Here is a 227,174-nt window from a genome sequence, read left to right as displayed (position 1 = left end):
TACGCGGAAATGAAATGCCTGAACCTTGCGACTCTCTTCGAGGAGGCCCTGTCCAGGAAGCTCATAAGCTTAGAAGAGTTCTCCGGGCTAGTCTACAACCTGATGAACGCCCGCAAGAACCTCAGGGCAGGTGGCAGGGTACGTCTTGTAGACGGCAGTTACATCACACTCAGGGGAACAGAACCCTTCTTCCACTGGGCCGAAACCTCTATCAGCGGGGTGAAGGAGGCAGCACTCTGACACCTCTTTGGCCCTTCTGTTTTTTATTTCTTAAGAAGCCAGACCGCGAAAAAAAGCTTCTCTGCCTGCCCGGGACAGCCGGTGAGTCCTCTCATGCAGAATTCAAACTCTGACTTCCTCCCCAAACTGCGAGGCTTTCGGAAGAAAAAGATAAAAATCAGAACACAAGATCCACGAAGGCCCCAAGCTCTTCCTGCTCCAAAGGTATTTCTTCACCCTCGCTGTCAATAGCAATGTACTTGCTGCTCTTCGTGAAGACTGCATAAACTGGAACCCCGAGCTTTTCCTCAAGCCCGGCCATGAACTTCCTGTCCTCCTTCGGTGGCTTTTTTGACAGGAATATTATGACACCCGCGATCTTGCCGTTTTTGAGTACAAAGAACGCTTTTCTGGTCTCTACTGCCAATTCGAGGTCGAGTGCGAACCTTGCAAGGCTCAGAACCTCAACCACAACGTCCTCCGGAAAGTACTTCAGAACGAGCCACCCGGTTGGGCCTCTCTGCACATGAGTTAAATCTTTCGCCGATGCTCTTTTAGAGACAATTTTTTGTTTATATTGCATCTAATTGTAGGTTTTTCTTAATTTTGATGATTTTAGGAGTTATATTTAATTGCCCCCGCTTAACTTTCTATTTTGCCAAAACTTAATGGAGGTGCAAGCGTCAACCCAAGGGCGAGGCTCAAGAAAGACTCGCAGGGCAGCGGAGAAGAGGACGTCAAGTACGCCCCAACGCTCTTCGTCGCCATTACTAGGGCTAAGGAAAGCCTCATCCTAGTCCAGACTCGGTATTCGATACTCCCCCACGTCACTAACTCCTCCAGGCCACCCCTATCTGGAGGTGCATTGGTATTGTGAGCTGGCAGTCTTCACATTTTTTTCCTTTTTTATATAAAGAAACCTCAAAAAGGAGCACTAAAAAAAGAAAAGGGATCAGGCGATGCTGAGGGTGTAGACCCTTCTAGATCCATCGTCCGCTGAAAGCTCGAATCTGATGTACTTCCGCCGCTTTTCAAGGATGCCCGGCAGATAGTCGTATATGTCCCCAGTTCCTACCACGAGCACGGCCAGGAATTTCCGCGGATACCTGCCGTTCTGGAGCTTTAGCCGGAAGGCCCTTTTAGGACTCACCTCGACCTTCAGCCGGTTCAGGTCCATCCGTAGAGTGTTCTTTGCCCGGGTGTACCTGAAGACTGCTTCCCCGCGCTTGAGGCCTGTGCCGAGCGTTTCCGCTACCAGCGCCACGAATGGGCCAAGGGGCAGCTCCAGCTCGGTGACTCCCTGCCATGCTTTCCCCGGGCTGAGCACTTCAATGGATGCCTGGCCTTCCCGGATGTATAGTATTATTTGTTCCGCTTTCATGACACCACCTCATTTGGCACGTTGAGAAAGGGCAATTAAAACTAACGGTATTTTAAACAGCAAAAATTTGCATTTGATATTCAATACGATGGATGATATTATGCAAAAAGAACAGTCCTTGGTAAGGTAAGTCCCATCAACCCCTGCAGGTACACTCCCAGAGTACATCTAGGCAGCTAAATCTATCGCTCACTACTATTGCCTGGAGCAACACCTGAAGACGGCAAGAGAAATGAGGAGCAAATAATCCTCAACTCAGACAGTGTCAAACATTTATTTGACACTGACTTCTGAAATTTTTGGCTCATTTGAGTTATCTCTTTCTCTTGAAAGCTTCGCTCTTTAGGGCAGGGAGAAGGTCAGAATGGAAAATATAATCCGTCGAACAATAAAAAGGGTTGTGGACTCAGGGTTTAACCTCCACGTTCAGCTTCAGGCTCTGTATCGTCCCGTTTACCGCCTCGAGGATCAGGTTCTTGGCTTCCGTTTCGGCGTAGTTCCCGTCCGGCGGCGCGGGTGGGAGTTCCGGCTGCCCGTCCTTAAAGAGGAGGAACCAGACCTGCCACCTACCGGGTTTGTTAATGCTGAAGGTGTAGTTCTCCTCGAACTGCGGCGTCCAGTTGCCCTCAATGTCCACCGGAACGTGGGGCAGTGTTACGTTGAACCAGCCTGGAATCGGGTACATCTCGTGGATTATTGTGGTGTTCGTGCTGTTGTCCCACGTCAGGTTTACAAGCCATATCTGAACGTAATAGGTGACGTTCCGCCCCTCGTGGTTCACTATGCCTATGATAAGGGTCCCGTTCTGGCTGACCTTGAGCTCGGTCGGGTAGTTGTCGGCCTTCCCATCGGGCCCGAGGATGTAGAACTCCGTGAACTTCTCCCCGGGCTTCGGGTGGGTTATCACGTAGCCCAAAGTCCCGATAGAGGTCAGGATGGCAATTATCAGGATGACGGTGAGGGCCTTGTCAAGTTTGCTCGATTCCTCCCATTCGAGCTCTTTCTTTATCCTCTCAATGGTTATCCACGGTATCCAGGGCTCGAAGGCCCTCGCCCTGCGGTAGATTGCGACGACCGCGAGGGCGATGTTGAATACGGTTAGACTGATGAGTATGGGAATCAGCCTTATGCCCCATGGAGTGTAGTTCAGGGCGAGGCCTATGAGTGGGACTATCGCAATGCTCAGGCCGAAGCTCAAGGCCAGCCTTTCGAGGTTGTCGAGCTCCTTCCTGTTGGGGAAGAGGGCGGTTATGAAGACGTAGCCCGGGAAGAAGAGGACGAAGGCCAGGCCGAGGGCCTTCCGGGCGAGGCTGTCGGGAAAGAACGCTATGAGAAGATCGAGGACTACAGAAAGTGCGATGACCGTGAGCAGGTCCCAGTACTTTTTAAAACCTTGGGGGTTACCCATTCCACCACCTTAAACAGAAAAAGGAGGAGGGTTTAAAACGGTTTCCCGTTTGTTTGAATGTCTTTGCGATGTTCTTTTCTTTTGGTAGCATGACTGTCACACATTAAAGCTTGGAATTTCTTTAAGTGCCCAAAATGTTTTATACCTGCAATTAACAATAGTACATAGCCAACACTCATAAAGGGGGGAGGCTCCATGAAGAGGATGTTTGCATTGCTGATGGGATTGCTTGTGCTAGGCGGAATGATGGGAATGGTGAGTGCATTTACCCCCACAATAGATGGGAACGATAGCGACTGGGGATCCTTAGATCTTTTACTCCTAGATCCCAACTCATGGAACACACCATCTTCCCTACAGGAGAAAGGACTAGATTCTCAACATCTACAATATATATGGATGGATACATCCGGAGATGCTATAGACTCTGTAGATGCTGCAGATGTTAAGTATATTAGGGTAACAGCCAACTCAAGTTATGTGTATTTTTACATAAAATTCACCGGTCAGCTAACTCTCGGAGGAAAAAACCCGAACGCGCAGAATATTCCGGCGGTTGCAATTATTATCGATTCTACGGATGGTGGAAATAAGACCTTCGGCGGCCAGGTGTTATGGGGCGCCGATGTAAAAGTGAGTGATAGTGATCCCTACGCCTGGGATTATCTCATCAGAGTTGACCTTAACCAGTTCAGTACGGGGGGGACATATGATAATCCGGCTGGCGTTGATGTTCTAGATATCTATGGCGATAATGTGTTGTATGACGACAGCAATAATTTGGTGTATGGCGACTATTCAATCGGCATTTATACTGGAGATACTACTACCGGCGGTGGCATCGAGCTGAAAATACCAAAGGGGGCTTTAGGCTTAAGTGATCAGCAGTTTGGATTTTATATGGATTTTCTGACAGTGCTCCAAACCGCCAACAGTGGCTCAGTCCAAGTAGAGGATGCTATGGATCCTCTCTCTAGTGGTTCGAACACATTGAGCAATTTCCAGTATGCTGACATTACCCAGGTTCCCTTCTTCAGCGACAGCATCGCAATGGGCGCGGTAGCGATCCTGCTTGCCCTCGGTGCCTTCTGGTTCTTCAGGAGGCAGTGAGCTTTTCTTCCCCTTTTACCTGTTTCTTCCACCTGAGCACGGCCCACCAGTATAGGAAAACGTAGGCAACGAACATCAGGTCTCCAAGGTGGGAGTGGAACAGTTCTAGGAAGGATATGCCGCTGTGGTATCCAATAACCAGAAGGGTGAATATCCTCACCGCGTTCAGGGGGATTATCCCGAGGGCGCCGACGAGCAGCAGGGCGGCCTCCCTTCTGCTGGATTTCCTCAGGTATATGAGCAGCAGAGCCGCGAGAATGTAGAGGATAAAAGCGTCCAGCCCGGAGCAGCCGGAACCGATGATCACCATACTGTTCCTTACGACGGCGACGTTCCCCTTCATCGCAATGGGAAGGTTGAAGATGTCTATCAATCCGCGGACGAGGTAGGAAGTGATGTCCATGAAGAGATGGGTGAGCCAGTTAACCGCTACTTCAAAGGTGTCTGTCTTCGCTATTAGTGCAATCATAGCCTCAGCAAGGGGGATGAGTGGAAGAAAACCATCCCTGACCTCAAAGAACACGGAGAACAACCCCAGCAGGAAGAGGGCATGGAATGTGGAAGGACTGGTGTATTCTCCGAAACGAACCACCAAAAAAACGGGAGATATTGCCATCAAAGCAATCCCCAAAATGACACCGACATCGAACTTAAAGGCCCTGGGAACGAGCGCGAAGCGCCTCAAGTAAAGGACGAGAGAGTAGACCAGCCCGAAGTAGAGAAGGAAGGGGGTTCTAAAGAGGGCGAAGAGTAGCACCGTGAAGAGGAACGAAAAAGCGATGTAAAGTTCACTCCTCCTCAAAGAGACCCACCTCCAGGAACTCAACGTCCCTCCTCTCGGCGAAGAGGAGGAATATCAGGCCGAGGCCGATCATCACGAAGGACTGGGCCACGCGGTCGGGAAGGCTGTTCTTCAGAAGGTACAGAACGACCGCGGACGTTACCAGCCAGCCGAGGATGTAGTAAACGACCCGGCCGAAGCGGAGGTAGACAGCGTAGATTGTGACCGCGATGAGGGCCGCCACGAAGGCGTAGTCATAGACCGCCGAAGCCAGAAGGAGAGCGGAGAGAGCCAGCTCTGTCCTGCTGATTTTAACCCCCCTAAGGACTTCGTCCAAGAGGAGGAAGGTTGAGGTAAAAGCCCCAACAGCCTGAACAAGCCCCTCGTGAGTATATATCGAAACGCCGGGAACCATTAAGACAACGGTAAGAACGTAGGCGTAGAACGCTATGAGCGATAGATTCCTGCTCCTGAGCCTAAGGAGATAAGGAACCACCGCCAGTCCAAAGGCCCACTGCTTGAGCACCACACCCGCAAGGAGCGCCGCCATCAGTCCTATCATAGCCTGCTCACCACCACCGGAAGCAGATCCTTTGGGCCGACCTCTATGACCTTGACCCAGCCCATGACCTTCTTCATCAGCTCCTTCCTCTCGCGGTAGGCGTTGTAGAGGACCTCTACCTCATCCTCACTGAGAGTGCTCTTGTCGACAAAGAACACGGGGTTGGGGTACAGCAGGACGACTTTAGAGCCCCTCCTTTCCAAGAGCCGGGATGCCTTCATTATCTCGCCAGGATGGAGACCCAGATCATCCACCACGATAACGTAGGATCCTGCGGGGACTTTCAAAGCCGCCTTCAGCACACCGTGGGCCTCGGAGCCGCTTTTGAGCCTCGCCACGAGCGTCCCAAGTGAAGAGCCCCTGGAAACCTTTGCGGGCCTGAGCGCAGGAAGACCCCTCTCCGCCCTGAGCCCAAGCTCATGGACTACGGACAGGGGATCCAAGGGGTTCTCGATGGCCCTCACAATCCCATGCTCATCGTAGGCCAGAACTTTGATGCCGTGGCCGAAGCGCCTGAAGTATGCCGTTAGCTGCGCTATTATCAGGACGAGGTAGTCCGTCTTTCCAGCCTTAAGCTCACGGCGGAATCTAGGGTCTACGTTTATGAGAAGGTAGATATCCGCCATGGTCTCCCTCTTGAAGACCCTGATGATGAGCTTCTGGAGCCTCGAGGTGGCCTTCCAGTCTATCTTCGTTATGTCGTCTCCAGGGAGGAACTCCCTCAGCTCCTGGAACTCCAGGGTCTCGGCGCCGATTCCAAGGGCCCTCTCGGCCTCGGCGAGGGCCTCAACCTGGCGCTTCTCCCTCATGGCCTCGCGTATGCTCCTCTGGGAAGGAAAGACAGCCATTTCGCCCCTCCCGATCACCGGAAAGCTCGCCCTGAAGAGGCCGAGCTCGTCCTCAAATACGGCCTCAGCCTTCAGGTTTATCCTGCCCTTGGCCTGGGGAACCACGGTCTGCTCGAGGTACTTCCTCTCCCCCGGCCTGACGAACGCCTTCAGTCCTCTCGCGAAGGCCTTTTCGGAGGTCTCCCTGACCCTTACCAGGCCGGCTACATCGGAGAGGTTCTCAATCCTGACACGGGCCTTTACCGGCTCCCTTTCGGTGCCCCTCTCAGGGAGGCTTCTCTCGACCCTGACCTTCGGTTTGAAGGCCATCCTGGCGAGGGAGTAGTGGGCCATCAGGGCCACGCCAATGAGGGCCGCCGCCGGGCTTCCCAGGAGGTAAGCCGTGCCGGCAACAACGGCAGCGAGGGAGAGGACGACCTCGGCGCGCTTCATTCCACCGGCACCTCTATACGCTCAAGGACATCCCTGACGATGGTCTTGCCGTCTATCCCCTCCACCTCGTACTCGGGCTTCACGACTATCCTGTGGGCCATAACAGGAACTGCAAGCCACTTAACGTCGTCGGGTATAACATAGCCCCTGTTTTCGAGGTAGGCCCTGACCTTCGCCGCGTAGAGGAGGTGCTCGCCCGCCCTCGGAGAGGCGCCGAGGATGACCCTCTCGTCCAGCCTCGTTTCTTTGACGACTTCGTAAATGTAGTCTATTATCGCATCACTCACGTGAACCTTCATCGCGTCCCTCCGGGCCTGCGCCAGCTCGCTCTGGAGGACAACCTGCTTTGCCTCGGAGAACTGGCCAAGATTCTTCCTCCTCAGCATCTCCTTCTCGGTGTCCTCCGGGAGATATGACATGTCTATCCGCATCATGAAACGATCCACCTGCGCCGTCGGCAACTCGTAGACGCCCTCCATTTCTACCGGGTTCATCGTGGCGAGGACGACGAAGGGCTCCGGGAGCTTGAGGGGGAGGCCCTCTATGGTGACCTGCCTCTCCTCCATTGCCTCAAGCAGGGCCGACTGAGTCTTCGGTGAGGCGCGGTTGATCTCATCGACGAGGACGACGTTGGCGAAGATGGGGCCCTTCCTTATCTTGAACTCCCCGGTGCGCATGTCGTAGAAGGTGTGACCAATGAGATCCGCGGGTAGTAGATCTGGGGTCATCTGAACCCTGGAGAACTTCAAACCGAGCGTGTTCGCGAAGTTCTTGCTGAGGGTAGTCTTCGCTATTCCCGGGACTCCCTCGAGGAGCACGTGTCCGTTTGCTATCAAGGCTATAGTCATGAGCTCAACTATGTCCTCCATTCCCACGAGGGCCTTTCTAATCTCCGCCTGTATCTTTTCGAGTATCATCTCAATCACCCATCCTCATCAGCATTTCCCTAACTTCGTTCTCATCCCAGCCCTTCTCCCTCGCTAGGGAGAGGGCAACCTCATCAACGTTGATCTCCTTCCGGAAGAAGCGTGATGCGAACCTCCGGATAAACCTTCCCAGCAACCCAAAGACTCCCAGCTCCTTGAGCAGTATGAGGGCCGCTACCGCCAGTATGAGCTTCACAGCCCTGTCCTTCGGGAGGACACGGGTTATCGTGACAGTTCCTACTGTGTAGAGGTTGAAGTCTGGATGGTGGGCCTCGTCGAAGTAGAAGACGTCGCCGCCCAAGTAGTCGATGAGGTTGCTCAGGAACTGCTTATTCTCCTCGAACTGCATGTTGGCGAGCACGTCAGGGTCGGAGAGAACCACTATCCTGCCGTTCCCGTACCTGAGCTCGGTCATTATCGGGTACATCCTCCTGTGGAGATTTATCATCGCCACTTTGCTGACGTAGGCCTCGCCCTTCCTTGTCACTATGATTCCCGAAGGCTCGTTGGTAACGACCTTGGTCACGTTTCTGGCCAAGAGCGGGTCCTCTATCCTGACCGACACCACCAGCCTGTCGTCCCCCTCGTAGAAGAAGTCCCAGAGGGGGTAGTCGGATATGCCCACAGGGACGTTGAGGGCGCGCAGTATCTCGTTCCCGGTTCCGAAATCATCGGCTATGAAGAGAGTGTTGCCCCTCTCGAGGAAGAGCTTTATCTGCTCCACCTCTGCCCCGGTGAAGGTCATGTTCGGGCCGATTATGATGAGGACGCCGTTCAGCTCGCTGATGTTCGCTATGTCAAAGGACTCGAAGATTGGAACAACGTTTTTGCCCTTTAGATAGGCCAACTTAACAAATCTCGAGGTGCCGTCCCATCCGCTGTTGAAGATGCTGTATTGAGTGGAGCTCTTAAAGACGGGAATCGTCAGAGGCATCGTGATGAGCGTGAAGAGCATGAGGAGCAGTATGAGGTACTTGACGGTCTTGTTCATCCCGACACACCCCGCAGGAGGTTCTCCATGGCATTCACGAACTCGGCAGTCTCGCCCTCACTCAGGGGCATCTCACCGTAAACGGCCTTCTCGTGGAGCTTGGTCACGGTCTCAAGGTAGGGGTAAAGCTCCCAGTCCCTTAGAGCCCTCAGGACTTCCCTCGGGGTCATGCTCTCGCTTACCCCGAGGGCCTCCCTAAGCCTCTCCCTGAGAAGGGTGTAAGCCTCACCAACATCTTCGGGTATCTTGAACTCCGTCTCGGCCTTGATGGGGACTTTTTCTTCCCCTGGGACTACATCAGGCTCGGGCTTCTTCCTGGCAGGAGCCTTGTCTCCTTCCTTCCTCCTCTCCAGCAGGATGAGGGCAACCATCAGGAGGGCAAGCAGGGCTATCGCGATGTACCTCAACATCATGTTCTCCGGCGGAACGACCTTCAGGACTACCACGTTGGACTTGGCCTTCTCATACCTCTCGTTTCCCGAGAAGGAGGCGTAGACCTCGAACTCCCCTGTTTCATTGGGCTTCAGCTCGAAGGAAAACGTCCCGTTATCTGGAGTGAGCCTGAGGTACTCCTTCCCGGCCACGTAGACGGTAATCGGGAAAGGAAGGGCCGGGTCAACGGTTCCGGTGAAGACCGCGGTCTTTCCGAGAACCACCTCGGACGGGCCATCGAGGGTTATGGAGACGGGGTACCTTGTGAACCTTACGATCACTTCCTTCATAGTTGCAGCGTGTGTTGCATCACCCCCGAACCTGAGGGTCACCTTGAAGCTCGTCGCAACGGGGGAGAAGTAGCCCTTCGAAAAGCCGCCATCGCTCCCGGTGGTCAGGGTGGAGTTACCGACGGTTATTTTTCTACCTCCAAGCGGGTTGCCGTAATAGTCGACGAGCCTGCCCGAGAGGTGAACTGTGCTGTTGAGAAAGGCGCTGTATGAGTCATCGACTATGAAGGAAGTGGGTATCCTCCTCACCGTCACAGTGACGTTGTTCGACCTCTCGCCCCCCTGAACCGCGTAGATTCTGTACGTCCCAAGCTCATCAAACCTGTAATTCGTGGAGAAGAGGCCGTTTCTGGAGTTAACTAGAAGGAGGGAAGTGGAGTTCCCCCCCTCGATGACCACCGTCACCGAGGAGTTGCCGGGGCACGAACCGAATATGGTAATAGTCTGGTGGAGGATTGGGCTATCATCGGAGACACCTATGACGAAGTCCCCCTGCCCGGGAGGGAGGTTCGAGACGAGCTTCCTTATCGCCGCCAGGTGGGTTCGGACCTTGGCGGTGTTGAAGGTGAGAACCTCCGTCCCGTTCATCAGCCTTATTCCCTCTATAACATCAAGCGTTCTCTCCATATCATCGACAGTGCTGAGTATCCCCGAGGCAAGGGCGGGAGTGGGGTTCTCATGGAACTCGAGGACGAGCTGAACGAGTACAACCATCTCGCTGGCGAAGTCGTAGAAGGGAGGGATCACCCTCATGACCGTCGAGTTTACCCCTTTCTCTTGATAGTAGAGGCTCTCATCCTTTATCAGCTCGAGCTCGCTGAGGGTGAGGTTCGCCAGCTTGAGGGAGTAGTTCTCGTTCACGAGGGCGTAGCGGAGGGAGTAATCAAACCTAACCAAAACCTGGGAGAAGTACTGGTACAGGAAAACATCCCTCTGGGTCGGCTCCTGAACGGCCTTCCCCGAGGCCAGGGGGACGGAACCTATGATTAGAATGAGGATGATTAAAATCGAAACCTTCCTCATGGCTATCATACCCACAAGGCATAAAAACCTTTTAAGTTTATTCGTTGGAGGTGTTAAAATGGGGCGCCTTTGGGGAAGTCTGTTAGCCATAGCTGGAATAGCGCTCTGGTACTACGGGGGTACCCAGGGAAACGTGGCCCTGGTCAACCTGGGAATAGGGACTATAATACTGGGTATCGTACTCGCAGCCTTCCCTTCCAGGGGATACGTGGACAGGGATGCGCTGCGCCTTAGCTGTCGTGACTTCTGCGGCTTCGTCGAGAACATGAGGGAGGGGCTGGAGCTCAGGGGTTCCCCCGTTGTAATACCCCCCTACGAGAACCTCCCCAGGGGCGGCCTCTTCCTGCCCAAGAACGAAAACTTTTCCCTCCACCTCGGAAAGTTTGCCGATGGGGCGGTCTTCATAACCGGAACCGAGGAGGAGAGCGGCGTCTTGATGAGTCCCCCTCCAGGATGGGGGATCCTAGAGTACACACTAGAAAACGTGGGGGAGCTCTCCGGAACTGGAGTTGGCTATGCATCATCAGCCGTCTCGTCGGTTCTCAGCGCCCTCGGAATTGGCTCAGCCGAGGCCTTTGAGAGGGAGGACGGGAAAATCGAGTTGTTCGCCAAACCTATGTGTGGGGACCCGTTCTATGCTGACCCGGTACTCTCGGCGATGCTCCTTGGAATAGCGATGGGGAAGGGTGAGGTTTTGAGGGTCGAGTCCTCTGAGAGGGCCAACGACCACGTGAAGCTAATCCTAGAGCCGCTCGGTGGGATAGAGAGATGGCTATGAGGGAGAACGTGATCCTGTTTCTGGCGGTTTGGATTGTGGTTTCCGCCATATTGAGCCCATCAACGGGCATATTCCTCACGATAGCGCTCATCGGTATACTTATAGCGTTAGAGGTCGGTGAGTTCTACCTCACCAAGGACGTTAAGGACTCGCTGAAGTTCTCGGCCTACCTGCTCCTCCTGGCCTTCGCGTTCATAGTGGCGAGAAAGGTGTACGAAGTGATAAAATAGCTGAAAAGGAAGGAAGACTCAAGCCGTCCCGAGGAGCTCCCTAACGGTTCTCCTGACGGCCTCGTAGCTGTTCATCTTTGGCCTCCAGCCGGTCTTCTTGGCCTTCTCTATGCTCAGGCGCATGAACTTGACATCCCCCTTCCAGCCGCGACCGCCATCGACACCGCCAGTGAAGCGGAACCTTGGATTCAAGCCCATCTCCTCACTCACTATCTCCGCTATCTCCTTCACCGTTATCCAGTCGTCGTTGCCCATGTTGTAGAAGTCGACGGTTTTGCTTTCCTTCCTGAAGTGCTCGAAGATGTGAAGCATGCCCTCAACCGTGTCGCTCACGTGGAGATAGCTCTTCCTCTGGGTTCCATCACCGAGTATCTCCAGCTCGTCCGGGTTCTTTTTCAGCTTGTTGATGAAGTCGTAGATGACGCCGTGGTTGGAGCGCTCGCCTATGATATTGGCCAGACGGAAGATTAAAGCCCTGAAGCCGAAGGTGTGGGCGTAGCCGCTTATCAGGGCCTCAGCCGCGAGCTTCGCTCCGCCGTAGACGCTTATCGGCTCTAGCGGGGCGTAGTCTTCAAGGGTGGGGATTACTTCGGCATCACCGTAGACGGTTGAAGAGCTCGTGAAGACGAGGTACTCAACGTCTGAATCCCTCATCGCGTTGAGCAGGTTGTAGGTTATGAGGACGTTGGTCTCGTAGAGCAGTTCGGGGCTCTGGGCGCCGATTCTAACTTCCGGGTTTGCCGCGAGGTGGAAGACGACGTCAACGCCCTCAACGGCCCTTTCAACGATCTCAGGGTTTCTCATGTCGCCCTTTATGAACTCGAAGCGCTCGTTGTCGAGCCAGCGCTTGATGTTGTCGAGGCTTCCGGCGCTCAGGTCGTCGAGAACCCTGACTTCGTTTCTGGATTCCATCAGCGCGTCAACAAGGTGTGAACCTATGAAGCCGGCACCGCCCGTAACGAGAACTCTCATCTATACCACCCATTTTGATAATGCAAAATAATTTAAATACGTTTGCTTCAAAAATTCTCGGTACCAAAAGAGACCATGGTGATACTGATGAAAGTTCTCATAATGGCCGGCGGCTACGCGACGAGGCTCTGGCCCATAACGAAGGACAATCCCAAGGCCCTGCTTCCCCTCGGCGAGAAGACGATACTCGATTACATCATGGAGAAGGTAAACGAACTGGGCTTGGATGCTTACATCTCGACCAACAGGTTCTTCGAGGCCCACTTCAAACCCTACGCGGAGAAGTACGGGGTTGGGCTGATAGTCGAGGACACCCTCCACGAGGAGGAGAAGCTCGGCACTATCGGGGCGATGAAGAGGGCCGTTGAGGAGCTCGGCCTCGACGACTACCTCATCATAGCGGGCGACAATCTCTTCTCCTTCTCGCTCTCGGACTTCCTGCGCGCCTATGACGGGAGGACCCTCATAGCGGTTTACGACGTCGGCGACCCGGAACTTGCCAAACGCTACGGTGTGGTCGTCCTTGAGGGTGACAAAGTTATCTCCTTCCAGGAGAAGCCTGTTCAGCCCCAGTCAACGCTCATAAGTACCGGCGTTTACGTGTTCCCAAAGGCCGTGATGGAACGCGTAGACGAGTATCTCTCCAATGGCAACAGGGATTCGCCGGGCTACTTCCTCCAGTGGCTTTTGGAGAAGGGGGAGCCGATAAAGGCCTACCGCTTCTCCGATTACTGGTACGACATAGGGAGCGCTGACAGCTACCTCGAGGCCCTGAAGACCCTCCTTAAGGAGAGTCACATCGAGGAGATTCAAATAAGTCCCTACTCCAAGATAATCCCACCGGTGGTCATCAGGAGGGGCGCCAAGATCCTCGGCCGCTCGATAATCGGGCCATACGCCTACATAGGCGAGGACTGCGTGATAGAGAACTCCGACGTCAGCGACTCGATAATCTTCAGGAGAACCATCATCAGAAACTCGACTATATGGCGCTCCATCATAGATGAGAAGTGCGAGATACGGAACCTGGAGCTGAGGAAGAGCCTCGTCGGCGGGCACGCGAAGATACAGAGAGGAGAATGAGTGGAAACAGAGAATAGTGAGGGGCACCGCGTTGGGAAGGCGGGAGTGAAGTTCCATTCGCCATGAACCTTCGCCATTAATTCAACCCACAGTCTTCACAAACCATGGATCATGCTTCAGTTCCAGTCCGGGCTGTGAAGCTTTTGCTTCAATCTCCATTCACGGCACTCCACACGACAAGAGCGCCAAAGACCGACACGTTTGTGAGATACTTGGCATGAAATTAACAGGAACCTCTCTGAGCCAGTGAACTTTTAAACCCATGGCCGTTTCTTTCTTCATGAGTGGAGGGATCGGTCTCATTTTCGACATGGACGGTGTGCTCTACCGAGGGAACAAACCGGTGGAAGGAGCGGGGGAGCTGATAAACTTCCTGAAGGAGTGGGGGATTCCATTCATATTTCTCACCAACAACTCCACCAGAGACCCCTCAATGTACCGCGAGAAGCTTCTCTCGATGGGCATAGACGTTTCTGAAGAGAGAATCGTCACGTCGGGCCTTGCGACGAGGCTCTACATGGAGAAGCACTTCGAACCCGGAAGGATCTTCGTCATCGGCGGCGATGGCCTGCTGAAGGAGATGGAACGCCTCGGCTGGGGCGTTGTAGGCGTTGAAGAGGCCGGAAACGGCGGGTGGAAGGAGGTCAAATACGTCGTCGTCGGCCTCGACCCCTATTTAACCTACGAGAAGCTCAAGTACGCCACACTGGCGATAAGGAACGGGGCGCGCTTTATAGGCACGAACCCGGACACGACGTATCCAGCTGAGGAAGGCCTCTACCCCGGCGCAGGTGCAATAATAGCCGCGCTGAAGGCATCAACGGACGTCGAGCCCCTTATAATAGGCAAGCCCAATGAACCAGCTTACGAGGTCGCTAGGGAGAAGCTCGATGGGGTTGAAGAGATCTGGATGGTTGGAGACAGGCTTGACACCGACATAGCCTTCGCGAAGCGCTTTGGGATGAAGGCGATAATGGTCCTGACGGGCGTAAGCGGCCTCGAAGACATTGAGAAGAGTGGAATAAGGCCGGACATAGTCCTGCCGAGCGTTAAGGAACTCATTGAGTACCTCAAAGTCAAGCTGGAGGAGGAAGGATGAACCTCAATGAACTGCTTGAGAGACTCGTTCACCAGGAGAACGAGCTCTACAACCTCCACAAGCTTGGAGAGACCTTCGCAACCTTCGAGAGACCGGAGCTGGCCGAGGTCTTCCAGCTGATAGCCGAGGAAGAGCTCAGGCACAGGAAGACTCTAGAGGACATGCTCTCGGGCAAAACCCTCGAGGGGACGGCGGTTATAGACTACCTCGACTCCCTGTCCCTTGAGCCGATGCTGGACGACGCCAGGGCCGAGCCGGAGAGCCTGGAGGAGCTGGTCATAGAGGCTTTGATACGGGAGAAGCACGCTTACGAGCTGTATATGAAGCTTGCCACGATCCTGGACGGATCTTTGGCTCAGATATTCAAAATGATGGGTGGAGAAGAGCTCAAGCACGCATACAGACTCAAGCTGGTCTACGAGGGCCTCTGACATTTGGATAAATTATCCGACATCTCTCTTTTTTACCCCTTCACGCAGGGGGCAAATTCCGGAGCATAAATTCGTCACCCCGGCAACTTTCTAGGGGGCAAGGTATATTTAGGAGTGCCCGCTTACCAGTTAGCTGATGCTTTTACTATAAGGGGCAGCGATAAACAACTGTAAGTCAGGGGTGTTTATATGCCTGTTGAAAAAGTGATGAAAAGAGACGGTAGAATCGTGCCATTCGATAAAGAGCGTATAAGGTGGGCTATCCAAAGGGCAATGCTTGAAGTTGGAGTCCACGATGACAAGCTTCTCAACAAGGTCGTCAGGCGCGTCGTCAGAAGGGTAAACGAACTCTACGACGGCCAGGTGCCAAACATTGAGAACATCCAGGACATAGTTGAGCTCGAACTCATGAGGGCGGGCCTTTTCGATGTGGCAAAAGCCTACATCCTCTACCGTAAGAGGAAGGCAGAGATAAGGGAGGAAAAGAAGAAGATCCTCAACAAGGACAAGCTCGACGAGATAGACAAGCGCTTCTCAATCAACGCCCTCCGCGTCCTCGCTTCCCGCTACCTGATAAAGAACGAGAAGGGAGAGATCATCGAGAGCCCCAGGGAGCTTTTTGAGAGGGTTGCAGTTCTGGCGGTCATCCCAGATCTACTCTACGACGAGAGGGTCTTCGACAAAAACGGCGGGCATGCTGCCAATCCAAAGGGCATCGAGAAGTACCTCTCAAAGCTCGACGAGTACGACGGAAAGCTCTCTATTGGGCGCTTCAAGCTCAACAAGTGGCATTTCGAGAGGCTCCTGAACCTCTACCGCGAGCTGGCAGAGAAGGGCCAGATGAAGGTTTCAATCGATGAAATCGTCGAGATGCTGGAAAACGGGGCCTTTGACAAATATGAGGACGAGATAGAGGAGTACTTCAGGCTCATGACCGGCCAGATCTTCATGCCCAACACGCCGGCACTCATAAACTCCGGAAGGCCCCTTGGAATGCTCTCAGCCTGCTTCGTCGTGCCAATAGAGGACGACATGGAGAGCATCATGAAGGCGGCCCATGATGTCGCCATGATACAGAAAATGGGTGGCGGAACTGGTTTGAACTTCTCAAAGCTCCGCCCAGAGGGTGACCTCGTCGGGACCACAACGGGAGCGGCGAGCGGGCCCGTCTCGTTCATGCACCTTATTGATGCCGTCAGTGACGTCATAAAGCAGGGCGGCGTGAGGCGTGGAGCCAACATGGGAATCTTGGAGGTCTGGCACCCCGACATAGAGAAGTTCGTTCACGCCAAGGAGCGGAACACCGGAACGAACGTGCTCAGCAACTTCAACATAAGCGTCGGCCTCTGGGAGGACTTCTGGGAGGCCCTGAAGGAGGGCAAGCGCTACCCCCTCGTGAACCCGCGCACGGGCGAGAAGGTCAAGGAGATAGACCCCAAGAGCCTCTTTGAGGAACTTGCCTACATGGCCTGGGCCAAGGCTGACCCCGGTGTTGTGTTCTTCGATGTTATCAACAGAAGGAACGTGTTACAAAGTGCTAAGAATGAGCCAATTCGTGCTACTAATCCATGCGGGGAGGAGCCTCTTTACGACTACGAATCCTGTAACCTCGCCTCGATAAACCTAGCTAAGTTCGTGAAGTATGACGACGAAGGAAAGCCATACTTTGACTGGGACGAGTACGCCTACGTGATACAGAAGGTGGCCAAGTACCTCGACAACGCCATCGATGTAAACAAGTTCCCGCTGCCGGAGATAGACCGCAACACGAAACTCACCAGGAGGATAGGCGTCGGGATGATGGGTTTGGCGGATGCCCTCTTCAAGCTCGGAATCCCCTACAACAGCAAGGAAGGCTTTGAGTTCATGCGCAAGGCCACCGAGTACCTCACGTTCTACGCCTACAGGCAGAGTGTTGAAACCGCCAAAAAACGCGGCCCGTTCCCGCTCTACGAGAAGACCAAATACAAGGACGGCGAACTGCCCGTCGAGGGCTTCTACCACCGCGAAATATGGAACCTGCCGTGGGACGAACTTGCAGAGGACATCAAGCGCTATGGCGTCAGAAATGGAATGGTCACGACCTGCCCGCCGACCGGAAGCGTTTCAATGATAGCAGACACCTCAAGCGGAATAGAGCCGATATTCGCGCTCGTCTACAAGAAGAGCGTAACGGTTGGTGAGTTCTACTACGTTGACCCCGTCTTCGAGGCCGAACTGAAGAGGCGCGGTCTCTACAACGATGAGATACTGAAGAAGATAAGCGACAACTACGGCTCAGTCCAGGGACTTGAGGAGATCCCCGAGGAGCTGCAGCGCGTTTTCGTAACCTCGATGGACATCCACTGGCTTGACCACCTCCTGGCACAGGCCAACATCCAGCTCTGGCTCACTGACAGCGCGAGCAAGACCATAAACATGCCTAACGACGCCACTGTCGAGGACGTTAAGGCCGCTTACCTCCTCGCCTACAAGCTCGGTTGCAAGGGTGTAACGGTTTACCGCGACGGCTCGCTTTCGGTCCAGGTATACAGCGTCGAGGGCGAGAAGAGGAAGCGCGTTCCGGCGAAGCCGAGCAAATACGCGATTGAGAAGCTCAAGGCGGTTGTCGAAGCCGAGCCGTGGCTGGCGCGCTTCATCAACGTCGAGGCCATACTCAACGGTACCAACGGGAAGAAGGAGTCCCAGCCGCGAGGTCTAACCTTTCCCGTCTCCCATATCTCGGCTCCAAAACCGGCCCACGAGCACCCGCACCATGCTGAAAAGCCAGAGATACCTGAGGAGAAGATACGGGAACTCTTAGGCGTTGCATACTGCCCCGTCTGCTACGAGAAGGACGGCGAGCTTGTGGAGCTCAGGATGGAGAGCGGCTGTGCAACCTGTCCGAGGTGTGGATGGAGCAAGTGCGTCATAAGCTAATCTCTTTTCTTCCATTTCTATGCTCTCCCAGAAATTGACACTTTCCTGTCAAAGCATCCTTTTTAAGGACCACGTTTTAACTTTTGCCACTCAGAGGAAAGCCTTAAGTGAACCGGCCCTAACTTTGGGTATTCGGGGGTGTTGACATGGACAAGGTCTATCTCACCTGGTGGCAGGTTGACAGGGCGATATTTGCATTGGCTGATGAACTGAGGAAAAATTTCATGCCGGATGTGATAGTCGGAGTTGCGAGGGGCGGACTCATTCCAGCCGTGAGGCTCAGCCACATCCTCGGCGACGTTGAGGTCAAGGTCATCGATGTCAAGTTCTACAAGGGGATTGACGAGAGAATGGAGAAGCCCGTGATAACCATACCCCTCCACGGCGAGTTCAAGGGCAAGAAGGTGGTAATCGTCGACGACGTCAGCGACACGGGGAAGACGCTTGAGGTCGTCATCGACGAGGTTAAAAAAGCTGGAGCGAGCGAGGTTAAGGTCGTCTGCCTCAGCATGAAGCCCTGGACGAAGGTCGTGCCGGACTTCTACGTCTTCAGAACCGACAAGTGGGTCGTCTTCCCCTGGGAGGAGTTCCCGGTCGTCGTGAGGGAGTGAGGTTTTAACTTTTTGATTCTTCCACTTGCACCCACTTGCATCTTCATGCAACTCCTTTACTCGGCCTTCTTTTGAATCATCCTAACTGAAAAACGCAACTCCAAACGAATTTATACTCGAAAAAAACAAGTAAGAATTTTTACTTTAAGTAAAAGGAAAGACTTATAAGGAAAAGTTGCATAATCAGTATTGCACAACCATTGCAGAGGTGAACCCCTTGAAGTGGAAGCCTTTGTTCGCAGTCCTGCTGGGACTGCTGATGATCGGAATGGCAGCGGGAAGCGCAGCAGCGATGCCGAGTCCCTCCCAAAATTCCCACACAAAAGCAGTGGTTATGAAGGAGTTCCCAACTAAACTCTTGGTGGATACCCCCACGAGACAGACCTTTGTTTTTGGAGACCTTTTAGTAGACTATAGGACCAATGGCATAGAAGCAAAAATAATTATCACAAACACAACTACAGGTGAGATAATTGACGTTGTCCACCTAACGTCCACCAAGATAAATGATTCATACATACTGACCATGGAAGATACTTCCGGGACCACATACTCTATAAGAACCCCAATAAACATGATAGATCCAGGCTTGAAAACAAAGCAGTTAATATCAAAGCCAGGGATTAACAAGGAGTCAAGTAACATTATGACCTTAACCACACAGCAACATTACTGGTGGGACGGAGTGTACTTTGTCAAAGGCTACATGATACGGTACCCGCATCCAGATTATGAGTACTATGGAATAGAACCATGGGATACTGCTTCAATAAAAGGCAATAAGCTCACGCACTTACACTTCTCCTGGGCGAAATCAAAGTTTCTCCTAGACGCTGGACCAACTGCACTAGGTGCTGCTATAGGTGCTTACTTCGCCAACGTGCCAGGCGCTGTTATTGGAGCCATAACTGGCCTGGCAGCAGGGATAACATTTGGAAACTACCTTTTGGATGAGCATGGCTGCTTATGGGTATGGTTCGCTTGGAAATGGGAATATCACTGGCGCTGGATACCTCCGGGGTATGAATACGGACCTGTTTTAAAATATCTAAGGATAGCCAGCTACACACTTAAAAATGACTACCACCTATCAAATCCCTGAGGTGAAAAACCATGAGACGCTGGACTTTCGTTCTTCCATTCATTTATTTCCTCTTCCTTTTTGCACTAACATTCATGGATTTCCCACGACAAGTAAATCGCCCATGGATGTGGATCCAAATTGGAGGGTTAGTATTCATGATAGTGCTCGGGAGCTACCTCGACAGAAACATTCCAACAGCAGAATTAACAGTGATAGGCGCCTTCACTCTCCTTTGGCTTGCTTTGGCATTCCTCATTCCACTCAAAGAAGAGTACTTTGCACTCTTGGGCCTAATCATCGAGCTGGGAATAGTGATCATCGTCGAATGGTTCTTCAGAGGAGGCTAATAAGGAACTCCCCGAAAACCCCTTTAACCCCTTTCTCCAACTTTTCTAGGTGGTGTTATGAGGGCGTTCATAGCGGTAGAGGTCAGCGACGAAGTTAGGGACAATCTCTTGAAGGCCCAGGAGAGGATAGGGAGCAAAGCGGCAAAGATAAAGTTCGTCGAGCGCGAAAACTTTCACGTAACGCTGAAGTTCCTCGGCGAGATTGACGAAGCAACAGCTGAGGAAGTCAAGAAGTCCCTGGAGGAGATAGCCAAGAAGCACAAAAAGCACCGCGTTAGAGTTAGGGGCATCGGCGTCTTCCCGAATCCCAACTACGTGAGGGTAATCTGGGCCGGCATAGAGAACGACGAGGGCATAAAGGCGATAGCGGCCGATGTGGAGAGGGAGATGCGTCGCTTGGGCTTCAAGAAGGAAAAAGACTTCGTTGCCCACATAACCATTGGCCGCGTCAAGTTCGTGAAGGATAAGCTTGAGCTGGCGATGGCGCTGAAAGACCTTGCCAACGAGGAATTTGGGGAGTTCGAGGTCAACGCGATAGAGCTCAAGAAGAGCACGCTGACTCCGAAGGGACCGATCTACGAGACGGTGGCGAGGTTCGAGCTGGCGGAATGAGGTGTGAGCATGGACGCCGAGTCCGTCATCAAGGAAGTCCTACAGCAAATCAGGCCAACAGAAGAAGAGAGAGCCTTCATCGAGAACCTGATGAGGGAACTTGAGGAGCTCGCCGTGGAGACCATTGAGGAGCTCGGCCTCGACGTTAAGCCCTACTTCGTCGGCTCCCTCGCGAAGGACACTTATCTCGCTGGAGACCACGACGTTGACCTTTTCTTGGCTTTTCCGCTCGAAACTCCCCTTGAAGAGCTCCGGGAGAAAGGCCTGGAGCTCGGAAAGGCCATGGCCGAGAGGCTCGACTCCTATGAGATTGCCTACGCGGAGCATCCGTACGTGAGGGCGCGATATAGAGGGGTGAGCGTTGATCTGGTGCCCTGCTACGACGTTAAGAGCTGGAAGGACGTCAGGACGGCCGTCGACCGCTCGATACTCCACACGGAGTGGGTGAACGAGAACATCAGGGGAAAAAACGATGAAGTCCGCCTCCTCAAGCGCTTTTTGAAGGGTATTAACGCCTACGGTAGTGAAATTTACGTGCGCGGTTTCTCGGGCTACCTTGCCGAGATTCTGGTTATAAAATACGGCTCATTCCTGGAGGTCCTTGAAAAGGCCGACTTCATACTGAGGCAGAAGATAATCGACCCCGGAAACTGGCTCAAGCGCGAGTACGAAACCGCAATGAACACCGTCAAGAGGGAAGCCGATGAGGACAGGCCGCTTATAGTCATAGACCCCGTCGATCCGAGGAGGAACGTCGCGGCAAACCTGGGCTGGGAGCGATATGGGATTTTTTATTTCAAAGCAATGAAATTCCTTGAGGAGCCCTCGACGAAGTTTTTCTTCCCCGAGAAACCTAGGGCAGGGAACTACCTGGATGAGCTCAGGAGGAAGGGAACCCACCTTGTGGTGCTGGCCTTCGAGAAGCCGGACTTAGTAGACGACCTCCTCCTGCCTCAGCTCGAAAGGAGCGCGCGGGGTTTTGAGAAGGCCCTGGAACGGGAAGGCTTCAGAGTCTTTGGTTGGGATTACGGGTACTCAGGCGATAAAGCATTCATAATGCTCGAACTCGATAGGGTTGAACGTGAGAGGGTAACGATAAAGCCCGGCCCGGAGTTCTTCACCGAGAGGGGGCTGGACTTCTACAGGAAAAACGAAAGGGTCTGGGTGAGGGGGAAGCGGCTCTACGCGGAGAAGAGGGTGAAAGAGAACATCGTCGACGTTATCTCAGAGCTCCTCGAAAAGAACCAAGTGGCCCTGGGCAAGGGGATTCGAGAAATGATAAAACTGGCGGATGTCTTAGCAGACTACGCTCCCAAGGAGCTGGAGCAGAGCGCGTATCTCTTCCTGAGCAGAGAGAAGTGGAACCTGAAGTAGCAGCAGGGACTTCCTATGCCGTTCAAGGCTCTCACTCACTTTCTGTACGATACGCTTCAGCTCCAGGTATCCCTTTCCGCCCAGTTTCGTCAGCAGGGGCTCGTCCACTATTTTACCTTTCTCTGGTTTTGAGTCCTGCATTTCCATCCCCCATCGATGGACTTATGTGATTATTCCTCGCGGAGGTTTTAAATGTTAGGCTTCCCAAAAAGGGAACGAAAGGTCAGGGAAAACTGCGGGCATCAGTTTCTGTGTTCACACCACTCCGAATTTTCCCAGTGGCCGTGAACCTCACCTGGTATGTGGCCGGTGTCGGCGACGGCCCACTCGAGGTTGTAGGGCTCGATAAGAGAACGAAGCTCGCCCCGCAGATCGCGCTTCCCGACGTAGAGGGCCGCCCTCGTGACGACGTTATAGCCGCTGTTGGGAACCTCCGGTTTAAGCGCCTCGCTCCAGGCATTCTCAGTTGTTTCCCATCCCTCAAGGCCCTCCATCGAGCCGAGGTCCCAGAGGTGGTGAAGGCCTTCGAAGTTGAGGAGCCTCAGGTAGGCCTCTATGAAGATGCTCTTGGTTTCGCTGCCGTCAAAATATCTCATAAGCTCGATAATGGCCTTGGCTATTGCTGAGACATTGCCAAAGGAAACGCGCGTGTCGAGGTTCTCCCAGAAGCGCGGGCAGGAGTGGTTGGCGAGGAGCATCAGGTAGTAGGCCCTTCCAAGTTTGAGGGCCTCTCTATCGCCGTTCACGGGTTCGAGGACGTAGCCGAGCGAGGTCTCCACCCCAAAGTAATCGTAGTAGTCCCTGAAGAAGACCCTCGCGTAGCGGACGAGGAACTCCTCGGCGTTTTGAGAACCAACACCGAGATCTTCAAGGCCCTTCAGCACGCCGAGTCTCACAAACCGGTTTAGTTCCTCGAAGAGCCTCGTGAAGGCTACCTTCCAGACCTGGCTCACCTTTCTTCCCTTCACTTCCCTCGCGAAGACCTTTCCATCGGCCCTGCGATAGCCGAGCCACCTCGAATCGCTCGTCTTGCCGTCGAGGCTTAAATCAAAGTAGTCGCTCCATGCGGAGTAGTCTTTAACTCCCATCTCGAATGAGCATTCGCCGTCGAGGCGCCTGAACTCCCCGGAGAGCTTTTTCCTGACAAACTCCATCGCCGAGACGCGCTCGACGCCGTTCTCTTCAAGGCCCCCCATCCATGCGGTGAAGCGGTCAAGTTGAGCAGGGTTTCCGAGGAGACTCTCGAGGTCGCTGGCTGTGAAGAGAAGATAGGGAACGCCGAGGTTCTCCTTGTAGTCGTCGCGGTAGGCGAGGGTAGCTGAAACTAACCCAGGAACGTCGAGGGTGTTGAAGGCGAAAGCATCGCTTATGCGCCACTCCCTCCCAAAGACGAAGGAATTTCCATAGCGGTTGCAGGAGTGCTTGGCCTGCGGAAAGTCATAGAGGAGCTGTCTCTCGTCTAAGAGGAAGACGAGCCTTTTGTCCGTCGAGGACTCAACTATGGAAGCGCTTTTCCGGGTTATCACCGCCTCAGGAAGCCAGTAGCCGATGACGTCCTTCTCACCGGTGAAAGGGGTGTAGAAGTCGAAGGAAACCTTTGCAAGGATTCTCTGTTCAAACTCGTCGAGGTGGGGAACTATCGGGTGGAAGGGCGTTGTCGGAACGGCATCAAACCCCTGGAGAAGGCCAACGGTTTCCTCGAAGGCTTTTCTGTGGTACCGCAGGAGCATGAGAAATGTGAAGGGCTCTATGTCCACGCTTATCCCCTTCATCCTGGAAAGTGTGTCCGAGATGTGCTCGTAGGAGTAGAGCATTGCCCGCGTCCAGTTCTCGCCTCTGACCTCTTCACCGCGGATTTTAACCGCGACAGGGCTCTTTCTTTCCTCGTACTCTATCGGCTTTGAACCGTCGCCGTCATGAACGTAGACTATATCGCCGGGCTGGTATGCGTGGAAGTGGTGGGCGTACTTCATGAACATAAGTCTCACCGTGAGTGATACATCTTCGTCCCTTATTTCCCTTTCGGCCCGGAAAAGACGGACATTTTTACCCATAACTGCCCGATAGGTTAATAAGGGTGTGCATCGAGTTTCTGGCGGTGGGAGAATGGAGAGGGAACTCAGGCGGATTCTCGGGGAAGACCTGGCCAACTATCTCGAACTTATGAGGGCGAAGCTCGCCTTCGCTGAAGAGCTCTACGGGATAAAGATGAACTACGTCCCGCTTATTACTGAGGGAGAAATAGTCGTCCTTGATAAGAACGACGGAAAGATTAAATGGCTCAGAACAAAGAGCCCGCTCACGGTTGACGAGCTAAAATCCCTCGCGGAAAAAATAAAGAAGAACCTCGAGAGCGGCTACGTCGAGATGCTCTTAGCCATGAACATGTCCTGCGTGAACGGGCCAGGGGAGTGATCAGCCCCCGTAAACAACGGGGAGCACCTTAACGACGTCCCCGTCTTTGAGCCTGCAGTCAGTGACCTTCCTCTCGTTCACCAGGATGTGGTGCTCGGCCGGGCTTATCCCGAGCTCCCGCAGTAGCTCTCTGACGCTCTTCCCCTCTTCCACCTCAAGCTCCCTTCGCGGCCCGTGTTTTAGGGCATGCTCGCCGTAGAGGACGAGGGTCACTCTCATGAGAACCACCAAAAGGAAAATCAGAGGCCGAGGCGCTTTCTTATACGCTTCACCTCGCGCTTCGCCTCGCCGAGGCCGAGTTCCTCCAGGACGTCCTCCCTTGGGATCCCGTGCTCGTCGTAGCCAATCTCTTCGTAGTACTGGCGAGCCTTCTCCTGTATCTCCTCCTTGGTAGGAGCACTCCCCTTAACTGGGCCGCTTGGCAGTGGTTCGTAGAACCTGGGCGGGTTGTCATCATCCCTTCTTGGGTCCCAGTAAACGTCGGGCCCTCCGAGGAGGAGAAGGATCCTCTGCAGGTGGATTATTCTCAAACCCATCTCGTTGAACCACTTCTCCGGTGTCAGCTCAAAGCCCGTAATTGCGTTTCCGAACTCTATGATACGCTCGAAGCCCGGTCTCGTCGTGAACATGCATATAACGGCGGAGTCGTAGAAGGCGTTCACCATCTCGCCCTCGTAGCTCCTCGCGGGCAGACCGGCGGTTGCAGTGTGGTCGCCTCCCTGGACCGAGACGGCGTAGCTTATGTCCCTCGTGTAGTCAAGGCCGCTCCTGACACCGTGGGCACCCACTCCAATCCCCTTGACGTGGACAGCGTAGCGCATAGCATCCACGCCCTTCATCTCCGAGATGCGCTTCGCCGCACGGTAGGTCCCCTCGGCGAGGACTTTTCCGATGCCCTCTCCCCTGACTATCAGCTCAAGGAGCCTCGCGAAGGCCTTCTCGTCGCCCCATTCGAGCTTGAAGCCGAGGTCTTCCTCCGTGAGGATTCCCCTCTGGTAGAGCTCCGCGGCGAAGCCGAGGACGTTGCCCGCGTTTATCCCGTCGAGGCCGAGCTCATCAACTAGGTAGGATAGGTAGACAATCTTTTCGGGCTCGAATATTCCGAGGTTCGTGCCCATGTATGCCATGAGCTCGTAGTCGGGCGCGTCTGTTATTGCGCCTTTATACGGCCCGTAGCGGAGGTAGGATATCTTCATGCAGTTGACGGGACAGCCGTAGTCGGCCCAGTACTTCTTCACCCAGGCCTTGAGCTCAAAGTTCACCACGCTTATCCTCTCGTCGTCGTGGTACTCCTCCTGCCAGTTTCTGATCGGCTGGCTTGAGCGGTCTTTACCGACGCTATAGCCGCCTGCCCCTGTCCCCCACTGGCGGAAGGTGGTGAGGGTCAAAAGTTCCCGCTGGAACTCCCTGAGAAGGGACTTGAACCTCTCCGGGTCGTGGACCTCCGGCAACGGCCCATTGCCTTTAACCAGAACTGCCTTGAGGTTCTTGCTACCCATGACAGCCCCAAAGCCGCCGTAACCAGCGGCATGCATCAGCTTGCTCATTATCGCCGCGAACCTCACCTTCTCCTCTCCGCCCCTGCCGATGTACATCATCGCCGGCTCCTTCGGGACTCCCTTCAGTTTGCCCTTTTTCCTTAGCTCCTCGTGGACTTCCTTCAGCAGGGTTTTGTGGAGCTCAAGGCCTCCCATGCCCCAGTACTTTGAGGCGTCCCTGATTTCCACCTCGTCGTCGTTGATGAAAAGGTAAACCGGCTCACTGGCCTTTCCGCGGATTATTATCCCGTCGTAGCCCGCGCTCTTGAGCTCTATCCCCACCTCGCTGCTCAGGACGCTTCCCACCACACCGTTGCTCTCCGGGGACTTTGAAACCACTGCGGTTTTTATTCCGGGGTAGTAGCCGGTCAGCGGGCCGGTGAGGATCAGGAGGAGGTTCTCCTCGCCGAGCGGGTCAATACTCTCCCACCGCTCGCCGAGCTCCCTCCAGAGGATGTAAGTGCCGAGCCCCCTGCCGCCGTAGAAGCGGAGCATGTCCTCGTCGAGCTCGACGGTTTTCACGTCCCCCGTGCTCAGATTAACGTCAAGGAGCTTTCCAGCGTAGCCCTTCATTCCCATCACCCCATAAGCTCTTCCCCGTACATTTTTCTCGCCAGCTCGGCGCTCTTCTCGATCGGGTCCTTCGCGAATGTCCTGTAGATCGAGCGGTAGTTGCCCTTAACGAGCGTTAAAGCGTCGTGGCCCGCCTCGTGGCAGACCTCCACGCACTTCGGCTCCCCACCGCAGAGGTCGCATATCACGACGCTCCCCTTTCCTGCTGGAATCCTCGGGACGTTGCCCGGACATGCCAGAACGCAGGCGCCGCACTCGATGCACTTCTCTTCGTTCACCAGCACGGCACCGGTCACTTCGTCAACACTCAGCGCATCGAAGTTGCACGCGTTCACGCACGGATAATCCGGGCACTGGACGCAGGTGTGGGGGACGTTGACGCCGGGGAGGAGCTCGTATACCCTGATGCGGGAAGCCTCTGGCCATATTATTCCCTCGTGCTCCAGGGAACAGGCTATCTCGCAGAGTCTGCAGCCGCTGCACTTATCGGGGGTTACCAGAATCCACAATCTTTCCTCATCGCCCATAGGGAACACCCAATTTCATGATTGGGACTTCAACTATATAACCCTTCTGAGAACCATATGAAAACGCAAAGACCTGAATTTGTACGGGGGAAAGAGCTTATAAACGGGGACACGGTAAAGAATACGATGAACCGCTCAGAGGCAGTTCTACTTGGGATCACTGCGATATGGGGCTTTACCTTCCCGGCGATGAAGGTTAGTCTCGACTACCTCCCGCCGATGCTCTTCCTGGCCTACCGCTTTGGGATAGCCTCCTTCCTCATGCTAATTCTCTTCAGGTCAAAGGTTTTGAGGAAAGAGACCTTCAGGGAGGGCTTCCTTCTCGGGTTGACTCTCTTCTTTGGCCACGGCTTCCAGATAGTTGGTCTAAAATACACGACTGCCTCAAACTCGGCATTTATAACCTCGCTTTACGTCGTCTTCACGCCCTTCATAGCTTACTTTCTCCTCGGGGACAGACTCAGGCCCAGGGACGCCGTTTCGCTGGTGGTTGCGCTCACCGGTCTCTACCTAATCTCGGGGGCCAGTCTGAGCCTCAACCACGGCGACCTGCTCACAGTACTCTGTGCCCTCAGCTTCGCCTTCCAGATAGTCCTCGTGCAGAGGTTTGGAGAGAAGGACTACCTCAGCCTGGCCTTCTGGCAGATAACGTGGAACTTCGTCTTTTCCCTTGCCTTCGCTCTCCTCTTCGAGCCCCTGGTCATTCCAACGGACCCGCTGCCGTGGGCAGGGATCCTGTACACGTCGATATTCGCCACGGTCATTGCGTTCACGCTCCAGGTGAAGCACCAGAGGAACACGAGCGCCCACAAAGCGGCCCTGATATACTCCTCTGAGCCAATATTCGGCCACGTTGCGGCGTTTCTAACCATAGGGGAGGTTCTCAGTGTAGAGGGCTACATCGGGGCGCTCCTCATAATGGCGGCCATATGGAACGAGGTGCGGCATGATCATTTTTCCTAACGAAAAGTTAATAAATATTCCCCCCGGAGGATTCTATGGGTGGTGGCCATGGTGCAGGCGTATATACAGGAGAAGACCAAGGAGTTCTCAAAGGAGGAGAAGGAGAAGCGCTACAAGTACCTCGGAAAGGAGGTCATAGACGTCGGCGACCCGGGACTGGATAGCATACCCGAGTTCTACGGCATAGCGAACGCCATCTGGCGGGACTGGAAGGAAGGGGAGATAAGCACAAAGACGGCCCTCGGAAGGCTCGCACTCCTCAAGCTACTCACCTACAAGACCAAGAACAAGAAGATTGCAGACATCCCAGAGGAGGACCTAGAGGAGGTCAGGAAGTTTATCGACTACGTTATTCAGGTCATCAAGAACGAGAGCAGGAGGAAAGGTGAGCCCGAGGAAGAGAGGCAGGTGGAAAACGCTTAAAATTCTCGGACATAACTTTCTCCGCCCTCCCCCTCTCACACCCCCGTGAGCGGTGAGCGGGGGGCGGTCGGGGAGGGCACATCTTTCAAACCGAAGAGTTCTGGATTCATCCGCGGAACCATAGCCATGAGCACGGCAAGCTTGTTCAGCTCCTTTCTCGGCAAGATTCCGTGCGTGAGGTAACCTATGGCACCGGTTTTCCTCTTCAGGTCCTTCTCCCCGACGAGCTCGTCCATGGCCTTTCCCGCCTCAACTCCCTCTTTTATCCTCTTGATCACGTACGGCGGATACTCAAAGCCCGGGCCGTGGCCTATGGTGAGCCATCCCTCTCTATCGAGGATGGCGCAGAACTGGATGTCAAAATAGCCCGTGAGCGAGTTTGGAACTGGGTAAATGCCTGCCTCTATTCCAACTCCCATGTCTGCGTTTCCCTTTTCCAGGGCTTGCCTGGCGCGGTTTATTGCCCCTCTGATGGTCTCCTCAATTCCAACGGGCTGGTCCGGCACTCCACTCTCGACTTCAACGCCAAAGACTTCGACGTCCCCGTAAATCATCTCCATGACCTCTTTAACGGCCAGAACCTTCGTCGGGTTGGTTGAGCCAACTGCAATCCTCACGATAATCCCCCTTAGAGAGATTCCAAAAACCTTATAAATAAAATCCCCAACTTTGGCCCGATACCCATGAGGGGGGAGTGTTTTATCCTTCGCTTCGCCCGTTTCGTGGCTTAGCCTCCCCTGTTCTGGGTTAGTCTTTACTATCACTTCTGGAGGGGTTCTCTATGATTAAAGAGCCGGAGTTTAGGGAGTACAGCCCAGGGAAGCTTGAGGAGAAGATAGAGCGCTTTTGGGAGGAGAACAACACCTACGAGAAGGTCAAGGCCAGCAGGGCCAACGGCCCGAAGTACTACTTCCTCGACGGGCCGCCCTACGTCAGCGGTGCCATACACCTCGGAACTGCCTGGAACAAGATCATCAAGGACATGGTGATACGCTTTAGGAGCATGCAGGGCTACAACGTCCGCAGACAGCCGGGCTTTGACATGCACGGCCTTCCAATAGAGGTCAAGGTCGAGCAGGCCCTCGGGCTCAAGGTCAAGAAGGACATAGAGACCGAGATAGGCGTTGACAACTTCATAAAGAAGTGTAAGGAGTTCGCCCTCAACAACCTCAAAATCATGACCGAGCAGTTCAAGCAGCTCGGAATATGGATGGACTGGGACGACCCCTACATGACCATAAAGAACGAGTACATCGAATCGGGCTGGTTCACGCTCAAGAGGGCCTGGGAGAAGGGGCTTTTGGAGAAGGACAAGCGCGTTCTTCACTGGTGCCCACGCTGTGAGACTGCTCTCGCTGAACACGAGGTCCGCGGCGAGTACAAAATAAGGAAGGACCCGAGCATCTACGTAAAGTTCCCGATTGAGGGCAAAGAAAACGAATACCTCCTCATCTGGACTACTACGCCCTGGACGCTCCCGGCCAACTTGGCTGTAACCGTTCATCCAGAATATGAGTACGCCAGGGTTAGGGTCGAGACCGAGAAGGGCGAGGAATACTGGATAATAGCAAAGGCCCTCGTCGAGCGCGTTCTTTCCGAGGTCGGCGTTAAGGGTGAAATCGTTGAGGAGTTCAAGGGAGAAGAGCTCGAGGGAATCCGCTACGTCCACGTCCTCATGGATGAGTATCCAGCTCAAAAGGAGTTCCGCGAGAAGTACGAGTGGGCCCACAGGGTTATCCTCGGCGAGCACGTAACGCTGGAGGACGGTACCGGTTTAGTCCACACCGCCCCCGGCCACGGTGAGGAGGACTTCGAGGTCGGCCAGAAATACGGCCTGCCGGTTTACAGCCCCGTTGACGACGAGGGACGCTACACCGAGGGCTTCTGGAAGGGAACCTACGTCAAGGACGCTGACAGAGAGATAATTGAGCACCTCACAGAGAAGGGCTACCTCGTTAAAGCTGGAGAGATAGAGCACAAGTACCCGCACTGCTGGCGCTGTAAGACGCCGCTCATATTCCGCGCCACGGACCAGTGGTTCCTCAAGGTCAGCAGGGTCAAGGACAAAATAATCAAAGAGAACGACGAGAAGGTCACCTGGTACCCCGACTGGGTGAAGGTTCGCTACGACAACGGCGTCATGAACAGCGGCGACTGGGTTATAAGCAGGCAGCGCTACTGGGGAATTCCGCTCCCAATATGGCAGAGTGAAGACGGCGAGATATACGTCGTTGGAAGCTTTAAGGAGCTGGTCGAGAAGAGCGTGGCGATAGAAGTTAACGGCGAGAGGATAGAGCTCCCTGAGGACTACAACGAGAAGCTCAAAATCATAGAGGAGAAGCTCGGGCCGGAAGACCTGCACAGGCCCTACGTTGATGCCTTCATCATAAAGGTGAACGGTAAGGAAATGCGCCGCGTCAAGGACGTCGTGGATGTATGGTTCGACAGTGGAATAGCAAGCTGGGCCTCCCTTGGCTACCCGAGGAACAAGGAGCTCTTCGAGAAGCTCTGGCCGGCTGACTTCATTGTTGAAGGCGAGGACCAGGTCACCAAGTGGTTCTACTCCCAGCAGGCCGCGAGCGTTATAGCCTTCGACACCGTCCCCTACAGGAAGGTCGCCATGCACGGCTACGTCCTCGACGAGAAGGGCGACAAGATGAGCAAGAGCCTCGGCAACATCATAAGGCCTGAGGAGGTCGTCCAGAAAGAAGGGCGCGACCCCTTCAGGTTCTACATGCTCTGGGCCACCAACCCGTGGGAGAACCTCCGCTTCAGCTGGAAGGGCCTTGAGCAGGTCAAGAGGATGCTCAACATACTGTGGAACGTCTACGTGCTCAGCGCAACCTACATGAGCCTCGACAACTTCGACCCGACCAAGCTCAAGCCTGAGGAGCTTCCCTTCAGGGAGGAGGACAAATGGATACTCAGCAGGGTCAACAGCCTCATAGGTGAGGTTACCGAGGGTATAGAGACCTTCAGGCTGACGAGGGCGACGAGGGCCATCTACAACTTCGTCGTCGAGGATTTAAGCAGGTGGTATGTCAGGCTCATCAGGAAGCGCATGTGGGTTGAGGGCGACGACCCCGATAAGCTTACCGCTTACTACACCGTCTGGAAGGTCTTCGACGTTCTGCTCAGGCTCATGGCGCCGTTCACGCCCTACATAGCCGAGGAAATCTACCAGAACCTCATGAGGCCGTTCCTCGGCGTCGAGAGCGTTCACATGCTTGACTGGCCAAAAGCCGATGAGAAGGCCGTAGACGAAGAGCTCGAGCGCGAGATGGACGTTGTAAGAAAAATCGTTGAGGCAGGCTCTTCAGCGAGGCAGAGGGCGAAGATAAAGCTCCGCTACCCGGTGAGGAGGATAATCATCGAGACCGAGGACGAGACCGTTAAGAAGGCAGTAGAGAGGCTTAACCGCCTGCTGAAGGACCAGCTCAACGCCAAGGAAGTTGCCGTTGGAAAAGTCGAGCGCGAGCTCATCATAAAGCCGAACTTCGCGAAAGTTGGCCCGGAGTTCAAGGGCGACGCCAGGCTCGTAACCAAGTGGATAAGCGAGCACGGCAGGGAGCTCTACGAGAAGGGCGAGATGGACGTTGAAATCGAGGGCAAGACCTTCCACCTCACGAGGGAGCACCTCACTGTTGAGGAGAAGCTGCCGGACTTCCTCGTTGCTGAGGAGTTCGAGGGTGGAAAGGTGTTCATCGACAAGACCCTCACGAGGGAGCTTTTAGCGGAAGGCCTTGCCAGGGAGTTCGTGAGGAGGATACAGGAGATGCGCAAGCGCCTAGATTTGGACGTCAACGACCGCATTAAGGTCACGATAGAGACCACCGACGAGAACCGTGAGCTTCTCAGCGAGAACCTCGACTACATAACGGGCGAAACGAGAGCCGTTGAGGTAATCTTTGGTGAAGCAAAGGGCTACGTTGTCGAGTGGCCCGAGGTTGAGGCAAAGATAGGGATTGAGAAGGTCGAAGGCTAATTTTGGCTTCTTATCTCCTTTTTTCTACCTCGCTAACATTAGGGTGATAGCCGCAGAGATAGCTAGAAGAACACTTCCCACCAGTAGCTCAGTAATAGCGGTTTTTCTTGTCCTTTCAAGTAGCGCTACGAAGAAAGAGCTACTGTAATCAGCAACCAAGAGGCGTTGAAATCCTTCCGAATCTACATAAAGACGCACAGCATCAGAGGAACCGAGACGGCTTTCGCCAACAAACGTTTCCCATGCTTCATTTAAACACCTCCTGCAGAATTTAAATTTTAACAATGCTCCAGACGATGAAGAGCATAGCCGTTGCAAGTGAGAGCAGAACAATCGCGAAAACTCTCCTCCCAACCCTGCGCGAGAGATAACCCCCTAAAAAGCCAAAGAGGGTGTTCAGGATTGAGAGGAGCAAAAACCCCTCGGCGTTTCTAACCACGGCGCTGAACATCTTAAGAACGTCTTCCGGGTAGTTTTTGGTTGAGACGTAAGAGGAAACGGCCCAGATAACGGGAATCGCGAGGGTTGAGACAAGGGATGTTTCAGCGATGAATTCAAAGGCATCCTCTGCCCTTCTACTCTTGAGATAGTACAACGGTAGAGCCAGAATCCAAACTACCATGGTGACAAAGACGGGATACATTATCACCATGAGAAAAACCAAACCAACTAAAGCCATGATGGCGAAGAAAACATCGTGAAACGCCAGAAGAGACGTGCTGAGAAGTCCCCAGATAATGAGGTGATGGGCTATGCATTCCTGTACGTCGTGCTTTAGGTATCCTGAATACCACGGTTCATCCCAGTGCTCCTCAAGAATCTCGTCAATTCGCTTGATGTCGCTTTTCCTGTATCCGTGCTTCTCCAGAATGCGGGCGAGGAAGAAGACCATTGAACCCACTACGAGAACAAAAAGAAGGGCCGTGATGAGAGCCCATTCACGGGTCATGACGCCGAGTTTCGCCCAGGTGAAGCCAAACAGCGCCGTGAAGAGCACCGCAGGGAAAATGAAAATCTCAAAGATAATTTTTCCCTTCACGGAGACCACCTGGATTTTTGATAAATCCAAACTACAATGAGTGCAGTTGGATAAAAACCTTTATCACGAGGGGAATAAGAGCCAGGGCAATCATTAGAAGGGTTAAGAGGCCAAACCTTCTCCTTCGAGGCAGAATTAGAATTCCGACAAGGCCGTAAAGAGCGTTCAGGGCAGAAAGCAACAGAAGGTTCTTATGTAGGTCCCCGTTTACGTAGAATTTTAAGAGAGAGTGGAATGCCCCAATTTCTGAGGCTCCAGGATGTGAGAACACAAACCTTAAAAGGATCAGAAAGCCCCCAGAAGCCAGTGAAACCAGCAAAACTTCCTTGAAAGTCCATTTTCCACTTCATTCACCGTGAACCTTCAGCCTCGCCCACCCGAGGAACGTCCCGAAGGGGAGGAAAATCACCGTAAACAGGTACAACAGTCTGAACATCGTTAGCAGGAAATCCCTGATGAAAGATGCGTTACAATTTCCGGTGACCACAATCAAAGCCACCATAGCCCCAAATCCATAAGAAACTGCATAAAACAGACCTCCAACCCCGCTTTCGGCGTACCTCCTCTCCAACAGTCCGGTTTCTATAAGCTTCCTGGTTATCCCGTAGTCTTTTTCTTCGGCAACGGCAAAAAGTGCCCCCACTAATCCACTTACGAGCGCGTTGTCAATTACGAAGAGGTATAGGCCGGAGGCAATTGCCGCGAAGTTGATGACTGCCCTGAGTTTAAGCATCTGCTCGGGTATCACGTACCTGTGGGCCATCGTGGAGTAGTACCAGTTGGTAGCAACAAAAACATAAAGGGCCATTGAAGCACTCTTTTCTAGGCTAACACCGGAGAAGTAGGCAATCGTGAATAGGAGGATTGACGCCGAAAGCTCCCTTAGAAAGTTCCTCCAGGAGTATGTGATTTTTTCAGGTGTTCTGTCCCTGTTATAAAACATTGAGGCAAGGAGCATCAGGGAGGAGCCTATTGCAAAGAGAACACCAAGAACTTTGACGAGGGAAACGAACGAAGTGCCCGGTTTTGCAAGGACCAGGTACGTAAGCCCAAATAGGAGCACGGCGAACCCAAACGAGCTCAAGAAGAAGATGAGATATCTCGCGCCCTTAGATTTTAAAAGTCCAGATTTCCCTCTCCATTTATCCGATTTCTCCCAGAAAACGCGGGTCGAGGTGTAGAGAAGCGCTAAAATAACCGCAAAGGAGAGGCTTTCTACCGGCGAAAGTGAGAGTGAATAGCTGAATAGCATCGCCAGAAAGACGACTCCCATAAGGAAGACCAGAAAAAGTTCATTTCTTCCCATCCAAACTTCCCTCCGGCCAATACGATGAGTTCATCCAATCTTCAACTTCTTTGAGCTCTTTCTCAAGCTTCGCAACCTCTTCTTTACTCCTCGTCCCAAAGGCCATCATAAGCACGTGGAGATTGCAGGGTCCATTTGGGGTCATGTTTTATTCCCCACGCCAGTGAATGGTGCTTAGCTCAATTAATTTTTCTTAACCGAACAGCAACTTCCATGTAACCCACAGCTGGCCAAAGACTATGAGGGTTAAGAGTAAAGCGGCTGCTTTTCCTATTCTCTTTGGCCCGTAAAGGCCGACCAGCCCGAAGAGGAAGTTTAGGGCCGAAAGCTCAAGGAGAGAGTTCACAATGCGGTCGTTTCTGCCGAAGGCTATTAGCTTCATGACGTAGTGGGGAGCGGAGACGTCGCCAACGTGGAGAGCAATGAGCCTGACCACAATGAGGATTGCCGTGGAAACTAAATTGAACTTCATCATCTCAACAAGAAAATCTCTGTTGAGCTTCCTTCCGGTGAGGAGCCTGTAGAGAGCAGGAAGAAATCCCAACACCCAGATTACCATAGAGACGAGCAGGACAAAGAACGCAAATATCCACGCAAACATCGCAACGGCGTTGGCCACTCCCCACAGGGGGTCCTCTGTCATGAAAATGACGGTTGAAAACAGTGCCCAGAAAATTAGCGCCTGTCCAATGGTATCAAAGATTTCCCTAGATAGGTAGAGCCTTCCGTGGGTTTTCTCGATTATCTCTGGAAGCCTCCTAACGTCCTTTCGCGAGTAGCCGTAGCGTTCGAGGGTCTTTCCAACGAAGTACAGGACCACGAGGAGGAATAAGGGAAGGAGGATGAGAACCGAGAGGACGTTCGGTAGCGAGAGGTTTTTCTCCTCCCCGGGAACGAAAATCCAGATTGCAACCCACACCAGAATCAGCAACAGCCACGGGATTAAGTAGTCCCTGATGAAGACTCGCATGGCCGTTAATATTCTGGGGGGTAAATAAACTTTTTGATTGTAGAATGCGGTTTTTGAATCTATAAAAATGGAATTCTGGGAAATCCAATACCACTTTCTGTTATGATTGATTAATTGCACCAGTCCGGTACAGAAGTGTGCCTAAGTGACGTCGAAAAGTTTTTTAAGATATGCACAGTATCGCGAGTTGTGAGAATATGATGGAACTGACCCTTAAATTGGGCCTCGAAATAGTAAAGCTCGGTATAATAACGTTAGCCCTGTTTGTATTCTATAGGAATCGGGCCCTGTTTGAGGTTTCCCTTCCTCAAAGCTTGCTCAGGAAGTTCACCTACGTAACAACAATCTTCTGGCTGGGTTTTCTGGTGGATGTCATAAACGACGTTTATCCCACATCCTTCACCAAACTCCTTGACGATATCATAATTTGCCTTGCCCTTCTACTGGGCACCTACTACCTCATAGACCACATGAGAAGGGCTCGAGTTGCTGTAGAACCGTCCAAGGTACTCAAAGGGACACCATCCCTTGAGAAGGGGGCTTATCTGGCTGATACCACAGATATAGACTCCATCCTTAAGCTGCTGGCAGGCAAAAGAGTAATAGCCCTGACGAGAACGCCGGGGATATTCAAGGAGAGGGGCATCCCTTACCTGTGGCTCAGCAAGGTTGAGGGTGAGAACTCCATAGACCCACGCCGCCTCCCCGCGATACTCCATCACCTCATATCCACCGCAGACGAAAACACCGCCGTGATAATTGACGGGGTTGAGTACCTTATACTTGAAAATGGGTTTGAGAATGTTCTTAAGTTCCTCACTGCTTTAAAAGATCATCTCCTCCTAAAGGGTGCACTGCTGATAGTGGTTGTAAGCCCTGAGGCATTGGATAGTCGTCAGTTTTCCCATCTGAGAAGGGAATTCGAAGAGCTTGATGTTAAAAGGCTCAAAAAGGAAAGTAAATAACTACAACGGGGTTCTTTCCACTTCCAGCCTGTCCCACGTCGGGTACTCTTCCACGATGAAGAACTTAACATCGCCTTCAATCGCCTCTGCCAGCTCAACCGCAACTTCCTCAGGCATTTCTATCCTGCCCTTCTCGCGGTTGATGTGGAGCCACTCGGGCGGAACCTCTGCCTCCTTCACGAGGAAGCTGTAAAGCTCGTCGAGGTCATCGTATTCAGCGATGCCAAAGCGGAGCGTCCCCTCCTCGGTTATCTCCATGTAAGGTTTAGCAACCTTCCTCGCCATCCTTTTCAGCCTGTTCCTGAGCTGGACGGCATCTTTCAGCCTTGCCGTGCAGAGGTGGTAGCTCAGAGAGGTGTTTTCCTCGCCCCACTCGAGGAGCTTTAGGCCGGTCTCAAGGGAACCTTTTATCGAGGCGCTCTCATCGCTTACCGGCTGATAACCCAGGTCCAGAAGCGTCTTGAGAGTCATCTCGCTGTACTCCAGCTCGTTCACGTTGAGGAACTTCGCGCCGAGCTTATCGAGGAACTCGGCGTACCACTTCATCCTTTCGAACTGGCCCGGAATTGATGGTATCTCTCCCCCAACGTCCCAGTCGAAGTCGAAGGCGTTCTTTATGTTCTCTATCTCAACCTTGAAGAGCTTTGAGTTGGGGTTGAACAGGTCAGGGTGGAAGCGTATCTCGTCCAAGCCGGCATCGTAGAGCTTTTCAAGGTTCCTCTTGGTCGCCAGTGCGCCAGTAGTATAGAGGTGGATGTGAAATTCCTCACCAAAGTTCTCCTTGAGGAGTTTTATGTATTCCACAGTTCTGTCGAGCCTCGCGAACGGGTCTCCGCCTGTAACTCCCGCCCCCTTCGCCTCCTGCAGAAGGGCTTCCTCGATAACGTCATCAACCCGCTTACCCGGCCTCTCGTTGGCGTAGACAACATCCTCCCTCCTCCAGGGGCTAAGCGGGCAGTAGAAGCAGTCCCTCGGACAGACCCCCGTGGTGAAGAGGACGAGCTTCTCGCCCCTAACGCAGAGCTGACAGCCCTTTGGAAGCTCTCTCACGGCGTATGAAAAGTAAGGCGTTTCCCGGACCAAAGTCCTCACCTCGCTAACCCAGCCTCGGGGCATGGCTTAAAAAGGTTGGTGGCCAAATTCGAGAAGGTGTAAAGATGAGGGAGAAGCCTAAGTACCTGCCGCCGACTTTGAGGGACAAGCACCGCTACATAGCCTTCCAGGTTATCGGCGAGAGAGCATTCACGAAGGATGAGATAAAGAGGGCAATATGGGACGCAAGCCTCTCAACGCTTGGAGTGCTTGGCTCTGCTAAAGCTAAGCCTTGGTTCATAAAGTTCGATGAGAAAAGTCAGACCGGAATAGTCAGGGTCGACAGAAAACATGTGGAAGAGCTCCGCCTCGCTCTGACGCTGGTTACCCATGTGAACGGTTCGCGGGCAATCTTCAGAACGCTCGGCGTTTCGGGAACTATAAAAAGGTTAAAGAGGAAGTTTTTGGCTGAGTACGGCTGGCGTTAGCGCAGGAATGACATGGCCCTGTCGACCTCGTTGAGGTAAGCCTTAACGTACCTCTCGCAGGCCTTCTTCCAGGTGAAGTCCTCCCTGCCCCTCCGCCTGCCGTTTTCTCTAAGCCTATTGAGCGTCTCTTCATCGAGGTTCTTTGCTATTATCATAGCCTTCGCCAGTGCGAATGCATCCCTCGGTGGCACGAGTATTCCGGTGGCATTTTCGGGATCCTCGTCGAGGTCTATGATGGTGTCCTTTATCCCCCCGACGGCGCTTCCTATGGGAACCGCGCCGAGGCACATGGCCTCTAGCTGGACCAATCCAAAGGGCTCAAAATACGAGGGAATCAGTACAAAATCAACCGAGCCGTAGAGTTCCCTGACGGTCTCTCTGGAGAGGAGTTCCGTTATCACGCGGACGTTGCCCGGGAAGCGGTTTTCCACAGCCTTTGCCCACCTCTCCAGCTCAGGATCCCCCTTCCCGATTATGATGAAGCGCATGTCATTGAAGGCAGGATCCGTTGAGAGTATCTCGATAGCCTTGAGTAGCGTGTCGACCCCCTTCTGGGCCCTGTCAAATCGGCCTATGAACATGAAGGCCTTGCCATCGGAGAGTCCGAAGCGCTCCAGGATGAGCTTTCTGCGCTCTTCTCTTGGCAGATCCGCGTTTTTAAGGAGTCCTTCGTTCCAGAATGTGCAGTCTATGCCGTTGAAGACGTGCGTAACTTTGCCCTCGAAGTGCCTGAAGAAGTCCCACTCCTCCCAGAGGTAGCTCCTGCTGACGGTAGTTACCACGTCCGCTATGTAAGCGGCGGTGTGCTCCGGATCGATGTCAGGGTAGGGGGCAAGCTCGCTAAGGTTGGCCTCGTGGAAGTATCCCGCTGGAACCTTTGCCTTGTTGAGCCTGTGGATCGTGAAGACGCTCCTTATCCCGAAGTACTTCTTCAGAAGGCCGAGCGCAAAGACGGTGTGCCAGTCGTGGGCATGGACTACATCGGGCTTGAACTCCCCAATAAGGCTGTTCATCAGCCCAGCGCTGGCCTTCCCAAAGAGAACGGTTTTTTTCAGTAGTCCATCCCAGCCCGGGCCGTAGACGTCAGGCTCGCTCAAGAGACCGCCGGCGAGGGAGTAAACGGTCACGCCGTTCTGCACGCGCTTTCTTACCTCGATATCGACCTCTTCCCCGAAGGAGATAACTTTGAACCTCTTCACGGGCTCTCCGAGGCCCTTCCCGTGGTCTGGCGTGAAGACGACGACTTCATGGCCTAAACCGGCAAGGCCCTCCGCTATGCTCGTGATAGCTTCAGCCAGTCCACCGACCTTCACGGGAAGGTATTCAAACCCCAGTATCAGAATCCTCATGCGGTTCACCTCTAGCTGTGGATGAAGTGGGGTAAATTAAAAAAGGACATCACTCGAGGAGGATGAACTTTTCTCCCTCAACGTCCTCGAAGTAGCTGCCTATGCCGCCAACCTTGAGCTCGTTGCCGTTGTACTTGAAAGTTATGTTTGCCGTGAGGGGCGTGTACTCGTAGTCAATTATCTCCCCGTCTAGGGTTACGGGCTCCTTGGTGTCGACAATCCTTCCGACTATCTCGGCTCTCTTGGGCAGGTTTGCCATTCTGAGGACCGTGATGAGAGTTCTTATGTTGACGAGGGCGAGGGGCTTGGGGAGCTTCCCGTAGTCAAGCGGCTTTATGATCTCGCTGTTGTCGAAGTAGATGGTGTAGAACCAGTGCATATAGTTCTGGATTATCTTGGGACTCTTGGCCCAGAAGGAGTAGAACTTTTCCCTCCTCTTGTCCTTCGGCAGGGCACCAAAGAAGAGCGCATAGTCGATGTCGCCGATTATCCAGCTGGCCATGAGCCAAGGTGCTCCTCCCGTCTTGGCGAGGATTATGTTGCTCCTCTTGAGCCAGTCGGGAACCTCATCGAAGTTGCTAATTATAACGAAGAGGACATCCTTCCTCGCGCGGATTTCGCTCTTCAGGAGCTTAAGGAATTCGAAGGGCGTGTTTATTAGAACCTCGTGCTTTGCAGTTCTTATGACGTACTCGGCCCTCTCGACGGTGTTGTCGAAGCCCTGTATCGTCCATATCTCAGGTAAATCCTCGCCGTGGACTTCGCGGTAGAGGTCGAGAAAAGCAGCTTTAAGTTTCTCTATGTCCTCTATGAAGTCCTCCTTTATCCTCTCGAGAACGACCTCGGGGTTGACTGGCTTGTAGAGCCTTGGGGATCCCTGCATGACGTCCACGAAGCCCTTCCTGTGGAGAGAACTCAGGACGTCGTAAACGCGCGTGTGGGGGATACCACTCTCCTTCGTTATATCGGTCGCCTTGCTCGGACCCAGCTTGAGAAGGGTTATGTAGGCTAAACTCTCGTACTTCGTGAGGCCGAGCTTCTGAAGCTTCTCAACGATCTCTTCCTCGTGCATATCGGAACCTCCAACTTTTTAACCTTCACTTGCCAGGGTTTACTCATTAGTAGTGATACCTGGGTGATGAAAGTGTATAAAACTTTCGGGTTTGAATACGACTGGCGCTTCGGAAGGGTGGCTCTCGTCGAGTTCTCGACGCCTCTCAGGGGGAAGTGGGCCTACCTTGTGGGAAGCTTCAACGCCTTCAATGAGGGCTCTTTCAGGATGGAGCCGAGGGGAGGTCGGTGGACGATAAAGGTTCGGCTCCCAGAGGGAGTCTGGCACTATGGGTTCTCGATTGGTGGAGAGTTCGAGAGGGACGGTGAGAACCCACGGGAGGAGACCTACAGGAGATTATCATACAAGTTCAAGAGAGATGTCAGCGTCGCGGTCATCGACGCCGGAGACTGGATCTTCCACGCCCCGAGCACCACATACGTTTACACTATCGCTGGGAGGACGCACGTCCTGCTCAGGGGAAAACACGGAGTCATCAAATGGGCGGAGTTGAAAACAGGAGGGGAAACCTTCCGGATGAGAAAAAAAGCTGAAAGTGAGCTCTTTGAGTACTTTGAGGTAGTTCTGCCCAGGGAAGGGGAGATCGAGTACTCCTTTGAAATTCTGACCCTCAGGGGGAAGACAGTGGAGCTCGGCCCCTTCAGAACTGCTCCATACAAACCCGACGCCCCAGACTGGGTGTTTGACCGCGTCTTCTACCAGATAATGCCCGACAGGTTCGCGGTTGGAATTCGGGGGAAGACGCTGCCGCTGGAAGGTGAGTTCTTCCACGGAGGGGACTTGAAGGGGATTGTTGAGCACATAGACCACCTGGAGAGCCTGGGCGTTAATGCCCTCTACCTGACGCCCATATTCGAGTCCATGACCTACCACGGCTACGACATCGTTGACTACTACCACGTGGCCAGTAGGATGGGGGGAGACGAGGCCTTCGAGGAGCTCGTGAACGCTCTCAAGGAGAGGGGGATGAAGCTCGTCCTCGACGGGGTCTTCCACCACACGAGCTTCTTCCACCCGTGGTTCCAGGACGTCATCAGAAAAGGTGAGGAGAGTGAGTACAGGGATTTCTACAGAATAACCGGTTTCCCTGTGGTTTCGAATGAGTTCGTGGAGGCCCTCAAATCAGACGAGCCTTGGGTGGAGAAGTATACGAAGCTGAAAGGGATGGACTGGAACTACGAGGGGTTCTTCTCGGTCTGGCTGATGCCGCGTCTCAACCACGATAACCCGGCGGTGAGGGAGTTTGTTGTGGAGGTCATGGAGCACTGGCTCCGGGAGGGGGCTGACGGCTGGCGCTTGGATGTTGCCCACGGCGTTCCGCCGGATTTCTGGCGCAGGGTTAGGAGGGGGATGCCAGCGACGGCCTATCTCTTCGGGGAGGTCATGGACGACGCTCGCTTGTGGATCCTCGACGTCTTCCACGGGACGATGAACTATCCCCTCTATGAGCTGCTTCTGAGGTTTTTCGTGGAAAGGGAAATCGACGCGGAGGAGTTCCTCAACGGGCTGGAACTCCTGAGCGCCCGGCTCGGACCGGCTGAATACTTGATGTACAACTTCCTCGACAACCACGACACGGAGCGCTTTATAGACCTCGTGGGTGATGAGAGAAGGTATCTCTGCGCGCTGACCTTCCTGATGACCTACAAGGGAATTCCTTCCATATTCTACGGCGACGAGATAGGGCTGAGGGGACAGAGGGGACCGGGGCTCAGCGTTGGAAGGACTCCGATGATATGGGATTCGAGAAAATGGAACGGTGACCTCCTGGAGGCTACCAAGCGGCTCATCGCCCTGAGGAAGAAGAGCAGGGCCATTCAGCTCGGTGCCTTCGTGCCCGTAAAGTTCGAGGGGGACGAGATAGTCTACGACAGGGTTCTTGGGGATGAGGGGGTGAGAGTTGTCATAACCTACCCCAAATCCGGTGAGTGCAGTTTCGAGGTTCGGTTCTTTTAAACAGACCCCTTCCCCTGCACTATTTTATCCATTTTTAGTCATTGTAGAATAACTGTGTCCAGAGCATGTCTTATGAGCAGGGAAGCGCAAGATATATATATCACCGACGATGATACTATACCACCCAAATCAAGGCAGGTGATAAAGGTATGAAGAAAGGGTTGTTTGCCCTGCTTCTGGTTGGAGTTTTGGTTCTTAGCGTCGTGGCTAGCGGCTGTATAGGCGGCGGGGAAACCACCAGCTCCCCGAGCTCGACGAGCGAAAGCACCACAAGCACAACCACCAGTTCCAGCGCGACTGAGACGACCGCACCGGAGACCGACTGCGGCAGTGGAGACATAGTCATCTGGCACGCCATGCAGCCGAACGAGCTCGAGGTCTTCCAGAGCCTCGCCGAGGAGTACATGGCAATGTGCCCGGGCGTCACCATAACCTTTGAGCAGAAGCCCGACCTTGAGAGCGCCCTCAAGGCTGCCATCCCGACTGGCCAGGGTCCGGACCTGTTCATATGGGCCCACGACTGGATTGGAAAGTTCGCCGACGCTGGAATGCTTGAGCCGATTGACGATTACGTCACCGACGACATCCTCAAGGACTTCGCTCCAATGGCAGTCGATGCCATCCAGTACAAGGAGCACTACTACGCCATGCCCTTCGCGGCTGAAACCGTTGCTGTCATTTACAACAAGAACATGGTCAGCGAGCCGCCCAGGACCTTCGACGAGATGAAGGCCATCATGGAGAAGTACTACGACCCCGATAACGAGAAGTACGGAATCGCCTGGCCGATAAACGCTTACTTCATCTCGGGCATAGCCCAGGCCTTTGGAGGCTACTACTTCGATGACAAGACCGAGCAGCCGGGCCTCGACAAGCCGGAGACCATTGAAGGCTTCCAGTTCTTCTTCCAGAACATCTGGCCGTACATGGCTCCAACTGGGGACTACAACACCCAGCAGAGCATCTTCCTCGAGGGCCGTGCTCCAATGATGGTAAACGGCCCGTGGAGCATAAACGACGTTAAGAAGGCCGGCATTGACTTCGACGTCGTTCCGCTCCCGCCGATCACCAAGGACGGCAAGGAGTACTGGCCGAGGCCTTACGGCGGTGTTAAGAACATCTACTTCGCCGCGGGCATAAAGAACAAGGAGGCCGCCTGGAAGTTCGTCAAGTGGTTCACCACCAGCCCCGACGTCATCAAGGAGCTCTCACTCCAGCTTGGATACATCCCGGTTCTCAAGCCGGTTCTCGACGACCCGGAGATCCAGGCTGACCCGGTCATCTACGGCTTTGGACAGGCCGTCCAGCACGCCTACCTCATGCCGAAGAGCCCGAAGATGAGCGCCGTCTGGGGCGGTGTTGACGGTGCAATCAACGAAATACTCCAGGACCCGGCCAACGCCGACATACCGGCCATACTCCAGAACTACCAGCAACAAATACTTGACAACATGAACGGCGGTTGAAGCGGTTCTCTTTCCTATATCTTTTTGGGGGGATACGGCATGAGAAAGACAACAACTATCGCCCTTTTTCTAATACTGCCAGGGATAGCCGCGTTCCTGTTCTTCAACCTGTGGCCGATAATCTACTCAGTTTATCTGGCCTTCACCAACGCCCAGCTCGGCAACTTCCCGATATACAACCCGGAGAGTGCGGCCGGACCGCTAAGGTTTGTCGGTCTCGAGAACTTCCGGTGGATACTCAGCAACGATGGCTTCAGGGAGGCGTTTAAGTGGACGTGGATATTCGTCGCCACGAGCGTTACCCTGAAGGTGCTCGCTGGAATCTTCTTGGGCCTGCTCTACAACAGCAAGTACGTCAAGGGAAAGGCGGTCTACCGTTCGCTCCTGATAATACCCTGGGCGTTGCCGCTCCTCTTCTCAGTCACCGTTTGGAAGTTCATGTTCGACCCGATTTTTGGACCCATAAACCAGATTCTAAAATCACTGGGTGTTTCGACACTGCCCAACTGGATTAACGACCCCACCTGGGCGTTTCTGGCGCTCAACATAATTGAGGTCTGGCTGGCATATCCGTTCATGATGACCGTCATAACGGCGGCGCTCCAGTCCGTTCCGGACACACTCGTCGAGGCGGCCATCATAGACGGTGCAAACTACTGGCAGAGGGTGAGGCACGTCGTGCTTCCTATAGTCGGGAAGCCGGTAGCCTTCGCAACGATACTCACCAGCGCCGCGAGCTTCCAGTACTTCATGGTGCCCTACATCTACAACGCCGGCCTCTTCGAGAACAAGTTCCTGTTGCTCTACGGATTCAGAAAAGCCTTTGGCGCCAGCCCGCACTACGGAAGGGCCTCGGCGGTTATGATAATCGCCACGCTGATACTGGCCGTTTACATGTACGTCAACGTTAGGATAACCAAGCTGCAGGAGGGTGCTAAGGGATGATGGGGCGCCGGAAGAGTGAGATTCTCAAGAGCTTCACGCTGACCCTCGTGGCAATACTGGTGATGTTCATCATCCTCTTCCCCGTTTACTACATCTTCACGGTCTCGATAAGCCCTGGTTCAACCCTCGCGACGACGGAGTTCCACCTAATACCGAGAAACGTCAGCTTAGACTCATACAGGGAGGTGCTCTTCGGCTTCTCCGGCAATAAGCTCAGCGAGGACTTCACTGGGACGATAGAGGGAAGTGCCAGCATCCAGGACGGCAAGCTCTACCTGACGGAGGGAACCATCAGAGGAAAGGTCAAATACGGGCCTTTCACGGGAATGACGTTTGAGATCCCGGTAAAGAACCTGGTGTTCGACGTCTCCGGGAACTCTAACGCTCAAGGGGGGCTGAAGGGGGAAGTTAGGGGACTCTTCGTCCTGACGCGGATGAACCCCGATGGAACAATAGGATTCGGCCTGCTAAGGAACGTCATCCTCACCGAGGGAAGTCTTGACGGAACGGCCGTCTCCGGCCCCATGGAAAAGTACGTCGTTGCCAGGAACAGCGGCACCGTGCACTTCACGTACCTCGGCAAGTTCGTGAACTCGAAGTTCTTCGGCTACCTCAAGAACAGCCTGATACTAGCGACCCTGACGGTGATACTGACGCTGATCTTCGTCGTCCCAGCGGCCTACGCTTTCTCGCGCATGAAGTTCTTCGGAAGGGAGCACGTGCTGTACTTCTACCTCATGTTCACCCAGGTATCTGGAGGTCTTGGAATAGCAGGCCTTATAGCCCTCTACGGTATGGTCGTCAAGCTCGGCCTCTACGACAAGCTGCCGGTGCTTTCCTTCATATACGCGGCCGGAAGCGTTCCCTTCAACACGTGGCTACTCAAGGGTTACATCGACTCAATCAGCCCCGATTTCGACGAGGCGGCTTTAGTGGACGGCGCGGGCTACCTCCAGATAATCAGGCACGTGCTACTGCCGATGGCGCTACCGGGAATAGCGACGGTTGCAATATTCGCCTTCATAGGAGGATGGACGGAGTTCATCCTGGCAAGTCTGCTCTTAACTCAGGATAACCAGCCGCTTTCGGTCTGGATATACCTGCTCATGGGCGGCATAGGCAGGGGAATCGACTGGAGCTACTTCGCGGCGGCTGCTCTGCTCTTCGCCCTGCCGGTCTTCGTGATGTTCATGCTCGCCCAGAACTACATTAAGAGCGGCCTCACCGTTGGAGGCCTTAAGGAATGAGGTGATAACATGAAGAGGCAGGTTGTTGCCCTTTTCCTTGCCTTTTTGATGGTTGGAAGCATAGTCGGAGTTAACCTAAAGACCGTTGGCGCGGCAGAGCCGAAGCCGCTCAACGTTATAATAGTGTGGCACCAGCACCAGCCCTACTACTACGACCCGGTTCAGGACATCTACACGAGGCCGTGGGTCAGGCTCCACGCGGCAAACAACTACTGGAAGATGGCCCACTACCTGAGCGAATATCCGGACGTCCATGTTGCCATAGACCTCTCCGGTTCACTCATAGCCCAGCTGGTTGACTACATGGATGGAAAGAGGGACAACTACCAGATAATAACTGAGAAGATAGCGAACGGTGAGCCCTTAACCGTTGACGAGAAGTGGTTCATGCTCCAGGCCCCTGGAGGGTTCTTCGACCACACGATACCCTGGAACGGGGAACCGATAACCGACCCGAACGGCAATCCAACAAGGGACTTCTGGGACAGGTACACCGAGCTTAAAGACAAGATGCTCCAGGCCAAGGCCAAGTACGCCAACCTGCCGCTCGAGGAGCAGAAGGCCGCGGTTACCGGAGAGTTCACCGAGCAGGACTACATCGATTTGGCGGTTCTCTTCAACCTCGCCTGGACGGATTACGGCTACATAATGGATAACCCGGAGCTCAAGGCCATCTATGAGAAGGTCGACGAGGGCGGCTACACCAGGGACGACGTCAAGACAGTCCTCGACGCCCAGATGTGGCTCCTAAACCACACCTTCGAGGGGCACGAGAAGATAAACTACCTCCTCGGCAACGGCAACGTCGAGGTTACCGTCGTCCCCTACGCCCATCCGATTGGTCCGATACTCAACGACTTCGGCTGGGAGAACGACTTCGACGAGCACGTGAAGGTCTCCCACGAGCTTTACAAGGAATACCTCGGCGGTGGCAGCGTTACCCCTGTTGGTGGATGGGCTGCCGAGTCAGCTCTCAATGACAAGACCCTCGAGATACTGGCTGAAAACGGCTGGACATGGGTCATGACCGACCAGCTCGTCCTCGACAGGCTCGGCGTTGAGAAGACCACCGAGAACTACTACAAGCCCTGGGTGGCCGAGTTCAACGGAAAGAAGATATACCTCTTCCCGCGCGATCACGCGCTCAGCGACCGCGTTGGCTTCACCTACGGCGGCATGAACCAGTACCAGGCCGTTGAGGACTTCGTCAACGAACTCCTCAAGGTCCAGAAGGAGAACTACGACGGTTCCCTCGTCTACGTCGTGACCCTCGACGGCGAGAATGCCTGGGAGAACTATCCCTACGACGGCAAGCTCTTCCTCAACGAACTCTACAAGAAGCTTGAGGAGCTCCAGGAGCAGGGCCTCATAAGGACGGTCACCCCGAGCGAGTACATAAAGCTCTACGGCGAGGAAGCCAACGTTCTCACCCCGAAGATGATGGAACGCCTCGACCTCACCGGAGACAAGGTAGAGGCGCTCCTCAAGGCCCAGAGCCTCGGCGACCTCTACGACATGGTCGGGGTTAAGGAGGAGATGCAGTGGCCCGAGAGTAGCTGGATAGACGGAACCCTCTCCACCTGGATAGGCGAGCCCCAGGAGAACTACGGTTGGTACTGGCTCTACCAGGCGAGGAAGGCCCTGATGGAGCACAAGGGTGAGATGAGCCAGGCTGACTGGGAGAAGGCTTATGAATACCTGCTCCGCGCAGAGGCAAGTGACTGGTTCTGGTGGTACGGGAGCGATCAGGACAGTGGGCAGGACTACAGCTTCGACCGCTACCTGAAGGCCTACCTCTACGAGATGTACAGGCTGGCGGGCCTCGAGCCTCCGAGCTACCTCCACGGCAACTACTTCCCTGACGGCGAGCCCTATCAGAAGCTCGGTCCGATCGGCCTCAAGAAGGGAGAAGTCCAGAGCTACTCCAGCCTCTCGCCGAAGGCCAGTAGCGTGAGCGTTTACTTCGATGATAGGGGAGTGCACTTCGTTCTGAATGGCGACGTGGATGAGTTCGAGGTGAGCCTGTACGAGGCCAGGAAGCGCGTCGGCAACACCTTCACCCTCCTCCAGAAGAAGCCGGACCAGCTCAGGTACTCCCTCTGGCCGTTCTCAGCGGACAGCGTCGGCCTCATGATAACCAAGCACGTCGTTTACAGGGATGGCAAAGCGGAAATCTACAACGCCACCGGCTATGAGGAAAGTGAAAAGCTCGGAGACCTTACCGTTGAGAAGAGCGGGAACACCGTTGACGTAACGGTTCCATTCGAGTACATCGAGACCCCCAACGACTTCTACTTTGCGGCATCCACGGTCGACGGTAACGGTAACCTGGATATCATAAGCACGCCGGTCGAGCTCAAGCTCCCGACCGAGGTCAAGGGGGTCGTCATAGCAGATGTAAAGGACCCGGAGGGAGACGACCACGGGCCGGGAACCTACACCTACCCGACAGATGGTGTATTCAAGCCGGGAGTCTTTGACCTCCTCGAGTTCAAGCTCCTCGAGCAGACCGATGCCTACGTCATGCAGTTCAAGTTCAAGGATCTTGGGGGCAACCCGTGGAACGGGCCGAACGGCTTCAGTCTGCAGATAATCGAGGTGTACTTCGACTACAAGGACGGTGGCAACAGCTCGGCCATAAAGATGTTCCAGGATGGGCCGGGTTCAAACGTCAACCTCGACCCAGACCACCCGTGGGACGTCGCGTTTAGGATCGCTGGATGGGACTACGGCAACCTCATCGTCCTTCCGGACGGCACCGCGATACAGGGAGAGATGCAGATTTCAGCAGATCCCGCGAGCAACACCATAACCGTGAAGGTGCCCAAGAAGTACATCCAGATAAACGAGGACTACGGTCTCTGGGGAGACGTTCTTATTGGCTCACAGGACGGCTATGGTCCGGACAAGTGGAGGGTGGTTGCAGTTGATGCTGAACAGTGGAAGCTCGGTGGAGCCGACCCACAGGCCGTCATAAACGGCGTCGCCCCGAGGGTTGTGGACGAGCTCGTTCCAGAAGGCTTCAAGCCGACCCAGGAGGAGCAGCTCAGCTCCTACGACGCCAACGGCGGAAAGCTGGCAACGGTTAGGGCCATTCCACTGCTCAAGCAGGGAATAGTGGTTAACGACCCCGAGGGAGACGACCACGGGCCGGGAACCTACACCTACCCGACAGATGGCGTCTTCAAGCCTGGCGTCTTCGACCTCCTTAGGTTCAAGATGACCGAGGGCGACGATGCCTGGACGCTGGAGTTCTACTTCAAGGATCTCGGAGGTAACCCATGGAACGGGCCGAACGGCTTCAGCCTCCAGATAATCGAGGCTTACTTTGACTACACCGAGGGCGGAAACGTCACCGCGATAAAGATGTTCCCCGACGGGCCGGGAAGCAATGTCCAACTCGATCCGAGGCATCCGTGGGATGTAGCCCTGAGGATAGCCGGCTGGGACTATGGAAACCTCATAATCATGCCCGACGGAACGGTCTACCAGGGGGAGATGCAGATTTCGGCAGACCCGACGAAGAACGCGATAATCGTCAAGCTCCCGAAGAAGTACCTGCCCGGAGTGGGTGACTATGGACTCTACGCGTCGGTGCTCGTTGGCTCACAGGACGGCTATGGTCCGGACAAGTGGAGGGTGGTTGCAGTCGAGGCAGAGCAGTGGAAGCTCGGCGGGGCAGAGCCGGACGCGGTTATCAACGGTGTCGCACCGAGAGTCGTTGATGAGCTCGTTCCAGAAGGCTTCAAGCCAACCCAGGAGGAACAGCTGAGTAGCTACGATGCCGAGAACATGAAGCTCGCCACAGTAGTCATGATACCGCTCGTCGAGGGAAGCGGAGGCGAGGTAACGCCCACCCCAACAGAGACGACCTCAAGCACGAGCTCCACCAGCTCCACCACCAGCGAGACCACGACCTCACCGAGCTCAACGACTCAGCCGACAACCAACAGTCCGACCACCACTACCACCGGCGGAGGCGGAGGAATCTGCGGCCCGGCGGCTCTGATAGGGCTGGCAATAATACCGCTCCTCCTCAGGAGGAGGCGCTGACCTCTTTCAAATTTTATGGGGTGATAGAATGGCTGGAGTGAAGCTCATCAACGTCTGGAAGCAGTTTGGGGACTTCACGGCAGTGAGGGAGATGAACCTTGACATTAAGGATGGGGAATTCATGATCCTCCTCGGCCCAAGCGGATGCGGGAAAACGACAACCCTCAGGATGATAGCCGGCCTAGAAGAACCCACCAGGGGCCAGATCTACATCGGAGATAACCTTGTAGCAGACCCGGAGAAGGGGGTATTCGTACCGCCCAAGGACAGGGACATTGCGATGGTCTTCCAGAGCTACGCCCTCTACCCGCACATGACGGTCTACGACAACATAGCCTTCCCCCTCAAACTCAGGAAAGTTCCAAAACAGGAAATCGACCAGCGCGTTAGGGAAGTCGCCGAGATGCTCGGTCTGACCGAGTTCCTCAAGAGGAAGCCTAGGGAATTAAGCGGCGGCCAGAGGCAGCGTGTCGCCCTTGGCAGGGCCATCGTCAGGAAACCCCAAGTGTTCCTCATGGACGAGCCCCTGAGCAACCTGGACGCGAAGCTCAGGGTGAAGATGCGTGCCGAGCTCAAGAAACTCCAGAGACAGCTTGGGGTCACGACGATATACGTCACTCACGACCAGGTCGAGGCAATGACCATGGGCGACAGGATTGCGGTGATAAACAGGGGTGAGCTCCAGCAGGTCGGAACGCCGGAGGAAGTCTATGACAAACCTGCAAACACGTTCGTGGCAGGGTTCATAGGTTCGCCGCCGATGAACTTCATGGACGCGACTATAACCGAGGACGGCTTCGTGGACTTCGGCCCCTTCAGGCTCAAGCTCCTGCCCGACCAGGTTGAGGTGCTGGAAGAGAAGGGCTACCTCGGAAAGGACGTCATCTTCGGAATAAGGCCTGAAGACTTGTACGACGCAATGTTCGCGCAAGTGAAGGTCCCCGGGGAGAACATGGTCAGGGCCATGGTGGACATCATTGAGAACCTCGGAAGCGAGAAGATAGTCCACCTCCGCGTTGGTAATGTGACCTTCCTCGGCTCCTTCAGGTCGGAGTCGAAAGTCGTGGAGGGGCAGGAGGTAGACGTCGTCTTCGACATGAGGAAGGTCCACATCTTCGAGAAGGGGAGCGGAAAGGCCGTATTCTGAAGCTTTTTAAACCCCCTCTCCCATTTTCTTCCATGCCTGTCGAGGACTTTGCGGAGTTTCTGGCCAAAGAGGTTCCAGTTGGCAGGGTGGCGGAGCTCGGGATAGGCTTTCAGTTCAAGGTGGCTTTGAAACTGAAGGAGTTCGGCTACGATGTTCTTGCCGTTGACTGGAACCCTGTATCGGTCGAGAAAGCCAGGGAGCTGGGCCTTAACGCAGTTAGGGATGACCTCTTCAGCCCGAGCCTCGACCTCTACCTCGGGGTCAAAGCGCTCTACTCGGTTAGACCCACTCCTGAGATAGTAAAGCCCATCCTCGAACTCGGGGAGAAGCTCGGGGTCCCGGTTTACATCCTTCCCCTCACGGGCGATACAATGCCGAAAGCCCTGAGGCTCGTGAACTTTAGAGGGCTGGCGATATACACGGCCAAACCTATTTAAGCGGCCGCCGAAGTAGTATCGGTGGTGTGAATGAAGCTCTTTGGCACGGCAGGAATACGTGGAACGCTGTGGGAGAAGGTCACGCCGGAGCTCGCAATGAGGATGGGAATGGCAATCGGAACCTACGTTGACGGTGAGAGCGTTGCCGTCGCGAGGGACGGGAGAACTTCGAGCGTCATGCTCCAGAGCGCAATGATAAGCGGCCTTCTCAGCACGGGAAAGGAGGTTCTCGACCTCGGACTCATCCCAACGCCCGCTTTGGCGTGGGCGACGAGGGAGCACGCCGACGGCGGGGTGATGATAACCGCCTCTCACAATCCCCCGACCGACAACGGCATAAAGGTCTTCAACGGCGACGGAACCGAGTTCTACGTTGAACAGGAAAGAGAGCTTGAAGAACTCTACTTCTCAGGGAGCTTCAGAAAAGCGAACTGGGACGAGATAAAATCGGTTAAGCCCATCGAGGTCATTGACGACTACATCAAAGCGGTTCTCGACTTCGTGAACCACGAGACGAGTCTAAAGGTCCTCTATGACGGCGCCAACGGCGCTGGCAGTGTCTTGGCCCCGTATCTTCTCCGTGAGATGGGGGCGAAGGTGATAAGCGTCAACGCCCACGTTGACGGCCACTTCCCTGGGAGAAAGCCCGAGCCAAGGTACGAGAACATAGCCTACCTTGGAGAACTCGCGAGGGAGCTGGGCGTTGACCTCGTCATAGCCCAGGACGGAGACGCGGACAGGATAGCTGTCTTCGACGAGAAGGGGAACTACTTAACGGAGGACACTGTAATAGCGCTCTTCGCGAAGCGCTACGTCGAAGAGCATGGCGGCGGGACGGTGGTGGTTTCAATCGACACAGGCTCGAGGATAGACCACGTCGTTGAGGAAGCCGGCGGCAGGGTTGTAAGAATACCGCTCGGCCAGCCCCACGACGGGATAAAGAAATACGGGGCTATCTTCGCTGCCGAACCATGGAAGCTCGTCCACCCGAAGTTCGGCCCCTGGATAGACAGCTTCGTGACGATGGGGCTGCTCATCAAGATGATAGACGAGGAAGGCAAGCCCCTCTCGGAGATAGCCAGGGAAAACGTCCCCGAGTTCTACCTCACGAAGAAGAACGTCCCCTGCCCAGATGAGCTAAAGAAGCGGGTCGTTGAGAGTTCGGCAAAAGTCGTGGAAGAAAAACTCGGGGACGAGATAAAGGAGATTCTGACGATCTCTGGCTACCGCTTCAACCTGAAGGACCGCTCCTGGGTTCTCGTGAGGCCCAGCGGAACCGAGCCGAAGATAAGGGTCGTCGTCGAGGCGCCGAGCGAAAAGAGGCGTGACGAGCTTTTTGAGTTCGCCTACAGAACGGTCAGAGAAGCCGTGGAAAAAGCGAAGAAAAATAAGGGGGATTAAACGAACCTCGCCGGTCTTAGAGTTCTGACGGATATCTCGTTCTTTTCTACCATTACTCTGAAGCCCTCCTTGGCGACGTAAGTCTTGACGCCGGTGACGTTCTCGATGTACTTGGCCTCCTTGTAGGGGTTGGCAAAGTGCATCTTCATGCCGATGTGGCTTATGACGAGTGCCTCGGGCTTTTTTTCCATGCTCTTCAGCATCTCAACTGCATCGTCCGTGCTTAGGTGGTAGGGAATGCCCATGTCCCGGGGCCTTGTTACCGCCGCTATGAGCAGCCTTGCGCCATCATGCCACTCGATGAGGCCATCGAAGTATGCCGTGTCGGGTATGTACGAGATGTCACCGAACCGGGTCTTCATGCGGAAGCCGATGGTCGTTGGATCTGAGTGCTGGCTGGGTGTTATTATGAACTCATCCTCACCAATGGGTATCCTGCTCCCCGGCTCGGGTATGTGAACGCTTTCCAGCACGTCAAGGTGGTACTTGCTTATGGCGGGTGTGTGGGTCTCATCGCCGTAGACGACGCTTTTTGAGGCTATCAGCGTTCCCCTCTTCTTGAGTGCTCCCCCGGTCATAGCCTCAACCATGACCTCGAGGTCGTTGCAGTGGTCGACGTGCCTGTGGGAGACGAATATGGCGTCGAGCTTCCTTGGATCGAGCTTGTAGCGCCAGCTCCTAACGAGGGCACCCGGTCCCGGATCAACGTATATGTTCCTGCTCGCGCGTATGTGGAATCCCCCCGTGGAGCGGAACTGGGTTATGGTTATGAACCGCCCACCGCCGCTCCCGAGGAACGTTAGCTCTATCAACTCTCCACCCCCGTTTCTTTTGCAGACGTAGGAGTATCACTTTTTTCCGTATATAAGGGCATTGGCCGAGGAGTACCGCTGGAAAAAACGTGCACATCCATGTATGAAAATGCTGATTTATGAACCGTTGAGCTAACATGCAGTTATACTTATCTGAGCATTAGGCAAAGTATGATGTGTTATTGTAGTATATTGTTACAAAAAAGAGTAACGCAAGCATTATGGGGGTTCAGTTTACGAAACGTTTTTCAACACAGAGCGCGAAGATGTTTGCGCCTCTCAAATCTCGGAGGTGAACGGAAGTGGAGTTCAAACCTTACATACCCCCCGAAAAATCCCTGCCCGAATACACCGTTAAGGCGTTTGTCCTCGGTGTTTTGCTCTCGATTGTAATGGGTGCGGCAAACGCCTACCTCGGAATGTACGCGGGTATGACAGTCAGCGCCAGCATCCCTGCAGCTGTTATATCGATGGCACTACTCTTTGCCTTCAAAGACAGGAACATCCTTGAGAACAACATGGTGCAGACAGCGGCTTCCGCCGGTGAGTCCCTCGCGGCTGGAGTCATCTTCACGTTCCCGGCCCTCATAGTGCTCGAATACTACACCACGTTCCCCTACTACATCGTGACCATAATAGCGGCCCTCGGAGGTGCCCTCGGTGCCCTCTTCACCATAGTGCTCAGGAGGGCATTCATAGCCGAGGAGAAGCTCCCCTATCCCGAGGGTACTGCATGTGCCGAGGTCCTCATCGCGGGAGACAAAGGCGGAAGCCACGCCAAGCCGATACTCTGGGGCGGAATCTTTGGAGGTGTCTTCAAGCTCTTTGGCAGCTCCGGTCTCTGGGCAGGGACCGTTGAGGCCGCCAAGGCAGTCGGCTCGCGCGTTTACTACATTGGAAGCGACCTCTCCGCTGCACTCGTGGCTGTCGGCTACATCGTCGGTCTCAACATAGCCTTTCTCGTGTTCCTCGGCGGCGCCATTGCTTGGTTCATAGCCATTCCTATCTACGCAGGCCAGATGGGCCACACTGACCTCAGCCCGCTCGACCTCGCCTGGACCATCTGGAGTACCAAGATCAGGTACATGGGTGTCGGCGCAATGGTCGTTGGCGGCCTCTGGAGCCTTATCAAGCTCAGGGGGCCAATATCGAGAGGCATCAGGGCTGGACTTGAGGCGGCCAAGCACAGACAGGCCGGAGGAACCCTTCCCAGAACCGAGGAGGACTTGCCGCTTAACTACGTCCTGATGCTCATAGCAGCCTTCGTGATTCCACTGTTCCTCCTCTACGCCCACATCCTTGACTCAATAGGGATTGCGGCAATAATGGCAGTCATAATGCTCATCCTCGGCTTCTTCGGAAGCGCGATAGCCGGCTACCTCGCGGGTGTCGTTGGTTCGTCGAACAACCCCGTCTCGGGAATCACCATCATGAGCCTCCTCTTCACGGCCCTCATCCTCAAGGCCCTTGGCCTCTCCGGCACCGAGGGTATGGTGGCCACCATTCTCGTGGCAGCGGTCGTGTGTACAGCAGCCGCTATAGCGGGAGACACCATGCAGGATCTCGCCACAGGTTACCTCGTCGGTGCGACCCCCAAGAGGCAGCAGGTCTTTGAGGTCATTGGTGTCTTCGCGGCGGCCTTTGTTATGGCCCCTGTGCTCAACCTCCTAATCCAGGCCTACGGTATAGCCGGAACCCCAACGGCCAAAGAGAACGCCCTCGCGGCCCCTCAGGCCTTCCTCATGGCCAAGGTCACTGAGGGTGTCTTCACCGGCAACCTCGAGTGGAACATGATATACATCGGAGCAGGCATAGCCATAGTCCTCATAATCCTCGACGAGATACTCGCCATGAAGGGCTCCAAGTTCAGGACGCCGGTCATGCCGGTCGCGGTTGGAATCTACCTGCCGCTCAGCCTCGGCGTGCCGATATTCCTCGGCGGCCTCATCAGGCACTTCGTCACCAAGGCCAGGGGAGACAGCGCAGAGAACCCGACTGACCCGGGTGTCCTTGGTGCGGCGGGGCTCATAGCAGGTGAGGCCCTCATGGGAATCACCTTCGCTGCTCTTATCGTTGCAGGAGTTGCACCTAGCATCGGCTTCAGCAGCAACCTCCTGGGAGTCATCCTCCTGGCTGGAATAGCAACCTGGCTCTACATTACCGGCAGGAAGAAGTGAGTCCTTTTTCCCTTTTCTTCCCAACCTTTAAATTTCAGGTGCCGGAGGAAAGACCATGGAAGAGTACCTGAACCTTATCCCGGTGTGCAACGAGAAAGTCCAGCTCAGGAAGATCGAGGGAAAGTACTACCTTCTCGTCCCCATGGAGTCAAAGCTCGACTTCTTGGCCAGAAAACTCCACGGGGACTACAGGAGGATAGAACTCGACGAAGTGGGGGCATACATCTGGGAGCTCTGCGATGGCAGAAGAACCATCGGAGAGATAGGAAAGGCCCTGAAGGCGCGCTTCGGGGAGGAAGTTGAGCCCCTCTACGAGCGCCTGGTGACGTTTCTTTTAGAACTGAGGAAAAGGTATCTGGTTGAGTTTAAAAGGGCTGACGATATAGTCTGAGGTGGTGATTGAAATGAGCGAAACCCTTGATAAGGTCTCCCAGGAGATCGAAAACCTCCGGGACGAGATGGTGGAAACCCTCGTTGAACTCATAAAAATCCCGGCGATAAGCCCAGACTATGGCTACGAGGGCGAATACGACAAGGCCCAGAAGCTGCTCGAGATGATAAAGGACTGGCCCTTCGACAAGGTGGAGGTCTACAACGCGCCCGACGAGAGGGCCAAGAACGGCGCCAGGCCCAACATTCTGGCTTACTACTACGGTGAAAAGGGCGAGGAAAGCGAGAGGCTCTGGATACTCACCCACATCGACGTCGTCCCGCCCGGCGACCTGAGCAAGTGGACGGTAACCGAGCCGTTCAAGCCCCTCGTAAAGGACGGAAAGGTCTATGGTAGAGGAAGCGAGGACAACGGCCAGAGCCTCGTTGCGAGCCTCTACGCCGTTAAAGCCATGATGCACCTCGGGATAAGGCCGAAGAGAACAATAATCCTTGCCTTCGTCAGCGACGAGGAAACTGGAAGCAAGTATGGAATCGGGTGGCTCATGAAGGAGCACCCTGAGCTCTTCAGGGAGAACGACCTCGTTCTGGTTCCAGACGGCGGAAACGAGGATGGAACATTCATTGAGGTCGCTGAGAAGAGCATCCTCTGGTTCAGGGTCAAGGTCAGGGGTAAGCAGGTTCACGCCAGCATGCCGGACAAGGGCCTCAACGCCCACCGCGTGGCGCTCGACTACGCCTACCACCTTGATAAACTCCTCCACGAGAAGTACTCAGAGGAGGACGAGCTCTTTGACCCGCCGAAGAGCACCTTCGAGCCGACGATGGTTCGCGGCCCGGCTGACAGCCCCAACATAGCCCCGGGCGAGCACGAAGTGGTCTTCGACTGCAGGGTTCTGCCGAGATACAGCCTCGATGATATACTGAACGACGCGAAGGTCCTTGCCGAGGAGGTCAAGGAGAGGTATAGGAAGGAGATCGAGGGCAAAACCCTTCCGGAGATAGAGATCGAGGTTCTCCAGCGCCTCGACGCCCCCGCCCCGACCGACCCGAACAGCGAGATAGTTGTTCTCCTGAAGGATGCACTCAGGAAGCTCCGCGGCAAGGAGGCCACTGTGGGAGGAATCGGCGGAGGGACCTTCGCGGCCTTCTTCAGGAAACTCAGAATCCCGGCCGTTGTGTGGGCGACCCTCGATGAGATGGCCCACCAGCCCAACGAGTATGCCAAGATAGAGAACATGGTCGAGGATGCCAAGGTCATGGCTGCTTTGGCACTTCTCTGATCCTTTCCTTTTTGTTTCAAACGGTTTTGAAGCCGTCGAGGGGTATTTATACTTCCCTGGCGTACTATCCCCAGGTGATTCGATGCGGCGACTGGTTCTACTGGCCATACTCCTCACCGTCATCGTTGGGGGCTGTCTCGGGCAGGCGGAGAACGGCAAACCGTCCCCGACCTCAAGCAGCTCAACCTTCACGCCGCCAGGAACGAAATACGATGTGCTGAAAGAGGGGCAGGAAGCCCCTATAGTTCGGGGAATCAACGCCTTTGCCGTCGACCTCTACCGGGAGCTGGCAGGAGGGGAGGACAACCTGTTCTTCTCGCCCTACAGCGTTGAGACCGCCCTCGCGATGGCATACGATGGGGCAAGCGGGGCTACGCGGGAGGAAATGGGAAAGGTTCTCCACCTGCCATCTGAGAATGACACGAGGTGGGTGGGCTTCAGGTACCTGTTGCTCTCCCTGAAAACCTCGAATGGTTCTCCGTACGTCCTCAGAAGCGCGAATGCGCTCTGGATCCAGAGGGACTACCCGATCGATGAGAAGTACCTCTGGGTCATAAGGACGTTCTACCTGGGAAGAGTGGATAAGGTAGACTTCGTGAACGACCCCGAAGGATCCGCGAGGGAGATAAACGACTGGGTTGAGGAGCAGACGAACGGAAGGATCAAGGACATCCTATCGAAGCTCAGCCCCGACACGAGGCTGATAATAACGAACGCGATCTACTTCAAGGGCAACTGGTCGAGCAGGTTCGAGGCGAGCGAGACGAGGAACGGGACTTTCCACTCGCCCTCGGGCCCGGTTACGGTTCCGATGATGCACCAGAGGGGGAAGTTCCCATACTTTGAAAACAATGAGCTCCAGGCCCTCGAGCTGCCCTACGAGGGTGGAAGACTGAGTATGCTAATAATCCTTCCCAGAGAGGGGAAGTTTGAGAAAGTCGAGAACGAACTGAGCACCGAGTTTATAGAGGATATTATGAACGGTACGACTGAGGAGAGCGTGAAGGTGACCCTCCCGAAGTTCAGGGTCGCGCAGGAGTACCACCTGAGGGACATCCTCGCGGATATGGGAATGGGGAGCGCCTTTAAGGTGCCGGGCTTTTCGGGGATATCGCCGGGAGGCAATCTTGTGATAAGCGACGTCCTCCATAAGACCCTCATAAGCGTCGCCGAGAATGGAACCGAGGCGGCAGCGGTAACGGCCGTCACGATGACTCTGGCCGCCGTGCCGGGGCAGGAAAACTTCAAGGTATTCAATGCAGATCGCCCCTTCATATTCCTCATCTACGACAGGGAAACTGGCGCGATACTCTTCATGGGCAGGCTGGTGAACCCGAAGGAGTGAGCTTTTAAATTCTCCCCCCAACTTTTTTCATGCCCCTCTGGAAGGACGGAAAGCTCGGACTGCCAGTTAAGGAAGCGGTGAAGCTCTTCCCCGAGCTTGAAAAATACCTCGACGAACGCGGAAGGCTCGACTTCTCGAACAGAAAAGCCCGGATACTCTACAACAGGGCGATTGCCAAAGCCCTCTTTGGGTTAGACGTTGAATACCACCCAAAGGGCCTAGTCACCACCCCTGTCTCGCGCTACCTTTTCATGAAGACGTTTTTGAGGGGTGGTGAAAGGGTTCTGGAGATAGGAGCCGGGCACACGGCTTTGATGACCCTCCTGGCGGCGAAAATATTCAACTGCGACGTTACCGCGACAGAGCTTGACGACGAGTTCTTTGAATATGCCCGGAGAAACATCGAAAAAAACCGCGCGAATGTGAGGCTGATAAAGAGTGACGGCGGAATAATCCGCGGAGTTATCCCAGAAGGCAAGACCTTTGATGTCATCTTCTCCGCCCCGCCCTACTACGAGGCCCCTACCAAAGGTGTTCTGACGGAAAGGGAAGGCGTTGGGGGAGGAAGATACGGTGAGGAGTTCTCGGTGAGGCTGATAGAGGAGGCACTTGACTATTTGAGGCCTGGTGGAAAAGTGGCGCTCTTTCTTCCGGACAAGAAACCTCTGATAAACGCAATAACGAAAAGGGGAGAGGAACTGGGCTATTCAGTTAGAGACGTCCGCTTCAAGGCCGGAACCCGGTGGAGGCACAGTTTGATTTTAGCACTTTAGGGACTCAGACCGTGGGCGTCTCAGCACTCACGCCGGTCTCAGAGGAGGTGCTTTCTCCTCATCGTCCCTCCTGTGGGGGAAGTCTTCATTTCGTATCCTCAACATAGAGGAAGAGTGCCTTGAGATACTCCGTGTCCTTTGAGGCCATTAATATCGGGTGGTCTGGGGCCTGTGTCCTGTATGGTTCGAGCATCTTGAGGAACTTTCCAGCTTTTGCGGCCGCGGCAATAACCATGTCCTTGAATGCCTGCATGTCGACGTGCTGGGAGCAGGAGGCGGTAACGAGTATTCCACCCTCCTTGACGAGCTGAAGGCCGGCGTAGTTCACGTTGAAGTAGGCCCTTAATCCGCGCTTGAGATCCTTCTCGTGCTGGACAAATGCCGGGGGATCGAGTATCACTATGTCAAACTTCTCGCCCTTCTTTATCATCTCTTCCATGACCGGGAAGGCTGAACCAACTATATACTTCATCTTATCCTCGACGCCGTTGAGCTTGGCGTTCTCCTTCACCATGTTGATGGCCCAGGGAGACTTATCGACTGCAACGACTTCGTCGGCACCTGCCACAGCGGCATGTATTGCGAAGCCGCCAGTGTATGTGAAAACGTCCAGAACGCGCATTCCAGGCTTGACGTACTTCTCCAGGGCGATTCTGTTCTCCCTCTGGTCGAGGAAGAAGCCGGTCTTTTGTCCCCTCATATCGACGATGAACTTGGCCTTGCCCTCCTCTATTATGGTGCGATACTTCTCCTTCCCAAGGAGAACGCGCTCAATCTCCGGTAAGCCCTCCCGTCTCCTTGACCTCCCGGTGTTCTTTTCGAAGACGGTCTCTACCTCCGGCTCGGCCTCCATTATGGCCTCGGCGACCTCCATCTTGAAGCGTTCCATACCGACGCTCGATATCTGAACGGAGGCTATCTCGTTGAAGCGGTCGACTATGAGACCGGGCAGGTAGTCAGCCTCGCCGTAAACCATGCGGTAGGCCTTGTCGTAGCCGAGCACCTTTTTCCTGTACTCGTTGGCCTTCTTAATTCTCTCGCGGAAAAGCTCCTTGTTGACCTCCGTCTCGCGGTCCTTCGTTATGAGCCTGACCATTATGTTGGAGTGGGGGTTCACGAAGCCCTTGCCGAGGAACTTGCCCCCGCGAGTGTAGACCTCCACAATATCACCGGGGGAGAACTCGCCCTCGGTTCTCACCACTCCCTTCTTGAAGACTATCATCGCGCCCTTTCCTATTGCTCTCGCTGCTTGAGCGTCAACGATTACCCTCGCCATTCTCTCACCACCGGTTGAAGTTCGGCGATAGGTATATAACCCTTAGCGTCCTATATTATACTGGTGGTTCTATGCACTTTGAGGTAGTGAAGGAGTTTCTCGAGGAGATTGGGGAGGATTGGGTAGAGGTCGACGGCGAAATCCACCTCGAGCCAGAGGTGTTCTATGAGGTCTGGAAATACGTCGGCCAGCCCGACCTCGAGACGTACACCGTGGAGGACGAGGTCGTTGAACCGGGTTCTTACGATCCGCCCGAGATGAAGTACACGGAAATGAAGAAGGTGAAGGTCAAGAAAGCGTACTTCACCACACTGGACGGCAAGAGAATAGTAACGGACTACGCTGAACTCCAGAGGATCATGAAGGAGAAATCCGCCTGATTCTTCTTCCCTTCTTACCCAATCATTATCGGAAGCATCAGAACCCCCATACAGCATGTTCTCTTAACACCCATCGTAGCGGCCAGCAAGCCTGTTATCGTCGCCCCAGCAAGCACCAGAATGCCGAGTAACCCATCAAAAACGTACGAGAGAAAGACGAGGAAGAGGAGAACCCCCGCGTTCATGGAGCGGTATGGAACTCTTTTCAGGAGGTTGAGTATGAGGGCCGCTAAAGGTTCCCCGTAGAGGAGAACCGCCATTGAAACGAAGAGTGCCGCGAGGAGATAGGTAGTGAGCGCCCTCTCAGGGATCTGGTTCATCAGGGCCACGATGCCGTTCCTCTGCCTCCCCGTTGCGACGAAGTTAGCGAAGGAGAAGAGGAAATTTGCAGTGTTAACCGAGAAGACCACGGTAAGGAAGGAGCGCTCGTCCCTCGAGAGGAAGGAGCCTATCAGAGCGGCCTGGGAGGCCGTGAAGGCGGGAACCAGGGAGGCCACCATCCCGAGAACGGTTCCTAGGAAGGAGAACCTGAGGAACCTGCCACGCTCCATTAGTACGTCTCCATCATCCGTGGCTGCGGGAAGTGAACCCCTTCCTCTCAGGGCCAGCAGGATAACTGAGATCCCAAAAAGGCCGGTAAAGAGGTGGTAAAAGGGCTGGTTGAGGTCGAGGCGAAAAGTCAGGGCTCCTAAGATGCCGGAGAGAATGAAAATGGCGAGGGCGTGAAGTCTCTTTGTTCCCCTCTCGGTGAGGATCAGAAAAGCCGCGAGAAGGAAGATGAGGAGGCGCCCAATCCGAGGACTGTATATAGGGGCCAGTTTCATGTATATCGGAATGAATGGAATGGTCAGAACGACCGCCAAGAAGCTTGCCCACAGCGCTATCATCACGACCTCCATGGCCCTGCCCCTCAGTACGAGCCTGTGGGCAGGCAGTATTCCAAGGGCCGTGCCCTCATCGGGAACGCCCAAAAACGCCGAGGGAATAACGTCCAAGAACGTATGGGTCAGCCCCATCGAGAAGAGGACGAGGTTGTCCCCAACACCGAGCCCCGAGAGAAAAGCCGCGAGCGTGTTGACGTGTATCCCAGGGGAGATGCCGCTGAAAGTACCACCCGCGATTCCAATCAGCAGCTCCCTGAACACAGGTCATCACCGGATTTAACCTCAAAGGCGGGCATGTCCCGGTAGGTCGTGAAGAAGCCGTATGCGGTAACGGTCTGGTTGGCTCTAACTGAAACTCCGAGGGACTTCCTGAGCTTGAGGAGGACCCAGCATCGGCCGCTGGTAACGTTGGCTATCCCGAAGCCATTCTTGTAAACCCTCACCCAGGAGACGTTTCCGGATATCCTCGCGAATTCCCCGGGAGAGAAGGAACAGATGTCGTTCGGAAGCTCCTCGCGCGGAACGGTTACAGTGCAATTGAGGCAGATTAGGGAGGATCTCCTCCAGAGGGCCTCAAAGTGAATACTATCCCCTACCCTCGCGGAGAAGCCGTAGAGCCTGAGTTCCGTGCAGTCCAACCCCAGGGAGCGGCCGGCGCTGACCGCGGTGCAGTTTCCCACGGCGACGTCTCCAACACGCGCCTTTCGAAGAGGTTTCTTCTCGGCGGTTCCAGTGACAACTACGTCAGCGGGGGAATCGACAAAAAGCGAGAGCTTAGAGTAGAACCGGACTATCCCAACGACCCTCACCCTCTGCCCGAGTTTGAGTTCAGCCCCATAGGGTAGGTAGAGGACCACCTCTTCGCTCCCGTTCCAGAGAATTGTTTTCCCGCCCGAGTAGAGTACCACGCCCTCAACGGCCCAGGGCATGTCATCAGAGGGCTTCTTCGGGAAGCCCAGACGGGTGTGGTTTACAGGATAAAACTTTTCGCCGTACCAGAGACCGCTCACCCTCACGAGTTCACCCTTGTCAGCCGGCAGGGGTAAGGCCAGCCTCACCTTAGCGGGGGTGAGCAGGTAGGAGACCCCGGACAGCCAGTAGGCACCGGTGATAGAATCGAGGGGAAACGTCGGAGTGGAGGGGTATACCCTCTCAGGCCGTATCTTAAGGCCGGACGTTGAGTTGAAGGGAATCCCCTCAACCCTGTAAACCTTGCCCAGCTCTAAGGAGGCATACACACCGACGGTTCTCTCTCCGTCAGTCAGGACTGAGAACCCCTCACCGGAGTAGACGCAGAGTCCCACAAAGGATTTGGACTCGACCCGTTCGTTTCCGGTCACTAAGAGGAGGCCGAGAACCGTGAGCAGGGCCGCAATGAGTACGATGGATAATTTTTCTCTCGTAACCATGATTGAAAGTAATCAATGAAACCTTAAAAAGTTTACTCTATTAGAGAGGAATCGACAAGGGAAGGAGAGTTAGTATAGCTCGCCGCTCGGGTAGACGACGATGCCATTCTCGTTAATCTCGAAGGGATACTTCTTCATGGAGTGCTTGGTCTCGCGCATCTTCCTTATGAGGAGGTAGCGCTTGAGCTCGACCTCCTTCTCAACGAAGTCGAGGAGGATGACCCCCCTTGCTATATACTCCTCTATGCCATAGCGGCTTATCTTGCCCCGGGAGGGGTCAGGAGCTTCGGTGGTTAGTATCGAGGTAACCCCCATCTCGAGGAGTATGGTGTTGAACTGGAGCAGGACCGACCTTATTTCCTCCTCCTTCTTAAGCCTGAAGGCTATCGAGGGTATGGAGTCTATTACGAGCCTCTTGGCATTGATGGCCTTGACCACGCGGTAGACGTAGCGAAGGAAGTCCTCTGCGTTAAGGTTGCCCTCGAGGACGTACTGCTCCTCGGAGGGAAGACCGACAACGGCGCTAACACCGTCGATTATGGCTATCTTCCCTTCCCTCTCATACTTCCCGATGTCCCAGCCAAAAGCGAGCATCTCCCGTCTGAGGTCGCGGGACCTCTCCTCAAGGGTGACAATGACTCCTGGTTCATCGTAAAGCTCGGCACCCTTGTAAACGAACTGAACGCCAAAAGTGGTCTTGCCGCTCCCAGTCGGACCGGTAACGAGAACCGTGGTACCCTTCGGGAATCCACCTTCGATTAGATCATCAAACCCCTGGATTCCGCTCTTTACCCTCTCAACAGTGTATTCTGTGACCATACAAACCACCTTCTGGAGTTCGTTGCGAACTCACACTCTTCTCTAGTATAAAATGCAGCACCAAGGAGATATAAAACTTTTGGAAAAATTCCGCCTTTTCACAACGAATTTGAAAAGTATCCAAACGTTCAGAGGCTTGAACCCAGAGAATTGAGTCAATCTTTCGGATACCATCAAAGGTAAAAGGAAAACTGTTTTATTCCATAGGCATACCTATTCATGAGAGGTGAAGCCATGCTGGATCCATTCGGGGCGGAGGCCCGGAGGTTAGTTAAAGAGGAGTTCGGTGGAATAACCGAGCTGCTCATGGTAATCCCCTCGTACGTCGGACTCGAGACGGCCCTCGAGAGGGTCAGATGGGTTGACTCCGGGAAGATACCCGAGGAAGTTCTTGAGCTCGATGGTATAAGGGACCTGCTCACCTTCTACGCCCTCTTGGGAGCACTCGCGTTTTCACCCTACGGGCTGGAGATGGAGCTCGTCAGGGAGGCAAACCTGAGGATATACTCGGCGAGGATAGAACGGGCGAGAACCCTCGAGGGGACGTCCCTGCCGCTCGAAACCGTCAGGGGAGACGAGATTCCGGAGAGAGACAGGATCATACTGGAGAGAACCCACCACACCGAGCTCTCCCAAGAGGAGAGGAGGAAGCTGAGGCTCGAGTACAGGTTAAGCCTCTCAAAGTTCCTGGAACTGTGGGACGGCTCGCTTAAGGAGGTCTACGTGAGGAACGGCTACGCCTACCTGACCTGGAACCAGTCCGTGGAGCTGTGGAGGCGCTCCTTCGAGAGGAGCTTTGAGAGAGCCGTGAACCTGCTCTACGAGGTGAGGGACGAACTTCCAGCGTACTACCTCCAGCTCTACGAGAGACTTGGTGAGATAGCGAGGGAGCACTTCAAGGAGAGGCTCGAGAAGCTCGGGAGAGCGGAAGCCCAGCCGCTTCGCTTCGACCTCTTCCCACCGTGTGTCAAGATCGCCCTCGGCGGAGTCCCATCGGGCCTGAGGAACTACGCCATAACCGTCCTCCTAACTAGCTTCCTGAGCTATGCGAGGCTCTGTCCCAACCCGCCGAGGAGAGACGTCAGGGTAAGGGACTGCGTCCAGAGCCTCGATGTCATTGAGAAGGAGATACTCCCAGTCATCATTGAGGCAGGAAACCGCTGCAGTCCGCCTCTCTTCGAGGATCAGCCCCACGAGATAAAGAACATCTGGTACCACCTCGGCTTTGGCCTGACCGACAAGCCAACCCTCGAGGACAGCGGAAACTCGCCCTGGTACTTCCCACCCAACTGCTCGAAGATAAGGGCAAACGCGCCCGAGCTGTGCAAGCCAGATAGAGACTGTAGGAACATCAAGAATCCGCTGACGTACTACCTCAGGAAGCTCTACTTCGAGAACAAAAAGAGCAAACCTCAGGAAACCTCTAAAGAGAACACAGGCGAAGCCGCCGGGGCAGGGGTGAGAGATAATGAGTGAGCTGTTCAGGGAAGCAACGAAGGAGGAGAGGGTGCGGTACTACAGGAGGGAATGGAGCGCAAAGAGGCTGCCGGAGTTCATAGTAGAGACCCTTGAGAACAGGGAGTTTGGCTTTGACCACACGGGGGAGGGCCCGAGCGATAGGAAGAACGTTTTCCTCGACGTCCGCGACCTTGAGGACTACATGAAGGCCACCGCCCCCTACGCTGTCTACTCCTCGGTTGCCCTCTATGAGGAGCCCAGGGAGATGGAGGGCTGGCTGGGAGCGGAGCTCGTCTTCGACATCGACGCCAAGGATCTGCCCCTGCGGAGGTGCCAGCACATCCACGAACACGGCAGGGTCTGTCCAATCTGCCTTGAGGATGCAAAGGAACTCGCAAGGGATACGCTGATAGTGCTGAAGGAGGACTTTGGCTTCGAAAGCGTTCACGTGATCTACTCCGGCAGGGGATACCACATCAGGGTTCTCGACGACTGGGCGATGACCCTCGATGGGAAGGCGAGGGAGAAGGTACTCTCCTACATAAGCGCGGCCGAGGAGATAACCTTCGACGACATCCGGAGCAGGCGGATAATGCTCTCTTCGGGCTACTACCGGGTCTTCCGCCTGCGCTTTGGGTACTTCCTGAGGAGGATGAACGAGAACCACCTCGTCAACATAAACCTCAGGAGGGGGCAGGTGGAAAAACTCCTGGGGAACCGGGAGGAGGTATACGAGAACTTCGTGAGGAAGGGCCTGCTGACGGCGTTCCCGCAGGGCATCGGCTACAAAACACTCACAAAGCTCTTCGCACTGTCTAGTACCTTTTCAAAGGCCTACTTCGACGGTCGCGTCACCGTCGACGTAAAGAGAATCCTTCGCCTGCCGTCTAGCCTGCACTCCAAGGTGGGCTTTATAACCACGTACATCGGCCCCGACGAGGGAAAGCTGGAACGCTTCAATCCCTTTGAGGACGCGGTTCCGAGGTTCAGGCGCGAGGAGGTCAGGGAGGCCTACAGGCTGTGGCTCGAGGAACACGGTGATGATCTATGAACGGAAGGGTTAAGATAGCCACTGCCATGCTCATCTGGGGAAGTGTAGGGATTTTCGCGCGATTTTCTGGCCTCTCCGGGCTGGGGGTAGCCTTCGCCAGGGTCTCGCTGGGGTCAATCCTGCTCCTGACCATAATGGGCCTGCTTGAAAAAGAGAAGCTCGCGGAGCTTCCCGGCCTGCTCAGGCAGCAGTGGAAGCCGTTCATCGGCCTTGGTATTGCCCTGGCTCTCAACTGGGCGTTCCTATTCACCGCCTTCAACTACACGACCATAGCCAACGCGGTCCTCGTTTATTATACCTCCCCGATACTGGCAATGCTGATCTCATGGCGCTTCCTTAACGAGAGGATCGCGGGGAAAAGGTGGGCACTTATAGGAATGGCCTTTCTGGGGCTGGCGCTGATAATAAGTGGTCAGAGGTTGAGCCTCAACGACAGGGACTTCGTTGGGATACTCCTGGCGTTCGTCGCGGCGTTCTTCTACGCGCTCATTCCAAACTTCGGCCGCTTCCTTCGGGACGTTGATGGGAAAGTTCTGACATTCCTTCAGCTGGCTATAGCCTCGTTCGTTCTGGCCCCCTTCGTGGCAGTCCAGGATACGGGGACGCCGGTCTGGTGGGCGGTTCTGGTTCTCGTGGTCGTCCACACCGTCTTGGCACTCTTCCTATACATGGACGGCCTCAAAACAGTGGAGGTAAACGAGGCCGCTCTGCTCAGCTACCTCGACCCTATGAGCGCAGTGGTCTACGCTTTTCTCGTCTTCGGTGAAGTGCCAGGTTTTACAACGGCTATGGGAGGTGCGCTGATACTCCTCGCATCGGCTTTGGACATTTTGAGTAGAAGGTGAGGCGAGGGGGCCGTAGCCCGCCTTCTGTATCAAGGGGGCATTCGACTGAGCGGCCTACCACGGGGCTCGCACCGGGAACTCATCGCCCCTCCCTCGGCCTTGCACCCCGCGGGACGGCCGTTTCACCGCATCCTCCGGGATAGTCTGCGGGTTAGCTCGGGCACCGTCACCGGGCCCTTCGCGCGCGTCATCCACATCCCCCGGAGGCCGTGTCGTTTCTGCGCCGTTGCCCGGCCTCTCGGCCGGTGCCTTGCGGCACCGCGGCCCCGGTGAGGTGGGCGGAACTTCCTCGGGAGTGCCCCGAGAGCCCCCGACCCCCTCGCCTGTAGGAACTATCGAACGGGGGGATAAAAAGGTTTGGAATGTAGCGGAAATGAATAGATGGTAGAACGGGGTGTGCACTACTTTCTCTTCGGGAGCTCCTTGTTCTCCTTGAACTCCGGCTTTTTGGGCCTCTTGAACCTGCCGAGAGGTGAGCGTCTCTTTGGTTTAGGGCGGACGCGCTTCTTAGTGCTTCCCTGCTCCCTGAGGTAGTACCACGTCCCCACCGCCAGCAGGATGAAGGCCACCAGGACGAGGGCTATCCAGGTTTCCCTCGAACCGCCACCGCCCGCGGCCGTGGTTGTGTTTGAGGAGGTCGTCGTGGACGGGGTGGTTGTCGTTGGGGGCCGGGTTGTAGTAGTCGGCGGTGCCGGGGGCTCGAGGTAGAACTGTCCCTTTATCGAACTGCTCTCCCCGGCGGAAACAAGCGCGAACTCGTAATAGACCGTCTTCCCGACTGGAATCTCGAACTTCACTGTGACCTCGCTGCTTCCAGAGGGTATCGACTGCTTTATCGAGTCCTTGTAGAGGACGCCGTCGTCCGTTGATATGCGGTAGGTGAGAATCCCGTCTACTTCGCTCTCCGAGGGGTTCCAGAGGGTCAGCCTGAAAGTAACCTCGTTCTCAGAGGTCCTCTCGTACGATACGTTCTTCAGAACGAGAGGTGCCGAAACCGTGTACGTCACGTTGTCCTCCCCAATCAGCCTCTCCCCGTAGGTCAGCTTCAGGAGGGCGGTGATGTTTCCCGAGACGTTGGTGGGAAGAGAGGCCTCGAGGACGGTCGTCCCCCTGACGACTCTCACCGGCTTCGTGGCCTTCGAAACGAGCTCTCCGCCCCTGTAGGCCTCAACGGTCAGGTTCAGGTCAATGACCCTCTCCGAAAGGAGGGTCAAGTAGGCGGTGTTCTCCTCGTTTACGCTGACCTCTCCGGACTTGAGGGAGACGCCGACGAGCGTTACCCCAAACTTGACCTGGAAGTCCTTGGAGTATGTGTACTCACCGCCGGAATATCTGATCCGATAGTTCACCCTGTAGGAACCCTCAGGGAGGTCGTATCCCACAGGTATCTCGAACTTCACGAGGTTATCGCCGGGAACAAGGGTTAGGTTCCGGGAATCAGAAAAGTAGGTCTTCCCATTCATTACGAAGGAGACGCTTCCAACCGCAGGGACGTCCCTATGGCCTATGTTGGCAACATGGGAGAAGACAACTATCTTTTCCCCGTTGAGGACGTATGACGAGCTGGGCCGGCTCTGGACATAGGCAGTGGCAACTCCAAAGTTCAGGGGCTCGGCTATGACGTGGAGGGGAATCCTCGCGAAGAGGATGTACATCAAGCCATCAGGCGTGAAGGCCAGAAACCTCATGTAAAGGGTGTAGGTTCCACCAGAAACGTTCGATGGACAGGAGATGTTGTATGAGAATGAGTACCTACCCTTTGGGCTCCAATCAGTGAAGACACTGGGGGAGATGTTGAACTCGAAGCCGGGAATTTTGTTCCCCTCAGAATCCTCCACCCAGAAGCGCTGGTAGCTCACGACCTTGTAAGTGAGGCCGCCCGCGTTCGTCAGCCATATCATACCCGAGCTGTAGTCATCCCGCAGGATGGTTATCTCATCGCTCGTTTCGAGCTGGTCGAACTGGCCTGAAACCCGCGGCAGCATCGAGATGACGAGCAACAGCAGGATAAAGACGGGTACCACTTTTCGCATCCTTCCCACCACTGCTAATTGTACTTTTACCAATATAAACCCTACCCTCCATAGAACAGTATTATGACCCCGACGATCATTAAACTCACAAAGAATGCCATGGAAAGCCGGTAGACAGTGTTACCTGAAACATGGGGTCGAATTATCAGCCCGAGGATCGTGAGCATGAGCCCATATAGGATTGCAAAGATTCCTAAAGCTACGTTCACGGGTATTCCCACTATCATGAGAACCCCCAGAACGGCTCCGGCCAGAACCGTGACGTGGGGGACGGTGAAGATCAGGTAATCCCTGAGCACTTTGGTTTCCTCGTCCATACTTCATCACTCCGCTATGAAGGCGTAGGTAGTGGTCGTGGGGAGGGCCCGCCTTATCTTCGGGAGGAGGTACCTCGGATACAGCTCCTCACTCTTCTCCTCAAGGATGTCGTAGGTTCCGAGGATTTTGTCGATGACCTTGACCTCAACTGCTCCCCTGACCCTGAAATAGCCCCTGTAAACCGTGCTTATCTCCAGGACTATCGGGACCTTCAGGCGTTCGGTTTCCTCCTCTTCAAGGAGGCTCGCCAGATACTCCAGCTCGGAGCGTTTGAAGTAGTGGTAGCTCCCGTCGCGGAGCTTAACCCTTGGCTCTTCCTCCGCCAGAAGCCGGGAGAGGGTTGGCCTGAATGCCGGGAGGTGGAGGTTGACCCTTGCCACTTCCCTGTTCAGAATGTCCTCTGCTGTCGGCATGTTCATGCCTACGGCTGAGGCACAAAAAGCTTTGTTTGACATTAAATTGTTAAACAAGTAGGTCTTTGACGGATATTTAAACATTCTATCGTCAAAGGCGTGGATCCCTCATCTTCTCCCTGTCATAACGACAAAAATTCATTAAAAAGGCTTTTATTGAAGTAATCGTCCATTAAGTGGACACAAAAAATGAACATCAAAACAATGAATGGTGATAAAAATGAACGATATTTCCACCGTGCTGGCGGGCGGAGAAATAAAAAAACCCGGTTTTGTTCAGCTCGTCTTCGTCGACATCAACGGCGTCCCAAAGGGAATGGAGATACCCATCGAGAGGTACGACGAGGCAGTTGAGGATGGGATATCCTTCGATGGCTCCTCAATACCAGGCTTCCAGGGGATAGAGGACAGCGACCTGATGTTCAAGGTGGACCCCGAAACCTACACTGAAGTTCCCTGGGAGGGGATAGCCAGGGTGTACGGGCACGTATACCAGAACGGAAAGCCCTACAGGGCAGACCCCAGAGGGGTTCTCAGGGATGCCCTGGAGGAGCTTGAGAAGGAGGGCTTTAAGGCTTACATCGGGCCCGAGCCGGAGTTCTACCTTTTCAAAAAGAACGGAACCTGGGAGCTTCAGCTGCCTGACGGAGGCGGCTACTTCGACCTGATCACACTTGACAGAGCTAGGGAAGTGAGGAGAGAAATAGCACTCTACATGCAGTACTTAGGACTGAAACCGGAAGTCCTCCACCACGAAGTCGGAAACGCACAGCACGAGATAAACTTCCGCTACGACGAGGCCCTCAGAACCGCCGACAACATAGTGAGCTTCAAGTACACAGTTAAAGCCGTTGCAGAGATGAGGGGCCTGTACGCGACCTTTATGCCCAAGCCCCTCTACGGCTTTCCGGGCAACGGGATGCACCTCCACATAAGCCTCTGGAAGGACGGGAAGAACGCGTTCATTGGGGAAGACGGACTCAGCGAGACGGCGCTCCACTTCATGGCTGGAATCTTGAAACATGCGAAGGCTTTAACTGCACTTACAAACCCGACTGTGAACAGCTACAAGCGCCTCGTTCCAGGTTACGAGGCACCCGTTTACATCAGCTGGGGATACCGCAACAGGAGCTCTCTGATACGCGTTCCTGCGTTCAGGGGCAACGGAGCGAGAATAGAGTACCGCTGTCCGGACCCTGGTGCCAACCCATACCTCGCCTTTGCAGCGGTTCTGCTGGCGGGACTCGACGGCATAAAACGCAGACTCGAACCCGGGGACTACGTTGAGACCAACGTGTACGAGATGAAGGAGGAAGAACGCGAAAGACTTGGTATAGACACCCTTCCGGGAAGCCTGTCGGAGGCCCTCGATGCCCTGCGGAAAGATAAGGTCGTCAGGAAATCCCTCGGAGGTGCCTACGGGAACTTCATGAAGTACAAGGAAGCCGAGTGGGATGCCTACACAGAGTACCTTGAATCCAAGGGTCTGCCGGAAGATACGAAAAAGGTGACCGAGTGGGAGCTCGAGAGGTATTTCCACCTCTAATGGCCCTCTTCAAGGGCCGCTTCTTCCAGCCTCTCTTTCTCCCTGGCATGGACTATTATGGAACCGCCGATTATGAGGGCTGCACCTATTATCTGCCTGGGACTCAGCGTCTCCCCAAAGAGGAGGAACGCGAGTGTTATCGCCACGACAGGCTCAACGGTTGCTATTATGCTCGCTCTGCTGACCTCGACCTCTTTCAGGGCATGGTTGTAGAGGATGTAGCCGAGGAACGTCGGAAAGAAGGCCAGCGCGAAGAGGTAGGGAACCGCTCCAGCAGGAACGTTGAAGTCCGTGAAGGGGAGCAGGAAAAAGAGGCCGAAGAGAAGTGTGTAGAAGAGGGCCTTCTCAGGCTCCTCGTTCCTCACCGCAAACTTGGCGAGGACGCCGTAAAGGGCGTAGGTAAATCCGGTCAGGAGGCCGAAGAGGAGGGCCTTAGTCGAGAAGCCACTGTTCACCCCATTGACGAGAACGACACCCGCCATCACGAGGAACAGCGCGAGAACCTTTTCTCCAGTCAGCTTTTCTCCGAAGATCAACTTCCCAAGGACTATCGAGTAGACTGGCGCCGTGTAGAGCAAGAGGACGGCAAACGAGACGGAAGATATTGTCACCGTGTAAAAGTAGAGGGTGTAGAATAAGAATATGCTGAAGAAGCCGTAGAGAGCATAGAACTTCAATCTGGAACGCTCGATGGAGAAACCGATGCCCCTAATCCTGAGGTACACCGCCAGAAGGGCGACCGCAAAGAGAACCCTGTAGAAGACCATAGTGAAGGTGCTCAGGCCAAAGCCGTCGAGGTACTTGGCGAATATACCCAGGGTCCCCCACATGCTTGCGGCCAGAAAAACAAAAAGGTAACCGCGCCTCATGGACTCCACCTCAGAAGGTCGGCCCGAGGGGGAGGCGCCTCTTGTGCTCGCTCGATTTAACGAGCCGCTCAACGTATTCAACTCTCTCGATGTCTGTCCCAAGTTCTTCCGCGATTTTATCCTTCGGCATCTTGAGGTCAACGAGTCTCCACAGTATCTCGTCCAGCAGGCGGTAGCTTATCCCCAGCTCGTCCTCGTCGGTCTGGCCCTCCCAGAGACCGGCAGTTGGCTTCTTCTCGATTATCCTCTGGGGGACGCCGAGGAGCTTCGCAACCTCCCACACCTCTGTCTTGTAGAGGTTTATAAGGGGCGCGTAGTCGCTGGCACCATCGCCCCATTTGGTGAAATATCCCACAAGAAACTCGCTCCTGTTGCTCGTGCCCAGCACGAGGCGGTTGAGCTGGTTGGCGTGGGCATACAGCAGAACCATCCTCGTTCTTGACATTATGTTGCCGAGGGAGCGCTTGTCGGGCTGAAAGCCAAGCTGAGCGACGAGAGAATCCACAATGGGTCTTATACTGATTTCCCTGCACTCTATTCCAAGGTTCTCGCAGACGAGCTTGGCGTCTTCAACGTCGCGGTTCTCGTAGTATGGCATTATCAGGCCCAAAACCCGCTCCTTCCCGAGTGCTCTAGCTGCAAGGTAGGCGACGGTGGCGCTGTCGATTCCACCGCTTATTCCGATGACTACACCCTCCACACCTGCTTTTTCAACATTCTCGCGGATGAAGGAGATTATCTCCTCAACGACTTTCGGGTACTCAAGTTCCCTCATTTCTTACCCCCCTTAACGTCCTTGAGGAACTGAGTGTAGCCAATGAAGGACAGCGCAATGCCTGCCAGCATTATAACGAAAGCCCCGATGGAGTAGACTGCGTACGGGTAATCTATTGCCCTAGCATCGTAGGTGTAGTTTACCTCACCATTAAAGACGTATATTGCCGGGCGCATCTCGGGATGGAGTGTCACGGAATCGTTGACGAGAGTGTAGTTGTACATCTCACTCCCCTGGAGGAGGGATATGGTTGCGTTGGTGGATGAGAGGGTAAGCGTCCTGTTGTGATACAGGTACTCGTTTTCGAACTTATCGTCACCGAGGTAGTGCATCCCCTCTCCAAGTGTTCCAGAGGAGGAATATGACTTATCAACGCGGTAGAGGCCGGCTATGGATATCAACAGGGCAAGAACAAGCAGTATTATACCGGCCCTCAGAACCGGATAGCCCATAGCGTCCCGCAGCGTTCCCATTGGCATCACCCAAACGGAGAAAGAAAAGAGAAATCAGTACTTGCCGACAAGGTGGCACTCGGCCCAGTGGTTGTGCTCGTACTCGACGAGCTGTGGGTGCTTGGTGTCACAGAGTCCCTTCTGGGCGTAGATGCACCTCGGGTGGAAGCGGCATCCAGGCGGTATGTCGACGGCGTTCGGAACCTCACCCTTGATTGGTAGCTCCTTGATGACGTTCCTGCGTTCCGGCTTGGGCTCGGGGACTGCAGTGAGCAGGGCCCTGGTGTACGGGTGGAGCGGGTTGTCGATAACGCGCTTCGCTGGACCCATCTCGACTATCCTTCCAAGGTACATGACCGCCATCCAGTCCGCGAAGTATCTGGCAGTGGACATGTCGTGGGTGATGTAGAGGTACGTAACACCCATCTTCTCCTTCAGCTCTTTCATGAGCTCGAGGATCTCCGCACGGATTGACACATCGAGCATCGAAACCGGCTCGTCTGCGACGATGAAGGTTGGGTTCAGGATGAGAGCTCTTGCAATAGCCACACGCTGCCTCTGACCGCCGGAGAGCATGTGGGGGAACCTGCCGACGTAGTCCTCAGGAGGGGTTATCTTGACCATCTCAAGGGCCTTGTAGATGAGCTCCTCACGCTCGGCCTTGGTCTCGCCTATGCCGTGTATGAGGAGCGGCTCCTCGAGGATATCGAATATCCTGAACCTCGGGTTCATCGAGCTGAACGGGTCCTGGAATATCATCTGGACGTGCCTGCGGTAGTTGAGTATCTCCTCCCTTGTCTTGATGTGGGTGACGTCGTTGCCCTCAAGATATATCTTACCGTCAGTGGGCTCGAGGAGCTTGACTATGAGCTTTCCTGTGGTGGACTTACCACAGCCGCTCTCACCGACGAGGGCGAAGACCTGCTGCTTGAATATCTCGAAGCTGATGCCATCAACCGCGTGGACCTTCCTCTGGGGGGCACCCTTGATGGTGTCGACGAAGCCCCTCTTGATCGGGAAGTACTTCTTAAGGTTCTCAACTTTGAGTACCGGCTCGGCCATTTCTCACACCTCACAGCAACCAGCATGCGGCGTAGTGGTCCTTATCAACTTCCTTCAGCTCGGGTTCCTGCTCCGTACAGACGTTCATAACATAGGGGCACCTTGGGCTGAAGCGGCATCCCTTCGGCGGGTTGATGAGGTTGGGCGGCTGTCCGGGGATGAACTCCAGTTTCTCAACGTCCTCGTGAAGCCTTGGTATGGCCGCTAGGAGCTTCTGAGTGTAGGGATGGGCCGGCTCGTAGTAGATCTTCTCGCTGTCGCCGATCTCAACTATCTTTCCGGCGTACATGATGGCAACGCGGTCGCTGATCTCTGCGAGGATGCTGAGGTCGTGGGTGATGAATATCATCGACAGGCCGAGCTCCTTCTTGAGCTTCTTGAGTAGGTTTATGATCTGGGCCTGGACGACAACGTCCAGAGCAGTGGTGGGCTCATCGGCTATGACGACATCGGGCTCGAGGAGGAGGGCTGTGGCTATGATAACACGCTGCTTCATACCACCCGAAAGTTCATGAGGATAGCGATAGACTATCTCCGGGTCGAGACCGACGAGCTCGAGGTACTTTTGAGCCCTGTCAAGGGCTTCCTCCTTGTTCATTCCCTTATGGAGTAGGAGCGGTTCGGTCATCTGGTAGCCGACAGTGTAGACCGGGTTGAGGGCGTTCATTGCACCCTGGAAGATCATCGATATCTTCTGCCAGCGGATCTCCTTCCTAAGGACGTCCTCTGGAAGTCCAACTATCTCCCTGCCATCGATCTTAATGCTACCACTGACTATCTTGCCGGGCGGGGTCGGCATGCCCAAAAGGGTAAAGCCAAGGGAGGACTTGCCACAACCGCTCTCACCGGCAAGCCCCAGCACCTCACCCTTCCTGAGGTTGAAGCTGATGTTGTCGACGGCCTTGACGACACCCTTGTTGGTGAAGTAATACATCTTGAGGTCTTTAACTTCGAGTACGTTCTTGACCATTGATACCACCTCACAGCCTCCTGAGCCTCGGGTTGAGTATCCTATCAAGGGCCGTACCTATAAGCACGAAGGTAAGGCCGACGACTGCAATTCCAAGCCCGGGCGGGAGGACCCACCACCAGTAGCCCTTGGTCGTCGCTGACTGTGTCTGGGCGGCGTTAAGGATCTGGCCCCAGGTAACGGCCGTCGGGTCGCCGATACCGAGGAAGCTCAGGGAAGCCTCGGAGATAACCGCTCCCGGAACGCTGAGAGCAATGGTCGCGAAGGCATACGGGAGCAGCTGCGGAAGGATGTGCTTAAAGATTATCCTTCCGTTGCCGGCACCGAGGGCTCTGGCGGCCTCGATGTAGGTCTGCTCCTTGATCTGGAGTGCCATGCTCCTCGCTATCCTCGCTATTCCCATCCATCCGAAGATGACCAACAGGAACACTATGAACATTAAGGTCACGTGTCCGACGGTGGCGCCTATGAGGATGAGTATCGGAAGGCTTGGTATTGAGGCAAATATCTCGTTGATACGCATCATGAGCTCATCCATGTTTCCACCGAGGTAGGCACTGGTGACTCCGTAGGTGAGGCCGATTATAGTGCTGAGGACGGAGACGAGTATACCGATTGTAAGGGAGACCCTGCTACCCCAGATGATTCCGGCCCAGAGATCTCTTCCAAGGTAGTCGGTGCCCATCATCCCGTAGCTCCTTCCAAGGAATGTGACCTTCATTTCGTCGAGGATGACCTTATTCTGGTCTGGGGCAGGGTTCTTGATATCCAGGACAAGCTTGTAGTTGCCCGGAAGGGGCTCCGGATTGTTTATGACATCCTCGGCCTTCATTCCGGGCTCGACCTTGGCGAAGGCGGTTGAGACGAGGGTGTTAATGTTCATGATGACTATCGGATCCATCTGGGCTTGGATCGGGTCAAGCTCCTTTCCTTCGGTCACGTTCACAAGCCAGACGTAGATGTTGGCGGAGATAGTGGCATCCCTACCAACGGCTATCGTGGTGGAGCTTGTGAGCGGCTTGTTCTTAACGAGGACGACAGTCTTGCCATCAGGCCTCTTGAGGTAAATGCTGTAGGTCGGGGCCTGTGACGCCTGGTTTAACGTCACGTTGATGTTTTTAATTATGATGCCCTGGGGTCCGAAGTAGTATCCTTCTGGGAACGTGTAGTCCGCCTCGATGACGGTTTCAGTGTCAGAGGGGTGACCTATCTTGAGGTCGTCCACGTAGTAGACCTGCTGGGGAACAAGCTTCTGGGAGGTGAACATGTTATACCAGGTCGGTGGGACGTTCTTGGGGTTGTCTTCCCAGTAAGCGGAGCTCCTCCACTTCTCTGGGAGATCCGGCATCGTGGTGTACGGGGCGGTGAGTGCAACTATGACGAGGAGGACGAGGAGAATGACGCCGGCTATACCGGTCTTCTCCCTCTTAAACTCTTCAAGGAACTCCTTAATTCCTTCTTTGACATCGACCCATCTCATCGTGAATCACCTCACATATTGGCGGAAGCACCGACCTTGACACGCGGGTCGAGGAATCCATAGACCATGTCCGCGAGCACGACTCCTGCCAGGTAGAGCATGGTGAAGAAGTACGTGAGCCCTATGAGGAGGTTGGTCTCGTTCTGCTGGAGGGCGACCCAGTAGAGCCTTCCCATTCCAGGGTAGTTAAAGACGAGCTCGCTGATGATTGCACCACCGAGTGAACCCAGGAGGGCGAAGATGACCATGGTGACTATCGGCGGGGCAGCGGCACGGAGGGCGTGGCCGTAGATTACCTTGCGCTCGGGGACACCTTTGGCCCTCGCCGCCATGATGAAGTCCTCCTGAAGGGTGCCGATCATGATGTTCCTGGTCGTCCAGGCCCAGCCACCGAAGGCAACGAAGACGTATGTGAGGACCGGGAGGGTGAGCTTCCATAGGACGTCTTTAACGTGAGCCCAACCGGTGAGGTTCGGGTCGAACATTGAGCTCAGCGGGAACCAGCCGAGCTTGTAGGCAAATAGGAGCAGGAACATCATTCCGGTCCACCACATCGGCAGGCTGTATGTGAGGAGGGCGAATATTGACAATCCCCTGTCAAAGACACTCCCTGGGTTGTTGGCAGCCCGGACTCCAAGGAAGATACCGAGTATAATAACGATTATCGTGGCAGTGGTGAAGAGCAGAATACTCCTTGGAACGGCGACCTTGATGATCTCGGCGACGTTGTTGGTTCCAAAGATTGGAGTCGTGGTCGTTCCAAAGTTCAGCCTAAGCGTGCGTAAAGCCTTCTTGTACACCTTCTGCCAGTAGGGCAGGTCGAGCTCGTACTTCTCCCTCAGTAATTTTTCCTGCTCCGCCTTGGCTTTTTCATAGGCATCCTGACCCCCGGTTTTCAAAATTTTCTGCCCGGTGGTTCTGTCCCATTGCATCATTTCGTCGTTCATTCTTGCCCGATTGCTCTCCTCTGCGACCTTCACGAAGAGGGCCGCGATAATGAACGTCACTATCAACAGAACTAGGATTGCGTTTGCAATTCTAAACAGCAAGTACCTGAGATATCCCATTCTTTCACCCCCAAGTAGGTTGCTCGTGTTTAATGTATCTTTTTCAGCATTGTAAAACTGACTTTATATATCTTACTGCATCAATGTACACATTTTCATAGGGTGCATAGAAATGAGCAATACACCCACAGAAGGGGACCTCACGAATTCCAAGAGAACAGAAACCAACAAAGGAAAACAGGAAAAAGGAAGAACGAAATCACTTCTTCTTGGCAAAGTACCAGGTGGCCGCGGCGATGATGATTATCACCAGGCCGACCACAACGTAGGTGGTGGTGTTGCTGCCTTCACCGCCGCCGGTCGTGGTGGTCGGGCTCTCGGTCTGGCCCTGTGAGCTTGTGGTGGTCGTCGTCTTGGTGAGATCATCGAGGTTTATGCCGGAGATCTTCTGTATAACGGCGGCGAGGTCGTTAACGTGCTGCTTGGTGAGGAGGTCAAGCTGGAGGAGTCCCTCACCGCTGCTGCTGAAGGAGTACTTGCTGCTGGCGCCGTAGGCGTCGCCGTTGGCGACGAGCTCACCCATGGTCCAGTAGAGCTCCCACGGAAGGCTCGGGTACATAATGTAGTTGCCCGCGGTCAGGTCGTCGGCGAACGGGTGGACGTAGTTACCGTAGACGACGTAGCCGTCGTCAGTGAACTGGAAGCCGAGGTAGGTCTGGAGGGTGGCGGCGGCGTCACTCAGGGAACTGTCGTAGTACGGGTCGTCCGGGGTGTCCTGGAAGGCCCAGGCGTAGTAGAATGCTATGTAGTACTTGATGTCGTCGATGGTCATCTTCACGCCGTTGTGCCACTCACCCAGGTCACAGGTGACGGTGACCTTGGCGTTGGCCGTCTCGCCCTTGTGAGCGGCTATCCAGCCCTGGGTCTGGTTATAGATGACGGCATCGTCAGGGACGGTGAACTCGCCCTTCTCGAGGGTCCACTTGCACCTGTACGGGACGTAGATACCGTCGAAATTGATGGTTCCACCGGTGTCGTGGATGAGGTTCCAGAGCCTGGTGCTGTAAACGTCGCTTATACCTCCAATCGGGTTGAAAGCGCTCATGAAGAGTGCACCGGTTGAGGCGAACTGGGCGACCTTGAGGTGCTTGTCCGGGGTCTTGGCACTCATTATGCTCCACCTGCTGGCGATACCAATGCTGTCGTCACTGATGATGTCTGTGACCCTCTCCTTGTTGACCGGGTAGAACTCCCACTGCTCAACGAGGAAGATTCTGATGCTTTCCATAAGACCTGCGGTCATACCGATCTTCTGGAAGTCCCAGTACTGGTCGGGGTTGTTGAGGACTATAGTGGTGTTGGTGGCCGGGTCGGTGTACTGGGTCATGAGGAGGATGTAACCGATCTCCCTGGTGGTCCAATTGAGTATCGGGCCGAGGCTCTCCTCACTGGTGTAGTACTTGGTCTGGAGCTTCTGCAGGCCAGCGGCAACGCTGCCGTCGCCTATGTACTTGAGGGCGTCCTCGACGGTAACTTCAGGCTCGTGCCTCGGGTCTATGTAGTTCGGGTAGTAGCCGAGCGGGGAGTACCAGTAGTAAATCTGCCAGTCAGGGTACATGCTTCCAAGACCACCGGCACCCCAACCGCCGGTGTAGAGGTTCCACTCGTAGGTGGTGATCGGCTTGTCGAGGACTATCTCACTGGCCTTCTGCCTGTCAAGGAGCATCCTGTCGACCTTGAATCCGACCTTCTTCTCGAGGAGGTCTGCGATGTACAGACCAACGTCCTTCCTCTCGTCCTCGGTACGGATGACGAACTTGACTGTAACCGGCTGGTCATCGAAGTACCAGAGGCCGTCGTCCTTCTTCTCAAGCTTGTGGTTGTACTTGGCGACCTGCTCCTTGGCCTTCTGCATGGCCTCGTCAATCATCTGAAGGGCAAGGGCTTCGTTTCCATCGGCGGTGAACTTGAGGGCCTGGTAAACCGGCTCGAAATACTTTGCGGCCGGGTCGCTCGGGGTGATGCCGCTGAGCGCCGGGGCACCGCTACCCTGGTATATGTTCTGGATGAGGTAGTTCCTGCTGATGAGCCAGTTCATGGCGAACCTGACTTCCCTGATGGCGAACGGGTTGAAGTAAACGTTGTCGCCGACGGTAACTATTGGAGCGTCCTTGTCCGGGTCCTTGTACGGGTTGATGGTCAGCTCGACGGAGGAGCTAGCGCTCTTGTAGAGGTTGAGTTTCGAGAGGACGTCGCTTCCCAGACCCTGGTATTTGTTGGCACCGAAGGCGAAGAGACCAAGGTCGTACTCACCCTTAGCGATCTGGAGAATAACGTTTTCAGGGTTCTGAACACCCTGGTACTCAACAACATCGGCATAACCGTCCTTCGGGAGCTTGGGGTCATCGTTGAAGGTGTTCCTCTGACCGTTGAACTTAACAAGCTTGAGGTAAAGGTTCTCAGGAGAGTACATCTCAAGGATGTACGGACCGTTGCTGATGACGAAGTGGCCGTAGTTGAGGTACCACTCGAGGTCGGCCTTAAAGCGGGCCTTGGCCTCGTCGCTGTTCAGGGGTATGTCCTTCGGCGTGTAGTCCGCCGCGCTAACTGGGTGGATGGCAAACAAACTAAACAACATCAAACCCATAATAAACAAACCAAAGGCCTTCCGATTCATACTCCACTGCCTCCTTCCAATTTTTAGCAATGCCGCCATATGTGGTGTATAATGGCATGGGAGTATACATTAAAAGCCTATTTAAGGGTTACGTTCCTGTAAAAGTAACTTCAATGAAAAAGAGGATACATAGTGTCAATACGCAAACGGTTTTAGATGTGTCCTTAAAACAGGGATTGCGTCTTAAAATACAGTTTTCAAGTTATTAACACACATATGATTCGTGAAAGGCCACAAAAAGCTGTCAATAAAAATGCAGAAAGCCCGAAAAATCGTTAGAGGGCGTTTTTCATCTATCGTGCCTCTTGGAGGATGCAAAAAACTTAAAATATCAAGCGGTTCATCTCCGGGCGGGCACTATGTATGACCTGGTTCTAAAAGGGAAGTTCCTGATGGGCAAGAAACTGATGGAGGGAAGCATAGGGGTTTCTGAGGGGAAAATCTCCCGCATCTCCATCGGGGAGTTGGAGGGAGAAGAAGTCATTCAAATTGGTCGCGGTAAGGTTATACTCCCAGGGCTAATAGACACCCATGTTCACCTAAGGGATTTCGACCAGCGGGATAAAGAAACCGTAGAAAGCGGAACGAAGGCGGCCCTTCACGGCGGCATAACCACCGTCTTCGACATGCCCAACACAAAGCCGCCCGTAATGGATGCCACGACGTTCAAGAGGAGAAAGGGGCTATTTGAGAGGAAAGCTTATTCGGACTATGCCCTTGGGTTCCTCTTGAAAGGAAACTGCGGAGAGGCTCAGAAAGTCCGGGCAGATTTCTACAAAGTGTTCATGGGCGCCTCAACGGGGAGCATCTTTTCGGAGAACTTTGAAAGCGACTATTCCTGTTCACCGGGAATAGTGAGCGTCCATGCGGAAGACCCTGAGACAATCCGGAAGAGCCCCGAGAGGCCGCCGGAGGCCGAGGTTCGGGCCATCGAGCGGGCCATCCACGCTGCAGGGGAATTGCAGAAACAGTTGAATATCTGCCACGTTTCGACTGGCGACGGGCTGAGGGCCATCTTGGAAGCAGGACTGCCGTGGGTGAGCTTCGAAGTTACCCCCCACCACCTGTTTCTAACAAAAAGGGACTACGAGAGGAACCCGCTCCTCAAAGTTTACCCGCCGCTGAGAGGCGAAAGCGATAGAAAGGCTCTCTGGGAGAATTTTTCAAGAATCCCCATCATAGCGAGCGACCACGCACCCCACACACTTCAGGATAAAGAGAACGGGGCAGCCGGGATCCCTGGATTGGAGACGGAAGTGGCACTCCTCCTGGATGCCGTGAACAGGGGGCTCATAGAGCTACAGGACATAGTAGAGAAGATGCACTTGAACCCAATTAGAATATTTGGAATAAGGGACAAGGGGTTAGAGGTCGGAAAGGACGCGGACTTCACCGTTATCGACCTCAAGAAGGAATGGGTCGTCAGGCCCGAGGATTTCTACACGAAGGCAGGATGGAGCCCGTGGGAGGGTAAAAGGCTCCGCGGAAAGGTGGTCAAAACCTTCCTCCGCGGGGAACTCGTTATGGAGGATGACGAAGTCATTGGAAAACCCAGTGGAAGGAGGGTGGAAATTGCTGAAGCGCGTTGAACTCGTTGAGACATGGGAGGTCGCGAAGGACGTTAGGGCCTTCCGCTTCGACGAGAGGCTCAAGTTCAGGCCCGGCCAGTTCCTGATGGTGTGGCTCCCAGGTGCGGGGGAGAAGCCATTCAGTCTCGCCGGCGAAGACATCATAGTGGTGAAACGCGTCGGGCCCTTCACCTCACGGCTGTTCGAGCTCGGAGAAGGCGATTACGTCTGGATCAGGGGGCCCTATGGAAACGGCTTTGAGGCCAGGGGTAAGAGGGTTGCGCTGGTGGCCGGGGGCATCGGGATTCCACCCCTCTATGCCCTGGCCCGAAAGGGCGGGGGTGCCTTCGAGCACGTGACCCTCATCTACGGCGCCCGCTCAAAGGACGAGCTCGCCCTTATGGACGTTGAGGACTACGTTGATGAGCTGATAATCACCACGGACGACGGCTCCGCGGGCAGGAAGGGCTTCCCAACCGATGTCCTAGCCGAGAGGAAGGGCGAGTTTGACCAGGTCTACGCCTGTGGTCCGGAGCCGATGCTAAGGGCAGTCCTTCGTGTGATGGACTACGAAAAGGTCCAGATTTCGGCCGAGCGCTACATGAAGTGCGGCATAGGCGTCTGCGGTTCCTGCAACCTTGGAAAGTACCTCGTGTGCAGGGACGGGCCAGTGTTCGAGGGCCCCCAGCTGAGGGGACTGCTCTGATCAATCACCTTTTTAAACCCATTTTCTCCGCCCCCGTCGGTGAGAGAATGAAGAGGATGAGCTGGGAAGAGTTTGCTAGGAGCATGGGAGTTGAGCCTCAAATCTTAGAAAACAAAGAAGCGAGACTGCTAAAACAGTTTGTGATGGATCTGAAGTTCCCCACTCACTGTCAGGGCTGCCAGGGGCTTGATTTAAACAACCCCAACCCCGTCCACCACCCGAGCTATGAGCTCACCCCCGCGTGCAACCACGACTGCATATTCTGCTACTCAAACGTTGCCGTGAAGCTCGGAAAGGCACCGAAGCCCGGCTACTACGGCTGGGAGGACCCGTACGCGATAACCGTCTCCCAGTACGGCGAGCCTTTGCTAAGCCCCCGCATCGTCGAGGTAAACAAGATGCTCCGCGAGCGCTTTCCAAACGCGAGGCTCGATTTACAGACCAACGGCTCCCTATTAACAGAAGAGCTGTGGAAGAAGCTCGATTTTGATCTGGTGATGATAAGCCTCGACGCGGCAAGCAGGGAGAAGCACCTCAAGATAACAAACGCCGACACCTTTGATGCCGTCGTAAACGCCCTGAAAATAGTGGGAAACGACAAAAGCGTCCGCTCGGTGGTTAGAACCATCTTCATGCCCGGCATAAACGACGAGGACATACCGAAGATAGCCGAGCTTGCCGCTTCCCTCGGAATAGACGAGATGATGCTCCAGCCTTTAACGATCCACGAGCTCAACGTTGAAAGGCTTAAAAAAGCCGGTCTCGACTTCGATAGGGCCGAGAGCGTGAGAGAGTTCCTGAAGGCGGCTATGGAGGCCAAAAAGCACATCGATGTGAGGATAAGTGGCTGTCAGCTGGCAATCTACAGGACCATGGATCCGCTGACGCTCTTCAGTGCAAGAAGGATTGCCAGAGACGTCGTCCCCATCGTGAAGAGGGAGAGAAAAGAGCGATAAAGTCCTTCTCCCTATTATTGAACGGTGAGGCCCTTGCTCTGGGAGTTGCTTTCTCTAGTTCTCCTCTTAATATTCCTCGGAATCAACGTTATGAGCTGGTTCATTAGGATCGGCGGAAAGCTCGCTGGGGTAACGCTAAGGAAAGCCCTGAGGGTAGACGTCCCCAGAAACGAGAAAAAGGGCCTTGAAAGGCTTTTCACATTAATCTGGGTAGCCATCGGGCTCTGGGCAAGCTTCAAGGTTCGCTGGAACTATCTAGCAATGCTCTTTGCGTTCCTAGCCTTCAGGAGCGGTGCTAACATCACAAGAACCCTTGTTTACAGTATCCACGACGGTAAAGTCCTTGAGAAGTACGCCGGTGACAGCAGGGCCCTCTCGCTCCTGAGCAGGGCCGTTAGGGCAAGCCTACTCCTTGAGGGTCTTTTCGTCTTCGCCTTCGGACTGGCCTACAAAGCCATATCGATGACGGCCAGGCCGGGTGAGTTTTCCCGCGGACTGTTTATACTCGAACTTTGGCTGGCCGGTCTCGTCTTTGGGGCCCTCTTCGGGTGGCTCATAGCGAGGAACAACAGGGGAATCCTCCTAGAAAACCAAATAGTGGTAGTCTATTTCTTCGCAGGGAAAAAGGGCAGAGAGAAAGTCAACGAGTTCGGGAGAAAAGTTAAGCTCAGGGGGTAACGTTTTAAAGGCGTCTCCCCTTCCCCCAACATGCTCAAGTGCTCACTCTGCATACACGACGAGAGGACGGCGAAGATAGACATAATTGACGGAAAGCCCCTTTGCAGGGAGTGTCAGGTCTACTTGAAGCACCCTCTGAACAGAGAGGCAATCAGGCGGGAGCTCGAAGAACTGATGGAGAAGGTCGACAGGGCCGTCATTGCATACTCTGGAGGAAAGGACAGCACCGTAGCACTCTACCTAGCCAAGGAAGTTTACAGGGTTCCAGAGCTTGAGGCTGTTATGGTAGACCATGGCCTCATGGCTAGGGAAGCAATAGAGAACGCCCGCAGGGTTGCTGAGGTCCTTGAAGTCCCCTTTACGCTCCTCCGCTATGACTACTCTGACATCTTCAGAGAAGCACTCCTCAAAGCCCAAAGTCCATGCCGGGCCTGCTCCAAGAGGACGATGGAGAAGCTCAGGAAATACGCGTTGAGAAACGGCTACCACTACATAATCACCGGCCACGAGCTCCCCTTTGGCCACCACCCATACAGGGTCATGAAGGATGGAATAATCCAAGTCAGACTTCTCTCCCTGATGCCTGAGCGCGAGAGGCTGGAGATACTCAAGGAACTCCCCTTCGAGCTTCCAGAGCTACCAGGTTACACGACCAACTGCCTCGTCCTTGGCCCGGCCCTGGAGCGCTACTGGGAGGTTCACGGCCACAGCTTTGAGCACAGGAGAATAGCGGCCCTCGTCCGCTACGGCCTCATGGACAGGGAAAAGGCCGAGAGTGAGGTGGCTAAACCAGTGGTTCCCGAGGGGCAGAAAAAGTTCGTATACCAGAAATTGGGGCTTGATACGCTCTTCCTGGAGTGAGGATTTAATTTCCTGGGAACTGTTGATTCATATTCCCTTCTTCTACCAGACGAAAATTACTTAAGCCCATAAATGTTTTAAAGAGTACACCAATGTAACTTTTGGGTGAGAACATGGCTAAAGCCGGAGCCGTTGCTAAGATAATCACGAGGAATCTTTTAATCCTGTTCCTTGCCCTTCTCGTGGTAGGAATCGTTATAGGGGGTGGAGAACTGCGGATTGAAAGGAACGACCTCGGAAAGGTCTACAAGTTCTACCCAAAAAACGACAGTAGTCTGCTGGACATCGTAGGCGGCTACTTCTCCGCCACGTGGAAGTTCCTAACAGACCCGCCGGAGGTGTGGGAGGAAGGTCTGGAGACCTTCGTCGTCAAGAGCTTCGCCCTCCTCGTGCTGACCGAGGTCTTTCTCCTTGTGATAGGACTCTTCTTAGGGCTGAGGGCAGGCTACTACCGGGGGTTGGCGGATAAGGTGGTCTCCGCCTTGGCCCCAACCTTCTCGGCCATGCCCTCCTGGTTCATAGGCGTGGTGTTCCTGTTCCTCTTCTACTGGAAGCTCTCCCTGTTCCCCGTCAACTTCGAGGACACCATCAACTGGGCAGAGGTGCACGGAACCCTATCCACGAGCACCTACCTCAGGGCCCTGGTCCTTCCGGTGCTCACGCTGGTGTTCTCGGGCCTGTGGGAGTACGCGTTCAACGTAAGGAATATGATAGTGAACGAACGCAATGGCGACCACGTGCTCTACGACGTCGCGAGGGGACTGCCGGAGGGGAGGATAATGCGCAAACTCCTCAGGACGGCGCTTCCGGCGTTCTTAACCTTCACAACGTACAACTTCCTGGAGATACTGACGGGAATGATGCTCATCGAGGTCATGTTCAACATACACGGCCTCGGTTATCTGATGGCGGTTTCATTCTGGCTGACCCGCATTGGGGACGGGTTTGGTTTTGCCTACGCACCTGAGATACTGTTCTTCACGACGGCAGTGATGATGCTGTTCTACTTCATCAACGCAGTAGTCATGGAGGGCCTGTACCTCTACCTTGACCCGCGTTCGGGAGGGGAGAGGCAATGAGAACCAACAAGCTCAGACTGGGAGTGGCCATCATCGTGATATACACCATCGCAGCGTTCATCGCCCCCTATTTCGTGAACGAGGAGAAGATAGAGAACTGGTACAACGGCCTCTACTGGAAGGAGAACCCCAAGCTCGCCCCGCCATCCTGGGTGAACCTCTTCGGAAAGAGCCTGCCTCCAACGGAGGAACTGGCCCCTGTAAAGAGTCAATCCGGCCTCCAGGCCTTCGAGTACGACTTCAGATACTCAAAGCCACCTCAAGACATAATAGTGAAGTCCAACAAAACCGAGGGGAGCCCCATGACGGTAACGGTAACGACGCCCTCAGGGGAGAGCTACCAGTTCTACAGGGGAATCTCCGATGAAGTCTCCCTCGCCTACCAGTGGCAGGTACTGATGGAGATAGCTGAGGACAGGGGAGTTGAGTTCAGAATGGAGGACACGGCCTTTAGAATGGGCTTGAAGCCGCTGTTCTTCGTGAACCAGAGCGGTGAGGTGGTTCCAGAGCACGGGGTTTATACGATAACCGTCGAGGGGGCACTGAACTCAACGGTCAAAATAGTAGGCGCCACCTACGGTATCCTGGGAACCGACACCTACGGCAGGGACGTCGGTGCGGCATTCCTGTGGGGGGCGAGGCAGACGGTGGTGCTGGTATACCTCACGGCCGTCGTGGCGGTTGTCCTAGGAACGCTCGCCGGCCTTGCCGCCTCACTGAGGGGAAAAACCGGAACTGTCGTGGATTCTATATCAAAGCTCTCCACAATAGTCCCCGTCATACCCTTCATGATAGCCCTCACACCCTTGACCGGGAGCGTGTCCTACAACGCCAGGATAACGGTACCCATGTGGGCCTTCGTGCTGGCGCTGGCGGTTCTGCTCTTCGGGAAGATAGCCAGGAACGTGGGGGCGATAGTCAGGACCGAACTCAACAAGGAGTACGTGGCCGCGGCTGAGAGCCTGGGCGCCGACAGGAAGTGGATACTCCGGAGGCACATACTGAAGATAGTCGGGCCGTACTCAATCTACCAGCTGTCGCTCTTCACACCCAAGGCCATCGCGCTGATATCGATACTGGGCTTCTTCAGGGTCGCGCCTGGCTTCAATTGGGGAACGATGCTGGGAATGGTGCTCAGCCAGAACGCGATATACAGCATGGCTTGGTGGATGATAGTGCCCATCGGCCTTGCCCTTGTGGTCTTTGCACTTGCCTTCGTCCTGATAAACCGCGAGCTGGAGGAGAGGTTCCTGTCAAGGGGGTAGCGTTCAGGGGGAAAGCTCCCCCCTCAATTTTTCAAAGGCCAGCTCAAGGACCTCCTCCGGCCTGACCTTGAAGCCCCCGCCCCTCGCAAGAACTTCGCTGCCCCCTCCACCGCCGCCGGTCTTCGAGAGAACCTCCTTCAGGAGATCGTTCATGGAGATACCCTCGATCTCTTTGTTCTTGGCGAAAATGACGTAGTTCTCGCCGGCGATTAAGGCTATAGTATTCGGGTTTTTGTCCACCAGATGAACCACGAAGGCCTGGGCATCCTTCAGCGGTGCCTTTTCTAGGTGTGAGATCACCCCGATTCCGCCGATTTCCTGGGCTTCGTTGAGAAGGGCCCTCGCCTTCCACTCCCAGAGCTCCTTTCTAAGGGAGTCCTTTTCTTCCTCAAGCCCCTCCACCTCAGCTTTGAGTTCCTTCACCCTCTCGGCCAGTGGCGGGTTCTTGTTGGGCATGCGGTCGAGGGCGCTCCAGTAGTCATCGAGGATTTCGTTGAGCTTCTTCAGCGCCCGATTGCCGCAGACGAACTCTACCCGCCAGAGCTTCCGGCTCTTCCTGTAGAAGTTAAGGATTTTTATGAAGCCCACCTCTCCGGTGCTCTTCACGTGGGTTCCGCCGCAGGGTATAACGTCAACGCCCGGAATCGATACTATCCTTATGGGCGGTTTCACCTTCTCGGAGAGCTCCTTCCTTAGGTTCTCCTTCAGCTCCTTCGGGAGTTCATCGTAGACCTCCACCTGAACTGGGAGGTTCCTCCAGACAACCTCGTTCGCCTTCCTCTCGACCTCCAGAATCATGTCCCAGTCCAGCTCGCCTGGGTAGTCGATCTCTATCTTGTTGTAGCCCTCGAATATCTGGAAGCCGGTCGTGTTGGCATCGTACAGCTCCTTGAAGACCGCGGAAAGGATGTGCTGGCCGGTGTGCTGGCGCATGTTCTCATAGCGCCACTCCGCGTCGACGACCATCCTGACGGGCTCCCCGGGCTCGGGGAGGCGACCCTCGAGCTTTCCCTCGTGCCACACCTCGTCCTTGCCGTGAACCTTCTCCACGAGGATTCTGAAGTCCTCGCCAGCTATAACCCCCCTGTCGGAGGGCTGACCGCCACCCTCCGGATAGAATATTGTCCTGTCGAGGAGGATTCTAACGCCTTTGCCACCCTTCTCAACGGCCAGAAGCGTGCCCTCGGCTTCCCAAAGGTAGGGGTTCCTGTAGAACAGCTTCTCCGTCATGCCACCACCAGGGAGAAAAGGGGAACCGAGAATAAAAGGGTTGCCGTCAGGAGCCCTCTGCCTGGGACCTGGCTTCAATGAGGGCCTTGACCCTCTTCAGCCTGAAGAAGTTCTCGCGCTCCATCTCATCTAAGCGCCCCTTGATGAACTTGACGGTAGCTTCCATCCTCGGTATGATGATGTACTCGAGCGCGTTAACGCGCCTCTTGGTGACTTCTATCTCCTTTGCGAGCCTCTTGAGGGTCTCCTCCACCTCGGCGAGGCGAACGGCGAGGTCGAGGACTTCCTCGAACTTCTCGGCGGCGAGGTCTACCTTAGCGGAGCTTGAGACGAAGGCGTAGCCGCGCTCCTCGGCACTTCTCCTGAATGACTCGGCCTCTATGAGTGGAACGGGAACGCCCATAACGTTCCTTTTCTTGACCTCAACTTCCCTGTTGGGCTTGACTGAGAGGCTTATCTCCCTGAGGCGGAGCGTCCCCACGTCTATCTCCGCAGCTTGGAGTGCATTGAACGCCTCTTCCATCTTCATTCCAAGCTCCCTGCGCAGGCTCAGGGCTTCGTCGTAGATGGTGAAGAACTCCATTACTAAGGCGTCCTGCTTGTCCTTGAGGAGCTTGTGCCCTTTCTTCGCTAATGTAATGCGCCTCTTGAGGTTGAGGAGCTCCATTCGCGTTGGCTTCACGTTGAGCAGCTCTGCCATCTCGACCACCTAAAATTTTGAAGGGGCTAAGCCCCCTTCCTGTACTTGGGGTGGTACTTGAGGATGTACTCCTTCCTGACACGCTTCAGCTCGCTCTCAGGAAGCTCCGCTAAGAGTTCCCAGCCGAGGTCGAGGGTCTCGAAGATACTCCTGTCCTCGTCGTAGCGCTGGGCAACGAATTCGCGCTCAAACCTGTCGGCGAACTTGAGGTACTTCCTGTCGGTCTCGCTCAAAGCCTCCTCACCGACGACAGCCACGAGGTCCCTAAGCGACCTTCCTTCCGCATAGGCCGCGTAGAGCTGCTGGCTGAGCTGCGGGTGGTCTTCTCTCGTCATTCCCTTACCGATACCGTCCTTCATCAGACGGCTGAGCGAAGGCAGAACGTCGATGGGCGGATAGATACCCTTCCTGTGGAGTTCCCTGCTGAGGACTATCTGGCCCTCGGTGATGTAGCCGGTAAGGTCTGGAATCGGGTGGGTGATGTCGTCGTCGGGCATCGTCAGAATGGGAACTTGAGTGATAGAACCCTTCCTGCCCCTGACCCTTCCTGCACGCTCGTAGATGGTAGCCAAGTCGGTGTACATGTAACCCGGATAACCGCGCCTTCCGGGGACCTCTTCCCTTGCCGCGGAAATCTCACGCAGAGCTTCTGCGTAGTTGGTCATGTCCGTGAGGATAACCAAGACCTGCATGTCGTAGTCGAAGGCGAGGTATTCTGCGACTGTAAGGGCCATACGCGGGGTGATGATTCTCTCAATGGCTGGGTCGTCCGCCAGGTTGAGGAACAGGACGGCCCTCTCCATGGCCCCGGTCTCCTCGAAGCTCTTCTTGAAGAAGTTGGCCTCTTCGTAGGTGATACCCATCGCCGCGAAGACGACGGCGAAGCTCTCCTCCTCGCCGAGGACCTTTGCCTGCCTCGCTATCTGGGCCGCGAGCATGTTGTGCGGAAGACCGGAACCGCTGAAGATGGGCAGCTTCTGGCCGCGAATGAGGGTGTTCATCCCATCTATGGCCGAGACACCGGTCTGGATGAAGTCCCTTGGATAAGCACGGGCCACCGGGTTGAGCGGCGCACCGTGGACGTCGCGCCTGTCCTCGGGGATTATTTCCGGTCCACCGTCGATGGGCTTACCGATACCGTTGAATATCCTTCCGAGCATGTCCATTGAAACGGGGACCTTGAGGGTCTCGCCGGTGAAGCGGACGCGCGTGCTCTTGACGTCGAGGTCGCGGGTGCCCTCGAAGACCTGGACGATGGCCATGTCCTCCCTAGCCTCGAGGACCTGTCCCTTTCTCTTCTCCCCGCTCTCGGTCTCTATCTCGACGACCTCACCGTAGGCGACGCCCTTAACGCCCTGGACGATCATGAGCGGCCCGTAAATCTTGCTAACGGTTGAGTACTCCATTCCCGGCATCAGCATCACGCCCCGTACTTCTTAAACAGCTCTTCGAACTGAGCGTTAGTCTCATCGATGAGAGCCTTGACGTTCTCAAGCTCCGGCTCGTACTTCATACGGCCTATCTTCTCCCTGACCGGGAGCTTGGCTATCTCGTCAACCGGAACACCTCTATCGACTGCTTCCATGGTTTTCTCGTAGAAGTTGAGAATGACGCGCATCATGGTGACCTGCTTCTTCGGCGGGCAGTAGGTGTCAACCTCGTCGAAAGCATCCTGCTGGAGGTAGTCCTCACGGAGCATCCTGGTGACGATGAGTATTGCCTTCTCCCTGTCCGGCAGGGCGTCGGGACCGACGATTCTAACAATCTCCTGGAGTTCAGCCTCCTTCTGGAGGAGGGCCATCGCTTGATCGCGCATCTTCCTCCACTCTGGGTCAACGTTCTGCTCCCACCAGCCCTGGATGGCGTCGACGTAGAGCGAGTAGCTCCTCAGCCAGTTGATGGCCGGGAAGTGCCTCCTACGAGCGAGGTCAGCATCGAGTGCCCAGAAGACCTTGACGACACGCAGGGTGTTCTGAACGACAGGCTCGCTGAAGTCACCGCCGGGCGGTGAAACGGCACCGATGACGGAAACACTGCCTATCCTCTCGTCGCTTCCGAGGGTGATAACCCTACCTGCCCTCTCGTAGAACTCGGCGATCTTTGAGGCGAGGTAAGCCGGATAACCTTCCTCACCGGGCATCTCCTCGAGACGGCCCGAAATCTCACGGAGCGCTTCCGCCCATCTGCTCGTCGAGTCGGCCATCAGAGCTACGTCGTAGCCCTGGTCGCGGAAGTACTCTGCTATGGTGATTCCAGTGTAGATCGAAGCCTCACGCGCAGCGACCGGCATGTTCGAGGTGTTGGCTATCAAAACGGTTCTCTCCATGAGCGGCTTCCCGGTCTTCGGGTCCTTCAGTTTGGGGAACTCCTCAAGAACGTCAGTCATCTCGTTACCGCGCTCACCGCAACCGATGTAGACGACGACCTGAGCGTCACTCCACTTGGCGAGCTGGTGCTGGGTGACGGTCTTTCCTGAACCGAACGGGCCAGGGATAGCGGCCGTTCCACCCTTGGCCTGGCTGAAGAATGTATCGATGGTTCTCTGTCCGGTGATAAGCGGAACCTCCGGCGGGAGCTTGTTCTTGTAGGGCCTCTTCACACGGACGGGCCAGCGGTGGTACATCTTGAGCTCCTCTATGCTCCCGTCTGGCTTCTTGACCTTGGCTATAACCTCCTCGATGGTGTAGTCGCCCTCCTCGGCTATCTCGACTATCTCACCTTCCACCCACGGGGGAACGAGGATTCTGTGCTCGATGATGCTGGTCTCAGGGACGACACCGAGGATGTCTCCACCGACAACCTTGTCGCCGACCTTGACCTTTGGAGTGAAGTGCCACTTCTTGTCCCTCGGAAGGGCCGGCGCTGTGAGACCCCTCGCGATGAAGTCCCCGCTCAGGTCTCTGAGAACGTTGAGCGGCCTCTGGATACCGTCGTACATAGCGGTGAGAAGGCCCGGACCAAGCTCGACGCTAAGCGAGGCACCGGTTCCCTCAACGGGTTCGCCGGGCTTTATACCTGCCGTTTCCTCGTAGACCTGGATGACTGCCCTGTCGCCTTCAAGACGGATGATTTCTCCTATGAGACCCATCTCTCCAACGCGAACGACCTCGTACATCTTCGAGCCTTTCATGCCGTCGGCAACGACGAGCGGACCCGTAACGCGAATTATCCTCCCCATTTCCTTCACCTCTTCAGCTCAACACCAATAGCCCTTCTAACGATCTCCTTAATAGTCTCCTCTCCAAGCTTTGAACCGGACTTATCCGGCACCTGAAGGATGATTGGAAGCGTAACGTCGGGGAGTTCAACCCTCCGGGCGAACCCCTCGGTTATCAGTATGATACCCATGTCGTCCCTCTCCACAAGCTCCTTGAGCTTGTTTTTGAGCCTCTCTATTTCAAGGGGGGTGTCGTCAAATGCGTAAACCTCGTGGGCGCCAGCCAGCTTAAAGCCAAGGGCAGTGTCCCTGTCTCCGAGCACGACTATCTTCATGCTACATCACCTGCAAGCTCTTTTATCCTCTCCGGTGGAATGCCGTCGCTGATCAGCTTGGCTATTGCCCTGAGCTTCCTCACTTCCCTCTCCTTCTGGAGGATGTATCCGAGCGGAACGGCGACGCTCAGCGGGTAGAACCTGTTAAGCTCGTTCATTCTCTCGAGTATGTAGCCGTCGAGGGCCTTCTCAAGAACCCCGAGGTCCCTCTCGACTTCCTCTCTAACGCCCCTGATTACCTGCCCGTACTTGGTGGAATCAAGCTCTGCTAGGGCCATGCTCAGATCGTCGATGTGAAGGAGCGGATCGAGCCTAACGCTTCCCCCAGGGATGAGCATTGGTTCTATTTCCTCGGCGGACATTCCAGCGGCCTTCGCCCTGAGGACGGTTAGTATGTTCAGCTTGTCTATCCTGAGCCTGACGAACTCCTCTAGGATAACCCTCTCGTCCTCTTTCCTGGAGAGGGCGTACTCGAGCAGCTTGCCGTAGTGCATCCTGTAGAGTTCGGTCTCGAAGGCGCTGACGTCTATCTCATTGAGGTACAACCTCTGGTAAGGCTCCTCGTATGGTGTCCCCTCGAGTATGACGAGCATCTCCTCCATCGTCTTGGTCTCTGCCATGGCCTTGACCTTTGGGAGCATGGTTCCGATTTCAACCACGTAGTCCGTCGCCGGCTCTCCTGCAAGCTTGGCCTTGACGACGCTTGTTATGTTTCTGACGTCCCACTCTTCCAATAGAAGCCTGAAGAACGGGCTGACCCTCTTCGGGAGGATCTTGGCCATCAGCTCGTAGGTCCCCGCGAGTGCTTTCTCAAGGGCCCGCTCTATGGACTCAACGTCGTAGCTTGAGAGGTTGGCGAAGTAGCTCCTGTAGTCAGTGTCCTCTAAGCTTACCACGAAGTTCTGCAGCGTTTTGCTCTCCGCGAGCTCGTTGAACCTCTGCTCCGTGAGGAGCTTTGCCTCCATCGCCTTTATCCTGGCGTTGGGGTACGAATAGGGGGTGTACTTCCAAATCATCTTGGCCGTCTTGTATCCCACCCACGTGAACACCACTGCAAGGGTAGTGTTGAGGATTCCGCTCACCGCTTCTGGTTCCATTGCCCTCACCCGAAGAGAGCCTTGGCTATCTCGGCCCTGAGCTCGCCCTCAAACCTCTCTATCCTCGCCTCGAAGGTGTTGTCCACCCTGACGCTCCCATCCAGGGTCTCGACGACGAGTCCGCCAATGGTGTTTATCGGCTCGCCGAGGCTTATCTCAACTTCCCCATCGAGCTTCTCTGCCAGCTCCTTTCTGAACTCATCGAGCCTCTCGGAGAGCAACTTGAGGGTTCTCTCGTTGGAGCGGACGACGACGCTCTCGGCGCCGAGCTCCTTGACGGCACTGGCGGCGAGGTCAACGAGCATCGGGAAATATTCCTCCTCCGGAAGTTCAGAAAGCCTCTCGCGGAGGGCCTTTATGACCTCCCTAATGAGTTCTTCCTGGATCTGAAGGCGCTTCTTTCTGACCTCGAGACGGGCGTTGGCGATTATCCTCTGTTTCTCTATCTCCGCCTGCGTTCTGGCCTTCCTGAGTATCCACTCCGCCTTTGCCTCGGCCCTCTTTCTGGCCTCGGCCTTAATCTTCTCGGCCTCCTCCCTGGCCTCGCTGAGTATGTACTGTATCTTCCGCTCGGCTTCCCTGTTTATTTCCTGAATGATAAGCTCTGCCCCTTCCATCTTCAATCCTCCTCAGGCTGTAAAAAGGAGAGAGCTCAGAAGCCAACGCCGGTGGCTATCATGATAAGGGCACCGACGAGACCGAAGATGGCCATGGTCTCGGCCATAGCGGCGAATATGATTCCCTGGGTGAAGGTCTTCGGGTTCTTGGCGACGGCACCGATGCTGGCTCCGGCTATGATACCCTGCGGTATGGCCGAGAGGCTGGTGAGGCCGACTACGAGGCCGGCACTGAAGAGTATGACGCTTTTAACGATGTTGTCCATGTTGTTCGGGTCGGCGAACTTAAAGCCACCGCCAATGATCCCAGCGCTCATGAGTATCAGGAACAGGGTGATGAGTCCGTAGATGCTCTGGGTCATGGGCAGGCCCTCAAGAATGAGGGCGTTCCTGAAGTTCTTCTCGTCCTCAGCCACAGCTCCTGCCGCTGCTGCACCTGCTGCACTTACACCAAACGCCGAAGCTATACCTGCTATTCCCGCCGCGAGGGCGGCTCCAAGGGATACGTAAACTATCGGGTCCATCTTCCAGACACCTCCATCTTTTCATGCGTTTTCAACCTTAAGCGTTACCTCCGACACCTCCCTCCGGGACTTGAAGGGCTCGAAGGGCTTCCCCTCCCCGGAGTAGAAGGTGCCAAAGAACTCCACGTAGTGAAGGCGGAGAGAGTGAACGAAGGCACCAAGGGCGTTGATGGCTGTGGAGAACAGGTGCCCTCCAAAGAACAAAATCACGCCAATTATTGGGCCTATGTAAAGGAACTTGATTCCCCAGACCATCTGAACCAGGACGTTGATGACAATCGCTATTCCGCTGGTCGCCAGTGCAAGGGCCATTAAACGGGCGTAGCTGAGCCAGTTCCCCACGAAACCGAAGAAGTCCGAGATTATCATCAGGGCCGCTAGTCCGCCGTTGTTCAATATCTCACCGATGGCGAAGATCACGAGGCCGATTCCGAAGAGTGCCTTGGCGGAGTTAACGAAGGCCGGGACGTCCTTTCCTGTTGCAAACAGGGCTATTGCAAGTATTACGAGCATCCATGGAAGCTGATCGAAGAGAGCTCCCTTCTTGTCGCCGTTCTTCCACTTGACAACGAAGCCGATGGTATACCCCAGGAACAGGTGGGCGAGACCAACGGCCAGGGCAAGCATGAGGACGAACATCGGGTCTCTGAGTGGGTCAGCTATGCGCCACATCTGGAAGTCTGGATTCCCTGTCAGGGCCGCGCCCGCTATGTCCAGCGCGTTCCCGAAGAAGCTGCCGAAGAGGGCACCCATGGCCATGGTGAAGAACGAGCTCCAGAGGAGCGTGTAGGAAAACTTGTAGGTTCCATCGTTGAACTTCTTGTGTCCTTTGACCAGTAGTGCGGCAACTATTCCAACGATGAGACCGTAGAGGAAGTCAGTGAGCATGAAGCCGAAGAAGAACGAATAGGTGAACGCTATTATCGGCGTCGGGTCAATCTCGTTGTACTTCGGAACGCCGTACATCTGGGTGAGCATCTCGAAGGGCCTGGCCCAGCCAGGGTTCTTGAGCTTTATCGGGACGTCGTCGAGTTCATCCTCACTCGGCTCGCGGATGTTGATGTAGGCTTTGCCCTCTGTAATCTTTTTGATGCCCTCGAGAACCTTTGGAACCTCGCTCCTCGGGAGCCAGCCGGTCATGGCAAAGGTCATATTGGTCCTCGCGAGCATCGGAAGGGCGGTTGACTTATCGCGCTCGTTCTCCATAAGCTCCTGGTAGAAGACGACGTCATCGTAGTATTTCTCTGCCAGCATCTCGGCGTCCTTCTTGGCGCTCTCGAGCTCTTCCTCCTTTGCCCTGAGCTTCTCCTCGTACTCGCGGATGAGTTCCTTCGGGGTTCCCTTCCCCTCTGGAATCTCAATCCTCTCGAGGGAGTACTTAGCGAGTATTGGGTTGGCCTTCTCGTAGTCGGACTTGAGGAAGACGAAGACTGCCAGAATTTTATCCTTGAAGTCCTTGGAGACGACTACAGCCCTTCTCCCTGTGGCCTTCAGGATTTCCTCCATTAGAGGCCTGAACCTGTCTCTGTCAACGGTCCCAACGACTATCTCGAGCATGTCGGTGGATCTGAGGTAAGAAACATCGATGTTGAGTGATGTCAGGAGTTCGAGGACGGCTATCTCGCCTTTTATCCTCTCTATTTCAGTCTGGGTGGAGGTTATCTTGCCTTCAACTGCCTTTATCTCTGGCTCGACTTGAGCCAGAAAGCTCTCGACGTCCTTTATGAGCTTCTCGATGCCCTCGTAGAGGTACTTCTTCTTGACTCTCTCCTGGGGGAAGATGAACTCCTTTATGCCTCCTCCGGTGCTCCTCCTGTAGGCCTTGAGAAAGTCGACCAGCCTCGAAATGGTTATGCTGTACGATGCCGCTTTCCTGTGGTACTCGTTGGGGGAGTCCTTCTGAGCTGTCTTGACGTCCAGCTCCCTTATCTCCACCGCTCCGTTCTCGTGGAGATACGTGAGGAGGCTGTCCTTGTAGCGGTTGAGCGTGATGACCTCAATCTTTACCATCTCTTCGGGCCTGAACATAGTCAGCTCCCTCTCACGAGTGCTATGCCTGCAGAAATGGCTCTCTCAAGGTTGTTGGTGGCCTTCACCTTGAGCTCATCTATTTCTCTCTCACCCTCTTCGAGAATCTTCTTCGCCTCGTCCTCACCCTCAAGGCGGGCCTTCTCAATGAGGATCCGGGCCTGCTTCTCAGCGTCCTCGATGACTTCTTTCTCGATGAGCTTGGCCTCCTCGCGGGCCTTGAGAACTATCTCTTTGGCTTCCTCTTTGGCCTTCTCGATGCGTTCTTCGGCCTCTTTTTCAGCGTCAACAATCTGTTTGATGACGTCCTCCATGATTAGCCCCCCAATGACCCTAAAACAGGTTACCTCTGCACGTCGATTTTGGCTTTCCTAATCACTTTAAATAGTTTTTGGCCCCGGATTCAAAATATTGTGGAGAAAGAACAGAAATGGGCATAAAATTTGAAGAAAACCTTATGTTAACTTTCATTGTCGTGTTTTTTCCTCTCGAGAAGACCCTTCACGCCCTCCAGAGCGTTGTTCTTGGCGAAGACGATAACCTGGCCCTTCTCGGGGAGCTTCGTATCCCCAGACGGAATTATCAGGTTGCCCTTCTCGTCGTAAATGGCTATAATGAGGGCGTCCTTGGGCAGCTTCAAATCCTTCACGAGCTTTCCGGCCACATCACTGTTATCGTCGATGTTGAAGCGGACTATCTCTGCCCCTTCCTTCGGGAAGAGCACCCTGTCGAAGCCAGGTGTTACGATGTTTCTGCTTATGTACTCTGCGGCTATCTCCTCGGGGGAGATGACGAAGTCGAAGTACCTCTTGAGGTCGGTTACCTCCTCGAATATCTTCCGGTTCTTGGGATTGCCTATCCTGAGGGAGGTTCTTATCTTCGGGTTCAGGTGCTTCGCCAGTATGCAGGCGAGCAGGTTGGCATCGTCCTTACCAGTTAAAGCGGCGAAGGCGTCAGCCTGCTTGATGTTGGCCTCCTCAAGGGTTTTTGGGTCTGTGGCATCGCCCTCTATTACAAGGCCGTTTATGAGGAGGGAGAGCTCCTTCGCTCTTTCTTTGTTCATCTCGATTATGGTGACGTCGTGGCCGTCCTCCTCGAGCATTTTGGCAACGAGGAAGCCGACCCTCCCGGCACCCATTATCACGACGAACATCAGTCCTCACCGAGTAGGTATTTGGCTATCTCGGCGTAGGCCGGCCTGGTGATGAGTATTCCAATGAGGACGCCCAGTATTGTCGTGAATGCAAAGCCCTTGAGCGTTCCGACGAAGTACACCAGCAGGAAGCTCATGGCCGCGATTGTGGTCGCTGCAGAGGCGAATATTACGAAGAACGCCCTCCCCATCCTCTTCAGCACGCTGGCGCGCCTGGTTATTCTTTCGCTCCTCTCACCGCTGAGGAGCTCGTCGGTTATGACGACCTGCTGGTCAACGCCCGTACCTATAGCCGCTATGATACCCGCGATGCTCGGGAGGTCGAGGTTCCAGTTGATCAGTGCCGCAAAGCCGAGGATTATGATAACCTCAAAGAGGCTGGTGCTCGCCACCGGGATAGCTATCTTCCAGTTCCGGTAGTGGTAGTAGATTATGATGAGCACCGTCATGAGCGCCGCAAGTCCAGCGTAGAGGGCCTGGGTTTTGAAGTTCTCCCCGAGACGCGGGGAGATGAACTCCATTCCAACGACGTTGAGCTTGACCGGGAGCGAACCGCTCTTGAGGACGGTGTATATCGTGCTGGCCTCCCGCTCGGCGGTCAGCCTGTCGGGGGCACTTCCTGTGATCTGGACGTCTTGCTGGGGCTGGCCGGAGGCGAGACCCTCGCCGAGCGAGTAGGGACCGTAGAGGCCGAGGGCCTTAATGATAATCTGGCGGTCGCTCACGCCAGGTTCACCGGGGATGTAGCGGACGGTGAGGTTCATGTTCTCAAGCTCGGTCTGGAGCTCCTGTGGAACGTTGATGAGAACTATCTTGTCCTTACCCTGAGCGAGCTTAGCTATCTCCTCCGCGCTCTGGTTGGCGTAGGTGACGACCGTTATGTTGAACGCTTTGGTAATCCTCTCCAGCAGGGTCGGGGCGTTGGGGGCTTGGGCATTGAACTCGGTGCTGTTCATGAGTCTGTAGATGTTGTCCGGAACCACCATGAGGGAGTTGACGGGGGGATCAAGGAACATGTCAACCGGCCAGCCGGGCTTCCCCTCGGCAAGCTTCGCGAACTTCTCGGCGGCGGCCTTAGAAATCCTGAACGGGACGGCCCAGCTGTTGTCGGACTTTATCTGGTAGATCCCAACGTACTCGACGTCTTTACCGGTGCCGAATATCTCGCCGTTGAACTCCATGTAGAAAACGCCCTGGTTCTCTATCACGGCCTTTATCTGGTTGGCCTGTTCTTCGGTACTGACGTTAGCGACCTTCACAAGGACTATCTGGTTCCCCTGAGCCTCGATGGTTATGTCCCTCACTCCGAGGGTGTTCAGCCTCTTCTGAAGCGAATCAACGACGAGCTGCATCGTGTCGCTGTCGACGGGGTGCTCGGTCTGCGCAACGAGGGCGACACCGCCGGAGATGTCTATTCCAAAGGTCAGCGGTTTGAGCGCGAGGGTGGCTATTGAGCCGACGAGGAACAGGATGAGCAGTATGATCCTCCAGTTGAAAAGGAGCTTTTTGGTTCTCTTTTTCATGCGCTACCACCCCTTGGGTTCTTTGAGATGTACCACTTGAGCACGCCTGCGTTGAGCACCCACGTATTCATGAAATCAGCCAGCAGACCGAAGATGAGGACTATGGCTATGTTGTCGATGGTCTGACTGGTGGAGATGATCCACAGGACGAGGAGCGCACCGAGGGTGGTCGTGCTCATTGTGAATCCCGTCGAGACCGCGGATAGGTAGGCTTTGTCGACGGTGTCTTCCTTTCTCTTGAGGAGCTTTGTGGTGAGGAGTATGTTGCTGTCAACGGTGTAACCTATGAGCATCAGCAGCGCAGCTATCGTCGCGGTGGTCAGCTCGATCCCGAAGAGCCCCATGAGTGCCAGGGCGATTGTCATGTCCGAGAGGGCGGAGAATATTATCGTCATTGACGGAACCGGGTCCCTGAAGAACAGGAAGACCACCACCGCCATTGCCACGAAAGCCAGTGCTACGGCCCTGAGGCCCTGCTTCTGGGATATCTCTCCAAAGGTGGGCTGGACCTCACTGTGGGTGTATTCAGCATCAGGGTACATCTCCTTCATGATCCTGATTATCCCAGTTGGATCGGTGCCGACGGGTGCGTAGATCCTGACGCCCTTGTTGTCAACTCCTGTAAAGCTCTCCACTCTGACCTCGACCCCAAGCTTTCCGCTGAGATCCTTGGCCAGCTGGTCGGGATTGGCGCTGACGCCGTAGGCTGTAACGACCACACCGCCGCGCAGGTCTATCCCCAGCCTGGGGAAGTGAACCGCGAGAATGATAAGAGCCACCAGAAATACCACCAGTGGGTACAAAATCATCTTCCTGTATTCCATCTGAGCCAGAAAGCTCAAGCTCTTCCGTTTTCTTGCCCTGACGGCATCACTGGCCGTGGGCTTCTCCTTGATCTTGGGCTTCGACATAGCTTCACCCCGTCGTTAGTTTTCGCAAGACTTGTCGTTAGTTAGAAGTGCGGGTTTTAAAATTAGTGGTTCACGTCCAAAAATAGCCACCGGTGAGCGCGATTAACGGGGGTTCGGCAGGCATTTTTTCGATGAAAAAAGGCTCACACTTGGATTGAGAGGAATTGGTTAGGAACTCTCGGAAAATTTCAATAACGGCCAGTAAATCTATGCTCAATCCATTTCAGGCCCAGCCGAAACAGTTCAACAGAAAAACGGCCCGTTCACAGCTCTCCGCTTCGGGGCTTAACTTTAAAAAGGGTTGGTTATAGCTGGGATAGAGGTGAGAGCCATGAGCGAGATAGAGACGATCGGGTTTCACTACGTTGTTGAGGCGGCCGGTTGCGATCCCGAGGTTCTCAGTAACGCTGACAAGATAAGACAGATATTCCTCGAGGCAGCGAAGGTAAGCAACATGGAGGTCAAATCGAGCTATTTCTTCAGGTTCTCGCCGACCGGAGTGAGCGGCGTCGTAATCGTCGCGGAGAGCCACATCTCGGTTCACACCTGGCCGGAGAAGGGCTATGCCGCTCTGGACGTTTACACCTGCGGCACCAAGGCAGACCCGGAAAAGGCCGTCGATTACATACTCGAGAAGTTCAGGGCCAAGTACGCCCACGTCAGCGAGATAAAGCGCGGAATCGAGGAAGACGACGAGACCTACACCCACATGATAATGACGTGGGAAGAGGCCCTGAGAAAGAACGGAAACGGGCAGTGAATTCAAAGCAGCTTTTCTATCTCCTTCACCCTTTCGAGCGTGTCGCTGAGGATTTTCCTGACGTTCTCGACCTTGGCCTTCAGCTCGCGGTTCTCTTCCTCAAGCTCTCTGACTCTCTCCTCGAGCTTCCTGCACTCCTCCTCCGGAACGAGTTTTCCGCCGCCGGCCAATATCTCGATGTTCCTGACGAGCTCGTCAAGCTTGCCCTGCTTTATAAGCTCGTAGGTCTCCCTGACGAGCTGGCCCGCTTTCGTCTCGCCCTTGAGGTGCTTCCTGATCGTCTGCTCGGTCCTGCCGAGCTCTTCTGCTATTTCACCGGTGGTCATGCCAGCCTTCTCCCTGGCTATCGCTCCAGCGGCAACCGCTAAGCTGTCAACCCAGGTGAGCCTCTCGGCCGGATCCTTTATCAGCTCTATGACCTCCGGCCTGAAGAGCGTCGCGAAGAGGAGTATGCTCTCCAGCCTGTGTATCTCCTCCCTTCCGATCGGGTTCAGCGGAATCTCCATCTCCATCACCTCCTTTCAGCTTTTCACTCGGTTTCGACAATTCCCCCTCTCTTCAGGACCTTGTCGTGGTGGACGATTATCCCCCTGTCAGTTATCTCAAAGGGGTGCCTCCTCATGCTGTGGCTCGTCCCGCGCATCTTCCAGACTATGAGCGAGCGCTTGAGTTCGCCGTCTATCTCGTCGAGGTCGAGGCGGATTATGCCGTCGACGCCGTGCTCAACTCCGGGCCCGCCGAAACCACGCTCGCCAACGCTTATCTGACTGACGAAGATGCTCGTGACGCCAAGTCCAGCGAGAACCCTCTTTAACTGCATGACTATGCTCCTCGCCATGGCGGGCTTGTTTATGTAGAGGGTCGTTACAGAGTCAACGACGAGCCTTTTAGCTCCAATGTCCTTCACGGCCGTCCTTAGAACGTCTATGAACTCCCTAATGTCAGTGAGGTCGTGGACTATGTACTTCTCGTACTCCTTGCTCTTGCCGATTCCCGCTGTGAATGCATCAACCATAGCGAAGAGTCCCTCTTCCTCGTACTTCCTGACGTCCCAGCCGAACTGGGCCATGTTCTGTCTGACCTGAACTGGGTGCTCTTCAAGGGCCACGTATATTCCGGGCTCACCCATCTGGAGGCCGTTCCACAGGAACTGCTGTGAGAATATGCTCTTTCCCGTTCCGGGACCGCCGCTGAGCAGGACAACGTTTCGCTCCGGGATTCCTCCGTGGAGTATCTCGTCCATCCCTGGAATTCCCGTCTTCACTCTCTTGATCATGAGCGTCACCCCCTTTAGTTACCTTTCGTTACCATTGTACTCTAACGCCGAGGTTCTTAAAAAGGTTACGTCTGGTGAGAAAAGTCAGCGGTTCCTCCGGATGAACTCTCCGATGTCGGTGACGTTCAGAATGAACTTTTTCCTGCTCTCGGGGTTTATTCTACCTATGCCGAGGATTATACCGTTCTCGTCGTAGATTACGAGCTTCTTGGTGCCCTGCCAGTTGTAAGAGCGCACGCCGCTTCTCGGGACGTCCTTTCCGGTTGTGAAAAGAAAGCCCGCCTTGGGAGTTAGGACTGCGTAGTTCTTCTGAACATCAACAAAGTAGAAGAACTCAACGTTGGGGTAGAACTTCTCCACCAGATTCTTATCCACCTTTATCGTGCCGACGAAGGTGCCGTAGGCGTAGGGCTTCATTTTGAGGCCCTCTATCTCCCGCCAGACCCTCTCGTTCACCGCGTAGACGTCCCTAAAGCGGCCCTCAACCACCGCGAAGGTGTGGTGTCTAAGCTCGCCGTACTTCTCAGCCTCACGGAGGATTAGGTCGTACTCCCAGGCAGAGGCGCGGCGGTATTTAAGTTCTCGCTCCATAGTATCCACTTCATCAGGCGATACTTAAAAAGAAAACGAAAACGTTTTAACACTCTTACTTACTCAACCTTTCGTAGGACTATAACCGTGAATCTCTCTATTGGCAACGGCATATCCAGCCTAACTTGTCGATGTTCAGTTCTGTTAAGTGAAACAACAAGGTTCCTATCGTCATCGACCCACAAGGTCAATGGTCCAGCCTCCACAGATTTTATTCCACCCCATGCAATGCCAGTATTTCCAGATTTTCCCAAGTAAGTGAGTTCCAAGGGGCTAAATCCATAAACCGGACATTCTTCGTCACAGGTGTCGTCTCTAAAAATGGGTTTCTTGCTAATTTCGCCATCAATACGGACGACCTTATAGCACCAAGAAAATTCACTCGACATTTGTTGATCTAAAGCGGAAATAATGTCCATGTCAGCTGAGTCCCATAAGGTTATGATCAGTTTTCCGTCTCGGATCTCGAATGAGACCATAGTACCCCACCAATGGGTAAATCAATAGGTGGGGATTTAAACTTTTTGAAGTCCCCTTAACACGAGAGTGCTTGGGACAAGACACTGCTTCTATGGGTCACTTAGTTTCCGTTATCTCAAGCCGCTCTATCAGCTCCACAAAACCCTCCATGTCCGTCCTCTCGAACTCTCTCTCAAATTCAAGGCCCAGCTCTGCTATCTCCTCCGGGTCTATCGCCGTTTCCGGCTCTTCGGCGTTTATTCCGGGACAGCTCTCGTCGTAGTAGAGCCACAGTGTTTGGCCTTTGTACTCGAAGGGCTTCTCGCCCTCGACGCCGAGCGGCTTACGTGAGACCATGAACGGGTAGATCCTGCAGATTATCGGGTTGGCGTCGTGTATCTTGCACTTCCCTGTCTCCGGGTCGTGGAAGACGCAGCCGAGGTCCCACTCCCTCACCGCAAGGACGAAGCGTATCTGGTTGCCCTCGACCGAGAAGGTTACGAAGTCCTGGGGGTCGTGACCCTTCCGGGCGATTCTCTCTATATCCTTTAATGTTAGATAGACGTGTCTTCCGCGACAGCAGTCTAGGCAGTAGAGGCATTTGAACGGCACGGGCTCGGTAAAGGGTTTGGGTTTGAAGCGCATGGAAACCATTCCACGCCGGGGTTAAAAAGCCATCGAACCGTCATTGTACAGATTTGTGCAATGAATCCTTTTCATGTTCCTGCTCATCGACGCCGTGATGCCCACCAACTGACCTGAGTGGGGTGTGGTTATCTGAATCTTCGTCGTGGGGGCGAGCTTCGTAACCTCCTGGAGAGCCATGTCTATGAAGAAGAACCGGAGCTCTAGGTTTGGAGCTCAGCTTCTAAGGCACTCTTTTTTTATTATTTCTTTGGATAGGTGGCCTTGAAGGCGCCCCAGTCAGATTTCGGCCCGTAGGTCACTGTGAAGTTCACCAGCTCGTAGTTTTCGGGAGTTCCCTCTGGCTTGTAGAGTATCAGGTGGTAGGAGCCATCGAGGTACCAGTAGGAACCGGGAGGTATGCGGAAGGTGTATCTCGATATCGTGACCTCACGGACGCAGCTTGCCCTTTTAGTGTACTTCGTCCCGTCCCAGACCACCGCATCCATGCACCACCCCGGCGTGGTGAGTCTAACGACCACGTAATCGCTGTAGTCCTCGTCCCCCTTAAGGACAAGGTTGTTGTAAAGGTCCACGGCGTTATTCCAGCTGAAATCGCCTAGGGTTATGTTCTGCATGAGCAGTATCTGGCCCCTTGGAGACGCTACCCCGTAGGGCACGGGATTGTGGGAGATTATGGGGTAGTAGACCAAGTAAAAGATGATCAGCCCGAAGAGAACTGCTATGGCGAGCACCTTGAGCCTGAATGATGTCTCGTAGGAAATCTTCATCTCACAGCACCTCAGGAACTTTTAACTGCAACCTTGAAGGCGCCCCAGTCGGTTCTTTCTCCGTAGGTCACTGTAAAGTTCACCAGCTCGTAGTTCTGAACCGGGCTGTTCTTGTGGAAGACTATTATGTATCCCTTCTCAAGGTTCCAGCTGACTATCTCCTTGGCCTCGCGGGTTGGGACCCTGTTGAACGCGTACTTGCTCAGGGGAAATTCCCTCAAACACTCGTACTTTCTTGTCCAACCGCTGGAGGAGCCTCCCCAGATCCAAAGGTCAGCGCACCATCCCGGCGTGGAAATCTTGATGGTGAGGGTATCCTCCATCTCGTCCTTTCCTCCGAGGACGAGGGCGTTGTTCTCGGCCGTGAAAGGAACGACGTTGGTGTAATTTACTCCCATCATGGAAAAGTTCTTGGCGAGGAGTATCTGCCCCTTTGGGGAGGACACACGAAAAGGATCCACCTCATGCGAGATCAGGGGATAGTAAACTGTCATGAATATGGCGATCCCAAAGATAACCGCGAGGAGACCGACCTTGATCCTAAAGCTCGTTTCGTATGAGAGACGGGGTTTACCATTCTTCCCCATTAAGACCCCCTGGCTTGAAGTTGTCCGTTCCTGTTTAAAAGTTTTACGAGGATGAAAAAGTTGGAGTTTTATAAAAGCAAGTTAAGGGATCCGCAGGACTATGTGTTGAGGTCTCTGGCTATCCTCTCAATGTCCTTCAGCGTTAGATAGACGTGTCTTCCGCGACAGCAGTCTAGGCAGTAGAGGCATTTGAACGGCACGGGCTCGATAAAGGGTTTAGGTTTGAAACGCATGGTCTTAGGTCAGACGAAGCGCTTATAAGTTTGCCGAAATTTTAGTTACTCAACCACAGAAAAATTTTTAAGCCAATAAAGAAACTTTTTGTGAAAAAATTTGGGGGTGGGATAATGGAGTATGGAGAGGTAAAGAAGAACTGGATATGGATGCTGGGTCTGGGGATAATCTTCACGACCCTGGGCTTTGCGGGATTAATGATACTGCCTCTGCTGACAATAACGAGCGTGGCAATCTTCGGTGCCTTCATGGTCGTTGGCGGAGCACTGCAGGTTATCCAGGGAATCACGAAGACCAAGGACTGGAAGAGCAGAACTCTCCACATCATTATGGGTGCGATATACGTAATAGGCGGTATAGCGACACTTGAAAACCCGGTACTGGCAACGACGATTTTGACGCTGGTTCTTGGCTTCTCGCTGATAACCATCGGAGCGATAAGGATTGGAGTGGCCCTTCAGAACAAAGACATCAGCCAGTGGGCCCTTATGACGCTTTCAGGTTTCCTTACAATCCTCCTGGGATTCATGATAGTTATTCAGTGGCCCTGGTCAGGCCTCTGGGCAGTTGGACTCTTCGTGTCGGTTGACCTGATAATGAGCGGGCTCAACTTCATTGCGATAGCTTTAAGTGCAAAAATGGAGCACACCCAAGGACAGAAAAACCCATCCACGGGGTGAGGCCCACTGCTGGCACTCGTTTCCCTTATTTTAGTTATAACCCTCTCAATGATCATAGTCAGAATAGGCGCGATAGCCCTCGAAATGACAGGCCTATCAAGGGACATTGCCGCCTTCCAAGCCCAGTCGGCTTTCTCTGGTACAGGTTTCACGACAAGCGAGAGTGAATACGTTGTTTCCCACCCCGTCAGGAGGAAGATAATCAGGGTTCTAATATTCCTTGGGAGCGCGGGGATTACATCTGCCATAGCAACCCTCGTCATGGCCTTTGCCGGCAAGAGCAGGAACGAGACTATAACCTCCATCTCAATTCTCGGCCTGAGCTTGATCCTCCTTTACCTCATCTTCACGTCCAAGAGGATTGAACGCTGGATGAGGCGCTGGATAAAGCGCTTTTTGGCAAGGGCTTTCCCCGAGCTGAGGGTTTACGACTACAGCCAGCTACTCGGCATAACGAAGGGCTATTCCATATCCCAGATAAGGGTCAAGAGAAACAGCTGGCTCGCAAACAAGACTCTAAGGGAGCTTGAACTTGACAAAGAAGGAATCCTTGTGCTAGGAATATATAGAAAGACCGAGAAGGGCGAGGTCTACCTTGGTGCCCCAAAGGGGGACACAGTCATACTCCCTGGAGACTTGCTCATCTGCTACGGCCCTGAGGAAGCCCTGATAAATCTCTCCGAGAGACTGAAGGGAAGCAAGGGCGAGAGGGAGCATGAGGAAGCCATCAAGAAGGCAGAGCTAAGGAGAACAGAGGAAGAGATAATGGCAAACACTTAAGTGTTCAAGTGTGCGTCAAAATCTTTGCTCTTTTTGTAGTCAGCGTAGCCTTTATCGAGCTTCTTAGCAACGTATGGGCCGTTCTTCCTGTAACCGAACTTCCTGTAATATTCCCTCACGCCAACGCCGCTTATGACGAGCATCTTCTTCACGTCGAACTCCTCTTTGGCTATCCTCTCCGCCTCGCTTAAAAGCTCCCTGCCGTAGCCTCTGTGTTGCCACTCATAGCGGGGCTTTCCGCCTATCGGAACGAGCGGGCCGTAGACGTGGAGCTCCCTGACTATAGCTGAGGGACAACAGTTTATCTCCTTCCTGGGGGCTTTTTCGCTTGGAATCCTTAGGCGGATGAAGCCGATGAGGATGTCGTTTTTGATGTCTTCGAAGCTGAGGAAGATTTCCCTTCCGCCAGCGGCGTCATAGTCCTCGCGGAGGAGCTTTATGTGCTCGACCTCAGGCTCAACTCCAAACTTCTCCATCTGGTGGCCCACTTCCCTGAAGCGAATCTCCCTCGGCCTTATGCCGCGCTTAATCAGCTCGTTGAAGACGAGCTGGCCGAGGTTCGAGTGCTTAACCCCATCAACGATTAATTGGACCGGTATGTCGCGCTGGATTCTCATTACCCTAACCCACTTGGGGAAGTACTTGTAAGCCTCGACGAGAAGCTCAACTGCCTCCTCGGTAGTGTAAGGCCTGTATTTGCCTTCCTTCCACCAGCGGTAGAGCGGCGCATCTGCGGTGACCAGCGTCGGGTATATCTTGAGCATGTCGGGCCTGAAGCGCGGGTCCTCGAAGATGGCCCTGAAGGTGTGCAGATCCCTCTCGAAGTTGCTTCCAGGCAAACCGGGCATTATGTGGTAGTTGATTTTCAAACCAGCATCGCGGAGGAGCTGGGTGGCTTTGATTATTTCCTCAACGCCGTGGCCCCTCTTGGTCCTCTCGTGGATGAAGTTGAAGACCGTCTGGACGCCCAATTCAACCCTGGTAGTCCCAAAGCGGAGCATCCTGTCTATCTGCCTCTCGAAGGCCCAGTCCGGGCGCGTTTCTATGGTTAAACCAACCATCCTGACCCTAGCCTTTTCATTCTTCCTCTGCTCCTCCTCGAGGTAGTAGTAGGGCCTCCTGTGCGTTTTAAGCCAGGCCTCTTTGAATTTCGGATCCTCCTCAAAAACCGACTCGTCTCTCTTAACAATCAGCCGTACGAGCTTCTCCTCAAGGTTCTCGATGTCCCTGAAGTGCGGAAAGTCGTTCATTGCCTTGAAGGCACACTTGACGAACCATTCCTGGTAATCAAGGTCGACCGCCGGGAAGGTTCCTCCCTGGATTATCACCTCAACCTTATCGACGTCATGGCCGATGTCAGTGAGCTGTTTGAGGCGGCGCATCATAATGATGTAAGGATGATAAGCGCTCTGGACTGCCCTCAAAGCCGAAGGCTCCTTTCCCGTGTAGCTCTGCGGAGAACCAATTGCCGGTCCGCCGGGGCAGTAGATGCAACGCCCATGAGGACAGGGGAAGGGCTTGGTCATCATAGCCACAACGGCGACACCGCTTATCGTCCTCGTCGGCTTCCTCTTGAGGAGCTCCCTAAAGCGCTCGCGCTCCTCCTCTGGAATAGCCTTGAGTACCTCCGAGTTACCGGGAATCTTTGAGAGGTGATACTTCCGGGATACAATAATCTTGTAGCGGTTGAGCTCTTCTCTGCTCTTTATCTCGCCAGACAGGACAGCCCTCGCTATCTCCTCAACTGCCTTTTTGAAGTCCTCACCGTTCATATTCTTCACTCCCGACCCAGCTTAGGGGGCGGTTTTAAAAGGGTTTGCCGGGCATATCCAGTTAGTGAATAATTCACCAGATGAATAGGGGTGAGAAGATGAACCGCGATGAACTCGTTGCCTTTCTTGATGAGTACCTTCAGATTTCTGCCTATCCGGACAAGTCGAGCAACGGACTCCAGGTGGAGGGGAAGGAGGACGTTGAGAGGGTCGCTTTTGCCGTTGACACAACGCTGAAAACCATCGAGAGGGCCACAAAAGCAAAAGCGGACATGCTAATCGTCCACCATGGAATGATATGGGGCGGACTGAACTACATCACTGGGGTGCACTACAAACGTTTAAAGGCCCTCTTTGAAAGCGGCCTGAACCTATACGTCGCTCATCTCCCGCTGGACGCCCACCCTGAGGTTGGAAACAACGTTGAACTGCTGAAACTGCTCGGTTTGGAGCCAAAGGGTTCGTTCGGAGAATACAGAGGACTGTCGATAGGCTACTGGGGCGAGTTCGATGAACCGCAGCCTATTGAGAAGGTCGCGCAGGTAATAGCGGAGAAGCTCGACACGACTGTTAAGACGTATGAATTCGGGGAGAGGGAGATTAAAGCCGTCGGTGCGGTCAGCGGAGCTGGAGCATTCGCCCTTGAGGAGGCTTGGAGGAAGAGAATTGACCTCCTCATAACCGGTGAGTTCGGGCACGCCGATTACTTAACGGCTATTGATCTTCCACAGAGTGTCCTCGTGGCGGGGCACTACAAGACGGAGACGCTTGGAGTAAAGGCCCTCATGGGGCTTTTAAAGGGGCGCTTTGGGCTTGACGCCTTCTTCATAGACGAGCCAACAGGACTCTGAATTCCTCTATGACTTCTTTTTCCTTTAGAATCCGCAACCCGATTCCAATCTCCCTGGCGTAGTTCAAAACCCAACCCGGTTTGGTGTTTCGGAAGGGAGTTATGACCCACAGCTCGGGAAAGCCAGCCCTGTGGGCCTTAACCACGTCGTAGAGCAGCCTCTGCGGAAACCACTTGAAGGACGCCTCAAGCTCTATCGCGAGGAGCTTTTTCTCTCCGTTGAGAACGGCTATGTCTATCCGCGTGCCGTCGGGCGTTCTGTACTCGGGAACGGCCTTCAGGCCTAGTCCTTCCGCCAGGGAGACGATTTCACGCGTTAGGGTTTTGACCTTGATTTTGGACACCTCAGAAAAGAAAGGAGTGGAAGTTAAAAAAACCTACTCGACAAGTTTTAGGAATATTTCCTCGAGGCTTGGCTCTTTCACCTGCATTGTTAGAACCTTCGCGCCTTGGGAGGCAACGTAGTCGTGAATCTCCTCCCTAACGTCCCTCGAAGCAACAACGCGGTACTTGTTCTCGCCGAGTGAAGTCACGCTTAATTCCGCTGAACGCCAATCCACAGGCTTGTTCGTCTCAATGAGTATTGTGTAGCCAGCCTTCTTCAGGAACTCTTTCTTGATGTTCTCAATGCTGTCCTCCAAGCGGAGCTTGCCCTTGACTATTACTCCGACGGTGTCGCAGACTTCTTCGACGTGGGCTAAGATGTGGCTGGAGAAGAAGACGGTCTTTCCGGCCTTCTTCTGCTCCCTGATGATGTCCTTGAACTCCGCAATGCCCTTGGGGTCAAGACCGCTCATCGGTTCGTCGAGGATTAAAAGCTCGGGGTCGTTGATCAAAGCCTGAGCTAAGAGAAGCCTCTGGCGCATGCCCTTCGAGAACTTGCCCACCTTCTTGTTCCTTGCATCCTTGAGACCGACAAGGTCGAGAAGCTCGTTAATCCGCTTCTCCTTCTCAGCCTTTGGGATTTTAAACGCGTCGGCAATGGTGTCCAGCGTCTGAACCGGGGTCAAAAAGTCCCACAGTGTGGCGTGCTCTGGCATGTACCCAATTCTGGCTTTGACCTTAACGAGCCTACCCTCGTCAAACTTCCCATCCCTGAAGACTTCCTCTCCGAAAAGTTCTATGCGCCCTTCCTGGGGGAAGATCAGGCCGAGGGTGCTTAGGATCGTGGTGCTTTTTCCAGCACCGTTTGGGCCGAGGAAACCGTAAACCTGGCCGGGCTTGACCTCAAGGCTAAGGCCGTCCAAGGCCCTAACGTCCTTGTAAACCTTAACGAGTTTCTCAATCCTCAGCATCACCATCACCTCAAATCCATCCTCTTGAACCTGATGAGGGCCAGCGCGAGGTAAACGGGGATAAGTGCCGCTATCACCCCCGTTTGAGCTGGGTTCTCCGATATCGCATGCCTGAGTCCAAGGTACTCGATGGTATACGTGCCGTCTTCGTTGAACTTACTCGTCTCAACGCCGCTGATGATATCAAGCATGAGAACCTGCGGGACGTAGAAGAGGTACTTCAGGTGATACTCCCTGTAAAGCTCGCCAAGGCGTTCCCGGTAGGCCGTTCTCTGCTCAGGCGAAAGCTTCGTGAAGTCTCCCCTCTCATGAAGTCCAAACTCCTTGTCAGCCCTGTCCTCTGCCCACCCATCAACGATCTGAGGGGCCACAAGACCCGTGACGAAGAACAACACGAGGGCCAGTCCTAAGGCGGTGTTCGGGGAGCGGACGAAGGTTGAAATTAGCAGGCCGAGGGCTAAAAGCTGGAGCATGGCCAAGAGAACCAGACCGTTGGCCAGGGCGAGGTCAAGGGCAAGCTTCCCGCTGAGGGAGAGGCCGTAGTGCTTTGTTACGACAAAGGACAGGAGGGTGGCGAAGACCATTGCAACCACTATGCTGACGCTTTGACCAAGGAACTTGCCGATTAGGTAGGAGCCCCTGCCAAGAGGCTTGCTCAGGGCCACCCTGAGGGTTCCGTTTTCAAGGTCTGAGTTAATCCCCGTTGCTCCCGCCATGAGGGCGTAGACACCGATGAAGAGGAACGCGCTTACCGCTATGTAGCCGACCAGGCTCGTCAGGAGGACTCCCTGGGGGTCAGAGGCCCCCTCAAGGTTGTCTTTTACCTCCCTGAAGGCCATTACGTAGATCAGCAAAATCAAAACTAATATCAGCCAGAACTTCTTCGTTCTAATGCTTTTCTTCAACTCCAGCTCGAATCCCCACATGCTATCACCTCAGGTCCGTTTTCCTAAACTTGAGCCATGAGATTGCGAGGTATGCAACAGTAGGTACGACCAGCACCGCCAGGTTGCCGGGATAGTTGAGAACCTCGGCGGGGGACTTTGGAAGAAGGCTCCTCTTCGGGGAAACGGCCATTGTAAGTACAGTGTAGTGCAGGTTGGGGCTCGGCACCGGAAGGGAGTTCTGGGTCAATACGTCGATGAAGGAATTCCCTGCCGAAGCCGATGCCGCGATGACCGAGAGGGGTACGGCAAAGGCCAGCAGAAAGGCCAGAACCAGCGAGAGGAGAAGTGCCTTCCTTCCCCTCATGAAAGCTGACAGAAGGTAGCCGAGGGCCAGGTACTGGAGGAGCGAGAGGAAAAGGAGGGAGCCAAAGGTAAGGCCGAGTTCGAGGGTTCTGCTTAAGGGAGCACTCAAGTGCAGGGCGTAGGCAACGATAAGGGTCACGTAGAAAGCCGTTCCAATGAAGACAGCGAATATATCACTGAGGAGCATCCCGAGGAAAAAGTTTTTCCTCTTCATCGGCTTGCTCAGGAGAACCCTGACGGTGCCGTTCTCAATTGCGGAGCCAATCGAGAGCGCCCCGAGGGGCAGAACCACGAAGGGCAGGAAGGGGCTGTTGAAGGCCTGGATCACGGCATTGAGGAGGCCTGGGATGCCGTGGCTGGTGTAATACTGGTCGAGGGTGCCTTTGTTCAGAAAAGCCATCAGGCCCGTAAAAGCGACGAAGGCGATAAATCGCCTGCTCTGAAGGCTCAGCCCAAGGAAAACGCCGTAAAGCCCGCAGGGGGAGATGGAAACGCCTGGTGCAGAGAGCAACTCGGGATTCCTCAGCTCCCTCCTCCTGAAAAGCTCCATTCCTGCGAGCGAGAGCGCAACGCACAGGGCCAACAGCTCACCAACGGCGCGATAAAAGATTGAGACGGAGTCCCCTATTGACAGAACCTTTTCAAGGTAAACCGTAGGGATGAACGGGTAATCAGATTTTCCGAGGAGAAGGAGAGCAACGAACGCCCCAAGCCCAAGGAAGACCCCGGAGTCGCGGGAGGTCGCGAGGGGAAGGAGGAGCAGGGCGATTCCGATTACACCGACCAGCGAGAGCGAGAGTGTGAGCGAGCCTATGAGGTAGTCCCTAACTTCGAAGCCGTGAGCAAACATCGCGAGCGCTCCCGAGAGTACAATTCCCAGGGCGGATGTTAGGGCGAGCTTTAGCCCCTCAAGGCTCCGGCCCAGGAAATAGCGCCTCCTCGTGATGGGTTTTGAGAGCATCAGGACGACGTTCCCCCGCTCGAAGTCCGAGCCGAAGCGCGAGAGGAGGATTATCAGCAGGACTAGTATGAGGAGGAACCTGATGAAATTCGGAAGCCACTTGGTGAGCAGGTCCGCCGTTATCAGGTGGCCGAGCTCTTCAGGAGGTATGTTGGGATAATGGATGGTGAACCTGTGAACGTCTATCTCGACCCCTATAGCCGGGAAGAGGGAAATCAGGACAAGCGCTATCCACTGACCGTTTAGCCGGCTCATTACCCCCGGTTTCTTCATTTAACCCCCCCATCTACCCAGTTCCATTCTAATCGCGCGCAGGTAAGCCAGGGCAATGAACGGAAGGGTGAGGGTCATGAACAGAAGGGCCACTAATTGGGATCCTTCCTGAAGGGCGGGGCTGATGATGAGGGCGAAGAACGGCAAGAGAGCGAGTGCCAGCTTCCTGCTGAAGAGGCCCGTCAAAAAGATAACCGTTGCTGTAAAGGACACCACTGCAAGGGAAAAACCCAGGACGGGCGTGAAAAGGGCGAATAGCCCTAAAACCACGAGGAAACGCCTTATCAGATATGCTCTCCTCACCGGTTTGCTGAGGATCAAAATGGGGTTTTCGGATAGCACCTCGATTACCAACAGGGGAAGCAGAAATAGGGCGAAGAAAGCCTTCGTTATTCTGTCAACCGGCAGGAGGAGAACTATTAAGAACACAAAGAAAGCCCGCGAGGCCCACAGACCCGCGATTTCCTTTCTGATCCACCAGGGCAGGGGCCTTAGATACAAGGCCGGAATTGAAGGCCTGATGAACTCCCCCGGCTCGAAGCGGAGGAATGGAATGATGGACAGCGCAAGTAGGATGACGGTGAAACCGAGGGCGATTCCGGCCCTGAGCAGGGCGTCTTCTTTATCCCCAACATCCAGATCCCTGGCAAAGAGTTCGAGCTGAACTCCAGGAGAGAAAAAGGCGTAGTTGCCGTACTTCCGCTCAAGGGTATAAACGAGGGAGGAATACTCGGCCTTCTTGGCCTCATAATCTGCCAGGGTCTCGATTCCGAGGGCTTTCTGGGCATCGTTTTGAACCTTCATATCTACGTAACCCGTGGGCAAGAACGTGAGAATCAGAAAAACCAAAGTGCCGACGAGGAAGGTTTTCCTTGGGTTCTTCAGGAGGAGGCCTGTTAGATAGTCCAATGGAAGAAACGGGAGAGCAAAAATTGCGTAGAGGAACGCTGTGGGCTTCACGAGTGCCGGAAGGGCCACGATAAGAGCTAAGAGCAGGTGCGAGAGCAGAAAGCCCGCGAACAGCTCAATCCTTTTCAGAGGTTTCGAAAGGATTAACTCGAGACCGTAGGACAGGCCGGCAGGAAAAACCGAGGAGAGGAGAAAACCGAGAACGATGTACGGAACTATCGGGGAAATTTCCACGTCGGCGAGCAGGGTGATGGACGTGAGGACTAAGGCGATTAGAACGGAGAGGGAAAGACGACGTGATTCTATCTTCAGCAGGGCTCTCATTTTATCTCACCTTCTTATGCTCCGGAAAATCTCCGCTGACTAAGGAAGGCTCTCCCCCTACTGTTGAAGAACTCGCAGACTATTCTAACACCGTCCTTCATTTCCATCGGACAAAGTTAGAAGGGAGGTTTAAAAGAATATCGTATATCTACCCTCGCCCATCAATAGGGCGGGGTTTTCAAAAAATGTAAATTCACAAGCAATCAGCCGAGCCTCTTCTTCACCTCTTCAATGGCCTCCTCGGCCTTGAGCGGATTCTTGATTCTTCCCTGGGCAAGCTCTTTCCTTCCGCCACCGCCGCCACCTGCGACGCTCGTTATTACCTTCGCCAGCTCGCCGGCCTTGAGATCGAGGCCGTCTCCGACCGCAACGACGAAGTGCCCCTCTCTGGTGATGAGGACGATAACGCGCTTATCCTTCCTGAGCTTGTTGGCGGCTTCGCGGAGGTCGTCTATCGTCCCTTCGACCACTTTGCCGATGAACTCGATTTCTCCAACCCTCTCGACCTCGTTCTCCAGCTCGTAGACGAGGAGCTTCGCCAGCTCTTTCCTCAGCTTCTCGACTTCTTTCCTCGCTTCCTTCCACTCGTTGAAGAACCTCTCGGCCGTCTCAGGCACCTTCTCAGGCGGCACGCGGAATATCTCTGCGGTCTTCTTGAGTATCCTCTCGGTCTCCTGCATCCAGTTTATGGCAGCCTCTCCGGCGGCGAAGATTATGCGCTCAACACCGTCCTGTATCCTCTCGGTCCTTAGAATCTTTATCGGGCCTATCAGGCCGGTGTTGGGCAAATGCGTTCCACCGCACGCTTGCACATCCCAGTCCTCTATCTTAAGAACCCTGATAACCCTTCCCGGAACGACTCCACCCTGATATAAGCGGAAGCCGTACTTTTGCTCTGCCTCCGTCCTCGGAAGCCACTCCCAGGTGACCTTCCTGTTCTCCATCACAACCCTGTTGGCGAGGCGCTCTATTTCTCTCAGCTCCTCCTCGGTTATGCGCTTGTAGTGGGATATATCCAGGCGGGCCCAGTCGGTGTGGAGCTGTGAACCGGCCTGCCAGACGTGCTTTCCTAAAACGCGGACGAGTGCGCCCATGAGGACGTGCGTTCCGGTGTGGTGGCGCATGTGCTGGATTCTCCTGTCCCAGTCGAGCCTTCCGTGAACCTTGGCCCCTTCCTTGAAGAGCTCCGGCCTCTCGACCTTGTGCAGGATGACCTTTCCAACCTTCTGGACGTTTGTAACCTTGACTTCCTCGCCATCAACCACCAGAACGCCCGTGTCGTAGGGCTGGCCTCCGCCTTCCGGATAGAAGGCCGTCTGGTTGAGAACTACCCAGCCGTCTATGACCTTGAGAACCTCGGCGTCGAACTCTTTCATAAACGGGTCCTCATAGTAGAGCGTTCTCGTGTCGGGGAGGTCTTTCACCAGCTCGAAGTCAACGACGTATTCTCCAGCCGTCTTTTTCTCGGTTTTCTCGGTCTTCTCGGCCTGCTTGGCGACGAGGGTGTAGAAGTTGTCCGGTATCTCGACTTTGACACCTTCCTTCTGCGCCACTTCAGCCACTATCTCGGGCGTGAGTCCATGGCTCTCGTAGAAGAGGATGAGCTTGTCCAGCGGTATCTCGTTGATGCCCTTCTTCTTGAGCTTCGCTATTTCGCGCTTCACGAGGTCGCTTCCCCTCTTCAGCGTCTCCTGGTAGCGCTTCTCCTCGACGTTGATTATGTCGAGGATAACCTCTTCCATCTCCTTGAACTCCGGGAACGTCGGGGAAAGCTCCTTTATGTGCATAGCCACGATTTCAGCGAGCGGTATCTCAAGGCCGAGCTCGCGGAGGTGCCTTATGCTCTTCCTGATGAGCAGGCGCGCGAGGTAGCCGGCCTTGACGTTAGACGGAATCACTCCATCGGCGAGCATGAATGTTAAGGCCTTGGTGTGGTCAGCTACGGCATAGATGAGCTCGTAGGGCCTTACCGCTTTCTCAAGTTCTTCGACACTTATGCCGACGCGCTTTGCCACCTGCTCCCTCAGATAGCGAAGGTCGCCCATGTCTTCTATGTCGAACATTCCAGCTAATCTGGAGTTCTCCATCAGAATCCTTTCGTCTATCTTCTCAACACCTGCCATCTTCTTAAGCGGTTCGATAACGTAGCCAAGGACCGCGTCGTAGGCCGTTGGAGTGCCGTGGCTCATCCACACGAGCCTCTCAAGGCCGTAGCCTGTGTCAACGACGCGCGTCTCCATCGGGACGTAGTAGTCGCCCTTTATTTCAACTACCTGGCTCGGGTCGGCGTTTTCAGGGGCCTTCTTGTACTGCATGAAAACGAGCGTAGCCACTTCCAGACCGCGATAAAGCACCTCAAATGCCGGGCCAGCGTTTCCTCCGCCAGCCCACGGGTTCTCCTTGAAGGTTATGTCCTCGGGCTTCATTCCGAGTTCCTTGGTGAAGAACTCGAAGGCAAGCTCAACGGTCTCGTCCATCCAGTAAATCGGCTTGCCCGGGTAGTTGAAGGCGTGGTGGGCCATCATCTCGAATATCGTGAAGTGCCTGCCTGTTATTCCGACGTTGTCTATGTCGGTGAACCTTATTGAGGGCTGGCTTATCGTGAGCGGGTTCGCTGGGGGGTCTGCCTCGCCGCTTATGACCCACGGCTGGAAGTCCATTATGCTGGCCCCAACGAGGAGAACGTCGTCACGCCATCTCGGAAGAACTGGGTAGCGCTTAACGCGACCGTGGCCCTTCCTCTCGAAGAAGCTCAGGAACTTCTCGCGCATCTCGTCGAGCGTGTACTTCTTTGGAATTCCGGGCTTTCCAATGAATGAGTACTCGTCACACGGGGGGTCGCCGCAGGTCTCTCTATCGGGGTCGAGCGTCCAGAAGAATTTCCCGCACTTGGGACACTGCTTTCTTATCCATCCCTCTTCCTTAAACATCCTGGTTGTCATGTCCATGCTCATAATCCTCACCTCTTAAGTTGAAGTAGAAAACGGGGTAGGTCTATTAAGGTTTTCTCATTCCTTCGAGTCCGGGCCGAGGTCGACCTCAACGTCCTCAAAGCGCTCCTCATCGATGAGAACGAGGGGAACCTTGAGGGACCGGAGGAGATTGATGAGCGCCCTCTCGCGCTTCTCCATCAGCTCGAGCTTGTGCCTTAAGCTGGCGTTCTCGACGGCGAGACTGTTGGCCTCGTCCACCTTGAGCCGGAGCTGCATTTTCAGCTCGTTTATCTGTTCCTCGAGCTCCACTACTGAGCGTTCGAGCCTTTCAATCTCCTCAAGGTATTCCCGACAGATGCGATCCTTTATCATCTCGGTCAGCCCCGCGAAACCTCCTCACCGCTCAGGGGGCTCCAGACTCATCATCCCTCAGGGTTTTGTGGTCAAAGCCTCATAAGCCTTTGCATCTGTGAAACTTTTCTAAACATGAAAGAATTCTCTTTTGTTAATAGCAAACTAAACTTTAAAAGGATAAAAGGACATAGATGTACCGTTAACGTGTCTAATAGACAGTGTACGTGGTAGAAGAACATTAACGTCTATCAACGTCCTCTGTTAAACTGAGGGGTGTTGAGAATGAGCGCCATTGTGGACTTCATAAACTGGCTCGATGGGGAAGTTTGGGGCATCCCCATGATAGTGCTGCTGCTGGGCACCGGCCTGCTCCTAACGGCGATTCTAAAGGCAATACAGTTCAGGCGCCTAGGCTGGGCTATCCGCTTTACCCTCTTCGAGGGCAGGAAGAAGACCGGAGAGGGAGACATCACTCCGTTTCAGGCATTGATGGCAACTATCTCAGGAACGGTAGGTATTGGAAACATCGCCGGTGTCGCGACGGCTATCCACTTCGGTGGCCCCGGTGCGCTGTTCTGGATGTGGATAACCGCGCTGGTCGGTATGGCCACGAGGTACTCCGAGGGACTGCTAGGTGTCGCCTTCAGGGACAAGCTCCCAGACGGAACCCAGATCGGCGGAACCTTCAACTTCCTTGAGAAGGGCTTTGCGATGGAGAACATCCCCAAGACGGGAAAGTACCTCGCGGCCATCTTCACCCTGCTCTTCGCGGTGTTCATTGGCTATGATGCAACCCAAATTAGCGGTGCAACCCAGATAGGGGCGATAATAGTCGCGATACTCTTCGCCATCCTGGGACTGTTCCTCCTGAAGGACGACGCCTACCCGACGCTCGGAAAGGTTCTAGCAATACTCTTCGCCCTCTTCGCCTCGATAGCGGCCTTTGGAATAGGAAACATGACCCAGTCCAACTCCGTCGCGGATGCAATAAGGACAGCCTTCAACGTTCCGATGTGGGTCACCGGTCTGGTACTGGCGGTGCTGACATTCATAGTCGTAATCGGCGGTATCAAGAGGATCGGCGAGGTTGCGGAGATGCTCGTGCCCTTTATGGCAATAGTCTACTTCCTCTTCGCCATTGGGGTCTGGATAAAGTTCGCGGGGAAGTTGCCTTCGGCCTTCGCCCTCATTGTCAAGGACGCATTCACGGGGCAGGCAGTCGCAGGGGGAGCCATCGGCCAGGTCGTCCTCTGGGGTGTCAAGAGGGGTCTGTTCTCCAACGAGGCCGGTCTCGGTACTGCTACAATAGCCCACGCGTCCGCTAAGACAGACCACCCATCAAGGCAGGCTCACGTCGCGATGCTCGGTCCGTTCATCGATACCCTGATAATCTGTACCCTCACAGGAGTCTCGATAGTTGTTACCGGAGTATACACGAACCCTGATCTCAACGGAGCTCCGCTGACCCAGGCTGCTTTTGCAGCGGCCTTCGGCCACGCCGGAGAGATAATGGTCGCAATAGGTATAATTCTCTTCGCATACTCGACGATACTGGCCTGGTCGTTCTACGGCAGGCAGAACGTCATGTACCTCGCCAAGTGGCTTGAGCAGGACCCCGAGAAGTTCGCCAGGCTCTACCCGAAGCTTCACATGATCTACAACCTGCTCTTCGTCGTCTTCATCTACATAGGTGCTGTGACGAAGCTCGAAACGGTCTGGAACTTCTCGGACATGATGAACGGATTGATGGCAATACCGAACCTCATAGGCCTGCTCGTCCTCTCGTGGTACGTCAAGAAGAAGACAGACGAGTTCGTAGCGGCGAACCCGTGAGCTTTCTTTTCTCTTTTACTCACTTGCCAATTTGAGGTGATGAAAATGACTTCTGAGTACCCAAAAATCGTTGTAAAACCTCCCGGACCAAAGGCGCGGAAGATGATAGAAAGAGAAAAGCGCGTCGTTTCTTCGGGCCTTGGAGTCAAGCTCTTTCCGGTCGTCCCCGAGAGGGGCTACGGGGCCCTCATAGAGGACGTCGATGGGAACGTCTTCATAGACTTCCTGGCCGGGGCCGCGGCGGCATCGACTGGCTACGCCCACCCAAGGCTCGTGAAAGAAGTCCAGGAGCAGGTTGCCAAAATCCAGCACTCAATGATAGGCTACACCTACAGCAAGAGAGCCATAGAGGTGGCGGAGATACTGGCCGAAAGGGCCCCTGTAGATAGCCCAAAAATCCTCTTCGGCCTCAGCGGGAGCGACGCGCTGGATTTGACTATGAAGGTAGCGCGCTTCGCCACGAGAAAGCCCTGGATAGTGGCGTTCATAGGGGCCTACCACGGTCAGACCTATGGGGCGACCTCGATAGCTGCCTTTCAGAGCTCCCAGAAGAGGGGCTTCTCTCCGCTCGTTCCCAACGTCGTCTGGGTACCCTATCCAAACCCCTACAGGAACGTCTGGGGAATAGACGGGTATGAAGAGCCCGACGAGCTGATAAACCACTTCCTCGACTACATGGAGAGCTACATCTTCGCTCATGTGGTGCCTCCTGACGAAACTGCCGTTTTAATAGCCGAGCCGATACAGGGCGATGCCGGAATAGTTGTGCCACCGGAGAACTTCTTCGTCGAGCTAAAGAAGCTCCTCGACGAGCACGGGATTCTGCTCGCCATGGACGAGGTCCAGACCGGAATCGGGAGAACTGGCAGGTGGTTTGCGAGTGAGTGGTTCGGGGTTAGGCCTGATTTGGTAGCCTTCGGAAAAGGCGTCGCCAGCGGCATGGGGATGAGTGGCGTCATCGGAAGGGGCGAACTTATGGAGATGACTAGCGGTTCGGCGCTGCTTACTCCAGCGGCGAACCCAGTGATCTCGGCGGCGGCCTACGCTACGCTGAGGATAATCGAGGAGGAAGACCTCCTCGGCAACGCCCTTCGCGTCGGAGAGTTCATCCAGAAGCGCCTGCGGGAGATGCAAGAAGAGTATGAGGTCATAGGCGACGTCCGCGGGAAGGGACTGATGATAGGGGCGGAGATAGTGAAGCCCGACGGAAAGCCGGACCCGGAGCTGACAGGAAAGATATGCTGGCGCGCCTTCGAGCTCGGCCTAATCCTCCCGAGCTACGGCATGTTTGGGAACGTTATCAGGATAACGCCACCGCTCGTGATAACTGAGGAGCTTGCCGAGAAGGGCGTTGAGATAATGGAGACTGCCCTGAAAGACGCACTGGCGGGTAGAGTCACCCACAGGACTGTGACGTGGCACTGATTTTTATTTACGGAGAGAGCCACTGGGCCAGCTAAAGCAACCCACTGCCTTCTTTTTCTTACCGTCCCTCCACCGTCGGTGTCCAACAACCCATCGGTTATTCCACTCCAGCACTGGTGAGAACCCAGAACCTTTATTAACAGTCCCCCAAAGCTTACATGGCGGTCATTATGAAGATACTAAGAAATGCTTATCTGCGATGGCGCTCCAAGTGTCCCTTCGTCAGGAAGTTCGAGGAGTGGAGGATGAAGAGAAAAGCGAGAGAGTTCAAGCTTGAAAAGAGGGGCTGAGTTAAAACCCCAGCAGCCCCAGGATTTCCTCTACAACCTTCTCCCTCTCAACCGCCTTCTGCTCGCCGCTGTCCATGTCCCTTACGGTTACCTTGCCCTCCGAGAGGTCCCTCTTTCCGATGAGGACGACGTAAGGCACGCCGAGCCTCCCGGCGTAGTCAAGGGCCTTGCCGAGCTTTCTACCGGTGAGCTCGTAGTCCGCTTTCACGCCGGCCTCCCTGAGGGCCGTAACTACCTCAACCGCGGCCCTCTTGACTTCGGCGTCCTTCCCGATGGGGACAACGTAGACGTCCGGCCTGAGCTTTGGCTCAGGGATAAGACCCTTCCACTCGAGGATGGGGATGAGACGCTCTATTCCTATGGCGAAGCCAGTGGCTGGCGTCGGCTTCCCACCGAAGACCTCTATGAGGTTGTCGTACCTCCCTCCACCGCCGATAGAGCCGATTCCAAGGTCGTTCGGTGCTATGGCCTCAAAGACTATGCTCGTGTAGTAGTCAAAACCACGCGCAATTCCAAGGTCTATCCTTATCCACTTGGAGACGCCGTATGCTTCGAGAAGGTCAACGAGTTCGTAGAGTCTGGCTACCTCCGCTTTTGCTTCATCGCTCGTGAACAGCTCCTCAGCCTTGGGGAGAACCTCATCTGGAAGGCCCTTTATCTCCACCAGCGCGAGGACCTTCTCAACTCCCTCCTCGCTCAAACCGAACTCCTTAAGCGCTCCAACAAAATCCTCCCTGCTCATCTTGTCCTTCTTGTCTATGAGCCTCATCAGGCCTATGTCGTCCTCAATCCCGAGCATCTTGGCGAACTCGTCGAGGAGAACGCGGTCGCCAATGTTGACAGTGAAGTCCTCTAAACCTGTCGCGAGGTAGCTCTCAACGAAGAGCGCTATGACCTCCGCATCGGCCTCGACCTTATCGCTCCCGATGAGCTCAACCCCTGCCTGCCAGAATTCCCGGTACCTGCCGCTCTGGGGTTCCTCGTAGCGGAACATGTTGGCCATGTAGTACCACTTTATCGGCTTCGGGGCGTTCTGGAAGGAGTTTACAAAGAGCCTTGCCACGCTTGAGGTCATGTCCGGTCTCAGAGAGAGGTTTCTGCCGCCCTTGTCGTCGAAGGCGTAGAGCTGCTCGACGACCTCTTCACCGCTCCTCAGCTTGAAGAGCTCGGTGTACTCAAAGGTCGGCGTGAGAACCTCGTGAAAGTTATACCGCTCGAAAACCTCGCGGATTCTCTCGAAGACCCATCTCCTCTTCGCCATCTCTTCAGGCAAAAGGTCTCGCGTTCCCTTAACCTTCTCGAGCCTCTTCATTCTCAACCCTCCTCTCGGGAAAAAGCGGAAGGGGTTAAAAGGTTAGCCCAGCTGGAGTTGTCAATCTGGGAAGTCAGGTGGCGGCGGTCATGAGAAGGTATATGCCTATGACCCCCTGCACCATCATTTGGGCTCCTATGGCCATCGTGAACATACCGATTATTCTGATGAAGACGCCGAGCGTGGTTTTGCTGACGTTCTTGATGAGGTAGAGGGTTATGAACATCGTGAGGGCAGTGAATATTATGGCCAGCAATATTGCCGCTGTGGCGTGGTAGAGGCCCTTCTCCGCGGTGAGGGTTATCGCGGTTGTTATCGCCGCCGGACCGGCGATTAGGGGCGTCGCCACCGGAACTGCCGCCAGGGCAAGAATGTTCTTCTCCTTCTTGAGGGTCATCATGCCGCCGCTCTCAAGGGCTTCAAGGCCTATCTTGAACAGGACGAAGCCTCCCGCAACGCGGAGGGCGTTTATGTCGATGTGAAATATCTCCTGGAGGATTATCTGGCCGGAGATCGCGAACAGGAAGAGCAGAAGGAAGCCTATGAGGTTTGCCCTCACTATGAGAGTCCTTATGTCCTCTATGTGGAAGTCCTCCCTGAGCAAACTCACCAGGAGTATCTTATCGCTCGGGTCTATCATTATGAGCATGAAGAGTGCGGAACTCAGTATCGAGAGAACCTCGCTCATGCTCGACACTGCGGTGAGGGTTTTATAAAGCTATGCCAACTTTCGAAGGCGATGACGAGACCGGCACTGGCTGATGTGTGATGAGCACTCGGTTGGCGGAGCTATTTGGAGTACATCCACTTCAAAAGCGGCGGCGTTATTATAGTCGTCGTGAAGACCACGAGTATTGCCACCGTGAGTGCGTCGCCGCCAACGACGCCGCTCGCCATTGCAACCGAGAGCATTGCGAGCTCTACACCCATCCTCGGTATCATGCCCACCCCAATTCTCAGGGAGGGGAACCAGTCAAAGCCCGCTATCTTTGCACCCATTCCACAGCCTATTACCTTGCTCGCAACAGCCATCAGGGTGTAGACCACCGCAAAGAAACCGGCGTGGAGAATGTAGCCGAGCTCAACCCTCATGCCGACCTCGACGAAGAACAGGGGAATGAACAGGGAGTAGCCGAGAGTGCTTACGTGCTCGACTATCTCCCTCTTCCGGGAGCTCTGACCGAGGGCGAGGCCCGTTAAGTAAGCGCCGAGGATCGAGGCGAGGTTGAGGTGTTCGGCCAGGACGGCAAAGACTATCATGAAGATTATCGCGAAGGATGTGCTGGTCTCTGGAAGGTCTATTCTGGAGATTATCCTGAACGCCCTGTCTGCGAATTTGGGGCCGAAATAGAGGAAGACAAAGAGAAAGGCCGAGACTTCCGCCACTATTTCGGCTAGAACGGAGTAGTGGACGCTTCCCTCGCTTAACAGGGATATAGCCACCGTGAGTATCAGTATGCCGAGCACGTCATCCACCACTGCCGCGGCCAGGATCGTCGTCCCCTCGCGCGTGTTGAGCTTCCTGAGCTCCATGAGCACTTTTACGGTTATGCTGACGCTTGTGGGCGTCATAATGGCCCCGTAGAGGACTGCTTCGTGGGGCTCTACAAAAGGATACGCCGCCAGAAAGCCAAAGGCAAAAGCCACCAGCACACCTACCCCTGCCACCATAACGCTCGGCTTTCCGACGCGCTTGAACTCCTCCAGCTCGCTCTCAAGGCCGGCTAAAAAGAGGAGCATTAGAACTCCCAGGTTCGAGAACTCCTGGATCACGGGCTCCGTATTAAAGAATATCCCCATTATGAAACCGCCGATGAGCTGTCCAAGGACAACCGGCTGGCCGAGGCGTTCGAAGACGTAGCCCATTATTTTGGCCATCGCCAGCATCAGGGCAATGAGCAGGATTATCTCCATCCTATCGCCCCTAATCCTTTGAAAACGCCCACTTCAGCAGGAAGGGCGTTACTATTGTCGTTATCACCACCATGGTCACGGGTATGGCGAAAGTACCCCTGTCAAATGCGCCCTCTCTCAGGGCGACGTTGGCCATTATCAAAGCCACCTCCATGCGGGGTATCATGCCGACACCGACCTGGAGGGCCTCTCTTGGTTTGAAGCGGGAGACGAATGCTCCCAGGCCACAGCCGAATATCTTCCCAAGGATTCCCAGGAGCGAGTAGACGAGCGCAAAGACTCCGGCGTGGGCCAGGACGCGGACGTCACTCTCTATTCCGATGCTGACGAGGAATATCGGGATGAAAAGGGAGTAGCCTATTGTCATTGTCTTGTTGTTTATCTCCCTCGCTTCCTCCGTACTGGCAACCAGGATTCCGGCAAGGTATGCACCGGTTATGCCCGCTATCTGGAACTGCTCCGCGAGATAGGCGAATATGAGCATTATCGCTATTGCCACGGCCGTTAGAGTTTCGGGAAGGGTTATTTTTTCCGAGGCTTTGAGGGCCTCTTTAACGGCTGGATGTCCAACCAGAAGGCCCAGGGCAAAGTAGACCGCGACCTCACCGAATATGATCATCAGGTCCTTCGCATAGACGCTCCCGCGGGTGTTTATACCTACCAGTATCGTGAGCACTATTATACCGAGGACGTCGTCGACGACCGCTGCCGCCAAAATCGTCGTCCCCACCCTCGTGCGGAGCTTCTTCATCTCCATGAGTATGCTGGTGGTAAGACCGACGCTGGTAGCTGTGAGAATGCCGCCAAGGAACATGGCCTGGACGTTTGAGTAGCCCCATGCCATGGCACCGAGGTAACCAAAGATAAAGGGCACGAAGACGCCGAGAGCGGCTATTATAAACGCGGGAACGCCGACGTGCTTGAACTCCTCGACGTCGGTTTCAAGGCCCGCCAAGAACAGGAGCATGACGACTCCCAGCTCCGCCAGGAGCTTTACTCCCTCGTCGTAGCCCACCAGCCCGAGGACTGACGGTCCTATGAGGATTCCACCGATGAGCTGGCCGAGGGCCGCTGGAAAGCCGAGGCGAACGGTCAGGTACCCAAACAGCTTTGCCACTATCAGTATCAGCGCGAGCTCTAGGAACACGTCCATGATTATCATCCCTGTGCACTTATTCTGACCCCACTAAGGTTGCCTAAAGGATTACATTGAGACTATGCGTATGAGACGAATTATGTCTTTAACCTCCAAGAGGCCGTGGACCTTTCTTTCTTTGTCTATCACGGGGAGATGATGCTTTCCGGTCTCCAGCATGACCTGTATGGCCCTTCCGAGGTCATCATCAACCCCTATCGTCACCGGAGTTCTGACCATGAGATCCTCAACTCTAGATGTCCTGTTTAGGGAGTACTTCTTCAGAAGGTTGAGGCCAACGACCGAGTACCTCCTAGGGGGCTCGAAGTAGTGGAGGAGATCCTTCATCGTTATAAAGCCGAGAAGTCTTCCCTCCTCATCAACGACAACGGCTGAGCTCTCTTCCCCCCGAAGGTGTTGTATGAGCTTTGAAAGCGAGTCGTTGGGGTGGAGGGTCAAAAATTCCGTGTCCATCACCAGCTTCACGGGCACCTTGGATATGTAGCGGATGTTGTGGCTGAGCTCTTCCTTTCTCTTCATCTGAATGAGCCGTCTCTTGCTGTGGATTATGTGTATCTTTTTGGCCTTCGAGTTCTTGGCTTTGTCTGAACTTTTGTCCTCCATAACGCTCCACTGGAAGACATTAATGCGCGGAAGTGTTTAAAGCTTTCGGGAATTTTTTAACATTTAATCCTCAAAAATACTGGAATTTACCCACTACTTTAACCACAAAATTGCCAAAAGATTTTTAAAGGGCCTTCCACAAAATTCGGCAAGGGAAATATGGTTTCTGATAACGGAAGCGGAAAGGTCTACGACGTTGTGATTATTGGAGCCGGCCCGGCAGGGCTTTTCGCGGCCTACGAACTCGCGGAAAGGAGCGATTTTAAGATTTTAGTTATCGACGAGGGCGGGGACGTTGACCAGAGAAAGTGCCCGATGTACGAGCTTGGCCACTGCATAGGCTGTCAGCCCTGCCACATAATGAGCGGTGTCGGCGGTGCCGGCGGGCTGAGCGACGGAACGATAAACCTCAGACCTGACATCGGCGGCGACCTGAGAGAACTCACTAACGACGAGAACTACGCCTGGCAACTCGTCTGGGAAGTTGACCAGATTTTTCTGAGGCACAAGGCACCAAGGAATCTTTTCAAGGGAGACTCTGAGCAGGTTCGCTACTGGGAGCAGAAGGCGGCACAGGCAGGGGTAAAGTTCATCCCGATAATTCAGAGGCACATCGGCTCGGACAGGACGCCCGAAGTCATAGGCAACATCAAGAGGCACCTCGAAAGCAAGGGAGTGAAGTTCCTTCTCTGGACTAAAGCCTTGGAGTTCGGTCGGGGATGGGTTAAAGTTAAGCGCGGAAAGGACGTCTTCGAGATCAAAGCGAAATACATAATCGTCGCGCCCGGAAGGGGTGGAGCGGAGTGGTTCCACGACGTTGCCCAAAAGATCGGCCTGAAGGCGAGGCACGGGCCTATTGACGTCGGCGTCCGCGTCGAGGTTCCGGCCATAGTGATGGAGCCGATAACAAGCATAAACCACGATCCCAAGTTCCACATCTACACCGACACCTACGACGATTTTGTCAGGACCTTCTGCACCAACCCCAACGGTTTCGTCGTTGAGGAGCGCTACGACGGCTACGTTGGGGTAAACGGCCATTCCATGCACGGGAAGAAGAGCAACAACACGAACTTCGCCTTCCTGAGCAGGATAGAGCTGACCGAGCCGGTGGAGGACACCACAGCATACGGGAGGAGCATAGCGCAACTGGCAACGACCATCGGCGGCGGGAGGCCTATAATCCAGAGGCTCGGGGATTTGAGGCGTGGAAGGAGGAGCACGTGGGCGAGGATAAGGAGGAGCGACGTCGAGCCCACGCTGAAGCACGTCACGCCGGGGGACATAGCTATGGCCCTGCCCCATAGGGTCGTCACCAACATCATAGAAGGTTTAGAGAAGCTCGACCGCGTTCTCCCAGGAGTTGCAAGCGACCACACACTGCTCTACGCTCCTGAGATAAAGTACTACGCGATGCGGGCGGAGGTCAATGAGAACCTCGAGACGAGCATAGAGGGAATTTTCGCGGCCGGAGACGGTGCTGGGTTGAGCAGGGACATAGTTAACGCGGCCGCGACTGGAATCCTCGCGGCTCGCGGGATACTGAAGAAGGAAGGCCTTTACACGGAGAGGGAGTTCAGGAAGCCCGGGAACTGGAGGCACGCCATAGAGTCCTTAGAAGATTAGCTTTTTAACCCACTCTCCCCTTCTATTTCCGGTGAGAAAATGCCGATGAAGTGCAAGTTCTGCGACAAGCTAGCATTCATAAAGCTCCATTATCCAAAAATGTACCTCTGCGAGGAGCACTTTACTGAATACTTTGAGAGAAAGGTGAAGAGGACAATAGAGCGCTATAAAATGTTCAAGCCGGACGACAAGATACTCGTAGTCGTCTCGGGCGGAAAGGACTCGGCAGTTACGGCCTACGTCCTCAAGAAGTTCGGCTACAACATTGAATGCCTCCACATAAACCTCGGAATAGGCGAGTACAGCGAGAAGGGCGAGCGCTATGCCAAAAAGCAGTGCGAGATGATAGGTGCCCCACTCCACATCGTCCGCGTGAGGGAGCTTCTGGGGGCAGGAATCGGCGAGGTAAGGACGAGGAGGCCAACCTGTTCCTACTGTGGCCTGACCAAGCGCTACATCTTCAACAAGTTCGCCTACGACAACGGCTTTGACGTCGTTGCCACCGGCCACAACCTCGACGACGAGGCCAGCTTCATCTTCAACAACATAATGAACTGGAACACGCAGTACCTGGCGAAGCAGGGGCCGGTGACACCTTCGGCCCTCAGCGGCAAGCTGGTGAAGAAGGTCAAGCCCCTCTACGAGGTCACCGAGAGGGAGGTCGTTGCCTACGCCTTAGCCAACGGCATAGAGTACGAGATAGACGAGTGCCCCCACGCGAGGGGAGCGACGACGCTCGAATGGAAGGCGATTCTAAACGAAATGGAGGAGAAGAGGCCGGGAACGAAGATCAACTTCGTCAAGGGCTACCTGAGAAAGAAGCACCTGTTCGAGGCCGAGCTGGAGGAGGCAGAGCTGAAGGAGTGCAAAGTCTGCGGAATGCCGTCGAGCGGCGAGGTCTGCTCCTTCTGCAGGTTCTGGAGATTGGAAAAGCCGGTTGATTTTAAGATAAAGCCCTAGCTTTACTATCGCCCTTCTAAACTCATTTTAAAAACAATCAAAACGTAAGGGATTTAAACATCGCGAACAAAGGTAGTATAATGTAGTTCAAGGAACACACCTGCATGGTGATGCAGAATGGGTTTGAGGGACTCAGTTATGTTCGAGATTTGGGAATCCATAAAGATGGGAGAGACCGTTCTTTTTGAGAGGGTGGGAGAAGGAGACATGACATTTGGCTTCTACCAGCTTCTCGATTGGGCGGAGAAGAAGGGGTTCCGAACGATCATCGTGGACGTGCTTGACTCTTATCCGGCAATGGTCTCCAAGATGAAGCTTATGGGCATTGAAACGGAAAAACTGTCCGAACTGGAGGTCATAAAGATAGGCGGTTTAAGAAAGCGTGGAAAGATCATAGCCCACATAGAGAACACATCAGAGCCAACAGTTCTTGTGAGAAAATTCAGGGAGGCTTATCAGCCCCCAATAGAGAACCCAAGCGGAAAAGTTCTGGCTATAATCGTTGGTCTTGAGAAGCTGTTTGCAATTTCTGACCTCACTATCAGGGGAGTCCAGACAATAGTCAGTTACCTGGCCAGTTACGTAGGAATGCCCAACCGGCTCGGGATATACTTCCTGAAAAGGGACGTGCTCTCGGGCGATAAAGAACTCTCACTAAAACTCCTCGAGGACATAGCCACGACGGTTATTAGAGCAGAAAAGAAGGGACACATGATAAAGCTCCACATCGCAAAATCTCTGAACAAGGAGTTAGAGGGGGTTCTCCTTAGAATTTGAAAATAAACAGAAAAAGAAGTTCACAACAGTTCCTTGAACCTCAGCCTGAAGCGTAGTTCTCCATCCACCGGGAACAGCACAGTGTAGCTGACGCCCTGCTGGATGAAGTCCCATCCGCTCTCGCTCTGGCTGAGGGTCTTTATCGGATACTTCCACACCCTCGCTTTCTTGTCGAGCTCTATCCTAACCTTCCCTATCCCGTAGGGGTCGTCCACCTCGAAGCTCTCAGCCTCAAATTCAGCCGGCTCTTCCATGACGCTGTGGACTGCCAAGTTTAGCTCGACACCGAATAGCGCCTTTGCATCGCTTCTCACGGTGTAGTCAACTACGAAGCCGTCATCCGTGAGGTGGAAGGTCTTCTCCACTTTAGCTGGCTTTCCTGAGACAGTTCCGTCCCTCTCAAGGGTTAGCCCGTTCTCAAAGAGGCTGAAGTCGTAGGCTCCACTAATGAAGTCGCCAAGCTCAAGGTAGCGGTTCAACCTGTACTCGTCGAGGGTCGTCTCTGGCTCAATGAAGTGATCCTGAAGGATGGCCCTGAGATGGCTATCATAGGCCAATTCACGCCTTATCTCCTCGGGGATCTGCTTTCCGAGCTCGTGTATGCTCGCCACTCCCTCGCCGTCGTCTTCCTCCGGAGTTGCCGCCTCCGGAACCTCGTGGTAGTGCTCCCATCTCCTAGCTATAACGTCATTGTAGTTCACGGCCTTCCTCTTTGAGCTGAACTCGAAGAGCGCCCCACCGTAGACAGGCTTGAAGACGGCGTAAAAGTTCTCGTCTTCGATGAATACCTCGTCACGGCCGTCGAAGTCTATGTCCCTGACGAAGTTCCCGGTGGAAACAAAGCTGTTCGCTCTTATAATGTTCTCCCAGAGGGCCCTGCGAAGGTGTGGGAGGTAGACGCCGCCGAAGACGCCGTGCCAGTAGGCGTCGTTGCACTGAGCCTTGAGTACAAACTGCCTCGCCTCGGGATTGTCCCTGACGGCTTTGCTAACCATCAGCATGCGCTTGTGCATGTAGTTGCTCTCAGGGTACTTGAAGAAGAAGTTCTTCCAGATTCCTCCCCTGACGAAGACGCGGTACTTCTCGAACTTGTTCTCCCTCTTAAGTTCCTCAATGAACTCGACGAAGAGTTTGGCCTGTTTCGCTGGAAGGGACCACTCGCTCATCTCGAAGTAGGAGGCTATCGGGAGGTAGACGAGACCCCTCGGCTTGAACTTTGAAAGGTACTCGGAGTAGAGCATCAGGTTTATCCTTTCATCGCTTGAAACCCGGTCAAAGAACTCCCTAAGCCAGCCCTTCTCGTAGACCCACTCGTAAGTTCCCGGCCAGACGCCGAACTTCTCGCCGTCGTCGTGGAATACAGCCACCTTGCTCTCATCGCCGTCGTCAAGGCTGTGGAGGTACTCCAGCGTTTTCTCGACGGGCCTGAATGGGATCAGATAGCGGAGCTTCTCGTCTATCGGGAAGACCGCTATGACCTCTCCTCCATCCTCGGTGTAGTAGGGCCAGTAGAGCTCCTCTTTAGCCAGTCCGGCGCTCATGAAGTGGTAGTCATCGACGATGACGTACTCTATCCCCGCCGCGCGGAGGCTCTTAACGAGTTCGGGCTGCCAGACGCGCTCGGTCAGCCAGACACCCTTAGCCTCGTAGCCGATCTTCTTCGCGAAGTCTTTCAGCATGTTTATCTGCTCTATCCTGTCCTCTTTGGGGATTGCCGCCAAAACCGGCTCGTAGAAGCCGGCAACGACTATCTCGAGCTGGCCCTTCTTAACGAGCGAGCGGAGAAGGTCGATGTGCTCTGGCCTGTTATCGCTCAGCCATTCAAGGAGCGGGCCGGAGTAGTGGGCCGCGACCTTCATGTTGGGGTACTCCTCGAGGGTTTCCATGAAGGGGCTGTAAGACCTGTCGTAGGCGCTCTCAAAGACCCACCCAAAGTTTCCAAGGGGTTGATGGTTATGAATACCGAAGATAAAGTTCACCATTGGCAACCACCCACCAGTACTGTTATCACTAGCAGTGATACGGAAAGAAAGGCATATAAACTTTTTTCTCACAATATTCACCACGGGTGATTACCGTACACCCTTGGATTTGACACCCCTTTGGAGGTGAACAATGTGAAGAAAGCAACAGCAGTTGTGTTAATGTCGGTTTTATTGCTTAGTTTGTCAAGTCTAGTAGGCAATAACTACAAGGTAGCTGCAGCTACAGTGAGCATCAGCATCGATGGCGACCTAAATGACTGGCCTAGAATGCTACTGCTCCAAGATCCAATAGGAGACGCAAAATGGGAAAACAACGACATTAAGGAGGCTGGAATATACTCGGATGGTGAGTACATTTACGTAGCGGGAGTCTTCAAGAAAACAGGATGGAACAACTTTGGAATCATTCTAGATCTAATAGAACGGACAGGTGCAAAAAGTACAGCAGGACACCCTTGGGGCAGGGGTTATACCTTTGCCAGTGGGGACATAGATATGATGATAGAAACTTGGGAGTCTGACCTCAAAGGCTGGATCGTATCCAATGACAATACGTTTACGGACGTGACCTCCGAGATCAAAAGAAAGTATAGTAAAATAGATGATGACTGGATAGTTGTTGAGATAGCAATACCCATTTCAATATTCGGGGACGTCACAAATCCTGCTCTAAAGGTATCCTTCGTACTAACAGGAGGAAGTGACGGCACGCTCCAGTGGTTCTCAGATGTTGCACCAGACCAAGACGTTCCATCATGGAATAAATGGGGAGGTGCGGTTGCCCCAGCGATACTAACCCGCTTCATATTCTGGAGTCCTGATCAGCCCCTAGAGATTCAGATCGTGGACACAGAGTTCAGCTATGATCAGTACATACTAAACAAAAAAGCGACTTTGATAGCCAGTTTTATTGGACTAAACTCCTTCTACGGGCAGAAAAAATTTGAAGAGTACTACTCAAAATACCAAGACATCAACAAAGAACTAGAAGAATACTACATACCTCCAGAAGTTGGGGACAAGATATACGAGTACAACAACGAAGTTACAGATATCCTTAAACAGTACCAAGAAGGGATTACCAAGATAAGTCTTCCAGGACAAGCCTTTATTGGAGCATTTAAAATATACAGATCATACACAGACCTAAGGGAGATAGTTCTTGAAATGGAAGAGATACTAGAAAATGCCAAGAGAGGACAGTACGAAAGGAAAGAATACATGGAGGAGCTCGCCAAGAACCTCACCAAGACCATCGACGGCAACCTTGATGACTGGAGCGTGGAGCCGGTGGCCGTTGACGACGTCGGCTACGGCCAGGACGGTGCCAACCTCAAGGCCCTCTACGTCGACTACGACGACCAGTTCCTCTACATAGCTATAACCACCGAGAACAAGGCTTCTTGGAGGATCGCCTATGGCGTATCCCTCGACTACAAGGACGGCGGCTACACCACCGGCCAGGACAGCTGGGGCAGAAAGGTTGACTTCAGCAGAGGAATAGATGCCCAGCTCTACTTCTTCTGGAACGGGGAGTTCTTCGACGACAAAGGAACCAGCACGATAACCAGCGCCCAGCTCGTCCTCTGGAACGGGGCCGGCTGGGAGTACCGCGACCTCCAGTGGGTGGGCTTCTACAACTACACCGGCAGTGCCGATGACGGACTCCAGACGCTTGAAATAGCCATTCCGTGGAGCGAACTCGGAGGAAAGCCGAAGCAGATCAGCGTCGTTGCCTACGTTACCGGCCAGGGCGTCGGTGACTCGGCCGTCGACAGCCTTCCGCTCCAGGACGCGGTTAAGGACACCGACCCGGGACAGGAGTGGGGCGACGCCGACACCTTCACGGAGTTCGCGACGGTCACCATTGAGTGACCGTTACCCTTTTCTCCCGTTTCCCTTTTCTCTAAAGGTAAAGCGGAAGCAGAAGGGAATCTCATAGAACCGCGCTGGCCAAGTAGATGACTGCAGCTATCGCCAACTGGTTTGAGAAGTTGTCATCGGGCGGGAGGTTGTAGAACTCGGTTATGACCCCGACCAGGGAGCCGATAATGGCCAGGGGGAGGCCGACGAGGGACCAGAGTATGGCCACACCAGAGAAGAAGTAGGCTAAACTACCCTCGAGGCTCTTGCCGTTGGAGAAACGGTGCCTTCCGAAGGGCTTGCCCACCACCGCCGCCAGAGCGTCGCTAACAGTTGCTACCGTTATGGCCCCAACGGCGACGTTCATAGGGAAGAAATAGACCACGATGAAGGATGCGGCCGCGAAGTAGATGTGGGCGGCGACGCGGAAGCGCTCGTGCTCCCTCGTTATCTCGTCTATCTGCTTCTCAATGGCCTCAACCCTCTCAAAAACATCGCTGTCGACGTATATCCTCAGTCTCCGTTTTATTCTATCCCTGAGCTCCTCAATTATCCTAAAGGGCTCGAGGATCACGAATATGAAGAAGGCGATGGCCACAAACGTCAGGGTGAACTCCCTTCCGAAGAGGTAGTAGAGCAGGGGGACGATGAGACCGGTCATGTGGAGGGACTTACGTCTGATTTCGCTTTTCATGCTCACGCTTTATCACCTCCAGTGCCTCGGTGAGGTCTTTAACCACGTAGTCAGCATGCTTCGCAGTTCTTCCCCTGAAGTAGCCCCTCTGGACGAGTATCGTCGTGGCCCCTATCTCCTTCCCGCCGCGCATATCTGTGTCGTCCCTGTCCCCAACCACGTACACCTCATCGTCGGGGAAAATGTGCTTGGCCAGACGGAAGTTGTGGGGTTCAAGCTTGCTGTGGCCGGTCTCACCGCTGATGATCAGGGCGTCGAAGTAGTCCTTTATTCCGAGGTACTCGAGCTTCTTGCGCTGCCACTTGGTGGACGAGTCCGTGACCAGGACGACCTTTGCCCCCATCGACTTCAGACCTCTGAGGAAGGGGACGGCGTCGGGATAGAGCCGCAGGTTCGAGAAGAACACCCTGTCGACGAGGTCGGTTATCTCGTCCAGCTCCTCGGGGCGGATTTTTGAGTAGACCTTGGTCAGAAACCTCTCGACCAGCTTGTCGAAGTCAAGGGTGTGGAGCTCCCTCGACTGCTCCAGCTCGCGGTAGCGGGCGGTGATTATGTAGAAGAACGCCTTGAACTTCCTCTTCCGGATGAGGTGTGGGATCAGCCGGAGGATGCTGTACTTCCCCGCCTCCCACGTGTTGCAGAGGGTGTCGTCGAGGTCAACGAGCACAAGCATAGTTGAAAATCCTCCTGGGGCGTTTTAACCCTTTGGGTCGGACGCTAAGCTTTAAAAGATGAAGGAGAAGCCCCTAACGTATGGACGGGAAGGCACTCATACTGACCGGGATGGCCCTGATACTCATCGGGTTCCTGCTGGTGTTCATAGGCACGCTCGTTTCAGCCCTCGGGGGAGAGAGCGACGTAGAGGGCGGCGGGGTGATAATGATAGGGCCGATACCAATAGTGTTCGGTACAAACAGGGGCGCAGCGGGAGCGGCCATGGTTCTTGCGATAATCCTCATGGCCCTCTGGGTAATCGCGGCGCTTCTCTCAAGGGGGGACTGACGTGGACTTCCTGGCTGCACTGGCGATTCTCCTCGTGACCGCGAAGAGCATAGAGTGGCTGTTCGAGAGGGTGGAGATACACCCGATAATAGCCCACGTCCTGACGGGAATACTGCTCGGCCCCTTCGTCCTCGGGATCATAAAACCCACCGAGGAGCTCAAGGTTCTCGCCGAGTTCGGCCTCATAATGATGATGCTCTACATGGGGCTCACGAGCAACTTCTCCGCGATAGCCCAGAACACGAAGAAGGCAACCGTTGTTGCGGCCCTCGGAGTGGCTTTCTCCTTTGCCCTGGGGTTCCTCACTGTGGAGTTCTTTGGAAAGGGCACCACAGCGGCGATATTCATCGGGATAACCCTTGGAAACACTGCCATAGAGGTCACCAGTGGGGTGCTCGTTAAGGAGCACGTCAAGAGGACAGTCTCATCGATACTGATGGGGGCGGCCTTCGCCGACGACATAATGGCCGTCTATCTGATAGGCATAATCACCGCGCTGGCAGGGGGCGGCCTCAACCCCATCTCCTTCGGAATCCTGACGGTCAAGATATTCGCCTTCATAGCCGCGACGCTTCTCGTGTCGGAGTACGTCTTCAAGAGGGCGAGGTGGTTCTACTCCGTCGTCAGGAACCTCAACGTCTTCTTCACCTTCACGCTGATCCTCACCTTCACCCTCGCCATAATAGCCCAGTGGGCTGGGCTGAACCAGATAATAGGCGCCTACCTGGCGGGCCTCACAATAAGCAGGCTCCGGGAGAGGAAGGACCCTCTCGTCGTGACGAGGATAAAGCTCAACGAGCTGATAGAGGACCTCCAGGTCGTCCTTACGGAGTTCTTCATACCGCTGTTCTTCATCTACGTCGGCCTCATGTTCAACCCGCCCCTGGCTGACATAAGCCTGGCCCTGATAGGGGCCCTCTACCTGGCGGCGATCCTTGGGAAGCTCCTCGGCTGCGGCCTCGGCGCCAAACTCTTCGGCCTCAGCTGGAGGGACTCGGCGCTCATCGGCATCGGAATGGGCGGCAGGGGAAGCCTTGAGCTGGCCATACTTACCTTCGGGCTCAACGCGGGGCTGATAGACCAGGCCCTCTTCGCCAGCGTCATAGCCGTCTCGATGCTCACCGCGCTGACCACGCCGATATTCTTCAGGGCGTATATAAAGAGGGCAAAGGCTTAAATTCACCCCGATATAGAAGACCCACGCTGGTGAGAAAATGTTCCCGGGGCAAGGCGCGAGCGAGGAGGATGTTCTCAGGGAGCTGGAGGAGAAGACCGCGGAAGACCTGACGTTCGACTCAGGCAGGATTCTGGGGTCGATGTGCACTTATCCGCATCCATTTGCTGTTAAAGTAGTTCAGCGCTACATAGACAGGAACCTAGGTGACCCAGGGCTTCATGTGGGGAGCCAGAAAATAGAAAAAGAAGCAGTTGATATGCTAGCAAACCTCCTCGGCCTTGAGAAGGGCTACGGCCACATAGTCTCGGGCGGGACCGAGGCCAACATCCTCGCAGTAAGGGCCTTCAGGAATCTGAGCGATGTTGAAAAGCCAGAGCTGATCCTCCCGGAGAGTGCTCACTTCTCCTTCATCAAAGCCGGGGAGATGCTCGGAGTTAAGCTCATCTGGGCAAAGCTGAGGAAAGATTACTCCGTCGATGTGAGGGACGTGGAGAGCAAAATCACTGACAATACTATAGGCATCGTTGGAATCGCTGGAACCACCGGTTTGGGCGTCGTCGATGACATTCCGGCCTTGAGCGACCTGGCTTTAGACTATGGCCTTCCCCTCCACGTGGATGCGGCTTTTGGCGGCTTCGTGATTCCCTTTGCCAAGGCCCTCGGCTACGATATTCCAGACTTCGACTTCAGGCTCAAGGGGGTAAAGAGCATAACGATAGACCCCCACAAGATGGGGATGGTCCCAATCCCAGCCGGCGGAATAATCTTCCGCGAAAAGAAGTATATTGACGCTATAAGCGTTCTGGCCCCTTATCTTGCCGGTGGGAAAATATGGCAGGCGACAATAACTGGGACGAGGCCCGGTGCGAGTGCACTGGCTGTCTGGGCCATGATAAAGCACCTCGGCTTTGAGGGATACAAGGAAGTCGTTAAACGGGCGATGGAACTGAGCAGGTGGTTCGCCGGGGAGCTGAAGAAGATACCCAGCGTTTACCTCATCCGCGAGCCGGTGCTCAACATAGTTTCCTTCGGGGCGGAGGAACTGGAGAGAGTCGAAGAGGAGCTCAAGAGAAGAGGCTGGGGAATAAGCGCCCACAGGGGCTACATCAGGGTCGTTGTGATGCCCCACGTGAGGAGGGAGCACCTGGAGGAGTTTTTGAGGGATTTGAGAGAGATCGTGGCGGGCCTCACTCCGTAATCCCCTTTATGTCCACGTGGACAAAGGTCCTGTCCACCTCTGGAATCTCCTCCACGCGTTTCTTCACTTCCTCGCTGATATCGTGGGCCTCTTTCAGCGTCAGCTCCGGCGGCACCTCGATGTGGAGCTCCACGTGGAGCTTGTTCCCGACGTAGTGCGCCCGCAGGTCGTGAACGCCGAGGACGTTTGGGACGCCGAGGGCGCGCTTCTTTATCTCCTCGCAGACCTCGAAGGACGGAGCCTGGCCCGTCAGGTAGCCGATGTTCTGGAGGATTACATCAAGGGAGACCTTCATGAGGAAGACCGCCACCACGAGGCCAGCTAGAGCGTCGCCGTATCTGAATCCAAGTCTCTGTGCTCCCAACCCGACCAGAACCGCCAGACTGCTCAGAGAATCGCTCCTGTGGTGGTAGGCATCCGCTATTAGAATCTGGCTGTTGAGCTTTCTGCCGACGTGAACGGAGTAGCGGAACATGGCCTCCTTGGCGAGGATTGAGAGGAAAGTAACTCCGAGCATGATGGAGTTAACATCTATCACCTCTCCTCTCAGGAGCCTGTAGACGGAGTCGCGCCCTATCTCGTATGCGCCTATGAGGAGCGCTTCCCCGATGAGAAAAGCAACCAGCGGCTCAAAGCGCGAATGGCCAAAAGGATGACTCTGATCAGGGGGTTTGGAGGATATCCTTATCCCCGCGTAGCCGATGACGCTCGTTATCACGTCGCTCAGGGAGTGGACGCCGTCCGAGATGAGGGCTATGCTCGAGTAGAGGAACCCGATGACTAGCTTGAGCAAGGCGAGCAGAACGTTTCCGACTATAGAAAGCCAGATGGGCTTGTAAACCTCTTCCAACTTACCACCCCGCCTCGCGGCATGATGTGTTGACGCCAAACTTTATTAGGTTTTCCAATTTTATTAGAGGGCTCTAATCACAGGGATTATAAAAATAAGGAAGCGGTCAGTCCGTCACTCCATCATCACGAGCCTCAGGCAAGGCTGAAGTCATCATCCCAAGAGGACTCAAAAAGAGGAGGTTAAAAAGGTATGCTCAGCGATCACCTTTCCTTCCTCACCGGTCGGTTCGCCCATCACTCATCATCGCGTTAATTGCTTCCCTTGGGGGTTTAAGAGGTTTCCTCTCACTGCCCCGCGGTGATCCGAATGCAGATTTTTGAAGTGTCGGTGAGGCAGTCGTTGCCAGCGGCGGGGGAAAGTTGAACAGTCAAAGTTACCTTTAGGATTCCATTTTCCGGAAGTGAGCCCGAGAAGATCTGGAGTTCGCTCATATTAAGATCCTTCAGACTCTTCCCTATGTAGTCACTGAGGACTTTCTCATCACCATCCTGAGAGACGCGGAAGTCCTTGATTATCAAGTATTTACTGAGCTCACCGGTATCGGGGGTTTTATCAACCAGGGCCTCAGCCTTGCTTGGGCTGCCGTCCTCAAGGTCGGTGATGTTGAAAACCATGCCAACGAAGGAAATCGGGTAGTCTCCTCGGTTTTTGATATAGAAGTCAACAGTCCTCTCCTCTCCCGGCTGGAGGTCGTCGAAGGAGAATAGCTTATAGTCATCGTAGAACCTTTCTCCGTCCCTGCTTATGCCAATGTCAAATTCCCCGGTGGAAATCTGGTTTCCCTCGGACTTGGCCACGTCGCTGAAATACGAAACTCCAAACTTGACCCCGGCCAGAAACACCAAGAGACCGAGCACTCCAACAACCATAGCCCGTTTCATCTTAACCACCCCAAATAGTCATCGAGGAAAATCCGCGACTGAAGCTTATAAAGGTTTCTATCGAAAATAGTTAAAGACCAACTTAAATAAAGAGTTACAAAATTAGATAAAACAACCTGTAAAAGAGGATTAAACAGCCACAGAGAGCATAGAACGGTTTTCTAATACGGAACTGGACGATGTGGAGCTCCATTGTCAACAAGAAGTGTGAAATAAGAAACCCGAGCTCAGGAAAAGCCTCATCGACGGGCATACTAAGATATAGAGGGAGTGGAGTGATCCTCCGAGAGATTTATATACTCATCCTCCTTTTAATTAAATGGCATTAAATATCATTAAAGCGGGAGGTGTTCGTGATGGCTGAGGAGAAGAAGTACACGACCGTTTCCATACCGAAGCCCCTCTACGACAAGATAAAGGCCAGGATAGAGGGCACAGGGTTCACTTCGGTTTCCGACTACGTGACCTACGTCCTCCGCGAGGTCCTGGCGAGCCTCGAGGAGGAAGAGAAGGAGGAAGTCTTCACCGAAGAGGAGGAAGAGAAGGTCAAGGAGAGGCTTCGCGCCCTCGGCTACCTCGACTGATTTCGTTTTTGGGTGATAACGATGGTATCTAAGCCCCACGGCGGCAAACTCGTTAGGAGACTCGTTGCCGAGAGGACCCGCGAGAGGATCCTGAGCGAGCAGAAGGAGTATCCACGCGTTAACATAGACCACGGGAGGGCCGTAGACCTCGAGAACATCGCCCACGGCGTCTATTCTCCACTTAAAGGATTTCTAACTAGCGACGACTTTCATAGCGTCCTCGACCACATGCGCCTGAGCGACGACACTCCATGGACGATCCCAATAGTCCTCGACGTGAGAGAGAAGACCTTCGACGAGGGCGACGCGGTTCTCCTCTACCACGACGGCCTCCCAATAGCGAGGATGCACGTCGAGGAGATTTATACCTACGACAAAAAGGAGTTCGCCGTCAAGGTCTTCAAGACCGATGACCCGGCCCATCCGGGAGTGGTCAGGGTAATGAGCATGGGCGACTACCTCGTCGGCGGCGAGATAGAGCTCCTCAACGAGCTGCCGAACCCATTCGCCAAGTACACGCTGAGGCCGGTCGAGACAAGGATCCTCTTCAAGGAGCTCGGATGGAAGACGATAGTAGCCTTCCAGACGAGGAACGCCCCCCACGTCGGCCACGAGTACGTCCAGAAAGCGGCCCTTACCTTCGTCGACGGCCTCTTTATCAACCCGGTCCTCGGCAAGAAGAAGAAGGGCGACTACAGGGACGAGGTCATAATCAAGGCCTACGAAGCCCTGTTCAAGCACTACTACCCAAAGGACGCCGCGACCCTCGCGACGGTCCGCTACGAGATGCGCTACGCTGGCCCAAGGGAGGCCATTCACCACGCGATAATGAGGAAGAACTTCGGTGCGACCCACTTCATCGTCGGCCGCGACCATGCAGGCGTCGGCGACTACTACGGGCCCTACGAGGCCTGGGAGATGTTCGACAACTTCCCTGACCTCGGCATAACCCCGATGTTCATCAGGGAGGCCTTCTACTGCAGGAAGTGCGGGGGAATGGTCAACGCCAAGATATGCCCCCACAGTGAAGAGTTCCACGTCCACATAAGCGGCACGAAGCTCAGGAAGATGATAATGGCCGGCGAGCAGCCGCCGGAGTACATGATGAGGCCCGAAGTCTACGAGGTCATCAGGAGCTTTGAGAACCCCTTCGTGGAGTGATTTTCTCTCAAATTTTATCTGGAGGAATGGAGATGCACCTCATAGTTCACCACTGGGACACAGACGGGGTAACCTCGGCTGCGCTTCTCGTGAGGGCTCTTGGGCTGAAGGAGTTCACCAACATGACCGCCCCAATAGGCGAGTTCAGGTTTGACGGGCGGATATGGGACGCTATCGAAAGGGCAGAGAGGCTCTACGTCCTCGACTTCAACGTGCCTGACGAAGTGGAGAAGGTAAAGGTTCCGACGCTCTTCATCGACCACCACACCCAGCCAAAAATCAAAAACCCCCTCGTGGAGCAGGTTAACCCTTCTCTTGAGGGCAAATACTATCCCTCATGCTCGCTCGTCGTCTCGGAATACTTCGGGATATGGAACGCTTGGAGCGCCCTTGGCGTCGTTGGCGACATCGGGGAGAAGGCCTTCGAGCTAGAGACTGTTAACGAGCTCCTCCGGAAAGCAAACCTATCGCGGACGGAAGCCTTAAGGCTGGTCGAGCTAATTGACTCCAACTACATCGCGATGGAGAGGGAAGCCGTCGAGGAAGCGGTGACAGTTCTCCTTGAAAGCGAAATCAAAGACCTTCTCGAATACGAACCCTGGATCAAAAAGGCCAAGGCAATAAGGGACGCAATCGAGAACGCCCTTTCGAGCGTTGAGGAGAAGAACGGCTTTGCCCTCGTGGAGTTCGAAAGCCCCTACAACGTGATCTCAAAGGTCGCGAGAAAGCTCGTCTGGGAGATGAACTACCGGGGTGCGGTCGTCGTAAACAGGAACTTCCACGGGAAGGCTCAGGTCTACTTCCGCATCTCCCCGGAGGAGGCGGAGAGGATAGACATGGGTAAAGTCATCACTCGCCTTAGGGGGCTCGGAACGAACGCTGGCGGAAAGCGGGAGGTTCTCGGCTGCGTCTGTGAGAGGGATAAAATAGATGACGTCCTCAAAATCATTGAGGAATACCTGAGGTGAGAGTTATGGAGTTTGGAAAGAAGGTTAGGGAAGGAATGGAGAACACCAAGCGTGTCTTCGTCATAGGCCTTGATTCGGCCCCACCGGAACTTCTGTTCAACCGCTTCATTGACGACATGCCCAACGTCAAGAGGCTCCTGGAGAAGTCCGTTTACGGCCCTATGCAGACCGGGATCCCGGCGATAACAATCCCAATGTGGATGGTGATGGTCACGGGGAAGACGCCGGGCGAGCTTGGTCTCTACGGCTTCAGGCACAGGACTGGCTATTCCTACACGGACTACTGGATAGCACACAGCAGGAAGGTGAAAGAACCCACGCTCTGGGACTACCTCGGCGAGCGCGGTAAGGAGTCGATAATAGTCGGCGTCCCGCCAACGTATCCCCCCAAGCCCATTAAGGGCCACCTCGTCAGCTGTTTCATAACCCCCGATGCTAGCGTCGACTACACATATCCAAAGGAACTCAAGGGCGAGATTGAGCGCCTCGTTGGCGAGTACATATTCGACGTCCCCTTCAGGAAAGAAGCCAAGGACGAGGTGAAAGAGGGCATCTGGGAAATGACGGAAAAGCGCTTTGAGGTGATAAGGTACCTCCTCCAGGAGAAGGACTGGGACTACTTCCACTTCGTCGAGATAGGCTTGGATAGACTCCACCACGCATTCTGGCGCTACTTCGATGAAAATCACCACCTCTACCCGGGGAAGGGCAACAAGTACGAAAACGTCATCCCTGACTACTACAAGCTTCTCGATAAGGAGATAGGCGAAACCCTCAAGCTCATCGACCTCGACGAGACGGCCGTCTTCATTGTCTCCGACCACGGAATAAAGGCCATGCACGGCAACTTCGCCGTAAACCAGTGGCTGGCCGAGGAGGGGTTGCTGAAGGTCAGGAACCCAGAGGTTCTTCACGACGGGAAGGTAAAGCGCTTTGAGCAAATTGAAATCGACTGGAAGGAGACCACCGCCTGGGGATGGGGCGGCTACTACTCCCGCGTCTTCCTCAACGTCCTCGGAAGGGAGAAGGAAGGAAAGATACCGCTTTCGAAGTTCGAAAAGGTGAGAGACGAGGTAGCAGAGCAGATAAAATCTATACGCGGCCCCAACGGCGAGAAGTGGGACACAAAGGTGTTCTACCCCGAGGAAATCTACCCTGAGGCGAAGGGCAGCAAGCCGGACATAATGGTCTACTTCGACAACCTCAACTGGCGCGCGGCGGGAACCGTTGGACATCCGACCAACTACCTGCCGGAGAACGACACCGGGCCTGACGATGCCAACCACTCCGAGTTCGGGGTGTTCTCAATGTACTTGCCCGGCTTCGACGAGAGCAGGGCAACTCAGCTGACGATCTACGACTTCGCGCCAACGATACTCCGGCTCTTCGGCATAGAAGAACCGATAAAGAGTATGCACGGGAGGAGCATCCTCTGAGCTTTAGTTTCCCACATTTCATTATTAGTTCATAGAATTGGGGGGAGCTGAAATGACAGGACTCAAAAACCTTGAAAAAGGATTCACAATCTGGCTCACCGGGCCAAGCGGTGCCGGGAAGACAACTTTAGCCGTTAAGCTGGCAAAAAGGCTGAGGGAAATGGGTTACCGCGTGGAGATACTCGACGGGGACACGATAAGGAAGACCCTCTATCCGAACCTTGGCTTTTCCAAGGAAGCTAGGGAGATGCACAACAGGGTTGTAATCCACATGGCCAAGCTCCTCAGCAGGAACGGCGTCATAGCGATAGTCTCTCTGATATCGCCGTACAGGGCCGTCCGCGAGTACGCGAGGAAGGAGATAGTGGACTTTATCGAGGTCTACGTTTACGCGCCCCTTGAAGTCAGGATCCAGCGCGACCCCAAGGGGCTCTACGCCAAGGCATTGAGGGGGGAAATAAAGGGCCTCACAGGCTACGACGGGGTCTACGAGGAGCCCGAGAACCCGGAAGTTAGGGTGGACAGCTCGAAGATGACCCCCGAGGAAGAGGTCGAGGCCGTCATAACAAAGGCCCGCGAGATGGGCTACCTGCCCTGATTCTCAAAGGAGGGAGGGCGTTGAATCCCGTATTCGTAGGATTGGGCCTCCTGGTCGGCTTCCTTGTCGGCCTCACTGGGGTCGGCGGCGGGGCGCTGATGACGCCCTCCCTCATATTCCTCGGTGTCGAGCCACTGGTGGCCGTTGGCACGGACCTCCTTTACGCCACGGTCACGAGGGTCTTCGGCGTCTTCTTCCACGGAAGAAAGGGCAGAATAAGGTACGACATAGCACTGAGGCTCTTCGCCGGGAGCGCCCCTGCGATAATCCTTGGAGGAGTGCTCCTCCGCTGGGTCAACAGGGAGGTTCTCAACGAGTACCTCACGGTTCTCCTCGGAGCTGTCCTCGTTGCGAGCGCGGTTCTGAGCCTCCTCAAGGGGGAGATTCACCTCCCAATACGGCCCAGATGGGCCTACGTCTACCTCCTCGGCTTCGTGGTCGGTCTGACCGTCCAGTTCACGTCCGTTGGAGCCGGCGTGATAGTGAGCTTTACCCTCATGAACGTGGTCAGACTCGAACCGAAGGACGTTGTCGGCGTGACGATAACCTACGGCCTGGCCCTATCAACCTTCAGCTTCATGAACTACGCGAGCGTTGGGAGCGTCGATTATGGAATAGCGTCCCTCCTCGTCCTCGGAACGATTCCTGGAGTCTACCTCGGCACCCATGTGAGCAGGAACGCGGACGGGGCGAAGCTTAAAAAGGCGATAAACATCATAATCCTGCTGATAGGGCTCTTCACACTAATGAGCGGGTGAGCGGCTTGGACGAAACCGGGAAGGCACTCCAGAAGGTCGCCAGAGGCATGGGGATAGTCCTCGTGGGAACGGTAATCTCGATGTTCCTCACCTTTCTGAGCAGGGCTTTGATAGCGAGGTACTTCGACAGGTACCAGTACGGCTCTTTTACGCTGACCATGACCATCATGAGCATAGCAATGACGGTAGCACTTCTCGGCCTCCAGAGCGGCCTCCCCAGGGAGATATCCCTCTACTTGAGGGAGAGAAAAGAAGACGTTCCTGCTCTAGTCTCAACCGGGCTTACGATGGCCATAATCGCGTCCGTGATAATGGCAATGGTAACAGCTTACCTCTCCCCATACATCTCCCCCCTGCTCAACGACCGCTACCTCAGCGAGACCCTCCGCCTGGCGGCCCCCGCGCTGCCCTTCATGGTTCTGACGATGCTCCTGGTCGCGATTTCCAGGGGGTACGGGAGGGTGCGCGAGAACCTGTACTTCCGCAACCTTTTGCCGCCGCTCCTCTTCTTCTTGATACTCATTACGGGCATCCTGCTGGGCTTCGGATTCACCTTTGTCTTCATCGCCTACGTTATTTCTCAATTTCTCTCATCCGGGATAGCAACCATAGGAATGATAAGGCTCGGTCTGCTCCCCAGAAGGTTGCACTTCAGCCCGAGACTGGCAAAGGAGCTCTTCTTGTTTTCCTTCCCCCTCATGCTCACCGGCATCCTCGACTACGTTATGGGGTGGACGGATTCGCTTATGCTGGGATACTACTTTAACCCCGACATTGTTGGACTCTACAATGGGGCGGCGCCGATAGCAAGGCTTTTGCCGCTCTTCCTCAACTCGATGGGCTTCCTCTACATGCCCATAGCAACGGCCTTCTTCACAAAAGGGGACATCGAGGGGATGGACAAACTCTACAGGACCACTGCCAGGTGGGTGTTCCTTCTCACGTTCCCGGTATTCATGTTTGTCTTCGTTTTCCCGGAGAGTGCTATAGGGCTATTCTTTGGGCCCAAATACGTTGAGGCCGCCACAGCCCTCAGGATCCTCTCCGCGGGCTTCATGTTCCACGTGATTATGGGCCTCAACGGCATGAGCCTCATAGCGATAGGCGAGCCGCGCGCCAACTTGATTGGGAACATATTCGCGGCAACTGCGAACATCGTTCTGAACGTCCTTCTGATACCGCTGTATGGCATTGAAGGTGCAGCCGTTGCGACGGCGGTTTCGTATATAATGGCCAACATCTACAGAACATGGCAGCTCTACAGGAAGACCGGTGTCCATCCATTTGGAAGGAACTACCTGAAGGTTCTCATGGCGGGACTGACCATGATCATCATTATGGTCACGACGAGGGTCAACAGCGGAGTAATGACCGCTGTTGCCGCAACCCTCGTGGCTTATGTTCTTTACCTCCCAGTTATACTCCTAGCGAAGACAGTGGAAAAGGAGGATGTGGAGCTCCTTGAAGCAATTGAGGCAAAGTTTGGGGTAAACCTTAGGCCAGTTAAGAAGTTGTTGCTTAGGTTTGTCTCATGACTTTACTCTTCTATGGCCTCCATCGGGCAAGGGCGTCGTAATCCGGCTCAGGCCGCTCATCGTAGAAGTCCAGGCCGAACCAGGAGACAACTTCGAGTATATCCTTCACCTGCCTCTCGCTCAGCTGATCCTTCCACTTGAGAAGCTGCTTAGGTGTGCCAATGTACTCCCTTCCGTAGCTCTTCCTCGTCACCATACTAGGCTTCCTCATCTTCTTCCAGGCCTCCTCAGGAACCTCCTCGCCGATGTAACGGAAGACCCGCCTGAACTCCTCCTCAGGCTCCCTTATCAGTCTCTCATAGACCACCGTGTACCAGGGGTATGGCTTCTCGGAAGCGAGGGGTATGTAGTTCTCAAAGGCCCAGATGGCTGCCAGACGCTTTATTTCAGAGTTAATTCCCATCAAATGCATGATAAGCTTCTTGTTCTCCGAAAGCTCTGGAACCTTGTTGACTTCATTCAGGAGTTGCTCTACCGTTATCCTCGAGTGATACCCAGTAGTGAGCTGGGAGGCTATTGTGGCACACGGATGGCGGATTATGAAGTAATAGCCCCTTATCTTAAAGGTTCTCGCCGCCCAGGGTAGAATCGTGTTCCCCCTGACGAACTTGACGACAAGCTTTGAGCCCTTCAGCCTCTTGATGACGCCCATCCTGTAGGGGAACTGAATGTAAACCTTTCCGGAGAGACTTCTTTCCAGGTACTCCCTTATGCGGTTGTATTCACCCGGAAGGGGAACGTAGGGGTCATAGGGAAAACCTATCCTGCCGAACTCGGGGTAATACCTCGGATGAAAGGGCTCGAAAACGGATCGGTACTCCGGGAGCGATTCCAAAATCTCCATAAGCCACGTGGAGCCGGAGCGGCGGGAGCCGAAAACGGCGATAGTATCCTTTGGAGAGTAATTGTGAATCCTCGACGCGGCGATGTCAACGAGCATGTTGAACTTTGCCAGCGTTTTAAGCAGCAGGGGCCTCATCAGCCCCTTGTGGCTGGTAGGAGTTATAAACCTTACTGGGTTTAGTATTGTATTAGCGCGTGAGCCTGAAAGACGTAGGAGAAGAGGTGTACCCGATGGAAACCGGAAGAATAGTGATCCTTGGCATAGATGGGCTGGAATATAACCTAGTTGAGGAATGGAACCTAGAATACATCAAGCAGAAAGCTCACTCCAAAACCGACCTCTCGGACTTCGAGGTCATAGTAACCCCCCCGATATGGGCGTCGATGCTGACAGGAAGGAAAATCCCAGAGATAGAGGAGCCCTTCATCAAGAGGCAGAAGTTCATCGCCAATAAGGGCAACATAACGAAGGTTAAAACCCCCTGGTATGTCAAACTCGGGGCAAAGATACTCCCCCTCTCGATAAGGAAGAGGATCGGCGATGCCATGACTCCTGACCCGTTTAAGGAGACTTACGACTATCTCCTCAAGACAAGGAAGTACAGAACCATATTCGACTACTTCGAGAAGACCTGGACGAACGGCGTTCCCTCCTACGGCAGAAACGTCTCAACCCCAGAAATTAAGGAAGCTATGTACAAGGCTGTTAAGGGCAATCTAAAGCCCCTCCTAGAGTACGCTTTTAGGACTTATGAGACGGACAGGAAGGCACTTTTTGAGGCGCTTGAGGGTGACTATGAACTGATATTCTGGTACACTCCCTTTCTCGACGAGATATCACACTTCCTGATACGGAAGAAGCTCAAGCTCATGAACGTCTATTTCGATCTCAACAAACTCGTGAAGAACGTCTCCGAAAAGCTCGACGAAGACGACGTGCTGTACATAATCTCGGACCACGGTATGGAACCTATTCCAGGGGACCCAAGGGGCGGCGACCACTCCGATCACGGGTTTTTCAGCAGTAATACTGGAGAAACTATAAAAAAACCCCAGGATCTCTTTGAGCTAGTTGTTAGTAAATCAAGAGCGTATTATCCATAACACTTTCCGAATATTGTTACGCAGGCTCATATCTTTTTTGCGAACTCCATATTTTTCTCGAGACTATGTAGTTTTCATGCCAAGAAATACCCGGCAAGAAGTCCACTGGCTTTTGTAGGGTTACCAAAGAGAGCAAAGTGCAAAAGAACCTTGACTTCCTCCCATTCTGAAGGGCGAATCTTTCAGAAGAAAAAGTAATACTCAGAGAGACTACAGGGGAACCAAAGGAGCTTTTTGAAATTGTGTAGTTCAAAAATCTGAACGTTTAGTGAAATAGCAACGAATTATTCTCTCTCCAGAACCTTTTTGTAAGCTTTGAGGGTTTCCCTAGCTATATTATCCCAGCTAAACCTGTCCAGTGGGGCCCTAGCAGGTCTCTTCTCTAAAATGGCCCACTCAAGGGCATTGCTTAAGGTATCGCCTGTCAACTCACCCGTATACAGCATGACCCACTCTTTTCCCACGGAATCTCTTAATTCAATCATACTTCCCTTAGCGGGAGCAAGAACAGGGCGGTCAAAAGAAAGTGCCAGCAGAGCCGAACCAGAATTTAGGATTTCAGAGTAAGGCAGTACTACAAGATCAGCAGAGTTAAGGTACACCTGGATTTCCTCTGAAGGTATGAACTTCGGATGAAACATTATCCTGCTATCACTCTTTACTAGTTTGAACAACTGATTGGTAAGTTCCCTGTCAACGGGTTTCCCTGCGATAACAAGTCTAACGTCTTTTTCAGGAAGTGAATTGAACGCCCTGATTAGCGAGGGCAGATTTTTGTACTTCCTAATCTGCCCAATAAAGAGGATAACCCTAGAGTCCATTGGAAGTCCAAGGAGCGCCCTTGCTTGTTTACGGGAGATATTGTTGGGATACACATCTCGATAGTGGCCATGTGGGATTACAAAGCCAGGGACACGTCTCAGCTGTGGGTACGTCCTAAAAAGCTCTTCTTGACCTATGGAAGTTAAACTTATATGGCCGTCCACCATGCCTAAGAAGCGCTCCCAAAATCTTTCCTCAAGCTTCGGATGAAACCCCTCATGAGATCTAAGATTATGTACTGTCCAGACTATTTTAATACCTCGCTTTCGTGCAATCCCCATAAGGGAAAGGAAGGCCTTGGCTCTAAGAGTTGCCATTAAATAAGAGGGGGTATTGAGTACTAGCTCCGGCCAATGAATGTGCCATATATCGTATCCACCTCGAACAAGCTTCCAGACAGAAAACTCTTCAACTCTAATCCCAAGTGCTATTAGATTTTCGTATAATAATGAATTATAGGGGTTTATTTTCCTATTTCGGAAGGCAGGGAGCGCAATGATTTTCATGGACATACCCCACTATCTTCTACAAGGCAACTACCAATATAAACTTTAATAAGCAACTAAACTAGGAAACCTAAGGTGAGTATCTATGCGCATCTCAGTCATCGGCTCTGGTTATGTTGGCCTTGTCACGGGAATGGGATTTGTTAAACTCGGCAATGAAGTCATCTTCGTCGACGTGGACGAGAATAAAATCCAAATGATAAACAACGCCCAACCCCCAATCTACGAAGAAGGCCTCGAAGAACTCATGAGAGAGTTTAAAGGCAAATACCACGCCACCAAAAACTATCGCGAGGCAATTCTGAATTCAGACGTTACATTCATAGCCGTCGGAACACCCTCAAGAGAAGACGGCTCAATCGACCTAAAATACGTTAAAGCCGCAAGCAAATCAATCGGCGAAGCCCTAAGAGAGAAGACAGGCCACCATGTCATAGTCGTTAAGAGCACAGTCCTCCCAGGCACTACAGAAGAAGTTGTGAAACCCATCCTCGAAGAAACCTCGGGCAAGAAAGCCTTCAAAGACTTTGGCCTCGCAATGAACCCCGAATTCTTAAGGGAAGGCGTTGCACTAAAAGACTTCCTCAACCCGGACAGGATTGTAATCGGAACCCAAGACGAAAGAACGAGAAAAGTCCTAGAAGAACTTTACGCTCCAATCAACGCTCCAAAACTCTTCACCGACATTAAAACAGCAGAAATGATCAAGTACGCGTCAAACGCCTTCCTCGCTACAAAAATAAGCTTCGCCAACGAGATTGGGAACATTTGCAAAAAGCTCGGCATAGACTCGTGGAAGGTTTTCGAGGGTGTTGGCTTAGACCACAGGATTAGTCCATACTTCTTCAGGACTGGAATCGGTTGGGGTGGTTCCTGCTTCCCGAAGGATACTAGGGCTTTAATCAGAAAGGCTGAGGAGCTTGGGGAGGACCCGATAATCATTAAAGCGGCTGTTGAAGTTAACGAGAGACAGCCACTCAAGCTAATAGAACTGCTCAAAAAACACGTTCCGGACTTGAAGGGAAGAAAAGTCGGACTCCTCGGCCTGGCCTTCAAGCCGAACACTGATGACGTTCGCGAGACGAGGGCTTACATTGTCGTCAAAAAACTCCTTGAGGAAGGTGCCAACGTTATCGCTTATGACCCTCAGGGCATGGGGAACTTCAAGCGCTTTTACCCGGACGTTGGGGAGAGGATAAAGTACGCTTCCACTCCAGAAGAAGTTTTGAATTCGACGGATGTTATTCTGATAGTGACGGAGTGGCCGCAGTTCGAGGAGTTGGACTACTCTGGCAGGATTGTGATTGATGGGAGGCGGGTTAGGGCTGCTGAGAGGACGGCAAGGGTTTACGAGGGGGTGTGCTGGTGAGGGTGAGAAAGGCGGTTATTCCGGCGGCTGGTCTCGGCACGAGAATGCTTCCAATAACCAAGTCAATGCCCAAGGAGATGCTTCCAATAGTGGACAAGCCGGTAATTCATTATGTTGTCGAGGAGGCTATAAAGGCAGGAATCGATGACATTCTCATAATTACCGGAAAGGGAAAGCGCGCTATTGAGGATTACTTTGACAGGAGTTTTGAGCTGGAGTATTACTTGAGGGAGAAGGGGAATCTGGGGCAGTTGAGGCAGGTTGAGGAAATCGGGGAAATGGTGGACATCTACTACGTGCGACAGAAGAAGCCCTTAGGTTTGGGCGATGCCATTCTCCACGCTGAGAAACACGTGAACGGGGAACCCTTTGCGGTTCTCCTAGGCGACGATATCATCATAAGCGAAAAACCAGGTATCAAACAACTCATAGAGGTTGCAGAAAAGAAAGACGCGCCAGTTATCGGTGTTGAGGAAGTACCGTGGGAGTTGGTCAGCAGGTACGGGATAGTGGAAGGGGAACTTGTCAGTCGCAGCTTATATCGGATAAAGGACATGGTAGAAAAACCATCTCCCTCTGAGGCTCCCGGCAACATCGCCATAATAGGCAGGTACATCCTCCCACCCGAAATTTTTGAGTTCCTCAGAAGAACGCCGCCGGGGAAAGGTGGCGAGATCCAGCTCACCGACGCCCTTAGAGAAATGCTAAAAGAACAGGACATGTTTGCGAAGGTAATTGATGGGGAAAGATATGACGTCGGGAGCCGTGCAGGGTTTATAAGGGCGAACCTGGAAATCAGCCTGTCAAGAGGGGACCTAAGAGAAGAAGTAATAAAGCTCATGAAAAGTGTTCTCAGGGAGGTTCAGGATGAGTAGGCCAGAGGTCTCGGTGATAATCCCCACGTACAATCGGGCCCATCTGCTCAAAAGGGCTATAGAAAGCGTTCTCAGACAGAGCTTTGATGATTTTGAACTGATCGTGGTTGACGACGCATCTCCAGATAACACGCAGGAAGTTGTCGAGAGCCTAGACGATGGTAGGATCCGGTACATACGCCTCAAAAAGAATTCTGGAGGTCCCGTGGCAAGAAACACCGGAATAAAAAAAGCCCGGGGTAGATTCATTGCCCTTCTCGACGACGATGATGAGTGGTTTCCCCATAGATTGGAAGTTCAGATTAAAAAGTTCGAAGAAATCGGGAAAGAATTTGGGGTTGTGTATGGCGGATTCTATTACGTGTCCCAACAGGATGGAAGAATCCTCGGAAAGAGACTCCCGAAGTTTAAGGGAGACGTGTACACTCACCTTTTAAAGGAGAACTTCATAGGGAGCCCAACCCTTCTCATAAGACGAGAATGCTTCAAGAAGGCAGGTCTCTTTGATCCAGCCCTCACCAGTTCTCAGGACTGGGATATGTGGCTCAGGATAGCCCGTTATTATGAGTTCGACTATGTCAACGAGATAGTGGCCAAGTACTACGTCCACGGTCGGCAGATATCGTTCAACATGAAGAAGTACATCCCCGGGCGAGAACGATTCATCAGCAAACACAAAGACATTAACAAAGACCCAAGGATAATGAGCCTTCACCTGAGCCAGATGGGGATGCTACTGATTCTAGGTGGGAATCCAGAGAAAGGCCTAAAGTACGTGGCACGTTCCGTCGCGATGTCCCCCTTTAACCTAGAGAACTACCTGAAGCTCATGGAGCTAGCGATGGACTCCCGCTCCATGGAGTACATAAAGAAGATACTCCACTTCAACAGGTGAACGCACTACATTTTTAAACCGCCCGCTCCAAAATCGGTTAGGTGACCCAAATGAACACCGTCCTCATCACAGTCATCGCTGGAATCGCAGCGTTCTGGATGATCCTTTATGCCCTCTTCGGAAGGAAAGAGGAGAAAGAAGAGGGCCTAACCGTTGACATGTTCATCGCCATGTGGCGCACCAAAAGACTGCTTGGCTTCATAGACGGCATCTCGCGGAAGAACCGCAAGCTGTGGAGGGTCTACGCCGATGTTGGAATAGCCCTCGGCTTCATGGGCATGGGGTACGTCTTCTACGCCCTTCTGAAAACGGCTATGCAGACGGTCAGACAGGGAGGCCAGGGGGGGGGAGTCCAGCTCGTCATCCCCGGCCTCACTATACCCCTGTGGTACGGCCTGATAGGGCTCGCCGTCGTCATGATCGTCCACGAGCTCAGCCACGGCATCGTCGCCAGGGCCGAGGGACTGCCGCTGAAATCAGTCGGACTGGTTCTTCTAGCAGTCATACCCGGTGCATTCGTCGAGCCGGATGAGGAGGAGCTCGAAAAGGCTCCCCTCCGCGCCAGGCTCCGCGTTTACGGGGCTGGTTCCCTCGCCAACGTGGTGACGGCCTTCATAGCCGTCCTCATAATCAACCTCGCCATCTCCCCCCTGCTACAACCGTCAGGGATACTCGTTTCAGGTATTCTCGACGACGGACCCGCCTACGGAATTCTACAGAATGGGGACGTTATAACGGCAATGGACGGGGTTCAGATTCAGAAGATAGACGAGTTCATAGACTTCATGAACAAGACGAAGCCGGGTCAAACCGTGACGCTCACCGTGCTGAGGGACGGGAAGGAGCTGAACGTTAACCTCAAACTGGGGGCGCATCCAGAAAATCCCGAAAAGGGCTACATAGGCATTTATCCAGCTCAGAGCGTGACGTCCAAGGTGGGGCTCGACTGGCTGGTACTACCACTGTTCTTCGCCTTCTACTGGATATACGTGCTCAACATCGGCATAGGTCTAATGAACCTCTTTCCGCTCGTCCCGCTCGACGGCGGGAGGATGCTCGACGACGTCTTCAAGCGCTACCTGCCCGAGGGGATAGCGAATCCCGTGAGGTACTTCACGATAGGGGTCGGCCTCTTCCTGCTGGCCCTGAACCTCATACCCGCAATAATGAACCTCGCGGGTTGACTTCAAACCTTTTCCACGTTTCTTATCTTAATTTTGCCCCTTGAGTAGAGGAACTCCCCCTTGGAGGGCTCGAACTCAAGGAGAAATGACTTCTTAATGACGATCCTCTCAATTACTTGTCGAGAGGTGGACTCGAAGTCCATGATGTGCTCTGTGTAGTGGAACACCCATGAAATGATCCAACATATTACACCGCCAAGGTTTTTAAGTCTCTTCCCCAATAGGCACCCATGCCAAAGTGCTCAAAGTGCGGAAGGCCAGCCGTTTACCACGCACGCTACACAGGCATGTATTACTGCCACAAACACTTCAACGAGATGGTCGAGAAGAAGTTCAAGGAGACGGTTAAGAAATACCGCCTCATAGAAAAGGGTGAGAGGATAGCCGTTGGTGTGAGCGGCGGAAAGGACAGCGTCGTCCTCATGCACCTTTTGGCCAAGCTCCGCGAGAAGTTTCCCTTCGAGCTGGTTGCGATAACGATTGACGAGGGCATAGCCGGCTATCGTCCTCCGAGCGTCGAGATAGCGAAGAGGAACGCCGAAAAGCTGGGGATAGAGCACAGGAGTTATTCCTTCAAGGAATACATCGGCTTCACGCTCGATGAAACGGTTGAGATAATGGGGAGCTTCGAGAAGGGTGAGCGCGTTGGAGCGTGCTCCTACTGCGGCGTCTGGAGGCGCTGGCTCCTCAACTACGCGGCCAAAGATGTAGGAGCCGATAAGCTGGCAGTCGGCCACAACCTCGACGACGAGGTTCAGATGTTCGTTATGAACATCCTAAGGGGCGATATAGCGCGCCTCGGGAGAACCGGTCCATACTACGAGGAGATTCATCCCGAGCTGGTCCCGAGGATTAAGCCCCTCCGCGAGATTCCCGAGAAGGAAATCGTCCTGTATGCTGTCCTGAACAACATTGAAGTCGATTTAAGCGAGTGCCCCTACGCTGTTGAGGCCTTCAGGGCCGAGATAAGGGACTGGCTCAACGAGATGGAGGAGAAGCATCCAGGAACGAAGTATCAGATTCTGAGGAGCTACGACAAGCTTTTCCCGCTCATAGCGAAGACCTACACAAAGAGGACGAGCGAGCTCAACCGCTGTAAGATATGCGGCCAGCCGACAACCGGGGAGATATGCAAGGCCTGCCAGTTCCGCCTCCAGGTCGAGAGGAAGGCGAGGGAGAAGGGGCTGACTTTCAGGGTGGAGTGAAGAGCGGAGGTTTTCCGTTGAGAATCATCGAAACTCCAATTCCACTAAAAGAACTCAACGAAATCCGCGAGAGGGGCGGGGCAAAGGTTAGCCTGACACTCCTGGGAAGAACCGAGAGGAACGGCATACCCCTCAACCGGGTTCTGATACGGGGAAATCAAAAGGAAATAGAGCGCTTCATGGAGTTCCTCATGCGTTCGAGGGCAGGGGGCTAGTTATTCGATGATGACCCGCCCGTTCTCTATCCGGAAGCGGTAGCCGCCTTCTCTGGGTTTGAACTCCGGAAGAGTGGATTTCCTTATGACCATCTTCTCCTTGATGGAATCAGCGGAGGAGCAGAACTCTATGACGTACTGGCTGTAGAGCGATATCCACGATACTAGCTTATCGGATGCCCTCCCCCTATTAAGAAGAAAGATATTGATCGGCCGCTTTCTTTTCTCCTCCATTTTTGCCCTTTCTTTCAGCGCCATCAGGCTCTGGAAGAGTTTGATAGTACTCTCCTCTCCAAGAAGGAATGCCAGACCATCTACCGTCACGTCTATCCCTATGGGCCTTCTCTCATGGATTCTTTCTTTCAGAACCCTGCGGTAGAGGTGGAGGTACTTGGGGAGAAAAGTCTCGGAATCCAGTGTGGAATCGGTGTAAACGTAATCCTCGTCATAACTCAGTTTGTGAAAAGAGGAGAATATATCCAGTATTGCCAGGTTCCCAGCTCTTCCCTCCTTTTCAACGTCGAAGTTCAGCATTCCGAGCTCCATCTTCAAAGGCGTGAGGGGGAGAACCGAGTCTATGATGACCCCAAAGTCGCCCTCCCTGATCCTGTTTCTCAGAACTTCAAAGGCAAGCGTCCAGCCGTTGGAGTAGGTGTCGTAGATTATGAGCAGGTTACTGTCTTCGAGCAAACCCCCACCGAGGGCCTCATCGAGAACCGGAATACCCGTACTGAGGACTTCCATGTTACACCCCCCTTAGGAGATATGAGCACCAAGAGTATTTAACCCTAACCCTACAAAGTCATTCCGACGAGGTGATAATTCATGCTCGCCTTCGTAGGACCCTTTGCACTGTGCTGCTTCGGGGCGTTCCTCCTGCACTCCTCGGCGAACCTTGTGAGACTTTCTCTGAAGTTCAGAGAAACTCCACGCGATAAATAGGGGAAGATTCTATCCTAAATTGGTGATGGGAATGGAAGACGTAAAGGAACTCAAGGATGTGCTTGAGAGGATTGAGGGGAAGCTGATAGCGGCCGGAAAGATGTACGGCGCCATGAACTTCGGGGCGTGGCTATCCGTGATGCTCTTCTACTACGTAATGCTGGGACTGTTTGAGGTGAACTGGCGCTTTAACTTAATATACTGGCCGGTGGCTTTCGCTGTCGCCATGACGTTCACGGGAAGGGTCTGGAAGAGGTTCAAGAGGCTTGGAAGGGTTACGGGGGAAGTGGAGGCCTCGAGAACTGGCGCGATACTCGTGGCACTCTCGTGGACAGCAGGCATTGTTCTTGGCTGGGTCATCGTTCCAAGGATCAATCTCGGCGTTACCTCAGATGCCAGCCTGGCGGTGGGCTTCCTGACCTTTATAGCGCTCTCAATATTCGGGATGTGGCTGGTGTTTGCCCGCTATGGGGAAGCAGAGCGGGAGATCGTCCCGGCCTTTCTGCTACCTGCACTGGGAATACCCTTGGCCAGGGGAATGGAGAGCGGGGCAATGGTTTGGGCGGGCTTTCTCGTCGCGCTGGGCTTCTCGGTGACAATCCTCTGGTACCTCTACTCAGCCTTCAGGGCCATCGAGCGGTGATAGCATGGAAGCCATCAGGGAGCTGACGAAGAACCACACGTTGGGCAACCCCGCCAGGCTGGCTATAATGCTCTACCTCCTGCCGAGGGAGAGGGCGCTCTTCAGGGACATCCTTGAGGTGCTCGAGCTAACACCGGGCAACCTCGACTCCCACCTCAAAGCCCTTGAAAAGGCAGGTTACATTAAAGTTTACAAGATCATAGCGGACAGACCGAGGACCGCGGTGAAGGTTACTGAAAAAGGTGCAATGGAGACCGCGAAGTACATGCGGGCGCTCAAAGAGGCCCTCTCGGCTATCGCTCCCCAAGACTGAAGGGGTAACCCTCCCTCCTAACCAGCCACAGGCCGAAGAGGGCCCCAAGGGTGTCCATGAGCAGGTCGCGGAGCTTGTTGGCAAGGCTCTCGCGGATGAAGCTTATCTCCGTTTCGCTGAGCTTTTCAGCAACTTCCCAGCCGGTGGAGAGGGCGTAGAAAATCAGGAAACCGTAAAGGACTGCCTCCCGTTTTGAGAGCCTTATCCCAATCCTATCCAGTTCCGAGAGGATTTCAACGACGATGAGCCACACCGTTAAGCCGCCGAGGAAGTGGCTTATCATGTCGGCGTTCCTCCAGTCCTTGTGGAAGAGGTCGTAGTGGGTGAAGGGCACATTGACGAGGGAGACGTGGACCGCTATGAAAACGGCAAGCAGGGCCATAGTCCGCTCGTTGTACAGCGGGGCCAGAAAGGGCCGGAGCTTTGCAGGCGGCTCGGGAAGCTTCTTGGGAAGAATTAGGGGTATGGAGAGGCCGATCATTGCGACGAGCGTGCGGTAGACGTGGTCTTCGCGGCCGTTGAACAGGGCCGTCATGAAGCCAAGGAAAACCACGAATATCGAGAGGGCTATAATACTCCGCTCCCTACCGATGTCAACCACCAGTTATTGTGGGATTCAAAAATTAAAAGCGTTACGCCTTTTGGCGCTCTTCTTTCTCCTCCTCAGCCTTTCTCATGAGCTCTTTCTTCCTCTCCAGCCTGTACTCCTCCACCAGCTGTAGGAGTCTCTCCGCTTTCCTCTCCTCGTCCTCTTTCTTCCACCTTTCCATGAGCTCTGCTATGGCGTTCTCGAGGGTCTCGCGCTCAACGACGGCGAACTCGTCAACTCGCTTGACATCCAGCTCTTCGGAGAGGAAGAACGGGACGTGGGCCTCGCGGAGAACCACCTTCACAGGTTCAGGAAGGGGCTTCTCGGTTATCAGGGCCCTGATCCTCTTTTCAACCAGCTCCTCCGCTATTGCCCTCCCTGCACCGGCGGGGTTCACGACAAAGAGGACATCCCCCCTCCTCAGCCCAACTTCGCGCTCTATCCTCTCGAGCTCGCGCCAGCTCAGCACTTCCATGACCTTTAAAGGGACGGCAGAGCCGCGGATCTCGACCACGTTCATGCGCTTGACCTGCACAAGGTCCCTGCCAAGCCGCTCGATGACGGCTTTAGCTTCTCTCAGCTGCCTCTCAAGCACCTCTATGCGCTTCACCTTGGCCTCCAGCTCCCTCTCGCGGAGAACCTTCCTCCTAACTTCTTCGTCGTAGTCCGCTATTCTGCGCTCCAGCCGCCCTATCGTCCTCCTCTGCTCCTTGATGATTTCCCTCAGCTCGCGGTTCTCGTTCTCCAGCATCTCAATTCTCTTTTCCAGCTCCCTTATGCGCCTGAGATAAGGTTCGAGGTCAGGGGCTTCCCTAACCTGCTCATCTCTGTTTTCCTCGACCTTTGGCCTCTCCCTGAGGGAGACCATCTGCATCGCCTCGCCGAGGTTGTAGCCCTGTATAACGAGGGCCTTAACCTCGTCGGCTTTCTTGGAAAGGCCGGCTTCTCTCAGGCGCGCATCTATGTGCTCCAGCTTCGGCTTGAGGCGGAGGTAGGCCTTGTAAGCCGCGGCCAGGGCATCCCTCTGGTGGTCGTCGTCGACGGTAATTCCCAGATTCCTCAAAAGCTCGTTCTTCTCCTCTATCCTCAGACTCTCCCTGGGGACAAAGAGGTTCGCTTTAAAGGAGCGCGCTATCTTCTCGACGAAGCCTGGAGCGGGAGAAACATCGGTGGCGACTATAACCGGATGCCCGATCTCACTGACGAAGCGGAAGACCTCGCCGACCGGCATGTTCCTCTCGCTGTGGAGAGCTATTATCCTTCCGTTCAGGTCTATAGCCGCTATGCCGACGGTTATCCCGGGATCGATTCCAACTATTATGCTCTTCCTCTCCTTTACTGCCTCCTCTCCCTTGAGCGGTGCGAAGCCTAGCTCGGCTCTCTCCACCGGGTAAATCCTGACCTCAACGTCCCCGCCGCGCATGGGCCTTATCAGCCCGGCGAGCTCTTCCCTGCTTGCGTAAATCCTGAACTCCCCCCTCGCCAGGCCGTAGTCCCTCTCCTCGGTTTCGAGGTCGAAGGGTATATCGGCCCTCCTAAGTCTGTCCTCTAGCTCCCTCACCTTGTCGCGGACGAGGTTGTGCACCCTCTTCCTGTAGCGGTCCTGGCTCCAGCCACCCTTCCCGTGGCTCCTCCCGCGGGTTACCTTTACGATGACCTCATCCTCGAAGGCGAGTACTTCATAACCTACCCCCTTGCTCGCGAGAAGGGCACAGAGCTTGGCCTCCTCGTAGGGGTCAAAGCGGTCGGCGGTTCTTATCCCGTGCTCTTTGGCCAGGCTCTGCAGGCTTCTCTGCTCGCCGGGTTTTCCTGTGACCTGGACGAGCTTCGTTTCGGGCGGTAGTGAGCGGAGAAACCTCCTGAGGTCGTCGCCGAGCTCAGTAACGCTGTCAATTGCAACGATATCAGGCCTCTTACTTTGAATGAAGCGGATTAGCCTGTAGAGTGTGAACTCACCCTTTCTCTCAAGTTTTCCGTTGAACCAGCTCACGACGGCGAACTTCTTCGGGTTCTCGCTTATTACGTCAACCCCAAAGATTAGAATAAGCCTCACCTCTCATGGGGAGACTTCCCTCAGGCCCTTTAAAACGTTAGCCAAATGTCCAGGTTCGTTCATTCGAACCAAAAGGTTATAAATAGTTATCTAAATGTAACGGCTTAAATCAAAACGGTGGTATCATGAAGATGAGGGTTGTTTTTGACAAGGAGTACGGCCTCCTCTCCGGGGTTTACATGGTGCGCGTCAGGGAGTTGGAGTTCGACGAGGAGCTCAAGGAAGTCCTAGACGGAGTGGATCCAGCTATCAGAATAAGAGGCGAAGAAGTAAAGCTCTCGGAACTAACGGAGCGATCCTTTGAGCTCCAGACGAGGGAGGAGGCAGAGAGGACCATGGGAAATGTGAGAGTGGCACTGATAGAGGCCCTCAGCGCTTTAATAGCCAGATTTAAGGAGGCCCAGAGCTTCAACGGCTCCGTTTCGTACGAGATAGACTTCAACGAACTCTGACTTAAATCACCCTTCCCACTCAATCGAGACTTCCACAGCCCTTTTAATCGCCCTGTTTATCGTCTCCTGCGCCATCGATGGTCTCGGTTTGTCAAGGGCCTGCTCGTGGCTGAAGGGCACGTGTATGAAGCCCGCCCTCGTTTCCATCCCCGCAACCGCTATCGTGTGGAGGGCAGTAAACATGGCCGTATTGCAGACGTAGGTCCCGGCCGTGTTTGAAACAGACGCCGGTATCTTTTCTTCTCTAAGTGCCTTAACGATGGCCTTTATCGGGATTGTGGCGAAGTAAGCGGCTGGAGCGCCTTCAAAGACCGGCTCGTCCTCCGGGGCAAAACCCTCGTTGTCCGGCATTTTGCTGTCCATGACGTTTATCGCGACGCGCTCGACGGTGATGTTTGGCCTGCCCCCGGCCTGGCCCGTTAGAACAACCACATCTGGCCTTTCCTTCACTATGAGTCTTGGAAGAATCTCCCTGACTCCCCCAAAAGTCACGGGGAGCCGGTGTTTTACTAGTTCTGCCCCGTTTATCTCATCTGGAAGTGCTTTAACGGCCTCCCAGGAAGGGTTTATGCTCTCGCCTCCAAAGGGCTCAAACCCAGTCACGAGAACTTTCATCCGAATCACCGAAAAGGTTAGGTTTTTAGGCTTTAAAAACCACTCCCATTGAGGGGTGAGGATGAAGTACGATGTTCTGATCATCGGTGGGGGGCCCGCCGGCAACTACCTGGCCAACCTGCTCGCGAGGGACTTCAGTGTTGCCGTCGTCGAGAAGAAGGGCTCCTTCGGGGGAAAGGCATGCACAGGGATAATCGGGGCCGCCAGCTATGAAAGGCTGGGGTTGCCCGAGGAGGCCGTGCTCAACAAGCTGCGCGGGGCTGTCTTCTACTCGAGAATACAGAGCTTTGAGATAGCGAGAAAGACGCCACAGGCTTACATCGTGGACAGAAAAATCCTTGAGAAAACACTGGCGGAGAGGGCCGTGAAGCGGGGCGCTGAGTATTACATGGCGACGACATTCCGTGGCTTCAAGAACGGGAGGGCCGTTCTCCAGCACCTCGGCGAGAGACTGGAGATAGAGGCGGACTTTTACGTTGGAGCCGACGGCGTTTCGAGCACCGTGGCGAAGGCGATAGGGGCCAAAACAAACGCGGAATTCTTAAGCGGCTACGAGGTCGAGGTGGTTGGCGATTTTAAGGAGGATTTCGTCGAGGTATGGGTGAACAAGGATATAAACGACGAATTCTTCATGTGGGTGGCACCTGTGAATGGGGGACTGGCGAGGGTCGGAACGCTGGGAAGCATTGAGGCCCTAAACCGGTTCCTGCGGATGAGGATGCTCAAACCGACCTCAATAGTCGAGTTTAAAGCTGGAAGCGTCGGCTTCGGCTGGAGAAAGCCATGGGTGAGAGACAACGTGGCCCTCATAGGCGATGCGGCGCTCCAGATAAAGCCCACCACTGCGGGGGGTATAGTATTTGGAGCGATCTGCGCCCACGCGCTGAGGGAAGCACTCCTCTCCGGAAGGCCTGGGGACTACGAGAAGCTCTGTGGGAATGTTAAAAATCAGATAAGCTTTGGCCTTCGCTTCAGGAAGGTGTTCAGGGGGATGGGCCAGGAGGACATCGAGAAGGTCTTCGAGGTTCTCGGAAGCGACGAGGCGAGGGCGGTCATAGAGGGGCAGGCGGACTTCGACGACCACGTGAAGACAGCCAAAGCGCTTCTGAGGAGGCCAAAGCTCCTCGCAAAGCTCATAAGGATAAGCCCATCGATAGTCCGCTACCTCGTCTGAAGTCCGGGGGTGGTTCCATGGCAACGTGGAGGATGGGCCTGCAGGAAGAGTACCTCAGGGCAATAGCCGAAGGGCGGAAGAGGATCGAGGGCCGCCTGTACGACGAGAAGAGACAGGGGATAAGGCCTGGGGACACGATAATCTTCGAGAACAAACTGATGGTCGTGGTGAAGGACATCAGGGTTTATTCCTCCTTCAGGGAGATGCTTGAGAAAGAGGGCCTAGAGAACGTCCTGCCCGGCGTGGAGAGCATCGAGGAAGGAGTGAGGGTCTACAGGCGGTTCTACAGTGAGGAGAAGGAGAAGAAGTACGGCGTTGCGGCGATAGAGGTCGAGCCCGTCGGGTGGGTTGGAGAGCCGCTCACCTAGCGAGCCCCTCAAACTCCCTTTCAATCTCGTCGATACACTTCTTGGCCTCCCTGTATTCCCTCTCGTTGAAAAAGGAAGGAAAAATCACAGATACCTCTCCTTCACCCAGCGGATAAAGTAGTCTGGGTTCAGCTCCTCGCCGATGGCCTTCTTGAGGAGTTCCTTCGGCGGGTAGATGGAGCCGTACCTGTGGACCTTCTCGCGGAGCCAGGCCTTTATCGGCTCGAACTCGGCTTTAGCTACCTTCTCCTCGAAGTCCGGGATGTCGTGCTTGATGTGATAGTAGAACTGGGCCGCGAGGAGGGTTCCGATGCTGTAGGTCGGGAAGTAGCCTATCGTTCCGTGAGCCCAGTGGATGTCCTGGAGGATTCCCTCCGCGTAGGTCTTCGGCCTTATGCCGAGGAGCCTCTCCATCTCCTCGTTCCAGAGCTCCGGCAGGTCCTTGGCCTTAACGCCCTCGTTGAGCATCATCCTCTCGAGCTTGAAGCGGAGGAGTATGTGGAAGTTGTAGGTTACCACGTCGGCCTCGGTCCTGATGAAGTCCGGGCGAACCATGTTGAAGTAGAGGTAGACATCTTCTGGTGTGTAGTTGCCCATGAACGGGAGGTTCTCCTTCAGGACGGGGTAGATGAGTCCAGCGAACTCCCTCGACCTGCCGATGATGTTCTCCCAGAATCTGCTCTGGCTCTCGTGGATTCCGAGGCTTACCCCTCCAGCTATCGGCGTGAACATGAACCTCTCGTCCTGCTGGAGCTCGTAGAGAGCATGCCCGAACTCGTGGACTGTACTTAATATCGTCCTCCTGAAGTCGTAGCCCTCGTATCTAGTAGTGATTCTGACATCGCGGATGCCGAACTCGGTTGTGAACGGGTGAGCGGAAACGTCGAGCCTTGAGCGAACGCCGAGTGGGAAGCCGAACTTCTCGAGTATCCAGAGGTTAACGCGCTCCATCTGCTCCCTCTCGTACTTCTCCTTCTCGAGCGGGTGGTTCTGGGGAACTTTACCCTCTTCCATGATTTTCTCAAGGAGCGGCTTGAGCTCCTTCTCGAGCTTCTCGAACATCCTCTCGACTTCTTTGGTAGTGAGGCCCTCCTCGAAGAGGTCGAGCAAAGCGTCGTAGGGCTCGTTCTCATAGCCGAGGTACTCAGCGGCGCGCTTTGCCAGATCGATGATTTTGTCGAGCCAGGGCTCGAACTTGGAGTAGTCGTTGCTCCTCTTCGCTTCCTCCCAGGCCTTCGTTGCCTGGCTCGTAACCTCGCTCATCTCCCTTAGGAACTCGGGCGGGAACGAGCGGCTTATTCTTATCTGCCTGTCGAGAACGCGGACGACGCCGTGTTCGTACTCGTTGAGGTCTTCAATCCCTTTGGCCTTCTCCACAAGCTCAACGAACTCAGGCTTGAGGAGGAACTCCTGGCTGAGGACGCTTAACTCGCCCTGGGCAACGCTCCTCTCAAGGATTCCTTCCCTGGGCATGTTGACCTCCATGTCCCAGCCGAGGACGCTCTGGGCGTGGCCAATAGCCCATATGCGCCTGTACTTCTCAAGAATCTGCTTTACGGTCTCGTTCTGGAAAACCGACTCCATATTAATCACCGAAAATTTTTGGACTGGAATCTTTTAAACCTTTTCGATGGGCATCTGAACGCGCGAGTAAAAACCGATTACTCCGACCGGAAACGGCTTAAATGCGGTGGTATACCACCTGAAAAAAAGGGGAAGGTGATGGTAATGGGGTTCGACTTGGTGGTGCTCGGTCACGTCTCAATCGATCACATACGCATGCCCGGAAAACCTGAGGTAATACTCCCGGGAGGTGCCGCGGCGGCAGTTGCCACTTCCGCCGCTCTGGCTGGAGCCAAAGTGGGGCTGGTCACGAAGGTCGGAGAGGACTTTCCGAAGGAGTGGCTTGAAAAGCTGGCCTCACTCTTGGACGTGAGGGGCGTTCACGTTCTCCCGGGCAAAACGATACACATCTACATGATCTACCATGAGGATGGGAGTGTTGACGCACCGGTGGACATGGGAGTCGCCCGGATGATGGGCGAGACCCCCATTCCCGAAGAGTACCTTGATTCAGAGGTCTTTCACATAGCACCAATCCCGCCAGAGGAGCAGTTGAAGGCCCTAAAGAGGCTTGATGGGAAGAGAATAAGCCTCGACTTCAACCCGACTTACATGGGGGACTACCTGAGCAGAACAGACCTCATGAGGGAGATAGTTTCCCGCGTTGACGTTCTCTTCCCAAACGAGAGAGAGGCCTTGGTCATAACGAAGGCTAAAACGGTTGAAGAGGCCGCGGAGAGGCTCCACGAATGGGGGGCAAAGCTGGTTGTGGTAACACGCGGCGAGAGAGGGGTTCTGCTCTACGACGGTGAGTTCAGGGAGTTCGAGGCACTTCCAATAAGCGAGAATGAGATAGTCGACCCAACCGGAGCCGGCGACGCGTTTGCAGGCGGCTTCCTCGCTGGATACTCGCGCGGAAAACCGCTTGAGGAGTGCGTAAGGCTCGGTCTCGAGAGGGCCAGGGAAGTCCTGAAAAAGGAGGGGAGCTGGAGCGTTTAATCTGTGGCGAGCCTTGCGAACAGGTAGAGGACTATCAGGAGGAGCGCGGCTATAGCCGTCACCTCGAGCCGGGGCAGAACCGGCGAAAGGGAGGTCATCGCTAGGTACGTTGGAAAGGCCAGCAGCGTTACCGCTATCAGGATGGCGTAGTGCTCCAGAGGGGACCGCTCCCTGTCGAGGTATCCGAGCTCTATGGCCATGACTGCTAAACTCATGACCACCAGCCCGTAGAGACCGCCGGTTTTTGTGTAGATGAGGTAAGCGCCGACGGAGACGAGGAAGAGCGTCCCTATGAAGTACCACTGGATTGCCATGAGGCCGAGGGGGATGAGCAGGAGCGTTCTATGGTCCAGCCTCCATAGGAGGACGAAGAGCAGGACTAGGGGGATGAGTGAGTAGAGACGGCGCTTTATCTTCATACTCCCACCACCTCAGCTATCGCTGCCTTCAGCGGCTTCCTGACGTCCCAGTCTATTATTATCCCGTAGGCGGCCATCTTCTTGAGGGCCGCCTTCCTCTGGAGGGAGAGGAGCTTGAGGGCCAGTTCCTCCTCGCGGCTCTTCGGCTCGACGGCGGTGTAGGGGTCTGGACTGATGACGGCCACGTTGTAGCCGAAGGAGGCCATTATCTTCAAAGCCTCCCTGCTCTCCTCCGTCAGGAGGGGTGAGAAGTAGACCAGTTGCGCCCTCGGGGGAAAGTGGGAGCGTATTAGGTGCTCCACTTGGTAGGCTATCATGTTGTTCCTGTCCGGCCTTGCCGTGCTCAGGAAGTCGATGCACTTGAAGAAGTGCCTCTTGCCGTAGTCGGGGCGAACCCATAGGGGGGCGTCCTCGGCCAGGAGAAGACCGAAGCTCGTGCCGCTGTTGAGGGCGTTGAGCATGAGGGAAGCCGCGGCGCGGATGAGGTTGTCGAAAACGAGCTCGCCGGTGTAGGAGGCGTCGACTATGAATATCACGTCAACCTTCCTCTCGCTCTCGTACTCGTTGGCCATTATTCTTCCCGTTCTAGCGGTGGCTTTCCAGTTGATTATCTTGAGCGGATCGCCTGGCTGGTACTCCCTTATGGCGTGGAACTCAACGCCCTCGCCGACCCTTGGGGAGGGGAGTGCACCCACGGTTATCTTGGTTCCCCTCGTTGAGTACGGAGTTGGGACGTCCTCGATTATGGGAACGCCGATGACTTCAGTGTAGAGGTCGAACTTCTTCGTGAAGTGGAAGAAGCCGAAGGGGTCGCGGTAGCTCAGCTCGACCCAGTTGAACTCGTGTATTCCGCGCTTCACGCGCACCTTGTAGCGGAACTCCCTCGTTTCTCCCTTTGACAGCGAGACGACCCACTCCCTCTCACCCTCTATGAGTTCCAGCTCTTCCGGAAGATCTTCCCGTATCTTGAGGCTCGGTATCCGCTCCTTCGATTTTATTCTGAGGACTACCTCGAGCTCGCTCCCCTCTAGGAAGCGGTTGTGAGGAATAATCCTCTCCAGCTCGACGTCGAGCCTCGGCTTGAAGAAGAACACCGCCACGAACACCAGCCAGAGCGCCGGAAGGAGAAGGTAGACCATCTCCCAGCGGAGAAGGAGGAAGGCTATGAGGACCAGGAGCCACACGGCGAGGAGTAGCTCCTCCGTCTTCTCCGTGGGAATCATCCTGCCCTCAACAGGGCCCTTTTCATCCGGGCCTCCAGCGTTCATTCCTCCTGGGGGAAGTGGAGCCGTCTGCACCCTTCCACCTCACTCGAATTTAGGAACCGGAACCTTTCCAAGGAGCTTCTCCATTATGCTCTCCTGGCTCACCTTGGTGTACCAGAGCTCCCTCTTCAGGATGAGCCTGTGGCTCAGGGCCGGAACCGCGACAGCTTTGACGTCGTCCGGAATCACGTAGTCCCTTCCCTCGAGGGCGGCGTATGCCCTTGAGAGCTTGAGGAGGGCCAGGGACCCCCTCGGAGAGGCGCCTATCTCTATCTCCCTCTTGTCCTCCCTCGTGGCGGTGACTATGTCGGTTATGTACTCCAGTATGGCGTCGCTGACGTAGACGTCCTCAATGGCCCTCTGCATCTCGACGACCTGCTCAGCGCTCAGTATCGTTTGAATGTCCACGTCCTCCTTCTTCCTCGCCATCCTCCTGCGGAGTATCTCTATCTCCTCCGCCTTGGTCGGGTAGCCGACGCGGAGTCTGACCAGGAAGCGGTCGAGCTGGGCCTCGGGGAGGGGGTAGGTTCCCTCCTGCTCTATCGGGTTCTGGGTGGCTATGACGATGAAGGGCTTCGGCAGGACGTAGGTGTTCCCCTCAACCGTTACCTGCCTCTCCTGCATCGCCTCGAGCAAAGCCGACTGGGTCTTTGGCGGGGCGCGGTTGATCTCGTCCGCGAGGAGGACGTTGGTGAAGACCGGCCCCTTCCTGAACTCGAACTCGAGCGTTTTCTGGTTGAAAACCGAAACGCCGAGGATGTCACTGGGGAGCAAATCCGGCGTGAACTGGACGCGCGTGAACTGGACTCCTAAAGCCTTCGCGAAGCTCTTTGCCATCAGCGTCTTGGCCAGCCCCGGGAGATCCTCCAGCAGGACGTGGCCGTCAGCTAAGATGGTGGTCAGTATCAGCTTCAGCACTTCCTCCTTCCCGACTATCGCCTTGCCGACCTCGTTGAGGACGGCGTTTCCCTTCTCGTGTATCTCCTCAATCTTCATTCAGATCAGCCTCCACTATCTTGAGTGCCCTCTCGAGGTTGTCCAGAAAGTCCCCCTCCGAGCGGAGGGCTTTAATGGCTTCGTTCGGCTCGGAGAGGAGTGAGCGGTAGGCGGAGTTGTAGTCATCGGAGAGGGTGGCGTAGATATCCACTATCTTCTCCTCAATCAGGGAGCGGGCCACCCTTCCGCTTCTGGCCTTCTGTATAAGGGAAACCGTTCTCTCGACGTCGGTCTTCCTCTCAACCTTCATCCCGCGCTTGAGTCTCGGTCTCGCCACCTGTATCTCAATTCCGAACAGGAAGAACGCCAGGAATGCACCGAGAAAGAGGACGGAGAGCCATCTGATGAGGTAAGAGCCTGCCATCGTGGCAACTAGGAGCAGGACGATGCTTGCCACTATGACGGCCTTATGGAGCCTCATTCAGGACACCCCTCATCTTTCTGTAGAGTTCCAGGGCCCTCTCCGCATCGTCCCAGGTGACCTTTTCGGGGGCGTACTTCGCCTTCTCAAAGAGCCTCGTGAGGTTGGTGAAGGGCTCCCTGAGGAGGGAGACGTTGACCTTACCGGCGTGCTCCCAGTGGGTCCAGCTCTCCCTGTAAGGTATTCCGAGAACCTCGAGCCAGAGGACGGCGTTCTTGTATATCCCTACCACAGCCTCCCTCGGGTCGGAGAACATTTCGAAGCCCAGCTCGTCGACCTTTCTGTCGAAGTTCAACGCCCTTTTGCGCATCCTCTTTCTCTCCCGCTTTTTGAGGGCCTCCCTGTAGTAGGTGACGGCGAAGTAAGCAAGGCCGGCCATGAAAACCGCCAGGAAGATGTAGAGGGGGTAGCCTGTGTGCGAGAGGGGTGAGGTCGAGTTCGTGAGGGTGTTGTTGTGGTAAACCGGTGAGGGGGGAAGGACGCTGCCGTTGACGGTAACGTTGGTCGTGTTGTTGACTGGGGTGAGAAGGCCAGAGGCGTTGGAGTACTTCATCCAGTAGATTATCCCCAGCGCCCCGAGTGCCATAACGATCCAGGAAAGAAGGTATTTCAAATTATTTGCAGGGTAAAGCTTCCTCTTGAGGGGTATGTCGCGCCAGCTGAGGAAGAGCAGGGCGAGGACGATTGCGGAAAGGAGGGCAACCGCTATCACGAGAAACCCTGAGAACTCGGCGGGGCTCTTCTTAACCTCGCCTGTCTTAACGCTGTAGCTCAACAAAAGCGTCATCAATGCAAACAGCAGTCCGTAGAGTGCCGCGAATTTTACCCTGGTGGACATGTTTATCACCGATGGTACGGAGGCAGGTTTAAAAGCTTTTACCCTGAGGTAAATGTTAGGTGATGAGAGTGGAGAGGATGCCGAGGCTTTACGTTGAGGTGGATGCAGGAGAGTGTGTGGTTCAAGGGAAGGCCACGAGGGACTGCGTGATCATTCAGGGGAACATTGAGGTCTGGCTGGAAGAGGGCGACGAGCTCCCGGAGTTCATCGACTTAGAGGATGCAAAGTTCTTGGCCAAGGAGGTCTACGACCGCTTTTACCTCTACGTCGACAGGATGGAGGGCAGGATGCTCGCCGATGTTGTACTTGTCCTGCCCGACGGGAGGACAAGAATTTACCTGAAAAAAGGGGACGAGCTCATGATACTCCCAGTTGAGGGCTACACGAAGACGATAATAGCCAACGTCGGGAACAGGGTTAGAAAGGGGGATGCATTCGCGGCCGTGACCACCAGGAAAGGGGAGGTGCACTACCTCAAGCCGCCTAAGACCGGAACCGTTGTTTTCATAGATGAGATAACGGACAGACCCCACTACGTCTACTACATTCTGCCAGAGGAGTGATTTTTCTTTTTAACTGGCATCCGGGTGCATGGCAGAACTCGAATAAACGCCGTTTATCTTGAAGACTGCACCAAAAGCGTTATAAGGGGCCGGGACAAGCTCCCAACGAAGAAGATTTTGGAGTTGAAGGAAATGAAGATTGAAGCTGGAGATTTTGTGGCCTTCCACTACGTTGGCAGGTTTGAGAACGGTGAAGTTTTTGACACTAGTTATGAGGATATAGCTAAGGAAAACGGCATATTCGTCGAAGAGCGCGAGTACGGTCCCCTTGGCGTCAACGTCGGCGTCGGGGAGATCATCCCGGGCCTTGATGAGGCCCTCATAGGCATGGAGATAGGGGAGAAGAAGACGGTCGTCGTTCCCCCGGAGAAGGCCTACGGCATGCCCAACCCGGAGCTCATCATAGACGTTCCCATCTCGGAGTTCACTCAGGCTGGCCTTGAGCCCGTTGAGGGAATGTACGTCATGACCGACTCGGGGATAGCCAAGATAGCCAGGATCGAGGGGGAGAGCGTCAGCCTCGACTTCAACCACCCGCTCGCCGGGAAGACCCTTGTCTTCGAGGTTGAGATAGTGGACATACAGAAAGGGGAAGAAAAGGACTCAGGCGAGGCTGAGGCCTGAGGCGCCCTGGTAGACTATAACCCCCATTATTGCCAGCAGCAGGCTATACCTGAGGCCTGCTGAGTATTTCCCTTCTCTTATGACCCCTATTCCAAGGCCAGACACTAACGCCTGAAGGACAACGAAGCCAAGGAGTATGTTCTTGACGGTCTCGACCGGGAGGTTTATGTCGCCGACGTTCATCGAGGCCATGATCTGGGTGACCACTCCAAGGATGAGCGGGCCGATGACGCCGCTGGTTATGATGAAGAACATCACCTGCATTCCCGTCGAGGCCCTCCTCTCCTGCTTTATCCTGAGCAGCTCCCTAACGTCGTTTCCGACGAAGACGAGGACGTCGCTCATGGGAGCACCCCTTTCGAGGGCCTCTATGATGATCATCATGGAGCGGTAGAGAACCGACGAGCGCTTGTTCCTAATGGCAAAGGCCTTGAGGGCGTCCGTTGTCGGGCGACCCTTCTTTATCTCCGCCACGGTCTTCCTGAACTCGTCCGTGAGTGGTCCGAAGTTGGCCGTCGTGAGCTCCTCCAGAGCCTCGGAGAAGGATATACCTGCCCTGAGAGAGCTAGCCAGATAGAAAAAGGCATCGGGAAGCATCTTCTCCATTTCTTCGATGCGCTTCGTGATCCTCCAGTAGGGGTATCCGAAGGCCATCCCTGAGGATACCGCAATGAACGCCGCAAGCGCGTAAATCCAGTTTGAGAACATGTAGACGAGGAGGGCACCGATGACCCCCGTCAAAAGGGAGACGACGAGGTACTCCGCAGCCAGGAAGCCTATATTCGCTGAATAAATGAAAACCTCGTAACGCTTCATCCACTTCTCTGGAACGATTTTCTTAATGAGGAATATGAACACTGATGACAATCTTGGCATCGGGGTCACCTCGGCTCTCCCTTCTTGATCATGTTAACTATTATCACCGATATCGCCGGGAACGCGAAGAGCAGTACTACCGCGAGCGTCTCAGGGGGCATTATAAGTGCCCTGGCCATGACGGAACCGGCCAGTATACCGACGACAAACATCGTAGGCATGACTATCGTCAGGAACATGTAGATGAAGGCTATACCGTTTACTTTCTGGACGTACTCCACGAGCTTCATCCTGTACTCAAAGGCAAAATCCTCAGCGAGCTTGTAGAGTATCTCGGAGAGGTTTCCACCGAACTTAACGGCCCTCAATATCTGCTTGACGACCCTGCTGACGTTCTCCGAGCCCATCTTCTCGTCGAACTTAGTGAGTGCGTCCTCGAAGGAGGAACCCGCCCTCATGTCCCGGAGCATGAGTTCGAACTCCTCGGAGATGACACCGTAGTCGGCGCGGGCAACCGACAGTATTGCCTCGGATACACCAACGCCCGCACTCAAGAGTGATGCCATGTGCCTGAGGACGTAGGGCATGGCCCTCTCAACTTCAGCAACCCTGCGCTTCCAGACCATCTTGGGATAATACCTCATGTAGAAGAAGCCACCCACAAAGCCCAGAAATCCAACGAGAATGGACATATCAATTGGAAGGTAAAGGAGGTACGCGAAGATGAAGCCGAATATTCCGGCAAAGATGGCAACGCCGAGCATGAGGGCCACGTACCTGTCGGAGGATGTGAGTATGCTGGCCCTGTAGAGGTCCTGGTCAAGCCCCTTGAAAGACGCCGTCAGGGACTCAACCGGCCCCCTGAAGTAGCGGAGGATGGCCTCGGCGAACCTGTCGGAAAAGGGTTTCTGAATCTCCTTCTTCCTCCACTCGATGATCTCCTCAAGTTCCTTCTCCCTCTCGGTTTCAGCCTTTTCAACTTCGATTTCCCTCTGAAGTTCTTTGAGGGCCCTTAATCTCTCCTGGATGGTTGTACCCTGGGGAATCCTCCGTACAGGCATTTCAGCTACCTCTATAGTCTTCCCACCCAATCGCTCCAAGAAGTCGGTGATAGCCCTAACGACGCCCACTGTCACCACCCTTACATCACATTCCTAACCTTCCTACTCATCTCGGCACTACCTTCCGCTTCTATCCTCTTCAGAAGGGCATCCTCGTCTATGTAAAACTGCCTTATGTAGTGTCCAACTTTATCTATGCCCCTGATTCCCTGCTCGACCATCCATTCGAGAATTATCTTTCTCTTCTCCTTCTCAAGCTCAAGCTCGGCTATGCTCATGCCGGTGTGTTGGGCAAGGTTGTTGAGGGCCCTGCTCGGGACTCCCGTGGGGACGAGCTCGTCCTTTGCGGGGTCATACTTGTAGAGCGTGTTGAGCTGGATGCTCTCGGCCTCTATACCTGAGACCTCCGCTATCTCCGTTACCCTCCTGATGGTTCCCTTCTTCCTGCTGTGGAACCTCACCTGCATGAGGATTATATCCAGCGCCGGGATCATAATTCTGGGAACGCTCATTGGAGGGCTCTCAAGACGTACTATCGTCTCACGGGCGCTGTTGGCGTGGATCGTACCCATACAGCCATCGTGACCGGTGTTCATCGCGGTAAACATGGTCCTAGCCTCAGGACCACGAACCTCACCGACTATGATTCTATCCGGGCGCATACGGAGGGTGTTCTTGACGAGGTCGTCCATCGTGATTTCGCCCTTGCCCTCGACGTTGGGTGGCCTCGTCTCGAGCCTGACCCAGTGTTCGACGGGCAGCTGGAGCTCGGCGGTGTCCTCAATGGTGATGACGCGCTCGCTCGGCGGGATGAACATTCCCAGAGAGTTAAGTGTTGTGGTCTTACCCGAACCAGTACCACCTGCAACTAGGACGTTGGCGGGCTTAACGCCGAGTCCGTCGACGAATATCCAGAGGAGGGCCGCTATGTCGGTGTTCATGGTGCCGTACTTGATGAGGTCTATGATGGTCAGCGGATCCTTCCTGAACTTACGGATGGTTATGGTCGGGCCGTCGAGGCTTATCGGCGGTATGGTCGCATTGACACGGCTTCCATCCGGGAGGCGGGCGTCCAAGAGGGGACTCTGCTGGTCTATCCTCCTACCCACTTCCCTCGCTATCCTCTCAATGATGTTCAAAATCTCCTTGTCATTGGGGAACACTATGTTGGTCTTGCACATGTTAAAGCGCCTGTGCCAGACGTAGACGGGTTTGTTGGTGCCTATTACCATAATCTCCTCGAGGTTGTCGTCGTGGACTAGGGGGTCGAGCTTGCCGTAGCCTATCATTGATTGAACTATCATGTCCGCCAGGACCTCTATCCTCCCCTCTGAGAAGGTGGGGGCTTCGGATCTTATCACCTGTTTGACGGCGTTCATGAACACCCTTCTGCGCTCCTCGGGATTTGGGAATGCGGTGGGGTCTATCTGGAGCTCGGTTATGGCTCTATCCCTGATGCGGGCAAGTAGCTCTTCCTCGTCCTTGCTGAGCTCGGGGAGCCGAAGCTCGTAGATGGGAACCGGTTCGCCTTTAACCTTGACTATGCGGACGTTGCCGTAGGCGTCGAGAACCTCCGCCTTACCTGCGTAGCTAGCCTCCTCCACACGCGCCGAGGAGCCCAGTATGTCTTGGAGGGTGGAGGGGGGCCGGGGTTTGGGGCGGGGCCTCGGCTTCTCCACGGGCTCCTCCTTGGTCAGTATCTCTCCCAGGATGTCGGCTCCCGTGGGCCTGCTCCCGACGGCCTCCTCAGGGGTAGTGGGAGTGCTCAGGATTTCCTCCAAGTTTACGCCTCCCCCACTCCCAAGGAGGGGAAGCTCCTCCTTTTCCTTCGTCCCCTTCTTTTTCTCACCGTTAAGCATGCTCTCGAGAAGGTTATCCTCACCGTTGAGTATCTCATCGATCCACGAGACCTCTTTCTTCTTTTTCTTCTCGTCGAACACAGACTCTCACCGCCCCTGAGCAGTCCATTCGACGTGGTATTTTATCTCAACACTACTGCCCATGAATATTATCCAGACCGGGAAGTCGAGTCCAGCTTCCCCAGGGGGTTCTATCTCCGGGGTGCCAACGCTGACCCCCGTGAGGAGGGTGTTGGAAAGCTGGAACATGTTGGACATGCTGGGAAGCGGCTGGGGCTGGCTCTTCTCTGGCGGGTTGAGACCCTTGTACTTCCACACGAACTCGTCCATGTACTCGCGGTAGGTCATGGTGTAGTTGGGGGTGAAGTTGTACATCCTCGCGTCCTTGAATATAACCGGTATCGAGGCGGCGAAGAAGGTGTTGAAAACGCCGGCCCTGTTAGGGGCGTTGGTGAGCCGGAAGGTGACGGTCCCCTCATACTTGAGGACCTTTATGTGCCCGTCGTTCATGGGGAACATGGCCCTCGTGGAGATTATCTTGGGGGTGTTCACCAGCTGGGGGTACATGACGCCGCAGCTGAGCGTGGAGATGTCGTCCGGAACCTCGATGTGACCACCGTATTCGAGGCTCCCGTTGACGACGTAGTAGGTCACGTTGGTTATTTTAGCGGAGTCCCCGCAGACCGACTGGTAGTCCGCGGTCTGGAGCAGGTAGGAGTTGTTGTAGGGAATGCGGAAGTTCACGACGACCGTTTCGTAGGGCATGACCCAGAAGCCGATGTAGTAGTTAAGGGACGTCCTGTCCAGGCGGGAGGGAACGTGGTAGGAGCCACCGTTCACGCGGAAGGATGTCATCCCCTCATCACCGGAGAGCCTGAAGACGTTAAAATCATACCTTGGGTTGACTATGACGAACTTGGGGAAGGGTGCGGTATTGACTATCGTGACGTTGAGGTCGACCATAACCTCCCCGAGAATGCCTATGTTGTTGTAGGGCTTCTTATCTGGGGTCTCGCCGGGGAGGGTGTAAGTCTCGGCACTAACCAGAGAAGAGGCTAACAAAAGAATAAAGAGGGTCGCTACTAGGCGTTTCATGCCCACCACCTCAGGTCGCAATCTTGGCTATGTACAGGTACTGCTGGTTGGATAGTATGTCGGGCACGAAGATCGAGGGCACCCTTATTACCACGAGGAACTGGGCGTCCGGTTTGAGCACGAGCATCCCAGACTCCTTCTCGAGGTCGACTATCTCCCAGCCGTAGGCCCTGAGCTGCTCCCTGACCTCGTCGCTGGCCTGTATCTTTCCGGCCGCTATAGCCTTGAGTATCTCGGCGAGGTCGACGGAGTAGCTGTAGCTGGCGGAGGCGCTCTGGCTGGAGCTCTGGGTGTTGGTGTAGGTGTCGCTCGTGCTCTGGCCGTCGCTTATGGTCAAGTCCCCCGGGTTGTAGGTGGTCGAGTGATCCTCGCTATACTGGGTGCTGGATGAGACGCTCGAGGAGCTGCTCTGGCTCTGGGCCTCGTCGACTGATATAACGCCAGCATCGGTCGGGAGGAGGACAAGCTGGACGTAGCCCTCGTTGGCTATCTCCATGAACGGCGCGTTGGTGGAGTTCTTGGCGAAGACCATGACCTTGTCTCCCGGAGCGAGGAAGGCGCCGTTTATCCTGTCCCGTGTGAGGACGAGGGCGATGTCAACGTACTCGACCTTGTAAACGTTGTACTCCATGAGCTCCTTGTAGTCAAGGACTCCGCCGAGGATCGCCTTGGCATCCGACTTGCTGACTATCCTCTTGACGTTGTCCCTCTCGAGGATGACCTCCTGGCCGGGTATGGTGTCGATCCTGTAGTAGTAATAGTCCCTCCAGAGTTCGAGGAGGTAAGGGGCGGCGTTAACGGAGTTGACCTGATCGATGGTCTCCGCGCTCATGACTTGCTCCTCGAGGCTCTTCATCGAGTTCACTACCTTCGTCCTGAGGTCGTCCGGGAGTGGCATTGCCAGTATGCTCTGGAATTCGGTCTCTATCGCCCTTATCTTCTCGGCCTTGGTCTGGTTCAGAACCTTCTCGTACTTCATGCTTTCTATCTTGGCAAGGCACTCCTTGTAATCGCTCACGGCCTGATCGTAGAAGGCTTTGACATCAATGGCCCTGATCTCATCAAGCGACTGAGCGGCGTTTATCCGGTTGATGAGCTCATTCCTCACCTCTATGGGCCCGAAGGTACAGTTCCTGGACGAGTTTACAATGTCTCCCTTGAAGTAGGTGTACACTTCCCTGAGCTTCTTGTTCTTCTCCTCTGTGAGCTGTTTGGCGGCCCGATTCTGGATGTAAACATAGGCACCGACAGAGATTATGAGAATGACGATGAGGAGTACTGCGACGCCGGTGAGAATCCTCTTTCTCCTCTCCCTTTCCCTGAGGCTTCCCACGGTACGGGGCTTCCTTGGAGGTTTCCTAACCGGAGGAACAGCGGTTTTGGGGGCTTCGGGTTCTGCACTGGTTTTACCCAGCTCCCTCAAACGGCGAATCTTCGTCTCAATATCCTCGGACACGTTAAGCACCACCATCAATGTTATCTATAAACAGTTTCTCATTCTGAATAGTTTTTTGAACTTCAATCCTTATTTAGATTTCGGTGGGGTTCATGGAAAAACTGGAGGCTCGCATAGTAGAAATTCGGGGGAAGTGCCCCGTTTTTCGCTTGGGAGACAGAGTAACCATTGAAGGCCCCAGAATAAACCTAAAGGAGACGGATGCGGTGTGCACCCATGCATTCGCATCGCTGTTGCCGTACATAGTTGCACTGCGAAAGGGTATTAAGCCGGAGGAACTAGGGCTTGGCAGGGGAGAGAAAGCTTACGTGCAGTGCCTCGACCCCGGGCCGCCTTACACCGACGGCGGGACGGTCATCTTCGAGATAACGGTGGTGCGAGATGAAGGCGAGAAAGGCTTGGAGAGTGGTGAGGGAGGTAATAGATGAAGCGGACGTCGTAGTCGAGGTCGTCGACGCGAGGGATCCCATAGGAACGCGTAACAGGAAGCTTGAGAGGCTAATCATGGAAGAAGGCAAGCCACTTCTCATAGTCATGAACAAGGCTGATCTGGTCCCAAAGGAGTGGGCCGAGGAGTACAAGAGGAAGAGCGAGATTCCGGTTGTCTTCATCAGCGCGAGGGAGAGAAAGGGCACTGGAATCCTGCGGAATGAGATAAAAAAGCTCGCGAAGCCCCTCCTCGAGGAGAAGGAGAGAGTTAAGGTGGCCCTCATCGGCTATCCCAACGTCGGCAAGAGCACGATAATCAACACCCTCAAGGGCAGGAGGGCCGTTGGAACGGCACCGATACCCGGCTACACAAAGGGAAAACAGCTCATAAGGCTGAGCAAGAGGATATGGCTTCTGGATTCACCGGGAGTGATTCCCATCGATGACTTTGACGAGCTGGTCATAAAGGGCGGCTTTCCGGCTGACAAGATAGAGGAACCCGTTAAGCCCGCTTTAAAGCTAATTTCGCGCATTCTCGAAACGCGGAAGGAGGCCCTGACTGAGAAGTTCGAAATCGAGGACTTTGAGAGCGAGGAGGAGATACTCAGAAAGATAGGTGAGAGACGGGGTCTGATAAAGACTGGTGGCGAGGTTGACCTTGAGGAGACGGCTAGATGGTTCCTCAGGGAATGGCAGACCGGCCGCTTCACACTCTTTGGGAAGGGAGAAGAAAGGCCGCAGGAGTTCAAATGGGACTTCGAAGATATCCTGGAGGGGATTGAGAAAGACCTGCTCCTTGACCCGAGGAGGATACTGTGGAAATACGGGGATGAACTTCGGGAAAAGCTGGACAACCAGAAGCGCGTTGGAGTCAGGGAGATAGAGGGCTTCGCGGTCGGGATAGCGACAGGCTTCAAGAAGTGTGGTCCCGCTGTTAAGCTCCTTGAAGAACTAACTGGAAAACACGTCCTCGCGAGCGAGTGCTTCGGAAAGAAGTGGAAGGGTGTAGTGGTGGTAATGGAGTAGCTAACCTCTGGAAGAGAACAACGCCAGACCTGCGCTCAGAACTGCCATTGCAAAGCCCGGAGCCACTATCCACCACCAGTAACCGCCGTAAAGCGCCCCCTGATTCATGGCCTCTATCATGAAGGAGCCCCAGTTGGTGCCCGGGATCAGGCCAAAGAACCCAAAAACCGATATCAGCGCCACTATCCTGGCCAGGAGTATGGTTGAGTACATGAGGGAAAACTCCCCGACGGGGGGAAGTATGTGCTTTCTCAGAACCCAGAGCGTGCCGGCGCCCATACTCACTGCAGCGCTGACGTATTCGTTCACCTTCTCCCTTATCGTCATCGTCCTGACCGTCTTGGCGAACTTCCCCAGGGTTAGAAGGGCGACGAAGAACATGAAGAGGACGGAGTTTATTCTGACCTGTTCGCCGTAGCCCTGTGTGGAGAAGAGCCACACCATTACGACCAGGATGGGAAGCATCGGCAGGGCCACGAGGACCTCCAGAAGGAACGTCATGAACTCTCCAAGGAAACCGCCAACGTAGCCCGAGAGGATGCCTATGATAGCTCCAAGGAAGACTATTATGACCGTCGTGAAGAACGCGAGGTAGAGGGTGTTGTTCATCCCCTTGACGAAGCCCACCCACATGTCCCTACCGTAGGAGTCCGTCCCCAGGAGACCGTAGCAGGTTCCGAGGATTTCGACGGAGGGGGTGGCGTTCCCAGCCAGGCGAACTTCGAAGACGTACTTTCCGTTTAGGGTCTCCATATTTCCATTGCGGGAGAAAAGGAGCTCTGTTGCGGAGAAGAGGACGTAATCGGCTTCGCTGAGGTTTAGGACATCGGAAAGCGAGGAGACGACACCGGTGCGCATGTTGGTGTTGATGCTGAGATTGCTGGAGGTTGCGATACCCTTGTAAAGGGGCACCCGTATTCCATCGGGCCTTAAAACACTTATTTCAACCTCTCTACCGTAGGGAAGGCCGTAGAACCTAACATCACTCGGCTTGTCATGGTAGGTATGTTCGTAGGAAAACTCGTACACCACCGAGCCGTTCTCCCCAAGAACCGCCGGCTTCAGAGAGCTAGTAGGGGTCCTGTCCCCGAAGACGGAGAACCACGAGGGATACGCCATTCGCGGGTTGTCCTTCCAGTAGTTGACGTTCTCCCAGTTGGCAATGTCCTCATCGCTCACGCCCGCGTTTGAAAACACGACAAAAAGGGCGAAGATGACCAGTATAACCACTCCGGCTTTCCTTCCCATTTCAGCTCACCCTTGGATCGAGTATCCCCTTGATCAATTCGAGCAGCAGGGAGAAGAGGAAGGTTATGGTGGTTATGGTGAGCGTCACGACGAAGAACAAGCTGTAGTCAAAGCGCACAACGACGCCTATGGCCGGGACTATCGTCCTGACGAAGCTGGCCCTGAGGAGCGTCCCGAGGCCGCCGAGGCCAAAGAGGACGTCTATGACTATGTAATCCGTGAACATCTCCACGAACTTCTGAACCGTGAAGGAGCTCAGGACGATGGAAACGTTTCTAAGGACATGCTTCCTGTAAATTATACCTTCAGGAAGGCCCTTTGCCCTCTCAGTCAGGACGTAGGGCTTTCCAAGCTCGTTCCTCACCTCGTGGGCTACAGTGACAATGAACTCCCAGACGTAGACGAACACAAGCGTGGAAACCGGAAGGACAAGGTGCCAGAGGACGTCGAGGAGGTCATCGAAGCCCTCTTTTGGTGGAGTGCTCCTCAGACCGGCGATGGGGAAAAGCTCAAGCTCGACGGCGAAGACCGCTATCAGAACAGCCCCTATCCACCAGGAGGGCAGTCCATTGAAGAAGCGCGCCAGTCCCTCTGCCGTCCCAAGAAACCTCCCGTTTGTCAGCTTGAAGCCAAGGAAGATGCCCAGGAGAATAGTCAGGACAATAGCCAACCCCATGACGGCGAGGCTCACCTCTATGACGTGGACGAAGTCGTACTTGGGGTCCTGGCGGTAGTAATCGAAACTCTTCCTGAGGAGGTCTATCCCCATGAGGAGAAGGTTGTCGGTTCGGACTCCCTTCGCCTTTGTGATTGCGCGATAGTAGTACTCCTCAACCGTCAGCCCCTCCCTTGTGGCGTTCCTCTCGAGCTCTTCGTAGAAGGCAGGGTTGGAGTTGCGGATATGGCGAACGGCCTCATGGGTGTACTCCCAGGCTACCTTGTTGGAGCTGGCACCTGCCACCAGGACTATCACGAGAAGAACGCCGAGATAGACTGCCACCAGCCTGGTCAGGGTTCTGATTGGGAGTCTCATTGCTTATCTCCCCTGTGATGGAGGTTATCCTTGGTGAGAACAAGATGTGCTTATCAAGTATCTTTCAAGATATGAAGAACTAACAAATGCATTGCCATCCATATACCTTCACCACGTAGGAGTCTGTGACATCATTGACTTATAAAAATTACGTTTGCCAAAATTAACAGTTAGACAAATTAACTTGTAGTTGCTGATAAAATGCCACGGAATACAATCGGATAGGACCATTTTAATATTTAACAACTGGGTTATAATCTGGGCACATTACTCAAAACAAAGCTTAAAATAGGTGGCTGGAACACCCATTACCATGAGGCTACTGCTCACCACATCACAGGGAATCGAAGATCTGGCAAAGGCTGAAGTTGAGAATCTGCTCTCGGAACTTGGAGTTCCGTTTCGAGTGGAGGAGAAGCCCCTCGGCGTTGAAGGTCGTGTTTTAGCAGAGGTTGGCGAGGCCTTCTACACCGACGAGAAAGGCCGGAAGAGGGAGCTGAGCGTTGGCACTTATCTCAACGAGCGCTCAAGGCTCCTCCACAGGGTCATAGTCGAGATGGCGAGTGACAGGTTTGAGGGGATTGGAGAGGATGAGCCTGAAAAAGCTCTGGGGAGAATAGAGGATTTTGTGGCTTCCCTTCCAGTGGAGCGCTTCGTAAAGGTGAGCGAAAGCTTCGCCGTCAGGAGCTTTAGGAAAGGAGAACATAAGATAACGAGCCTTGATATATCCAGAACTGTTGGAAAAGCCATCTTTGACCGCCTATCCCGCTTCGGAACACCGAGGGTCAACCTCGACCACCCGGCGGTTATCTTCAGGACGGAGCTTGTAGGGGAGGTTTTCTTCCTTGGAATAGACACGACCGGCGATTCATCGCTCCACAAGAGGCCCTGGCGCGTTTACGACCACCCAGCCCACCTCAAGGCCAGCATAGCTAACGCTCTCATAGAGCTGGCGGAACCCGATGGAGGTTCATTCATTGACCCCTTCTGTGGTTCTGGGACCATTCCAATCGAGCTCGCCCTGAGGGGCTATTCCGGAAGGGTAATCTGCCTCGAGAAGTACCGGAAGCACCTCCGCGGGGCGGAGATGAACGCCCTCTCGGCCGGCGTTTATGACAAAATCGAGTTCATCCTCGGCGACGCGACGAAGCTGAGCGAGTACGTTGATAGGGTTGATTTTGCGGTGAGCAATCTCCCCTACGGCCTCAAGATAGGGCGGAAGAGCATGATACCCAAGCTCTACATGGATTTCTTTGGTGAACTCGCCAAAGTCCTCGAGAAACGCGGCGTCTTCATAACGACTGAAAAGAAGGCGATAGAAAAGGCGATAGAGGAGAACGGCTTCGAGATCAAACACCACCGCCTAATCGGCCACGGCGGGCTGATGGTTCACACCTACGTGATAGAATAGCGAAAAATCCAAGGAAAGAAAAAACAGAGCTCAGGCCTTCATGGCCCTGACGGCTGCGAGGGTCTCCTTGAGATCCTCATAGCCGTAGCGGAGGTACTTCCTCCCCTCTTTCTCGTAACCGTCGGCGAAGGCACTCCAGGCCCTGTTGAGGGCCCTTTCGCCCCTGCTGAAGATGCTCATGATCTTTCCATAGGTCATGAGGCCCTCAATGCGGAGCGGCTGGGCCTTCTCGGCGAACTCGTCGAGCTCCTCGAGTATCTTGGTGAGCTCGGCGTGGGCCTTCTCAGCCGGGGCGTCGAGGATCTTCTCAAGTCTGCCTATGGCCTCTCCGAGTAGCCTCTCTAGCTCCCCGACCCCACCGGTTCCACTCTCGGCGGCCCTGTGGAGCTCTTCCCTGGCACCCTGGCGCCTGAGGACTATTCCAGCCCCCATAACGGCGAGTGAAGCGGCCAGACCGCCCCACATGGGCGGTATCCTGGCGGCGGCTATTGAACCGGCTATGAGGCCGGCGGTGAGGAGGACGTTTCCTGCGAGCTTCTTCATTCCCATCACCTCACGGGTGGATGACTCCTGCAACGGTGAGAACTGCGAAGAGGAGGGTCATAGCTGCCTCACCGACCATCAGTCCTGCGGCGACTGGGAGGACTTTCTCGGTTATGAACTCACTGCCCTTCTTCCTCTTGACGACCTCGTGGGCGATACAGCCGAGTCCGTAGGGCAGGATGTAGAGCATCGGCAGGTACATCGAGAGTCCGACGAGGACTCCGAGTCCCGGGATCCCGCTGAGCGAGAGTGCGAAGCCGAGGATTCCTCCGGCGATGAACTTGTCAACGGGGACGTTTCCGCCGAGGATGGAATCGACCATGGACTTGAGGGCCATTGCCTGAGGTGCTGGGACGGTCTCGTTGCCGATGCCGTAGGCCTTCCAGATGAGGTCAACGACGGTGAGGGCTATTATCGGGCCTATCCAGGCGGTGAGCAGCTCAACCTTCTGCTGCCTGGACGGTATGCCTCCGACGAGGTGGCCGGTCTTGAGATCCTGCATCATGTCGGCCGCACCGGATATGGCGACGCCGACGGTGGCGCCGAGGAGTATGGTCAGCGGCACCTGCTTGCCAGTAAGGTAGAGGAGTATCATGACCGACACGAGTGAGAGGCCCGAGACGGGGCTCCAGTCGGTCATTCCGGTGGACATTGCCACGAGCAGTGAGGCGACGAATATCCAGGCGACACCGACGATGGCGGTGAGCAGGCTCCTGCCGATGCCGAGGTTGCCAAGCTTGTAGGTGGTGACGAGGAGCAGCAGGAAGGCGAGGGTTATTCCGGCGTAGAGGTACTTGATCGGGAGCTCCTCGTTCCTGCCGGTGCCGAGCCTGCTCGCGTTGGCTATGCTCCTGAGAGCAACTATGATGACCGGCATCGAGAGGATAAGACCGGCTATCGAACCGCCGAGGAGCATACCGATACCGAGCGGCCTGGTCATGTTGGCGTAGACGAAGTCACTGACTGCGCTGCCGGTGACGTCGCTCGGGAGCCAGCCGAGGCTCTTAACTATCGGGGTTATGATGTAGTAGGAGAGTACTCCACCGGCGAGAACTATGAGACCGTTCCTTCCGGTGATGAGACCCATACCAAAGACCATCAGCGAGAGGGCCATGGCTAAACTGACCCAGTCAGGGAGGTGGAGTATAGCACCGAGGTCGATGTACTCAGGAATGATCTCCGGGAGGCCGAGCACGGGGAACTGCTGGATGAGGTAGACGAGGGCACTGATCCCCATGCCGAGGAAGAGGAGCCTGGCCTTCTCGATTCCGCTTCCAGGAGTCTTGAGGACGGTTGCAACAGCGGTTCCAGTCGGGAAGCGGAGCCTGTCTATTTCGATCATCTGCTTCCTTAGCGGTATGATGAAGGTGATTCCGAGTATTGCTCCGGCCGCGGTGGCGAGGAAGAAGTATGCGGTGTTTATCTCCTGGTGCAGCCCCATGATGTAAAGGGCCGGTATGGTAAAGATGACTCCTGAGACCGATATGTTGACTGCGGAGGCGATGGTCTGGACGATGTTGTTCTCCACTATCGTGCCCTTCTTGAGGATTCCCCTGAGGACTCCCCAGCCGACGATTGCAGCTATGGCAGAACCGCCGGAGGTGAAGCCCATTATCATTCCCGCGTAGGTGAAGCTGGCCGCCATGAAGGCGCCCCAGATAACGCCGAGAATCACGGCCGCGGGAGTTATTTCGCGGTAGTTTTCATCCGAATCACCACGCTTCCAGTTGGCATCAGCCATTTCTCAACCCCCTGCACAGTTGTGGACATTCATGTGCACATGTTTGTGGAACGTGCAATCCTTCTGTATTGTCCCTTTCCCAAATATAAAGTTTTTCAGGCTTGTAAAGGCCAGAAGAGCGAGTTTAAAGCCAGGAAAGGGCTAAAGGAGTCTTTTATGTCGTTTTCAGGTGGAGTGTGAACAAAGGTTCATCAACATTATGAACAAGTGAACACTAACGCACATTACGACATTGTGGTCTCGAAGGGCCTTTGCCGGACAGTTTAATGTGTCGAACGATGACCAGTGGGATTTGAAAAATCCAGGAACGACTCCAGAAAACAGAAATAAAAATCAAGGCCACTGTCTCAGCACAGTATCGAGTCCTCGGCCAGAACGTCGAACTCGATCATTCCAATCCCTTCTATCCACGCTTCCACTCTATCGCCGTGCCTCAGCGGGCCGATTCCGGCAGGAGTTCCAGTGGCTATGATATCGCCCGGCTCTAGCGTCATGACGGAGCTTATGTACTCAATCAGCTCCGGAACCTTGAAGACCATCTGGCTCGTCCTTCCGAGCTGTCTCAGCTGGCCGTTCACCTTAAGGCCGATTTCGAGGTCGGTAATGTTTAACTCGCGCCTGTCAACGACCCTTGGGCCGACGGGGGCGAATGTATCGAAGCCCTTGGAAATCGTCCAGGGGAGGCCCTTTTTCTTCGCCTCTGCCTGAAGGTCTCTGGCGGTTATGTCGAGCATTATTGTGTAGCCTAAAACGTAGTCCATCGCCTTTTCCGCTGGAACGCGCTTCGCGCGCTTCCCGATTATCACCGCCAGCTCGACCTCGTGGTCAACCCTTTTGCTCATCCTAGGAAGGATTATTGGCTCTCCAGGGCCTATCAGGGCTGAAGGGGGCTTGAGGAAGAAGACCGGCCTTTCCGGGACATCGCTTTCCATCTCCTTAGCGTGCTCGGCGTAGTTTTTAGCGAGGGCCACTATCTTGCTCGGGCGAAGTTCGTAGTAGGTATCTCGGAACGGCAGTCTGACCATCTCCAACACCGCACAGAGTTGGCGGTGGGGGTTATAAACCGCTCGCAGGAAAGCGCGGAAACGTAATAAGAAATAGGGCCAAAGTATAACCGGTGGGTTAGATGAAGCTTGTCGTCCTCAGGGAGCGAGGAAGCACGGTCGCCCTTGCGTTCATGGTAGTGTTCATGGTGATATTCCTGGCGATGTTCGGGTTCATGCTAGTCAGCGTCCAGGGCGGTAGCGTCATCCTCCTCGGCTTCTTCGCCTTCTTCATGGCGATGATGCTCTTTGGGGTTTACGCCCTGCTCAGAAAGAGGTGGGAATACAGACGGGTCCAGAACTTCGCGGAAATGGTGAGCTTCTCGGATTCCAGTGTATCTTTCCCGGAGAGCCTCGAGTTCGAGGTAGGGAGGCTCGAGATGAGGGGCTACTGGGTCGGGAGCGGAAGGAACAGGAGCTACCGCGTTGAGAGGAAGTTCACGACCGAGAGGAGCGGGAGGTCTCAGGGCATAGCGTTCCCAGAGGGTGAGTTCAAGGTGGCCATAGATGCCGATGGTTCGGGCATCGTCACGGCACCGGCAGTGAGGCTACTGAGCGACCCCTACAAAGACGTCCTCCTGATTTTCCTCACAGACTCGGGAAGGGTCGTTGGTGAGTGGTCTATACAGCTATCGCACAACGGCGATTCCGCTGAGGTAGTCTTCAAGGGAGAGGGTAAGGCCGTCACCGGACATGTTCAGGCGTACCTTTCCAAAGCCAGAAAAGTCAGGTGGAAATCTCGGCACCGGGGGCCGGAAGAAAGGTCATCGGCCAGGGCATCAACTTCGAGTTCAGAGGGAGCCTACTTCCTGAGGAGAAGACCCTAATCGTGACGGGTTATAAGACGACCAGCCCTAGGTCTCTCATGAGGTATCTTGATGGAACCGTTATGGGTCACGGCGATTTCATCCTAAGGGCAGTCCTCGACATTCCGCTCAGGCCTGACGTAAGGGAGGAGAGGACGTTCAGAGTGGAGCTCGGTGGGGAGGAGACGGAAGAAGAGAGCAGAGAGGAGTGGGGATTTTAATTCTTCAACGCCTCCGGCACCGCCTTATCCCACTGCTCCCTCGCGAGTTCGCCAGTGTACTTGAACTTCTCGACCTGCTTCTCGGCCTTCTTTCTCCTCTCCTGATGCTCCTTGAGGAACTTCTGGACGCGCTCAATCAGCTCGCGCTTGCACTGGCCACAGAGCAGTTCGCCGCTCTTGCAGGCACGATAGCGCTCCATGAGCTTTTCGTCGTCCGGCTCGAAGAATATCTCGAACCATTTGAAGACGACGCACTTCTCAGGCTCTCCTCCATTCTCCCTCTGTTCCTTGGCGGTGGCCCTTCCACCGGTCAGGGCGAACTTCCATATCTTCTTACCGGCTTCCTCCGGGTCGTCTGTGAGGTAGACGGCCGTTTCCGGCTTGCTCGCACTCATCTTGCCGCCGAGGCTGGTTAGGCCGGGCACGAACTTGGAGTGGATTGCCGCGGTCTTGTAGTAGCCAAGGCTCTCCGCGAAGTCCCTCTGGAGCCTCCAGTAGGGGTCCTGGTCAATGGCAGCTGGAATCAGACAGCGCTTCTTCTCGAAGAAGGTAGGCGCCGCCTGTATCGCCGGATAGAAAATCATTCCAATCTTGCTCTGCTCGTTGAAGCCGAAAACCGCTTTGGCCATCGAGAAGTTTATCTTTTTGGCTATTGGGATTGCCATCTCGTAGATCTTCGTGAACTCGCTGTTCTGGAAGATGAACGTCCTGTCCGGGTCGAAGCCAACCGCTATGATGTCAAGGATGTTTTCGTAGGCCCAGCGCTTGGTCTCGTCGAAGGTGAGCTTTTCCTTGAATAGGAACTTCTCGTCGTCGGTTATCTGGATGTAGAGGTTGACGTCGAACTTCTCCTGGAGCCATTTCGTTGCAAAGAACGGTATTATGTGGCCTATGTGCATCGGGCCGCTCGGACCCCTTCCGGTGTAGAGGAAGAAGCCCTTTCCGCTCTCGTAGTCTGCCAAAACCTTGTCATAGTCCCTGTGGGAAAAGAAAAAGCGCCTCCTGAAGAATATCGGGAGTTCGCTCTTCGTCAGCTCGGCCGTCTTTTGAATCAGCTCGTCCGTGAGCGGGCTCGTCCCGAACTCGACTATCAGCTTCGCGTAGTCCACTACACCCTCAACGTCCCATGGGGTAACCTTAAAGTCGTCCATTTGAAGCACCTCCAGTTCCAGTGGAAACGAAACTCAAGCCTAAGCCCGAGCAGAAGAGAGCGGTTTCACCAGGGCCAAAAGCAACCACCGTGCATGGGGTAAGAAAGGGGAAGGAGAATTTAAAGTTTTCCATTTTCCTTCAGCCACTCGCCGTACCTGACGAGGGCGTAGACGGCGTCAACACCATCCTCTACCGTCTCGTAGACGGGGATTCCCTTGAGCTCGATGTTCCTGGCCATCTTGTGCGGGTAGTCTCCACCTGGGGCAACGAAGACTATCGGCTTGCCGTAGGCCTTCATCCTCTCCATGGCCTCGACTATACCCTCGTCGAGGGCCGGGCTCTGGAAGAGCGCTATGACCACCAGGACGTCGACGTTGGGGTCTTCCAGGGCGTAGCGCATGGCTATCTCGTATCTGCTGGATGGGGCATCTCCAATGACGTCTATTGGGTTCCTGTAGCTCATGTGCTCGGGGAGCTTTCCAGCTCCGATATCTCTCCTGAACTTCTCGTTGGTTTCTTCGCTCAGCTCGGCGAGCTTCATTCCGCGCTCAAGCAGGCCGTCGCTCATCATAACGCCGGCGCCACCGCCGTTCGTGACTATAGCCACGTGGTTGCCTTTTGCTGGCCTCTGCATGGCCAAAGCCTTGGCATAGTTGAAGAGCTGGCGCATGCTTTTCGCCTCTAAAACGCCGGCCTGCTCGAAGGCGGCCTGGTATATTCTGTAGGAACCGGCAAGCGAACCTGTGTGGCTCGCGGCGGCCTTTGCTCCGGCCTCGGTTCTGCCGCTCTTGAGTATGACGACGGGCTTTTTCAGAGTGACCTGCTTGGCAGTGTTGAAGAACTTCCTACCGTCCTTTACCCCCTCAATGTAGGCCGTGATAACGCCGGTCTTTGGGTCGTCGCCGAGGTATGCCATGAAGTCGCTCTCGTCGAGGTCGGCCATGTTGCCGAGGCTGATGAACTTGCTCATTCCAATCTTGTGGCTCGCGGCCCAGTCGAGGATGGCGGCACCAAAGGCACCGCTCTGGCTCATGAAGGCGACCTTTCCGAAGGGCGGTCTCGCCTGCCTCTCAGGCGGGTTGAAGTTGCAGTCAAAGCCGTTCTCGAGGTTGGTCACACCCAGACAGTTCGGGCCGACAAGCCTTATACCCCACTTCCTGGCCCTCTTGACGAGTTCCTCCTCAAGGTCGGTCCTTCCCGCCTCCTTGAAGCCGGCCGAGATGACGACTGCCGCTTTAACGCCCTTCTTCCCGCAGTCGTCTATGACGTCGGGAACGAACTTGGCAGGAACCGCTATGACGGCAACGTCAATCTCGTCCGGTATCTCGTGGATGCTCTTGTAAACCGGGAACTTCTTTCCATTGACCTCTATCTCGCCGCCCCTGACATTGACGGGATAGACCCTTCCCTCAAATCGGAGTGTTATGGAACGCATTATGGCGTTTCCGATCTTTCCGGGCACGTTTGAGGCACCGATGACCGCGACACTCTTCGGGTAAAACAGGAAATCCAGATTCGGGGTCTCCATGGCAGCCACCTCCGAAGGTTTTTCGGGAGTCCGTATTTAAGCCTTCCTCCCCAGATGGGTACATCCGAGATACTGGATATTTTGTCCAGGGAATGTTCTAATGGAACGAGGTCTTTGCATATATAAAGCTACCGGGGGTTGGGCAGGCGCACCAAAGCAAAAGAGTTAAATCCTGGAACGTTAAAAAGGAAATTAGAGCGTTTAAATTGGTGGTGCCAATGGCAAAGGTGAAGGTCATAACTGACCCAGAGGTCATAAAATTGATGCTGGAAGACACGAGGAGGAGAATCCTCAGTCTACTCCGTAACAAGGAGATGACAATTTCCCAGCTCAGCGAAATCCTCGGAAAGACGCCTCAGACTATATACCACCACATTGAGAAGCTCAAGGAAGCTGGCTTGGTAGAGGTCAAGAGGACCGAGATGAAGGGCAATCTCGTCGAGAAATACTACGGGAGAACCGCCGACGCGTTCTACATCAACCTCTACCTCGGCGACGAAGAGCTCCGCTACTTCGCCCGTTCTCGCCTGAAGACGAAGCTGGAGATATTCAAAGCCCTAGGCTATGAGTTCAACGATGAGGAACTTCTCAATACAATGGACGAGCTGCTCAAGAAGGAGCACGAGTACAAGACAGAGATATCCAAGGAGATAGAGGCCAACGAGGAGAGGCTCAAAGACTTCCCGGACGAGGACATAATCCACGCCATTGAATGGCTTTCAATGGCCAAGATGGGGCGCGATGAGGAGACCCTCGCGCTCCTGCGCAGGCTGGGAGAAATACTTAAAAAATGACTTCGAAAGGGGAAGCGATGGGTATGGCGAAGGGGATAAGGCTGCTGGTTCTGGACGTGCTTAAGCCACACCAACCGATGGTGACGGAGCTGGCCCTCGGGCTCAGCGAGCTGGAAGGCGTCGACGGGGTCAACATTACGCTGGTGGAGATAGACAAGGAAACGGAGAACGTCAAGATAACCATAGTCGGTGACAATCTTGACTACGAAGAGATCGTCAGGACCATAGAAGAGTTTGGCGGCGTCGTTCACAGCATAGACATGGTTGCGGCAGGAAGGAGGATAGTTGAAGAGGGTGAAACCCCCCAGGACAAGCTGGAGGAGTACTGAGTGAGGGAAGTTTTGATTATCACGGATCCAGAGACGGTTAAGGTGCTCTCGGAAGAGACCCGGTTCAAGATACTGCAGCTCCTGCGAATGAGACCGATGACGATAAGCGAGCTCAGTGAGACACTCAAAAGGGACAGGACGACGATTTATCGACACATCAAGACCCTCGAAAAGGCCGGCCTTGTAGAGGAGCTCGAGAGCCAAGGCAACGAGAGGATCTACTCCAGAAGCGCCCGGCTCTTCCTTATAAAGGCCGATCCGGACGAAAGTATAGAGCAGTTCAGGCAGGCTTATCTCCAGGTCGAGGCGGAGAAGCTCGTCCAGATACTAGAGAAGGCAGGGTTCAGGGTAAAGGACAGGGGGGAGCTAGTCAGGCTCGCCAAGCAGGTTCTCGATGAGATCGAGATACGCTCCCAGCCGGTAGTCAAGAGAATATCCCAGGCGGAGATAGAGCTTACAGAGGTGGAGCTCTTCCACCTCCTCAACATGCTCGTCTTCATGCAGAGCTGCGAGCTGTGTGAAAAGGCCAGACGGGCCAGAGAGCTCATGGAGCTCTGAGCCCGTCTGGAACACAAAGTTCCGTTTTCCAGGTCATCATCCAGTGTTCTTTTGCGTCCTCCAGTGAACACTTCGACCTCGGCGAGTACTACCAAAAGGGAACCGTTGAGACGCGCTCTGGCTCCAAGCAGGAGCTCGTGAACATGATAGACACCGCCCACACCTATGGGATAAAAGTCATAGCGGACATAGTGATAAACCACCGCGCCGGCGGCGACCTGGAGTGGAACCCCTTCGTCAGGGACTACACCTGGACCGACTTCTCGAAGGTTGCCTCAGGAAAGTACACCGCCAACTACCTCGACTTCCACCTCAACGAGGTCAAGTGCTGTGATGAAGGAACCTTTGGCAGTTTCCCCGACATCGCCCACGAGAAGAGCTGGGACCAGCACTGGCCCTGGGCAGCGATGAGAGCTACGCGGCCTATCTGAGAAGCATAGGCGTTGACGCGTGGCGCTTCGACTACGTCAAGGGCTACGGGGCCTGGGTGGTCAAGGACTGGCTGAACTGGTGGGGCGACTGGGCCGTTGGCGAGTACTGGGACACGAACGTCGATGCCCTTCTTAACTGGGCCTACTCAAGCGGTGCCAAGGTCTTCGACTTCCCGCTTTACTACAAGATGGATGAGGCCTTCGATAACAAGAACATCCCGGCCCTCGTTTCGGCCCTCCAGAACGGTGGAACCGTCGTCTCCCGCGACCCGTTCAAAGCAGTAACCTTCGTCGCCAACCACGACACGGACATAATTTGGAACAAGTGTCCAGCTTATGCGTTCATCCTCACCTACGAAGGGCAACCGACGATATTCTACCGCGACTACGAGGAGTGGCTCAACAAGGAAGAACCTCATATGGATACACGACCACCTGGCAGGAGGAAGCACGAGCATAATCTACTACGACAGCGACGAGCTCATCTTCGTCAGAAACGGCTACGGGAGCAAGCCCGGCCTGATAACGTACATCAACCTCGGCTCGAGCAAGGCCGGAAGGTGGGTCCACGTTCCGAAGTTCGCCGGCTCGTACATTCACGAGTACACCGGCAACCTCGGGGGCTGGGTGGATAAGTGGGTCTATTCAAGCGGCTGGGTCTACCTTGAGGCCCCGGCCCACGACCCGGCCAACGGCCAGTACGGCTACTCCGTCTGGAGCTATGCCGGAGTCGGGTGAGCCTTTTCTCATCTTTCTTTTGGTTCAAACAATCAGAAAAGCGGAAGACCGCAACGTGTGCTACCTCATTCGGGTAAGATTTCAGCAACCCAACACCCCCGAACCCAACCGGCTTTGAGAATTTAACCTCCAGCTCGACGGGGTATCGCTCCGAAGAAGAGGGCACGATGAGAACCCTCGCAGAGACGACCAGAATAAAAACGAGGAAGGGAACGAGGTACTGTCCAATAGAATCACCTCAGAACTCCAAAGCCCACTTGACTGTGTGGGGGACTTTTTTAGCCATCTCCAGTGCGGTGAAGTTCTCCCCGAGTTCTTCCTTCACCATATCCCCAGCGAGGCCGTTGAGAAACGCTCCAACCGATGCAGCCCTCAGCGGTTTGTTTCCGAGGGCTAGCAGGGCACCAACTAGGCCCGCCAAAACGTCCCCGGTTCCTCCGGTCGTCATGCCCATGTTCCCGGTTTTGTTGTACTTCCATGTCTTCCCGTCGCTTATGACGTCGTAGGCACCCTTGAGGAGTATCGTTCCCCCTATCTCCCCGGCCTTTTCCATCACGAGCTCCGCCTTCTCCGCGAGTGGCCCCTCGGGCCCCACGCCGAATAACACCCTGAATTCGCCGGCGTGGGGAGTCAGGACGAAGGTCTTGCCCCTGAGAACGCTTAAGTCCTCAGCCACCGCCTTCAGCCCGTCGGCGTCTATCACCATTGGCTTAGCACAGTGCTTCACGAACTCCCTTACGAAGGCCTTGGTTTCATCACTGAGTCCAAGGCCTGGGCCAATGACGATTGCGTCTACCTTCTCGGCGAGTTTAAGGAGAGTATCCACGTGCCCCGGGACAAAGTCCCTCCCCTCGACCGGGCGGAGGATTAAGTCGGGGTCGCTTATCCTCTTCGCGGAATACTCGGGCATAGCGAGGTAAACTAGGTCCACCAGATAAGAAGCGGCCTTAGAGGCGAGGTAAGGCGCCCCAAAGTAGTCCTCGCTCCCTCCTATCACGAGCAGCTTTCCGTTCTGGCCCTTGTGCTCGCCCCTCTTCCTCAGCGCGAACTTTGCATCACCCGGCCCGACGAGGTGGTAGAGCTCCCTCGGGTAGCCTATCTTGACAACAACACGCTCAAAGCCTTCGTACTCCTCCTTGTCCCACTGGAACGTCACCGCAAAGTCAGCTTTAACGCGGATTTTCGAGGGGTAGCCGCTCGGGAGGTCAACGCTGACTATCCTAACTTCTCCAGCGTACTCGTTTATCTTCTCGATCGCCGAGCGTATCGGTTCCCTCGGCTCTCCCTTAGTCCCGGCCCCGAGGAGGGCATCGACAATGACGTCAAAGCCCGAGAGGTCGAGCGACCTTATGTAAGCGGAGTCCTTGAGGACTTTGATTTCCACAAAGTCGAGGCCCTTCAGAATCTCCCAGTTATGCCTAGCCTCCTCGCTCCGTATCTTAGCCTCGTCGCCGACCAAGAAGAGGGCAACCTCGTTCTCGAAGCTGAGATGCCTGGCAGTGACAAAGCCATCGCCGCCGTTGTTTCCAGTTCCGGAGAAGACCGCTATCTTAAGACCCTTCCCAAATCTCTCCTCAATCACCCGCGCAACGCCCGCCCCTGCGTTCTCCATAAGCTGGTAAGGGGTTATGCCGAGCCATTTGGCGTTGATGTCCCAGATGTAGACGTCTTCGATGCGCATGAGCACCACCGGAGAAATTTCAAACTCAAAGGTTAAGGGATTTTCCATGGGCTATGCAAGCTTATGGGGAGACCGGCCGGAGCCGTTGCGTACCACACCAGGGCGAATAGGATAAGCCCGCTGTCTCCACTCTTAAGGAGGGAGTAGGGGAACTCAAAAACGATGGCGGCCATAAAATACGCGAAAAGCAGGTCAAAGGGAAGCTTTCCCTTCCTCAGGATAACCATGAAGTAGACCTCGGCAATGCCCATGATGAGTGGGTAAGAAAGGATGAAAAATCGGGGCAGATGCAGCATGAGGGGCGCGTTGTAGAAGAACACCATACCGAGAACCGGGTCTATGAGCGTGACGAAGCGAAAGCCCAGCCGGAACAGTATGAGTAAAGGCAGCCAGAGGAAAAGTCCATCAGTTCTCAGTTCTGCAGACTTTCTAAGTTCCGAGATGCCAGCACCCCCTAATCTTCCTTCCCCCCTACGAAACATACCACAGGAGGGCGAAGAAGAGCACCGAGACGGAGAAGACCATCGCGAGCATGTCAGCACTGTAGACGGGTGGAGTCCGATGGAAGAAGCTCGAATCGCAGAAACCCTGGGCACACGCCACCTTTCGAATCGCGTAGTAGAGCACCAGAAAACCGAACACGAAGAGCACGGCAAACCCCAGGCGATGTTTCTCACGAGCCTTTCAAGTTCTCCGCATGACGTTCTCACACCTCCCCCAAAGCTCCATCGCAAAGAGAACGGCCACCAGAGCCCAGAGGAGCCTGGAGAACTGGAGCAGCTTCACGGCAAAGTCCAGGAATAGAACGGCCGGAAGGAGTGCGACCAAGGCCGGAATCCTCAACCTTTTCCGCCAGAGAAGAGGAGAAACCAGGCCGGCCCCAATCAGGATGTAAGAGATGAGGGAACATAAGAACGCCACTGCTCCGGAATAAGCGTCCCAGCATACCCAAGAGAAGTAAAAGATGTAACTGACTGCCGAGAGGAGAAAAATCAGGAAAACAAGGGCGTAAATGACGAGACTCGTTGCCTCGCGAAGCGATCTTGAAGTCTCAGTATCCCTGGGGGAGGAGTAGAGGCCGATGAGCGAAAGAAAAATTCCAAGGGAAGCGAGTACCTTGGCGCTCAGTGCCCAGGTCCAAGCGGCGAAAAAGGTTACACTGTAGTAGGCTATCCCAACGGCGAAAGAAGCCCTCAACCTTCCGGCCAAAAAGAGAATCAACATCGCCATGCCAAGAGAGAAGGTGATCATAGAAAAGACCCTGCAGGGGGTGTTATAAACCATCATCCCGAAGATTGTACACTCCCCCGTGTCATAGTTCATGAGATAACCGAGTTCAAAATACAAAAGGAGTGCGAAAAAGGGCAGAGAAATAAGGGTATTTTTCCTTATGTCCACGATGTGTACCCCCAGTTTTTATCCATGTCAGGGTTAGAATCTATAGTATCCATCATGTGGTTCATTACGTTGCTAACATAAATAACAACGTCTTCATCATATGGACGCCTTCCTGCAACATGAGCTGGATCATCTGCAAATGTCTGATCCACACATCCCATCATCGCATACATGGCTCCAGTCACTGTGGAAGATTATATCCCCGCTGCTGACTTCAATAGCCTCTATATCCTCACATCCGTAGGTGTCATCTCTACCCGGATAGTTCCTGCACCGTTGCCAGTCATAATATTCATCCATAACTGGATCCGGATCGTCTTCACCATAAAAATGAATCTCATACACAACGTTACTAGAGGCATAGATGACATTGATGTAGGAAATGTTGTTATTACCGTCAATCCAGTAGTAGTTGCCATGTCCATCCTTTCCATGACCCCCCTCCAAATCGTCTTTCACTTGCACCCACCAGTGAATCGGGTAGAGGATTGAGGAGCTCATCGGAGCATAGTAATAGTCATAGACCTTGCCGTTGGCCTTAACTGAGGCAACTTTAACGGGCTTCACGACCAATACCTTAGCGTTCTTGGGGTAAAAGCTCTTCTGGTAGAGGTAGGAGACGTAATCACTTACCAGTAACCGCTTGAGGGTTTCCCTCTGCTCGAGTGTGAGGTTTTTGGCGTGCTCAGCAATCTCGGCATCAAGCTGCCTATCAAACCTCTTCAAAACGAGGTCAGTAAGCCCCTCTACAAAATGCGGATCGTTGATGGTTCCTTTGGCACAAGCCATATCAATCTGCTCCCTGACAAAAAGATCAACAGCCGTCCAACTGTCCACGTCGGCCTGCGGCCGTGCACCAACAAACCCCGAAAAGACAAAAATCAGCACCAGCACTCCAGCCAAGAGTCCAGCCCGTTTCAAGTACATCATCATTAAGTATTAGACGTTAGGTGTATATATGGTTTTCTATTGGTTATGGTTCAGAACATAAAACTTGAAAATAAAAAACATAGACATTTCAAGTAACTTTCAACGCCCTCTCGTAATCTTCCTTAGAGTAGAGCACCAGATAAACCCTCTCAACGCTCCCCTCTTCCTTCCCAAACTCCCCAACGACCTCCTTAAAAGTCTTCACGACCTCCTCAAGCGGGCAGCCGTAGATGCCAGCGCTTACCGCCGGGAAGGCTATGCTTCTGATCCCGAGTTCCTCAGCTTTCCTTAACGCGCCGAGAATGGCTTTTTTGAGCTTCTCTTTCTTGTCTTCGTCCCAGACGCCACCACAATAGGGGCCGACGGTGTGTATGACGTATTTAATTCCGTACTGCTCGAGCCTTATTGCGGGGGTAACCACGACCTCCCCGTGTTCGATGGAGCTTTTTCCAAGCTGTTCTCTCATTGCCTCTTTGCTTATCCGAATGTACTCTCTCACGTCCCCAGCGGCTGCCTTGGCTATAGCGTAGGCGACACCACCGCCATGTTCCAAATAGCGGTTCGCAGCGTTCACTATGGCCTCGGCCGGAAAGCGGGTTATATCGCCGCGGACTATTTCAAACCTCATGTCCCTCACCAAGGAAAGTAGAAGCAGGGAAACTTAACCCCAACTCAGGCAAGCTTTTCGGAGACCCTCTCAGCCTCGGCAATGACCTTTTCCTCGTCAAGGGTTAGGATTTCGCCATCGAGCATCAAGATTTCGCCGTTCACGATGGTTGTTTCGACGTCGTTTCCGTTGGCGGAGTAGACGAGGTGGCTTATCACGTTGTTTACCGGCCTGAGGTGGGGCTGGTTGAAGTCGATTATCGCGATGTCGGCGAGGTAGCCCTCCTTTATGGCGCCGGCATTTATCCCGAGGGCCTTTGCACCGTTGAGCGTCGCCATCCTGAAGACTGTCTCGGCGTCGGCAACGGTGGGGTCGAGGTTGTGAACCTTGTGGAGGAGCGCTGCTAACTTCATCTCATCGAGCATGTCGAGGTTGTTGTTGCTCGCGGCCCCGTCAGTGCCGAGGCCGATGTTAACGCCGGCGTTGAGGAGCTTTTGAAGGGGCATGACGCCGCTGGCAAGCTTCATGTTGCTTCCCGGGTTGTGAGCGACGGTAACGCCGTTTCTGGCCAGAATTTGGATGTCCCTGCTGTCGAGCCAGACGCCGTGCGCTATTATCACGTCCCTACCAAGGAAGCCGATGTCGTCGAGGAGAACGACCGGACTCTTTCCATAGCGCTCGGTTATCTGGCCTATCTCGGCCATCGTCTCGCTTACGTGGATGGTTATCAGCTTGTTGTGCTCGCTCGCGAGCCTTCTGACCTCTTTCAGCAGGGCTATCGAGCAGGTGTAAGGCGCGTGGGGACCAAAGACGAACTGAACCCTGTCCGAGTTGAGCTTCTCGATGAACTCCATCGTCCTGAGCGCTTCCTTGAGCTCTTTCTCGGTCTTTTCCGGGTCACCAAGGTCTATCATCCCGTAGGAGAGGTAGCCCCTAAGGCCAGATTCCTCGACGACCTCTGCAACCGCGTCCATGAAGAAGTACATGTCGAGGAAGGTTCCTGTTCCCGACTTTATCATCTCCAAAGCGCCGAGGTAGGCGCCGACCTTCGTGTATTCCCGCGTCAGCTTCGCCTCGCGCGGCCAGATGTGGTTCTGAAGCCAGTCCATCAGCGGAAGGTCGTCGGCCAGACCGCGGAAGAGGCCCATCGGGGAGTGGGTGTGTAAGTTAACGAAGGCCGGAGAAACAACCCTTCCTTTGGCATCTATAACCGTGTCGGCGCCCTCGTTTATGCCCTTTGCGACCTTAGCTATCCTGTTCCCCTCGATTAGAACATCGGCCTTAACTATCTCGAAGTCCTCGCCGTAGATAACGTGACCGTTCCTGATGAGAACGCTCATTGGAATCACCCGTTTCTTTTGAAAAGGTGTGTTTCCTGTGGAAGTTAAAAAGGTTGGGGAGAAGAGGTCAGACGAACATGCTCTTCAGCACGTCGGCACAGCCACACTTCCTCTCCTCAGGAATGCGCGGAATGGCCTTCTTGAGCAATTCCTGAACCTTGTAGTTGTTCTCGGCCATGACCTTGAGCACTTCCTGCGCATCCACCGGCTTGTCGGCCCAGACGTCGTAGTCGGTAACGGTGGCGATGTTTGCGTAGCACATTCCCAGCTCGCGAGCGAGGTTTATCTCCGGGACGAGGGTCATCCCGATTATGTGGGCGTACTGCCTGAACATGAAGCTCTCGGCCCTCGTCGAGAAGCGCGGGCCTTCAATACATACGTAGGTGCCCTTCTCGTGAACGGGGAAGCCCAGCTCCTTGGCTGTCTCATAAAAGATCTTCCTCATCTCGGGGCAGAATGGGTCGGCCATGCTAACGTGAGCAACCCTTGGCCCGTTGTAGAAGGTGTAGTCGCGCTTCTTCGTGAAGTCGATGAACTGGTCTGTTATGACGATGTCGCCCGGTTTGTACTCCTCGCGGAGAGAGCCGACGGCTGTAACGCCTATAACCCTCTCAACGCCGAGCTCGTGGAGCGCCCAGATGTTTGCCCTGTAGGGAACCTCGTGGGGTGGGAACTCGTGGTTCTTCCCGTGCCTCGGGATGAAGGCAACTTCAACGCCCTCGATTTCGCCTATTTCCACCGGAGCCGAAGGCCTGCCGTAGGGGGTGTGAACCTTTACCGTTTCCTTCGGCTCGAAGACGCCGTAAACACCGGAACCGCCGATGATACCGATCTTCACCATAGACATCACCCTGTAAAAATAGCGCCTGAGTTATTTAAGGGTTGCCTTTCCAGTGGAAAGGGAACTCCGAAAATTTAATAACCAAAGGGAAATAAACTTTGGTGGGGGTGAGAGGATGGAGAACGACAAGCCAGTCGAGATAGTTCTACCCGAAGTGAAGAACCCCATCCTGATAGAAGGCTACCCTGGCGTCGGCCTCGTGGGACACATAGCGGCGAACTTCCTCGCCAAGGAGCTCAAGATGGACATGATAGGCTACGTCGAGAGCCCCTTCATCCCGCCGATGGCAATGATCCTCGAAGGGAAGCCGAACCCTCCGCTCCGCTTCTACGGGAAGGACAACCTGATAGTGGCCATCGCGGACATCTACATCCCACCAACTCTCGTGAACGAGATAGCGAGGGAGCTCGTTAAATACCTCAAGGAAATGGACGCAGGTAAGGTCGTCTCGATGGGCGGCATAGGAATCGGCTTCTTCAAGGAGCAGATGGATGTCTGGGGCGTTGGGGCAAGGGAAGAGCTCAACAAAGAACTCGAAGAGAACGGGGTTAAGATACTCCAGTACGGCTCAATAATGGGCATGAGCGGAAGGCTCCTCTGGGAGGCGAGCAGGAACAATTTAGATGCTTACGTCCTCCTCGGAGAGACCTTCGGCGACAGACCGGATCCGAGGGCGGCCGCCAACGTCATTGAGGCACTGAAAAAGCTCGTTCCGCTGGAGGTCTCGACGGAGCCGCTCCTCCAGGAGGCGAGGGCAATAGAAGAGCAACTCAGGAGAATGCACGAGCAGATGGAGCAGGCCAGAAAGAAGGCCCAGCAGCAGTACGAGAGCATCTACCTGTGAGGTGGTGGTGATGGAGGCGGTCGTTCTCGCCGGCATGGCCCGGCGCGTCCTCGACGAACTCATGAGGAACCCCTACAGAACCATTGAGCTCAGGAGTGCAAGGAACGTTCTCGCCGTCGAGGAAGCCCTCGAAAGGGCCATGAGACTCTTCCTGACCTACGACCCATTCAGCGACGTTGATGTGGGCACGGAAGGCCTCTTAGCGGAGCTTCTCGGAGCGGAGAAGCTGGAGACAAGGGTTCCCTGGGAAGAGAGCGATGAGAGGGAAGTTACCGTCTGCAGGGCAAAGGTCAAGCTCGTCGGCCTTGGCAGGGTGGTAGAGGTTGAGAACAAGAAAGGCCTGCTCATAGTCCGCATCCGCGAACTCATACCGCAGGAGATGGGGATGGGCTAAAGGAGGGTTGTCTGCCTGCCCCTTCCAGACCTATCCCTCTTTGGAGGTTCAACCTTTTTGAACTCCAGCCCCTCCTTCTGGAGGAGCTTCTTCGCCCCCGAGGTGAGTGAAGGCGCCACGAGGATTCCCCTCACGTCCGGGTGCTCTTTTTTCAGCGCCTCGACGTAGCGCTTGAGCTGGCTGACGGCGTGGAGGTCGGCCTTCCTGCGCTTGAGCTCGAGAACCACGAGGTTTCCGCTTTCATCCCTGCCAAGGATGTCGACTATACCGTGCCCGATGTCCTTCTCGCGGAAGAGGGGCTTAAAGCCCGGCTCTATGAGCTCAGGGTTCTCGAATATCATCTCGGCCATCTCCGCCTCGCTCCCCGTAAGGGCCAGCTCCTCGTAGTCCTCTGCCCTGAAGACCGAGACGAGGTAGACCTCATCAAGTTCCACCTCAAGAATCTCCTTGGGCTTCCTCCTGACGGAGCGGAGAACCAGGGTACCGTCCCGCTCCTCGAGGGTAACAAAGCTCCCCGGCGGCTGCCAGTTCACGGGCTCCCTCTTCCGGTTCTGGTGGATTAGAAAGGAGCCGTCAGGCTTAACTATTATGACCCTGTCCCCCGAACCGAGCTCGCTCTTAGCCCTGCCGTCGTAGTGAACCTTACAGCGGGCGAAGATTGTCAGCATACCCTCGGATGAAATCGCCGAGTCAACCAGGAGCTTTATTTCCTCTGGAGACGGATTGGCCTTAAACTCAACCTTGGGCATGAAACCGGATAAAAAAGGAGGGTTAAAAAGCTAACTCAGTCCTCAGCACCTTTCTCAGTTATCCTGAATATCGCCTCGCCCTCAGGCAGGTGCGGGCTGTCTATGAGCCTCGCAACCCTCTTCCCGGCTTTGCCCTTCCTCAGGTATATCCTGAGCGTGGCACTGTGCGCTAAGATGTGGCCTCCAACGGGCCTCGTCGGGTCGCCGAAGAAAGCGTCCGGCTTTGCCTGAACCTGGTTGGTGACGAAGACCGCTATGTCGTAGAGGTCAGCAAGGCGGTGAAGGTCAGCAAGGTGCTTGGCCAGCTTCTGCTGCCTCTCAGCGAGCGTTCCCCTACCGACGTACTCGCTCCTGAAGTGGGCCATGAGTGAGTCAACCACCAAGAGCTTTACAGGCCTGTCTGTCTCGGCTTTCTCCTTGATAATCTCCTCGGCCTTCTCCACTAGGAGCATCTGGTGGTTGCTGTTGAAGGCCCTCGCCACATAGATGTTCTTCAAAGCCTCGTCCGGATCCAGACCGCGGGCCTCGGCTATCTGTCTTATCCTCTCCGGCCTGAAGGTGTTTTCAGTGTCAATCCAGATGACTGACCCGCTGAGTCCACCCTCCTCCGGCGGCTTCTGAACCATGACAGCTAAGGTGTGGGCGAGCTGGGTCTTTCCGCTTCCAAACTCTCCGAAGACCTCCGTTACCGCCTGGGTCTCGACGCCGCCGCCGATGAGCTTGTCGAGGCTCTTGCTTCCAGTGGAAATCCTGCCGACGGTGCTTCTCTTCTCCATGTACTCGTCGGCACGCATGAAGGTCCCTATGTTGGCCGCTTCCCTTGCGGCCTGGATTATCTTCAGTGCGGCGCCCTCGCTTATACCCGCTATCTCCTTGAGTTCCATGGGGGAGGCAACGGCTATGGCCTCGATGCTGTCATAGCCAGCCTCTCGGAGCTTCTCCGCAGTAGCCGGACCGACGCCTGGCAGGTCTTCGAGAGTTTTAATCTCCTTCTCTTTCTTTTTCGTGGTTGAGCTTGAAGTGGACTCCTCAACGACCTCCAGTTCCTCAAACTCCTCGAGCTCTTTTATTTCATCCTCAGCTTTCGTCTTCCTCGCCATGAACATCACCCAACATCGCTACCTTTCATAGGGGTAAAAAGTCGAAGGGTTATATACTTTTCTTCCCGGATATGGGGCAATGAAAGAGGTGATATAGTGCGGGTTTGACTAGGGTAAATAAAAAGAACGGGGCAACAGAACCACTGCCAGTGGGACGTTGAAAGATGCAAAAACGGTGGGAGTCAATCATTTCCGGAGTCAATCATTTCCAGTGGAAACTGCGGGCTTGATGACTATCAGCCTAGCACCCTCCGGGATCGCCTCATCCAGCGAAGGATTGAGGACGGGTTGGTCTGTGTAGTAGCCCAGCAGGAAACAGCCGCAATCAGACCGGAGTTTCCGCAGGGCCTCCACGTAGCTCATCCCCCAGAGGTCCCGTTTCAAAATAACCGAGATGTCGTAGCGGCCAAGGGCGGTCGTGAGGTCGTCGATAACGTCAACCACCTCTGGCTCGAAGATCGAGCTCGCGAGAAGCCTACCTGCAAAGCTCCTGCTGAGTATCACCCTGTCTGCCCCAGCCTGCCGGAGAAGCTCAACGCTCTCCGCCTTGAGGGCCTCGACGAGAACCTTGGCGCTGGACATGCGCTTTATCATCAGAGTTGCGAACACGGACTTAGAGTCATCCTCAAGGGCGAGGATAACATGTGATGCATCCTTTACGTGGGCGCGTTCCAGCGTCTCCTGGTTGGTCGGGTCGCCCACGAGAACCTCCACTTCCTCTGGAAGCTCTACCTTCTTGCGCTCCTCCTCGCTCGGAAAGACGACCACTATCGGCCTTGGCTCGGCGTCTCCACTGGAAATCGCCAGAAGGAGCTCGTTCACGCAGCTCTCGATGCTACTGCCCTGCCCGATCACAACATAGTGGCCGGAGTATTTAACGCGGTGCATTCCCATCATCCTCCTAAGCGATGAAGATATGAAGTATTCGGCAAGAACAGAAACGAGGGCGGTGAAGGTGGAGATGCCCGCCACGGCCGCCACCATTGCCACGGCCCGCCCAGCTCCTGTTTGGGGGGTTATGTCGCCATAGCCTATCGTTGCCATGGTGATTATGGCCCAGTAAAAAGCAGTGTAAAAGTCTACACCCTCAAAGTGCGCAAAGAGAATGGCAAACCCGAGGGCCAGCAGCAGAACGGCGAGGGCTATTTGAACCAGCCTGTTTCTCCGGACTTTAATCCTGACCCGGAGCAACCTCCAGACGATGGGTATGGGTATCATGTTCAGGAGTACCCCCAGGATATTTAAAAACCTATCACTGCTGCACACAGGGGGTCGCCAATGACACAGTTTTTCCAGTGGAAACAAAGGTCTTTTCAGATGGCCATCTGAAAGACCCCCCAGAGTTTCATTTCCACTGGAGCCGGGTTTCGGAGATGGACGGCTCATACAGGAGGAAAAAATAGAAAGCGAGGTTTATAAGGTAGATTACAAATGGAAAATCAACTGCTTTTAAGCCCCTTTGAGATTTTGTGGATTAATATTCATTTAAACCCTGTTTTAAAATAATTTTTGTGAACATTGTTCACAATAATCTATAAATATCAAGACTTGTAAAGAAAAAGGGAGAGTTTCACCAAAAACAACAAGGAAAGATGGAGTAGCCAAAACCCGCTTCCACTGGAAATGAAACTCCCTGGGGGTACACTTGTGTTAACGTTTTTTGAATTGTGAAACTAAAATGTTTTCCTAAAATGCACTATAATGGTCAGTACTGTTCGGATTTTCATGTCCATTAATGTTCATTCTCCTTTCAGTGGAAATGCCCTAACGTATTCATCAGCTCATTTATATTTGTAAAATTCCGATGTCCGTTAATATCCATCGAACCCGTCAGTTTCCTGTGGAGGCAGCCGGTTTCGCTTGAACATGATCACTGTCCACTGTGATTTCCTGTGCAAAGTTAATTAACCCTGACGCGTACTTGGCATGGTGATTCCTATGGATGATGTAGAGGCCAAAGTCCTCGAGTGGCTTAAGAATGGAAACGACACCGCCCAGGATATAGTGGATCTCCCGTGGGCCCTACAGGAGGTTCAGCCGAACACGTATTTGGCGGAACATCCGCGAATGCCTTTCTCATTGATGGTGGTGTTCTCTGAGGGCTTCGTTCATTTGATAGTGCCCCTTGGACTGGACACATTCTCCATGTCGAACAATGAGAAGCTCAAGGTTTACCACACCCTCCTGCGCCTCAACGACCAGGTCAACATGATGAAATTCACCCTCTCTGGCATGAATGACGAGGTTTACCTTCGCGTGGACCTGGATAAGAAGACGCTTGGAAAGGAAGAGTTCAACGATGCACTCACGGCACTTTTGATAGGTCTTCTGTCCTCCGTATCCGCTCTGGGCCTGGAGGAAGCGTTCGAGCAGGAAGTTTTCGATCGCATCGTGGGGATGGTGGTTGAAAGGATGCAGAATGGTGCGAGCAGGGAAGAGCTGATGAGGTTCCTGACCATCAAAGTTGGCATGAGCGTTGAAGACGCCACTGCTCTTCTCGAGGAGGTGTTCAAGGCGAAGCGCTCGATGGAAGGTTCTGGGGATGACGTGGGGTACTTCTAATTTCTAAAGTCTAATCTCTAATTTTCATCCCCTCCCCGCTGATATCTATTGGAATGTGGCGGGGTCGTTTGACTCTCCTTGTCCGGGTTTCCTGGCGGGAGTTTTGAGCTTGAATGGGCTTATTGGCTCGGATTTTCCTTGGTTATCCACTTAACGTTCTCCATCCTTTTTTACATCCCTCTGTTCAACAAGGCATATAAACCCCTGACCTCGATTATCTATGCTTTCCTCTGTATCCGGTGCTTCCAGTGGAGGCTATGTAAAAACTACAAAGTATTGTGATTTAAATTGGATATTAGTCGAAATATTGGTTTGATACCTGTAAAATCGTCTGCAAATATCCTCACTGCAGGATGTGCTCCAGTAATTGAGTAGGGTTTCCAGTGGAGCAGGGTGGTAGTTATGGATGACAATTACCTGGATTCAATCTTCGAGAAGTACCTTCACGCTAAGAAGATCTTTAAGAACAAGGAGGTTCTTAGACACAGTTATACTCCTAAGGAACTGCCCCACAGGCGCGAGCAGATAGAGGAGCTCGCCCATATCCTCGTCCCAGTTCTGCGTGGTGAAACTCCTTCGAACGTGTTCGTTTACGGGAAAACCGGCACAGGAAAGACAGTTACCATAAAGTTCGTTACCGAAGAGCTCAAGAAAATCTCTCATAAGTATGAGATTCCCGTTGATGTCATCTATATCAACTGTGAGATAGTGGATACACAGTATCGAGTCTTAGCTAACATCGTCAATTACTTCAAGCATGAGAGCGGGGTCGAGGTTCCCCTAGTGGGATGGCCCACTGACGAAGTTTACGCCAAGCTCAAGGAGGTGATAGATGCCAGGGAGCGCTTCGTCATAATAGTCCTCGACGAGATAGACAAGCTCATCAAAAAGAGCGGCGATGACATCCTCTACTCTCTCACGAGGATAAACACTGAGCTGAGCCTCGCCAAGGTCAGCATAATCGGCATATCAAACGACCTCAAGTTTAAGGAGTACCTCGATGCGCGCGTTCTCTCCAGTTTAAGCGAGGAAGAGGTCGTCTTCCCGCCTTACGACGCCAACCAGCTCCGTGACATCCTCATGCAGCGTGCCAAGGATGCCTTTAACGAGGGTGTCCTCGACGAGGGCGTCGTCCCCCTCTGTGCCGCCCTCGCTGCCAGGGAGCACGGCGACGCGAGGCGCGCTTTAGACTTGCTACGCGTCGCCGGCGAGATTGCCGAGCGTGAGGGGGCCAGCAAGGTAACTGAGAGGCACGTCTGGAAGGCCCAGGAGAAGATAGAGCAGGACACCATGGAGGAGGTCATAAAGACGCTCCCGCTACATTCAAAGGTTCTCCTCTACGCGATAGTCCTGCTTGATGAGAACGGCGAGCTTCCCGCCAACACCGGCGACGTTTATTCGGTTTACAAGTCCCTCTGCGACCACATTGATCTGGAGCCCCTCACCCAGAGGCGCGTCAGCGACCTCATCAACGAGCTCGACATGCTCGGCATCATCAACGCTAAGGTCGTCAGCAAAGGGCGCTATGGAAGAACCAAGGAGATTCGCCTGAACGTAACACCTTATAAGGTCAAGAACATATACCGCCATGATCCCCAGCTCCAGACCGTGCTCACAATAAGTATGTCCCGCCAGAGGAGGCTGCTCTAATGGGGCTCGTTGAGGATTTGCTCGCCAACCGTTATCTAATAACACCCTCAGCTTACTATCTTCTCTCCGATTACTACAAAAAGGACTTCACGCTCGCCGAGCTGATAAAGTTCGCCAAGACCCGGGGGACCTTCGTTATAGACTCGTCGATGGCCGAGGAGTTCCTCAGGGGGAAGGGTATACTTTCCTCCGGAGTTCCACTCGAAGTGAGTGCTTACGAGCCCGGCGATTCTGGGGAGGAACTCTCTGAGGAACTGCCCTCTGAAGGTGAAGAAAGCACATATATGTCCCATGTTGATGTTTCCGCCCCTGTTCCGCCAGATGTCGGCGAAACGCCGGTTCTGGAGCCTCAATCGGAGTCACGTGATAAAACCTCTATTTCCACTGGAACTGCCCCCGAAAGCGCCGCTGTGGTGGCTTCTTCTAATAATTTGGAGGAAGAAACTCCCGACTTTTCTGAGGGGGGGAGTTTTGTTTCCACTGGAACCATTGAGGCGGAGGCACCCACAGAGCCGTCTCCTGACGAAACTGCCCCCAATAGGGACATGACGATGGAGGCGGCTGGCGAAACCCTTCCAGTGGAAAGTGAGGGATATGCGGAAGAAGCGTCGGAAGACGTCGGCGGGCTTGAATCTACCGCCTTTGAGCAGTCCACACCCGAACCGGAATCCCCGTCCGAGATTCCAGTAACTGAAGCCACCGTGGAAAACGGCAATGGGTATTCCAACGGGAACGGCAACGGCTACGCCGACGACGAGGAGTACTACGAGAACGGCAACGGGGTGAAGCCGAAGATAATCTACGGCGACTATGGGATTCCGATAGCTTACGCCGCTGAGGAAGTTCCTGAGGAGGAAAAGAACTACTCGGTCTACAGCGACGTCGTAATAGTCCCCAAGGAGGGCTTCCATTACAGGGCGAAGGAGATACCGGACGAGTGGGAAATAGCTTTTGACGTCAAGAACGTCAAATTCGAGGTTCCCAAGGTCAAGAGCGCGGCCAGCAAAGAAGGTGAGATTATAATCAAGGTCTACTCCGACTACTTCAGGAGCAGGCTCAGGAAGATGAGGCGTATTCTGCGCGAGAACCCCGAGCTGGGGAGTGTCATAGACATAGGGAAGCTGAGCTACGTCCGCGGCGAGGACGAGGTTACGATAATCGGCCTCATCAACAACAAGCGCGAGACTGCCAAGGGCTACATGTTTGAGGTCGAGGACAACACGGGGGTAATCAAGGTTTTCATAAACCGGAACAACTCCGAGAGTAAGAAGTTCTTCCAGATAATGCCCGACGCTGTGGTCGCCTTCCGCGGTCGCTACTCAGGCAGGGGCATATTCTTCGCCGACAAGATTTTCCTCCCCGATGTTCCGAAGTTCAAGCGCACGAAGCCCCCTCTTGAGGAGAAGGTTTACGCCGTTCTCCTCAGCGACATCCACGTGGGCAGCAACAAGTTCTGCGAGAGGGCCTTCGAGAAGTTCCTCGAGTGGCTCAACGGAGAGGTCAACAACAGGAAAGAAGAAGAGCTGGTGAGCAGGATAAAGTATATGATACTCGCCGGCGACGTCGTTGACGGAATTGGCATCTACCCCGGCCAGTACAATGAGCTGGAAATCCCCGACATCTTCGACCAGTACGAGGCCCTCTACAACCTGCTCAGGAACGTCCCGGACCACATAACGATGTTCATCGGCCCCGGAAACCACGACGCGGCCAGGACGGCCCTTCCTCAGCCAGGTTTCTACGACGAGTATGCCCGGCCACTCAAGAAGCTCAAGAACGCGGTCATGATAAGCAATCCCGCCGTCGTGAGGCTCCACGGCAGGGACTTCCTCATCACCCATGGGCGTGGAATAGAAGACGTCGTCAGCTTCATCCCCAACAGGAGCCACCACAGGCCAGCCGAGGCGATGCTCGACCTCCTCAAGCTCCGCCACCTGGCACCGACCTTCGGCGAGAAGGTTCCGATTGCACCTGACCCTGAGGATACGCTTGTCATAGAGTCCGTTCCGGACCTTTTCCAGGCCGGTCACGTCCACGTTATGGAATATAGGATGTACAACGGTGTCTTCCTGATAAACAGCGGCACCTGGCAGGCCCAGACCGAGTTCCAGAAGATGGTGAACATAGTCCCTACCCCGGCGAGGGTTCCGATAATAGACGTTGAGACCGCCCGCCTGAGGGCGGTTGTGAGCTTCGACCAGTTCTGCGAGGGTGTGTGAAATGTCCGAGGAGCTTTACTCACCCGAGATGAAGGCTTACTTCGAATCACTCCAGCGCGAGATAGACCGGGCATATGAGATAGCGAGAAAAGCGAGGGCCCAGGGCAAGGACCCCAGCCTTGAGGTTGAGGTTCCTCAAGCGACCGACATGGCCGGCCGTGTAGAGAGCCTTGTGGGGCCTAAGGGGGTCGCTCCCAGGATACGAGAGCTTGTCAAGGAGTACGGCAAGGAGATCGCCTCGCTCAAGATAGTCGACGAGATAATCGACGGGAAGTTCGGTGACCTTGGGAGCAAGGAGAAATACGCCGAGCAGGCCGTCAGAACTGCCCTCGCGATCCTCACGGAGGGTATAGTTTCCGCCCCGCTTGAGGGTATCGCCGATGTTAAAATCAAGCGCAACACCTGGGCCGACAACAGCGAGTACCTGGCGCTCTACTACGCCGGGCCGATAAGAAGCTCTGGTGGAACCGCCCAAGCGTTGAGCGTCCTCGTCGGTGACTACGTGAGGAAGAAGCTCGGCCTCGACCGCTTCAAGCCGAGCGAGGAGCACATAGAGCGTATGGTTGAAGAGGTCGACCTCTACCACCGCGCTGTTACAAGGCTGCAGTATCATCCCGAGGCCGATGAGGTCAGGCTCGCCATGAAGAACATCCCCATCGAGATAACCGGTGAGGAAACGGATAAGGTTGAGGTCTCCCACAGGAACGTCCCCGGCGTTGAGACAAACCACATCCGCGGCGGAGCTATTCTCGTCATGGCCGAAGGAGTTCTCCAGAAGGCCAAGAAGCTCATCAAGTATATCGACAAGATGGGCATCGACGGCTGGGATTGGATAAAGGAGTTCGTTGAGGCGAAAGAGAAGGGTAACTCCACCGAGGAAAAGCCCTCCGACGGTTCCAAGGCCGAGGAGGCCGGCAGGGATGAGGTTAGAGAGGAGGTCAAGAAAGGCTTCTACTACGAGCTTTACGAGCGCTTTAAGGCCAACATCGCACCCAACAAGAAGTATACCAAAGAGATAATCGGCGGCAGGCCCCTCTTCGCCGAGCCTTCCACCAACGGCGGCTTCCGCCTTCGCTATGGCCGCTCCCGCGTCAGCGGCTTCGCGACGTGGAGCGTCAATCCTGCAACCATGCTGATCCTGGATGAGTTCATAGCGATTGGAACGCAGATGAAGACGGAACGGCCGGGTAAGGGCTGTATAGTCACTCCTGCGACAACCGTTGAAGGGCCGATTGTTAAGCTCAAAAACGGTGCTGTGGTTAAAGTTGACGACTACGAGACGGCATTGAAGGTGAGGAACGAGATCGATGAGATTCTATACGTTGGCGATGCTCTGGTTAACTTCGGCGACTTCGTCGAGAACAACCAGACCCTTCTGCCGGCCAACTACGTTGAGGAGTGGTGGGTTCAGGAGCTCGTTAAAGCCATAGCCGACACCTACGAGGTCGAACTTAAACCCTTTGAGGAGAACCCGTGGGAGGCCGTTGAGGAGGCCGCAGAATACATCGAAGTCGACCCGGAATTCCTTGGAGAACTCCTCCATGACCCGCTCCGCGTTAGGCCAGACGTTGAGACCGCCATACACCTTTCAAAGGTCCTTGACATACCGTTCCACCCATACTACACCCTCTACTGGAACACTCTCAGACCTGAAGAAGTCGAAGAGCTTCAAAAAGCCCTTTTGAACGCTCAAATCGAGTGGGACGAGTTCAGAAAGAACAAGTTCGCGAGGAAAGTCATCCTCGACAACGACCCCAGGATCAAGCGCTACCTCGAGCTTTTGGGTCTCCCGCACAGGCTTGAGCGTACCGAAGACCGGAAAAAGGTCATCGTAATCGACTACCCCTGGGCCGCGGCCCTGCTTACCCCGCTCGGCAACCTCGAATGGGAGTTCAGGGCAAAGCCCTTCTTTACCGTCATCGACATAATCAACGAAAACAACCGGATAAAGCTCAGGGATAGGGGAATAAGCTGGATCGGTGCCAGAATGGGCAGGCCGGAGAAGGCCAAGGAGAGGAAGATGAAGCCGCCGGTTCAGGTGCTCTTCCCGATAGGCCTCGCCGGAGGCTCAAGCAGGGACATAAAGAAGGCCGCCGAAGAGGGGAAGGTGGCGAGCGTCGAGATAGCCTTCTTCAAGTGCCCCAACTGCGGCCATATCGGTCCGGAGCACCTCTGTCCCCGCTGCGGAACGCGGAAGGAACTCCTCTGGCACTGCCCCAAGTGCAACGTTGACTACACCCAGAGCGAGGCCGAGAACTTCGACTTCCGCTGTCCGAAATGCGGCGCCGAGCTTTCCCCTTACGCGAGGAGGACGATAAAGCCCTCCGAACTCCTGAGACAGGCGATGGATAACGTCAAGGTCTATGGCATCGACAAACTCAAGGGCGTCCAGGGTATGACCTCCGGTTACAAGATGGCCGAACCCTTAGAGAAGGGCCTCCTCAGGGTGAAGAATGACGTCTACGTGTTCAAAGACGGTACAATCCGCTTCGATGCCACAGACGCGCCGATAACCCACTTTAAGCCCAAGGAAATAGGCACGAGCGTTGAGAAGCTCCGCGAACTCGGTTACACCCATGACTTCGAGGGGAAGCCTCTCGAGAGGGACGACCAGATACTGGAACTCAAAGTCCAGGACGTTATCCTCCCCTACGAGGCTGGAAGATACCTTCTCAAGGTGGCGCGCTTCATAGACGACCTCCTTGAGAAGTTCTACGGTCTTCCGCGCTTCTACAACGCCGAGAAGATGGAGGATTTAGTGGGCCACCTCGTCATAGGCCTCGCCCCACACACCTCCGCTGGAATCATCGGCAGGATAATCGGATTCTCTGACGTTTTGGTAGGCTATGCCCATCCGTATTATCATGCGGCAAAAAGACGCAACTGTGACGGGGATGAAGACGCCGTCATGCTCCTCCTCGATGCTCTGCTCAACTTTAGCAAGTACTATCTGCCCGAGAAGCGCGGCGGCAAGATGGATGCTCCCCTCGTCGTTACCACTCGGCTTGACCCGCGCGAGGTTGACAGCGAGGTCCACAACATGGACGTCGTCCGCTACTATCCCCTTGAATTCTATCAAGCCACCTATGAGATGAAGTCGCCGAAGTCGATAAAGTTCATAGAGCGCGTCGAGGACAGGCTTGGAAAGCCTGAGATGTACGAGGGCATAAAGTTCACCCATGACACCGATGACATCGGCCTGGGTCCAAAAATGAGCCTGTACAAACAGCTCGGCGACATGGAGGAGAAGGTGGAGAGGCAGCTGACCTTGGCTGAGCGCATTCGCGCGGTGGACGAGCACCACGTCGCCGAGACGATAATCAACTCCCACCTCGTCCCTGACCTGAGGGGCAACCTTAGGAGCTTCACAAGGCAGGAGTTCCGCTGTGTGAAGTGCAACACCAAGTACAGGAGGCCGCCTTTAACCGGAAAGTGCCCCAAGTGCGGCGGCAAGATAGTTCTAACGGTCAGCAAGGGTGCAATAGAAAAGTATCTGCCAACGGCCAAGATGCTCGTTACCAGGTACAACGTCCTCGACTACACGAGGCAGAGGATATGCATAACGGAGAAGGACATAAAGACGCTCTTTGAGAACGTCTTTCCGGAGAGGCAGAGGACGCTGATGGGCTTTTCCGCGGACGTCTGTGAGAAGATGGTGAAGGAGCGTACTGGCAAATCCAACGGAAAGAACGGCTACCTCGACGAGCTTAAAGCTAACGGGAAGGGCAAGCGGAAGGGGGGAAAGAAAGAGAAAAAGACTCTGGAGCCTAAGGAGAAGGAAGCCAAGAAGGGCCCCAAGCGCTCTGAGAAGAAGATAAAGCCTGCCACGGGGCTTGAAAAGGCGGCCCTCAAGAGGTACCTTGTTGAGGAGAAGGGGAAGGAGAAAGAGCAAAATGTGAAGCCCCGGAAGAAAAAGAAGGGCATAAGCCTCGACGACTTCTTCGGTTCCTGACTTGGTTTCTAGTTTCTTCCGTTAACCATATATATGATAATACCGCTCTATTTCCGGTGGAAATGCAGGGGTTTAAACTCCTCCCCAGCGTTGCTTATCTCCGCGTCCAGAGGCAGGCGTTCGTCGGCTACTCTATGCCTCTCGCGGGCTGGGTAGGTGAGTACCTGATAAACTACGGGAAGCTTCCGAGGCCCAACTTCCTTTCCAGGGCCATGGGGAAGCTGGGCTTTTCTTTGGCCGGGGAGGAGCGCGACGAGCGCTACGTGACCCAGTTCTTCACCAAGGGGTCGGTCTCCATAAGTGCCAGCTGGGACATGGAGAAGGAGAACCTCTTCCTCCAGCTCATACCCCTCCGCTCCAGGCTGTCCCGCGGTTTGACGGTCAGGACGGAGTACCTGGAGTTCTACGACCAATACGTGGTCTCTATTGAGCCAACAAACAAGCTCCCGCCCGGGATCAGGGGGATCGGAATAAACGCCCTGATTCTTGAGGATTTCTACCCGGTTGAGACTCCCTACTGGGGCATGCTCCACGAGGACTGGGAGAGCGAGCTCAACCTGGTCGTCATGAGGGACGAAGTCTACGATAAGCTGGAGCGTGAGGAGTACCGCTGTCCAGTCTGCTTCTCGCCGCTGAGCGAGGAGAAGGGTATTCTAAAGTGCACACACTGCGGCTTCACATACACCCCAGAGCACGACTTCGAGAGGGTCATGGAGGAGTTTACTGTGGAGGAGTTTGCGTTTTAGCGGGCTTTGCGAAGGCAAAGTTTCTTTCCGCGGAGTGAACCCCGCACGGGGATTTGAGAGTACAAAAAACTTTTCTGGCGAAAAGTTTCATCAAGGTTTGTGGTTCCCTCTTAGATTGCTGGTTTTGGGAGGATCTCATTTAAGTACGCTGGAGTGAATCTTGAATTCCAATTGTTAGCTCGCGTTTTAACGAGGGTTCGATTTTAATTGATGCCCGGAGAGCGTCAAAGGGGAGGAACTCTTTGAAAAAGGACCAATCGATGGAATTCAAATCCAAAACAGCTTTTAAAAAGGAATTTACTTGCACCTTGGCATCTCAAAAATGAACCACCAACCTTGATCAAACTTCGCGAAGGCGAAGTTTGTATGGTAGCCCCGCCGGGATTCGAACCCGGGTCGCGGGATCCAAAGTCCCGCATGCTTGGCCGCTACACCACGGGGCTGCCCGATAAAGATGCAAAGCTCAGACTTTATAAATTTTGAGCCTGCGGGAAGAAAAATGGTTGAAGAGGTTCAGATTATCAGCGACACCAAATCTCTTATGGCTTTCTCCGGGTCCTTCGCCTTCGTAACGCCGCTCGCGAGGAGAACTCCAACGCTTCCGAGCTCGAGGGCCTTCTTCACATCTTCACCTGTGCTTATTCCGGCCCCGGTGAGAACCTTCACTTCGGGGTTGGCCTTCCTGACCAGCTCCACCGTGTCGGTTATGACCTCTGGCTTGGCCTTGCTGACCGGAATTCCAGTTCCTATCAGCTCGGGCGGCTCGACGGCGACGTAATCAGGACCGAGGGCGGCAACGGCGGCGCTGACAGCCGGGTTGTTGGAGCAGACCATAGTCATGAGTCCAACTTCCTCAGCACGCCTTATGCTCGCCTCGAGGTCCGCCAAAACCATCCTTCTCTCAGAGTGGTTGAGGAGGGTTCCAATGGCACCGGCTTCCTTAACGGCTTCGGGCAGGACGTGCCCGGTGTGGCTTCCGGGCTTTATCGGGTCGATGTGCTGGGCGAAGACCGGGATTTCGACGCTCTCCGCTATCATCCTAAGGTCTGCCAGCTGCGGGGCGACGACTATGGTTATCCCCGTCTCCTTCCAGACCTTTTCAGCGGCCTTGGCTATCGCCAGCGCCCTCTCGCCGGTGGCCTCTATGTAGGTCTTGAAGTTTATCGCTATAATCGGCTCCTTAAGCTTCTCCATGGGTATCACCGGAAGTGTTACGCTCTTTTCCCTTAAACGTCTTTCGGGGAGTTTCGTTTCCACTGGAGAGGGGCCTCCCGAAGGGGTCTATCAGGCCGGCCCTTATGAGTGAGGAGCTTATCTTTGCCCCGATAGAGCTCTTCACGAGGCCTATTGTAACGATATCGAGAGGTTTAAGCCCGTTCTCCTCCCTGGCGCGGTTGACGACCAGGGCGCCCTTGTAGGTCTCCTCGCTGACGACTATTGCCTCAAGGCTTTTCATCCTGTCGGCGAACCCTATCGAGGTGTGTATCTTGATGACGCGGTAGTTCGAGTAACCGTTGACCTCGAAGAACTTGATTAAATCCCTAAGGCGGAGTTCATAGGGGAGGATTTTCTCGGCGTAGGGCTTGCTCCTTATCATCTCGTCGGAGGTTAGCCCAATGTAGACGTACTCCCCCACCTCGAATGCCTTCCTCAGTAAAGCCTTGTGGCCGAGGTGGAGCCTGTCAAAGGTGCCCCCAACGACCACTTTCCTGTACTTCTTCCTCATGCCTTTTATTTGGTTCATAAAACCAATAAGCTTTTTTGTTCACCGGCCAACTTGGTAGGGGTGGTGGAATGAGCTTAGACTCGTTTTTCTATCCGGAGAGCGTGGCAGTCTTCGGCTCCTTTAAGGAGGGGGCTATAGCCTACGAAATCCTGAGGAACATCGTGGAGGGCGGCTTTGAGGGGTGGATAATCCCGGTCAACCCGAAGGGCGGAACCGTTGAGGTCGCTGGAAGAACCTTTGAAATCCGCCAAAAGCTGGAAGAACCCGTTGACGTCGCGATAATAGCGGTTCCGGCTAAGATTGTTCCGGCTTTAATAGACGAGATAGGGCCGCTCATTAAGGGCGCCGTTGTCATAAGCGCGGGCTTTTCTGAGGTTGGAAACGTTGAGCTGGAGCGCGAGCTCGTTGAAAAGGCTAAAAAGCACGGCATTAGAATCATAGGCCCCAACTGCGCCGGTATCTTCGGCGTCCACGGGAAGTTCTTCGGCTCCTTCGAGGTTCGCGTGAAGCCTGGTGGCTTAGCACTAATCAGCCAGAGCGGGGCCTTCGGAGGTGCCGCTTTGGCGATGGGAAACGATGAAGGAATAGGCTTCTCAGCCTTCGTTTCCTATGGAAACGCCGCTGACCTGAACGAGAGCGACTTCCTTGAGTACTTTGCTGACGACGAGAACACAAAGGCGATAGCCCTCTACATCGAGGGCGTTAAGGACGGGAGGCGCTTCCTCAAGGCCCTCCGCTACGCGGCAAACAAAAAGCCCGTCATAGTCCTCAAGGCCGGAAAGAGCGCGAGCGGTGCCAAAGCCGCTGCAAGTCACACAGGCTCCCTGGCTGGAAGCTATGAAATCTACCGCGCGGCCTTCAAGCAGGCCGGCGCTATAGAGGTCGAGGAGATGGAGGAGCTCTTCGATGCCGCCAAAGCCTTCGAGATGTATCCAAAAGCAGGGAAGAGGGTGGCAGTGATAACTAACTCCGGCGGGCCGGGCGTTCTGGCGACCGATAAACTGGAAAAGCTCGGCCTTGAGATTGCCAAGCTTAGCGAGGAAACTGTTCAAAAGCTCCGCTCCTTCCTGCCGCCCCAGTGCTCCGTCAAGAACCCCATAGACCTCATAGCAGATGCAGACTACGAAAGGTACAAGAGAACCGTCGAGACGGTTTGCAGGGATGAAAACGTTGACTCGCTCCTCGTAATCTGCGTGCCGCCGATATTCATCCCGAGCGAGGAGATAGCCAAGGCAGTAATCGAAGCCGACTGTAACAAGCCGGTCATCGTCAACTTTATGGCCGGGGAGCTGGTCCGCGATGGAGTTGGGCTTTTGGAAAGGCACGGCGTTAAGAACTTCCCGACTCCAGAGAGGGCGGCGAGGGCCTTGAAGTGGCTTTCCCAGAGGTGACTCAAGCTTTTTATGTGTGAGTTCTTGTTCAGTGTTTAGGGGTGGTGGGCGTGAAATCGTACAGGCTCATGTATCCAATGAGAACATACCTGATAGTGTCCGGAAGAGGAGAGGAAGCCAACGTGATGGCCGCGGACTGGGTAACGGTGGTCTCGGCAAGGCCGTTCATGGTGGGCGTTGCCATAGCCCCCCAGAGGCACACCTGGAAGCTCGTCAAAAAATACGGGGAGTTCGTGGTCAGCGTTCCGGGCCTTGAGATGCTGGACGATGTGTGGGTTGCCGGGACAAAACACGGGCCGGAGAAGCTGAAAGAGACCTCTATAACCCTGGTTCCCTCAAAGTCCATTGAAACGCCGAGCATAAAAGAGGCCCTGGCGAACCTGGAGTGCCGGGTCGTTGACGAGAGGGACTACGGCGACCACACGTGGTTCGTTGGAGAGGTAGTGGATGGCTCCTACAGTGAGACGGCCTTTCCCAACGGCAGGCCGAACCTTGAGGCGAACTTCCTGGCCCACGCCTCGTGGGTTGACTTTGTAACGTTTGAGAAGAGGATTTATCGGCCTGGGAAAGCGAACTCCCGATAAGGCAACCTCTTCTTCCAGCGGCCTTTCAATTTTGTCCACCTTTGCCCACTTGGGTAACCTTTTTAATCTCTCCACTCGCAGTGGGGACGATGATAGCGTTAGGCATCGAGGGAACCGCCCACACCCTCGGCATAGGCATCGTTACCGAAAAGAAAGTCCTTGCCAACGTATTTGACACTCTCACCACCGAGAAGGGCGGAATCCACCCGAAGGAGGCCGCAGAACATCACGCGCGCCTTCTCAAACCCCTCCTCAGGAAGGCGCTTGAGACAGCTGGGATAACGATGGAAGACGTTGACGTTATAGCGTTCTCCCAGGGGCCCGGTCTTGGCCCTGCACTTCGGGTTGTCGCTACGGCGGCAAGGGCGCTGGCAATAAAATACAACAGGCCGATAGTTGGAGTAAACCACTGCATCGCCCACGTTGAGATAACGAAGATGTTCGGCGTCAAAGACCCGGTTGGTCTCTACGTGAGCGGCGGAAACACGCAGGTTCTCGCTTTGGAGGGTGGCCGCTACCGAGTCTTCGGCGAGACGCTCGACATAGGCATAGGCAACGCGATCGACACCTTTGCCCGGGAACTGGGAATAGGCTTTCCAGGGGGCCCGAAGATTGAAAAGCTGGCCCTCAAGGGCAAGCGCTACATTGAGCTCCCTTACGCCGTAAAGGGAATGGATCTGAGCTTCTCCGGCGTCCTAACTGAGGCTGTCAGGAAGTACAGAACCGGAAAGTACCGCGTTGAGGATCTGGCCTATTCTTTCCAGGAAACTACCTTCTCTGCCCTCGTTGAGGTTACCGAGAGGGCTGTAGCGCACACCGGCAAGGAAGAGGTCGTCCTCGTGGGTGGTGTTGCAGCTAACAACCGGCTCAGGGAGATGCTCAGGATCATGACTGAGGATCGTGGAATCAAGTTTTTCGTCCCGCCCTACGACCTCTGCAGGGACAACGGGGCCATGATAGCCTACACCGGCCTGAGGATGTACCGCGGTGGCGTAAGATTTAACATAAAAGATACCGTAGTGAAGCAGAAGTTCCGCACCGATGAGGTGGAAGTTGTATGGAACTAACGGTTCCGTGGTACATCTTAGTGTACGACGTCGTCCTTCTGGTTGGGATGGGCTACATATGGTGGTTCTTCCTCAAGAGGTGGAACCGTTATGTAGCCGAGCTAAGGCCGTTTATCCGTAGCGCGGCGGTTTTCATAGGGTTTGCCTTCGTCGGAAGGCTTCTTGATCTCATAACGGACTTTTACCCCCTTCCGTACCAGGACGCGGCTTTTGCAGTGCTTTATGGTGTCTCAATCCTCGGTGTGATATACGCAATGATAAACTACGTGCTCCTCCTGGAGAGGTCGTACATCCCTCCTAAAACCGTGGAGTTCAAGCCCAACCCCTCGGGGCTCATGGGGGCATACGTACTCCTGGGAGGCCGGGAAAAACTCGTGGAGATTGTCAAAATAATCAGGGAGCATGGGATGCCCGCGTTGATATTCACACGCTCACCGCATTTCTACGCGGGATTGGGCGAGCTCGTTACCACCGTCTGGGTTACTCAGGCCACCGACGCTGGAGTGCCCCCAACGAAGCTTCACGTGATACAAGAGACTGCAATACAGTTTGCGAAGGAGGTTAAGGGCTCCGTCATCGTGATAGACTGCGTTGAATACCTGCTTCTCTACAACGACTTCAAAACGGTCTTCAAGTTCCTCACGAACCTCAGGGACCACATCGTCCTTAAGTATGGCTCCGGTCTCATCTTATTCATTGACAATGCTGTTCTAAGCGAAAGGGAGAAAGCCCTTCTCCTCAAGGAGTTTGAGCCCATCTAAAACCTGTTTTTTAGTCTCAGGGTATACTTGGGATACACATCGTTAGTGAAGCGTACGAACCGGGCCTTCCGGGGGGAGAGTTTCACGGTTATTTCGGTGTCGGGGCTGAGGTAGGTGTAGAACTGACCGTCCACCGCTAGTATTATCTCCCTGGTGAGGGAGAGATTCCTTATGTCTATCGTGCTGAATGCGGGGACTATTATGGGCCTTGAGCTGAGGGCTATCGGGGCGAGGGGGGCTATAACAACCGCCTCCAGCCTCGGGTCAACGAAGGGGCCGCCGGCACTCATGGCGTAGCCCGTCGAGCCTGTCGGGGTCGAGACTATCAGGCCGTCCGACCTTATCTCATCGGCCAGACCGCCGTCCACGTAGTACTTTAGGTGTATTATCTTTCCAGGAACGCCCGTGAGAACAGCAACCTCGTTGAGCGCATCCGGAACCCTGTTCTCGCCCTTGAGGTACGTTCGGAGCTTTATCCTCTCGTCTATGTAGTACTCGCCCTCGATGAGCTTGCTGATGGCAAAAAACGCCTCGTGCGGCTCCACCTCCGTGAGGAAACCGAGCGTGCCCATGTTTATTCCCAGGATGGGTATCTCCTTCTTTGTCCTGTGCTCCACTCGAAGTATCGTACCGTCGCCGCCGATGACTATTATGAAGTCCACGTCGAAGTCCTCAAGGGGGAGGACGTCGCCCTCCCTGAAGTGGGGAAAGTGCTGATGAGTCTCCTCGTCAACTATAACCTCATATCCGCTTACCTTGAGGAAATCGTAAACGCGGTAGGCCAGCTTAAGTGCCGCCTCTTTGTCCCTCCTGGCCACGACCCCGAACCTCATGGTGCACACCGCTAACCTTTCTCTTGGGCCTCTTCGTTTATATCGTTGTCGCTGGCCCTCTTCTCCTCGATCTTGATGCCGAAGTGTGTCAGGATGCCAGCGCCTATGAAAGTAGGCGCCCAGTAAGAGATGAGCCTCTCCAGGATCGTCGCGGTGACCGCTATCTCCTTGTTTATCCCAAGGAGGACGTAGACTCCGGAGTTTATGGCCTCAATGAGGCCGGCCCCGCCCGGAACCACTGCGAACATGCCGACGACGATGCCTATCATCTGAACGACCATGACGTCGACGAGCTTTATCGGGCTGTTTATGCTGATGAAGATGAAGTAAGACCTCAGGAGTATCAGCGTCCACGAAACAAAGGACCAGAAGAGCGAGAGGACGAAGGCCCTCTTGTGCCTCATGAGGACTTTGAAGTTCTCCTGGAACTGTGGGACGCTCACCTCGACGGCGTGAACGAACTTCTCCTCGTACTTGATGGCCTTTCCGGGCATCAGCCTCTTGAACCGGCGGTAGAACCAGTAGAGTATTCCCTTTGTTTTTCTTTCGCTCAGCAGGATTCCAACTGTGGCAAGGGTTACGAAGGCGAAGAAGACGTCGAGGAGGAAGATGGTGAGCGTGAGCGTGAATGAGCCCAGGCGGTACACGTGAACCGTGGCAATGAGGAGCATGAACACCACCGGGATGACGTCCATTATCCTGTCCATCATGACGGTGGCGAAGACGTGGCCGTAGGGTTCCCCCGTCCTCTTTGAGATGTAATACATCCTAACGGGCTCTCCACCGCCCCTCGCTCCGGGCGTGACGTTGTTTACGAAAACACCGGCGAACAGGGCCCCTACGATGGTTTTGAACCCGACACCTATGTCGAGACTCTTGAGGAGGACACGCCAGCGGAGGGCCCAGGCCAGGAGGGACCCTATGTAGGCCAGAACTGCCAGGGCAAAGTAGTCGGGTCTGGCCGTTCTGAGTATCTCCAGGACGTCCTCTAGGCCGGCCCACCATAGGAGCAGGAATATTATGAGCAGACCAACGCCCAGGAGCGAGTACTTCCTGTGGTTCATCCCTTCACCTTCCTGAGCCTCGCTATGAAGAAGCCCTGCGTGAGGTGCCTGTTTGGATAAAACCTCTGCACACCGTCGAGGTCTATCCCGTGCGACCCTATGAATACGCTCTGCTCCTCGAGCTTTAAGCCTTTTTCGAGCATGTACCTTACGTTGGCCTCGTTCTCTTCAAGCGAGAGCGTGCAGGTTGAGTAAACGAGAACGCCGTCCTTCCTGAGGGACTTTATGGCGGCGTTTATGAAGTGCCTCTGGTAGCGCGCCGTCGCCTCGATGTCCTTTGGAGTTCTGCTCTCCCAGAGTTTCGGCCGTATTCCCAGTGCGGTGCAGGGTGCATCGAGTAGTATCTTGTCCGCCTCGATTCCGAGCTCAGGTAGCTTCCTGGAGTCCATGTGGAGCAGCTTAACGTTCTTAACGCCCAGCCTGTTCAGCTCTTCCTCGGTCTTCTTCAGCCTGTTCCTCGATTTGTCAATTGCTATTATCTCGCCCCTGTTCTGCATGAGCTGAGATATGTGGCTCGTCTTTCCGCCCGGTGCCGCCGCCATGTCAATTATAAGCTCCTCCTCGCTTGGCTCTAAAACGTGGGCAACCACCATCGAGGGCAGACTCTGGGCGTAGAAGAGGCCCTCCCTAAAGCTCTCCAGCTCGCTGAGACTGGGCAGCCTGAACTTGGGGAGCGTAACCTCGACAGCTAAGCCCCTCGTTGACAGTATCATCTCCTTGGCGCTCATCCTGGCTATTCCAACGCCGACGAGGAGGCCCCTTGGATCCCTTATCTCCACCTCATCGCCGGGCTTAATCTTCTTGTCCGCCTGAAGAACACCCGGTGCGTAGAGCATCGCGCCCTGGTAGACGCTTTCACTCGCGAACTTGTTGGCCCTCACCACCGGGAGGCCAGGCTCGTAATCATCGGGAAAGTTCGGGCCTTCCCTCTCGAAGTATATCCCCTCCTTGAGGTAGGGGCTCCTCTTCGGCTTCAGGCCCTCCTTTTTCAGAATGCTCATCAGCTTCGAGCGGCTCGTCTTGAGCGTGTTGACGCGGATGTAGTACTTCTCCACCGGCGTCCTGAGAGAGGCCATTATCTCCTCCGCTTCGCTCCCGAAGAGTCTTCGGTAGTACTCCCTCAGCTCCGGCGGAAAAGCGTCCTCGTAGCTCACGCGGGAACACCTCAGAGGTCGAAGATTTCAAAGCGTTTTCCAAGCTCTATGAGCCTCTTTACCCCCTGCTTCAGGGCCTTTGCGGAGTCAAAGTTGGCCTCGAACTGGAAGACCTTCTCGTCGCTCTTGGAGATCTTCTCGAGTATCTCGCTTGGCGAGACCTTCCCGTCGCGCCTCCAGTTGTAGACGTCGTTCAGAAAGTCCTCAGCGCCGTAGATGAAGCTCCTGGGGAAGATTTCGATGAACAGCCCGACGAAGTTCTCGCTCACCTTCTCCTTCGGGACGGCAACGACGAAGTAGTAGCTCTCCGGTGTGGCGCCGACTTCAATCTGGGGCTTTATCTCGAACGCTGGATGGGGGTACTTCATGAGCCTCCACTCGCCGTCCAGGAAGACGTAAGCTCCGAAGACCTCCTCAACGTCCTCCACCTTGAATCCCTCAACAGGGAGCTCGGCCTTGAGTTCCTCGTTGAGCGTGAATATGCCCTCCCACATCTCGTTCAGAAAGTCGTGCACCTCTCTCACGTTCATGGTTCTCACCTGAAGATGGAAAAGAGGGGGTCCTTAAAAATCTTCATCCGAAAGCTTCGTTCAGCATGCTGTTGAGCTCGCCCATTATGTCGGTCTCCACGCTCTCCTCGTAGCTGGCGAGCTTTATCCTGTAGCTCTGTTTCATGAAGGTCATGTCAAGGAATACGTCCGCCTTCACCTTGCTGACCTCTCCGTTCCTGATGTGGGTCGCCCAGACTTTCGGCAGCGAGTCCTCTTCGATGTAGGTTTTAACGTCCACTGTGGCGTAGCCCTTCGCAGGTATCACAACGCCCTTGGTGGTCTTTCCGTGGCCTACCTTGATGTCGTTGGCTTGGATCTCGAAGCTGATGTTGCCTACTGGAATTGCGAACCCGTTGGGGTTGTATAACTTTATGTGGGCGGTCAGGACTGCGTTTCCTCCCTCTTCTCCGACCCAGTCGAAGGTTGTCCCAACCAGTGCAGGGGTCTTTACAAGCCCGCCGGCGACGTCCTTGCTCTCCGCGCTGAGGTTGAGGTAGCCGAGGATGTTCTCACTTATCTCCTGGTGGATATCGGTGTTTATCGGGATCACGCCGAGCAGTTTGCCCCTGAGTGCCACGTTAACCGTGCCCCTCTGCCCGCTCTCGAAATACTTCACCAGGGCGCGCACGAGGTTTTTGTTGTCTACCGCCAGGGCGAGCCTCGCGTTCCTCCCCGTCGGGCTGTAGTCGAACCTCTCCGCCTCTGCTATGGGCACCCCCATGAACTCTATCGTGAGGTTGCTTATCGATGCAGGGACAAGGAGGGGCTTGCTCAGCTCTGCGTCCAGCCATATCTCTGTGGTCTTCTCATCGACGTAGCCCCACTGGGCACTCAGCTGGGGGTGGAGCGTGTAGGCGGCGTAGACGGCGTAGCCTGCCCATAGGATAATGGCGATGGCAAGTCCAAGGATTGCGGCTTTCAGGTTCATTTTCTCACCTTATCTTTTCTTCATTCGGAGCGTTTAAATCTCTCTTGCTCTCTTCCCTTTGAAGTATGTGTAGAGCACGAGAGCATAGAGTTCGCCATCAAACGCAACGAGATCGCCGAGAGGATAGTCCGGTTCATACTGGAACACATGGACGGGGGGTACTGGAGAGGCTAGTGGACTGCCTGAAGGGTGGAGAGCGGTAGCTTTAAAACGGCTAGTTAATACTCGTCAAGGGTGGAATAATGGGATTGCTCTCATCCCTCCTCTGGGCGTTTTGGTACATCCTTCCGGCGTACTTCGCCAACGCCTCTCCGGTTCTGGTCGGTGGAGGCAGGCCCATCGATGGCGGTAGAACCTGGCGGGACGGGAGGAGGCTTTTCGGGGACGGAAAAACGTGGCGCGGCTTCATAGGCGGTGTTTCTATAGGCACTCTCGTGGGGATTGTCCAGTACCACATAACCCCTAGCTTCTACGGCGACCTTAGGACTGCCGTCCTGCTAGCTTTTCTCCTCTCCTTCGGTGCCCTCCTCGGAGATCTCATCGGGAGCTTCTTCAAGAGGCGCGCGAACCTGCCGAGGGGCGCCCCGGCCATAGGCCTCGACCAGCTCGGCTTCCTCATAACTGCCCTCGCCCTCGCGTATCCGGTCAAGACGCTCTCCAGCGGCCAAATAATCTTCCTCCTCGTGGTCTCGCCCTTCATCCACTGGGGGGCCAACTACTTCGCCTACAAGATGGGCTGGAAGAGCGTGCCCTGGTAGCAAAGCCGTCCAGCAACCCTTTTTAACCCTCCATCCAACTTTTCTCGGTGGTGGGAATGAAGGTTACCGTTCGCTATTTTGCAAGGTACCGCTCCCTCGTGGGGAAGGGCGAGGAGGAGCTGGAAGTCCCGGATGGTATAACAGTCGGCGAGCTGATAGAGATTTTGCGGGAGAAGCATCCGGTTCTCAGGAACGAGGTCTTTGCTGAGGACGATGATTTAGCCGACGTCAACGTCTCCAGAAACGGTCGCTACGTCCGCTTCGATGAGGTTCTCCACGACGGTGATGTCGTCGCCCTCTTCCCGCCGGTGAGTGGTGGTTGAAATGCTGAGCGAGAAGGAGCTTGAGCGCTACGACAGGCAGATCATGATACTCGGGAAAGAAGGGCAGGAGAAGCTGAAGAACTCGAAGGTGGCAGTCGTTGGAGTCGGCGGCCTCGGAAGTCCGGTTGCCTACTACTTGGCCGCGGCTGGGATAGGTACCATACTCCTCATAGACGAGCAAACACCGGAGCTCAGCAACCTCAACAGGCAGATACTCCACTGGGAGGAGGATCTGGAAAAGAACCCCAAGCCCCTCTCCGCTAAGTGGAAGCTGGAGCGCTTCAACTCCGAGGTAAGGATAGAGACCTTCGTGGGGCGCCTTGACGAGTCGAACATCGATGACGTCCTCGCGGGCGTGGATATCATAGTAGACTGCCTCGACAACTTCGAGACGAGGTTTCTGCTCGACGATTACTCCCAGAGGAAGCGCGTTCCCCTCGTTCACGGGGCCGTCGAGGGAACCTTTGGCCAAGTGACGACGGTAGTGCCGGGAATAACGAAGAGCCTCAGGGAAATCTTCCCGAATATAAAAGAAAAGAGCGGAAAATTCCCGATTCTGGGGGCGACGGCGGGAGTTATAGGCTCGATTCAGACAATGGAGGTCATAAAGCTCCTCACCGGCATAGGCGAGCCCCTTCTCAACAAGCTGCTCCTAGTTGACCTTGCATTCAACACCTTCGACGTTGTTGATCTCAGGTAGACGGGGCCTTCACGGCCTTCTTTTCGTTTATCGAGGTTATCTTGAAGGTCTCGTCCCAGGTTCCGTTCTGAGTGATCTTCATCTCGCCCAGAGTCGGATCATTTACGTCGGTCTCTGAGCTGACACTGAAGCTCAGCCTCCCGCCGACGAGCTGGCCGTCCCTGAAGTAGAGCTCCAGCCTGCCGTCCTCAACGTTCACCACCGTCTCCGAGGAGGTGGCGAAGTAGACCGTTGCGAAGGGCCTCAGCCTGTAGTCGGGGATGTGGTAGACGAGCTTCAATGTCCCGTTGTTCTCGACCGAGCTCGGCTTCTCCCCCAGGTACTCCTTCGCCAGGCCGACGATGCTGTACCTCCAGACTATCTCGCTCGCCCCTGTATCCTCAGCCTTCACCCAGCCCACTATGCTCTGGATGTATGTGATGTTGTCCACCACTATCCTGGACATGTTGGTTTTAGCCCCGTCCGGCAGGCTCACCGTCGTGGAGTTTATCCACGCGCTCCAGGATTCGTAGTCCATGTATCCGTTCTCGAGGACGTTGAGGGTCACGTTGTCCGTCTCGGAGGTGTTGCCCTGCTCTATCGTCACGAGCATCCTCAGCGTGGCGTTGCTGGTGTACGTGAACTGTCTTATCGAGTTCACAGTCTTCAGCAGCTCATCGAGGTCCGGCCCCTTTGGGGTCTGGGTCGTGGTGGTCGTTTCTACCTTTTTCGTTATACTCTGAGT

General features: G+C 54.5%; 223 protein-coding genes, 1 tRNA gene, 1 other RNA gene and 2 pseudogenes (2 of these 227 cut by a window edge). 104 read left to right on the top strand and 123 right to left on the bottom strand.

Annotated elements, in window-relative coordinates; translation table 11 throughout:
• Positions 1-240: the end of a hypothetical protein gene (locus A3L08_RS03045; protein WP_088853639.1), read on the top strand. The gene continues 405 nt to the left of window position 1, outside the view; only the last 240 of its 645 coding nucleotides appear in the window; its start codon lies off the left edge, out of view; the stop codon is at positions 238-240.
• Between the two features lie 157 nt (positions 241-397).
• Here the strand turns inward: A3L08_RS03045 and A3L08_RS03040 are convergent, their stop codons facing one another.
• Positions 398-745 (bottom strand): hypothetical protein, encoded by a 348-nt coding sequence (locus A3L08_RS03040; protein WP_088853638.1) that lies wholly within the window; start codon positions 743-745, stop codon positions 398-400.
• 129 nt (positions 746-874) lie between these two features.
• On the opposite strand from A3L08_RS03040, the gene A3L08_RS09880 reads away from it, so the two are divergent.
• The gene (locus A3L08_RS09880) at positions 875-1,096 is read left to right on the top strand and encodes a hypothetical protein (RefSeq protein ID WP_157721578.1); all 222 of its coding nucleotides are present in this window, start codon (positions 875-877) and stop codon (positions 1,094-1,096) included.
• Between the two features lie 75 nt (positions 1,097-1,171).
• Here A3L08_RS09880 and A3L08_RS03035 read toward each other — a convergent pair whose 3' ends face one another.
• Positions 1,172-1,600: a hypothetical protein gene (locus tag A3L08_RS03035; RefSeq protein ID WP_088853637.1), complete on the bottom strand. Its 429-nt coding sequence runs from the start codon at positions 1,598-1,600 to the stop codon at positions 1,172-1,174.
• 406 nt (positions 1,601-2,006) lie between these two features.
• The gene (locus A3L08_RS03030) at positions 2,007-3,008 is read right to left on the bottom strand and encodes a DUF1616 domain-containing protein (RefSeq protein WP_088853636.1); all 1,002 of its coding nucleotides are present in this window, start codon (positions 3,006-3,008) and stop codon (positions 2,007-2,009) included.
• 195 nt (positions 3,009-3,203) lie between these two features.
• On the opposite strand from A3L08_RS03030, the gene A3L08_RS03025 reads away from it, so the two are divergent.
• Entirely contained in the window at positions 3,204-4,118 is a 915-nt protein-coding gene (locus A3L08_RS03025; RefSeq protein ID WP_088853635.1) for a glucodextranase DOMON-like domain-containing protein, read from the top strand.
• On the opposite strand, the gene A3L08_RS03020 is transcribed toward A3L08_RS03025, so the two are convergent.
• From A3L08_RS03020 to A3L08_RS02995, 6 genes are read right to left on the bottom strand one after another with little or no spacing between them, the layout of a single operon-like run.
• A complete protein-coding gene (locus A3L08_RS03020) occupies positions 4,105-4,920 on the bottom strand; it encodes an archaeosortase/exosortase family protein (RefSeq protein WP_088853634.1) in 816 nt (271 codons plus the stop codon). The genes A3L08_RS03025 and A3L08_RS03020 overlap by 14 nt on opposite strands.
• A complete protein-coding gene (locus tag A3L08_RS03015) occupies positions 4,907-5,461 on the bottom strand; it encodes a hypothetical protein (protein WP_088853633.1) in 555 nt (184 codons plus the stop codon). The genes A3L08_RS03020 and A3L08_RS03015 overlap by 14 nt, the downstream gene beginning before the upstream one ends.
• A complete protein-coding gene (locus A3L08_RS03010) occupies positions 5,458-6,741 on the bottom strand; it encodes a DUF58 domain-containing protein (RefSeq protein ID WP_088853632.1) in 1,284 nt (427 codons plus the stop codon). Before A3L08_RS03010 ends, A3L08_RS03015 begins: the two co-directional genes overlap by 4 nt.
• Positions 6,738-7,658, bottom strand: coding sequence for an AAA family ATPase (locus A3L08_RS03005; RefSeq protein WP_088853631.1), 921 nt, complete (start codon positions 7,656-7,658; stop codon positions 6,738-6,740). Before A3L08_RS03005 ends, A3L08_RS03010 begins: the two co-directional genes overlap by 4 nt.
• Before the next feature lies 1 nt (position 7,659).
• Positions 7,660-8,658, bottom strand: a complete 999-nt coding sequence (locus A3L08_RS03000) for a DUF4350 domain-containing protein (protein ID WP_088853630.1) — start codon at positions 8,656-8,658, stop codon at positions 7,660-7,662.
• Positions 8,655-10,412 carry a DUF4129 domain-containing protein gene (locus A3L08_RS02995; RefSeq protein WP_232461753.1) on the bottom strand — a complete coding sequence of 586 codons (1,758 nt, stop codon included), beginning with the start codon at positions 10,410-10,412 and terminating at the stop codon, positions 8,655-8,657. The genes A3L08_RS03000 and A3L08_RS02995 overlap by 4 nt, the downstream gene beginning before the upstream one ends.
• Before the next feature lie 49 nt (positions 10,413-10,461).
• Between A3L08_RS02995 and A3L08_RS02990 the strand changes: the two genes are divergently transcribed.
• The gene (locus tag A3L08_RS02990; RefSeq protein ID WP_088853629.1) at positions 10,462-11,181 is read left to right on the top strand and encodes a hypothetical protein; all 720 of its coding nucleotides are present in this window, start codon (positions 10,462-10,464) and stop codon (positions 11,179-11,181) included.
• Positions 11,172-11,411, top strand: coding sequence for a hypothetical protein (locus A3L08_RS02985; protein WP_088853628.1), 240 nt, complete (start codon positions 11,172-11,174; stop codon positions 11,409-11,411). Before A3L08_RS02990 ends, A3L08_RS02985 begins: the two co-directional genes overlap by 10 nt.
• 18 nt (positions 11,412-11,429) lie before the next feature.
• Here the strand turns inward: A3L08_RS02985 and A3L08_RS02980 are convergent, their stop codons facing one another.
• Positions 11,430-12,383 (bottom strand): NAD-dependent epimerase/dehydratase family protein, encoded by a 954-nt coding sequence (locus A3L08_RS02980; protein ID WP_088853627.1) that lies wholly within the window; start codon positions 12,381-12,383, stop codon positions 11,430-11,432.
• Between the two features lie 87 nt (positions 12,384-12,470).
• On the opposite strand from A3L08_RS02980, the gene A3L08_RS02975 reads away from it, so the two are divergent.
• The 9 genes from A3L08_RS02975 (at position 12,471) to cca (ending at position 21,943) form a co-directional block, all read left to right on the top strand.
• Positions 12,471-13,466 carry a sugar phosphate nucleotidyltransferase gene (locus A3L08_RS02975; RefSeq protein ID WP_088853626.1) on the top strand — a complete coding sequence of 332 codons (996 nt, stop codon included), beginning with the start codon at positions 12,471-12,473 and terminating at the stop codon, positions 13,464-13,466.
• A gap of 280 nt (positions 13,467-13,746) precedes the next feature.
• The gene (locus A3L08_RS02970) at positions 13,747-14,565 is read left to right on the top strand and encodes an HAD-IIA family hydrolase (protein ID WP_088854873.1); all 819 of its coding nucleotides are present in this window, start codon (positions 13,747-13,749) and stop codon (positions 14,563-14,565) included.
• The gene (locus tag A3L08_RS02965) at positions 14,562-14,996 is read left to right on the top strand and encodes a rubrerythrin family protein (protein WP_088853625.1); all 435 of its coding nucleotides are present in this window, start codon (positions 14,562-14,564) and stop codon (positions 14,994-14,996) included. Before A3L08_RS02970 ends, A3L08_RS02965 begins: the two co-directional genes overlap by 4 nt.
• Positions 14,997-15,185: 189 nt before the next feature.
• Entirely contained in the window at positions 15,186-17,915 is a 2,730-nt protein-coding gene (locus A3L08_RS02960) for an adenosylcobalamin-dependent ribonucleoside-diphosphate reductase (RefSeq protein ID WP_088853624.1), read from the top strand.
• Between the two features lie 146 nt (positions 17,916-18,061).
• Positions 18,062-18,526, top strand: coding sequence for a phosphoribosyltransferase (locus tag A3L08_RS02955; RefSeq protein WP_088853623.1), 465 nt, complete (start codon positions 18,062-18,064; stop codon positions 18,524-18,526).
• Positions 18,527-18,743: 217 nt separating this feature from the next.
• Positions 18,744-19,628: a glycine zipper family protein gene (locus tag A3L08_RS02950; RefSeq protein WP_088853622.1), complete on the top strand. Its 885-nt coding sequence runs from the start codon at positions 18,744-18,746 to the stop codon at positions 19,626-19,628.
• 137 nt (positions 19,629-19,765) lie between these two features.
• Positions 19,766-19,957: a hypothetical protein gene (locus A3L08_RS10060; protein ID WP_232461752.1), complete on the top strand. Its 192-nt coding sequence runs from the start codon at positions 19,766-19,768 to the stop codon at positions 19,955-19,957.
• A 57-nt stretch (positions 19,958-20,014) separates the two neighbouring features.
• Positions 20,015-20,569 carry an RNA 2',3'-cyclic phosphodiesterase gene (gene thpR, locus A3L08_RS02940; RefSeq protein WP_088853620.1) on the top strand — a complete coding sequence of 185 codons (555 nt, stop codon included), beginning with the start codon at positions 20,015-20,017 and terminating at the stop codon, positions 20,567-20,569.
• Between the two features lie 9 nt (positions 20,570-20,578).
• A complete protein-coding gene (gene cca, locus A3L08_RS02935) occupies positions 20,579-21,943 on the top strand; it encodes a CCA tRNA nucleotidyltransferase (RefSeq protein ID WP_088853619.1) in 1,365 nt (454 codons plus the stop codon).
• Positions 21,944-22,185: 242 nt separating this feature from the next.
• Here cca and A3L08_RS02930 read toward each other — a convergent pair whose 3' ends face one another.
• A complete protein-coding gene (locus tag A3L08_RS02930; RefSeq protein ID WP_088853618.1) occupies positions 22,186-23,922 on the bottom strand; it encodes a glycoside hydrolase in 1,737 nt (578 codons plus the stop codon).
• A 127-nt stretch (positions 23,923-24,049) separates the two neighbouring features.
• On the opposite strand from A3L08_RS02930, the gene A3L08_RS02925 reads away from it, so the two are divergent.
• Positions 24,050-24,358, top strand: a complete 309-nt coding sequence (locus tag A3L08_RS02925) for a hypothetical protein (RefSeq protein WP_088853617.1) — start codon at positions 24,050-24,052, stop codon at positions 24,356-24,358.
• On the opposite strand, the gene A3L08_RS02920 is transcribed toward A3L08_RS02925, so the two are convergent.
• From A3L08_RS02920 to A3L08_RS02910, 3 genes are read right to left on the bottom strand one after another with little or no spacing between them, the layout of a single operon-like run.
• Positions 24,359-24,577 (bottom strand): MoaD/ThiS family protein, encoded by a 219-nt coding sequence (locus tag A3L08_RS02920; protein WP_088853616.1) that lies wholly within the window; start codon positions 24,575-24,577, stop codon positions 24,359-24,361.
• Between the two features lie 20 nt (positions 24,578-24,597).
• Positions 24,598-26,469 carry an aldehyde ferredoxin oxidoreductase family protein gene (locus A3L08_RS02915; protein WP_088853615.1) on the bottom strand — a complete coding sequence of 624 codons (1,872 nt, stop codon included), beginning with the start codon at positions 26,467-26,469 and terminating at the stop codon, positions 24,598-24,600.
• 5 nt (positions 26,470-26,474) lie between these two features.
• Entirely contained in the window at positions 26,475-26,996 is a 522-nt protein-coding gene (locus tag A3L08_RS02910; protein ID WP_088853614.1) for a 4Fe-4S dicluster domain-containing protein, read from the bottom strand.
• A 126-nt stretch (positions 26,997-27,122) separates the two neighbouring features.
• Here A3L08_RS02910 and A3L08_RS02905 point away from each other — a divergent pair, with 126 nt between their 5' ends.
• On the top strand, positions 27,123-27,959 hold the full coding sequence (locus A3L08_RS02905; RefSeq protein ID WP_088853613.1) for a DMT family transporter: 837 nt from the start codon (positions 27,123-27,125) through the stop codon (positions 27,957-27,959).
• 48 nt (positions 27,960-28,007) lie between these two features.
• Positions 28,008-28,382 carry a hypothetical protein gene (locus tag A3L08_RS02900; RefSeq protein ID WP_088853612.1) on the top strand — a complete coding sequence of 125 codons (375 nt, stop codon included), beginning with the start codon at positions 28,008-28,010 and terminating at the stop codon, positions 28,380-28,382.
• 35 nt (positions 28,383-28,417) lie between these two features.
• Here A3L08_RS02900 and yjjX read toward each other — a convergent pair whose 3' ends face one another.
• Positions 28,418-28,999 carry an inosine/xanthosine triphosphatase gene (gene yjjX, locus A3L08_RS02895; RefSeq protein WP_088853611.1) on the bottom strand — a complete coding sequence of 194 codons (582 nt, stop codon included), beginning with the start codon at positions 28,997-28,999 and terminating at the stop codon, positions 28,418-28,420.
• Positions 29,000-29,163: 164 nt separating this feature from the next.
• On the opposite strand from yjjX, the gene ileS reads away from it, so the two are divergent.
• Positions 29,164-32,367, top strand: coding sequence for an isoleucine--tRNA ligase (ileS, locus tag A3L08_RS02890; protein ID WP_088853610.1), 3,204 nt, complete (start codon positions 29,164-29,166; stop codon positions 32,365-32,367).
• 271 nt (positions 32,368-32,638) lie between these two features.
• Here the strand turns inward: ileS and A3L08_RS02885 are convergent, their stop codons facing one another.
• The 4 genes from A3L08_RS02885 to A3L08_RS02870 all read right to left on the bottom strand — a co-directional run bounded on the left by A3L08_RS02885 (position 32,639) and on the right by A3L08_RS02870 (position 35,682).
• Positions 32,639-33,415, bottom strand: a complete 777-nt coding sequence (locus tag A3L08_RS02885) for a hypothetical protein (protein ID WP_088854872.1) — start codon at positions 33,413-33,415, stop codon at positions 32,639-32,641.
• A gap of 337 nt (positions 33,416-33,752) precedes the next feature.
• Positions 33,753-34,712: a potassium transporter Kef gene (locus tag A3L08_RS02875; RefSeq protein WP_088853609.1), complete on the bottom strand. Its 960-nt coding sequence runs from the start codon at positions 34,710-34,712 to the stop codon at positions 33,753-33,755.
• Complete coding sequence (locus tag A3L08_RS09980) at positions 34,699-34,857, bottom strand: hypothetical protein (protein ID WP_198362131.1); 159 nt, start codon at positions 34,855-34,857, stop codon at positions 34,699-34,701. The genes A3L08_RS02875 and A3L08_RS09980 overlap by 14 nt, the downstream gene beginning before the upstream one ends.
• A 48-nt stretch (positions 34,858-34,905) precedes the next feature.
• On the bottom strand, positions 34,906-35,682 hold the full coding sequence (locus A3L08_RS02870; protein WP_088853608.1) for a hypothetical protein: 777 nt from the start codon (positions 35,680-35,682) through the stop codon (positions 34,906-34,908).
• Between the two features lie 170 nt (positions 35,683-35,852).
• Here A3L08_RS02870 and A3L08_RS02865 point away from each other — a divergent pair, with 170 nt between their 5' ends.
• On the top strand, positions 35,853-36,647 hold the full coding sequence (locus A3L08_RS02865) for a DUF835 domain-containing protein (protein WP_232461751.1): 795 nt from the start codon (positions 35,853-35,855) through the stop codon (positions 36,645-36,647).
• On the opposite strand, the gene A3L08_RS02860 is transcribed toward A3L08_RS02865, so the two are convergent.
• Complete coding sequence (locus A3L08_RS02860) at positions 36,648-37,730, bottom strand: radical SAM protein (protein ID WP_088853607.1); 1,083 nt, start codon at positions 37,728-37,730, stop codon at positions 36,648-36,650.
• A 74-nt stretch (positions 37,731-37,804) separates the two neighbouring features.
• On the opposite strand from A3L08_RS02860, the gene A3L08_RS02855 reads away from it, so the two are divergent.
• Positions 37,805-38,167, top strand: coding sequence for a ribonuclease P protein component 2 (locus A3L08_RS02855; protein ID WP_088853606.1), 363 nt, complete (start codon positions 37,805-37,807; stop codon positions 38,165-38,167).
• Here the strand turns inward: A3L08_RS02855 and A3L08_RS02850 are convergent.
• Together A3L08_RS02850 and trmBL1 are read right to left on the bottom strand one after the other, a co-directional pair.
• A complete protein-coding gene (locus A3L08_RS02850; RefSeq protein ID WP_088853605.1) occupies positions 38,164-39,516 on the bottom strand; it encodes a glycogen/starch synthase in 1,353 nt (450 codons plus the stop codon). The genes A3L08_RS02855 and A3L08_RS02850 overlap by 4 nt on opposite strands.
• A 49-nt stretch (positions 39,517-39,565) precedes the next feature.
• The gene (trmBL1, locus tag A3L08_RS02845) at positions 39,566-40,588 is read right to left on the bottom strand and encodes an HTH-type sugar sensing transcriptional regulator TrmBL1 (protein ID WP_088853604.1); all 1,023 of its coding nucleotides are present in this window, start codon (positions 40,586-40,588) and stop codon (positions 39,566-39,568) included.
• Positions 40,589-40,660: 72 nt separating this feature from the next.
• Between trmBL1 and A3L08_RS02840 the strand changes: the two genes are divergently transcribed.
• The 8 genes from A3L08_RS02840 to glmM all read left to right on the top strand — a co-directional run bounded on the left by A3L08_RS02840 (position 40,661) and on the right by glmM (position 53,240).
• Positions 40,661-42,544, top strand: a complete 1,884-nt coding sequence (locus A3L08_RS02840; protein WP_088853603.1) for a glycoside hydrolase family 13 protein — start codon at positions 40,661-40,663, stop codon at positions 42,542-42,544.
• A gap of 149 nt (positions 42,545-42,693) precedes the next feature.
• Positions 42,694-44,010, top strand: coding sequence for an extracellular solute-binding protein (locus A3L08_RS02835; protein WP_088853602.1), 1,317 nt, complete (start codon positions 42,694-42,696; stop codon positions 44,008-44,010).
• A 39-nt stretch (positions 44,011-44,049) separates the two neighbouring features.
• The gene (locus tag A3L08_RS02830; protein ID WP_088853601.1) at positions 44,050-44,955 is read left to right on the top strand and encodes a carbohydrate ABC transporter permease; all 906 of its coding nucleotides are present in this window, start codon (positions 44,050-44,052) and stop codon (positions 44,953-44,955) included.
• Positions 44,952-46,202 carry an ABC transporter permease subunit gene (locus A3L08_RS02825; protein ID WP_088853600.1) on the top strand — a complete coding sequence of 417 codons (1,251 nt, stop codon included), beginning with the start codon at positions 44,952-44,954 and terminating at the stop codon, positions 46,200-46,202. The genes A3L08_RS02830 and A3L08_RS02825 overlap by 4 nt, the downstream gene beginning before the upstream one ends.
• Positions 46,203-46,211: 9 nt before the next feature.
• On the top strand, positions 46,212-50,255 hold the full coding sequence (locus A3L08_RS02820; protein ID WP_088853599.1) for a glucodextranase DOMON-like domain-containing protein: 4,044 nt from the start codon (positions 46,212-46,214) through the stop codon (positions 50,253-50,255).
• Positions 50,256-50,283: 28 nt separating this feature from the next.
• Positions 50,284-51,402, top strand: a complete 1,119-nt coding sequence (locus A3L08_RS02815; protein WP_088853598.1) for an ABC transporter ATP-binding protein — start codon at positions 50,284-50,286, stop codon at positions 51,400-51,402.
• Between the two features lie 32 nt (positions 51,403-51,434).
• Complete coding sequence (locus A3L08_RS02810; protein WP_088853597.1) at positions 51,435-51,839, top strand: UPF0146 family protein; 405 nt, start codon at positions 51,435-51,437, stop codon at positions 51,837-51,839.
• 30 nt (positions 51,840-51,869) lie between these two features.
• Positions 51,870-53,240: a phosphoglucosamine mutase gene (gene glmM, locus A3L08_RS02805; RefSeq protein WP_088853596.1), complete on the top strand. Its 1,371-nt coding sequence runs from the start codon at positions 51,870-51,872 to the stop codon at positions 53,238-53,240.
• Here glmM and A3L08_RS02800 read toward each other — a convergent pair.
• A complete protein-coding gene (locus A3L08_RS02800; RefSeq protein WP_088853595.1) occupies positions 53,237-54,052 on the bottom strand; it encodes an MBL fold metallo-hydrolase in 816 nt (271 codons plus the stop codon). The genes glmM and A3L08_RS02800 overlap by 4 nt on opposite strands.
• Before the next feature lie 302 nt (positions 54,053-54,354).
• On the opposite strand from A3L08_RS02800, the gene A3L08_RS02795 reads away from it, so the two are divergent.
• The 5 genes from A3L08_RS02795 to A3L08_RS02775 all read left to right on the top strand — a co-directional run bounded on the left by A3L08_RS02795 (position 54,355) and on the right by A3L08_RS02775 (position 60,020).
• Complete coding sequence (locus A3L08_RS02795) at positions 54,355-56,229, top strand: OPT family oligopeptide transporter (protein ID WP_088853594.1); 1,875 nt, start codon at positions 54,355-54,357, stop codon at positions 56,227-56,229.
• A gap of 55 nt (positions 56,230-56,284) precedes the next feature.
• Positions 56,285-56,620: a PqqD family protein gene (locus A3L08_RS02790; RefSeq protein WP_088853593.1), complete on the top strand. Its 336-nt coding sequence runs from the start codon at positions 56,285-56,287 to the stop codon at positions 56,618-56,620.
• A gap of 13 nt (positions 56,621-56,633) precedes the next feature.
• On the top strand, positions 56,634-57,902 hold the full coding sequence (locus A3L08_RS02785) for a M20 family metallo-hydrolase (RefSeq protein ID WP_088853592.1): 1,269 nt from the start codon (positions 56,634-56,636) through the stop codon (positions 57,900-57,902).
• An 82-nt stretch (positions 57,903-57,984) separates the two neighbouring features.
• Positions 57,985-59,247, top strand: a complete 1,263-nt coding sequence (locus tag A3L08_RS02780; RefSeq protein WP_088853591.1) for a serpin family protein — start codon at positions 57,985-57,987, stop codon at positions 59,245-59,247.
• Between the two features lie 29 nt (positions 59,248-59,276).
• Positions 59,277-60,020: a methyltransferase domain-containing protein gene (locus tag A3L08_RS02775; protein ID WP_088853590.1), complete on the top strand. Its 744-nt coding sequence runs from the start codon at positions 59,277-59,279 to the stop codon at positions 60,018-60,020.
• Positions 60,021-60,105: 85 nt separating this feature from the next.
• Here A3L08_RS02775 and A3L08_RS02770 read toward each other — a convergent pair whose 3' ends face one another.
• On the bottom strand, positions 60,106-61,296 hold the full coding sequence (locus tag A3L08_RS02770) for a class I SAM-dependent rRNA methyltransferase (protein WP_088853589.1): 1,191 nt from the start codon (positions 61,294-61,296) through the stop codon (positions 60,106-60,108).
• A gap of 71 nt (positions 61,297-61,367) precedes the next feature.
• Between A3L08_RS02770 and A3L08_RS02765 the strand changes: the two genes are divergently transcribed.
• On the top strand, positions 61,368-61,676 hold the full coding sequence (locus tag A3L08_RS02765) for a DUF5748 family protein (protein WP_088853588.1): 309 nt from the start codon (positions 61,368-61,370) through the stop codon (positions 61,674-61,676).
• A gap of 14 nt (positions 61,677-61,690) precedes the next feature.
• Here A3L08_RS02765 and A3L08_RS02760 read toward each other — a convergent pair whose 3' ends face one another.
• From A3L08_RS02760 to A3L08_RS02750, 3 genes are all read right to left on the bottom strand, one after another.
• Entirely contained in the window at positions 61,691-62,821 is a 1,131-nt protein-coding gene (locus A3L08_RS02760; protein ID WP_088853587.1) for a tripartite tricarboxylate transporter permease, read from the bottom strand.
• Positions 62,803-63,969, bottom strand: coding sequence for a hypothetical protein (locus tag A3L08_RS02755; protein ID WP_088853586.1), 1,167 nt, complete (start codon positions 63,967-63,969; stop codon positions 62,803-62,805). Before A3L08_RS02755 ends, A3L08_RS02760 begins: the two co-directional genes overlap by 19 nt.
• Before the next feature lie 69 nt (positions 63,970-64,038).
• Positions 64,039-64,788, bottom strand: coding sequence for an ATPase domain-containing protein (locus A3L08_RS02750; RefSeq protein ID WP_088853585.1), 750 nt, complete (start codon positions 64,786-64,788; stop codon positions 64,039-64,041).
• A gap of 234 nt (positions 64,789-65,022) precedes the next feature.
• Between A3L08_RS02750 and priL the strand changes: the two genes are divergently transcribed.
• From priL to A3L08_RS02735, 3 genes are read left to right on the top strand one after another with little or no spacing between them, the layout of a single operon-like run.
• Positions 65,023-66,264, top strand: a complete 1,242-nt coding sequence (priL, locus tag A3L08_RS02745) for a DNA primase large subunit PriL (protein WP_088853584.1) — start codon at positions 65,023-65,025, stop codon at positions 66,262-66,264.
• Positions 66,257-67,297: a DNA primase catalytic subunit PriS gene (gene priS, locus A3L08_RS02740; protein ID WP_088853583.1), complete on the top strand. Its 1,041-nt coding sequence runs from the start codon at positions 66,257-66,259 to the stop codon at positions 67,295-67,297. The genes priL and priS overlap by 8 nt, the downstream gene beginning before the upstream one ends.
• A complete protein-coding gene (locus tag A3L08_RS02735) occupies positions 67,294-68,142 on the top strand; it encodes a DMT family transporter (RefSeq protein ID WP_088853582.1) in 849 nt (282 codons plus the stop codon). Before priS ends, A3L08_RS02735 begins: the two co-directional genes overlap by 4 nt.
• A gap of 1 nt (position 68,143) precedes the next feature.
• On the opposite strand, the gene rnpB is transcribed toward A3L08_RS02735, so the two are convergent.
• The 4 genes from rnpB to A3L08_RS02715 all read right to left on the bottom strand — a co-directional run bounded on the left by rnpB (position 68,144) and on the right by A3L08_RS02715 (position 70,906).
• Positions 68,144-68,465, bottom strand: an RNA gene (gene rnpB / locus A3L08_RS02730) — RNase P RNA component.
• Between the two features lie 78 nt (positions 68,466-68,543).
• Positions 68,544-70,175 (bottom strand): COG1361 family protein, encoded by a 1,632-nt coding sequence (locus A3L08_RS02725; protein WP_088853581.1) that lies wholly within the window; start codon positions 70,173-70,175, stop codon positions 68,544-68,546.
• Between the two features lie 41 nt (positions 70,176-70,216).
• On the bottom strand, positions 70,217-70,492 hold the full coding sequence (locus A3L08_RS02720; protein WP_088853580.1) for a hypothetical protein: 276 nt from the start codon (positions 70,490-70,492) through the stop codon (positions 70,217-70,219).
• Positions 70,493-70,498: 6 nt separating this feature from the next.
• Positions 70,499-70,906, bottom strand: coding sequence for a DUF61 family protein (locus A3L08_RS02715; protein WP_088853579.1), 408 nt, complete (start codon positions 70,904-70,906; stop codon positions 70,499-70,501).
• 220 nt (positions 70,907-71,126) lie between these two features.
• On the opposite strand from A3L08_RS02715, the gene glnA reads away from it, so the two are divergent.
• Positions 71,127-72,452 (top strand): type I glutamate--ammonia ligase, encoded by a 1,326-nt coding sequence (gene glnA, locus A3L08_RS02710; RefSeq protein WP_088853578.1) that lies wholly within the window; start codon positions 71,127-71,129, stop codon positions 72,450-72,452.
• Here glnA and A3L08_RS02705 read toward each other — a convergent pair.
• From A3L08_RS02705 to A3L08_RS02670, 8 genes are all read right to left on the bottom strand, one after another.
• Entirely contained in the window at positions 72,449-73,321 is an 873-nt protein-coding gene (locus A3L08_RS02705; protein ID WP_088853577.1) for an EamA family transporter, read from the bottom strand. The two genes, glnA and A3L08_RS02705, sit on opposite strands and share 4 nt — an antisense overlap.
• A 10-nt stretch (positions 73,322-73,331) precedes the next feature.
• Positions 73,332-74,096 carry an NAD+ synthase gene (locus tag A3L08_RS02700; RefSeq protein WP_088853576.1) on the bottom strand — a complete coding sequence of 255 codons (765 nt, stop codon included), beginning with the start codon at positions 74,094-74,096 and terminating at the stop codon, positions 73,332-73,334.
• Entirely contained in the window at positions 74,093-74,575 is a 483-nt protein-coding gene (locus tag A3L08_RS02695) for a hypothetical protein (protein ID WP_232461750.1), read from the bottom strand. The genes A3L08_RS02700 and A3L08_RS02695 overlap by 4 nt, the downstream gene beginning before the upstream one ends.
• Positions 74,576-74,602: 27 nt before the next feature.
• The gene (locus A3L08_RS02690; protein ID WP_088853574.1) at positions 74,603-75,610 is read right to left on the bottom strand and encodes an ABC transporter ATP-binding protein; all 1,008 of its coding nucleotides are present in this window, start codon (positions 75,608-75,610) and stop codon (positions 74,603-74,605) included.
• 10 nt (positions 75,611-75,620) lie between these two features.
• Positions 75,621-76,580, bottom strand: a complete 960-nt coding sequence (locus A3L08_RS02685; RefSeq protein WP_088853573.1) for an ABC transporter ATP-binding protein — start codon at positions 76,578-76,580, stop codon at positions 75,621-75,623.
• Positions 76,581-76,590: 10 nt separating this feature from the next.
• Positions 76,591-78,060, bottom strand: coding sequence for an ABC transporter permease (locus A3L08_RS02680; protein WP_088853572.1), 1,470 nt, complete (start codon positions 78,058-78,060; stop codon positions 76,591-76,593).
• Positions 78,061-78,071: 11 nt separating this feature from the next.
• Positions 78,072-79,127 carry an ABC transporter permease gene (locus A3L08_RS02675; RefSeq protein ID WP_088853571.1) on the bottom strand — a complete coding sequence of 352 codons (1,056 nt, stop codon included), beginning with the start codon at positions 79,125-79,127 and terminating at the stop codon, positions 78,072-78,074.
• Between the two features lie 199 nt (positions 79,128-79,326).
• A complete protein-coding gene (locus A3L08_RS02670) occupies positions 79,327-81,705 on the bottom strand; it encodes an ABC transporter substrate-binding protein (RefSeq protein ID WP_232461749.1) in 2,379 nt (792 codons plus the stop codon).
• Positions 81,706-82,103: 398 nt separating this feature from the next.
• Here A3L08_RS02670 and A3L08_RS02665 point away from each other — a divergent pair, with 398 nt between their 5' ends.
• The 7 genes from A3L08_RS02665 (at position 82,104) to A3L08_RS02635 (ending at position 88,857) form a co-directional block, all read left to right on the top strand.
• Entirely contained in the window at positions 82,104-83,333 is a 1,230-nt protein-coding gene (locus A3L08_RS02665) for a dihydroorotase (RefSeq protein WP_088853569.1), read from the top strand.
• The gene (locus A3L08_RS02660) at positions 83,317-84,018 is read left to right on the top strand and encodes a dihydroorotate dehydrogenase electron transfer subunit (protein WP_088853568.1); all 702 of its coding nucleotides are present in this window, start codon (positions 83,317-83,319) and stop codon (positions 84,016-84,018) included. Before A3L08_RS02665 ends, A3L08_RS02660 begins: the two co-directional genes overlap by 17 nt.
• A 47-nt stretch (positions 84,019-84,065) precedes the next feature.
• The gene (locus A3L08_RS02655) at positions 84,066-84,974 is read left to right on the top strand and encodes a radical SAM protein (protein WP_088853567.1); all 909 of its coding nucleotides are present in this window, start codon (positions 84,066-84,068) and stop codon (positions 84,972-84,974) included.
• A gap of 24 nt (positions 84,975-84,998) precedes the next feature.
• The gene (locus A3L08_RS02650) at positions 84,999-85,652 is read left to right on the top strand and encodes a hypothetical protein (protein ID WP_232461748.1); all 654 of its coding nucleotides are present in this window, start codon (positions 84,999-85,001) and stop codon (positions 85,650-85,652) included.
• A gap of 30 nt (positions 85,653-85,682) precedes the next feature.
• A complete protein-coding gene (locus A3L08_RS02645; protein WP_088853565.1) occupies positions 85,683-86,513 on the top strand; it encodes a 7-cyano-7-deazaguanine synthase in 831 nt (276 codons plus the stop codon).
• 113 nt (positions 86,514-86,626) lie between these two features.
• Positions 86,627-87,592 carry an ABC transporter permease subunit gene (locus A3L08_RS02640; RefSeq protein WP_088853564.1) on the top strand — a complete coding sequence of 322 codons (966 nt, stop codon included), beginning with the start codon at positions 86,627-86,629 and terminating at the stop codon, positions 87,590-87,592.
• Entirely contained in the window at positions 87,589-88,857 is a 1,269-nt protein-coding gene (locus A3L08_RS02635; RefSeq protein WP_088853563.1) for an ABC transporter permease, read from the top strand. The genes A3L08_RS02640 and A3L08_RS02635 overlap by 4 nt, the downstream gene beginning before the upstream one ends.
• A gap of 3 nt (positions 88,858-88,860) precedes the next feature.
• On the opposite strand, the gene A3L08_RS02630 is transcribed toward A3L08_RS02635, so the two are convergent.
• The 13 genes from A3L08_RS02630 to A3L08_RS02570 all read right to left on the bottom strand — a co-directional run bounded on the left by A3L08_RS02630 (position 88,861) and on the right by A3L08_RS02570 (position 102,132).
• Positions 88,861-90,087: an alanyl-tRNA editing protein gene (locus A3L08_RS02630; RefSeq protein WP_088853562.1), complete on the bottom strand. Its 1,227-nt coding sequence runs from the start codon at positions 90,085-90,087 to the stop codon at positions 88,861-88,863.
• 46 nt (positions 90,088-90,133) lie between these two features.
• Positions 90,134-90,787, bottom strand: coding sequence for a V-type ATP synthase subunit D (locus A3L08_RS02625; protein WP_088853561.1), 654 nt, complete (start codon positions 90,785-90,787; stop codon positions 90,134-90,136).
• A gap of 26 nt (positions 90,788-90,813) precedes the next feature.
• Positions 90,814-92,202 carry an ATP synthase subunit B gene (locus A3L08_RS02620; protein WP_088853560.1) on the bottom strand — a complete coding sequence of 463 codons (1,389 nt, stop codon included), beginning with the start codon at positions 92,200-92,202 and terminating at the stop codon, positions 90,814-90,816.
• Positions 92,203-92,207: 5 nt separating this feature from the next.
• Positions 92,208-93,965 (bottom strand): ATP synthase subunit A, encoded by a 1,758-nt coding sequence (locus tag A3L08_RS02615; RefSeq protein ID WP_088853559.1) that lies wholly within the window; start codon positions 93,963-93,965, stop codon positions 92,208-92,210.
• Positions 93,966-93,970: 5 nt separating this feature from the next.
• Positions 93,971-94,279, bottom strand: a complete 309-nt coding sequence (locus tag A3L08_RS02610) for a V-type ATP synthase subunit F (RefSeq protein WP_088853558.1) — start codon at positions 94,277-94,279, stop codon at positions 93,971-93,973.
• Positions 94,276-95,376, bottom strand: coding sequence for a V-type ATP synthase subunit C (locus tag A3L08_RS02605; RefSeq protein WP_088853557.1), 1,101 nt, complete (start codon positions 95,374-95,376; stop codon positions 94,276-94,278). The genes A3L08_RS02610 and A3L08_RS02605 overlap by 4 nt, the downstream gene beginning before the upstream one ends.
• A 5-nt stretch (positions 95,377-95,381) precedes the next feature.
• A complete protein-coding gene (locus tag A3L08_RS02600) occupies positions 95,382-95,993 on the bottom strand; it encodes a V-type ATP synthase subunit E (RefSeq protein ID WP_088853556.1) in 612 nt (203 codons plus the stop codon).
• 35 nt (positions 95,994-96,028) lie between these two features.
• Entirely contained in the window at positions 96,029-96,517 is a 489-nt protein-coding gene (locus A3L08_RS02595; RefSeq protein ID WP_088853555.1) for a V-type ATP synthase subunit K, read from the bottom strand.
• A gap of 21 nt (positions 96,518-96,538) precedes the next feature.
• Positions 96,539-98,545, bottom strand: coding sequence for a V-type ATP synthase subunit I (locus A3L08_RS02590; protein ID WP_088853554.1), 2,007 nt, complete (start codon positions 98,543-98,545; stop codon positions 96,539-96,541).
• 2 nt (positions 98,546-98,547) lie between these two features.
• Entirely contained in the window at positions 98,548-98,859 is a 312-nt protein-coding gene (locus A3L08_RS02585) for a V-type ATP synthase subunit H (protein ID WP_088853553.1), read from the bottom strand.
• A gap of 146 nt (positions 98,860-99,005) precedes the next feature.
• Entirely contained in the window at positions 99,006-99,698 is a 693-nt protein-coding gene (locus A3L08_RS02580) for a potassium channel family protein (protein ID WP_088853552.1), read from the bottom strand.
• A complete protein-coding gene (locus tag A3L08_RS02575; protein ID WP_088853551.1) occupies positions 99,698-101,221 on the bottom strand; it encodes a preprotein translocase subunit SecD in 1,524 nt (507 codons plus the stop codon). The genes A3L08_RS02580 and A3L08_RS02575 overlap by 1 nt, the downstream gene beginning before the upstream one ends.
• Positions 101,218-102,132 carry a protein translocase subunit SecF gene (locus tag A3L08_RS02570; RefSeq protein WP_088853550.1) on the bottom strand — a complete coding sequence of 305 codons (915 nt, stop codon included), beginning with the start codon at positions 102,130-102,132 and terminating at the stop codon, positions 101,218-101,220. Before A3L08_RS02570 ends, A3L08_RS02575 begins: the two co-directional genes overlap by 4 nt.
• Positions 102,133-102,472: 340 nt before the next feature.
• Between A3L08_RS02570 and speD the strand changes: the two genes are divergently transcribed.
• Positions 102,473-102,892 (top strand): adenosylmethionine decarboxylase, encoded by a 420-nt coding sequence (speD, locus tag A3L08_RS02565; RefSeq protein WP_088854870.1) that lies wholly within the window; start codon positions 102,473-102,475, stop codon positions 102,890-102,892.
• Positions 102,893-102,894: 2 nt separating this feature from the next.
• Here speD and A3L08_RS02560 read toward each other — a convergent pair whose 3' ends face one another.
• The 8 genes and pseudogenes from A3L08_RS02560 to A3L08_RS02525 all read right to left on the bottom strand — a co-directional run.
• On the bottom strand, positions 102,895-103,398 hold the full coding sequence (locus tag A3L08_RS02560; RefSeq protein WP_088853549.1) for a hypothetical protein: 504 nt from the start codon (positions 103,396-103,398) through the stop codon (positions 102,895-102,897).
• A 23-nt stretch (positions 103,399-103,421) separates the two neighbouring features.
• Complete coding sequence (locus tag A3L08_RS02555) at positions 103,422-104,168, bottom strand: KaiC domain-containing protein (protein WP_088853548.1); 747 nt, start codon at positions 104,166-104,168, stop codon at positions 103,422-103,424.
• Between the two features lie 84 nt (positions 104,169-104,252).
• A complete protein-coding gene (locus tag A3L08_RS02550; protein ID WP_088853547.1) occupies positions 104,253-104,759 on the bottom strand; it encodes a PUA domain-containing protein in 507 nt (168 codons plus the stop codon).
• A 59-nt stretch (positions 104,760-104,818) separates the two neighbouring features.
• Entirely contained in the window at positions 104,819-105,238 is a 420-nt protein-coding gene (locus tag A3L08_RS02545; protein ID WP_088853546.1) for a hypothetical protein, read from the bottom strand.
• A gap of 97 nt (positions 105,239-105,335) precedes the next feature.
• A complete protein-coding gene (locus A3L08_RS02540) occupies positions 105,336-105,863 on the bottom strand; it encodes a YkgJ family cysteine cluster protein (protein WP_088853545.1) in 528 nt (175 codons plus the stop codon).
• 242 nt (positions 105,864-106,105) lie between these two features.
• On the bottom strand, positions 106,106-106,633 hold the full coding sequence (locus A3L08_RS02535; protein ID WP_088853544.1) for a hypothetical protein: 528 nt from the start codon (positions 106,631-106,633) through the stop codon (positions 106,106-106,108).
• 11 nt (positions 106,634-106,644) lie between these two features.
• Positions 106,645-107,220, bottom strand: coding sequence for a hypothetical protein (locus A3L08_RS02530; protein ID WP_088853543.1), 576 nt, complete (start codon positions 107,218-107,220; stop codon positions 106,645-106,647).
• Between the two features lie 113 nt (positions 107,221-107,333).
• A pseudogene (locus tag A3L08_RS02525) lies at positions 107,334-107,453 on the bottom strand (YkgJ family cysteine cluster protein); the annotation flags it as partial.
• A 114-nt stretch (positions 107,454-107,567) separates the two neighbouring features.
• Here A3L08_RS02525 and A3L08_RS02520 point away from each other — a divergent pair.
• Together A3L08_RS02520 and A3L08_RS02515 are read left to right on the top strand one after the other, a co-directional pair.
• Positions 107,568-108,134, top strand: coding sequence for an HdeD family acid-resistance protein (locus tag A3L08_RS02520; protein ID WP_088853542.1), 567 nt, complete (start codon positions 107,568-107,570; stop codon positions 108,132-108,134).
• A gap of 48 nt (positions 108,135-108,182) precedes the next feature.
• The gene (locus A3L08_RS02515) at positions 108,183-108,914 is read left to right on the top strand and encodes a potassium channel family protein (RefSeq protein WP_394335134.1); all 732 of its coding nucleotides are present in this window, start codon (positions 108,183-108,185) and stop codon (positions 108,912-108,914) included.
• On the opposite strand, the gene A3L08_RS02510 is transcribed toward A3L08_RS02515, so the two are convergent.
• Positions 108,911-110,686 (bottom strand): tRNA uridine(34) 5-carboxymethylaminomethyl modification radical SAM/GNAT enzyme Elp3, encoded by a 1,776-nt coding sequence (locus A3L08_RS02510; RefSeq protein ID WP_088853540.1) that lies wholly within the window; start codon positions 110,684-110,686, stop codon positions 108,911-108,913. The genes A3L08_RS02515 and A3L08_RS02510 overlap by 4 nt on opposite strands.
• 98 nt (positions 110,687-110,784) lie before the next feature.
• Here A3L08_RS02510 and A3L08_RS02505 point away from each other — a divergent pair, with 98 nt between their 5' ends.
• Positions 110,785-111,537 (top strand): Nif3-like dinuclear metal center hexameric protein, encoded by a 753-nt coding sequence (locus A3L08_RS02505; RefSeq protein ID WP_088853539.1) that lies wholly within the window; start codon positions 110,785-110,787, stop codon positions 111,535-111,537.
• Here A3L08_RS02505 and A3L08_RS02500 read toward each other — a convergent pair.
• From A3L08_RS02500 to A3L08_RS02470, 7 genes are all read right to left on the bottom strand, one after another.
• Positions 111,512-111,880 (bottom strand): hypothetical protein, encoded by a 369-nt coding sequence (locus tag A3L08_RS02500; protein ID WP_088853538.1) that lies wholly within the window; start codon positions 111,878-111,880, stop codon positions 111,512-111,514. The two genes, A3L08_RS02505 and A3L08_RS02500, sit on opposite strands and share 26 nt — an antisense overlap.
• Positions 111,881-111,913: 33 nt before the next feature.
• Positions 111,914-112,831 (bottom strand): ABC transporter ATP-binding protein, encoded by a 918-nt coding sequence (locus tag A3L08_RS02495; RefSeq protein WP_088853537.1) that lies wholly within the window; start codon positions 112,829-112,831, stop codon positions 111,914-111,916.
• A gap of 5 nt (positions 112,832-112,836) precedes the next feature.
• Positions 112,837-113,757 (bottom strand): ABC transporter permease subunit, encoded by a 921-nt coding sequence (locus A3L08_RS02490; protein WP_088853536.1) that lies wholly within the window; start codon positions 113,755-113,757, stop codon positions 112,837-112,839.
• A 4-nt stretch (positions 113,758-113,761) separates the two neighbouring features.
• Positions 113,762-115,315, bottom strand: coding sequence for an ABC transporter permease subunit (locus A3L08_RS02485; RefSeq protein WP_088853535.1), 1,554 nt, complete (start codon positions 115,313-115,315; stop codon positions 113,762-113,764).
• Entirely contained in the window at positions 115,316-116,548 is a 1,233-nt protein-coding gene (locus A3L08_RS02480; RefSeq protein ID WP_088853534.1) for a hypothetical protein, read from the bottom strand. It lies immediately after the preceding gene.
• Positions 116,549-116,751: 203 nt separating this feature from the next.
• Entirely contained in the window at positions 116,752-119,502 is a 2,751-nt protein-coding gene (gene alaS, locus A3L08_RS02475; RefSeq protein ID WP_088853533.1) for an alanine--tRNA ligase, read from the bottom strand.
• 54 nt (positions 119,503-119,556) lie between these two features.
• The gene (locus A3L08_RS02470) at positions 119,557-119,853 is read right to left on the bottom strand and encodes a hypothetical protein (RefSeq protein ID WP_088853532.1); all 297 of its coding nucleotides are present in this window, start codon (positions 119,851-119,853) and stop codon (positions 119,557-119,559) included.
• A gap of 264 nt (positions 119,854-120,117) precedes the next feature.
• On the opposite strand from A3L08_RS02470, the gene A3L08_RS02465 reads away from it, so the two are divergent.
• The 3 genes from A3L08_RS02465 (at position 120,118) to A3L08_RS10215 (ending at position 123,383) form a co-directional block, all read left to right on the top strand.
• Positions 120,118-121,668: an alanine/glycine:cation symporter family protein gene (locus A3L08_RS02465; RefSeq protein WP_088853531.1), complete on the top strand. Its 1,551-nt coding sequence runs from the start codon at positions 120,118-120,120 to the stop codon at positions 121,666-121,668.
• 45 nt (positions 121,669-121,713) lie between these two features.
• Positions 121,714-123,093 (top strand): acetyl ornithine aminotransferase family protein, encoded by a 1,380-nt coding sequence (locus A3L08_RS02460; protein WP_088853530.1) that lies wholly within the window; start codon positions 121,714-121,716, stop codon positions 123,091-123,093.
• Between the two features lie 158 nt (positions 123,094-123,251).
• Positions 123,252-123,383: a hypothetical protein gene (locus tag A3L08_RS10215; RefSeq protein ID WP_257789347.1), complete on the top strand. Its 132-nt coding sequence runs from the start codon at positions 123,252-123,254 to the stop codon at positions 123,381-123,383.
• A gap of 1 nt (position 123,384) precedes the next feature.
• Here A3L08_RS10215 and hisS read toward each other — a convergent pair whose 3' ends face one another.
• The 5 genes from hisS to A3L08_RS02435 form a co-directional block, all read right to left on the bottom strand.
• Positions 123,385-124,695 (bottom strand): histidine--tRNA ligase, encoded by a 1,311-nt coding sequence (gene hisS / locus A3L08_RS02455; protein ID WP_088853529.1) that lies wholly within the window; start codon positions 124,693-124,695, stop codon positions 123,385-123,387.
• 73 nt (positions 124,696-124,768) lie between these two features.
• A complete protein-coding gene (locus A3L08_RS02450; RefSeq protein WP_088853528.1) occupies positions 124,769-125,383 on the bottom strand; it encodes a MarC family protein in 615 nt (204 codons plus the stop codon).
• 101 nt (positions 125,384-125,484) lie between these two features.
• Positions 125,485-126,609, bottom strand: a complete 1,125-nt coding sequence (locus A3L08_RS02445) for a cation:proton antiporter (RefSeq protein WP_088853527.1) — start codon at positions 126,607-126,609, stop codon at positions 125,485-125,487.
• A 10-nt stretch (positions 126,610-126,619) separates the two neighbouring features.
• Entirely contained in the window at positions 126,620-127,762 is a 1,143-nt protein-coding gene (locus tag A3L08_RS02440; protein ID WP_088853526.1) for a cation:proton antiporter, read from the bottom strand.
• Between the two features lie 51 nt (positions 127,763-127,813).
• Complete coding sequence (locus A3L08_RS02435) at positions 127,814-128,368, bottom strand: CBS domain-containing protein (RefSeq protein ID WP_088853525.1); 555 nt, start codon at positions 128,366-128,368, stop codon at positions 127,814-127,816.
• A gap of 159 nt (positions 128,369-128,527) precedes the next feature.
• Between A3L08_RS02435 and A3L08_RS02430 the strand changes: the two genes are divergently transcribed.
• The 3 genes from A3L08_RS02430 to A3L08_RS02420 all read left to right on the top strand — a co-directional run bounded on the left by A3L08_RS02430 (position 128,528) and on the right by A3L08_RS02420 (position 131,731).
• Entirely contained in the window at positions 128,528-129,994 is a 1,467-nt protein-coding gene (locus A3L08_RS02430) for an NAD(P)/FAD-dependent oxidoreductase (RefSeq protein ID WP_088853524.1), read from the top strand.
• Between the two features lie 45 nt (positions 129,995-130,039).
• Positions 130,040-130,954, top strand: coding sequence for a tRNA-5-methyluridine(54) 2-sulfurtransferase (gene ttuA, locus A3L08_RS02425; protein ID WP_088854869.1), 915 nt, complete (start codon positions 130,040-130,042; stop codon positions 130,952-130,954).
• Between the two features lie 117 nt (positions 130,955-131,071).
• Complete coding sequence (locus tag A3L08_RS02420; RefSeq protein WP_088853523.1) at positions 131,072-131,731, top strand: DUF257 family protein; 660 nt, start codon at positions 131,072-131,074, stop codon at positions 131,729-131,731.
• A gap of 20 nt (positions 131,732-131,751) precedes the next feature.
• Here the strand turns inward: A3L08_RS02420 and A3L08_RS02415 are convergent, their stop codons facing one another.
• Positions 131,752-133,713 (bottom strand): alpha-amylase/4-alpha-glucanotransferase domain-containing protein, encoded by a 1,962-nt coding sequence (locus A3L08_RS02415; RefSeq protein ID WP_088853522.1) that lies wholly within the window; start codon positions 133,711-133,713, stop codon positions 131,752-131,754.
• Positions 133,714-134,211: 498 nt separating this feature from the next.
• Between A3L08_RS02415 and A3L08_RS02410 the strand changes: the two genes are divergently transcribed.
• Complete coding sequence (locus A3L08_RS02410) at positions 134,212-135,591, top strand: hypothetical protein (RefSeq protein ID WP_088853521.1); 1,380 nt, start codon at positions 134,212-134,214, stop codon at positions 135,589-135,591.
• Between the two features lie 61 nt (positions 135,592-135,652).
• Here the strand turns inward: A3L08_RS02410 and A3L08_RS02405 are convergent, their stop codons facing one another.
• Together A3L08_RS02405 and A3L08_RS02400 are read right to left on the bottom strand one after the other, a co-directional pair.
• Complete coding sequence (locus tag A3L08_RS02405) at positions 135,653-136,279, bottom strand: diacylglycerol/polyprenol kinase family protein (RefSeq protein ID WP_198362128.1); 627 nt, start codon at positions 136,277-136,279, stop codon at positions 135,653-135,655.
• Positions 136,251-136,946: an HAD family hydrolase gene (locus tag A3L08_RS02400; RefSeq protein ID WP_088853520.1), complete on the bottom strand. Its 696-nt coding sequence runs from the start codon at positions 136,944-136,946 to the stop codon at positions 136,251-136,253. Before A3L08_RS02400 ends, A3L08_RS02405 begins: the two co-directional genes overlap by 29 nt.
• Positions 136,947-137,026: 80 nt before the next feature.
• Here A3L08_RS02400 and A3L08_RS02395 point away from each other — a divergent pair, with 80 nt between their 5' ends.
• Genes A3L08_RS02395 through mfnA form a run of 3 tightly spaced genes read left to right on the top strand, consistent with a single transcriptional unit; the run spans position 137,027 to position 139,650 of the window.
• Positions 137,027-137,275, top strand: coding sequence for a TIGR00304 family membrane protein (locus A3L08_RS02395; protein ID WP_088853519.1), 249 nt, complete (start codon positions 137,027-137,029; stop codon positions 137,273-137,275).
• Between the two features lies 1 nt (position 137,276).
• Positions 137,277-138,452, top strand: coding sequence for a cation:proton antiporter (locus A3L08_RS02390; RefSeq protein WP_088853518.1), 1,176 nt, complete (start codon positions 137,277-137,279; stop codon positions 138,450-138,452).
• Positions 138,453-138,489: 37 nt separating this feature from the next.
• Positions 138,490-139,650, top strand: coding sequence for a tyrosine decarboxylase MfnA (gene mfnA, locus A3L08_RS02385; protein WP_088853517.1), 1,161 nt, complete (start codon positions 138,490-138,492; stop codon positions 139,648-139,650).
• Here the strand turns inward: mfnA and A3L08_RS02380 are convergent.
• Positions 139,640-140,500, bottom strand: coding sequence for a cation diffusion facilitator family transporter (locus A3L08_RS02380; RefSeq protein WP_088853516.1), 861 nt, complete (start codon positions 140,498-140,500; stop codon positions 139,640-139,642). The two genes, mfnA and A3L08_RS02380, sit on opposite strands and share 11 nt — an antisense overlap.
• A 287-nt stretch (positions 140,501-140,787) precedes the next feature.
• On the bottom strand, positions 140,788-141,384 hold the full coding sequence (locus A3L08_RS02375; protein ID WP_088853515.1) for a TasA family protein: 597 nt from the start codon (positions 141,382-141,384) through the stop codon (positions 140,788-140,790).
• 356 nt (positions 141,385-141,740) lie between these two features.
• Here A3L08_RS02375 and A3L08_RS02370 point away from each other — a divergent pair, with 356 nt between their 5' ends.
• Genes A3L08_RS02370 through A3L08_RS02340 form a run of 7 tightly spaced genes read left to right on the top strand, consistent with a single transcriptional unit; the run spans position 141,741 to position 148,424 of the window.
• Entirely contained in the window at positions 141,741-141,968 is a 228-nt protein-coding gene (locus tag A3L08_RS02370; RefSeq protein ID WP_014788819.1) for a ribbon-helix-helix domain-containing protein, read from the top strand.
• A 21-nt stretch (positions 141,969-141,989) separates the two neighbouring features.
• A complete protein-coding gene (gene sat, locus A3L08_RS02365) occupies positions 141,990-143,129 on the top strand; it encodes a sulfate adenylyltransferase (RefSeq protein WP_088853514.1) in 1,140 nt (379 codons plus the stop codon).
• Between the two features lie 32 nt (positions 143,130-143,161).
• Positions 143,162-144,097, top strand: coding sequence for a DHH family phosphoesterase (locus tag A3L08_RS02360; protein ID WP_088853513.1), 936 nt, complete (start codon positions 143,162-143,164; stop codon positions 144,095-144,097).
• Positions 144,098-144,102: 5 nt separating this feature from the next.
• A complete protein-coding gene (locus A3L08_RS02355) occupies positions 144,103-145,533 on the top strand; it encodes an alkaline phosphatase family protein (protein ID WP_088853512.1) in 1,431 nt (476 codons plus the stop codon).
• A 52-nt stretch (positions 145,534-145,585) separates the two neighbouring features.
• Positions 145,586-146,131, top strand: coding sequence for an adenylyl-sulfate kinase (cysC, locus tag A3L08_RS02350; protein WP_088853511.1), 546 nt, complete (start codon positions 145,586-145,588; stop codon positions 146,129-146,131).
• A 20-nt stretch (positions 146,132-146,151) separates the two neighbouring features.
• Complete coding sequence (locus A3L08_RS02345; protein ID WP_088853510.1) at positions 146,152-146,889, top strand: sulfite exporter TauE/SafE family protein; 738 nt, start codon at positions 146,152-146,154, stop codon at positions 146,887-146,889.
• Entirely contained in the window at positions 146,886-148,424 is a 1,539-nt protein-coding gene (locus tag A3L08_RS02340) for a flippase (protein ID WP_232461746.1), read from the top strand. The genes A3L08_RS02345 and A3L08_RS02340 overlap by 4 nt, the downstream gene beginning before the upstream one ends.
• Positions 148,425-148,434: 10 nt before the next feature.
• Here the strand turns inward: A3L08_RS02340 and A3L08_RS02335 are convergent, their stop codons facing one another.
• The gene (locus A3L08_RS02335) at positions 148,435-149,403 is read right to left on the bottom strand and encodes a sulfotransferase family protein (protein ID WP_088853508.1); all 969 of its coding nucleotides are present in this window, start codon (positions 149,401-149,403) and stop codon (positions 148,435-148,437) included.
• Positions 149,404-149,498: 95 nt separating this feature from the next.
• On the opposite strand from A3L08_RS02335, the gene A3L08_RS02330 reads away from it, so the two are divergent.
• Entirely contained in the window at positions 149,499-150,371 is an 873-nt protein-coding gene (locus A3L08_RS02330; RefSeq protein ID WP_088853507.1) for an alkaline phosphatase family protein, read from the top strand.
• Between the two features lie 284 nt (positions 150,372-150,655).
• Here A3L08_RS02330 and A3L08_RS02325 read toward each other — a convergent pair whose 3' ends face one another.
• Positions 150,656-151,699 carry a glycosyltransferase gene (locus A3L08_RS02325; protein ID WP_088854867.1) on the bottom strand — a complete coding sequence of 348 codons (1,044 nt, stop codon included), beginning with the start codon at positions 151,697-151,699 and terminating at the stop codon, positions 150,656-150,658.
• A gap of 85 nt (positions 151,700-151,784) precedes the next feature.
• Here A3L08_RS02325 and A3L08_RS02320 point away from each other — a divergent pair, with 85 nt between their 5' ends.
• The 4 genes from A3L08_RS02320 to A3L08_RS02305 are packed head-to-tail and all read left to right on the top strand — an operon-like array spanning position 151,785 to position 156,022.
• Complete coding sequence (locus A3L08_RS02320; RefSeq protein ID WP_088853506.1) at positions 151,785-153,068, top strand: UDP-glucose dehydrogenase family protein; 1,284 nt, start codon at positions 151,785-151,787, stop codon at positions 153,066-153,068.
• Complete coding sequence (galU, locus tag A3L08_RS02315) at positions 153,065-153,943, top strand: UTP--glucose-1-phosphate uridylyltransferase GalU (RefSeq protein ID WP_088853505.1); 879 nt, start codon at positions 153,065-153,067, stop codon at positions 153,941-153,943. The genes A3L08_RS02320 and galU overlap by 4 nt, the downstream gene beginning before the upstream one ends.
• On the top strand, positions 153,936-154,838 hold the full coding sequence (locus tag A3L08_RS02310) for a glycosyltransferase family 2 protein (RefSeq protein ID WP_088853504.1): 903 nt from the start codon (positions 153,936-153,938) through the stop codon (positions 154,836-154,838). Before galU ends, A3L08_RS02310 begins: the two co-directional genes overlap by 8 nt.
• A gap of 50 nt (positions 154,839-154,888) precedes the next feature.
• A complete protein-coding gene (locus tag A3L08_RS02305; protein WP_088853503.1) occupies positions 154,889-156,022 on the top strand; it encodes a site-2 protease family protein in 1,134 nt (377 codons plus the stop codon).
• Positions 156,023-156,024: 2 nt separating this feature from the next.
• On the opposite strand, the gene A3L08_RS09875 is transcribed toward A3L08_RS02305, so the two are convergent.
• Entirely contained in the window at positions 156,025-156,189 is a 165-nt protein-coding gene (locus A3L08_RS09875; protein WP_157721576.1) for a hypothetical protein, read from the bottom strand.
• Positions 156,190-156,252: 63 nt separating this feature from the next.
• Here A3L08_RS09875 and A3L08_RS02300 point away from each other — a divergent pair, with 63 nt between their 5' ends.
• Both A3L08_RS02300 and A3L08_RS02295 read left to right on the top strand, forming a co-directional pair.
• Positions 156,253-157,227 (top strand): TIGR00269 family protein, encoded by a 975-nt coding sequence (locus A3L08_RS02300; RefSeq protein WP_088853502.1) that lies wholly within the window; start codon positions 156,253-156,255, stop codon positions 157,225-157,227.
• A gap of 17 nt (positions 157,228-157,244) precedes the next feature.
• Positions 157,245-157,442, top strand: coding sequence for a TIGR04140 family protein (locus A3L08_RS02295; protein WP_088854866.1), 198 nt, complete (start codon positions 157,245-157,247; stop codon positions 157,440-157,442).
• On the opposite strand, the gene A3L08_RS02290 is transcribed toward A3L08_RS02295, so the two are convergent.
• Positions 157,443-158,186 (bottom strand): RAD55 family ATPase, encoded by a 744-nt coding sequence (locus A3L08_RS02290; RefSeq protein WP_088853501.1) that lies wholly within the window; start codon positions 158,184-158,186, stop codon positions 157,443-157,445.
• 223 nt (positions 158,187-158,409) lie between these two features.
• On the opposite strand from A3L08_RS02290, the gene A3L08_RS02285 reads away from it, so the two are divergent.
• Both A3L08_RS02285 and A3L08_RS02280 read left to right on the top strand, forming a co-directional pair.
• The gene (locus A3L08_RS02285; protein ID WP_335755214.1) at positions 158,410-159,027 is read left to right on the top strand and encodes a hypothetical protein; all 618 of its coding nucleotides are present in this window, start codon (positions 158,410-158,412) and stop codon (positions 159,025-159,027) included.
• A 4-nt stretch (positions 159,028-159,031) separates the two neighbouring features.
• Positions 159,032-159,340 (top strand): transcriptional regulator, encoded by a 309-nt coding sequence (locus A3L08_RS02280; RefSeq protein WP_088853499.1) that lies wholly within the window; start codon positions 159,032-159,034, stop codon positions 159,338-159,340.
• Here A3L08_RS02280 and A3L08_RS02275 read toward each other — a convergent pair.
• Positions 159,321-159,941: a hypothetical protein gene (locus tag A3L08_RS02275; protein WP_088853498.1), complete on the bottom strand. Its 621-nt coding sequence runs from the start codon at positions 159,939-159,941 to the stop codon at positions 159,321-159,323. The genes A3L08_RS02280 and A3L08_RS02275 overlap by 20 nt on opposite strands.
• Before the next feature lie 31 nt (positions 159,942-159,972).
• Complete coding sequence (locus A3L08_RS02270; RefSeq protein WP_088853497.1) at positions 159,973-161,982, bottom strand: DUF460 domain-containing protein; 2,010 nt, start codon at positions 161,980-161,982, stop codon at positions 159,973-159,975.
• Between the two features lie 125 nt (positions 161,983-162,107).
• Between A3L08_RS02270 and A3L08_RS02265 the strand changes: the two genes are divergently transcribed.
• Entirely contained in the window at positions 162,108-162,434 is a 327-nt protein-coding gene (locus A3L08_RS02265; protein ID WP_088853496.1) for a hypothetical protein, read from the top strand.
• A gap of 6 nt (positions 162,435-162,440) precedes the next feature.
• Here A3L08_RS02265 and pcp read toward each other — a convergent pair whose 3' ends face one another.
• Positions 162,441-163,049 carry a pyroglutamyl-peptidase I gene (gene pcp / locus A3L08_RS02260; RefSeq protein WP_088853495.1) on the bottom strand — a complete coding sequence of 203 codons (609 nt, stop codon included), beginning with the start codon at positions 163,047-163,049 and terminating at the stop codon, positions 162,441-162,443.
• 61 nt (positions 163,050-163,110) lie between these two features.
• Here pcp and A3L08_RS02255 point away from each other — a divergent pair, with 61 nt between their 5' ends.
• The gene (locus A3L08_RS02255; protein WP_088853494.1) at positions 163,111-164,223 is read left to right on the top strand and encodes a geranylgeranyl reductase family protein; all 1,113 of its coding nucleotides are present in this window, start codon (positions 163,111-163,113) and stop codon (positions 164,221-164,223) included.
• A 17-nt stretch (positions 164,224-164,240) separates the two neighbouring features.
• Positions 164,241-164,591, top strand: coding sequence for an ASCH domain-containing protein (locus tag A3L08_RS02250; RefSeq protein WP_088853493.1), 351 nt, complete (start codon positions 164,241-164,243; stop codon positions 164,589-164,591).
• A gap of 84 nt (positions 164,592-164,675) precedes the next feature.
• On the opposite strand, the gene A3L08_RS02245 is transcribed toward A3L08_RS02250, so the two are convergent.
• Positions 164,676-166,175: a carboxypeptidase M32 gene (locus A3L08_RS02245; protein WP_088853492.1), complete on the bottom strand. Its 1,500-nt coding sequence runs from the start codon at positions 166,173-166,175 to the stop codon at positions 164,676-164,678.
• Positions 166,176-166,319: 144 nt separating this feature from the next.
• Here A3L08_RS02245 and A3L08_RS02240 point away from each other — a divergent pair, with 144 nt between their 5' ends.
• Positions 166,320-167,153: a carbohydrate kinase family protein gene (locus A3L08_RS02240; protein WP_088853491.1), complete on the top strand. Its 834-nt coding sequence runs from the start codon at positions 166,320-166,322 to the stop codon at positions 167,151-167,153.
• Here the strand turns inward: A3L08_RS02240 and A3L08_RS02235 are convergent.
• From A3L08_RS02235 to A3L08_RS02215, 5 genes are read right to left on the bottom strand one after another with little or no spacing between them, the layout of a single operon-like run.
• On the bottom strand, positions 167,150-167,572 hold the full coding sequence (locus tag A3L08_RS02235) for a hypothetical protein (RefSeq protein ID WP_088853490.1): 423 nt from the start codon (positions 167,570-167,572) through the stop codon (positions 167,150-167,152). The genes A3L08_RS02240 and A3L08_RS02235 overlap by 4 nt on opposite strands.
• Positions 167,569-168,840, bottom strand: a complete 1,272-nt coding sequence (locus A3L08_RS02230; RefSeq protein WP_232461777.1) for a DUF58 domain-containing protein — start codon at positions 168,838-168,840, stop codon at positions 167,569-167,571. Before A3L08_RS02230 ends, A3L08_RS02235 begins: the two co-directional genes overlap by 4 nt.
• A 39-nt stretch (positions 168,841-168,879) precedes the next feature.
• The gene (locus A3L08_RS02225) at positions 168,880-169,833 is read right to left on the bottom strand and encodes an AAA family ATPase (RefSeq protein ID WP_088853489.1); all 954 of its coding nucleotides are present in this window, start codon (positions 169,831-169,833) and stop codon (positions 168,880-168,882) included.
• The gene (locus tag A3L08_RS02220) at positions 169,823-170,254 is read right to left on the bottom strand and encodes a hypothetical protein (protein WP_088853488.1); all 432 of its coding nucleotides are present in this window, start codon (positions 170,252-170,254) and stop codon (positions 169,823-169,825) included. Before A3L08_RS02220 ends, A3L08_RS02225 begins: the two co-directional genes overlap by 11 nt.
• Entirely contained in the window at positions 170,241-171,092 is an 852-nt protein-coding gene (locus tag A3L08_RS02215; RefSeq protein ID WP_088853487.1) for a DUF4129 domain-containing protein, read from the bottom strand. Before A3L08_RS02215 ends, A3L08_RS02220 begins: the two co-directional genes overlap by 14 nt.
• Positions 171,093-171,160: 68 nt before the next feature.
• On the opposite strand from A3L08_RS02215, the gene A3L08_RS02210 reads away from it, so the two are divergent.
• A complete protein-coding gene (locus A3L08_RS02210; RefSeq protein WP_088853486.1) occupies positions 171,161-171,655 on the top strand; it encodes a DUF2118 family protein in 495 nt (164 codons plus the stop codon).
• A 132-nt stretch (positions 171,656-171,787) separates the two neighbouring features.
• On the top strand, positions 171,788-172,279 hold the full coding sequence (locus tag A3L08_RS02205) for an FKBP-type peptidyl-prolyl cis-trans isomerase (protein ID WP_088854864.1): 492 nt from the start codon (positions 171,788-171,790) through the stop codon (positions 172,277-172,279).
• On the opposite strand, the gene A3L08_RS02200 is transcribed toward A3L08_RS02205, so the two are convergent.
• Genes A3L08_RS02200 through A3L08_RS02180 form a run of 5 tightly spaced genes read right to left on the bottom strand, consistent with a single transcriptional unit; the run spans position 172,259 to position 178,566 of the window.
• Entirely contained in the window at positions 172,259-173,155 is an 897-nt protein-coding gene (locus tag A3L08_RS02200; protein ID WP_088853485.1) for a type II secretion system F family protein, read from the bottom strand. The genes A3L08_RS02205 and A3L08_RS02200 overlap by 21 nt on opposite strands.
• Before the next feature lie 5 nt (positions 173,156-173,160).
• Positions 173,161-174,225 (bottom strand): type II secretion system F family protein, encoded by a 1,065-nt coding sequence (locus tag A3L08_RS02195; RefSeq protein WP_088853484.1) that lies wholly within the window; start codon positions 174,223-174,225, stop codon positions 173,161-173,163.
• Between the two features lie 11 nt (positions 174,226-174,236).
• Complete coding sequence (locus tag A3L08_RS02190) at positions 174,237-176,096, bottom strand: CpaF family protein (protein ID WP_088853483.1); 1,860 nt, start codon at positions 176,094-176,096, stop codon at positions 174,237-174,239.
• 6 nt (positions 176,097-176,102) lie between these two features.
• Positions 176,103-177,110, bottom strand: a complete 1,008-nt coding sequence (locus tag A3L08_RS02185; RefSeq protein ID WP_088853482.1) for a hypothetical protein — start codon at positions 177,108-177,110, stop codon at positions 176,103-176,105.
• 10 nt (positions 177,111-177,120) lie between these two features.
• Complete coding sequence (locus A3L08_RS02180) at positions 177,121-178,566, bottom strand: DUF515 domain-containing protein (protein WP_232461745.1); 1,446 nt, start codon at positions 178,564-178,566, stop codon at positions 177,121-177,123.
• 92 nt (positions 178,567-178,658) lie between these two features.
• Here A3L08_RS02180 and A3L08_RS02175 point away from each other — a divergent pair, with 92 nt between their 5' ends.
• Positions 178,659-178,994: a TIGR04076 family protein gene (locus A3L08_RS02175; protein WP_088853480.1), complete on the top strand. Its 336-nt coding sequence runs from the start codon at positions 178,659-178,661 to the stop codon at positions 178,992-178,994.
• A complete protein-coding gene (locus A3L08_RS02170) occupies positions 178,948-180,021 on the top strand; it encodes a YlqF/YawG family GTPase (protein WP_088853479.1) in 1,074 nt (357 codons plus the stop codon). The genes A3L08_RS02175 and A3L08_RS02170 overlap by 47 nt, the downstream gene beginning before the upstream one ends.
• Here A3L08_RS02170 and A3L08_RS02165 read toward each other — a convergent pair whose 3' ends face one another.
• A complete protein-coding gene (locus tag A3L08_RS02165; protein WP_088853478.1) occupies positions 180,022-181,269 on the bottom strand; it encodes an ABC transporter permease in 1,248 nt (415 codons plus the stop codon). It abuts the gene before it with no gap.
• A 1-nt stretch (position 181,270) separates the two neighbouring features.
• A complete protein-coding gene (locus A3L08_RS02160) occupies positions 181,271-182,302 on the bottom strand; it encodes an ABC transporter permease subunit (protein WP_088853477.1) in 1,032 nt (343 codons plus the stop codon).
• A 313-nt stretch (positions 182,303-182,615) separates the two neighbouring features.
• On the opposite strand from A3L08_RS02160, the gene trm14 reads away from it, so the two are divergent.
• Positions 182,616-183,713, top strand: coding sequence for a tRNA (guanine(6)-N2)-methyltransferase (trm14, locus tag A3L08_RS02155; protein ID WP_088853476.1), 1,098 nt, complete (start codon positions 182,616-182,618; stop codon positions 183,711-183,713).
• Positions 183,714-183,743: 30 nt separating this feature from the next.
• On the opposite strand, the gene A3L08_RS02150 is transcribed toward trm14, so the two are convergent.
• The 3 genes from A3L08_RS02150 to A3L08_RS02140 all read right to left on the bottom strand — a co-directional run bounded on the left by A3L08_RS02150 (position 183,744) and on the right by A3L08_RS02140 (position 187,022).
• Positions 183,744-184,262 (bottom strand): cell division protein, encoded by a 519-nt coding sequence (locus A3L08_RS02150; RefSeq protein WP_232461744.1) that lies wholly within the window; start codon positions 184,260-184,262, stop codon positions 183,744-183,746.
• Positions 184,263-184,266: 4 nt separating this feature from the next.
• A complete protein-coding gene (locus A3L08_RS02145) occupies positions 184,267-185,997 on the bottom strand; it encodes an OPT family oligopeptide transporter (RefSeq protein WP_088853474.1) in 1,731 nt (576 codons plus the stop codon).
• Between the two features lie 347 nt (positions 185,998-186,344).
• Positions 186,345-187,022, bottom strand: a complete 678-nt coding sequence (locus tag A3L08_RS02140; protein WP_088853473.1) for a fumarylacetoacetate hydrolase family protein — start codon at positions 187,020-187,022, stop codon at positions 186,345-186,347.
• Between the two features lie 101 nt (positions 187,023-187,123).
• On the opposite strand from A3L08_RS02140, the gene A3L08_RS02135 reads away from it, so the two are divergent.
• Positions 187,124-187,867, top strand: a complete 744-nt coding sequence (locus tag A3L08_RS02135; RefSeq protein ID WP_088853472.1) for a hypothetical protein — start codon at positions 187,124-187,126, stop codon at positions 187,865-187,867.
• Positions 187,868-187,905: 38 nt separating this feature from the next.
• Positions 187,906-188,067 (top strand): hypothetical protein, encoded by a 162-nt coding sequence (locus tag A3L08_RS09870; RefSeq protein ID WP_157721575.1) that lies wholly within the window; start codon positions 187,906-187,908, stop codon positions 188,065-188,067.
• Here the strand turns inward: A3L08_RS09870 and A3L08_RS02130 are convergent.
• Positions 188,064-189,218 (bottom strand): tryptophan--tRNA ligase, encoded by a 1,155-nt coding sequence (locus tag A3L08_RS02130; protein WP_088853471.1) that lies wholly within the window; start codon positions 189,216-189,218, stop codon positions 188,064-188,066. The two genes, A3L08_RS09870 and A3L08_RS02130, sit on opposite strands and share 4 nt — an antisense overlap.
• 119 nt (positions 189,219-189,337) lie before the next feature.
• The gene (locus A3L08_RS02125) at positions 189,338-190,747 is read right to left on the bottom strand and encodes an acetate--CoA ligase family protein (RefSeq protein ID WP_088853470.1); all 1,410 of its coding nucleotides are present in this window, start codon (positions 190,745-190,747) and stop codon (positions 189,338-189,340) included.
• Between the two features lie 218 nt (positions 190,748-190,965).
• On the opposite strand from A3L08_RS02125, the gene A3L08_RS02120 reads away from it, so the two are divergent.
• The 4 genes and pseudogenes from A3L08_RS02120 to A3L08_RS02105 form a co-directional block, all read left to right on the top strand.
• A complete protein-coding gene (locus tag A3L08_RS02120; RefSeq protein ID WP_088853469.1) occupies positions 190,966-191,541 on the top strand; it encodes a winged helix-turn-helix domain-containing protein in 576 nt (191 codons plus the stop codon).
• Between the two features lie 23 nt (positions 191,542-191,564).
• The gene (locus tag A3L08_RS02115; protein WP_088854863.1) at positions 191,565-191,870 is read left to right on the top strand and encodes a DUF211 domain-containing protein; all 306 of its coding nucleotides are present in this window, start codon (positions 191,565-191,567) and stop codon (positions 191,868-191,870) included.
• Positions 191,871-192,428, top strand: a complete 558-nt coding sequence (locus tag A3L08_RS02110) for an ArsR/SmtB family transcription factor (RefSeq protein ID WP_088853468.1) — start codon at positions 191,871-191,873, stop codon at positions 192,426-192,428. It begins immediately after the preceding gene.
• A gap of 65 nt (positions 192,429-192,493) precedes the next feature.
• Positions 192,494-193,597, top strand: a pseudogene (locus A3L08_RS02105) (alpha-amylase domain-containing protein); the annotation flags it as partial.
• A 238-nt stretch (positions 193,598-193,835) separates the two neighbouring features.
• On the opposite strand, the gene A3L08_RS02100 reads toward A3L08_RS02105, so the two are convergent.
• The 8 genes from A3L08_RS02100 to A3L08_RS02065 form a co-directional block, all read right to left on the bottom strand.
• On the bottom strand, positions 193,836-195,278 hold the full coding sequence (locus A3L08_RS02100; protein ID WP_088853467.1) for an NAD(P)H-hydrate dehydratase: 1,443 nt from the start codon (positions 195,276-195,278) through the stop codon (positions 193,836-193,838).
• 32 nt (positions 195,279-195,310) lie between these two features.
• Positions 195,311-195,760 (bottom strand): hypothetical protein, encoded by a 450-nt coding sequence (locus A3L08_RS02095; protein ID WP_088853466.1) that lies wholly within the window; start codon positions 195,758-195,760, stop codon positions 195,311-195,313.
• A complete protein-coding gene (locus A3L08_RS02090) occupies positions 195,750-195,929 on the bottom strand; it encodes a hypothetical protein (protein ID WP_088853465.1) in 180 nt (59 codons plus the stop codon). The genes A3L08_RS02095 and A3L08_RS02090 overlap by 11 nt, the downstream gene beginning before the upstream one ends.
• A gap of 33 nt (positions 195,930-195,962) precedes the next feature.
• A complete protein-coding gene (locus A3L08_RS02085; protein WP_198362126.1) occupies positions 195,963-196,676 on the bottom strand; it encodes a hypothetical protein in 714 nt (237 codons plus the stop codon).
• 129 nt (positions 196,677-196,805) lie between these two features.
• Complete coding sequence (locus tag A3L08_RS02080; protein WP_157721573.1) at positions 196,806-197,609, bottom strand: hypothetical protein; 804 nt, start codon at positions 197,607-197,609, stop codon at positions 196,806-196,808.
• Between the two features lie 85 nt (positions 197,610-197,694).
• Positions 197,695-198,234 carry a [protein ADP-ribosylglutamate] hydrolase gene (locus A3L08_RS02075; protein WP_088853462.1) on the bottom strand — a complete coding sequence of 180 codons (540 nt, stop codon included), beginning with the start codon at positions 198,232-198,234 and terminating at the stop codon, positions 197,695-197,697.
• Positions 198,235-198,278: 44 nt separating this feature from the next.
• Entirely contained in the window at positions 198,279-199,553 is a 1,275-nt protein-coding gene (locus A3L08_RS02070) for an amidohydrolase family protein (protein WP_088853461.1), read from the bottom strand.
• Positions 199,554-199,620: 67 nt separating this feature from the next.
• Entirely contained in the window at positions 199,621-200,394 is a 774-nt protein-coding gene (locus tag A3L08_RS02065) for an S-methyl-5'-thioadenosine phosphorylase (protein WP_088853460.1), read from the bottom strand.
• A gap of 115 nt (positions 200,395-200,509) precedes the next feature.
• On the opposite strand from A3L08_RS02065, the gene A3L08_RS02060 reads away from it, so the two are divergent.
• Together A3L08_RS02060 and A3L08_RS02055 are read left to right on the top strand one after the other, a co-directional pair.
• The gene (locus tag A3L08_RS02060; protein WP_088853459.1) at positions 200,510-201,238 is read left to right on the top strand and encodes a proteasome assembly chaperone family protein; all 729 of its coding nucleotides are present in this window, start codon (positions 200,510-200,512) and stop codon (positions 201,236-201,238) included.
• 10 nt (positions 201,239-201,248) lie between these two features.
• On the top strand, positions 201,249-201,632 hold the full coding sequence (locus A3L08_RS02055; RefSeq protein WP_088853458.1) for a DUF473 domain-containing protein: 384 nt from the start codon (positions 201,249-201,251) through the stop codon (positions 201,630-201,632).
• On the opposite strand, the gene nucS is transcribed toward A3L08_RS02055, so the two are convergent.
• From nucS to A3L08_RS02040, 3 genes are all read right to left on the bottom strand, one after another.
• A complete protein-coding gene (gene nucS / locus A3L08_RS02050; protein WP_088853457.1) occupies positions 201,629-202,381 on the bottom strand; it encodes an endonuclease NucS in 753 nt (250 codons plus the stop codon). The two genes, A3L08_RS02055 and nucS, sit on opposite strands and share 4 nt — an antisense overlap.
• Positions 202,382-202,416: 35 nt before the next feature.
• Positions 202,417-203,481 (bottom strand): DNA repair and recombination protein RadA, encoded by a 1,065-nt coding sequence (gene radA, locus A3L08_RS02045; protein WP_088853456.1) that lies wholly within the window; start codon positions 203,479-203,481, stop codon positions 202,417-202,419.
• A gap of 198 nt (positions 203,482-203,679) precedes the next feature.
• On the bottom strand, positions 203,680-204,699 hold the full coding sequence (locus tag A3L08_RS02040) for a potassium channel family protein (RefSeq protein ID WP_088853455.1): 1,020 nt from the start codon (positions 204,697-204,699) through the stop codon (positions 203,680-203,682).
• A gap of 720 nt (positions 204,700-205,419) precedes the next feature.
• Between A3L08_RS02040 and A3L08_RS02035 the strand changes: the two genes are divergently transcribed.
• From A3L08_RS02035 to A3L08_RS02015, 5 genes are all read left to right on the top strand, one after another.
• Positions 205,420-206,043: a DNA-binding protein gene (locus tag A3L08_RS02035; protein ID WP_088853454.1), complete on the top strand. Its 624-nt coding sequence runs from the start codon at positions 205,420-205,422 to the stop codon at positions 206,041-206,043.
• A gap of 402 nt (positions 206,044-206,445) precedes the next feature.
• Positions 206,446-207,693, top strand: a complete 1,248-nt coding sequence (locus A3L08_RS02030; protein WP_088853453.1) for an ORC1-type DNA replication protein — start codon at positions 206,446-206,448, stop codon at positions 207,691-207,693.
• Complete coding sequence (locus tag A3L08_RS02025) at positions 207,693-209,912, top strand: DNA-directed DNA polymerase II small subunit (protein WP_088853452.1); 2,220 nt, start codon at positions 207,693-207,695, stop codon at positions 209,910-209,912. Before A3L08_RS02030 ends, A3L08_RS02025 begins: the two co-directional genes overlap by 1 nt.
• A 1-nt stretch (position 209,913) precedes the next feature.
• Positions 209,914-213,864 carry a DNA-directed DNA polymerase II large subunit gene (locus A3L08_RS02020; RefSeq protein ID WP_088853451.1) on the top strand — a complete coding sequence of 1,317 codons (3,951 nt, stop codon included), beginning with the start codon at positions 209,914-209,916 and terminating at the stop codon, positions 213,862-213,864.
• Between the two features lie 62 nt (positions 213,865-213,926).
• Positions 213,927-214,610, top strand: coding sequence for an eL43 family ribosomal protein (locus A3L08_RS02015; protein WP_088853450.1), 684 nt, complete (start codon positions 213,927-213,929; stop codon positions 214,608-214,610).
• A gap of 367 nt (positions 214,611-214,977) precedes the next feature.
• On the opposite strand, the gene A3L08_RS02010 is transcribed toward A3L08_RS02015, so the two are convergent.
• The 3 genes from A3L08_RS02010 to coaD all read right to left on the bottom strand — a co-directional run bounded on the left by A3L08_RS02010 (position 214,978) and on the right by coaD (position 216,336).
• Positions 214,978-215,053: transfer RNA gene (locus tag A3L08_RS02010), tRNA-Gln, on the bottom strand.
• A 70-nt stretch (positions 215,054-215,123) separates the two neighbouring features.
• Entirely contained in the window at positions 215,124-215,804 is a 681-nt protein-coding gene (gene tpiA / locus A3L08_RS02005; RefSeq protein ID WP_088853449.1) for a triose-phosphate isomerase, read from the bottom strand.
• Positions 215,791-216,336 carry a phosphopantetheine adenylyltransferase gene (gene coaD, locus A3L08_RS02000; protein WP_088854862.1) on the bottom strand — a complete coding sequence of 182 codons (546 nt, stop codon included), beginning with the start codon at positions 216,334-216,336 and terminating at the stop codon, positions 215,791-215,793. Before coaD ends, tpiA begins: the two co-directional genes overlap by 14 nt.
• Positions 216,337-216,404: 68 nt before the next feature.
• Here coaD and A3L08_RS01995 point away from each other — a divergent pair, with 68 nt between their 5' ends.
• The 4 genes from A3L08_RS01995 to A3L08_RS01980 all read left to right on the top strand — a co-directional run bounded on the left by A3L08_RS01995 (position 216,405) and on the right by A3L08_RS01980 (position 220,139).
• Entirely contained in the window at positions 216,405-217,727 is a 1,323-nt protein-coding gene (locus tag A3L08_RS01995) for an acetate--CoA ligase family protein (RefSeq protein ID WP_088853448.1), read from the top strand.
• Positions 217,728-217,777: 50 nt separating this feature from the next.
• Positions 217,778-218,311 (top strand): flavin reductase family protein, encoded by a 534-nt coding sequence (locus tag A3L08_RS01990; RefSeq protein ID WP_088853447.1) that lies wholly within the window; start codon positions 217,778-217,780, stop codon positions 218,309-218,311.
• An 89-nt stretch (positions 218,312-218,400) separates the two neighbouring features.
• Positions 218,401-219,378, top strand: coding sequence for a bifunctional N(6)-L-threonylcarbamoyladenine synthase/serine/threonine protein kinase (locus A3L08_RS01985; RefSeq protein WP_088853446.1), 978 nt, complete (start codon positions 218,401-218,403; stop codon positions 219,376-219,378).
• A complete protein-coding gene (locus A3L08_RS01980) occupies positions 219,369-220,139 on the top strand; it encodes a DUF835 domain-containing protein (RefSeq protein ID WP_088853445.1) in 771 nt (256 codons plus the stop codon). Before A3L08_RS01985 ends, A3L08_RS01980 begins: the two co-directional genes overlap by 10 nt.
• Here A3L08_RS01980 and A3L08_RS01975 read toward each other — a convergent pair.
• From A3L08_RS01975 to A3L08_RS01955, 5 genes are read right to left on the bottom strand one after another with little or no spacing between them, the layout of a single operon-like run.
• Positions 220,136-220,972, bottom strand: a complete 837-nt coding sequence (locus tag A3L08_RS01975) for an NAD(+) kinase (protein ID WP_088853444.1) — start codon at positions 220,970-220,972, stop codon at positions 220,136-220,138. The two genes, A3L08_RS01980 and A3L08_RS01975, sit on opposite strands and share 4 nt — an antisense overlap.
• Positions 220,973-220,983: 11 nt before the next feature.
• Positions 220,984-222,036: a lysylphosphatidylglycerol synthase transmembrane domain-containing protein gene (locus A3L08_RS01970; protein WP_088853443.1), complete on the bottom strand. Its 1,053-nt coding sequence runs from the start codon at positions 222,034-222,036 to the stop codon at positions 220,984-220,986.
• Positions 222,033-223,190, bottom strand: coding sequence for an RsmB/NOP family class I SAM-dependent RNA methyltransferase (locus A3L08_RS01965; protein WP_088853442.1), 1,158 nt, complete (start codon positions 223,188-223,190; stop codon positions 222,033-222,035). The genes A3L08_RS01970 and A3L08_RS01965 overlap by 4 nt, the downstream gene beginning before the upstream one ends.
• An 11-nt stretch (positions 223,191-223,201) precedes the next feature.
• Positions 223,202-223,720: a DUF3201 domain-containing protein gene (locus A3L08_RS01960; protein ID WP_088853441.1), complete on the bottom strand. Its 519-nt coding sequence runs from the start codon at positions 223,718-223,720 to the stop codon at positions 223,202-223,204.
• A 43-nt stretch (positions 223,721-223,763) separates the two neighbouring features.
• Positions 223,764-224,669 (bottom strand): LEA type 2 family protein, encoded by a 906-nt coding sequence (locus tag A3L08_RS01955; protein ID WP_088853440.1) that lies wholly within the window; start codon positions 224,667-224,669, stop codon positions 223,764-223,766.
• A 242-nt stretch (positions 224,670-224,911) separates the two neighbouring features.
• Here A3L08_RS01955 and A3L08_RS01950 point away from each other — a divergent pair, with 242 nt between their 5' ends.
• Genes A3L08_RS01950 through A3L08_RS01940 form a run of 3 tightly spaced genes read left to right on the top strand, consistent with a single transcriptional unit; the run spans position 224,912 to position 226,450 of the window.
• Positions 224,912-225,427, top strand: a complete 516-nt coding sequence (locus A3L08_RS01950) for a CDP-2,3-bis-(O-geranylgeranyl)-sn-glycerol synthase (RefSeq protein ID WP_088853439.1) — start codon at positions 224,912-224,914, stop codon at positions 225,425-225,427.
• Between the two features lie 56 nt (positions 225,428-225,483).
• On the top strand, positions 225,484-225,750 hold the full coding sequence (locus A3L08_RS01945) for a ubiquitin-like small modifier protein 1 (RefSeq protein ID WP_088853438.1): 267 nt from the start codon (positions 225,484-225,486) through the stop codon (positions 225,748-225,750).
• Position 225,751: 1 nt separating this feature from the next.
• A complete protein-coding gene (locus A3L08_RS01940) occupies positions 225,752-226,450 on the top strand; it encodes a ThiF family adenylyltransferase (RefSeq protein WP_088853437.1) in 699 nt (232 codons plus the stop codon).
• Here the strand turns inward: A3L08_RS01940 and A3L08_RS01935 are convergent.
• Positions 226,443-227,174, bottom strand: the 3' portion of a protein-coding gene (locus tag A3L08_RS01935) for a hypothetical protein (RefSeq protein WP_088853436.1). It continues 111 nt past the right edge of the window; the window shows 732 of its 843 coding nt (coding positions 112-843); its start codon lies beyond the right edge, outside the window; its stop codon occupies positions 226,443-226,445. The genes A3L08_RS01940 and A3L08_RS01935 overlap by 8 nt on opposite strands.

It is taken from the genome of Thermococcus pacificus (genome assembly GCF_002214485.1).
GTDB classification, from domain to species: domain Archaea; phylum Methanobacteriota_B; class Thermococci; order Thermococcales; family Thermococcaceae; genus Thermococcus; species Thermococcus pacificus.
Note: the sequence above shows the minus strand (reverse complement) of the source record. Positions and strands in the feature narration are given on the sequence as shown.

Coding starts and splice junctions, on each gene's coding strand:
- A3L08_RS03035 (WP_088853637.1), bottom strand. CDS start 1,600: ATGAAAGCGGAACAAATAATACTATACATCCGGGAAGGCCAGGCATCC.
- A3L08_RS03030 (WP_088853636.1), bottom strand. CDS start 3,008: ATGGGTAACCCCCAAGGTTTTAAAAAGTACTGGGACCTGCTCACGGTC.
- A3L08_RS03025 (WP_088853635.1), top strand. CDS start 3,204: ATGAAGAGGATGTTTGCATTGCTGATGGGATTGCTTGTGCTAGGCGGA.
- A3L08_RS03015 (WP_088853633.1), bottom strand. CDS start 5,461: ATGATAGGACTGATGGCGGCGCTCCTTGCGGGTGTGGTGCTCAAGCAG.
- A3L08_RS03010 (WP_088853632.1), bottom strand. CDS start 6,741: ATGAAGCGCGCCGAGGTCGTCCTCTCCCTCGCTGCCGTTGTTGCCGGC.
- A3L08_RS03005 (WP_088853631.1), bottom strand. CDS start 7,658: ATGATACTCGAAAAGATACAGGCGGAGATTAGAAAGGCCCTCGTGGGA.
- A3L08_RS03000 (WP_088853630.1), bottom strand. CDS start 8,658: ATGAACAAGACCGTCAAGTACCTCATACTGCTCCTCATGCTCTTCACG.
- A3L08_RS02995 (WP_232461753.1), bottom strand. CDS start 10,412: ATGATAGCCATGAGGAAGGTTTCGATTTTAATCATCCTCATTCTAATC.
- A3L08_RS02990 (WP_088853629.1), top strand. CDS start 10,462: ATGGGGCGCCTTTGGGGAAGTCTGTTAGCCATAGCTGGAATAGCGCTC.
- A3L08_RS02985 (WP_088853628.1), top strand. CDS start 11,172: ATGGCTATGAGGGAGAACGTGATCCTGTTTCTGGCGGTTTGGATTGTG.
- A3L08_RS02980 (WP_088853627.1), bottom strand. CDS start 12,383: ATGAGAGTTCTCGTTACGGGCGGTGCCGGCTTCATAGGTTCACACCTT.
- A3L08_RS02975 (WP_088853626.1), top strand. CDS start 12,471: ATGAAAGTTCTCATAATGGCCGGCGGCTACGCGACGAGGCTCTGGCCC.
- A3L08_RS02970 (WP_088854873.1), top strand. CDS start 13,747: ATGAGTGGAGGGATCGGTCTCATTTTCGACATGGACGGTGTGCTCTAC.
- A3L08_RS02965 (WP_088853625.1), top strand. CDS start 14,562: ATGAACCTCAATGAACTGCTTGAGAGACTCGTTCACCAGGAGAACGAG.
- A3L08_RS02960 (WP_088853624.1), top strand. CDS start 15,186: ATGCCTGTTGAAAAAGTGATGAAAAGAGACGGTAGAATCGTGCCATTC.
- A3L08_RS02955 (WP_088853623.1), top strand. CDS start 18,062: ATGGACAAGGTCTATCTCACCTGGTGGCAGGTTGACAGGGCGATATTT.
- A3L08_RS10060 (WP_232461752.1), top strand. CDS start 19,766: ATGATAGTGCTCGGGAGCTACCTCGACAGAAACATTCCAACAGCAGAA.
- thpR (WP_088853620.1), top strand. CDS start 20,015: ATGAGGGCGTTCATAGCGGTAGAGGTCAGCGACGAAGTTAGGGACAAT.
- cca (WP_088853619.1), top strand. CDS start 20,579: ATGGACGCCGAGTCCGTCATCAAGGAAGTCCTACAGCAAATCAGGCCA.
- A3L08_RS02930 (WP_088853618.1), bottom strand. CDS start 23,922: ATGTTCATGAAGTACGCCCACCACTTCCACGCATACCAGCCCGGCGAT.
- A3L08_RS02925 (WP_088853617.1), top strand. CDS start 24,050: ATGGAGAGGGAACTCAGGCGGATTCTCGGGGAAGACCTGGCCAACTAT.
- A3L08_RS02920 (WP_088853616.1), bottom strand. CDS start 24,577: ATGAGAGTGACCCTCGTCCTCTACGGCGAGCATGCCCTAAAACACGGG.
- A3L08_RS02915 (WP_088853615.1), bottom strand. CDS start 26,469: ATGAAGGGCTACGCTGGAAAGCTCCTTGACGTTAATCTGAGCACGGGG.
- A3L08_RS02910 (WP_088853614.1), bottom strand. CDS start 26,996: ATGGGCGATGAGGAAAGATTGTGGATTCTGGTAACCCCCGATAAGTGC.
- A3L08_RS02905 (WP_088853613.1), top strand. CDS start 27,123: ATGAACCGCTCAGAGGCAGTTCTACTTGGGATCACTGCGATATGGGGC.
- A3L08_RS02900 (WP_088853612.1), top strand. CDS start 28,008: ATGGTGCAGGCGTATATACAGGAGAAGACCAAGGAGTTCTCAAAGGAG.
- ileS (WP_088853610.1), top strand. CDS start 29,164: ATGATTAAAGAGCCGGAGTTTAGGGAGTACAGCCCAGGGAAGCTTGAG.
- A3L08_RS02875 (WP_088853609.1), bottom strand. CDS start 34,712: ATGGGAAGAAATGAACTTTTTCTGGTCTTCCTTATGGGAGTCGTCTTT.
- A3L08_RS09980 (WP_198362131.1), bottom strand. CDS start 34,857: ATGACCCCAAATGGACCCTGCAATCTCCACGTGCTTATGATGGCCTTT.
- A3L08_RS02870 (WP_088853608.1), bottom strand. CDS start 35,682: ATGCGAGTCTTCATCAGGGACTACTTAATCCCGTGGCTGTTGCTGATT.
- A3L08_RS02865 (WP_232461751.1), top strand. CDS start 35,853: ATGCACAGTATCGCGAGTTGTGAGAATATGATGGAACTGACCCTTAAA.
- A3L08_RS02855 (WP_088853606.1), top strand. CDS start 37,805: ATGAGGGAGAAGCCTAAGTACCTGCCGCCGACTTTGAGGGACAAGCAC.
- A3L08_RS02850 (WP_088853605.1), bottom strand. CDS start 39,516: ATGAGGATTCTGATACTGGGGTTTGAATACCTTCCCGTGAAGGTCGGT.
- trmBL1 (WP_088853604.1), bottom strand. CDS start 40,588: ATGCACGAGGAAGAGATCGTTGAGAAGCTTCAGAAGCTCGGCCTCACG.
- A3L08_RS02835 (WP_088853602.1), top strand. CDS start 42,694: ATGAAGAAAGGGTTGTTTGCCCTGCTTCTGGTTGGAGTTTTGGTTCTT.
- A3L08_RS02830 (WP_088853601.1), top strand. CDS start 44,050: ATGAGAAAGACAACAACTATCGCCCTTTTTCTAATACTGCCAGGGATA.
- A3L08_RS02825 (WP_088853600.1), top strand. CDS start 44,952: ATGATGGGGCGCCGGAAGAGTGAGATTCTCAAGAGCTTCACGCTGACC.
- A3L08_RS02820 (WP_088853599.1), top strand. CDS start 46,212: ATGAAGAGGCAGGTTGTTGCCCTTTTCCTTGCCTTTTTGATGGTTGGA.
- A3L08_RS02815 (WP_088853598.1), top strand. CDS start 50,284: ATGGCTGGAGTGAAGCTCATCAACGTCTGGAAGCAGTTTGGGGACTTC.
- A3L08_RS02810 (WP_088853597.1), top strand. CDS start 51,435: ATGCCTGTCGAGGACTTTGCGGAGTTTCTGGCCAAAGAGGTTCCAGTT.
- glmM (WP_088853596.1), top strand. CDS start 51,870: ATGAAGCTCTTTGGCACGGCAGGAATACGTGGAACGCTGTGGGAGAAG.
- A3L08_RS02790 (WP_088853593.1), top strand. CDS start 56,285: ATGGAAGAGTACCTGAACCTTATCCCGGTGTGCAACGAGAAAGTCCAG.
- A3L08_RS02785 (WP_088853592.1), top strand. CDS start 56,634: ATGAGCGAAACCCTTGATAAGGTCTCCCAGGAGATCGAAAACCTCCGG.
- A3L08_RS02780 (WP_088853591.1), top strand. CDS start 57,985: ATGCGGCGACTGGTTCTACTGGCCATACTCCTCACCGTCATCGTTGGG.
- A3L08_RS02775 (WP_088853590.1), top strand. CDS start 59,277: ATGCCCCTCTGGAAGGACGGAAAGCTCGGACTGCCAGTTAAGGAAGCG.
- A3L08_RS02770 (WP_088853589.1), bottom strand. CDS start 61,296: ATGGCGAGGGTAATCGTTGACGCTCAAGCAGCGAGAGCAATAGGAAAG.
- A3L08_RS02765 (WP_088853588.1), top strand. CDS start 61,368: ATGCACTTTGAGGTAGTGAAGGAGTTTCTCGAGGAGATTGGGGAGGAT.
- A3L08_RS02755 (WP_088853586.1), bottom strand. CDS start 63,969: ATGGTTACGAGAGAAAAATTATCCATCGTACTCATTGCGGCCCTGCTC.
- A3L08_RS02750 (WP_088853585.1), bottom strand. CDS start 64,788: ATGGTCACAGAATACACTGTTGAGAGGGTAAAGAGCGGAATCCAGGGG.
- priL (WP_088853584.1), top strand. CDS start 65,023: ATGCTGGATCCATTCGGGGCGGAGGCCCGGAGGTTAGTTAAAGAGGAG.
- priS (WP_088853583.1), top strand. CDS start 66,257: ATGAGTGAGCTGTTCAGGGAAGCAACGAAGGAGGAGAGGGTGCGGTAC.
- A3L08_RS02735 (WP_088853582.1), top strand. CDS start 67,294: ATGAACGGAAGGGTTAAGATAGCCACTGCCATGCTCATCTGGGGAAGT.
- A3L08_RS02725 (WP_088853581.1), bottom strand. CDS start 70,175: ATGCGAAAAGTGGTACCCGTCTTTATCCTGCTGTTGCTCGTCATCTCG.
- A3L08_RS02720 (WP_088853580.1), bottom strand. CDS start 70,492: ATGGACGAGGAAACCAAAGTGCTCAGGGATTACCTGATCTTCACCGTC.
- A3L08_RS02715 (WP_088853579.1), bottom strand. CDS start 70,906: ATGCCGACAGCAGAGGACATTCTGAACAGGGAAGTGGCAAGGGTCAAC.
- glnA (WP_088853578.1), top strand. CDS start 71,127: ATGAACGATATTTCCACCGTGCTGGCGGGCGGAGAAATAAAAAAACCC.
- A3L08_RS02705 (WP_088853577.1), bottom strand. CDS start 73,321: ATGAGGCGCGGTTACCTTTTTGTTTTTCTGGCCGCAAGCATGTGGGGG.
- A3L08_RS02700 (WP_088853576.1), bottom strand. CDS start 74,096: ATGAGGGAACTTGAGTACCCGAAAGTCGTTGAGGAGATAATCTCCTTC.
- A3L08_RS02695 (WP_232461750.1), bottom strand. CDS start 74,575: ATGCCAATGGGAACGCTGCGGGACGCTATGGGCTATCCGGTTCTGAGG.
- A3L08_RS02690 (WP_088853574.1), bottom strand. CDS start 75,610: ATGGCCGAGCCGGTACTCAAAGTTGAGAACCTTAAGAAGTACTTCCCG.
- A3L08_RS02685 (WP_088853573.1), bottom strand. CDS start 76,580: ATGGTCAAGAACGTACTCGAAGTTAAAGACCTCAAGATGTATTACTTC.
- A3L08_RS02680 (WP_088853572.1), bottom strand. CDS start 78,060: ATGAGATGGGTCGATGTCAAAGAAGGAATTAAGGAGTTCCTTGAAGAG.
- A3L08_RS02675 (WP_088853571.1), bottom strand. CDS start 79,127: ATGGGATATCTCAGGTACTTGCTGTTTAGAATTGCAAACGCAATCCTA.
- A3L08_RS02670 (WP_232461749.1), bottom strand. CDS start 81,705: ATGTTGTTTAGTTTGTTTGCCATCCACCCAGTTAGCGCGGCGGACTAC.
- A3L08_RS02665 (WP_088853569.1), top strand. CDS start 82,104: ATGTATGACCTGGTTCTAAAAGGGAAGTTCCTGATGGGCAAGAAACTG.
- A3L08_RS02655 (WP_088853567.1), top strand. CDS start 84,066: ATGAAGAGGATGAGCTGGGAAGAGTTTGCTAGGAGCATGGGAGTTGAG.
- A3L08_RS02645 (WP_088853565.1), top strand. CDS start 85,683: ATGCTCAAGTGCTCACTCTGCATACACGACGAGAGGACGGCGAAGATA.
- A3L08_RS02640 (WP_088853564.1), top strand. CDS start 86,627: ATGGCTAAAGCCGGAGCCGTTGCTAAGATAATCACGAGGAATCTTTTA.
- A3L08_RS02635 (WP_088853563.1), top strand. CDS start 87,589: ATGAGAACCAACAAGCTCAGACTGGGAGTGGCCATCATCGTGATATAC.
- A3L08_RS02630 (WP_088853562.1), bottom strand. CDS start 90,087: ATGACGGAGAAGCTGTTCTACAGGAACCCCTACCTTTGGGAAGCCGAG.
- A3L08_RS02625 (WP_088853561.1), bottom strand. CDS start 90,787: ATGGCAGAGCTGCTCAACGTGAAGCCAACGCGAATGGAGCTCCTCAAC.
- A3L08_RS02620 (WP_088853560.1), bottom strand. CDS start 92,202: ATGCCGGGAATGGAGTACTCAACCGTTAGCAAGATTTACGGGCCGCTC.
- A3L08_RS02615 (WP_088853559.1), bottom strand. CDS start 93,965: ATGGGGAGGATAATTCGCGTTACGGGTCCGCTCGTCGTTGCCGACGGC.
- A3L08_RS02610 (WP_088853558.1), bottom strand. CDS start 94,279: ATGAAGATAGTCGTGCTCGGAGACAGGGACACTGCCCTTGGCTTTAAG.
- A3L08_RS02605 (WP_088853557.1), bottom strand. CDS start 95,376: ATGGAACCAGAAGCGGTGAGCGGAATCCTCAACACTACCCTTGCAGTG.
- A3L08_RS02600 (WP_088853556.1), bottom strand. CDS start 95,993: ATGGAAGGGGCAGAGCTTATCATTCAGGAAATAAACAGGGAAGCCGAG.
- A3L08_RS02595 (WP_088853555.1), bottom strand. CDS start 96,517: ATGGACCCGATAGTTTACGTATCCCTTGGAGCCGCCCTCGCGGCGGGA.
- A3L08_RS02590 (WP_088853554.1), bottom strand. CDS start 98,545: ATGTTCAGGCCCGAAGAGATGGTAAAGATTGAGGTCATCACGCTCAAC.
- A3L08_RS02585 (WP_088853553.1), bottom strand. CDS start 98,859: ATGGAGGACGTCATCAAACAGATTGTTGACGCTGAAAAAGAGGCCGAA.
- A3L08_RS02580 (WP_088853552.1), bottom strand. CDS start 99,698: ATGTTCGTCGTGATAATGGGTGCCGGGAGGGTCGGCTTCCTCGTTGCC.
- A3L08_RS02575 (WP_088853551.1), bottom strand. CDS start 101,221: ATGAAAAAGAGAACCAAAAAGCTCCTTTTCAACTGGAGGATCATACTG.
- A3L08_RS02570 (WP_088853550.1), bottom strand. CDS start 102,132: ATGTCGAAGCCCAAGATCAAGGAGAAGCCCACGGCCAGTGATGCCGTC.
- A3L08_RS02560 (WP_088853549.1), bottom strand. CDS start 103,398: ATGGAGATTCCGCTGAACCCGATCGGAAGGGAGGAGATACACAGGCTG.
- A3L08_RS02555 (WP_088853548.1), bottom strand. CDS start 104,168: ATGATCAAGAGAGTGAAGACGGGAATTCCAGGGATGGACGAGATACTC.
- A3L08_RS02550 (WP_088853547.1), bottom strand. CDS start 104,759: ATGGAGCGAGAACTTAAATACCGCCGCGCCTCTGCCTGGGAGTACGAC.
- A3L08_RS02545 (WP_088853546.1), bottom strand. CDS start 105,238: ATGGTCTCATTCGAGATCCGAGACGGAAAACTGATCATAACCTTATGG.
- A3L08_RS02540 (WP_088853545.1), bottom strand. CDS start 105,863: ATGCGCTTCAAACCCAAACCCTTTACCGAGCCCGTGCCGTTCAAATGC.
- A3L08_RS02535 (WP_088853544.1), bottom strand. CDS start 106,633: ATGAAGATTTCCTACGAGACATCATTCAGGCTCAAGGTGCTCGCCATA.
- A3L08_RS02530 (WP_088853543.1), bottom strand. CDS start 107,220: ATGGGGAAGAATGGTAAACCCCGTCTCTCATACGAAACGAGCTTTAGG.
- A3L08_RS02520 (WP_088853542.1), top strand. CDS start 107,568: ATGGAGTATGGAGAGGTAAAGAAGAACTGGATATGGATGCTGGGTCTG.
- A3L08_RS02515 (WP_394335134.1), top strand. CDS start 108,183: ATGATCATAGTCAGAATAGGCGCGATAGCCCTCGAAATGACAGGCCTA.
- A3L08_RS02510 (WP_088853540.1), bottom strand. CDS start 110,686: ATGAACGGTGAGGACTTCAAAAAGGCAGTTGAGGAGATAGCGAGGGCT.
- A3L08_RS02505 (WP_088853539.1), top strand. CDS start 110,785: ATGAACCGCGATGAACTCGTTGCCTTTCTTGATGAGTACCTTCAGATT.
- A3L08_RS02495 (WP_088853537.1), bottom strand. CDS start 112,831: ATGCTGAGGATTGAGAAACTCGTTAAGGTTTACAAGGACGTTAGGGCC.
- A3L08_RS02490 (WP_088853536.1), bottom strand. CDS start 113,757: ATGTGGGGATTCGAGCTGGAGTTGAAGAAAAGCATTAGAACGAAGAAG.
- A3L08_RS02485 (WP_088853535.1), bottom strand. CDS start 115,315: ATGAAGAAACCGGGGGTAATGAGCCGGCTAAACGGTCAGTGGATAGCG.
- A3L08_RS02480 (WP_088853534.1), bottom strand. CDS start 116,548: ATGAGAGCCCTGCTGAAGATAGAATCACGTCGTCTTTCCCTCTCCGTT.
- alaS (WP_088853533.1), bottom strand. CDS start 119,502: ATGAGCATGGACATGACAACCAGGATGTTTAAGGAAGAGGGATGGATA.
- A3L08_RS02470 (WP_088853532.1), bottom strand. CDS start 119,853: ATGATAAAGGATCGCATCTGTCGGGAATACCTTGAGGAGATTGAAAGG.
- A3L08_RS02465 (WP_088853531.1), top strand. CDS start 120,118: ATGAGCGCCATTGTGGACTTCATAAACTGGCTCGATGGGGAAGTTTGG.
- A3L08_RS02460 (WP_088853530.1), top strand. CDS start 121,714: ATGACTTCTGAGTACCCAAAAATCGTTGTAAAACCTCCCGGACCAAAG.
- A3L08_RS10215 (WP_257789347.1), top strand. CDS start 123,252: ATGGCGGTCATTATGAAGATACTAAGAAATGCTTATCTGCGATGGCGC.
- hisS (WP_088853529.1), bottom strand. CDS start 124,695: ATGAAGAGGCTCGAGAAGGTTAAGGGAACGCGAGACCTTTTGCCTGAA.
- A3L08_RS02450 (WP_088853528.1), bottom strand. CDS start 125,383: ATGAGCGAGGTTCTCTCGATACTGAGTTCCGCACTCTTCATGCTCATA.
- A3L08_RS02445 (WP_088853527.1), bottom strand. CDS start 126,609: ATGGAGATAATCCTGCTCATTGCCCTGATGCTGGCGATGGCCAAAATA.
- A3L08_RS02440 (WP_088853526.1), bottom strand. CDS start 127,762: ATGGACGTGTTCCTAGAGCTCGCGCTGATACTGATAGTGGCAAAGCTG.
- A3L08_RS02435 (WP_088853525.1), bottom strand. CDS start 128,368: ATGGAGGACAAAAGTTCAGACAAAGCCAAGAACTCGAAGGCCAAAAAG.
- A3L08_RS02430 (WP_088853524.1), top strand. CDS start 128,528: ATGGTTTCTGATAACGGAAGCGGAAAGGTCTACGACGTTGTGATTATT.
- ttuA (WP_088854869.1), top strand. CDS start 130,040: ATGAAGTGCAAGTTCTGCGACAAGCTAGCATTCATAAAGCTCCATTAT.
- A3L08_RS02420 (WP_088853523.1), top strand. CDS start 131,072: ATGGGTTTGAGGGACTCAGTTATGTTCGAGATTTGGGAATCCATAAAG.
- A3L08_RS02415 (WP_088853522.1), bottom strand. CDS start 133,713: ATGGTGAACTTTATCTTCGGTATTCATAACCATCAACCCCTTGGAAAC.
- A3L08_RS02410 (WP_088853521.1), top strand. CDS start 134,212: ATGATGATAGAAACTTGGGAGTCTGACCTCAAAGGCTGGATCGTATCC.
- A3L08_RS02400 (WP_088853520.1), bottom strand. CDS start 136,946: ATGCTTGTGCTCGTTGACCTCGACGACACCCTCTGCAACACGTGGGAG.
- A3L08_RS02395 (WP_088853519.1), top strand. CDS start 137,027: ATGGACGGGAAGGCACTCATACTGACCGGGATGGCCCTGATACTCATC.
- mfnA (WP_088853517.1), top strand. CDS start 138,490: ATGTTCCCGGGGCAAGGCGCGAGCGAGGAGGATGTTCTCAGGGAGCTG.
- A3L08_RS02375 (WP_088853515.1), bottom strand. CDS start 141,384: ATGAAACGGGCTATGGTTGTTGGAGTGCTCGGTCTCTTGGTGTTTCTG.
- A3L08_RS02370 (WP_014788819.1), top strand. CDS start 141,741: ATGGCTGAGGAGAAGAAGTACACGACCGTTTCCATACCGAAGCCCCTC.
- sat (WP_088853514.1), top strand. CDS start 141,990: ATGGTATCTAAGCCCCACGGCGGCAAACTCGTTAGGAGACTCGTTGCC.
- A3L08_RS02360 (WP_088853513.1), top strand. CDS start 143,162: ATGCACCTCATAGTTCACCACTGGGACACAGACGGGGTAACCTCGGCT.
- A3L08_RS02355 (WP_088853512.1), top strand. CDS start 144,103: ATGGAGTTTGGAAAGAAGGTTAGGGAAGGAATGGAGAACACCAAGCGT.
- cysC (WP_088853511.1), top strand. CDS start 145,586: ATGACAGGACTCAAAAACCTTGAAAAAGGATTCACAATCTGGCTCACC.
- A3L08_RS02335 (WP_088853508.1), bottom strand. CDS start 149,403: ATGAGGCCCCTGCTGCTTAAAACGCTGGCAAAGTTCAACATGCTCGTT.
- A3L08_RS02330 (WP_088853507.1), top strand. CDS start 149,499: ATGGAAACCGGAAGAATAGTGATCCTTGGCATAGATGGGCTGGAATAT.
- A3L08_RS02325 (WP_088854867.1), bottom strand. CDS start 151,699: ATGAAAATCATTGCGCTCCCTGCCTTCCGAAATAGGAAAATAAACCCC.
- A3L08_RS02320 (WP_088853506.1), top strand. CDS start 151,785: ATGCGCATCTCAGTCATCGGCTCTGGTTATGTTGGCCTTGTCACGGGA.
- A3L08_RS02310 (WP_088853504.1), top strand. CDS start 153,936: ATGAGTAGGCCAGAGGTCTCGGTGATAATCCCCACGTACAATCGGGCC.
- A3L08_RS02305 (WP_088853503.1), top strand. CDS start 154,889: ATGAACACCGTCCTCATCACAGTCATCGCTGGAATCGCAGCGTTCTGG.
- A3L08_RS02300 (WP_088853502.1), top strand. CDS start 156,253: ATGCCAAAGTGCTCAAAGTGCGGAAGGCCAGCCGTTTACCACGCACGC.
- A3L08_RS02290 (WP_088853501.1), bottom strand. CDS start 158,186: ATGGAAGTCCTCAGTACGGGTATTCCGGTTCTCGATGAGGCCCTCGGT.
- A3L08_RS02285 (WP_335755214.1), top strand. CDS start 158,410: ATGGGAATGGAAGACGTAAAGGAACTCAAGGATGTGCTTGAGAGGATT.
- A3L08_RS02280 (WP_088853499.1), top strand. CDS start 159,032: ATGGAAGCCATCAGGGAGCTGACGAAGAACCACACGTTGGGCAACCCC.
- A3L08_RS02265 (WP_088853496.1), top strand. CDS start 162,108: ATGAAGATGAGGGTTGTTTTTGACAAGGAGTACGGCCTCCTCTCCGGG.
- pcp (WP_088853495.1), bottom strand. CDS start 163,049: ATGAAAGTTCTCGTGACTGGGTTTGAGCCCTTTGGAGGCGAGAGCATA.
- A3L08_RS02255 (WP_088853494.1), top strand. CDS start 163,111: ATGAAGTACGATGTTCTGATCATCGGTGGGGGGCCCGCCGGCAACTAC.
- A3L08_RS02250 (WP_088853493.1), top strand. CDS start 164,241: ATGGCAACGTGGAGGATGGGCCTGCAGGAAGAGTACCTCAGGGCAATA.
- A3L08_RS02245 (WP_088853492.1), bottom strand. CDS start 166,175: ATGGAGTCGGTTTTCCAGAACGAGACCGTAAAGCAGATTCTTGAGAAG.
- A3L08_RS02240 (WP_088853491.1), top strand. CDS start 166,320: ATGGGGTTCGACTTGGTGGTGCTCGGTCACGTCTCAATCGATCACATA.
- A3L08_RS02235 (WP_088853490.1), bottom strand. CDS start 167,572: ATGAAGATAAAGCGCCGTCTCTACTCACTCATCCCCCTAGTCCTGCTC.
- A3L08_RS02230 (WP_232461777.1), bottom strand. CDS start 168,840: ATGAACGCTGGAGGCCCGGATGAAAAGGGCCCTGTTGAGGGCAGGATG.
- A3L08_RS02225 (WP_088853489.1), bottom strand. CDS start 169,833: ATGAAGATTGAGGAGATACACGAGAAGGGAAACGCCGTCCTCAACGAG.
- A3L08_RS02220 (WP_088853488.1), bottom strand. CDS start 170,254: ATGAGGCTCCATAAGGCCGTCATAGTGGCAAGCATCGTCCTGCTCCTA.
- A3L08_RS02215 (WP_088853487.1), bottom strand. CDS start 171,092: ATGTCCACCAGGGTAAAATTCGCGGCACTCTACGGACTGCTGTTTGCA.
- A3L08_RS02205 (WP_088854864.1), top strand. CDS start 171,788: ATGAAGATTGAAGCTGGAGATTTTGTGGCCTTCCACTACGTTGGCAGG.
- A3L08_RS02200 (WP_088853485.1), bottom strand. CDS start 173,155: ATGCCAAGATTGTCATCAGTGTTCATATTCCTCATTAAGAAAATCGTT.
- A3L08_RS02185 (WP_088853482.1), bottom strand. CDS start 177,110: ATGAAACGCCTAGTAGCGACCCTCTTTATTCTTTTGTTAGCCTCTTCT.
- A3L08_RS02175 (WP_088853480.1), top strand. CDS start 178,659: ATGGAAAAACTGGAGGCTCGCATAGTAGAAATTCGGGGGAAGTGCCCC.
- A3L08_RS02170 (WP_088853479.1), top strand. CDS start 178,948: ATGAAGGCGAGAAAGGCTTGGAGAGTGGTGAGGGAGGTAATAGATGAA.
- A3L08_RS02165 (WP_088853478.1), bottom strand. CDS start 181,269: ATGGGAAGGAAAGCCGGAGTGGTTATACTGGTCATCTTCGCCCTTTTT.
- A3L08_RS02160 (WP_088853477.1), bottom strand. CDS start 182,302: ATGAGACTCCCAATCAGAACCCTGACCAGGCTGGTGGCAGTCTATCTC.
- trm14 (WP_088853476.1), top strand. CDS start 182,616: ATGAGGCTACTGCTCACCACATCACAGGGAATCGAAGATCTGGCAAAG.
- A3L08_RS02150 (WP_232461744.1), bottom strand. CDS start 184,262: ATGGGAATGAAGAAGCTCGCAGGAAACGTCCTCCTCACCGCCGGCCTC.
- A3L08_RS02145 (WP_088853474.1), bottom strand. CDS start 185,997: ATGGCTGATGCCAACTGGAAGCGTGGTGATTCGGATGAAAACTACCGC.
- A3L08_RS02140 (WP_088853473.1), bottom strand. CDS start 187,022: ATGGTCAGACTGCCGTTCCGAGATACCTACTACGAACTTCGCCCGAGC.
- A3L08_RS02135 (WP_088853472.1), top strand. CDS start 187,124: ATGAAGCTTGTCGTCCTCAGGGAGCGAGGAAGCACGGTCGCCCTTGCG.
- A3L08_RS09870 (WP_157721575.1), top strand. CDS start 187,906: ATGAGGTATCTTGATGGAACCGTTATGGGTCACGGCGATTTCATCCTA.
- A3L08_RS02130 (WP_088853471.1), bottom strand. CDS start 189,218: ATGGACGACTTTAAGGTTACCCCATGGGACGTTGAGGGTGTAGTGGAC.
- A3L08_RS02125 (WP_088853470.1), bottom strand. CDS start 190,747: ATGGAGACCCCGAATCTGGATTTCCTGTTTTACCCGAAGAGTGTCGCG.
- A3L08_RS02120 (WP_088853469.1), top strand. CDS start 190,966: ATGGCAAAGGTGAAGGTCATAACTGACCCAGAGGTCATAAAATTGATG.
- A3L08_RS02115 (WP_088854863.1), top strand. CDS start 191,565: ATGGCGAAGGGGATAAGGCTGCTGGTTCTGGACGTGCTTAAGCCACAC.
- A3L08_RS02100 (WP_088853467.1), bottom strand. CDS start 195,278: ATGCGCATCGAAGACGTCTACATCTGGGACATCAACGCCAAATGGCTC.
- A3L08_RS02095 (WP_088853466.1), bottom strand. CDS start 195,760: ATGTTTCGTAGGGGGGAAGGAAGATTAGGGGGTGCTGGCATCTCGGAA.
- A3L08_RS02080 (WP_157721573.1), bottom strand. CDS start 197,609: ATGATGATGTACTTGAAACGGGCTGGACTCTTGGCTGGAGTGCTGGTG.
- A3L08_RS02075 (WP_088853462.1), bottom strand. CDS start 198,234: ATGAGGTTTGAAATAGTCCGCGGCGATATAACCCGCTTTCCGGCCGAG.
- A3L08_RS02070 (WP_088853461.1), bottom strand. CDS start 199,553: ATGAGCGTTCTCATCAGGAACGGTCACGTTATCTACGGCGAGGACTTC.
- A3L08_RS02065 (WP_088853460.1), bottom strand. CDS start 200,394: ATGGTGAAGATCGGTATCATCGGCGGTTCCGGTGTTTACGGCGTCTTC.
- A3L08_RS02060 (WP_088853459.1), top strand. CDS start 200,510: ATGGAGAACGACAAGCCAGTCGAGATAGTTCTACCCGAAGTGAAGAAC.
- A3L08_RS02055 (WP_088853458.1), top strand. CDS start 201,249: ATGGAGGCGGTCGTTCTCGCCGGCATGGCCCGGCGCGTCCTCGACGAA.
- nucS (WP_088853457.1), bottom strand. CDS start 202,381: ATGCCCAAGGTTGAGTTTAAGGCCAATCCGTCTCCAGAGGAAATAAAG.
- radA (WP_088853456.1), bottom strand. CDS start 203,481: ATGGCGAGGAAGACGAAAGCTGAGGATGAAATAAAAGAGCTCGAGGAG.
- A3L08_RS02040 (WP_088853455.1), bottom strand. CDS start 204,699: ATGATACCCATACCCATCGTCTGGAGGTTGCTCCGGGTCAGGATTAAA.
- A3L08_RS02035 (WP_088853454.1), top strand. CDS start 205,420: ATGGATGATGTAGAGGCCAAAGTCCTCGAGTGGCTTAAGAATGGAAAC.
- A3L08_RS02030 (WP_088853453.1), top strand. CDS start 206,446: ATGGATGACAATTACCTGGATTCAATCTTCGAGAAGTACCTTCACGCT.
- A3L08_RS02025 (WP_088853452.1), top strand. CDS start 207,693: ATGGGGCTCGTTGAGGATTTGCTCGCCAACCGTTATCTAATAACACCC.
- A3L08_RS02020 (WP_088853451.1), top strand. CDS start 209,914: ATGTCCGAGGAGCTTTACTCACCCGAGATGAAGGCTTACTTCGAATCA.
- A3L08_RS02015 (WP_088853450.1), top strand. CDS start 213,927: ATGCAGGGGTTTAAACTCCTCCCCAGCGTTGCTTATCTCCGCGTCCAG.
- tpiA (WP_088853449.1), bottom strand. CDS start 215,804: ATGGAGAAGCTTAAGGAGCCGATTATAGCGATAAACTTCAAGACCTAC.
- coaD (WP_088854862.1), bottom strand. CDS start 216,336: ATGAGGAAGAAGTACAGGAAAGTGGTCGTTGGGGGCACCTTTGACAGG.
- A3L08_RS01995 (WP_088853448.1), top strand. CDS start 216,405: ATGAGCTTAGACTCGTTTTTCTATCCGGAGAGCGTGGCAGTCTTCGGC.
- A3L08_RS01985 (WP_088853446.1), top strand. CDS start 218,401: ATGATAGCGTTAGGCATCGAGGGAACCGCCCACACCCTCGGCATAGGC.
- A3L08_RS01980 (WP_088853445.1), top strand. CDS start 219,369: ATGGAACTAACGGTTCCGTGGTACATCTTAGTGTACGACGTCGTCCTT.
- A3L08_RS01975 (WP_088853444.1), bottom strand. CDS start 220,972: ATGAGGTTCGGGGTCGTGGCCAGGAGGGACAAAGAGGCGGCACTTAAG.
- A3L08_RS01970 (WP_088853443.1), bottom strand. CDS start 222,036: ATGAACCACAGGAAGTACTCGCTCCTGGGCGTTGGTCTGCTCATAATA.
- A3L08_RS01960 (WP_088853441.1), bottom strand. CDS start 223,720: ATGAACGTGAGAGAGGTGCACGACTTTCTGAACGAGATGTGGGAGGGC.
- A3L08_RS01955 (WP_088853440.1), bottom strand. CDS start 224,669: ATGAACCTGAAAGCCGCAATCCTTGGACTTGCCATCGCCATTATCCTA.
- A3L08_RS01950 (WP_088853439.1), top strand. CDS start 224,912: ATGGGATTGCTCTCATCCCTCCTCTGGGCGTTTTGGTACATCCTTCCG.
- A3L08_RS01945 (WP_088853438.1), top strand. CDS start 225,484: ATGAAGGTTACCGTTCGCTATTTTGCAAGGTACCGCTCCCTCGTGGGG.
- A3L08_RS01940 (WP_088853437.1), top strand. CDS start 225,752: ATGCTGAGCGAGAAGGAGCTTGAGCGCTACGACAGGCAGATCATGATA.